Below are 191,974 nucleotides of genomic sequence, written 5' to 3' on the forward strand. Positions count from 1 at the left end.
AACTTTTGAAAGCCTGCATAAACGTTCCCTTGAAGCTTCTTCGTTAGGACGATGTTCTCCATCATTAAGCACATATACTCCAGCTGCGGGACTTTAGTCTCGTATTTTAAAGACTGTGCATTCAACTGGCTTAAGGGAGCATTGTCGAGCTTTTGAGTCTCCCCCTCAACCTGGCCAAAACATTCTCTAAACAATGACAGCTTCTTTAATTCCATGAAAAATCTCCTCCTGTAAGTGGTTGTTAGGTCTTAGGGACCGAGAAAAAAGAACTAGTTCAAAGGTAAAAAAAGTAGTCCGCTACAGCGTGGACTATGCTGGGGTATGGATGAAAAGTATGTATTACTTCTTTCGCTAATTCTTTACCTTACTAAACTCCCTACCTCCTTTACCACGTTAAAACTAATTTAAACACAGTAATATAAAAATTTAAAATCTGAATGTTCTATGAGTCAAGGGGACAGGTCCCTTGGCTCTTTTTCAAAACTGGGCCATGGGGTCTGTCCCCCTGGCACAAATCCTTTTTGGTTTTCTCTGGAAATAGTGTGGTAAATAATAAAGATTAACTAAAGCGGGGAGGCATTCTATGAGAGTCCTTGTGATTGGAACGGAAGACTTGACGGGGGAGCATGTAATCAAGCAGCTGTCGGACAAGCAGCATGAGGCGGTGGCATTGGTTGGGACAAAGAGTAAGGTGGATGAAATGGGAAGGCTGGGGGCAGCGGATGTTTTTGTGCAGGAAAATGATGGTTATGCCAAGGCCTTTTCAGCTTGTGATGCGGTCATTTATGTGGGCGATGCTAGTGCGCGGACGGGTGAAAGCAAGCCGATTCTGATTGACCATCAGTCAGTCATTGATTCGGTGCAGGCGGCAAAGGACCAGGGAGTTAAGCGCTTTCTGCTGATGAGTGCGATGCGTGCGAATGAGACGGACAAAGGCGGTTCAGGAACAGACGGGGCGAAGGATCAGCCTGAGGAGCTTTTAAGAAATGCAGAATTAACTTATACCATATTACGGACAGGCAAGCCTGTAGACAAGCCGGGAAAAGGGAAGATTGAAGCAGCACTTTCTCTTAAAAGTAAGGAAAGTGAAATTCCGAAAGAGGATATCGCGACTGTACTGGTCGAGGCACTGGAACTGGAGGAGGCTTTTAACAGAACCATTGAAGTGTCTTCAGGAGAAATGCCGATCCGCGAGGCATTACAGCAGATAAGCAACTGACTGATACTTAACTATTTTATGAAAAGGGTGATAAGATGTCCAATATGAAAAAATACCTCCCAGCCGTTCTGAAGGGGACTGCGGCACTCGGGGCTGCGGCAGCTGCGACTTATTTCTACCGGAAGGATGACACGCAGCAGCAGCATTCCATCCTGAGGAATTTCCCGCTCCTTGGCAGGGTCAGGTATATGACAGAGAAGATCGGCCCCGAGCTCAGGCAATACTTATTCGAAAGCAATAATGAAGGGACACCTTTTTCCCGGAAAGAGTTCGAGGATATCGTCAAGGCCGGGAAGTATAAGGAGCGTCTGATCGGCTTCGGTTCGGAGCGGGATTTTTCAAAAAGCGGCTATTATATCCGCAACAGCATGTTTCCGAAGCAGCGGGAAGAACTGAGGATCGATAACAGCCAGAAAATCAATACAAAGGTTTATAAAGTGGATGAAGAAGGCCTTATGACAAGGAAGGAACACCGGGAGGAAAGCCAGACAGATCCCTATTTTCTAACAGACGAAGACGCAGTCATCCTTGGCGAGCATACATGCCGGCAGCCGTTCAAGCTGAAAGGGCTTGTCGGGCAGTCTGCGATGAGCTATGGCGCGCTCGGCGACCGGGCGATCACGGCTTTGTCAAAAGGGCTGGGCCTTGCCGGCGGAACATGGATGAATACCGGGGAAGGCGGTCTATCAAAATATCATTTAATCGGAAACCCGGACATCATGATGCAGATCGGGCCGGGCCTGTTCGGCGTCCGGACTCCGGCCGGGGAATTTTCATGGGATGAATTTGAGAAAAAGAGCAAAATTGAGCAAGTGAAGGCATTTGAAATCAAGCTGGCCCAGGGGGCAAAAATCCGCGGAGGCCATATTGAAGGAGAAAAGGTTAACGAAGAAATTGCGGAGATCCGCCTTGTTGAGCCGTGGCAGACGATCAACAGCCCCAACCGATTCTACGAATTTAACAATTATGATGAGCTGTTTCAGTTTGTAGAAAAGATGCGGGATAAAGGCGGCAAGCCGGTTGGCATCAAGATCGTGGTCGGTGATTTGGATTCTCTTGAGGAAATGGCCCAGGTGATGAAGGAAACAGGAATGGGCCCTGACTTTATCACTGTCGATGGCGGCGAAGGCGGGACAGGCGCCACCTATCAGGAGCTTGCCGATGCAGTGGGGCTGCCTATTGGATCTGCGCTGCCGGCTGTTGATGAAATGCTGGTTAAATATAAAGTCCGCGACAGGGTGAAGCTGATCGCATCAGGCAAACTGATTACCCCGGATAAAGTTGCGATTGCTCTTGCCATGGGGGCAGATCTCGTCAACATCGCCCGCGGATTCATGATCAGCGTCGGCTGCATCATGGCGGAGAAATGCCATACCAACCACTGCCCTGCCGGTGTCGCCACAACCGACCCGAAGCTTCAGGATGGGCTGGTCATTGAGGAAAAACAATACCGGGTAGCCAATTATGTGGTTTCCCTCCGTGAAGGGCTGTTCAATCTGGCTGCAGCTGCTGGCCTTGATACCCCGACAAAATTCGAGCGGAAGCATCTCGTCTATAAAGACGAATGGGGAAGAGTTTCAGCTGTCCAGGATATGATCCTTACACCGAAAAAGGTAGATGAAATACAGGAGAAGGAACAAGAGTGAGCCAGGGGGACAGACCCCTTGGCTCAAACGAGCCAGAGGGTCTGTCCCCCTGGCTCATTTTTGATATAATATGAAGTTATATACGTTATTGGCGGTGATTTGGAGAGTGAAGAGTGTTAAGGTTAGTGATTTGGTTGAGAGGTTTTCGTTGAAGGTGCTGGCTGGAAAGGATAATCTGGATAAGCTGATCACTCAGTCGAGGGTGCACAGGCCGGGCTTGGAATTTGTGGGGCATTTTGATTTTTTCCCAACAGACCGGATTCAGATTTTGGGAAGAAAAGAGATCAACTTTTTACATAAGCAGACAGAAGAGGAACGGAAAATACGGATTGGCAATATCGTCAACTATCACCCGCCATGCTTTATTGTAACAACAGGTGATAAGGGGCTGACGTACCTAAGGCATTATTGCAATGAGTACGGCATTCCGCTGCTGACAACTGAAATTCCTGAAACTACGTCCGACTATATTTCCCAGCTGGATGCCTACTTGGTTAAAGAGCTGGCAGAGGAAACCTATGTTCACGGAGTTTGTGTGAATGTGTATGGAATGGGGATCCTGCTGCGGGGGAATTCGGGAGTGGGGAAGAGTGAAACAGCTCATACGCTGATTGGCCGGGGACACAGGCTTGTGGCAGATGATATTGTCGTGCTGAAAAAGCTTAGCCCGCAGACGCTCTTAGGGACGCATGATGAAAAAACAAAAGAGTTTCTGGCCCTCCGCAGTGTTGGGCTGATCAATGTGGTCCGCTCTTATGGACTGAAGGCATTCCAGAATGAAACACGGATTTCGCTGGATATCCAATTAACGAAATGGGAAAAGAATTCGCTTAACAATGATTTAGAGCATCAGCCTGATTTCACGGAATATCTGGGCGTTAAAGTGCCATCAATGGAAATCCAGCTTCAGCCAGGCCGTGACGTGGCCGGGTTGATCGAGGCAGCTGCGAACAACTGGTATTTGCGGCAGCAGGGGTACAGCGCTGCATCGGATTTCATGAGCAGACTGGATAGTGAATTTTAACTGTTTAAAGAAGGGCCTTGCGGGGCTCTTTTTTTGTGCTTCTTTCCTGCTGCATAAATAGAGCGGGGGAAAATGAAACATTACAGCTTTTGTTTCGTCTATAATAAAGATGAATTATTTGGAAATTTTGTCTGTTTGCAGAGGGAAGGGATACTTTTGAAAAGAGCAGCGGCATTCTTACTCATCCTGCTGTTATTAGCAGGCTGCAGTGGTGTTCAGCATAATACAGATTTAGAAAAGTCTATTTCTGATATTGTGAAAGATAAAGATAGCAATGAGATACCTCTTGACTCATTGGCGGATTTCGATTGGGAAAAGGCCTTTTTATTTACGCCGTATAGTCCTCAAGAGCATATAGAGGAACAGTTAGGTGTCTCTTTTAACGATCCCAGCAGCATTGACTTTAGAGATGATATTTATCTGCTGGTCTTCATGAACGATGGTGAAGTGGTGCAGTATGCTGAAGTGGAAAGGCAGGGGGCTGATTTTACGATCGGGGAAGGGGAATATTTGACGCCTGCTGAGGATGTTATCACGATTGAAAGACCATAGATATAACATCATATTCAAAAGAACTTATAGAAAATACAAAGCTGGTAAATATTGAACCAGCCGATAACTGATTGAGCCTGCTGATGTTCAGTTTTAAGGCAAGCTTTTCAGCATGAGCTCGTCAGAAAGCATTGTTCCGGAGGGAATTTGATTTGAGATTCTTTTTAGCTGTTCCGTTATTAATGATCGGGAGTTTTTTAATAAGCATCACCGTAGATCGTTTAGGCAGCACCGGCAATTTTATCATGCACGCCATGGGTGTGGCCATTAATTTATTTGCTGTCTTTTATATATGGAAAAGAAAGGCGAAGCTGGAGGGACAGGATGATAAGAAATAATATTCGGGCCATTGCGATCTGTGTGTTCAGAAAAGATGACTCGATACTTGTGGCTGAGGGGTTCGACAAAGTTAAGCAGGACTATTTCTACCGTCCGATTGGCGGGGGGATTGAGTTTGGCGAAAAAAGCACTGAAGCGCTGGAAAGAGAAGTGTTCGAGGAAATTGGGGCAAACGTTAGGAATCTCATTCATTTAGGGACCCTTGAAAATATCTTTACCTACAATGGGATTCCCCGCCATGAGTTCGTTTTTGTCTATGATGGGGAGTTTGTTGATCCTTCCTTCTATCAAAAACCATCTTTTATGGGTCTTGAGGATAATGGGGAAGAGTTCAAGTTAATGTGGAAGCCTATCAATGAGTTTCGGGATAAGGGATTACGGCTGGTCCCTGAGGAACTATTAGCGCTGATTCAATAGACAGGGGGAGTAAGGTTGAAAAAAATACTCTTGTTATTTTTTTCCTTGATGTTTTTAGCTGCCTGTTCGAAAGAAGTGAACACTTATGACTATCGATTTGTCGGGGAAAGCGACCATTGGGAAGCGGAGTACGTATTTAAAGGAACAGAGGTGTGGGGCGAGAAAAATGGAAGCCGCACATACTCTAACGAAAATAATGATGAGTTCTTTTTAGAGTATAAAGGGCCTTTAGAAGAGCTTTCATCCATGAAAAAAATAGAGTACTCTTATGAAACGTCAGCAGGGAGGGGAAGCGGCGCAACAAAATTTGATGCACCGCCGACGAAAAAGGTTTTTAAAAGCAGCGGATCTTCGGAGAATAGCGGCATAGTGAATGAGGATGATATTATCAAAGTTTATGTAAAATGGGATGATGCCGAGGAGACTTTTGAACTGCACAGAGAAAAGCAGTAAACTTTTAAATTAGTAAAAGAGAGGTTCCGATTAATGTCTGTAAAAAAACGGTTTTTCATCGGAATAGCCATTGCGGCTGTTTTCTCCTTCATTTGGCTTCTGCCTGCTCGGGGGAGCGAGGCACAAATTGCTAATGAGATTGCGAAAAAAACAAACGGAGTCAGTATAGACCATATCGATATGATTGATAACCATCTATCCGTTGCTTTTCTGCACACTGCAGCAGGTGAGGAAAGGGAAATGTATTTAGAGAGGTCGTTATTTTCTTGGGAGGCCAAAAAAGAGTTTGCCTTTACACCGGAAGGAATACATGACCCGATTCACCTTGCCTTCTTCACTTCGCCATTTACAGGTGAAGAAGAATACAACGCTGTGATTCTTCGGGTATTTGATAAAGAAATAGACCGTGTTGAAATAGTAAAGGGAGATCAAACTATTCACAACTTCAAGCTTCTTACTAAAGCTGCGGATGAAAAGTTTGGACTATTCAGAACAGATAGCGATGAAATCTATGATGCTGAATATATTGCTTACAATGCAGAAGGAGAAGTGGTTTTTAAGAACAAGTTATCTTAAAGACCTGTCCCTTTGTCCTAAAAAGGAGGCTCGCATCGATCAGGATGATTACTTTTGGAGAAAAAATTGAGAAAATAGAATATACCAGCAGACCGGCTGTCTACGGACTGTTTCTTCACCCGGAGAATGGGAAAGTCGCTGTCATACAGACCGGGGACGGAAAGTATTTTCTTCCCGGCGGAGGAATAGAGGCCAGGGAGACGCATGAAGAATGCATGAAAAGAGAGGCTCTTGAAGAAATGGGGACCGAGATTGAACTCGGTCCTTTTCTGGGGCAGGCACAAAGATATTTTTACTCTACCAATGAATATAAATACTATTTGAGCGAAGGGTATTTCTACTTATGTGAAATCGTCAGGCAAATAAGCCTGCCGCTGGAAGAGGACCATACGCTGATATGGCTGGATCCTTTGGAAGCTGAAGCAGGTCTGTTTCATGAGCACCAGGGATGGGCAGTGAAGGAAGCGTTGAAAATACATAGTTTAAGTAAGGGGGAAAGCAGATGATTTACCGCAGAAAAAGCTATAAAGTGGATGAAAGCATTGTAGAAGATTTCAATCTTCATTTTAATCAGACGCTGCTGCCGGCCCAGCTGAAATACGGGTCAAGGCTGGTCGGAAGATGGATGGGACAGCCGGCAGAAGGGGCAGTCGAAATCTTTGCAATATGGCAATATGACAGCCGTGAAGCATATGAAAACATTGAAAACAATGTGAGACATGATAAAGAGCACGTCCAGCGTGTGCAGGATTGGTTTGAGAAAATGGGCGGTAGGGAGAATCTGGGCAGGATATTTTTTAAGGTGGATGAGGACTTTTTGGAGACTACGGTACCTGAAGGACATACGATTCTTTCATGCTAGTAGTGAAAAAAGTTCAAGTATCAGTTGCGAGGAGGAAAGGTGAACAATAAGGAGGCAGGCCCATTGAAAAAATTCTTTTTATCTTTGACCGGCGGAATCCTGCTTGGCGGTATCCTATCATACTTTTTCCTGGACTATGAGGACTCAAATTATGTTTTGCTGAACTATTATGGAGCAGATAAGAAGATAGTAAAAGAATGGGATTTTCAATTTATCTCCAATGCGGGCTTTATCATCATTGGATTGTCGGTTCTGATTTTTTTGATATGGACGTATTTCGAGAGAAGATCGAATGGTTTTTGAGATGTAAGTAATATTTTTTTCTAACCTGGAGGGTAAGCGGTGGAGCAGAGACTACTCACATTTGGGTATATATTGTTTTTTTCAGGAATCGTTTTATTCGGCTTCATGCATCTGGCAATTGCTGCATATATGCCCCATCTGACCGGCTGGAGCAATCCGCCGGGAAAACTGGCATCAGTGCTTACTGACATAGCAGGCTGGGTTCCCTATGTTCTAAGTATTGCGTTAATAGCAGCAGGCATCTTGATTGTCATTTACCATTTGTTTTTTTTCAAGAAAGGTGACTGACAAGAAGGGAGGGAAATGGCAGGATGGATACCCCGCAAAAAAGCATAATAAGATATCGTATTGTTCTCTTCATAATGGCATTCATGATTGAGGGGGGAATGATCTATTATTTTCATACGCCGAAAAATTCAATTGAATTATACCAGGATCTTTCTTTTGCAGCCGATTTTGAAGAAGCACAAAAGCTGAGCTTAAAAGGATACGAGGAGCATTTTAAGAAAAAGGACTTTGATTATATAAACAGCCCAGATCATAGCGCCAATAGCATAGGCCAATTCACATTGTTTGAGTATGATGATAAATCTTATATTATCAAAACTTCACCAGGAACAACGAAGTTTAAAGTCCTTGCTGTCGAAGAGCTTCCGGCAGATATAAGGGATTATTTTGTTGGAATGTCGGAGTAGGAGGGAAGCGGGTTGTGCCGATATCTATTGTATTTCTTAATTGGTATAACGATTTTCACATCTGCGGGTTGCTCTAATGAAGGCGAAAGCACGGCAGTTTCCATTGACGCCATTGATGCAGAAGAAGTTTTAAGGCTGGATCCGGATGCTGATATTTTTCAGTATGATGGTGTCATCTACCAAACGAATATAGATTGGGTCGAAGAATTGTCATTAAAAAAGGACGCTCAAATTGGTGAAATACAATCCAGGAATGAGAACGATACAGATTTTGAAGATGCTATGTCGAATAAGCTTCCTGTCGGTGCAAGGATATTCTCTGCTAGGGAGAGAGAAGATATTTTACTAGTGGAGTCCGAGGGGAAGGTTTTGAAGTATCTGGCGATTGTTGAGGGATAATGGAAGAGTAATGAGGTACACTGAAGTCAATTTAAAATAGCTCCAACCGGGCTATTTTTTTTGCCTGATCTGATTCCGAAAAGCAGAAAGCAGGTGAAGGTGAAGCATGGCTGAATTAACCAGGATGTCACTTATATGCGTCGCTATCAATCTAATCTCAAATATACTATTTTTCCTCATAGGAGACTGGGGCGGATTATTTACCATGCTGTTAACTTTAAGCAATTTGGTATTGCCAATGTTTCTGTCATTTACAGGCGTTCTTTTAGGAATCGGGGCTTTAGTGTTAAAAGAACCGATCATAAAATCTTTGCTGGCCATAGCAGCAAATATAGGTTACGTGTTGATCTTCTTTTCTGTTATACAAAACTTTTAATAGAATAAAGGATGAAGTAATGAAATATTTTATTGATGACGACCATTGGGATATACTGGGATATAGAAAAGAATTACAGAAGCTATTGCCCAGGTTTAATAAAGAAACAGCCAATTTCCTGAAAAACCACTCTTTCCATGATGGAAAGGTTGTTTCGCTTACGGTTTTGAATAAAGAGAATGGAATAACAAAGGATCCGACCGCAATCCTGATGGTTATTAAGCAGTATGATGAGACAGCTGGTACCTATGAAATTCAGTGGCAGAATGTCCGCAAGTTTTTCATGGACTATGATATCACGCGAAATGTTTATGGCAACAATCCAAAAGAGATTGCATTTGGCGGCAGAAATGGCCTCGATGATTGGGGATATGATGAAATCACTCCGCTGAGCAAAAAGAAGCTGAAGCATGAGATTTACCTGTTTTCACAGACGAAGATAATCATCCATTGTGCCAATATAATAATTAGAAAAGTGAAAGCATAGGGAACACCAAATATACATTTGGTCAGGAGGAAATGATGATATCACTTGCCAGAATCTTGAAATTGCGTAATCTGGAGATTTTCCAAGTAATACGGGACGGAAGAGTTTTAGCGTATAGCATCATTGAGGATACTCGGAATCCTTTTACAGAAGAAGACAAAAAATTGGATCCTTTATGCTTTATGGACGAAGAGGATATTAATGAGATTTTAAATGTTTTCAGGATTGCATTGATTAGCGATAAAAAATTAAGCCAAGCCGATTCGATCACATTAAGAACATTCTTTTCGGAGTTTGTGAACAACACCCATTTGACGAATTTCATCATTCAGGAATATGTTCAAAAGGACTTGTATGAAGAGGAAGATACTATAGAATCTTTCAATAAGATGCTGCAAAAAATAGGGTCGAATTTTGTGATCCAGGATTTTGATGAGAGAAATTGGATATATTTATCGCAAGATTGATATGCAGACGGCTTGCAGTCTTTGTTAACCCAATATTTGCATGGTATGGAAACCTTCATCTTAAGGAGAATAATGCATAACTGCATATTGGGAAGTGATGATTTTGAAAAAAGTAATGCTGCTAGTCATTGGTTTTGTCTTATTAACTGGACATGTATCTGCTTCTGAAATCTTAGAAACGGGAGAAGAAGCGGAGGTAAAAGATCAGGCTGCGAAAACCTTTATTTATGAGTCTTTGCGGGTATGGCTGGATCAGGATATTTCCAGATTGTATCACAAGAAATACAAGGCAGATTCTGTAGAATGGATAGGGCCTGAACGCGAAAAAGTCCGCATATGGATCAGGGAGGTTAAATCTAATCCGGGTCCAGCAGGGTATACCCATGTGATAAGAATATTTTTGCCATATGAGAACGTCATAGTAAATAATAGTAAGGAAGTAAAATCAGCAGATACAGTTATTTACGCTGTTAATGCACGCTTCCTTTCACTTTGTCCTGAGTCCGGCAAATCTGAAAAGGAAATCAAATTACTCCGTACTTTCCATAAGGTGCTTTCTGACACTGAATAATTTTCATTATACAGAAAAAAACAGGCCCTATTTATATAGGGCCTGTCTGTATTATGCGAAGATTAAGCTTTTTGAACGTTAGCTGCTTGAGGTCCGCGAGCACCTTGCTCAACGTCAAATGTTACTTTTTGACCTTCGTCTAAAGATTTGAATCCTTCGCTTTGAATAGCAGAGAAGTGTACGAATACATCGTCTCCACCTTCGCGTTCGATGAAGCCAAAACCTTTTTCTGCATTAAACCATTTAACTGTACCTTGTTCCATTTTTGTTGCCTCCTAGTGCTGCCGCACAATGTATTACTATCCCTGCTCAAAGTATTTATATAGACGAAAAGTCATTAATTAACTTATACCGAACAAAAATAATTCTTTTTCATCATAACAGCAATCGGAAAAAATTGCAAATTATATTCTTGTTTTATTATGGCAATATTTGTTAGGTGGGATGAGTTGCTTAAACGGGTGCCAAATTTTCAATCATTTCTATAATGAAAGCTATATTCCCACAAAGGAGCAGGCAGAAAGTTTTATCCGATATCGAGCTGGGTATAATTTTTTTACGCCGCTATACATAGGTTCAGCTATCTTCCTGGCAGATGAGAAAGTGAAAGTTTTTTTGAAAAAATGAGATAACCATGACACTTATCATGTATGGTATATGACAGCTGGGACTACCGCAAAGATAAAACGTTTTCTATACTTAAATTAACTAATTGAGTGAAGGAGAAACTTCTAAAAATGAACGAACAAAACCCAAGGGCTTTGAGAAAAATGGTTACTCCTTATGAAAAGTCCGATTTACAAAAAAGTATCTGGCAGATTATTAACACATTGGTGCCATTCTTCCTGTTGTGGTACCTGGCTTATAAGAGCATACCGGTCTCTTATTTCCTTACATTAGCGATTTCTGTGGCTGCAGCAGGCTTTTTAGTGAGAATCTTCATTATCTTTCATGACTGCTGCCACTATTCCTTTTTCAAGAACAGGAAGGCGAATCGGATCCTTGGCACGATAACGGGGATTCTGACGCTGCATCCTTTCGACCAGTGGGCACATGACCATTCTGTCCATCATGCCACCAGCAGCAATCTGGACAAGCGCGGGACAGGCGATATTTGGGTACTGACTGTTGAGGAATATTTGGAAGCTTCAACTAAAACCAAAATCTTATACCGTTTGTACAGAAATCCGTTTGTTATGTTCATACTCGGCCCGATTTACGTTTTTGGCATTACCAATCGTTTCAACCGCAAAGGGGCAAAGCCCAAAGAACGGATGAATACGTATATTACGAACCTGGGAATCGCGGCTGTGGCGGGACTTGTATGCTGGGCTATCGGCTGGCAGAACTTCCTGCTCGTTCAGGTGCCGACTTTCATGATTTCGGGTACTCTCGGAGTATGGCTGTTTTATATTCAGCACACGTTTGAGGATTCTTATTTTGAAGAAAATGAGCATTGGGAATATGTAAAAGCAGCCGTTGAAGGAAGCTCATTTTACAAGCTTCCCAAAGTCATGCAGTGGCTGACAGGCAATATCGGTTTCCATCATGTGCACCACCTGAGCCCAAGAGTCCCGAACTATAAGCTTGAAGAAGTGCATAAAAACACGGAACCCTTGCAAAACGTTCCGACCATTACACTGGCAACCAGCCTTCAGTCCTTAAAGTTCCGTCTTTGGGATGAAGATGGGAAGAAATTTGTTGGGTTCAGCCATCTGGGGAAGGCTGCTAAAGCCCAGGAATCAGCACGGCTGGGATCTGATTAATTGATCGGGATATCATGATAAGAGGTTTGTACCTTGCAAAAAAAGTGCTAACATGCGCAAATGATTTGTGCAGTCAGCACTTTTTTTGTTGGATAAAATGTACTTTTTACATTCTGGTGCACCACCGAATGATCGGGCAAATGAGATATGTATAGAACTGCAATTATATGGTGAATTTATTGGTAAAAAAGCAGTCATCTATTAAAATAAACAGGCATAAGAATAGCGGGGGAGTGAACTTTATGGCGTTGGCAAGGGAAAAAGTAACGGTAGAGGTAAACAGTAATGAGTTTGTGTGGGATCCCCAAAACGGGCTCTTTACCTTTGATGGTGCACCAGCGCTTTTATTTTGGGATTCAGCAATAGAATTATTTTTGAAAACCATTGAAGAAGTTTCTGGTGAAGATGTATCTAAAACTGTTTATGAAGCTACGGGATATCGGATGGGCCACCTGGTAACTTCTTATTATACCGGCCGAAGGGACCTCGAACAGCTCCTTGAAGAATATAGTGATATATACAGAAATGCCGGCTGGGGCAACGTCAAAATTGTTCAATATAATTTTGAAGAAAAGAGAGCAACCGTTCAGCTGACCAACAGCTGGGAGCACAGGATTTTTAATCATACAGACAAGGAAAAGGCTGGCGTATTATTGCCGAGCCACTGGGCAGGAGTCTTTACAGGCCTATTTGAACAAAAAGTCTGGTACAAAATCAACAAAAGCCAGCTGGATGGAAACGAATATGACGAAATTGAAATCTTTCCTTCTGATGTTTCACCTACAGAAAATATCTTCGAACTAGCAAGACAAAAAGAGACAGAACATATCCTGGAGCTGGAGCAAAAAGTAAAAGAGAGAACCGAAGAACTTTCCACCCTTGTGAATGAATTATCCACCCCGATTATTCCGGTATTGAAAGGAATTGTTGTCGTCCCGCTTATTGGCAATTTCAACGATGAACGACTATCCAATTTTATCGAACGTTCACTGCTTGAATTTTCCAGGCTGAAAGCCAATTACCTGTTAATTGATCTGACAGGTGTGAAAGGGCTGGACAGCTACACGATAGAAGGCATCCAAAAGCTGATTCTTTCTATCCGCTTGATAGGCGGGGAATGCTTTATTGTCGGTATTTCAGCGGACCAGGCCATACAAATATCACATTCAAACATTCTATTCAGCAAAGTACAAACCTTCTCTACATTACAGCATGGAGTAGAATATGCCATTGGGCAAAACGGTTTTGAGATTAAAGAAAAGAAGGCGTGAAGTGCCTTCTTTTTGTGTTTTTTCGACCTGGTTCCGCCTTCTGACGGCTGCAGATCTATCCACTTAAAAGAGCGCCCCGAAAATACCTGGCTGTAATCATAAGAAATCTTTATGAAGAGTCATCATATACTTGTAATTCCTTTATGGAATGAACTCAGTTAGCATAGAAATATAGATTCTATAGGGAGGGAAAGGAATGGAGGCCAAAATAAGCATTAGAACCGCAGCTCAGGAAGACTTGGACAGCATTGTGCTCATGCTTGCGGATGATGTTCTCGGGAGTACCCGCGAAAGGTATGAGCATCCGCTTCCCGACAGCTACAAAAAAGCATTCCAAGCTATTTCATCTGATCCTAATAATGAGCTGATCGTTGCATGCAGGGGAACTGAAGCCGTTGGGGTTCAGCAAATAACCTTTACACCCTATCTCACACATCAAGGCGGATGGAGGGCTGCGATTGAAGGGGTAAGAACAGCGGCTTCAGTAAGAGGTATGGGAATAGGGTCTGAACTGATTACATGGGCCATTCAGCGTGCAGAAGAACGCGGCTGCCATCTGGTGCAGCTGACAACTGATAAAAAAAGGCCGGATGCGCTGAGATTTTATGAGCGTTTAGGGTTTAAGGCAACACATGAAGGGTTGAAGCTGAAGCTTATATAAAACAAGGCCCTCAGGCTTTTAAAAACAGCGGCCAATCCGGCAGCTGTTTTATTTATGGATTTCTAAAGTTATTCTCAATAAATTTCTCCTCATCAGCTGGCTTCAGAACCCTGTATGCCTTGCCAATCTGGCCGCCATCCATTTCCCAAAAATAATTATGATCCTCTATGATGCCAGTAAAGTCTTCGTTTCTCCACTTCGCTGCTATTTCCAGCAGCGTTTCTTTTTTTTCAAAATCACTCGATTGCAGGATGCTAAAGATTTTTTCAACATTTTCTTTGCTCATCTCGACAGCACCGGTCTTTTTCTCGGCCATGACTTTCTGATGTGTCATAAAGTGCATGGTATCCATGACTTCTTTTTCAGCAGAGCTTTGGTCTACCGGGAATGTTGTAGTTGCCCCTTCCACTTTGGCAACCTGTTCAGGTGCTGCATCTGGATCCCAGGCTTCTTCAAAGGGACCGGACTCTGGCTGAGTTTGTTCTATGCTTTCATTCTGATCTGTGTTATTGGTTGTTTTCATGAAATTGACTGTGATAAAGAGAACCAGGAGCAAGGCGATGGCTGCCAATATGAAGATTATTTTTTTCATGGATGGCTCTTCTCCTTTTCTCCATTATACCACTCGGGTTTCACTGGAATGCTAATATTTGGTATTATAAAAATTGAGAGATGCATAGAAAGGGGAATCTATATTGCACATGTGGAATATCTTGAATTGATTTGTAGAATTGGATAGAGGCAGTGGGCGGTCCTTGTTGGGGGATACGTTTATTTGCTGATCTTAATTCATTCAAGGGATACATGATGCGGCCATATAAATTTCCATTGCCAGGCAGATATTGCGGGTGAAGTTGCATCTCTATTGGCATAATCATAGCGTCCCTGACCAGGAGGAATCTTCATGAAGAGTCAGGACAAAAACGAAGAGCTGCTATCAGGAGGAAATGTCACAAACGTTTATCGTTCTGGAGATACAGTCCGGCGGGAAATGAAGCCTGATAGTAAAAACATCCAAAAGTTATTGCAGTATTTAGAAAATAAAGGATTCAGCTTCGCACCGAGGTTTTTAGGCATTGACGAAAAAAATAGAGAGATCCTGAGCTTTATTGAAGGAGAAGCCGGCAATTATCCTTTAAAAAAATATATGTGGTCTAATGATGCTTTAAAAGAGATTGCAGGAATGCTTCGGCTCTATCATGATGCTGTGAGCGATTTTCCAATGGATGAGAGCTGGCAGCCGATTGATAACACCCCTCAGCCGTTTGAGGTAGTGTGCCACAATGATTTTGCCGTTTATAATATTATTTTCAGGCACGAAAAGCCGGCAGGGATTATAGATTTTGACGTTGCTGCGCCCGGCCCGAGAATTTGGGATATCGCTTATGCTCTTTACACTTGTGTTCCTTTAAGCAGACTGTACCATACGGAAACAGGTGAAGCAGTTTATTATGACCGGTCAAAGGATGCCGAACGCATAAAACAGAGGGTTGCATTATTTTTTCAAACCTATGGTATGGCTGGATTGGAACATGGATATTTAGAGATGGTGCGGCTCCGGGTAGATGGGTTATGCAAAACCATAAGAAGGAAAGCTGAAGAGGGAGACAAGGCGTTTCAAAAGATGATTGATGAAGGGCATCTTGAGCATTACCAGAAGGAACTTCAATTCATTCGTGCACATGGGGAAGAGTGGATCATGTGAGTGAAAAGCGCTATGCCTGGCCGGTTTAGCGCTTTTTTAACGATTATTTAAAAAGCGCTGTCACTGCTTTCATTGAAATGAAACTTACCAGCTCTCTCGTGCGTATATCCACAGTAAAGGCTGATATAAAAACGCTGGGGAGATGCCAAATGACCATCTATAAAAATAAACATGGCAAACGCACGCTGGAGAAGGATTATGAAGCGTATATAGGCACTTTGAGTTTTAATGTGGAAAGGGTATATGCGGAAACCAGCTATGGAAGGACACATGTCCTCGCTGCAGGGCCAAAGGAGGCGAAGCCTGTATTTATTTTTCAGGGAGGCAATTGCATCAATCCGATGACACTGTCGTGGTTCTCCTCATTAGCGGACAGCTATCGGATTTATGCCCCGGATACCATCGGACACCCGGGTTTCAGCGCAGAAACAAGGATTTCAGCTCAGGATGATAGTTTTCCGAAATGGGTAAAAGAGCTGATGGATCATTTCCAGATCAGCAGCTGCGCTTTTGTCGGTCCTTCTTATGGCGGAGGAATCATTATGAGGATGGCAGCCTATATGCCCGACCTGATTGACTGCGCAGTGCTGGTGTCGCCGGCAGGGATCAGCCTTGGGCCCAAGGCCAGGATGATTAAGGATATTCTACTGCCGATGCTTGCCTTTAAGGCCTTTTCTTCGGAAAAACAGCTGGATAAACTTACAGGAGTGATGTCCGGCGGTTCTATGAAAGTGCGGGATAAAGAAATAATTGGACATGTATTCAAATATGTGAAGCTTGAACAGGATATGCCGAAGATAACGGAGCGTCATGAGTTGGCGGGATACCAGGCGCCGACCCTGGTTATAGCGGGAAAAAAAGACGTCTTCTTTCCTGAGCAGAGTCTTAACCCGGCAGCAAAAAAAAATCATCCCAAATCTAACCGACTTTAAGGCATATGAAATGGGGCATTTTCCTTCTGATGAATATTTGAATAAGATTAATGAGGATATTGCAGCGTTTTTGAGTGCTTATTATTAGTGGGAGGCAGACCCAAAAATGAAAAGAGGGATCACTTTTGAAATTCCCAATGAATATGGCCGGTTTCTTTTTGAGATTCTGCTGGCGCTGGAAGCTTCCAGCTTTGAGTGGGTAATCGCTGGTGAGGAAGGTTATTTTATAGAAAACGGAGAGCTGGGCAGAGAGCTTTTCCCGGAAAATAAAATGGTCATGGCAGGAGAGGAACTGCTGGCATATCTTCATCCTTGCTCCTGCTATCTCATTTTTGCTGACTTAAAGGCTTTTCCGCCTGGAAAGGCTGCGGGCGATATTAAGACCTACAAAGACTTTTTGAAAAGTGATTGCCGGATGGCGATTATGATAGTGGACTGTTCAGATGTGGCGGTTTATTGCAAAGATAGAGAGAGGACAGAAAGGATGTACCGTTTTTGCAAGGAGCGTTTCTTGAATGCGGAATATATTACTGATGAAAATGATGGGAGAAGTGAGCTTGCTGTTTGGTGATTAGAAGCTGGATGCCTGCCTGGTAAGAGGGCAGCTATCCAGCTTGTTTTGTTTTTTCGGGAAAATATTCTGTTGTTTTCCTGTGAAAAAATAGCCTGCCCCCGAAAACGGGAACAAGCTTGTGAGTGGCTATTCTGCTGAGCGGGTTGCGGAGCCTGTTCCTCTATCCAGCCTGTAGCTGATGAAAGCCAGGGCTGAAGCGGCTAAGGCTGCCAGTGCGCCTGTCCAGGACAAGTGGACGAGACTTCCGGTTGAGACAACTAAGCCTCCCAGGGCAGAGCCTGATGCGATTCCGATGTTGACAGAAACCGGAGTCAGGGAGGAGGCGAAGTCCTTCGCTCCGGGAGCATATGTCTGAGCCAGGTCCATGAAGTAGATTTGAATGGCTGCGTTCATAGCGTAGAGCATGACGGCCATCAGCATGATGCTGACAAGTCCCCAAAAGGCTGAATGGATGGTGAAGTACAGACTTGCCAGAATGACTGCTTGGACAATAAAGACAAAGCGCAGCTTTCCGATGCCATTGCTGCTTGCAATCTTTCCGGCCAGAACATTGCTGAAAATCGAGAAGATCCCGTAAGCAAGCAGGATGAGTCCGGTATACTTAGCCGGCAGTGACATGCCATTTTCCAGGATCGGCGTTATATATGTGTAAATCGTATAAGTTCCTGTGAAACAAAAAATGGGCATAAGGAAAGCAAGCAGAATCCTTGGATAAGTGAACAGCTTCAAGGAATCTTTCAGTGAGCTTTTTTCACTGGACAGGTTCCTCGGCAATACGAGAATGCTGATGATCAGTGCTGCTGCACCAAGCAAGGCTGTCAGCCAGAATGTCAGATGCCAGCTGTCCAATTGGCCGACAAACGTGCCGATCGGTACGCCCATTACATTGGCAATCGTGAATCCTGCGAAGATCATGGCAATCGCAGAGGACCTTTTAGCGGGCGGCATGATATCACTGGCTGCAGACATGGCAAGAGCAGTTAAAACTCCGCTGACCACAGCGGTGATGATTCTGGAAGAGAACAGAACCACATAGCTGCCTGACAAGGCGCTGACAATATTGCCGATGATGAAGATAGATATAAGGGCCAGCATCAATGGATATTTTGGGAACCTGCTGACGAGCGCTGTCACAACAGGCGTCCCGATGGCATAGGCGATGGCAAAGCCGGATACAAGGGTACCTGCCGCCGCCACGGTGATGCCTAAATCACCGGAAACCTCTGTCAGCAGACCGACAATGACAAATTCACTTGTTCCCATGACAAAGGTCAAAAGGGTCAAAGTGAAAATTAGTATTTTATGCTTTTTCAATAATGATGTACTCTCGGTGGTGCTCAAAGAATCACTCCTATAGTTTTTCTTGGTGGTGTTTAGATTTTTTATATAAATAGATATCTAGAATTATCGATATGAGTGCTGTGAAAAAAACAGAAATCGGCCCGAGCGACGCCCTAGATTTCTGTTTTTAGAAACTCAGCCAGCTGGCGGATTGTTTCTTCGTTTCTTCTGTAGTATGTCCATTGGCCATAGCGGACCGATTCCAGCAGACCTGCTTTTTGCATTATGGTTAAATAATGGGAAACCGTGGATTGAGAAGCATTTGCTTTTTCCTGTATATCCCCGACACATACGCCGCCCTCAATGCTGACCTCCTTAGGGAGATGCGATTGCTGCTTGGGAAAATTCTTCTCCGGCTCTTTCAACCACTTTAAAATATTCACCCTCGTCTCATTTGACAGCACCTTAAACAATTCAATAGGTTCCATGCCGTCATTGTATATCGAATAATCTCGATATGTCAAGAGCAAGGGGGACAGACCCCTTGGCTCATTTAAGAATTATTTAAGAATTCCATAAGCCCCGGTTTAGAAATTCTCTGTACGATGTTCACAGAGTCAATTGAAGGAGGAATGGTTATGAAAGAGGGTTCTTTAAGGTTTCGGGCCGGGGGGATGGCTTTTGTGGTGTTTTCGATTTTGTTTGCGGTGTGTGTCCTGACACAGCTGTATATTGCGGGGATGGGGGTGTTTGTGAATCCGGCAAGCTGGATGAGGCATGTCAGGTTGGTCCACCTTTTTGGGTTTTCTCTCCCGCTTTTGATGCTTATCTCGGCTTTTGTTGGCGGACTGCCGCGTTCTATTTTAGTTCAGGTGCTGGGTGTGATGCTGTCGATTTTTTTGATGTATTTTACAGCGAATATAACGGGTACGCTGCCATGGGCAGGGGCGCTGCATCCGGTTATTGCGGTGATTATTTTAATTCAGTCGCTTCTTATAGCAAAGAGTGCCTGGGGATTGTTATTTCCGAATCGTAAAAGGGAGGGGGGGGAAGGATGAGAGGTTTTGCAGCTATACTGCTTGGCATTGTGGGCGGTTTTATTCTTGGGATTGCCTTGTCAAGTGTAATCGGGATCATCAGCATGGGCTTGTTCAGCCAGCCGTTTGGGGTTAAATATCTCCCATACTTTACGGCAGCCATCTGTGCAGTGCTTGTACCTGTGATGGACCGCAGAAGCTTGAAGAATAAACAATAATAGAAGGGCTGTCAGGGGAATCTTGACAGCCGGCCGCTATATATGGGGAAAAATTAGGTTAGAATGGAGCAGGAGAGCAGGTGAACCTATGTCGATAAGGAAAAGGCTGATCTTGTCCAATATCGGGATGATTCTGATTCCGGTGCTCAGCTTGCTGGTAGTGGAGGTTATAGCCGGGTATTTATTTTTCTATCTGTTCAACGGGAAGCCTGAGGGGCGGGAGCTGCAGCTGTTCCTGACTGCCAGGTTTGCGGCAGTGATCGTGATCCTCGTGCTGACAAATGCAATACTGACTTACTTTGTATCAAAGAGCATTCTTGTGCCTATCCGGGAGCTGTCTGAGGCGGCCGGAAAAATCAGTGAAGGTAATCTAGAATACAGTGTGAAATCCAGCAGCCGGGATGAACTGGGGCAGCTGTCCAATACATTTGAAGACATGAGGCTGAAGCTGAAGGAAGCTGAGCGCATGCAGAAGCAGTATGAAAGAAACCGGCAGGAGCTCATCGCCAGCATTTCGCATGATCTGAAAACTCCTTTAACCTCAATCAAAGGCTATGTGAGCGGGATTCAGGACGGCATAGCAGGAACTCCCGAAAAGCTGGAGCGGTATATGAGCAAAATCAGCAGGAATGCTAATGAAATGGACGCCTTGATTGATGAGCTGTTTTTATATTCCAAGCTGGACCTGGAGCAGATGCCCTTCCATTTTGAAAAAGTGATGCTTGATTCCTTTTTTGCCGATTATATTGAGGAGCTGTCATATAAGATGGAAAAGGAAAATGGGCGTGCAGAGCTGATTTTAGAAGGGGAGCAGGGCTTTCTCGCTGAAGCCGACCGGGAAAAGCTGAACAGGGCTGTTATGAACATTACGCAAAACAGCCTGAAATACATGGACAAAACATCTAAACGGATTCTGATCAGGCTGACTTCGGGGACGGAAGATCTAGAGGTTGAAATCAAGGATAACGGGGCCGGCATCGGTAAAGAGGATCTTCCCCGCATATTTGACAGCTTCTACCGTACTGATGCATCCCGCAATTCGGCGACAGGCGGCAGCGGACTCGGCCTTTCAATTGCCAGGAAAATCATTGAGGGGCATGGCGGGAGGATTTGGGCAGCCAGTGAGCCGGGGAAAGGAACAAGCATTCATTTTACATTGAAAAAGGTGAAGTAAATGAAAAGGATACTGATTATAGAAGATGAGACGGATATTGCCGAGCTGGAGCGGGATTATTTGGAAGTGAGCGGCTTTGACAGCGATATTGCTTCCAATGGCGAGGAAGGGCTGAGGCTGGCTAAGACAAATGAATACAGCCTGATCCTGCTGGATTTAATGCTTCCGGGGATTGATGGCTTCCAGCTATGCAGGGAAATGAGAGAATTCCTGGACATCCCGATCCTGATGGTGACTGCGCGTAAGGAGGATATTGATAAAATCAGGGGCTTTGACCGGGGCGCGGATGATTATATTGTGAAGCCGTTCAATCCGAATGAGCTTGTCGCCAGGGTTAAGGCGCATACAGCCAGATATGACCGGCTGATCAGCCGCCAGCCGGAGAAGCGGGAGGTACGGAAGAGAGGGCTGGTGATGGATGCCGATTCACGGCGGGTGTATGCAGATGGAGAAGAGAAGGTGTTCACGGCAAAGGAATTCGATTTGCTGTGGTTCCTTGCTTCAAACCCGGACAGAGTTTTCTCGAAGGAGCATCTGTTTGAGCGGATTTGGGGCTATGATTCCCTGGGTGATATCACGACCGTCACCGTTCATATTAGGAAAATACGCGAGAAAATTGAAAAAGATCCATCGAGTCCGGAGTATATCGAAACGATATGGGGAGTGGGGTATCGGTTTAAATGAGGGTGTGGGGAGAAAATGATGGGGCACCTTTTTTTGCGCTTAAGGGTGAAAAGATTGACATAGTCTAGTTTCAAGTGACTATCTTATAATAAAGTAAAGGGAGGTGAGAAAATGACGGAAGAAAGATTTGACCGACTTGAAGGAATGCTAACGCAGCTGCTTACAAAGGTAGCCAATATGCAAACCGTTCAACAGGAGCACAGCGAAATTTGACTCAATTGGTAGGAAGTTTGATTCCATTGAAAAGAAGTTTTACTCCATTGATAGACGCTTTGATGTTATTGAAGCAAGAATGGATAGCACTGATGCAAAAATTGATGGTCACCATAAAGAAGTAATGGACCGATTCAATAAATTGGAACTGGATCAGGACTTTATTCGGGAAAAAGCTTCACGTAATGAAAGAGCTGGAGCTTATTAAAAGGAGGCTTTCTTTATAATCTCTATTCGACACTTTCTTTACCCTCAATCAATAACTTTCTCTTGAAAGCAATACTCCTCTGTTTTGTTTCAATAAAATATATTCCTCTACAATAAAAATCAACACAGCCAATTAAGTACGGGGCTTTAATTAATATAAAGTTTAATACTAGTCTAAAAAAACTCCGCCTGGCTGATGGCAGCAAGCGGAGTTTTTGTGATTCGGATCCTTAATTTTGGGCCAGGGGGTCTGACCCCATGGCTCGATATACAAAATAATCAAAATCAGCATGAAGCCTCTGCCCGGATGTGTCCTGGCATTGCATGCCGACGAATGCGCCGGTGAAGAAGCCGCCTCCGTTGATGTAGTCGTCTGAGAGTTTGTAGGACTCCAGGGTGACTGGGACCTCGGTCCAGCTGTTTCCGTCGAATGAATAGGAATAGCGGTAAGTGTTAGTGCTTACATTTACGCGCAGGTAAACATAGTCTGCTTCGTCCGGAACGGTGATTGGGCTGTCCTGGAGCGGCTGGCTGAATGTAAAGTTATCGCAGACCGTCAAGTCGAGGATCCGGCCTTTTTCTTCGTGCCAGGTGATCTGCAGGGCGGTCCAGTTTTGTGTATTATAGTAGTTTACGAGTCCGGCAGCCTGCTGGAATGTGTCAGGATTGAAGGCCACTTTTGTTTCGGCCGTAAAATTGAAATGCTGCCAGCGCCTCGCGATATGCGCTTGCGTAAATTTGGATGTTAGTGATTCCCTTCCATAAAGGCGCAGATGCCCAGGGTTGTCTTTTAATGAAACAATGTCCTCTCCAAGCGGAATCCTTAGTGACTGGAAATGAAGATTCAAAGTTTCAGAGCTGAAATCATCCTTCTCATCAAAATCCTTCCCCCATTTGACTTCCTCGATGGCCGGTCCTTCAATTTCGACGGATGGCTGGTTGCCTCCGACCACATATGGCCAGTCATTTTTCCATTCGAGGCGCTGGATAGCGGTTTCCCTGCCCAGAGGACAATAGCCGCGCGGGTCGAGAAGCGCTTTGTTTTCCTGCGGCAATGGGCGGCCGGTCAGGTGCACAAGGAACCATTCGTCCGTATGCGTCTGTACGATCGAAGCATGTCCGGCTTTCTGCAGCGGATTCCTTGGGTACGGGAATGACGTGATCAGCGGATTGTCAGGATGCACTTCATATGGACCCCACAGGTCTTTTGATCGGGCGATGGTTGCCTGGTGGTCGTATTTTGTTCCTCCTTCAGCTGTGAGGAGATAATAATAGCCATTCATCTTATAAAGATGGGGCGCTTCAGTCAGTTTAATATCGGTGCCTTTAAAGATAACCTCTTTTTTGCCGACAAGCTTCTGCTCCTCAACACTGAATTCCTGCAGGACGATACCATAGAAGTTATGGTTGCCGACCCTGTGATCCCACATCATGTTGACGAAATATTTCTTTCCGTCCTCATCATGGAATAAAGAAGGATCAAAGCCGGAGCTGTTCATGTAGACAGGCTCTGACCATTCACCATCAATCTTGTCGCAGGTGACGAGGTAGTTATGGCTGTCTTTCCACTGTCCTTCAACCACTTTGACATCTGTGTAGATCAGCCAGAATTTATCATCATGGTAAGACAGGGCAGGGGCCCAGATGCCGCCGGAGTCAGGATTACCCATCATATTCAATTGGCTGAGGCGGTTGAGCGGGCGGGAGATGAGCCGCCAGTTTTTAAGGTCCTTGGAGTGATAGATCCCGACGCCAGGGAACCATTCAAATGTAGAAACGGCAATATAATAATCTTCGCCTGCACGGCAAATGCTTGGATCAGGGTTAAAGCCTGTTAATATCGGATTTTGAATGATTGTCATTGTACAGCACCTCTCCTGGATATAATATTAGACTTCCTGGATATCGATGGTCAGGAAGTTTTCGCTTGCATAAGCGGCCGCTCCCAATGCAGCAGCATGGGTGGATAACTGGGAAAAATCAATCTTAAGATCCTTTTTGTGAGTGGAAAGCGCATGGACCAGCTTCTTCTTCAGCGGTTCCTCCAGCCACTTGGAAGAAGAGGCGAGACGGTTGCCGATGATAACCTGCTCAGGGTTGAAGATATTGATGATATTATTGATTCCCACCCCGATGTAGCCGCCGATCCCTTCGAAAATACGGATGACCCCGGCATCCCCGTTTTCAGCCAGTTCATTCAGGCTTTCAAGTGAAAGCTTCTGCCCATCCTCCGGCTGGATTTCATTCCTTGCCGCAGATTCGACCAGTGCTTTTTCAGAAGCATAAAGCTCCCAGCAGCCCTGGTTGCCGCATCGGCATACAGGTCCGCCCGTTTCAATTGTCATATGGCCAAGTTCACCGGAGAATCCATTATTTCCTTTATAGAGCTCTCCGTTTAAAATGAGGCCGACGCCAATTCCGATGCCGATGCTTACATAGATGATATTATTGGCTTCCTGTCCGGCACCGAATTTTTTCTCACCGTATGCTCCTGCATTGGCTTCGTTTTCAATCAGGATGGGAACATTGTACTTTTCTGTCATCACTGATTTCAGGTCGATATGCCGCCAATTCAGGTTGGGGGCAAGGAGGATTTCGCCTTCCGTGCTGACGGTGCCAGGCACGCCGATGCCGATTCCGACCAGCCCGTAACGGCTTTTCGGCATTGAACCGATCAGGGTATCGACAATGTTGAATAACTTTTCTTTGATTTCGTCATAAGTCAGGTCATTAAACTTAATCAGTTCCTCGCTGCAGACTTTACCCTGAAGGTCGGTCAGGATTCCAAGAATATAGTTGACGCCGATGTCAATGCCGATGGAATAGCCGGCAACCTGGTTGAAGAGCAGCATAACAGGCCTGCGCCCGCCGCTTGAAACACCTGGCCCTGATTCAAGGATCAGGCCTTCACTGAGCAGCTCGCTCACCTGGGAGGAGACGGTCCCTTTATTCAATCCGGTCAGGTTGGCGATATCCGCCCTTGAAATAGGGGTATACTCCTGGATGGTCTGCAGAACTAACGACTTATTGCCTTTTTTTACAACATGCTGGTTGTAGGTCTGGGTCAGCCTCATTTTTAAAAGCTCCATTTCGTTTTGTTTTCCTAAGTGTACCATTTTCATTTTATATTATAAACTTAGTTTATCCGCTAGACAAACATTCTTTGAGATGGTAATCTATGTTTAGTAACAAATCTCGGTTTCAAAATAAAGAATATTGGGGGTATTTAGTTTGAGAAAGAAGAAAGCGATTACAACAGTCTTTGCCATTTTTTCCTCCCTTGCCCTGATTACAGGCTGTTCAGGATCCGACGAAAAAGCGAGCGGCGGCTCCGGTGATGAGAAAACAATTGAATTCATGCACCTTTGGCCTGAAGGAAGCTCTAAACTGCACAACGAAATTGTAAGCGGAATCATTGAGGATTTTGAAAGCGAGCACCCGGATGTGAAAGTGGACCTGGAAGTGCTGAGCAATGAGCAGTATAAAGATAAGCTGAAAGTATTATCAACTTCTAACCAATTGCCTGATGTAGGACTGACATGGGCTGCAGGATTCCTGGACCCTTATGTAAGCGGAAAGAAATTCACCCCGCTGGATGACCTTCTTGAAGGAGATTTAAAAGATAAATTCGTATCCGGCACAGCAGAAGCATATGAAGTCGATGGAAGCACATATGGACTGCCGCTAGAATTGAACATTGCAACAGTCTTCTATAATAAAGCTATTTTTGAAAAATATGGACTGGAAGCGCCTAAAACTTATGAAGAGTTTCAGAATGTAGTAGAAACATTGGATAAAAACGGCGTTGCTCCAATTGCGCTTGGAAACAAAGACCGCTGGACCGGGTCTCTATGGTATATGTATCTGGCTGACCGGATCGGCGGGGGAGATGTGCTGACAAAAGCGATCGACCGCAGCGGTTCATTTGAAGACCCTGCCCTGGTTTCAGCTGCTGAAAAGGTGCAGGAGCTGGTTGATATGAATGCGTTTGTCAAAGGCTTCAACGGTCTTGCCGATGAAGAAGCGAAGAGCATGTTCATGAACGAACAGGCAGCTATGTACCTGATTGCCACATGGGATCTGCCGAATTACACAACCAATGAAGACGTTCCTCAGGAATTCAGGGATTCTGTCGGCTACTTCAACTTCCCGACCGTTGACGGAAAAGGTGACATGGACAGCTTTGTAGGCGGTCCTGGTGTAGGATTATTCGTTGCAGAGGATTCCGATGTAAAGGAAGAAGCAAAGGAATTTGCCTCCTACTTCATCCAGCAGTGGGGAGAAAAGTCAGTGACAGATGCAGGCGTCATCCCGGCAACGAAAGTGGATGCGGCGTCACTTGACCTTCCTGATATGTATGTCGATGTCCTGGAAGACCTGAACTCTGCCAGCAATATCACGCTTTTTGCAGATGTGCAGATGAGCGCAGATACAGCCCAGGTGCATTTGGATATGATTCAGTCGCTGTTTGGAAAAGAAGTGTCTCCTGAAGACTTTGCCAAGGCGCACGAAGAAGCGCTGTCCAAAGAATAAGGGTCCGCGGAACACTAGTAATCAACTAAAGAAAAGGACATACCCTTTGCAGGATTGTCCTTTTCATTTTTAAATATGGGGTTGAATGTGATGAATAAAGTAATGTCAAACAAGTGGATTATCGCATTATACGTTCTCCCTGCACTCCTTCTGATTGGTATCCTCATCTTCATCCCTCTGATCTTGACCGGTTATTACGGCCTGATGGACTGGGATGGCATCGGAGCTATGGAGTTCATAGGGCTGGAAAACTATATCAATGCCATCCAGGATGGGAAGTTTTGGGACAGTGCCTACCATTCTTTCCTGCTGGCCGTATTTTCAACGCTGAGCCTGGTCATCTATCTGGCCATCTCAATGATATTGGCATCCCGGATCAAAGGGGCAGATTTGCTGAGAAAAATCTACCTGATCCCGATGCTGCTGTCATCTGTAGCGATCGCACAGCTGTGGATCAAGGTGTTCAACCCGACCAATGGAATGCTCAACAGCATCCTGATGGCCTTCGGTGTGGATAATCCTCCAGCATGGCTGGCAGAACCGTCAATCGTTCTTTATGCGATTTTTATTCCTATCTTGTGGCAATACGCAGGGTTTTACATTTTGATTTACTATGCAGCACTCAAGAACATTCCGGAATCATTGGTTGAGGCAGCAAGGATCGATGGGGCCACACCGCTCCAGATCGCCTGGAAAATCAAGCTTCCATTGATCATGGGTGTTGTGAAAGTAACGATTGTGCTGGCTGTAGTCGGGTCACTGAAATACTTTGACCTGATATATGTAATGACCGGCGGCGGCCCAAATGGCGCCAGTGAGGTTATGGCATCTTATATGTATAAACTGGCCTTCGCAAGCAATGACTTCGGATACGGCAGTGCCATCGGCTTCCTGCTCCTGATCATTACGCTGATTGTGACAGTGATTGTGCGCAAGGCAACAGCTACTAAAGAAGAAATTCAATATTAAGCGAGGGTTGTACAATGAAACGAGCAGGTTACTTCATACTCTATCTTTGCCTGGCCATCGTAGCCATCTTTCAGGTCTTCCCGGTCATTTGGCTGTTCCTGTTTTCTTTAAAAAATAATCAGGAAATCTTCTCAAAATCCCCTTTCTCGCTGCCAACTGAATTCAGGTGGGAAAATTACAGCAAAGTATGGGAAGGCGGCATTGGAATCTATTTCTGGAACAGCATCTGGATTACAGGCGTGGCCATCCTCTTGACCGTAATCCTGGCGAGCATGGCGACTTTTGCGATTACAAGGATGCAGTGGAAGCTGAGCAAATTGGTGCTTGGGCTATTCATGGTCGGGCTGATGATCCCGATCCATTCAGCGATCATTCCGCTGTTCAGCATGTTCTTAAATGTAAATCTGATCGACAATCCGTGGTCAATCGTCATTACGTATACGGCTTATAATCTGCCGATTACGATGATGATCCTCCTCGGCTTTTATTACACTTTGCCAAGGGAAATTGAAGAAGCGGCGATTATGGACGGCTGTTCAGTCCACAGGATGTTTTTCAAGATCATCCTGCCTATGACGATCCCGATCATGTCGACCACTGTGATCATCAATATGATTTATAACTGGAATGAGTTTGTTTTCGTCAATACCTTTATCAGTTCTGATCAGTATAAAACCCTTACGGTCGGAATCCAGAATTTCATCGGCCAGTATATGACTGATTGGGGCGCAATCGGCGCGACTCTCATCATCAGTGTGCTGCCGATCCTGCTGGCATTCCTTTTCTTCAGCAATAAAGTTGTTGAAGGCATCTCTTCAAGTGCAGTTAAAGGATAAAACAAAAAGCACTTTCTCCTCAATCAGGAGAAAGTGCTTTTTGTTTGGCCTGCTTCCGCTGGATTCTATTGAAGGCATGGAGGCAGAGCCACATGATGATAAAAGCCGCTGAACTCCCGCCGAAGATAAAGGCAAGCGCCGGGGCCAGCTGAGTGATAAAGTAAAGCGAAGCAAGGCAGAGAATCATCAATACGGTGTGGAGCGGATTGACGAGCATGATCAGCAGGGCCTGTTTGATGAGCTGCCTGACATTCAGATCAAAATGAACAAATGCTGGAAATAGATAAAGAAGAAACAACAGAAAAATCATCAGGAACGCGAGCAAAGGGACATGGGCCCAGGTGAGCACATCAAAACCGGCCTGAGTGAACCAAAGATTGAAGCCGGCCAGGGAACCGGTGGTGATAATGATGAAGCCCAGGCGATTGGCCTTCCAGAAATCCTTTTTATAATATGAAAGGAAGCTGGGGAATAGGGGTGTGTCTGTTTTCCCCCTCAGCCAGTCCCTTGTGATGGCAAACATGACGAGGGTGGAGGGAAAGAACCCAAAGAGGATGCCTCCTGCAAGAGTGAATAGTATCCATAAGAGATTCATATAAGCGAAACGGGTGATCCATTCAAATATCCGGTATAAAACGCTGCTTGCCATGGCTCAAGCCTCCAATTTTTCCTTATGTAAAACCTATTATACTGGAATAAAAATCATTTCGCAGTATTATGAGGAATCTTTGTTTATTCAATAGACAAACAAATGAAATATTGATATAATTCTTTTTGAAAGCATTTACATTTTATAAAAAGATAATGAACTTTATTATGATTCTGGGAGGAACGAAAAATGGCTTATTTTAACATTGAAAAGATTAAATATGAAGGTTCAGCATCAACCAATCCATTTGCGTTTAAATTTTATAACCCGGAGGAAAAAATCGGCGGGAAAACAATGGAAGAAATCCTGCGTTTTGGTGTAGCTTACTGGCATACGTTCACAATGGACGGCTCCGATCCGTTCGGAACTGGAACAATGCTCCGCCCTTGGGATAAGTTCACGGGAATGGATCTGGCAAAAGCGCGCGTTGAAGCAGCCTTTGAATTTTTTGAAAAGCTGGATGTGCCATTCTTCTGCTTCCATGATGTAGATATTGCTCCAGAAGGAAGCAGCCTGAGAGAAACCAACCAAAATTTAGATATCATCGTCAGCATGATTAAAGATTATATGAAGGACAGCAAAACAAAGCTGCTTTGGAATACGGCGAATAACTTCACGAACCCACGCTTCGTCCATGGTGCTGCAACTTCAAACAGCGCGGATATTTTCGCGTATGCAGCAGCGAAAATCAAGAAAGGCCTTGAGGTCGGAAAAGAACTCGGCGCAGAAAACTATGTGTTCTGGGGCGGCCGTGAAGGCTATGAAACTCTCTTAAACACAGACATGAAGCTTGAAATGGATAACCTTGGCCGCTTCATGCACATGGCAGTGGATTATGCGAAGGAAATAGGCTTTGACGCCCAATTCCTGATCGAGCCTAAGCCAAAAGAGCCGACAACTCATCAATACGATTTCGATGTGGCGACAGGGTATGCATTCCTGCAGCATTACGGATTGCAGGACCACTTCAAATTCAATATTGAAGCAAACCATGCAACACTGGCCGGCCATACATTCGAACATGAGCTTCACTATGCACGTGTAAACAATATGCTTGGCTCAGTAGATGCCAACCAGGGCGATCCATTGCTTGGCTGGGATACAGATGAGTTCCCGACAGACTTGTATTCTACTACACTTGCAATGATCGAAATCCTTAAAAATGGCGGACTTGGCCGCGGCGGACTCAACTTCGACGCGAAAGTGAGAAGGGGTTCATTTGAGCCTGAAGATCTGTTCCACGCCCATATCGCCGGAATGGACAGCTTTGCGGTTGGCCTGAAGGTCGCACAGAAGCTGATTGATGACAAGGTGCTGGACAATGTGGTTGAAAACCGCTATAAGAGCTATACAGAAGGCATCGGCCTTGAGATCGTTGAAGGCAGGACAGATTTCCATAAGCTTGAGGAGCATGCATTGGGCTTGGCTGAAGTGAAGCACCAGTCCGGCCGCCTCGAAAGCATCAAGGCTACGATCAATCAATATCTGTTAAGGGCTTATGCGGGAGAGTAACTCTTAGAGGGCAGGTGCACCAATGAAATATGTAATCGGCGTTGACTTAGGAACAAGCGCGGTAAAAATATTGCTGGTCGATCAAAAGGGGAATGTGGTCCAGGAGGTTTCCAAGGACTATCCCCTGATCCAGGAGAAGACCGGCTACAGCGAGCAGGATCCGAAAGAGTGGGTAGATCAGACAGCGGCAGGGCTGTCTGAACTGCTCCAAAAATTTGGCGGAAATCCGGAAGACATTGAGGGACTCAGTTTTTCCGGGCAGATGCACGGCCTTGTCCTTCTGGATGAGAACAATGAAGTGCTTCGCAATGCCATTCTTTGGAATGATACAAGGACGACGGCACAGTGCCGTGAGATCTACGATCGGGTCGGCGAAGAGAGGCTGCTTGAGATTACGAAGAATCCGGCACTGGAAGGTTTTACTTTGCCGAAACTGCTTTGGGTGAAAGAGCATGAGCCAGAGATCTATGAAAAGGCGAAAACCTTTGTCCTTCCGAAGGATTATGTAAGGTTCAAGCTGACCGATGAGCTGCAGATGGAATATTCCGATGCAGCGGGGACTTTGTTATTGGACATTGCGAAAAAAGAATGGAGCAGCGAGATCTGCGATATTCTCGATATTGACACAGCACTTTGCCCGCCATTGGTGGGATCTCATGAAAAGACGGGGAATATCACTCCTGAGTTTGCAGCAGCGACCGGCCTTCCGGCTTCTGTCCAGGTATTTGCCGGCGGTGCCGACAATGCCTGCGGAGCGATCGGCTCCGGTATCCTTGAGGAGGGGAAAACCCTTTGCAGCATCGGTACGTCTGGTGTGGTCCTTTCTTATGAAAGCAGCAGCGATAAAGATTTCGGTGGAAAAGTCCATTATTTCAATCATGGGGCCGAGGACGTTTTTTACACGATGGGAGTCACCCTTGCAGCAGGCCACAGCCTGAGCTGGTTCCGGAATGTATTCGCAGCGGAAGAGAGCTTTGAGGAACTGCTGGCTGAAGCAGGAACTGTCCCTCCAGGATCGAACGGACTGCTGTTCACGCCTTACATATCCGGGGAGCGCACTCCGCATGCGGACGCAAGCATACGGGCAAGCTTCATCGGGATGGACAGCTCTCATGAACGCAAGGATTTCGTCCGTGCCGTTATGGAAGGAATCACTTTCTCGCTGAACGAATCTTTGGCTATCTTCAGAGAGAATGGGAAAAAGATCGATACCATCGTATCTACCGGCGGCGGCACGAAGAATGAAGATTGGCTGCAAATGCAGGCGGATATTTTCAACAGCAAAATTGTTAAGCTTTCGAGCGAGCAGGGTCCTGGCATGGGTGCCGCTATGATTGCGGCTTATGGCAGCGGGTGGTTTTCTTCTCTGAAGGAGTGCGGCGATGCATTCCTGAAGGTCGAAAAAGAATTTGTCCCTGATGCAGGAAATGTGGAGATTTACCAAGAATTATTCCTTGTATACCAGGAAGTCTACGGGCAGACAAAAGCACTTAATGAAAAGCTGCTGGCCTATCGAAAATAAACATAATGAAACCAGAAGGCTGCCTTGGAAGGATGCATCGTATATGCAAAGTCCCGGGGCAGCCTTCTGGGTTTCTGTATAAAAGAAGGAGTTGGCGAAATGAAATATAATCAGCTGGGCAATACCGACTTGAAAGTAAGTGAACTGAGTTTCGGCACTTGGGCGATCGGCGGTTCATGGGGAAAGACAGATGACGGGGAAGCGCTTAAAGCCCTGGAACGGGCAATGGACGCGGGCGTTAATTTCTTTGATACGGCCGACGTGTATGGAGACGGGCATAGCGAGGAGCTTTTGGCGAAGGCCACGAAAGGGAAGGAAGATTCCATCCATTTCGCTACAAAGTTCTGCCGCAGCGCTGATATTTATGATCCTGCAACCTATTCAATGGATAGTGTCCGGTCTTTTTGTGAAAACAGCTTGAAAAGGCTGGATCGGGAGGCAATCGACCTTTATCAGATCCATTGTCCGCCTATGGAAATTCTTAAAGATGGCAGTGTTTTCGAAGTGCTTGAGCAGCTGAAGCAGGAAGGGAAGATCCGCTATTATGGCGTCAGTGTGGAAACGGTCGAGGAAGGGATCTTCTGCCTGGAGAATACGAAGGCAAGCGCGCTGCAGGTCATTTTTAACCTGTTAAGGCAAAGGCCGCTGGATGAGCTTTTCCCAATGGCGATGGAAAAGAAGGTAGGGATTCTTGCGCGTGTACCTCTGGCTAGCGGGCTTCTGACAGGAAAATTCTCAAAGGATACCACGTTTGAGCAGGATGATCACCGCAACTTCAACCGCAACGGGGAAGCCTTTAATGTCGGCGAAACATTCGGCGGACTTGATTTCGAAAAAGGCGTGGAGCTGAGCGAGCAGGTGAAGTGGATTGAAGAAGGCAGGGGAAGCATGGCAGGTGCGGCCATCAAATGGATTCTTCAGCAGCCGGAGGTGAGCACAGTCATCCCGGGCTTCCGGAATGTGAAGCAGGTGGAGAGCAATCTCGAAGCACTGGAGGCAAAGCCGTTCAGTGAAGAAGAACTGCAGAAGTTGAAGGACTTTTATCAGAAGGAAGTGCATGCCCATATCCGGGGCGTTTATTAATAGGTAAGGCCTCCAGCTCTGGCAGGAGGCCTTTTTTTGGTGAGGGGACAGGGTTGCTGTCCCGTTTTATAGCTTATATTGCTTTAGAACGCTTTGTTTCGGCAGGCGCCTTCCACAGGCCTTCCATCTGCTCTAGGGATTTGCCTTTCGTTTCAGGCACATACTTCCAGACGAAGATGGCGGAAAGGACGCTCATCAGGCCATAAATGCCGTAGGTCATCCCGCCGCTGAATTCCATCATCATCGGGTAGGTGGAGGAGACCAGATAGTTGGCACCCCATTGGGCGGCAACCGCAATCGCCACAGCCTGTCCGCGGATGCGGTTCGGGAAGATCTCGGAAATCAGCACCCAGCAGATCGGCCCCCAGGACATCATGAAGGAAGCGGTATACACGATGATGAATAAAAGCGTGCTGATGCCGATGATATTGGCAAAAGCGAGGCCCGCGACACCGAACATGCCGATGGCCATTCCGATCGAGCCGATGATGAGGAGCGGCTTGCGTCCCCATTTGTCGACCGTCATGATGGCGATAACAGTGAAGATGACGTTGACAAGTCCCATGACGATCGTCTGCAGCATGGAAGCATCCTTTGCAGCGCCCATGCTTTCAAAAATGCGCGGAGCGTAATAGAGAGCCACATTGATGCCGACAAACTGCTGGAAAACGGAAAGCAGGATGCCGATGACAATCACTTTTTTTCCAAAAGCAAAGGTGGACATTTTCTCTGCAGTTGCATTCATGGAACCTTTGATTTCGCTGAGTATCTGTTTGGCGCTTGCCGGGCCGTTGATTTTCGAGAGAATCCTCAGTGCGCTTTCGTCCTGATTCTTCAGAGACAGATAGCGGGGCGTCTCCGGCACGAAGAAAAGGAAAACGAAAAACAGCAGGGCCGGGATGGCTTCAGACAGGAACATATACCTCCAGCCGGTTTCATTGATCCATTCCATTGATTGCCCGCGTGCGATTCCCCAATTGACAAAATAAACGACCAGCATGCCGAAGATGATGGCAAATTGATTGAAAGAAACCAGCCGGCCCCTGATGGCTGCCGGGGCGATTTCCCCTATGTACATTGGCACAATGGCGGAAGCGAGTCCGACCCCGATGCCGCCGATGATGCGATAAAGATTGAATGTCAGCAGAAGGCCGATAGTAGGTTCACCCGCTGAGAAGAACAGAAACTCAGGGTAAGCAGAGCCAAGTGCTGATAAAAGGAATAATACGGCCGCAATGATCAGCGATTTTTTTCGGCCAAATGCAGAAGAAAAATAACCGGAAATGATGCCGCCGATGATGCATCCGATCAGAGCGCTGGAGATGGTGGCTCCATGAATAAACGAGCTTAAGCCCAGGCTGTCCACCAGATAGATTTGGATTGATTTTTCAGCCCCTGATATGACAGCTGTATCATAGCCAAAGAGCAGGCCGCCGAGAGTGGCAACGAGTGTGATAGAGAAGATGTAAAGCGAACCATTGTGCTGTTTCGTCATGTGTGAAGGCAGTTTTCATTATACTGGAATGATAGTTAAACGCTTACATTGTTGTCATAGTTTTTGAAGCGTTTACATTTACCGGTATAAAAGAAATTCACTGCCCATTCCCTCCCCTGCTGATAATTTTTTTACAATAATGAATAATTGCATTATAGCAGACCATATTAAGTTTGTCTAATGAATGAACTAAGTTTTGGATAGTAGGAAGGAGCCAAGGGGTCAGACCCCCTGGCCCACTCGCAAAACGGAGCCAATGGACCCGGCCCCCTGGCCTACTCCCAAAACGGAGCCAAGGAACCTGACCCCCTGGCCCGGTTTTTTTAGTTACAAAATTCTCCCGCACTTTTGTAAAGTTTTATAATAGTAGCTGGTGCTTTTCTTCCATTTATGAATTCTGCTGAAGCTGCTTAATAGGGGGGATTTGCTTGGCTATTACGTTTACGATGCTGTTTTTAGGGATTTTGCTTGGTTTTATCGGGGCCGGGGGATCCGGGTTTATTATTGCGCTATTGACGGTGGTGTTCGGGGTGCCGATCCATACGGCGCTTGGGACGTCGCTTGCGGCGATGGTGTTTACGACCATGTCGGGGGCTTACAGCCATTACCGGCAGGGCAATATTGATGTGAAAATGGGACTGGCTGTCGGCTGCTTTGGAGCGGTCACTTCATTCCTGGGCTCAGGGATTGCGGTGTGGATCCCGGTTGATTCGCTTCATTGGCTGACGGCCGGAATGCTGTTTCTATCAGCTGTAATGCTGCTGGTCCGTTTGTTCATTGTCAGCCGGATGGAGGACAAGGGAGCAGAGCCGCAGCGCAGGCTGTTTATGAAAGCTGCATTTGTGGGAATTGTCTGCGGCCTGCTGTCAGGCACGTTCGGCATCGGCTCTGCGCCTTTCATTCAGCTTGGACTATTAGCCGTCTTAGGCCTTTCTGTGCAGAAGTCTGTCGGGACGACGATGCTGGTCATCCTGCCGATTGCGCTGGCCGGCGGCATCGGCTATTATTTTGAAGGATACTTTGATGCGATCCTGCTGCTGCAGGTGCTGGCTGGAACGATGATCGGCTCTTACCTCGGAGCACGGTTCACCAATTATGTGCCGCTTCCTGTTTTAAAAAGTGCCATGGTGCTGACGCCGATTATGGCTGGATTCATCCTGCTGTTTTAAAATAGGAAAAGACAGACTGCAAGGTCCTTCCTCAGGGAAGGGCTCTGCGGTCTTTTGTCATTACTTTGTGTGGATATGGGTATGGAGGAGAATACTTTAATTAAATCTATGGCTGGAGGAAACTATGAAAAAGGGCCGCTGGAGCTTGCAAGCCATCATTATTATATTTGTCTGTCTGGTGGTCATGTTTTCCCTTATGATCACCGACCTGCTGATCAGCAGCAGGGTCACCTCCAGTGTTGAGGAAACGCAGGAGGATAAAGCGCTGAATGTCGCTAAAATGGTGTCGCACAGCATGATTGTGAAAGATGCTTTGGAAGGGGGGCCTGAGGATGCAGGGGTCCAGGATTTTGCCAATGAAATGCGGGTGCTTACGAATGTTAATTTCATTGTTGTAATGGACATGAAGGGCTACCGCTTGTCACATCCGGAGTCATCTGAGATAGGAAAGCACTTCAGGGGCGGGGATGAAGGCCCTGTCCTGAAGGGGGAAGAGTATGTTTCCTATTCCAAAGGCATACTCGGACCATCGATGAGGGCATTCACTCCTGTCATTGGCAGCACAGGAGAGCAGATAGGGGCTGTGGCTGTCGGCATTTCTCTAGAGACGGTAACGAAGGCTGTCCATAAGAGCCAGAACGCAATCTACATCGGCACGCTGATCGGCATCCTGGTGGGGATTATCGGTGCGGTGATACTTGCCAGGTACATTAAAAAAATCCTGCTGGGACTGGAACCTTCCGCGATTGCCAAGGTGCTGGAGGAGCGCAGCTCAATGCTGCAGTCTGTGCGTGAAGGAATCATTGCCGTTGACCAGAGCGGGAAGATTACGCTCGTAAACCGGGCGGCAAGGAAGCTTTTTCAAAAGGCCGGCATCGAAAAGGATCCGGTTGGGCTGCAGATTGAGGAGTATCTTCCGGAAACCCGCCTGAAGGAAGTCCTGATCACAGGGAAAACACATCTTGACCAGGAGCAGAGCTTCCACGGGGTGACGATTCTTGTCAATCGGGTGCCGGTGGTGGTGGATAATCAGCTCGTCGGCGCCATTGCGACCTTCCGGGATAAGACGGAGGTCCAGCTGCTTGCTGAACAGCTTACAGGTGTCCGCAATTATGCAGATGCTTTGAGGGCACAGGCCCACGAGTTCATGAACAAGCTTCATGTTATCCTGGGGATGGTCCATACCGAGCAGTACGAGCATCTTGCCAGGTATGTGAACGAGACAGTCAATCACCGGGAGAATGAAATGGGCTTTGTAACAAAGAAGGTTCAGGACCCGGTCCTGGCCGGTTTTCTCATCGGCAAGCTGAGCAATGCCCGGGAATCAGGGGCGGTGCTGTCGTTTGACTGTGCCGATAATCTGCCAAAGCCGGCCGATCCGGAAATCACCCATGATCTGATCACGATCATCGGCAACTTAATCGATAATGCATTGGAAGCTGTATCAGGAAGGCCGGTCAAAAAAGTAGAGTTAATGCTGGATTATGCCGAGGAAATTTTAACAATAGAAGTAAGAGATACAGGAAGCGGTATGACAAAGGAAATCCAGGATCGGATTTCCGAGAAGGGTTTTTCCACAAAAGGGAAGGACAGGGGCTTCGGGCTGTATCTGGTCACACAGGCGGCTGATAAGCTGGAGGGGGAACTGATCATTTCCTCCAAGGCAGGAAAGGGGACGCAGTTTGCCGTCTATATACCTTATAAAGCGGGGGATGATGAGACATGATCAATGTAATGATTGTTGAAGATGATCCGATGGTCGCTGAAATTAATAAACGGTATCTTGCCAAGGTAGAAGGGTTCCGGCTGGCTGCGTCGGCCAAGTCGGTCGATGAAGCGGTCAGCCTTCTGGAGAAGGAGGACATCCAGCTGATTCTCCTTGATATTTATATGCCCGGGAGGCTCGGGCTTGAACTGGTCAATTATCTAAGGAAAAATGAGCTGGAAACCGATGTGATCATCATCTCTGCCGCAAAGGATATGGACCGGATCAGGCAGGCCCTGCGTTCCGGTGTGGTGGATTATCTCATCAAGCCATTTGAATTTGAACGGTTCAATGCGGCGCTGACAGCCTATGAGCAGCAGAGCCGGTTCGCTGAAAAGAGGGAAGAGGTCACCCAGCAGGAGCTGGACAGCCACCTGCTGCGGCGCGAGGAGCCGTCGGTTGTGGAAGAGCTCCCGAAAGGACTGACAAAGGATACGCTGAAACAGGTCTGGGAATCCGTGCAGGAGCTTAAGGAAGGACCGTTCTCCACCGACGAGATGGCCGAGGCGGTAGGCGTCTCAAGAGTATCGGCGCGGAAATACCTGAACTTTTTAAAAGAGCTTGGCATACTGGATGTGAAGGTCATCTATGGCACGATCGGCCGTCCCGTGTACCAGCATGAATATAACCCATATAAAGAGCATCTGATTAAGAACTTTCTGTAAGCAGTTTCTGAAACTGCTTACTTTTTTTAATTTCAAAAAGAATTTCTCTAATTACATAATCTATGAAAACGCTTTTAGAGAAATTAAGATGGACATGTAGAACAGATGGGAGGAAAGCTTTATGGAACCAGCTAAGAAACTGCAGCCGATTTCTGCACCAGAAGATCAAAGGGAAGAGAAAAAAGGCTTTTTTGCAAAATTGGGAAGTATAAAAGTAGGAGCAGTGCCGCTTCCGCTTTATGTTTTAATAGCACTTGTTGTATATGCTGCGGCAGCTTATGAATCACTGCCGGCTGATATGATCGGCGGATTTGCCGTCATTATGGCAATGGGAATCCTGCTTGGCGATATCGGAATGAGAATCCCGATCCTGAAGGATATCGGGGGCCCGGCGATACTATCGCTGCTCGTTCCTTCTATATTGGTATTTTTTAATATTATTAATACAACCGGAATGGATGCTGTCACCCAGCTGATGAAAACATCCAATTTCCTGTACCTGTATATTTCGATCCTGGTTGTCGGAAGTATCCTCGGTATGAACCGCAGGGTCTTGATCCAGGGGTTTACCAGAATGTTTGTGCCGCTTGTTCTGGGTACACTTGCCTCAGTTTGTGCGGGCGTTCTTGTCGGTATGCTGTTTGGATATGATGTAAAGCATACGCTGTTTTATATTGTTGTGCCGATCATTGCCGGAGGGATTGGCGAAGGAATCCTGCCGCTGTCCATCGGCTATGCCGATGTCCTTGGCCAGAGCTCAGAATCATTTGTCGGCCAGCTGATTCCTGCAGCGGTCATCGGAAATATTGCAGCGATCATCTGTGCCGGCATCCTGTCCCGCTTGGGAGAGAAAAAGCCGGAGCTTACAGGAAAAGGAGTCCTGGTCAAATCGAAGGGCGGAGACGGGATCACAGAATCTTCGACAATCAACAAACCTGTCGAGTTCCCGCTAATGGGGGCAGGGCTCCTGATTGCTTGCAGCTTCTTCATTATCGGAGGGCTTGGCCACCATGTCCTTGGCATCCCGGGTCCAGTCCTGATGATTTTTGCGGCTGCCCTTGTTAAATGCCTGCAGCTTATGCCGGCCAAAATGGAGCAGGGTGCCTTCCACCTTTATAAATTCGTTTCATCCAGCCTCACATGGCCATTGATGGTCGGCCTTGGAATGCTGTATATCCCGCTTGAGGATGTAGTGAAAATCGTAACGCCTTCTTATATTGCAGTTTGTGTGGCTGTTGTTCTGGCCATGGTCATCACAGGCTACTTTACAGGAAAACTGATGAAAATGTATCCTGTTGATGCCGCAATCGTTACAGGCTGCCACAGCGGCCTTGGCGGAACAGGCGACGTTGCCATCCTTTCAGCCTCCAACCGCATGTCCCTGATGCCGTTCGCACAGGTTTCCACAAGAATCGGCGGCGCATCAACAGTCATCCTTGCCATTCTGTTAATGAAGATCTTGAACTGAACCGGGTCCGGGACTGGGCTGAGGGGGCTGGGCCAAGGGCAGGGCCAAGGGGACAGACCCCCTGGCCCGCGAATTGACAGAAAAGCTGGAATAGTATTTAATGGATTCTGGTATGGGCGGGCGGCATGTGATGCTGCTTGCTTTTTTAAATAATTTTAGTTAAATAACCTGGAGATAATGGGTAAAGGCTACTAACATGGAATAGTACGGAAATTGACTCCAATTGAAAGGAAGAACTATGATCTATGACTGCTTCAGATGGTGCAAAAAACGTAATTTACACAGATTTGAGAGGAAAAGAGCTTCTATCAAATCCTTATTTGAATAAAGGTGTCGCATTTACAAAAGAAGAGAGGGATGATCTGGGGCTTCAGGGCTTGCTGCCAACCCAGGTGCTGACTCTTGATGAACAGGCAACACGTGCGTATGAGCAGTTCTCCAGACGGACAAACAATATGTTCAAAAATGGAGTGCTCTATGACTTATATAATCGTAATGTCGTCCTGTTCTACCGTCTCCTCAGAGATCATTTGAACGAGATGCTTCCAATTATCTATACACCGACTGTGGGTGAGGCGATCCAGCGCTATTCCCATGAATATCATCGTCCGGGCGGCCTCTATTTGACCATTGAAGATCCGGAGGAAATGGACAAGGCATTCGAAAACCTGAATAAGCCCCATGAAGGAATCGATCTGATTGTTGTGACGGATTCTGAGAGTATCCTGGGAATCGGCGACCAGGGCGTCGGCGGGATCAATATCGCGATTGGCAAGCTGGCAGTTTACACAGCGGCAGCCGGCATTGATCCAAGCCGTGTGCTTCCGGTTGTGCTTGATGTAGGGACCAATAATGAGGACCTGATCAATGATCCTTTATATATCGGAAATAAATTCCCGCGCGTCCGCGGTGAGCGCTATGAGCAGTTTGTCGACCAGTTTGTTGTAACGGCGCGCAAATTTTTCCCGAATGTTCTTCTTCACTGGGAAGATCTTGGAAATGTGAACGCACGGAACATCATGGAAAAGTACGGCAATGAAATCCTGACTTTCAATGACGATATCCAGGGAACAGGGGCTGTTACACTTGCTGCCGTCATGTCTGCCATGAAGGTGACAGGCGGATCCTTGAAGGACCAGCGCATCCTTGTTTTTGGACCTGGGGCGGCAGGCATCGGAAACGCAGACCAGATGGCAGAAACGATGATCCTTGAAGGTCTTGACCGTGAAGAAGCATATGACCGGTTCTGGGCATTTGACTATCGCGGACTGCTGACGGAAGAAACGCCTGATGTCCTGAAATTCCAAAAGCCTTATGTACGCAGTGCAGAGGAAGTCAAGGATTGGGAAAGAGACGGAGCGGACACGATTCCGTTATTGGAAGTGGTGAAGCGGGTAAAGCCGACGATCCTGATCGGCACCTCCGGCCAGGCCGGCGCCTTCACAGAGGAAATCGTAAGGGAGATGGCCAAGCACGTTGAAAGACCGATCATCATGCCAATGTCCAACCCGACACTCCTAGCTGAAGCGGTGCCTGAGGATCTTTTCAACTGGACAGACGGCAAGGCGCTCATTGCCACAGGAAGCCCGTTTGCGAATGTAGAGTATAACGGAATCAGCCATGAAATCGGCCAGTCCAATAACGCATTTGTTTTCCCTGGCCTCGGCCTCGGAGCGATTGTCGCCAAAGCTGAAATCATTTCAAAAGGCATGTTCGCCGCTGCAGCCAATGCAGTTGCCGAGAAATCAGACAGCAGCACGCCTGGTGCTTCCCTGCTGCCGGCCATCACCAAACTGGCTGACGTCTCAAGGCATGTTGCCATCGAAGTAGCCAAGGCTGCCGTCCAGGAAGGCATTGCCAAAGCGGAGATCGACGATATTGAACAAGCTGTAGACGATGCTATGTGGAAGCCTGAATATAAACAAATTAAGAGTAAATAGTGATACAAGGGGGGGGACAGGTTTTGCTGTCCCTCTTTTTTGGGATTAGGGCGGTGCTCTATGTACTGATCGGACACTGTATTGGCCTAATGCGGGACAGTCATTAAAAAAAGGTTTTCTATCAGGATAAATGTGACAGCAGCCTGTATCCCTGCGGCCCCTTTCATGATATAATAGATTCAACTTTTAACAGAAATGGAGGTTTTCTTTGTGGCAGCCAGCATCAGACTACGTTTTTTCCCAGCTTTGAATCGTTAATTAAATACGTTCAAGGGCTCTGCCTGTGTGCAGGGTAAATGGGATTGGTCTGCCTATTTTTAAGAAAACCTTATTTTACGTTTGATTGTATAAGGAAAGGGAGGACGAGTCTGTCCTCTTTTTTTGCTGTCTTTTTTCATGGCCTTTTGAGTTTTGTCTTCTCTTTGGCATTTCTTTTTTAGGACAGACATAACTATATTTTCCATTTACTTTAAACACAGGCACCCAGTCTGTGTTTTTTTAGTACAAAATAGCATTAAAGGAGAATGGACTATGAGTATGGCAAAAGAAAAGGTATTAAGAATTGCAAGAAAAAATGGTATTGAAGCTAAAGAAGAGCCGCTGGAATTCAATGAGTCGGGGCTTGATTTCCTGGTTGTATTTGTGGAAGATGTCAAGGGAGAGAGATGGGTGCTCCGTTTCCCCAGGAGGGGGGATGTAATACCGTCAACTGCGAAGGAAAAGAGGACACTTGAGCTGGTCGGCTCCTATATCCTGATCCAGACTCCGGATTGGCTTGTATATAACGAGGAACTGATTGCCTATAAAAAGCTGGATGGCGTTCCTGCAGGCACCATTGATCATGAAGCTAAAGCCTATAAATGGGAGCTGGACGTGAATGATTTGCCAGAGAAGTATATAGAGAGTCTGGCAAAAGCCATGGTTTCCCTCCATAAGATTGGGAAGGACGAAGCTGAGGGAGTGAAACTGCCAGTTGAGAGTGCAGAAACGGCGAGAGCCAGTATGATGCTGAGAATGGAAAAAGTGAAGGAAAAGTTTGAAGTACATGACGCCTTGTGGAAAAGGTGGCAGACGTGGGTGCACGATAGCTCGATGTGGCCCAAACAGACTGGTCTGGTGCATGGGGATCTGCATCCCGGGCATATCCTGATCGACGAGGACTCACGGGTGACTGGTTTTATCGACTGGACAGAAGCGTCAGTAACTGATATAGCCAATGATTTCGTAGGGCATTACCGTACATTTGGCAAAAAAGAGCTGGAACGGCTAATCGGCTGCTACAGTGCTGCCGGGGGGTACGTGTGGCCAAACATGGCCAAGCATGTCATGGAGCTTGAAGCAGCCTATCCTGTAGCCATTGCCGAATTCGCCTTGAAATCCGGCCTGGAAGAATATATGGAAATGGCGAAACAGATTTTAAGCCAGGAAAACTTATAAATGCAGCGGGACAGGGGAAGTGCACCTTGTCCCGATTTTTATGGAACATTGTGCATGACCTGCCCCTCAAGATCAATTGCCTATTCTGCCTCATTTCCTGCACTTGCAGGATCCGAACCTTCATCACCAGCAGTGAGCGTGTCCCACGATTGGCTGCTACCGCCCAAAACCGCCTCGCTGATTGGATGTGTATATCTGTTTCTCACCTCAAGCAGATCATCATGGCGGAAAAACATGGTCGGTTCATTCATTTCATCAGCAAGCCTTTGTCCTACAAAGGAAAGCTCCAGTTTTACCGCCTGAAGCTCCACATCACCGACTGCGAAGAAGCGGAGCTGGTCACCGGCATTTCCTCCTATGTCCGGGTCTAAAAAACCGAATGTCCTGTTTCGGCAGCTGCCTGCCGGGATGACAAATACAGCGTCTGGAAAGAGGGTTGATTCGCCAACACCGTCCTCGTCTAATGAACAGACTTCCGCAAACAGCTGAATCCTATAATCTCGATTAGTCGGATTGGAGATGGAAACTCTTACAACGTCAGGCGGACCTCCTGCTGGATCCCCTGAGATTTGGCCCGGAATTTTCATCGGTCCTGTCGTCAAAATATTAAATCGCATTCATTTCACTCCCTTCATAATCAATATATGAAAAGCAGGAAGAAACGAATGGACAAACCTCCTGCAGCTGCAGACTATTTTAGGGCGGAGGAAAGATCTTTTGCCGGCGGGGCAGGAGCTTTGTTTTGTGCCGAAAAGACTGGACTTTTTTCCATTTGTTTGTAAGATAAAGAAAGAAGTTTATAAAGCAGAACTGCACTGCGACTTAAAGGGGAAGCGGATTTGAGAAAGTATAATTCATATATGGATTTCAAACGTATGATCTATCTGTATATGATTCCTTTGATTCTGTTGGCTATGGTTAGTTATAATCTTATGGAAAATGACTCGGAAGACAATTTAGAAACATATCTGACAAGGATTTTGATAGCTTGGAATATCATCAGCTGGGCTGCTGTTTATAAAAAAAAGTTTTTGCGTGCTTTTGAGCTCGCTACTTTGGCGATCATCAGTGCTGCACATATAGCCATCATATATGATGGTGTCTTTAATTATATCGGAAAGGGGAAGGAAGGGGCATTTGGGGTCTCTGTCATCTGGGTTCCGGCAGTTATTTTGATTTTCTTCCTGATCTTAAGGGCAAAATGGGGCGCTGTTTATTCGCTTTTCATTTTTGTCATTATATTTGCTTTTGGACTGATGAATCTCCCTAATGCCTCTGGCGACAGCCTTGAGTCACTGGCTCAGTTTTATGTGGCCTACCTTTTTTATATACTTGTATTTTATATGGCCCTTCACCTGTTCAAGCTGTTTTCAGAGCTTGAAAGCATGAAGAGGGTCGCCTATACTGACTCGCTTACCGGCATTGCAAACCGGCTTCGAATTGATGGGTGGCTTGAAGAATGGATAAAAAAATCAGAAGGTTTTTCTGTGATCTTCTTTGATATCGACCATTTTAAATGTGTGAACGATACTTATGGTCATGATGCAGGTGATCTTGTCCTCAAACAGCTGGCTTCACTCGTCAGACAACCACTGACGGGTGCTGAGCTTTTTGGGCGCTGGGGAGGGGAAGAGTTTATCATTCTTACCCCAAAGACAGGGGAAAGTGCAGTAAACCTGGCTGAGAAACTGAGAAAGGTGATTATGGAAAGCAGCTTTCCCCCGGCAGGGAATCAGACTGCCAGCTTTGGCGTTGCCCAGTATAAAAAAGGAGATACTGTAGATTCCCTTCTCTCAAGAGCTGACCAGGGACTTTATCAATCTAAACATGAGGGGCGGAACCGGGTGACGTTTGGGGATGAGGGACAGATTTAGTGTCCCTTTTTTGCTGCAGGGACAAGGTACCGGTTTCTTCGTCCGGTGCATTTTTTTAATATCATAGTTAGTAGAACAATGATAAGCAGTACCGTGCTAAAGCTGAACATATTGATATAGACAGCATTAGTGTAGATTGTCATGCCGCTTGTTAACTGACTGACATCGCTGCTTTCAAAATGTGCGGAAAGAGATTTTCTGATGTGGCCCAGTCTTGATTTTCCAATATAAATAGAAATCAGCATAAGAAGGGAAACTGAGAAGAAAACAGCTGCAATCCAGCTGTTTTTAATTGTATTTGGGATAGATTGATAGATCGGCACTATGAGAAGAATAGAAAGAAGGAGCAAGAAGCCTGCAGGCAGGAGACCGATATTTCCGTTGCCGGACATAATGTCAAACCGTTTGATCGTGTAAATTTCGGTAATCATGAAAACGGTGAGATAGGAAAGGGAAAGGCCTATAATCAATATCCAAGCTTTTTTCATGGTATGCTCCTTTTGGGAATGGCTTAGATTTCTGTATAAAGACACTCTTCATTTTTTTTGAACGCAAGGACTGTTTCATCAAACTCATTAAATAGCGAAATATAGCCTTTAGCTGTCTTCAATCCTAATCCTTTTAGTGTGCTGGAGTAACCTCCTTGTGCTGTTTCAATCAAGTCTGCCCCCTCTACTGGACTGCCGGTGAGAGCAGAAGTGCCTTTTATCGCATTTTTTCGCCATTCAAGTCTTAAATCCCAGGATCCATACCATATTATACTTTCATTTACATCAATTGCATTCCAGCTTACAGCGATTTGATCTTTAAACGAACAAAACTCCAGCTGCTGTCCTCCTATTAGTAAGACGACTGGACAATCACCCCAAAATTCACCGCTCGACACTTCGTGGACAGTCCACATCCCACATAGATTTTTATTAACCATGGATCTAAGGCGATTGCCGTGATTCTTTATGAATTCCAAAGAGTCTCCGTAGAAAACTGACTTATAGTTTTTAATGCCAAGCATGAAGAAGCCTCCTGTATTAATATTCATATTAACTTTAGCAGGAGACACTGCTTTTTGGAAATGCTAATATTTCTTGTTTTTTGAGCCAAGGGACCTGTCCCCCCGGCCTCACAAAGGATTTCCCAATTGGAGTGGAGAATAGTAGTGTCAGGGACTTTGGAAAGGAGCGGGAGCGATGGCGGAGCAGAGTGTCATGGAGATTTATAAACAAAGCCTCGGAAAGTATGATTTGGAACAGCTGAGGCAAATTCCGGCTGGTGGGGTATGGTCTCTTGCGCAGATGTATGATCATGTGATTGTGGTGGCCGATGAGTATTTGGATGAAGCGGAAGCGTGCGCTGCTGCTGAGCCTGTACAGGGCAGAGGGAAAACGGAATTGGCGAAAAGCTGTTCAGGGAAGGAGGCTTCCCGCCTGTTAAAATCAGGCTGCCGGATGAGATGAACCAGCCGCCGGACAACTCAGGTACTTCAGCTTCCCTGCTCGAAAGGCTTGTGCAGCTGGAAAGAAGGATGAGGGAGCTGGGGGAAAAACTGGATAAGATTCAACCTGACCTTAAAACTGAGCATGGAGGCTTCGGCTGGCTGAGCGCCATGGAGTGGCACGAGCTGGCTGAAATGCATTTCCGGCATCATCTCCGGCAGAAAGGGGAGCTGGAGGAGAGGCTGGGGATTTAAGAGTATGAGTAAAAGGAGCAGTAAATAATGAACAAACTGACTTATGAAACAATAATAGCGGGATTTATGGAGATGGCTAAAAACGATGAAAAGATCCGGGCGGCGCTCATTGTAGGTTCCAGGGCAAGAACGGAGGTGCCGGCTGACGAGTATTCCGACCTTGATCTTGTGGCTATCGTGGAAAACCCGTCTGCATTTCTTGATGATACAGACTGGCTGGGGAAAATAGGGAAGCATTATCTGACATTCCTTGAGAATACTGCCGTTGGGGGAGGAAAGGAAAGAAGGGTCCTGTTTGAAGAGGGGCTTGATGTGGACTTTGCGTTTTTCCCTGTTTCCGCACTGCCGGAGCTTGAGCAGGATCCGGAGCCGCTTGGCGTATTTGCAAAGGGTGTGAGGGTACTGTTCGACAAGGACGGCACCGTCACTGCCCTGGTTCATCAGGCGCCCAAAAACCTGCCTGCCCCTCAGATGCCTGGTTCAGAGGAGATAAGAAATGCTATCCATGATTTCTGGTACCATGCTGTATTGGCTGCAAAGAAAATCAGGCGGGGAGAGCTGCTTGATGCAAAATCGATTTGCGACTCTTATATGAAGCATTTGCTCATGCAGCTGGTACGGACGCAGAACAAGCTTAATAAAGGCCTTGCTTTTGACACCTGGCACGGTAACCGCTTTTTTGAAAAATGGGCTGATCCTGAAACAGTGTCCGCCTATAAAAACCTTTATGGAGTTTATGAAGAAGAGGATGTCTGGAGGGCCCTGCATAATACGATGAGCTTTTTCAGAGAAACTGCCAAAGATGTTTGTGTAAAAATGGATCTTCACTATCCTGAAGAAGGGGATGCATATGCAGCAGGGCTGGTGGAGTCTCTTTATAGCCAAGAGCAGCGGCCAGTGTGAGCCTCGATAATTTCCCTCTATAACTTGTCCGCAATATAGACAGAAGGAGTGTTGAAGGCAGTATCATCCGTACCATCATTGGTTTCCATATAACTGAAAAACAAATTCATAACAACAAACAAAATAATGACCAGAGCCAAAACACCAACAAAGATGAATACGGCTACTTTTTTTCCAGACATCAGGTGTCCTCCTTTTCCTTATTTTTACGTATTATATCACAATGTTCCGCCATTTTGTGGTATACTAATATCCAACTAAGTGCGAAAGGAATGATGGGTGGACGATGGATAACTGATCTTATTTTTTCTTGATTGAAATAGCATATTTCAATTCACACAAAAAATAGGATTAGTCTGCCCATTTTTCACTTATACATCATTCAGCCATTATGATAATGGTTTATTTGCTGATGCAAAGGTACGGCTAATCCTTCCAATTCAATTGGGAGGATTTTTTTGGTTCTCCCTTAAAGAGAGGGATGAGAGTATGAAGGAAATGTTGAAACTGAATGACCTTAGCTATGAAATTATGGATGTAAGCCTGTTTGAAGGGGTGAATAGCAGTGTCCTGCAGGGGGAAGTGATCGGCATCATTGGGAAAAATGGAGCCGGAAAATCCACTCTGCTGCAGCTGATCACCGGTGAGAGGCAGCCTTCCAGCGGGCAAATCCAGTGGGTGGGACAGGAAGCTGATATCCTGATGGTAGAGCAGGAAACAGAATCCTATGCTTCAGGGCAACAATCTCCATTGGAAATTAAGCTGCTGGAAAAATGGCAGGTTCCTGCTGTGGGCTATGTACGGATGAGCGGCGGGGAAAAACTGAAGGCCCGTCTCGCAAAAGGCTTTGCGGCAGATGCAGGCCTTCTGCTCCTTGATGAGCCGACCAACCATCTGGATGAGCAGAGCATGGAGATTTTGAAGGAACAGATTGCAGCCTATAAAGGGACGATCATCCTCGTATCCCATGACCGCCACTTTTTGGATGCTGCGGTTTCTAAAATCTGGTCGATCGAGGATAAGCAGCTGATTGAGCATAAAGGGAATTATTCGAGTTATATGGAGGCCCGGAGGCAGAAACGGCTTGCACAGCAGCGGGAATATGAAAAGCAGCAGAAGATGGTCGAGCGGATCGAGGGGCAGCTGAATGAGCTGAGCTCCTGGGCAAACACCGGCCATGCTAAATCGATGAAAGAGGAAGGCTTCAAGGAATATCACCGTGTGAAGGCGAAGCGCCTTGATTCACAGGTGAAATCCAAACGGAAGCGGCTGGAAAAGGAGCTGGAAAAATCAAAAGCAGCTCCTGTCGCGCCTGAGCATGAGGTCCGCTTTTCGATTTCGGCAAACACAAAGCGGGGCAAGCGGTTTTTGGAAGTGAAGAATCTTGCAAAATCCTTTGATGGGCGCAGGCTGTTTGAAGGAGCGCATTTTACCATCCAGCATGGCGAAAGAGTGGCCATAACAGGGCCGAACGGCAGCGGGAAGACGACTTTCCTGAAAATCATCATGGGAAAGGAAACAGCAGAGGGAGAGGTCTGGGTGTCGCCGGCAGCCAGTGTCGGCTACTTGACGCAGGAAGTATTCGATCTGCCGCTCGACCAGACGCCGGAGGATCTTTTTTACCGGGAAACGTTTGCGGAAAGAGGGAAGGTCCAAACCTTGATGAAGCATCTCGGCTTTACGGCATCACAGTGGAAGGAGCCGATCGGGAATATGAGCATGGGCGAGCGCGTCAAGTGCAAGCTGATGGAATACATCCTGGAGGAAAAAGATGTGCTCATACTTGATGAGCCGACCAACCATCTTGACCTTCCTTCGCGCGAACAGCTGGAAGAAACCCTGTCAGCCTATCCAGGGACACTACTGGCGGTGTCGCATGACCGCTATTTTCTTGAGAAAATAACCAGCAGCAAGCTCGTGATTGCAGGCGGGACTATTCAAAGGCAATTCGACCAGGAACCGGAAACAAGGGATGACCGGGAAGAGCTGAGGATGAAGCTTGAAACTGAAAGGCAGGAAGTGCTGGGGAAGCTCAGCTTTATGACGCCGAAAGACAAAGAATATCAGGAGCTGGACCGGAAATTTAATGAGCTTACAAGGCGGATAAGGGAGCTTGGATGAATGTTGTGCGGATATTAGGTTGGGGAAGGGTGCAGGGGACGGATATTAGCAACTTTCACGATATATTAGCAACTCGCCTTTTCAAAAGTCCAAATCAAAAGGAGCCCTGCCGCCGCAGCAGGGCTCCTTTCTGTTGTATCCACAAACCCGGCCTAAAGCACTTTGCCAAGAAAAGCCTTAGTCCGTTCATGTTTGGGGTTGCCGAATAATTCGCCTGGGACATCTTCTTCGACGATATATCCGCCGTCCATGAAGATGACACGGTCCCCGACTTCGCGGGCAAATCCCATTTCGTGAGTGACGACGACCATGGTCATGCCTTCACGGGCAAGATCTTTCATAACCTCGAGCACTTCCCCGATCATTTCAGGATCGAGGGCAGAGGTAGGCTCATCGAACAGCATAACCCTTGGCTCCATGGCAAGTGCCCTGGCAATGGCAACACGCTGTTTTTGCCCGCCGGATAATTCGCCGGGATAGCTGTCCGCTTTTTCCTCAAGCCCTACTTTTCTAAGAAGTTCAAGGGCTTTCTTTTTTGCAGTTTCTTTGTCGACGCCCTTCGTTTTCATTGGGGCCAGGGTAATATTCTGCAGCACTGTTTTATGAGGGAAAAGGTTGAAGTGCTGGAACACCATCCCGACTTCCTGGCGGATTTTATTGATGTTGATTTTAGGATCGGTTATGTCATTTCCATTCACGATGACATGGCCACCCGTAATTTCCTCAAGTTTATTCAGGCATCTCAGAAAGGTACTCTTTCCAGAGCCGGAAGGGCCGACAACACAGACCACTTCCTGCTCTTTTACCTCTGTACTGATATCTTTCAATACTTCGAGTTCGCCGAATGATTTTTTCAGATTATTGACTTGGATTACGCTCATCGCAGCTGATATCTCCTTTCAATAAAGTCGCCGAGCTTGGTGAGCAGGTAGATCAGGATGAAATACATGAGCGCGACCATGCCCCATATTTTAAAAGGTTCATAGGTCGCTGATACGACGACTTGCCCTCTTTGAGTCAGTTCGGCGATTCCGATGACCGACAGGAGGGAGGTGTCTTTCAGGCTGATGATCGCCTGGTTCACAAATGTCGGCAGCATCCTTCTTAAAGCCTGGGGCAGGATGATATAGCGCATGGTCTGTGTACTTGTCAGCCCCAGTGTGCGGGCAGCTTCTGTCTGCCCTTTATCGATGGACTGAATGCCGGCCCGGATGATTTCAGCTATATAGGCGCCTGCATTGATGGCAACGCCGACAATACCTGCCGTTACAGGCTCAAGCGAAATGAACGAAAGTGAATTCAATCCAAAGTAAATGAAAAATAATTGAACGAGGAAAGGTGTTCCCCGTACTAAGTTGATGAACCAAATGGCGATCCACCTTAATGGCGGAATCGGGGAAAGGCGGAAAAGTGCGGTGATCAGCCCGATGATGAATCCAAACAGCAGACCGAGAACGGTAATATATGCAGTCAGTTTTAGCCCGGCCCATAAGACAGGAAGGGCTTCTATGAAAATATCCAAATCGCTGCTCCTCTCTTTCTCGAAAAAGACAGCGCGCTTTTGGGGAGCGCGCTGAGCAAATTCTTACTCTTCCAGATAACGTCCTAAAATCTCATCGTATGTGCCGTTATCCTTTATCTTCTGGAGGCCGCTGTTGATTTTTTCCAGCAGCTCCTGGTTTTCGCCTTTTTTTACAGAGATGCCGTACTGGTCGCCGGTCAGGCGGTCCCCGACGGTTTTCAGATCAAGGCCGCTTGTTTTAATGGCGTACGCGATAACCGGATAGTCTTCAATCAGCACGTCTGCGTTCCCGTTGGCCACTTCCTGGAACATGGACGGGCTGTCATTGAATTGGCGGACTTCTTTAATGCCGGCTTCCTCTTTAATTTCCTCGGCATGCTCCGCACCTGTTGTACCATTCTTAACGGCGACCACTTTCCCTTTTAAATCGTCTATACTGGTAATGTCGCTGTTATCTTCTGAAACAACAAGGGTCAGCCCGGCATCAAAATACGGGTCTGAAAAATCAACTTTTTCTTTGCGGTCATCTGTAATGCTCATGCCAGCAATGGCTACATCAAGCTGGTCAGCCAGGATGGCCGGGATGATGCCGCCAAAATCCATAGGCTTTAATTCAATCTCAAACCCTTCTTCCTCTGCAATGGCATTGATGATATCAATATCAATCCCTTTATAATCGCCGCCTTCTTCAAACTCAAACGGAGGATAGGTTGTATCCGTCCCAACCGTATAGGTTTTGCTTCCGTCGTCACCGGAGCTCCCTCCATCACCGCTGCTGTCTGCATCATCTGTGCCGCATGCAGCCAGGACCAGCATCACTAGCATCATAAAGCTGAATAATTGTATTTTTTTCATCTAACCCCTCCCAATCTATTGTCTGATAATTCGCTACATTGACAATGTTAGCAAATGTTTACAGGTAATTTCAAAGGAAAAGGCTTTCAGCACAGAGCTGGGTGGGTAATGTGTCCCGGTTTTGCGTTGTTATTGGACAGGGAGAAAGGCTTTGTGAGGCAGTTTATGTGTGAGGAAGAGGCAGGGGGAAAAGGTCCTGTACCTGCGTCTGTTATGCTATACTTGGAAAAAAACGGGGGAATACCTTCAGTAAGCTAGAGGGAGGCTGGGGTTTATATGCTGGGAAAAGAAGAATATCTTGAGTTCATTTCGGATGAATATCCAGACTTAAAAATAAAAAAGTTTCAAGCAAATGAAAAGGGCTGGGATAACGATATCGTGATCATTAATGAAAGTCTCGTCTTCAGGTTTCCGAAATCTGAAGATGTGATCTTAAAAGTAGAGGCGGAAGGGAAGCTCTTGCATCTGCTGAAAAAGAAACACCCCATCCTGCAGTTGCCGGATTATGAATATTTGTACCAGAATCAAATGTTAAAATGTGTCCGGTATGATTATCTCGAAGGCAGGATGCTGGGCGATATCAGCATGGACTCCTTCAAGAATAACCAGGAAAATGCAAGGCTGCTGGGCGATTTTCTAACTAAGCTGCACTCTATAGACCCTGCAGAGGCAGACACTATGAATCTGAAAACCCTTCATACATTGGAGTACTGGGAAGCCTTGCATTCATCTGTCAGGGAGGAAATTCTCCCTTATCTAAAAGACAGGGAAAAGGATCTGATTAATGGGATATTCAGGGATTTTCTTGAAGAATTCCCTGGCTATTCTATTAAAAAATCTATCATTCACGGTGATTTGACAGCTTCCAATATCATTTACAGCGAAAAGAAGGGCCGTATCAGCGCGGTCATTGATTTTACCGACGCCCAGCTTGGAGACCCGGCATTCGACTTTGCGGGCATTTACTGGGCTTATGGAGAAAACTTCACGAAGGAGGTCCTGTCCTGGTATCAGACGAATGAATCAGCAGATGCCCTCTTTAAAAGGGTTCAGAGCTTTTACGGGCTTCAGCCTATTTTTCATGACCTCCTTTATGATGTACGGAATGGAAAGAAGCCGGACTGGAAAGCGGGACTGGGAAAGTTTGGAGCCTTAGTGTCATTGGTTTTATAAACAGCGTTGAACTCTTTAAGCGGTATGAATCTATCAAAAGGAGACCTCGATATGGAATTCAAAACGGATATTTTGCAGCTGCGGAAGGGCCCTTATGAAAACGGTGCAGCCTTGGGCAGGCACTTGTCAGGGAAGCCTATAGTGAATGTGTTTAAAAGTATCACAAAGGCTGCTATCAATATAGAGAAAATGGAGGGAATCCTTAAAGCTTATTCTCCTCATCTCCTGGATGAATTAAAAGGGATTGCTGACGGCTTGGAGATTCCTTATCATAAGGCAGCAGCACTTTTCAGCGGTTATGATGTGCCCAAGGTGGCTGCCATGGGCTGTACAGCGGTTATGACGAAAGACTTTTATGTGCGCAATTATGATTTCTCCCCAGAGTTCTATGACGGTATCTTCACTCTATCAGAGAATCTGCCGGCTCTTGCGTCAGCCGGCTACAATCTTCAGGCCATCGGCCGGCATGATGGGGTGAATGAAAAAGGGCTCGCGGCAGGGCTTCATTTTGTCAGTCACGATGGCTATCAGGAAGGGCTATCGGCATGGACAAGTGTGAGGATGGTGCTGGATACTTGCGCCACTGTGAGGGAGGCTGCTGAACTTCTGAAGGAAATTCCCCATGCAGCCTGCTATAATTTCTCCCTAGCTGACAGCTTTGGCAATCAGGGGGCAGTGGAGGCAAGCCCCGATAAGGTATTGATAAGACAAGGGCCGGAAGTGTTTCATTCCTGCGTCAACCATTTCAGGTCAGAAGAGATGGCAGGGAAGAATCGTGAGCATATTGATGGGTCGATCAAGCGAACCGGTTATCTCGATTTGGTCGGAAGTAAACAGCTTTCTTTCCAGCAAACCTTCGATCTGTTCAGGGACTCAGAGTCACCGCTGTTTTTTACAGACTATGAAGATCTCTTTGGAACACTGCACACGTTTGGCTACTCTTTTCAGGACTCTCAGATAGTTACTTCTCTCTGCCGTGGAGAAGATCCGCTGCAGATTAATCTAAAAAAGTGGCTTGCTGGGGAAGATCTTGAACAAACAGCAATGCAAGGGAAAATATGAGCCGGATTATTATTAGTCCGCATGCTCATTTACAAAAAAAGGATAACGTGAGATAATACAGAAAATTATGAAGGGGTGAAGTAAGTTTATGGAACCAACTAATTGCCAATATTAATTGATTTTAAAATTAATATGAATTTTGTATTGAGTGTTAAAATGCCTAATCTGATTAGGTCTATTTGTTATGCTCTTTATGGAATGATGGCAAATTAGAAGGAAACTTACTTTACTCGACCGGGTTTATAATTTACGGGGATCAGTCCGGCAGCTCTAGGCTGCTCCAGAGGCTGAAATGGGCTTATTTTGTGATGGGCGCATTTCAGGCTTCACTGGCGATAAATTATAATAGCATCCAGGCTGCAGGAAGGGATATCTTCTTGCAGCCTTTTTGTATGCGGAAAATTGAATAGTTGGAAGATCTTCTTTGCCTTGTCCATAAAAGTGTAGCAGCCAATATGGATGAAAGAAGGAATAAAAGATGCTCGAATTAAAATTGAACGGAATCAAAAAATATATGGAAGCCACACTGATCATGAGGAAGGTATCGCTTGAAGCGTTTGAAGGGGAGAAGATTGGGATTGTCGGGGCCAATGGCTGCGGGAAAAGCACCATTCTGAAGCTGATCGCGGGAATTGAAAAGATGCATTATTATCCGGGTTATCCGCAGACATCCAGTCCCGGCTATGATGAGGGCCTGATTCATTTTCCAAGAGGGGCGAGCAAGGCATATCTGGAACAGTCGCCGGTTTTTCCGCCGGGCTTGACTGTGAACGATGTACTGAATCTTGCTTTCGAAGAAATCGATGAAATTGAAGCACGCATGCGTGAACTGGAGGAGCAGATGAAGGTGCTCACAGATAAGGAGCTTGAAAAAGCCTTGAACCAATACAGCGATCTGGTTTTGCAGCTTGAGGCGAAGGGCGGCTACGAGCGGGAAGAGAAGCTGGGCAAGGTGTGCACCGGACTTAAGTTCAACGATAGCTTTTTGAACACAGATTTTGATCTTTTGAGCGGCGGGGAAAAAACGACCGTTGTGCTCGGCAAGCTGCTGATCCATAATCCTGACATCCTCCTGCTGGATGAACCGACGAATCATCTTGATATGGAAGCGATCGAGTGGCTGGAAAGTTATCTGAAAAGCTGCAGGGGCATTGTCCTGATTGTCTCGCATGACCGGTATTTCCTTGACCGCACCGTGACGAAAATAGTCGAGATTGAGGATATGGAATCCATCACTTATAAAGGCAATTATTCTTCTTTTATCAGCCAGAAGGAAGAGAATATGCGGATTCAATATGAGCATTTTCGTGAGCAGCAGAAAAAAATCAACGGGATGGAAAAGACGGTGTCCGACCTGCGCGAATGGGCGATGAGGGCGGATAACAATAAATTCTTCCGGCGGGCAGCGAGCATTCAGAAGAAGCTTGATAAAATGGATATCATTGAAAAGCCTGTCTTCAAACGGAGAAATATGAGGCTGGATATTAAAGCCGCCCAGCGTTCAGGCAAAGAAGTCATCAAAGCTGACGGGCTGTGCAAAAGCTTTAATGATAAGGTTATTTTTAAAAACAGCGTCCTTTTGGTCCAATATGGAGAAAGAGTCGGTCTGCTTGGCTCAAATGGCAGCGGCAAAACCACTTTCCTGAAAATGCTCCTCGGCGAGGTGCTGCCAGATGGAGGCACAGTAGAGCTCGGCGCCAATGTGCAGGCAGCCTATCTGCCGCAGAAAATCGTATTCAATGATGAAGAGCTGACTGTACTCGAGGCCTTCCGGGAGGACATTTCCATTGTGGAAGGAAAGGCCCGCGAGTATTTGGCTAAGTTCATGTTTTATAAAAAAAGTGTCTTCACGAAGGTGAAGCAGCTGTCAGGCGGCGAAAGAATCAGGCTGAAGCTGGCGATGCTATTATACCAGGATATCAATCTGCTGATCCTGGATGAGCCGACCAATCATCTGGATATCCCATCGATCGAAACACTGGAAGCTGCCTTGGAAGACTTTGAAGGAACGATCTTCTTCATCTCACATGACCGTTATTTTATCAACAGAATCAGCGAAAGAGTGGTTGCAGTAGAAGATTATTCGCTGAAAAACTACCCAGGCAACTATGATTCCTATAAAATGATAAAGGAACAAAAAGCCGTCCAGGTGATGCCAGTGCCTGAGGAGAAAAAGAAGAATCAGCATTCTTATCCAAAACAGGACACGTCAGCTGAGAAGGCTGAAGCAAGAATACAGCGGCTTGAGCAGGAATTAAAGGAAATTGATGCCTTCATGGCAGAGGCCGGAAGTGATTATGACAGGCTCAATCTGCTGTATGGCAGGAAAGAGAAATTAAATAAAGAACTGGAGGAAGCCATCGGGCTTTGGCTGGGATGAGAGTTCCTCCGGTTCATCAATAAATTGGGACAGTGTGCCTGTCCCGGTATTACAGGAGTGTGTTAACGTGGATAATAATGATATTTTGATTCGGTGCAGGTATGCAATGGATATTAAGAATAACGATGTAGTGGAGATTTTCAAGCTGGGCGGAATGGAATTTACGCGGGAAGAAGTGCTGCTGATTCTGACGAAATCGCCTGATTTGGAGGATGATGCGGCTCCAGTGGCAACGGATAGGCATATTCCATGCACTGATGAAATGCTGGAAACGTTTTTCAATGGGTATATTGTTTTTAAGCGCGGCCGTCAGGAACCCAGGCCAGGTGAGCCGGAAGCGCCGCAGGTCAGGCTGTCGGACAATGAACATCCCAATAATCTATTGCTGAAAAAGCTGAAAATAGCATTGTCCCTGACAAGTGAAGATATGCTCGATGTATTCAAGCTGGCAGGGCTCACAGTGACTAAAGGCGAGCTTGGCGCTTTTCTCAGGAAAAAAGGCCATAAAAACTATAAAGAATGCGGAGACAATTTTGCCCGTAATTTCTTAAAAGGATTAACGGTTAAATATAGAGGAGAATGACGGTATCATGCTGCACACATTTCAAGGGGAGACGATCAGTTTTCAGATTGTCCATAAAAACAGGAAGTCGGCCGGGATTTATATCGATGGTCTTGGCCATATTGAAATCCGAGTCCCTAAAGGCACAAAGGATGAAAGTGTGCTGAAGCTGGTGGAGGAGAGATGGGATTGGATCCTGGAGAATACGCAGGAAATGAAGGACCGGCTGGAGGGCCCAAAGGAACGGAGCTATGACCGGGATGAGAAGTTCCTCTATCTGGGGAAATCTTATCCTATTGAAGTGACCATGGATGCCGGGGTTGAGCAGGATTATGCTGCAGTGGACGGAGATAAGCTGCGCATTTTTGTGAAGCAGCCGGGGGATGAACAGATCCAGCAGGCTCTGAAGCGGTTTTACTATCAGCAGTGCAAAGCGCTTGTTGAAAAAAACATTCAGGCCAATCAGCAGCATTTCAAAATGAAGCCGCAATCTATTCGCATCTCCGACAGCCCTACTACATGGGGAACCTGCGACTCCAACCGCCGGCTTACGTTCAACTGGAAGCTGGCCATGGCTCCGCCGAAGGTGATTGAATATGTGGTGATCCATGAAATGTGCCATATGATGCATATGAATCATGACCGCTCCTTCTGGCGCCTCGTCGGGAAGCTGATGCCGGATTATAAAGAGCAGGAAAGATGGCTGGCTCTTTCAAGCTGGCAGATGACGGTTTGAGCGGAGTTTGGGGAACACCAGCCTGGGGGGCTGGTGTTTTTTTGAGTTGGCGGGGAGGGTTATTTTGGGCTAGTTGCTAATAAAAAGTGAAAGTTGCTAATATATCTGGAAAGTTGCTAATAAAAAGGAAAAGTTGCTAATAAAATCCAAAACTTGCTAATATATCGAAAAAGTTGCTAATAAACATGATCCAGCCCGCAAACATACCCTCCATTTGGGACTAAGAATGTAAAATTCCTGCCGGCAGGCGCTTTCTAAAGCTAAATTCATCAAGTACCATCTGCTCAAAGCACCATTTCCCGGTCCGAAACCTGAATCCATCCAAATACTTCACCCCAAACCCACACAAAAAAAGCTGCCCTCCAGCGCAATAAGCACCATCGGGCAGCTTTTTCAAATGATCAGCTGTCTAAAAAGTCGTCTTCCATATAGCTCGGGTTCGGATATTTGTAAAATCCTTCGCCTGTTTCTCTTCCAAGCTTGCCTTTGTCGATATAATCCCGCTTCAGCATTTCAGCCAGTTTGGCGGATTCTGCCATGCCGGCCTGGCCTTTGCCGTTTGCGATATTGTAGGCAGTTGTGACGCCGACGATATCGAGGATGGCGAATGGGCCTTTTGGCGCGCCGGTTGCGATCATCCAGGTTTTGTCGATCGTCTCCGGATCGGCAACGCCATTCAAGAGCAGCTTTTGGCCTGCTTCCAGGAATGGAACAAGCAGTGAATTCAGGATATAGCCGGGCTGTTCTTTGTGCACAGGCAGCGCAACCATGCCGATTGCTTTCGCAAACTCGATGACATCGTCGAATACTTCCTTGCTTGTGCCGGGATGTCCCATTACTTCTGCTGTATTGTTTGTCCAGATTTCATTCGCAAAGTGCAGTGCCAGGAAATGTTCCGGACGGCCTGTCGCGTCAGCAAACTGGCTTGGCAATAGAGTAGAAGAATTAGTGGCAAAGATGGTTTTCTCAGGTGCCACAGACCCGAGCTTTGTATAAAAATCAATCTTGATCTGCACGACTTCTGGAACTGCCTCAATCACGAGGTCGGCATCAGCAACCGCTGCAGCCAGGTCACTGTGGAAGGAAATGCGCTCATAGGCTGAATTTACTTCTTCTTCACTGGATCCAAGGTCCTCCTGGTAGCGCGGCTTCAGCTTCCCGATTCTATCTCTTGCACGGTCAAGTGCCTCGTCGTTGATATCATATACAGATACATTGAACCCTTTAAATGCCGTCTGGAATGCGATCTGGCTTCCAAGCACTCCGCTTCCGGCAACGGTTACATTCTTGTAATTCATAGAAAAAACTCCCTTTCTATTTGTATCATTCATAGATTTACTACCACTCTTATTATAAACCTAAGCTGAGAAATTATAGAAGTATAATGCTTGGGTAAAAAGAACTATACCACCGTTCTTAAATAGGATGATGCACAAAAGTCCCGCACAGTTCTCAGCCTTTAAAAACATCCATCCGCTCCTCCCGTGCATTCCGCGCGTCAACTGAAAAGGGAAAGGGTATAATAAAACTATCGACTGCAAATAGGATTTTTATGTCAAAAACGTAAAGGGGATACAATGACAAACAGCAATAGAACAGGGTGGGAGTTAGATAACAGCTACACACGCCTGCCGGAGATGTTTTTTACAAGCCAGGATCCCAATCCTGTGGAGGCGCCGGAGCTGGCCATTCTGAATGGGCCTTTGGCGGCTTCACTGGGACTGGATGCTGAAGAGCTTCAGAGTAATGAAAGCATCAGCATTCTGGCCGGAAATGAAATGCCTGAAGGAGCGTCGCCGCTTGCACAGGCATATGCGGGGCATCAGTTCGGCCACTTCAATATGCTTGGGGACGGCCGCGCGCTCTTGATCGGCGAGCAGATCACCCCGGAAGGCGACCGCTTTGACATCCAGCTGAAGGGCTCGGGGCGGACACCTTATTCCCGCGGCGGAGACGGCCGGGCGGCACTAGGCCCGATGCTGCGCGAGTATATCATAAGCGAAGCGATGCACAGCCTCGGAATCCCGACGACCAGGAGCCTCGCCGTTGTCACGACAGGTGAAATGATCCGGAGGGAGACCATGCTGCCCGGCGCCATTTTAACAAGGGTAGCTGACAGCCATCTCCGTGTCGGCACCTTCCAGTTCGCCGCGCAATTCGGTGAGAAGGAAGATGTCAAAGCTCTTGCGGACTATGCCATTCTCCGCCACTACCCGGAAATAGAGGGACACGAGCAGCCATATCTTGAACTCCTTAAAGCGGTCATCAGGCGCCAGGCCTCATTAATCGCCAAATGGCAGCTGGCCGGGTTCATCCATGGGGTTATGAATACCGATAATATGACGATCAGCGGCGAGACGATCGATTACGGCCCATGTGCTTTTATGGACACCTACAATCCTGAAACTGTCTTCAGCTCCATCGATGTGCAGGGACGCTATGCCTACGGAAATCAGCCGTACATGGCCGGCTGGAATCTGGCCCGTCTGGCGGAGAGCCTCCTGGTCCTTCTGCATGATGATCAGGACCAGGCTGTTGAGATTGCCCAGAAGGAAATTTCCGGTTTTATGGACATTTACCAGGGCAACTGGCTGGAAGGTATGGGGGCAAAGCTTGGGATCTTCTCTGTTGAAAAAGAAGACAGAGCGCTAGTCGATGAACTCCTTTCCCTGATGAAGGATCATCAGGCGGATTATACGAACACATTCCGGGCCTTAACGATCAGCAGGGAAACAGCTCTAGAGGGCAAGCCGGGGTTTGCCGAGTGGCATGATAAATGGAAGTCCCGTTTGGAAAAACAGGATAGGACACCAGAAGACATCAAAACGCTGATGCAAAACAGCAATCCGGCAGTGATCCCGAGGAACCATAGAGTGGAAGAGGCCCTTGAGGCGGCTGTTGAAGGAGACTACAGTGTGATGGGCAGGCTTCTGAATGTGCTGGCAAAGCCATATTCTCATGCGGAGGCTGACGAGGGATATTGCACTGGTCCCGATGATGATGGAAAAGGCTATGTAACTTATTGCGGAACCTGATCAGCAGGAGCTTGCCCCGATCATGGGGCAGGGCTCTTTTTTTGAAAAAAATCCAAAGGGAGAGTGTGTGTGAATGGATTCAGCCATTGTGAAAACCAAGCAGGGATTTGTAAGGGGTACTGAGGGAGGCGCTGCCACAGTATGGAAAGGCATTCCTTTCGCAAAAAAACCGGCCGGCGAGCTGCGCTTTCAGCCTCCCGAGCCGCCTGAAGCATGGGAAGGAACCCTCGAGGCGAATGAATTTGGCCCTGTTTGTACGCAAAATAAAGATATAGCAGCCATGCTTGGCGCGCCTGCTGACAATATGTCAGAAGACTGCCTGTATTTAAATATATGGGCACCGGCAGGTCCAAGGGAAGGGCTTCCGGTTATGGTATGGATCCATGGCGGCGCCTTTCGGGCAGGTGCCGGGAGCAGTCCTCTCTATGATGGGACAAGTATGGCGGAAAACGGCGGGGTTATTGTCGTCACGATCAACTACAGGCTCGGCGCATTCGGCTTTCTGCACCTTGCCGGAGTGGACAGCAGCTATACAGCGAACCTTGGATTGCTTGATCAGATTGCAGCTTTAAAATGGGTCCGGGAAAACATTGAAGCTTTTGGCGGCGATCCTGAACAGGTGACGGTGTTCGGGGAGTCGGCAGGTGCAATGAGCATCGCCTCTTTACTGGCCATGCCGGCTGCAAAGGGGCTGTTTCAAAAGGCCATCCTGGAAAGCGGGGCATCGCAGATCATCCCGCCGGAGCAGGCTTCCATGATAGCGAAAGCGGTGCTGCAGCAGCTGGGCATTGATGATCATAACATGGAAAAATTAAATGAAGTGCCGGCAGAGGATATTTTGAAGGCTGCGGAGCGGGTCACCGCGGGTCAGGGGCCGGGTATGATCTTCCAGCCGACGGTTGATGCGGAGACACTGCCGGTTCCTCCGCTGCAGGCAATCACTGGAGGAGCAGCAGGTGGGATTCCTGTCATGATCGGGACCAATCATGATGAAGGGGCCTTTTTCTTCAGGCCGGGATCAGCCCCTATGCCAGGCCCTGCAAGAGATGAAGCGATGGCCAAGCTCATTGGTCCGGAGGCGGCGGAAAAGGTGAAAAGGCACTACCCGGCAACAATTGAAGGGGAATCCCAGTTCATGACCGATTTTGTTTTCTGGAAGCCTGCGATTGAATATGCTGCCGGGCAAACAAAGCATGCTCCTGTCTGGATGTACCGGTTTGATTGGCATATTCCCGGGCATCCCCATGTCGGCAAGGCAGCACATGGACTGGAGATTGCATTTGTTTTTTCAAACCTTTTCTACTTCAGCCGGCTTGGCGTCCAAGTGGATGAAACCATACAAAAACTTTCCCGGCATATGCAGTCAGCCTGGATTTCGTTTGCCAAGGCGGGCAATCCGAATGCGGCTGGAGATGACATGAATTGGCCGGCGTACCAGCCGCTGGACCGCTATACCTATATTTTTGACAGTGAAAGCCGGGTTGAAGCTGACCCTTACAAAGAAAAGCGTGAGCTGATTACCGGACGGGGATAATGGCCAGGTTAGTTGTCCCGCTTCTTCAAAAGGCCGGGACAACTAACCTGGCACCTTCGTCCTTTAGGAGGTGCAAAATGAAGTTTCTGGATGGGGCATTGGCTCAGGAGATCGTGGATCGGACGATGCAGATCATCGGCCGGAATATTAATGTGATGAATGAGAAGGGTGTGATCATCGGTTCGGGAGATGAGGCAAGAATCCAGTCTGTCCATGAAGGGGCAGTCCAGGTGATCGGGGCGGGCCGCGGGTTTGAAATTACTGAAGCAGAGGCCGGGCGGCTGAATGGCGTCAGGGCAGGGATCAATCTTCCGATCACCTTCCAGGATCATATCATCGGCGTAATCGGGATCACGGGGGAGCCGGAAGAAATCAGAAGCTACGGAGAGCTTGTCAGAATGGCGGCCGAAATGATCCTTCAGCAGGCTGTTTTGATGGATGAGATGCAGTGGGATGAAAGACTGAAGGAAGAGCTGACGAGCCAGCTGCTGTCTGGGAGTGAAAATCTGGATCCGCTCTATTTTGAAAGAGTGAACCGCCTCGGAATTGACTTGGATATACCGAGGACGGCAATCGTTATTGCAGCCGATGAGCAGACCAAGAGCTATAAATGGATCCGCGACAGGCTGGAAAAGGAAGATTTGTATGTGATGAACCCCGGCTATATCATCCTGCTGAAAAAGGTGATTACAAAACGGGAAGGCTGGGATCATGGCCAAACCATGAACCAGTTGGGAGACTGGCTTTCCGCGCTTGCAGGCAGCCAGGGGCTGCCATGCCAGGCGGCCATCGGCCAGTATCATCCCGGTTTGGAGGGGCTCTCCAGATCATACCGGGAAGCTGTACATACGCTGGAGGCGGGAAGGAAGCTTGACCCGCAGCAGGCACTTTATTTTTATGAAGATTATAAGCTGCCAGTCTTTGTTGCCAGGGCAGCAGAGCTCGGGATAGCAGGAGCGTTCCAGCACCATGCCGCAAACTTAAATCAGCATGACAAAAAAGGCGAGCTGCAGGAGACTTTGAGGATTTATATTGAAGAAAATGGGGACAGCAGCTCTGCGGCAAGCCGCCTCTATATACACCGCAACACACTGAGATACCGCCTGGAGCGGATCAAGGAGCTGACCGGAAAGGATCCGCGCTCCATAAAGGATCTGCTGGAACTCTATCTATCTCTTTTGCACAACCAGCTTAGGTGAATTGTGCATATGCACAAAAAGGTCCGGAAATACCGGGCCTTTATTTTATACTTTGAACAATGTAAACCTTTGCGGAAACGCTTACAATGAAGCTAACATCTTTTAAGGGAGGAATCATCTTGGAAGCCACCATTCAAGTAAGCGCTTTAGGGGCCATAGTCGCTTTAGCTGTTGCCATACTATTGATATTGAAAAAGGTTTCCCCGGCCTATGGCATGATTACCGGTGCTTTAATCGGCGGCCTGGTCGGCGGGGTTAATATAACCGATACAGTCACTTTAATGATGGAGGGTGCCAAAGGCATCATCCCTGCGGTTCTGCGGATTTTGGCTGCCGGCGTCCTGGCCGGTGTGCTGATTGAATCTGGGGCCGCGTCCGTCATTGCAGAAACGATTGTGAAGAAGCTCGGTGAAACGAGGGCATTGCTTGCATTGGCGGCTGCCACGATGATTTTGACAGCGGTAGGCGTGTTTGTCGATGTGGCTGTCATCACGGTAGCACCAATCGCACTGGCCATTGCGCAAAGAGCAGGGATCAGCAAAACGGCGATATTGCTGGCCATGATAGGCGGTGGAAAGGCCGGCAATATTATGTCGCCGAACCCGAATGCCATTGCAGCATCAGATGCATTCAATATCCCGCTGACCAGCATTATGGCAGCCGGGATCATCCCTGCAGTCTTTGGTCTTGCGATGACCTATTTCATTGCGAGAAAGCTTGTGAATAAAGGGACTGCCATTTCAGCAAGCGAAGTTGCCCCGCACACTGGAGGCGCGCTTCCGCCGTTTTGGGCCGCACTGATCGGACCTGTCGTTACTATCATTTTACTGGCATTGAGGCCATTATTTGATATCAGCATCGATCCGATGATTGCCCTGCCGCTTGGAGGGATTGCGGGAGCGATTGTGATGGGCAAAGCAAGGAAGATCAATGATTTTGCCGTCTCAGGACTCGGGAAAATGACAGGCGTCGCCATCATGCTGCTTGGAACAGGCACATTGGCGGGAATCATCGCCAATTCAGGGCTGAAGGATGTTCTTATAAATGGACTTGAGGCCGTCGGTCTGCCAGGGTATGTGCTTGCACCTGCATCCGGGATCTTCATGTCGGCTGCCACCGCTTCGACAACGGCAGGTACAGCTGTAGCAAGCCAGGTATTCAGTTCAACCATCCTGGAAATGGGCGTCAGCGCCTTAGCAGGCGCAGCCATGGTCCATGCGGGAGCAACTGTCCTTGACCATCTGCCGCACGGAAGCTTTTTCCATGCAACAGGCGGAAGCGTCAATATGGAAATGAAAGAACGTTTGAAGGTCATGCCGTACGAATCACTGGTGGGACTTACAATGGCGGTAGTATCTACTCTCATTTACGGTGTATTTCAGCTGTTCGGATAAGATTCAAAAACAGGAGTGATAGAAATGAAGATTGTCATTGCACCAGATTCCTATAAAGAGAGCTTGTCGGCCATGGAGGCCGCTGATTGTATCGAAAAAGGCTTCAAGCGCATCATTCCTGATGCTGAATATGTGAAGGTGCCGATGGCTGATGGCGGGGAAGGTACGGTCCAGTCACTGGTCGATGCGACCGGCGGAACCATTATACCGGCACTGGTGACAGGACCGCTGGGGGAGCCTGTGGAAGCCTTCTTCGGCCTTTTGGGAGATAAGAAAACCGCCGTCATTGAAATGGCGGCAGCATCAGGACTTCACCTGGTGCCTGCCGGAAAAAGAAACCCTCTTGTGACAACCACAAAAGGGACCGGCGAATTAATCAAGAGTGCACTTGATGTCGGAGTCACCCATATCATCATCGGAATCGGCGGCAGCGCGACGAATGACGGAGGGGCGGGTATGGCTCAGGCACTTGGCGCCCGCTTGCTCGATGAAGAAGGCCGGGAAATCGGCGGGGGCGGAGGAGCGCTATCAGGCCTCTCATCAATTGATCTTTCACAGCTCGACGGACGCCTTGCAGATGTAAAGATTGAGGTCGCATGTGATGTCGACAACCCGCTGACCGGAGAAAAAGGGGCTTCCGCCATTTTTGGTCCGCAAAAAGGCGCCGATCCTCAGATGATCGGAATGCTGGATCGAAATCTGGCGCATTATGCTGGTGTGATTGAAAAGAATCTTGGGAAGAAAATCAAGGATGTGCCTGGGGCAGGAGCTGCAGGCGGCCTTGGCGGGGGACTGCTCGCCTTTCTTCCAGCTGAGCTGAAGCGGGGAGTCGATATTGTCATTGCAGCTGCCGGACTGGAGAAGATCGTGGCAGATGCTGATCTTGTCATCACAGGAGAAGGCAGGATCGATGGACAGACGATTTTCGGAAAAACCCCGATCGGCGTTGCCAGAACCGCCAAAAAATCGGGCGTTCCGGTGATCGGGCTGGCCGGCAGCATTTCAAGAGACTGTGAGGTTGTGCGGGAGCATGGGATTGACGCAGTCTTCAGCATCGTGCCGGGAGCAGTCCCTTTGGAGGATGCCTTCCGGAACGCAGCAGAATATGCAGAACAGGCGGCAGCCAATGTGGCGGCTGTTTGGAGGCTGGGACGGCAGGGCAGGCATTAATATTGGAAGGCTATCATATAAAAAGCGCCCTGATTTTTAAATTTCAGGCGCTTTTCTTTGTGTTTCTTTTCCCTGCCATCCGTCCATAACGCCGGCTTAGCACATACCTCCAAAGATTCTGGTTTTCCATTTAATCACGGTAACTTTGGTTCCCATCTCTTTGCTGGAATCAATCCGGAATTCATCCATCATCCGTTTTACAGCAGGCAGCCCTGCCCCAAACCCATTGCTGCTGGAATAGCCCTGCTCCAGTGCCTTCGGAATGTCTCTGATTCCCGGTCCATGGTCGATGGCAGTAAGGCGAAGCCCTATTTGAGTTCCTGCTGTGAGCTTCTCATACTGAATTTGCCCGCTGCCTGCATACCGGTAGATGTTTCTGGCAAGCTCTGAGATGACTGTCAGGATTCTTGCCTGATCAATGGGATTAAAGTAAAGGGATCGAGCAAGTTCTCTACCCATCTTTCTGGCCAGAATGATATCATTCTCCTTTATAATTTGAACCACTGCTGATTTCTCCATGCCTGACAAACCCCTTACTGCCATTTCTTGCTCTGGCATTTGTTTGGTCAATCGTCTATTAAAAAAAAGAGCCAAAAGAAGGAGGCTTCCTTCTCTTGGCTCATGTCCAGTTCTATCGCCTGGGTCATTGCTGCCTGTTATGATTCGGTTTTAAGATGAAGAGGCACACGCTTTTGTCTTGTTCAAAATCCCATGAAACAAACACATTTTCCAGCTCTGCATCCAAATAGTGTTCGAACTGCGGCCTGTGCTCCATGAACAATCTTTTTTCCAGATCCCGTTTGGCGAGGGTAAGCACTTCCGGATAGCCCTGCCGGATTAATTCTTTTTCAACAGCTACCAGTATTTGATTCCGGACAATCACAAGAGTCCTTGGATTCAGCAGGGAAGAATATACTTCGCCTGGAGGCTTTTCGGCTTCCAGACTGACTTGGATGACTTCCTTATGTACAGCTTCCTGGTTCTGATAATGGCTGTATTCCGGGGCGGCCTCTGTCGAAACGCCGATGAACATCCCTGAATGGCTTTCCAGATTCCAGTCATAATAGAATTCATCAATGGTGACGCCTATATCCATTTGGATATATACCTTTATCTCCTCTATGAGTGCGGGCATCAGCATGTCCCTGATTTTCTCGACATATTTGCTTTGCTCTGTATCTAATAATCTATCTTCTATCTGTGACATAAAGTCTTTCATATATACAGTGATATAAGGGGGAGAAATAGTGGCAAACACGGCCCCCGGCCCCTTGCCAAAAGCTCCGCGCAAAACCCGTCCAATAAAAGATCCCAATTCTTTTTCTTTTTTCTTAATGTCCATTCTCGCCATCCTTTAGATTCAGGCATCATATCCCAAATCCGTTCAGCAGCGGGGACGGGGATCGTTAGTCTTGAGATAATGCAATTATACCGTAAAAAATTGAATCTACCTATTTATTCTTCCAAAATTAAAATATTCCTCTATATTTTTACAGATTATTCATAAAATATGTTTTTTTGTGATAAAAAGGGGAAAATTATGTTGTGGAGATTTGCCTTTTAGGAGTTTCCCTTCTGGCAGGCAGATGCTAAAATGGAAAAAAGGAGAGAGGATATGATGCTTCTTTCTAAGTGCAGGGATAGACGGAAACATGGAAATTAAGGCGCAGCAGACAAAACTGTCGAACAACTTTGGCAAGCTGCTGCGGGAGAAGTTCGGAAAAGGCCCGGAAGCCATTTACGTGACGGTATCAAAGCCATATGTCCTTATTTATATAAGCGGCTTTATATCAGCCACTGAGCAGGTGCTTCTTGACCAGGGCCAGGATTTGACGGTACTGACAACAAGAGAATATCTGATGAAATCGCTTGACCCTGAAATGCGGGGCCAGATCAAAGCGATCACGGATATAGACATTCAGCATATGTATTATGATTGGAATCTTGACAGGCAGACAGGGGTCTTTGTCGGCGTAGGCCCGTCCATTGTGGCTGAAGGCAAAGATTCAGAATCTGACTACAAGGGAAAGAAAAAGGTCCACGAAGAAATCATCAGCATAAGCAGGCAGGCGGAGAAAGCCCCGGACCGGGTTGAATCTTATATGCTCGGATCCCGCACGTTGGTTGTCATACGCGAGGGAATATTGGTGCCAATCGAAAAGCAGCTGATTGCCCTGGGATTTGTGGAAACGCTCCGGGTTGCCAAAAGGCAGCTGGAAGGTGAAATGCTCAGCAATAATATTCACTTTTCTGATATCCTGGACGCGGAGATACAGGACGTTTTTGTTGATTGGAATTTTGAACTGGATAACAGTGTTATTTCATTTATACTTAAACCAAATGATTCATAAGGCAGTAATGAACCGGACAATGATGCCGGACATAAGCCGAAGAGAACAGGGAGCCCTGTTCTTTTCGGCTTTTTCTTTTTGCTCAGCAGCAGATTTTGCAATAGGTCATTTGCGATCTATTAAAACAGGAGGGTATCAATGGCACAGAAACAGCCAAAGACCAGCATAATGGAAGAAGAATTAGATCTCTTTATGGAAGAGCTTGTTCGTCTGAAACAGGATTATGAACAATGTGAAGATGAATTTTTTAAAAAAGAACTTCAGGCGGATATTCAGGTCCTGCTGACCGTCATAAACAGGATACAAGGATACTGACTTCCCGAAAGACCGGAGAGCAAGAAATGAAGGAGAGGCAAACCCCCGCCTCTCCTTAAGAATGGTCCTGCCCTCTATTCCTCTCAAACCCCAAATACCTTGTTCCCTGAAACGTCAGCATCCCGGCGTCTCCTTCTGCAAGTAAACCATATTCTTTCCCTGATACATGGAATTCCGAGCGGTCGCCGCTGTCAAATTCAAATGTCACATAATAGCGGGTGCTTGAGGAAACATGATGATGGTTATCATGATGGGCATGTGATCTCCTGGATACATCTGTCCGCTTTGATTTGACTGCGGCCGTTACACTCAGCCTGGGGGACTGCTCATTTTTCTGCCACTGGCCGACCCCTTTGAAGATGTTGAATATAAGGCCGCCGATAACGATGATAAATATGATGCCGATAAAAACGGGGGCAGCCTGAAAGATAAAGTCCCCCATGAAAAATGGTTCTGGCATATCTATGCTCCTTTCGCAGTGTCCTCTATAAAGCATACGTTACAGAGCAGGAAAAGGTTTCAAGAGTCCTATTGTATGAGGCCTGTCCTATTTGCCTTTCAGGAAGCCTCCCTGACCATACCAGCGCATTACTAAGAATATAGGAGTTAAAAAGCTCTGAAGTCAGCTCATCATATTTCATCATGAAATATGCGCTTATATCGGAATTTACAGAAAAATTCCACTATAGTATTATTTTTATATACCTTTTTAAAAGGTCAGCGGGAAGGAACCCCTGCAAAAGCCTTCCAAGTAAAGCCTGTCACAACAAGCTTTGCACGCTGCTGCCCTTTTTAGGGCCCTCTGTTTTATCCTATTTAACCTCGTACTGCAAAAACACACGATCTTATTTCATTCATGTCAAAAAACAATCCAGGACAGTTGTAAGATCAAAATTTACCGTAAGGAGTGGTTGGTTGGAAACCGATATTAGAAAACCGTCTTTTATTTATGCGCTATTAATGCTATTTGCGGCGATTGCCGTTATTTCGGTCGGCATTCTTGCTTTTGATGCACCGATTCAAATTCTGATGTTTATTAGTATGCTTGTATTGATCCCTTTCATGATGGGATTGGGATACTCTTATAAGCAAGTGGAGAAATCGATGCTGTCATCGATGAGCAAGGCGCTGCAGCCTTCGCTGATTCTATTAACCGTCGGCATTTTAATCGGTGCATGGATTGCATCTGGAACAGTGCCTACCTTGATCTATTATGGAATTAAAGCCATATCTCCACAGTTCTTCCTTGTTACGACTCTTTTGTTCTGTTCACTGGTGTCTGTGGCAACAGGGACTTCCTGGGGAACCATCGGAACAGCAGGGATTGCCATGATGGGTGTAGGGACGACATTAGGCATACCTGTCGGCGTGACAGCCGGCGCCATCATTAGCGGTGCGTATTTCGGGGATAAAATGTCGCCCTTGTCTGACACGACGAATCTGGCTCCGACCGTCTCAGGCGGAGATTTGTTCAGCCATATCAAGCATATGCTCTGGACGACTGTACCCGCTTATCTGATCACGGCGATCATTTTCACCTTCATTGGCTTTAGATACAGCGGAGCCACTGTAGATGCCGCAAGTGTAAATGAACTGACATCCTATTTGGCTGAAGCATTTAATCTCGGGCTGGTGCCGATGATTCCTGTCATCGTCCTGATCGGGATGCTTATGCTGAAAAAGCCGGCCATCCCGGCCATCTTTATCGGTGCAGCCGTTGGCGGAATCATTGCCATCGTTTATCAGGGCTTCAGTTTTTCAGAAACGATCAGCATTTTTTATAATGGCTATGGAGTAGAGTCCGGCATCGAAATGGCCGACAGCCTGCTTCAGCGCGGCGGACTGGTCAGCATGCTGGCGCTCATTGCGCTGTTCCTGTTCGCGCTCGGCCTTGGCGGGATGCTCGCCGAATCCGGCGTCCTGGAAGCGCTCATTGCTTCTTTTGCTGATAAGATCCAAAGCACTGGTGTTTTAACCCTTGTGACCATTCTTGTCAGCTATGCAACACTTGCCATCGGCGGATCGGTATACTTCTCGACCGTCATGGGCGGCACACTGATGAGACCTATTTTTGAACGGCTTAACCTCAAGCCTGAGAATCTGTCGAGGATATTGGAAGACACCGGGACACAAAGCTCCTCACTTGTCCCGTGGACTGGAAGCGGCATTTATACCGCAGGCGCACTTGGCGTTGCAACAGGGGCCTATCTGCCATTCTGTTTCCTTGCCCTGATCACTCCGCTCGTATCCCTGTTCTACGGATTCACCGGGCTGACCATGACTGAGAAAGATCGTCCAAAGAAGAAAACTTCCATGAAAACGGTGGAAGCATCATAACATAATAAAGAGGCTGCCAGACAATTTTGTCTGGCAGCCTTTCTTTATTTTCACCCTAATCCTGCTCTTCTTCCTTCCCTGAAGAACCCATCGCTTTCATAAAATAGGCAGTGGGCAGCAGGACGCCAATGGTAGCTTCAAGCAGGGCAAAAAACCGGAGTGAGCCTACCGGGATCAGGTCTCCGTAGCCGACAGATAGAATGGTGACTCCGCTGAAATAGAGCAGATTCATAAACGATTGGTCGGCAGGCTTCCCGTCCAGTGTTCCAACCCGCAGCACCACATCATCGAGTGAAAGGGCGTAAAAAATGACGGAAAAGCCAAGCGTGAGGCCGAGCATTACAAAAAACAACTTTAAAAATAAGACAGAGCTGAAGCGGCTCTTCTTATAGGACTTATTGGCAAAAAAATAATACAGATTTGCCCCGATAAAAACGAGGGCAGCCCCAGTTAAAACAGAACTCAAAACAAAGTGAACCTCCTTATATCCAGCCTATATTATGTATTTGACCTTAATGGTCGGCGGGTAAACGTTAGAACTGCCAGCAAACGTTCCTATCTGGTAAAAGGAGGAAATGCGGCCGGTGTGAAGAAATAATATGCATGGAAGCGAAACGGATGAAAAAAGAAGAAAGATGACGGATAAAATTGGGCTCTCATCATCCTTATCTTATACGCATCCTTGCAAATAGAGAAAAAGGAAGGGGAGAAATATGCCTGCTGCAGTACTGAAAGAACTAAATGGAGAATGCCTTGGGGAAGGCTGCTACTGCCTGCGCAGCAAGCCGGGTTCCTCAGGCTACCAAAATAAAAATCTATGGCTGACCGAGAGATTTACAGAGGGCCTGAAGTATTTGAAAGTCCTGGAGAACGGCAGACAGGCCGGATTCATTGAATATACGCCGATCGAATTTTCCTCAAGGGCTGTCTATGGGGAAAATTATCTTGTCATCCATTGCCTTTGGGTGCATGTGACAGGGAAAGGATATGCCTCGCAATTGATTGAGCGTTGCTTGGAGGATGCCAGAAAGCAGCAGAAAGCAGGTGTCATCGTAATCACGAATCCGGATACCTCCTGGACGCCAAGCGCCGACATTTTCATCAAGCATGGATTTGTGGAAAAAGGAAGGGCTCCCTATGGGTTCGAGCTCATGGTTTATAAATTTGGGGATGATCCTGACCCCTATTTTCCCGGTGACTGGAAGAAGCGGCTGGAACCATTCGAGGAACTGACGATTCTGCGAATGCCGCAGTGTCCGTTTGTGGAAATTGCGGCAGACAACCTCACAGCCGCTGCAGAAAAACTGGGGCTGAGAGCGAATATCATTGAGCTGACAAGCAGGGAAGAACTGCTGCGCCTTTCGCCGACACCGTATGGCATTTATGGGGCAGTTTTTAAAAAGAGACTGATTTCTTATCATAGGCTGACTGTGCATTCGGCGGTGAAGCGATTAAAGGCGCTGGGTGGCTTAGGCTAGATTTGGATTTTTCAGCGATATGGTGAGGCAGGGTCTTAAATTTTATTTCCGGTCTTTTTACATTAATGGCCAAGCCGATGTATCTCCCTGCCCATCGATTCAAGAATATACACAACCGGAACCTGAGTGGTGATATTCGACTCTCCCATAAACTCTTCGCTTACATAATAAGAGATATTTAAGTCAGATATCTTTGCAATCGTGGAAGCGCGGTTATTCGTAATGCTGATGACTCTGCTTCCTTCCTGCTTCAGCCTATTCAGGTGGGCAACTGTAAAAGGCGTTTCCCCTGAAACGGAGAGGGCAATGACAACGCTGTTTTTCTGCCACTTTGAATGGATCGGAAAATGAGGATCTTTTATATACAGCGAGAAAGCGCCTAAGCTTGAAAAATATCTTGCCCCATATTCCGCCAGGATGCCTGAGCTTCCGATCCCGATAAAAATGACACTGTCTGCCTCTGCCACAAGCCTGGAAGCTTTTGCAATGCTCTCCTCAAGATCTCCTTTAAGCGCCCTTTCCAGAAATTCGGCTGCCGACTCCCGTGAGCTTTTGATGTTTGCTCCCTGCTGTTCTTTCAGCTCCATTTTCAGCTTTACCTTAAACTCCGAAAAACCTTCGCAATTCAGTTTGCGGCAAAAGCGGAGAATCGTACTTGTCGACACATGTGTTTCATCTGCCAGCTCCCGGATCCGCATATAGACCACTTTCTCGCGATTTTGGGAAATATAATTATATAGAGAAATCTCCAGCGGATTAAAGCTGGCAATCATTTCATTTGTAAACAAGGCTGTTCCGCTCCTATCTAAAGGATATCATCAATCGTTTTTCTATTTTATCACAAGCATGCTCTCTGAAACATAGTGTTTCAGTTATGAAACAATTCTCATTTTCGGTAAAAACGAACTGAATGGGCAGTCTTCATTTACTCTTCTTGAGATTCAGCGTTAAGATACTTAGTACAAGGCTTATTAAGAGAAGAATAAGCTAAAAGTAAAATAGGATCAGCCAGAGGAGGCAACATCATGAAAGAATACCGTTTTCCAGAAGGTTTTTTATGGGGAGGCGCGACGGCAGCCAACCAAATAGAAGGCGCCTATAATCAAGGAGGCAAGGGACTGAATATAGCAGACGTCCTTCCCGGCGGAAAAGGGCGCTATGAAATTTTAACAAGGCCGGGCTTTGACTTTGAGATCCATCCTGACGATTACTATTATCCCAACCATGAAGCGATTGATTTTTACCATCGCTATCAGGAGGATATCGCTTTGTTCGCGGAAATGGGCTTCAAGGCTTTCCGGATGTCGATTGCGTGGACGCGGATTTTTCCGAACGGGGATGAAGCTGAAGCAAATGAAGAGGGATTGGCATTCTATGACCGTGTCTTTGATGAGCTTCATAAGCATGGCATTGAGCCGGTCGTAACACTCTCCCACTATGAAATGCCGCTTCATCTGGTGAAGGAATATGGCGGCTGGAGAAGCCGGAAGGCCGTTTCTTTTTTTGAAAAATATACAAGGACAGTTTTAACCCGTTATAAGGATAAAGTAAGGTATTGGATGACCTTTAATGAAATCAACAGCGGCCTTGTCATGCCGATTCAGGGGCTGGGCTTTTCCATCCAAGAAGAAAAAGACCGTTATCAAGCCACATTCCAGGCGTATCACCATCAATTTGTCGCCAGCGCTCTTGCAGTGAAGCTGTGCCGGGAAATCAGCCCTGAATCCAGGATCGGATGCATGATCCTGTTTGCCCCTGTGTATTCTTATGACAGCAATCCGGCCAACGTTATGCACAGCTTAAGGGAAGAACAGCTCTTCAACTATTTTTGTGCAGATGTGCAGGTCAGGGGAGCATATCCTTCCTATATGGACAGATACTTTAAAGATCATGGTATCCAGCTTGAAATGGAAGAAGGAGACCTGGATATTATCAGCGAAGGGACTGTCGATTATATCGGCTTCAGCTATTATATGTCCCGCACCGAGAAGAAGGAGAAGTCAGATGATGAAGCTTCACAGGGCAATCTGATCGGAGGCGTCCGCAATCCGTTCCTGAAGAGGAGCGACTGGGGCTGGGAGATTGATCCAGAAGGGCTGCGAATCAGTTTGAACATGCTGCATGACCGCTACCAGAAGCCGCTTTTCGTAGTTGAAAACGGTCTGGGTGCCTATGATGAACCTGAGGAAGACGGCACAATCAATGATGAATACCGGATCGATTACCTGCGCGGCCATATTGAAGCGATGGGGGAGGCCATTGAAGACGGAGTTGATTTGATGGGCTATACAAGCTGGGGCTGCATCGACATGGTCAGCATGTCGACGGGTGAATTCTCAAAGCGCTATGGCTTCATCTATGTGGACAAGCAGGATGACGGAACCGGCACCATGGAGAGAAGCAGAAAGAAATCTTTTTATTGGTATAAGGATGTAATCGGGACAAACGGGCGTACACTATAGGGTACAAGAACCCGGATGTACCCAGTCTAAGGCTGCTGTAACCGGCAGCCTTTTTATTTGGGCAGGCATCCTATTCAAGGGAGATGTCACAATGAGTATTATCCTCGCATTATTGGCCGCTCTTTTCGCCTCAATGACCAATATCCTGGCGAAAATCGGGATGGAAAATGTAAACACCAACCTGGCAACTGCCGTCAGGACGATCGTTGTCCTGATCCTCGCTTTCCTCATGGTCCTGATCACAGGCAAGTTCGGCACAATCGCTGCGATACAGCCGAAAGCCATGCTTTTCATTATTTTATCAGGCTTCGCCACAGGGCTGTCCTGGCTGTTTTTCTTCAAAGCGCTGGGAATCGGCGAGGTTTCCAAGGTCGTGCCGATTGATAAGTCCAGCATCGTCCTGACGATCATCCTCTCCATTTTGCTGCTTGGCGAGCCCGCAGCGCCCCAAATCCTGGCCGGAGGTGCCCTCATCACCATTGGCACCTTCGTGCTGATCGGCAAAAATGAAGACAAAAAGAGATTCACCGGATCACAAAGCTATATTGTGTACGCGATATTGGGCGCTGTTTTTGCTGCCCTGACCTCAATCCTGGCCAAAATCGGAATGGAGGGGGTAGATTCCAATGTCGCTACCTTTCTGAGGACCATCGTCATTCTCCTGTTTGCATGGGCCATTGTTTTTTACCAGAAGACATACCGGGAAATGAAAACTATCTCCTCCAAAGGCTATCTGTTTCTCATCCTTTCGGGAGCGGCAACAGGGCTGTCCTGGCTCTGCTACTTCGGGGCGCTCGCGATTGGCAAGGTCTCCGTTGTGGCTCCGATTGACAAATTCAGTGTGGTGATCACTATGATTTTGAGCTTCGTTATTTTAAAAGAAAAAGCGAGAAAGCATACGATTGTGGGCGGGGCAATCATCACTTTGGGGACGGTTTTTCTTGTTTTCTGATCGAATCCCGTCTTTCTTTTGGGACGGATCATGCAACATCCTTGCTGACGGGCATCCATAACCCTGCTAACTCTTTCATGCAGCAAAACCAATAGATACAACCAGCAATCCTCTGCGTTATCTGTCAGGGGATTTTTTTCCTTTCTATCCCCGCAAAAGCCCCCAAACATGCTATGTTAAAAGAATGATATAGGAGGATGGCCTCATTAATGATTGTCCGCAAACATGCATACATATAAAACAGACCAAAATGCAAAGGTAGTGTCCAGATGATAAAAGAAACCTTAATAAACCCTGAAGCCTGCTACCGGGAGGCGGAGAAGAAGGCCGCTGCCTATTTTCAGGCTCTATTTGCGCAGGCATCAGAAAAAAGCTTTATCCCTGTTCTGGAAAGAGACTTTCATTCATGGAAAAAGAATCATCGGCAGACATCGTCTTTTTTGCCGTTTTTTTCACGGAAAAACAGAAAGCCTGATTCCAAAGCTTATCATTCTTATATCAAGTGGCTGGAATACAGGGGCAAGCTGGATGATTATCTGGACCGGAGCATTTCTTATTTATATATGAGGGATTTGGGGAAATCCCTTGATGACCGGGATACGAAGGAAAGCATCGGAAGGGCAGTGGAGAGCCTGAAGGAGCGTCTCACGGCACCGAAGCAGCAGGAAGCAGAGTATTTCGGCATGGCCGGGCTGTACAGATGGGCTGAGAAAGAGGGCATCCAATCAGCTGTCATCTGGCTGATGGAAAAATTGCAGCAGACTGCACGGAATATCCCTGAAGGCATGGATGCTGCCCATGCCCAGCGGAAGCTGATTAAGATCATTGCAGGCGTACTGATGCATGAAACTGAAGCTATGAAAGAAGGGATAGAGGCAGGGGAGCGGAAAAGAAGATTGGAACGGGCTATCAGGCTTGGCTATTCTTATGGACTGACTTATCCTTTCATAGATGATCTGCTGGACAGCCGGGTACTGTCTGAAGATGAGAAAAAACAGTTTTCTGAGCTGATCCGCACTACCCTGACAACGGGTAGCGTCCCGCCGCTTGGCAGGTGGCAGCGTGCTATTCTGCCTTTTATCACCTATGTACATAATGAGCTGCGGGAAGCCTTCCATTATATAAAAGCCCAGCAGACGCCGGAGACGCTGGCCAGCTTCCTTGAACAGGCTTATGTCTTTTTCCAGTCCCAGGAGGTGGACCGGCAGAAGGATCTGAATGATTCATCATACACAAATGAAGAATTGTATATTCCCGTTATCCTGAAGTCGTCCTCGTCGCGCCTGATTGTCCGTTCCGTACTGAACAGTGGAAAGGATGACGGCTTTGACAGCCGGACCTTTTATTATGGAATCTACAACCAGCTTGCCGATGATTTTGCTGATCTGTTTGCTGACCTGGAGGATGGGGCGGTCACCCCTTATACATACTACCTCACCCATTACAGGGCGCGGCATGACCTGCTGAATCCGTTTGAGGTGTATTGGACCGTTATTATCCACCTGATCCATGATGTCTACGGTTCCAATCCAAAAGCGAGGGAAGTAATTTTGGACCGGGCCATCAATGGTTTAAAGCGAAGCAAGGAGAGGTTCGGAAAAGAAAAATACAGGGAAGTCATGGAGCTGTTTGCACCCGGAAGCCCGGAGTTCAGCCGGCTGATTCAGCAGATGGCCGCAAAGGCCGCTGATGTCGACTTTTTCGATAAGCTGCTTAGAGACCATATGCTTGACAGCCTGCAAAAGGAGCGGCTGGGGCAGGAGGATTTCCGGTATAAAGTGGAGGAGGTGCAGAAAAGGATTAATAACGTGCTTCCGATTGAGGATAAAGATCTGCTGATGGGGGAGCCTGTCCGGGAGGCGGCCAATTACAGCCTGGCAGCCGGGGGAAAAAGGCTGCGGCCTGTCATTGCCTGGTTTGTGGGCGTTGAGGCATACGGTATGGAGGAAACTGCTTTGATGCCGCTTCTCCGGTCCTTGGAATACATGCACACAGCTTCTCTGATTTTCGATGATCTTCCGGCCCAGGATAATGCTCCGAGCAGAAGGGGGAAGGCTGCTGTCCATGAGGTATATGGCACGGCAGCAGCTGAGCTTTCCGGTCTTTATTTGACGCAGAAAGCTATGGAGGATCAGGCATCGCTCACCTCTTCCACGCCGGATGCGGTCCTGGAACTGATCCGCTATACCGCCCGTTCAACCGCTAAAATGTGCCGCGGGCAGGCGATGGACCTTGAGGCGAAAGGAAAAGCATTGACGGCAGGGGAGCTGGATGCTCTTTGTTTTTATAAAACAGGCATTGCCTTTGAGGCGTCCATCATCATGCCGGCCATCCTTGCAGGAGCAGAGCAGGATGAAATTGATGTCCTGAAAAAATTTGCCCGGCATGCCGGGATCGCATTTCAGATACGGGATGACCTGCTCGACGTGGAGGGAGATCCGATGCTGCTCGGCAAGCCGGTAGGAACGGACAGCAGAAACAAGAAGGAAACATATGTATCGGCACTTGGGAAGGATGGCGCCAAAAGGTCGATGTGGGAGCATTATTGTTCGGCAGCTGAATTGCTTCAGGAGCTGCGGGGGGAGTTTGCCTTTTTGGGATATCTGCTGGATTATATGGTCCATCGTGAAAAATAAAATAGATTGCGTACGGCTGCTGTAAAGCGGCCTTCTTCTATTTTTAGCGAGCACACTATCATTTTCTTTCAATACTTGCCAATTTTATCATTATGATCTATAATATATATAGATTATATATAATATAAAATATACTTAACGGAGGACTATCATGGTTGTTATGGATTTTAAAAATATGCTGTGGAACTATACACGGGAAATCAGCGAAAATACAAATGTGATTATCACTTCCATTTGTGAGCAATATGGACTTACAAGCCTTCAGATCCGGATACTGGTCGAAGTTCAGCAGCATGGTTCCCATACAATCGGCAGCCTTGCATCCCGTCTGAACATGGCTGGCACCAATATTTCAACCATGTGCAAAAAACTCGAAAAGCTGGAATTCCTGAGGCGGTTCCGGGATCCGAATGATGAGCGCGTCGTCAAGGTAGCTCTTACCGAGAAGGGTGCTCAAACAGTTGAGGAAATGAATGCAGCACTGATAGAGAGGATTTCTTTTTCCATAAAAGACGAATCCGATGAGTCGCTTACTGACATTATTGAAGGCCTTAAAAAGCTGAATGAACTGCTGGAAAGAATGAAATAAATAAGCTCAAGACATCAAAGGAGATATGAAGAATGTGGCAGGAAATATTATCAACGTACGCTTCAATGTTTGATTGGCATATGTGGGCGGAGATGCTGACCTCATCAAAAGCATGGGGGATGATTTTATCGCTGGCGGTCCTTGAATGTATACTATCAGCCGATAATGCACTGGTCCTGTCGGCTTTCGTCAAGCCGCTGCCTAAAGATCAGCAGAAGAAAGCCCTCATTTTTGGACTGTGGGGAGCTTATCTGTTCCGATTCATCTTCATCGGTCTCGGTACGTTCCTGATCAAGTTATGGTTCATCAAATTGATCGGTGCCTTGTATCTGCTATGGCTGTCCGTTAAGTTCTTTATGGACAAGCTGAAAAACAAAGAGGAAGGCGAAGAGGATGAGGCCCGCAAGCCAAAAGGCTGGCTTGTTACGACATTCGGGCTCTTCTGGGCAACCGTCATCAGTGTCGAGCTCATGGACCTGGCGTTCTCAGTCGACAGCATCCTGACCGCCCTGGCTGTATCAGAGGAAGTCTGGGTCATCCTGCTCGGCGGCATGATCGGCATCCTGCTGATGAGGGGTGTTGCAACCTTCTTCATCAGCCTGATGAACAAAGTGCCTGAGCTGGAAACGACCGCTTATGCACTGATTACTTTCATTGCGGTTAAAATGGGACTGACACTGGTCGAAATCCATATACCGAATGAAATTTTCATCGGCGTGATGATCCTTGCGTTCATTGTTACCTTTATCATCCACGCTATCCGCAAAAACAGGACAGAGAAATTCTCACACTGATTAAAACGCCCGGCAAAGCTGGAATCCAGCTTTTAGCCGGGCGTTTTTTGTATTGGGAAAAATGGAATGAAGGTTTCACAATTTGGCTATTCACAGCCATTGGCTAATCTGGCAGCAGGTGAAAGAATAGACCTCCGCCTATTCCTGTGTTTAGGACAGCCCCTGATGGGAAGAGAGAATGGTAGAGCAAATAATAGGAGGAATCAGATTATGAGCAAAACCATTTTCATTACCGGTGCAGGCAGCGGACTTGGAAGAGGGGCTGCCATCGGCCTTGCCAAAAAGGGGCATAAAATCATCGCGACAACAGAAATTACACCGCAAAAGACAGATCTTCTCAGGGAAGCACGCGATCTTGGACTTGATATGGAGGTATTCAAGCTGGATATCACCAATGAGCGTGACCGGGCTCAGATAGAGGAATACGATTTTGATATTTTTGTGGCCAATGCGGCCATCAATGAAGGCGGACCGCTCGGTGAAGTGCCAATGGACCGCTTCAGGGCTTTATTTGAAGTGAATGTGTTTTCCACTTTGGAGACTGTTCAAATCGCTGCCCGGAAATTCGTCAAAAAAGGCAGCGGCAAAATCATTTTCTTGAGCTCGATGGCAGGCATTTCCGCAACTCCTTATGTCGGACCTTACACCGCTACTAAGCATGCTATTGAAGGAATTGCACAGACATTGAAGAGCGAGCTCGAGGGATTTGGCGTAAAAGTTGCCACGATCAATCCAGGCGCCTATAACACGGGGTTTAATGACCGCAGCGCCGAGGAAATATGGAAATGGTACGATGAAGATAAGAATTTTACCAGGAAAGAAGATATGCTCAAGCAGCAGGAAGGGCTGAAGCATCAATTCGATCCGGAGGACATGATTGAAAAAATGATTGAAATCATTCCGGCGGACCATCACAAATTCCGTACGGTCCATCCGCAGGAAACCGAAGAACAATTGAAGAAAACCCAGCAGGAGCGCTGGGAGATGGAGATATAGGATAAGGGGTGCCAGGCACCTGCTGCGGCAGGTACTGGCACTTTTTTTGTCACTATTTGAAGTCTGCAGGCATATTTCCCCGGAAATGGTCGAATGCAATGGTATTGTGAAGATGTCGTGCCAGGCACCGGCCGTGGACAGAATAGGTTGTAGTGTCCATATGGAGTGTCAGGCACGGTCATTACAGGGAATGTATTTTTTGTAGAATTAGGCCGATTTTATGTAGAATAACTGAAAAACTTGGTAGAAAAACTTATATTTTATGTAGAATACTAGGAAACTTATGTAGAATCGAATGGCAAATGACTGATAAAATGCCGGTCCGAAGCCAATCGGACCGGCATTTTTTTACATTAAAAACTCACTAACTAGCACCAAGCCTTCAAGCAGAAATTTCTTACTTCATCACTTTAAAACGGCCATACATAAAAATGTAAACGGTTACTTAAATATTTAAAATAATTTAAATTGACTGACTAATTTTGCTGTATTATTATACTAATATTAATAATTTTTCGCTCACCGAAATAATAAATTCAGAAAAGGAGGGAGTTCCCTATGTCCCAAATGTTGGCAGTTGTTATTCTTGTTTTAATTTTATTCATCGGAGATTTTGTGGCAGTCCGTACGAAGGCATGGGTGCCTTCCATCTTTGTGTGTGCGGTATTATTCCTTGCAGGATATTGGACATTTTTTCCGCAGGATATCGTCGCGCTGGCAGGTGTGCCGCCGGTTGTTGCGACACTAATGATGTATCTGCTGATTACAAATATGGGTACGCTCTTATCGGTCAAGGAACTGAAGGATCAATGGAAAACGATTGTTATTGCTATTTCCGGCATCCTTGGCATCATCGCCATACTCTTCGCAGTCGGAACATTTATCTTCGGCTATCAGACGATTGTTGTGGCAATTCCGCCGTTGGTCGGAGGTGTAGTCTCTGCCTTGATCATGTCAGAGGGTGCAAAGGAAGCGGGGCTTGCTTCACTGTCCGTGTTCGCCATTGTCATCTATGTGATGCAGGGGTTTGCAGGCTATCCGATTACATCCTTTGTTTTGAAAAAAGAAGGAAAGAACCTGCTGGAAGCCTATCGCAAGAATGGCGGTGCCACACTGAAGGAACCGCAGCCTGCCAAAGCGGAAATGGCAGCGGCGGCTGAGGCTCCAGCCGCGCCGGAGCTCAAGCTGTTCAGGAGTATGCCGGAAAAATACAATACCGATTTCTTCAAGCTGCTGCGCCTTTCGGTCGTTGCTTTCCTGGCCTACCAGGTTTCCGCCTGGCTGGCGCCTGTTGTCAGTGTGAGCCCGTTTGTCATCTGCCTGCTGTTTGGCGTAATCGCCACAAGCTTAGGCTTCCTGGAAAAGCAGGTCCTCCAAAAGGCCAATGCCTTCGGTTTCGCAATTATGGCCTTGATGCTCTTTATCTTTGATGGTCTGAAGCAGGCAACACCGTCCATGATGCTGCAGATCATCGGGCCGCTGGTCGGCACTATTGTGCTTGGCGTCATCGGGATGTACATCTTCTCCTTTATTGCCGGAAAAATTCTCGGCGTCAGCAAAAATATGGCTTTCGCCGTATCATTGACAGCTTTATACGGATTCCCGGCAGATTATATAATCACGAACGAAGTGATTAAATCACTGACCGAAGATGAGGAAGAAAGGGAGATGCTGACTAGCCATATGCTTCCGCCAATGCTCGTCGGCGGCTTCATCACCGTCACCATCGTTTCCGTTGTCCTCGCAGGGTTCTTTGTCAGCCTCTTATAAAGAAAGGAAGGATTAGAACATGAGTCTAGTAAAAGAGCAGCTTGCTGCCAGAATAGAGAAGCATATAGAAGCGCTGAGTCATTTTACGGCTACGCCTGGAAAGGGTACAACACGGCTCACCTACAGTCCGGAAGACCTTCAGGCCCGCAATTATATTAAGGGAAAAATGAAAGAAATCGGATTGGAAGTCACTGAGGACGGCCTTGGAAATATTTTTGGAAAGCTCGAAGGAACCCTGGAGGATGCACCAAGCGTGCTGATTGGCTCACATTTTGATTCTGTTCCGAATGGCGGCTCCTATGACGGACCGGCAGGCGTTGTGGCAGGTCTTGAAGTGGCTGCGCTGTTTGCAGAGAATAATGTGAAGCCGAAATACCCGCTGGAAGTCATCGCAATGGTGGAAGAGGAAGGCTCCCGCTTTGGAGGCGGTCTCATGGGGTCGAGAGGTATCACCGGGCTGATGTCCGAGACAGAATTTTTCAAGCTGGCAGACCGGGATGGCGTGCTGGCGAAGGACGCAATGGAGAAAATCGGGCTGGATCCTTCTCTTCCAAAGCAGAGGGACCCGAAAACGATTAAAGCGTTCCTGGAGCTGCATATCGAACAAGGGCCAATACTCGAGGAAAAAGGTATCCCGATCGGTGTGGTAGAAGCGATTGTCGGTCTGACCCAGCTGGAAGTAACTGTGAAGGGGCAGGCAGGCCATGCCGGGACGACTCCGATGGACCGCCGCTCAGATGCACTCGCTGCGGCGGCTGCCATCATTGCCGGGCTTTCGGGACTGGCTGAAGCAGAAGGGGAAGGGAGCGTTCTGACCGTCGGCCGCCTGAATGTTTTTCCTAATGGAGCCAACGTCATCCCGGATAAAGTGGTGTTCTCAGTGGATATCCGCTCAGGCAAGGAAGAGCATGTACTGAATATGGTTGAAAAAGTGAAAGAACGAATCGGCTCCTACGATGGCGGCGCAATTCAGACCTCCGTCGAACAGCCGCTGTATATGAAGCCTAAAGCAATGAACGAGGAAATCCTGACGCTATTTAAAGAAAAAAGCGCTGAATTGAATATTCCATACTGCCCGATCAACAGCGGAGCCGGGCATGACGCAATGGTCCTTTCCGATTTCACGGACGTAGGCATGCTGTTCATTCCAAGCAGGAACGGCCTGAGCCATTGTCCTGAAGAATGGTCAGATTCCAAGGATATTGCGAAAGCCGTCGAAATTTTCTATGAAGCAGCAAAGAAGCTGACGGAGGCTGAGTAAGATGCTCCACCCTGCAATCAAAGCCTCTATTCAGGCTGGCAGAGAAGAGCTGGTCAGCATCCGGAGGAAGCTTCACAGCGAACCGGAGCTTCCGTGGGAGGAAGAGAAAACAACAGAGTTTGTGGTTACCTCTCTTGAAAAACTCGGCATTCCCTTCAGGAGGATGAACCCAACCGGGGTGTTGGCTGAAATCACCGGCGGCAAACCCGGAAAACGGGTGGCCTTGAGGGCAGATATGGATGCCCTTCCTGTTGATGAGCTGAATAACAATTTGCCTTATGTGTCAAGCTCTCCCGGAAAAATGCATGCCTGCGGACATGATGCCCATACAAGCATGCTGCTTGCCGCTGCGAAGGCCCTTGTGGAGATCAAAGGCGAGCTGCCAGGCACCGTCCGCCTGATTTTCCAGCCGGCTGAGGAAATTGCCGAAGGGGCGAAGGAGATGGTGAAGCAGGGAGCGATGGAAGGGGTCGACAATGTGTTCGGCATCCATATCTGGTCCCAGATGCCGACGCATAAAATCTCTTGCACTCCTGGCCCGTCATTTGCTTCCGGCGATATATTCAGAATCAAGTTCAAAGGACGGGGCGGACACGGTGCCATGCCGCACGAATGCATTGATGCCGCTGTTGTCGCATCTTCCTTTGTCATGAATGTCCAGGCAGTCGTATCACGGGCCATCGATCCGCAAAGCCCGGCCGTCTTGACAGTCGGCAAGATGTCAGCCGGCACCCGCTTCAACGTCATTGCGGAAAATGCCGAGATTGAAGGAACGGTCCGCTGCTTTGATGCGGAAACGAGGGATCATGTCGAAAAGCTGCTGAAGCAATTTGCAGAGCAGACCGCCTCTGTCTACGGGGCAGAAGCCAAGGTGGAATATATCCGCGGCACGGATGCTGTCATCAATGAGGAACAAAGTGCAGGATTGGTGCAGAAGATCGCGGAAGAAGCTTTCGGGAAAGAAGCGATCTATCATGAAAAGCCGACAATGGGCGGCGAGGACTTCAGCATCTACCTCGCACACGCACCAGGCAGCTTCGCACTCGTCGGCAGCGGCAATCCTGATAAAGATACCGAATGGGCTCACCACCACGGACGTTTCAACATAGACGAAGACGCACTCACAACAGGCGCAGAGCTTTATGCGCAGTATGCATGGGTGTATCTGAATGATTAGTGTGGGTGCCAGGCACCGCAGATGGACAGATTGGGTAAAAGTGTCCATGGGCGGTGCCTGGCACTTTTTTTGTTGCCAACTCAGCTTAATCAGTATGCGTCTGAGCTATGAAAAGGAAAACGGGGGAAGTGCACCTTCCCCCGTTTTTTACTCTATCTCTAAAACATAAGCCCTCACAATAATCCCATCACCAGCCGGCTCAAAATCATACTGCGGCAGCCTTTTAAATCCAAAGCCTTCGTAAAGTTTCATCGCGTTTTTCATAAAATCGCCTGTGTGCAGGCCGATTTTATGGAAGCCCTGTTCCTTTGCGCGGCGGATGCATTCAGAGATGAGAGCTTTCGCAATGCCCTTGCCCTGAAATTCAGGAGCAACGGCAAGCATCCGGATTTCCGGGTAATCCAGTTCCTCCACATAACCTTCATAGGCATCAGTCCTGGCCGGAAAAAGGGCGACGCTGCCGGCGAGCCTGCCATCCTCCTCGGCAATGATCAGCTCCACGCCCGGCTGCTGGTCAGCATCAGAGGATATCGCTTTTTTTAATGCTTCCCAATGCGGTCCTGGAATGCTGCCGGTATGGGCCGAATAGGCGGAAACCCGCTGCTCGCGGATGGTCCCGGTCATCTCCTTTTCCGCATTGCGGATGATTACGCCGCTCATCTGCCATCTGCTCCTTTTTTCAAAAACTTTTCTGTCTTACCGCTGAGCTTTTCACGTCCATGCTCTGTGTTCCATACTGACAATTCCGGACCCTTTGGCAGGATAGCCGGCTCTGTCTTGTCGGTTGAGATGGTGATGGACAAATGATAGTGCTGCTTAATTGCATCAAAGTCAGTGGTATCGCCAAATCCCGGTGTCTGGTAAAGATCGCGGGCGTAGCCCCATAGATGCGTATATTCACGGATCAAATTCCGGTTTGTGTTGAACGCGGTATAATAGGCAGCGTCAAATCGGGCAAGGGTTGTGTAGAGCCTCACATCTGAATCGGTGATATAGTCGCCGAACAGGAATCGCTGGCCGGAAAGCCTTTGCTCCAGCTCATCAAGTCGTGCGAACAGCTTATCGTATGCCTCTTCATAGGCCCCCTGCGAATGCGCAAACCCGCATTTGTAGACGCCATTGTTTACATCATGAAAGATGCTTTCATTCAGTTCGTCGATGTCAGCTCTCAGGTCTTCCGGATAGAGGTCAGGTGCATCTTCTTTATGCAATGCAGCCCATTCTGTCTCAAAATAGTTTGTGAGCTTAAAATAGTCGTTGTGGACGGCCTTTTTTTCTTTTATATCAACCATGACCGGCACCGTCGGCCTGCCGTCATAATCAGGGTCTGCGTTTTTGTATACTTCGCTCATATACTGAATGCCAAGAACAGGATCACGTCTTCCTTCATCAAGGGAGAATTCCCAGTCAACATGCTGAAGGCGGGGCCGCATCGGGCTGGCTGTGCCAAGGCTGATGCTTTCCTCCAGGCCGAGCACCTTCCGGACAATAACTGAACGGTGCGCCCAAGGACAGGCGGCAGACCATAAAAGGCGATATCTTCCCGCTTCGACAGGCAGCTTATCCGGCCCCTCGCCAAAAGGAGTCATAAACCGGTTCGTCTGCCGCTTGAAAGATCCATCAGAGGAAATCTCCTTCGGCTTATTGCTTGAAGGCAATTCACAATTTGAACCTTGAGATGATTGTGGCAATGTACAGCATCCTTTCTTATAGGAAAATAGTTAAGTGATGAAATATCTCAATCTGCTACTAGTTTAGTATAAGGGCAATATTCAGTCAATTTTCAGTGCGGCTTTATATTGGTGTCAGGCACTGCTAATGGACATTCTGCCCTCATTTGTCCACGGACGGTGCCAGGCACTGCTGCCACATTCTTTGAAACCAAATTACCGTTTCTTTCGTAAAGAGATTAGGATGAAACAAGGAGGCAGCTATGGATCAAAGAATAAAGAAACTTGCAGATTCAGCTTTTGAGAAGTTCGGGCTGGCAGAATATGATCTCGGTAGAACCGGATTCTATCAAGACTCACCTTTTCAGAATAAGACTGTTTATACTCTCTGTATGGAATGGTTCCCTAACGGTACAGCAGCAGAGGATGATGAGAGCAATCCGGAGGGCACGGCTGTCATAGAAGTGGCCATTCCAAGCAATAAGACAAAGAGCGCTATATTTGTGGGCGGGAAGACATTGGCTGATGGAGTTATTTTCGTTCCCGGGGACCGGGGCAGTATGATTGATTGGATTGAGAAAGAAACTGGCCTGAGCTATGGGCAGCAATTCATGCTGACGAAGGAAGAGGGAAGAAGGCTGCATTTTTCAGCGGCTGTCAATGGCACCGCCCTCTATCCTGGTGGTTATATAGAGCTGGAAACGGATGAGGAAGGAAGGCTGATTACTTTTTCTTCAAATGGAAGTTTCCCAGAAGCAGATCAGGTACAGGAGGAGAAATATGCTCTCTCGCTTGAAGACATAGATGAAGATCTTCTTAGAGAGCAACTGATATTCGCTCAATTCCCGAACCGGGAAAAAGAAAAATGGTTTTCTTTATTTGCGATTGAGGAAATTTTCGTCAAGAATGACAGGATGAAAACGATTGAATTTGACCCAATAGGGATGGAGCCAAAGCTTATGGTTGATCAGGTAATCGTTTGGGACAAGCCTTCAGACGTTCCTTTTGAACGAAAGCCTATCATAGAATCCGAAGACATTGGAGCAGACCAGGCATTCGGCGGAGAACCTCATATAGAGTCCTGCCCGATCAGGGAGGAAGAGACTGATAAATGCGCGGATGCTGTCAGGCAGGTGCTCAGCCGGGAATATCCTGGCGAGTCCGGCCAGTGGACATTGAAAACACTTCGCAGGAGCCGCGGGTGCATTGATGCGGTATTAAGGAAATCCGGGCAGGATTCTAGTGTTTTTAAGCGAAAGCTGACGGTTGTGATTGATGCCCATAGTTTTGAGCCGAGAAATTATTTTGACAACCAGATGATGCTCGACATGTTCGACGGTTACCAGGCACCAGGGGAGATAGCGGTCATTAAGGAGGAAGCCTTTGAAATGTTAAAATCATCCTTCTTCTTAAAACCGGTCTATGTCTATGATGTTGAGAGAGAAAAGTATGTTTTATGCGGAAAATTGGACTGCCTGCATGCAATTGATGCTGAGACAGGCGAGATTGTTCTGCTCGATGATATTTAAAGTGGATTTTATGCAGGAAATGCCCTTCTGATAGATATCAGTGGGCGTTTTTTCATTAAATACTTTGCAGGGGCAAGAGATTCTACATAAAAATTCTGTTATTCTACCTAAAATTCTTGTTATTCTACATAAAATCAGTGTGATTCTACACAAAATACATATATTGGAATACCAGAATACTCCAGTGCCAGCTGCTGCCGTGCCTGGCACTGCCAAAAGACACCTCCCCCCATTCTGTCCACGGGCAGTGCCAGGCACTAATTTCACCAGGAACATACGTTTTCAAGGGACATGCATAATGTCACCCTCGCCTTAATAAGATGAACTATCATCTTAGAAATGGGGCGAGAAATTGGTAAATGCGAATGGCATTGTTACAAAGGAAATCCTTGCGCGCTATGTGGAATTGAGCAAGACAAAGAAAGCTGCGGAAGAGGAGCTTGAGTCGCTGAAAAAGATGTTCAATCTCCATTTTGATCAATCTGTCGGACAAAATGAAAAGGGCGAAATCACAGTGAGCACATTCAAACTCCAGCGGCAGATCAGGAAAGCCGAGAAATTTGAGCAGGAACCAACCGTAAAAAGGCTGGAAGAGTTAAATCTCCATGAACTGATCCAAAAAAAGCCGGATGAAGGTAAAATTAAATCAGCCCTGGACCTGGGCCTGCTAAAAGAAGCAGATCTGGAGGGCTGCCGCACCATCAAAACCAATGCAGCCATATATGTAAAAGAGATAGATTCCTAACCGTGACAGGCACCGCAAATGGATACTTCTTCTGAATTTGTCCACGAGCGGTGCCTGACACCGTATAAGACACCATATTAGAATTTCAATAACGCCGCCAATATTGCTTATAATGGTGTAAACATGTTAGCAGGTGCAGCAGGAAATGGAGGCGGTGAAATGGCAAAGTCAGTATGTATAATCGGAGCCGGGATCGGGGGCCTGACAGCCGGTGCCCTTTTGGCCAATGCCGGCTTTCAGGTGACTGTCCTGGAAAAGGCATCAACCGTTGGCGGATCGGCTGGCTTTTATATACGAAAAGGACGGATGTTCCCGACCGGTGCAACTGTCGCATTCGGACTGGAAGAAGGAGGACTGCTGAGAGAGCTCCTAAATGAATCAGGGGTACACCTCCCGGCAGAATGTCTGTCCCATCCTATGGATGTTATATTGCCTGATCGGAAAATTTCCATATACCAACGCACAGAATACTGGGAGGAAGAGCTCCAGCGCGTATTCTTTGAGCACCCAGAGGATGTTTTGCGGTTCTGGAGAGAGCTTCACAAAATCGGGGAAATGGTACAGGCTGTTTCCGCTTCAGGGATATCTCTTCCGATAAAAAAACTTTATGACCTTGGGAGATTTGCAGGCCTCGCCCTCCGGCGCCCCGTTTCTATGCTGAGGCTCGCACGTTATGCCCTTTCAACAGTAGAAGATCTATTAAAGAAGCATAAGCTCGAACATTATCTTCCGTTCAGGCAGTTCTTGGATGCCCAGCTGCTGGATGCCGCGCAGACCGATGCTTCTGAGGCTGCTTTGCTGCCTTCAAGCCTGGCCCTGACCATTTATAGGAATGGAAGCTTTGCCATTGAAAAAGGGCTGGGGCAGATCAGTTCTTCTTTAGCAGAGAGGATAGTGGAACTTGGCGGAAGGGTGGAGCTTGTTTCTCCAGTTAAGAAGGTTGAGTACTGCAAAAGTGAAAAAAAGTGGAAGGTAGAAAGCAGGAAATGCAGCGGAGCATTTGATCTTATTATCAATAACAGCGGCATTTCCTTTGGAAAAGGGACAAGCCATAGTGAAGGTGATGAGTTTTCGTGGGGAGCTTTTCGGGTTGACAGCATCGTGTCAGGAAAGGACCAAAGAAACCTGCCTTTCGCCTATCAGATCATGCCGCAAGGGGAGCAGCAAGCATTTCATGGCCCCATCTATGCAACTCTGCAGGAATCGAGGGACGCAAGCGGGCTTACAATCGAGGATGAAATGATATTGACGATTTCTGTTCATACCGACAGCACGATATGGGCTTCATTTGGAAAAGAAGAATACAGGCAGCGGAAAGAACAACTGGCAGGCAGACTGCTCCATGAAGTGGATAAAATCACACCAATTAAAACCCGCTTGCAAAAGGCTGAAGCTGGAACCCCTTTAACGTATCAAAAGTTTGTAGGTAAATCGGAGGTCGGCGGATTTCCCCTGACCATCCGGAACAGCATCCTCAAGCCAAAAAGCTTCCGGACTTCCTTGCCCGGATTCTATTTAGCAGGAGAGCAGGTCTTCCCAGGACCGGGTACACTATCAGCAGCGCTAAGCGGCCGCAATGCCGCGAGGGCCATTATAAAAGAACATTAACCCTGCGTGCCAGGCACCGCAAATGGACACTTTCCCCAAAAATGTCCACGAGCGGTGCCTGGCACGCATTTTTTGGTATAAAATGAGAAAAACAGAGGAGGACAACCATGAAACAATCTATCATTATGCTAATATTATTCGCCATTCTTTCAGCCGGGTGCCAGGCACCGGAGAAGATGGTTCTGCTTGATGAGCCAATATCAGAAGTGAACGTTTCAAAATCTGATGGATTCGGCGGGATGAACGAAGAAATCCTCTATTCTTTTCAGGACAAAGAAAGTCTAACCAGATTCGAGGATGCAATCACATCTGCGGTCCTGCGGCCTGGGAAGGCCGATATCTCAGATCCTGAATATGACGTGATGGTGGAATATCAGCCGGAGGGGGAGTTTCCGGCACATGGGATCCACCTGTGGCTCGGCGGGGAAAACGAGAGAAGCACCTTCATGTATATCGGGGATGATGCTGTTTATCTCACCTCTCCTGCACATACAGAGAAATTAAGGCAATTGCTCTTCCAAGAGAAAAAATAATGGCAGCTTGCTCAACTTAGCAATATAGGTCAAAAAAACCGCCATCTGCTTTTGTTATCTTAAATATGGAAGGAGGTGCCAGCAGTGGCCTACAGTTCCATCATCCAGAAAAGCATAGAGCATATTGAATCAAGCCTTCATGAGGACCTGTCGCTGGACAATATCGCTCAGACAGCCGGGTTTTCTAAGTTTCATTACCACCGGATTTTCCAGAAGGAAGTCGGGGTGACGGTTTCCGAGTACATCCGCTACAGAAGGATTGCCAACAGTGCCCATATGCTGCTTTATACAGATGAGAAAATCCTTGATATTGCTTTATACTTTCAATTCGAATCACAGGAAGCCTTCACAAGATCATTCAAAAAATATTATCATTTGCCGCCGGGAAAATACAGAAAGCTGATCGGGAAACTGGCGGAGCAAAAGGAGGAAAAAAACATGGACAAAGAACAGAAGCCAAAAGGATGGGTGCTCAGTGGAAGCCATCCGTTCAACTACCAGATGGGAATTGATCATGAGACTTTTCACAAAGGAAAATCATCAGGGTATCTGCAGTCACAGACTGTGGAAGCGCCAGGAGAATTTGCGACCATGATGCAGGAAATCAACGCAAAAAACTATCGAGGGAAGCGGCTTAAGTTTTCCGGTTTCCTGAAATCAAATAATGTGGACGGCTTCTGCAGCTTTTGGATGAGAGTAGATAATGCTTCCGATGAAGTACTGCAGTTCGATAATATGGGCAATCGCCCGATCAAGGGAAGTACAGGCTGGAATTATTATGATATTGTCCTCGATGTGCCGGAAAATAGTGCGGTGATTGCCTTTGGCGTCATACTATCCGGCAGGGGAAAAGTGTGGGTGGATGAATTGAAGTTTGAGGAAGTCAGCACCTCCGTCCCTACAACCAATATTGATTTTACAAGAGATCTTCACGAAGAACCGGTCAATCTCTCTTTTGAAGAGGAGTAGAGAATGAGGAAAAAAGCAGGCATAATCCTTGGGGCCGGCCTTGTAATTGGGATCACATTGCTGAAGCTTCAGACAGGCAGCTTTCTGTGGAATTTTATCAGCGGCCTATGGGGCTGACCTGCGTAATAAAGCCCTTCCCATTAATAGGCTGTTGACACTCTTACTTTTATCCTATAAAGTACACAAGTATGTTTTTTATTAGGAGGAAAGTATGGAGACTCAGAATCACACACAAGTTAAAATCACAGCAGCAGATCCATCCGCGTTGGGCTTATTCGGCCTTGCCATGGTCACGTTTGTGGCGTCATCACAGAAATTGGGCCTGACAGACGGATTATCTTATATCCTTCCCTGGGCGTTTTTCCTGGGCGGATTGGCGCAGCTTTTCGCTTCGGTTCAGGATTCGAAGCATAATAATATTTTCGGGACAACGGCCTTCGGGGCTTTTGGATTGTTCTGGTTCGGTGTCGGCATGACCTGGCTGATCCAGCTTGGCTTCTTTGGAGAAGCCCTTGCCTTGGATGGAGACCCGAAGCAGCTGGGGTTCGCGTTCGTCGGCTATTTGATTTTCAGCCTCTTTATGACGGTAGGGGCTATGGAAACCCATAAGGTGCTGTTTTTTATTTTCGTGTTCATCGATTTTCTGTTTATCGGTCTATCTCTGAGCACCTTTGGCATTATGCATGAAGCGACACATATGCTGGCAGCTGTTGCGGAAATGTGCATTGCGCTTCTGTCCTTTTATGGATCAGCGGCCATTGTGCTGAATACGCATTTTGGAAAAGTCGTGCTGCCAATCGGCAAGCCATTCGGGATTTTTAAATAAAAAGAGGGTGCCAGGCATCGGGAGCAATCCCGTGCCTGGCACCTTTTTTATATGAATCTCTCCACATTCACACGTCCGGAAAAGAAGGTGGCGCCTCCGCCCATGTCGGCGATGCGGTCAGGGACGAGTGCGTTGACAAGATGCTTTTTGCCGGGGGAATCTGCCCAGAGGCCTTGGGACACTAGGACTCCCGGCAGCACACGATCCCCGGCATTCGCCTTCAGGATGCATTCGCCCCGGTCATTCCAAACTCTCACCATGTCCCCATCCAGAATCCCCAATTCCTGTGCATCCTGACTGTTCATGAACAGCTGCGGCTCTTTTTCCAGGTCCTGATGCTTTTGATTATTGGAAAAAGTGGAGTTCAGGAAATTATGGTTCGGCGCCGGGACGAAGAAAAACGGGTGCTCGCTGTCTTTTTCAAGCGGCGTATAGACAGGCAGCGGCGGATAGCCGTCCTTTGCCATCTGCTCGGAATACAGCTCAATTTTCCCGCTCGGCGTTGGCAGTTTACCAGGGAAAAGAGGCTGTACCTTACCCTTCACAAAGCTATTCTCCTTCAGCGTTTCGTAAGTGACCCCATCCAGTGCAGGATTTCCGGGATGATCGAGCGCCTGGCTGATCATTTCCGCCTCGGTGTCAGAAAAAGCCTCATCTTCAAAATCCATGCCTGCCGCCAAAAGCCGGAAAACCTCCACATTAGATTTTGATTCACCATAAGGTTTGATGACCGGCTCCTGCAGCTGCAGAAAATGATGCCAGTATGAGGTGTACAAATCCGTATTTTCAAAAGAGGAAGTCGCTGGGAGCACGATATCGGCATATTTGGCCGTTTCGGTTAAAAATAAATCATGGACCACCGTGAAAAGATCTTCTCTCTTGAGACCGCCCCTGACCAGATTGGCTTCCGGAGCGACAACCGCAGGATTGGTCCCGTAGATGAACAATGACAGAATCGGGTGCTCTGATTCTTGAAGCGCCTGGCCGATAAGGTTCATATTGATGGTCCGGGCCCTGCTCTCCTTCCGAAGATCCGGGCGCTGCAGCTTGAAATTATTGAGTGCCAGATACCCGCCATTGCCTTTAATGGCTCCGCCGCCTTTTTTCAGCCATTGGCCTGTGATCGCGGGGAGGCAGGAGATGGTGCGTATGCACATGCCGCCATTGTCATGGTGCTGGATCCCATTGCCGATCCGGATGAAGGAAGGGGAAATGGTCCCGTACATCCTTGCCAGTTTATAAATATCATCCACAGGGACGCCGGTGATAGCGGAAACAGCAGCAGGATCATAGGCAGCACAATGCGCTTTCAGCTCTTCATGTCCAACCGTACAGTTCCTGAGGAATTCTTCATCCGCCATGTTTTCCTCAAACAGGATATGCATGATGCCAAGGGCAAGGGCTGCATCTGTCCCTGGAAGGATGGGGATGAACCAGTCGGCAGCCCGTCCTGTCTGATTTTTGTGGACATCAATGACGATCAGCTTTGCCCCGTTCTTTCGCGCCTTTTGCGCCAGGGCGATCTGGTGCATATTCGTGCTTGCCGCATTGATGCCCCAAAAAATCATCAGCTTAGAATGGATCGTATCCTCAGGATCAATGCCGAAGCTTCCGCCCATCGTGTAGCGGTAGCCGACGGTGCCTGCCGCCTGGCATATTGTATAATCCAGCTTTGAAGCGCCAAGCCGGTTGAAGAAGCGCCGGTCCATGCCCTCGGAATTCAGCCTTCCCATATTTCCATAGAAGCTGTAAGGAAGGATGCTCTCGGGTCCGGCAGTTTGCAGAAGTTCTTTCCAATGCGAGGTGATTTCCCGAATGGCTTCATCCCAGCTTATTCTCTCAAATCTGCCTTCGCCTTTTTTGCCAATCCTTCGCAAAGGATGTGTCAGGCGCTTTTCATCGTAAATCCGTTCAGCCTTATGCCGCACCTTCTGGCAAATATGGCCCTTTGTGACCGGATGCTCCGGATCCCCGGCAATTTTAACAATTCTTCCATTCTCTTTCTGCAGCAGCAGCCCGCACTGATCAGGGCAGTCCAGCGGGCATACGCTTTTGAATATTCCATTCTCTGTATCTGCAGCTGACATCATTTGACCGCCTCTCCTTATTCGTATATTAGTATCTTAAAAGAGTTGGACAATTCCTGCAATATAAGAAAAAGCCTGCTCCGATTGGAACAGGCTTAATGGTGCTGGCAGATTAAAGTGCCTTCGCTGCTGCTTTTGCTTTTTCAAGACCTTCATTGATGATTTCCTGTGCACGGTCAGGGAATTGGTTATGTCCTTCAACGATGATGGATTCAACGTCCTGGACGCCCCAGAAATTCAGGATGGTGCTCACATAGTTGACGGCCATTTCAGCGCTTGCCGCAGGGCCTTCAGAGTAAATGCCTCCGCGTGCATTAAGAAGGACAACCTTCTTGTCTGTCAGCAGACCGACAGGGCCTTCTGCTGTATAACGGAAAGTTTTTCCGGCCTGTCCGAGATAATCAAGATATGTGTGCAGTACTGCAGGAACAGTGAAGTTCCACAATGGGAATGCGAATACAACTTTATCTGCAGCCAGGAACTGGTCCAGATATTTGTTTACCAGGTTTGCTGCTTCAGTTTCAGCTGGCGTAAGCTCCATGCCTTTAGCAAGCTTGAACATGCCGCCCATCATATCATTGCTGTAGTATGGCAGGTTTTCGCTGAAAAGATCCAGCTCAGTGATTTGTTCGCCGGGATGAGCTTCTTTATAGCTTTCAACAAAAGCATTATAGAGCTGAACGCTTACAGCCTGATCGGTCGGGCGGGAATTGGCTTTGATGAATAATACGTTTGACATAAGAATACCTCGCTTTATTTTTCTATGTTGCTATAGCAACTGTTGATTATGCTATTATGACAAACACCACTTTACCACACTTTTGGTTGTTGTAGCAACATTAATGCAGGCAAATGTACAGACTACTGGACATTTGCCTGCATTTTACGGAGAATCCTCCTGACTTCGTTCTGCTCTTCCTCTGTAATTCCCTGGCAGACGAGAGAGTTGAATTCCTCGGTCAGGGGAATGATGTGCTCCCCGAGCTCCCGTCCTTTTTCTGTCAGAAACAGCTGGAGGGAACGGCGGTCGCTTTTATGCTGAATCCTTTGAATAAATCCCTTTTTCTCAAGATTGGATACCATGCGCGCAATATTGGTTTTATCTTTCAGCAGCTTTTCAGCTACCTCATTTTGCGTAATTCCATCCTTTTCCCACAATAGCATCATGATTAAGTTCTGCTCGGGAGCAAGGTTATAAGGCGCCAGCCTGTTCTTAACATAGCTGGTCAGCGTCAGGTCGGTCTGATGGATATAGATGCTGATGTAATCGGTAAAAGAAAGCTTCAAAGGGGTTCCTCCGTTCTATAAGTAAACAGGCTTTGGATAATCATATTTTATGGTTATGCCGGCAAAAAAACAATAAGTTGAGCATCAATATGCCGGAAGTGAATTATTTAGTTGATATTCGGAAGAATCAGCCGATATAACCAGTATGAAATACCTATAAAAATGAATGAGGTTATACACCCATGTTTACTGTCCCAGATTCAGAGAATATATATATTCTCCAAGGCCATTATTCTGTCCCGATTGTTCTTCTTTCTATTATTATTGCCTGCTGTGCATCCTATACCGCATTATCAATGAATCAGCGGATGCAGCAGCCAAGCTTTTTCCAGCAAAAGTTCTGGCTGCTGCTGTCTTCCATTGCAATGGGGCTCGGAATCTGGTCCATGCATTTTATCGGCATGAGTGCATTCATGCTGCCGATGCCGATGAAGTATGACTGGACGATGACAATCGTTTCTGTGTTTCCTGCCTTTTTGGCCTCTTATCTGGCCTTTTACATCAGCAACCGGAAGAACAGCACTCATTGGCCATCTGTTATTTCAGGGGCCATTATGGGGATTGGCATCTCCGCCATGCATTATTTCGGGATGGCTGCCATGGAGATGGAAGCGGAATACAGCTATAAGCCGGGACTGTTTGCCGCCTCCATCGCCATTGCTGTCGTGGTATCCTATATCGCCCTGTATATCTTTTCTGTGCTGCAGAAATACATGGGCAGCTTTCTGGTAAAAACAGCCACTGCGCTTATCATGGGTCTTGCGATTACAAGTATGCATTACACAGGGATGGCAGCTGTTGTTTTTTATACAAAAGCGCCATTGGGCCATGCTTTGCATAAGATGCATAATATGGATATGAAGCTGTTGGTCGGCGTCATTACAGTGGGAATCTTGCTTCTCCTTGCCATTTCCGGCCTGACGAGCCTGCTGGACCGGTTTGTAGAATACCGCCTGAGCTATTTTGACCCGCTGACACAGCTGCCGAACCAGCGGCAGTTTGAACAGGACTTAAAAAGCGGTGGCAAAGGAAGCCTGGCCATCATCCATATCCATGACCTGGAGAAATGGAACAGCGGCTTTGGCTATTCATTCGGGGATGAAATCATTCAGTCTGTCCATGGCGGAATTAAGGGGCTGCTTCCGCTGGAAATCAAGGCATACCGCATCGAAGGGAATCGTTTCGCGCTTTTCGCTTCCGGGGAGCATGACTATGAAAAAATAAAGGCAGCCTTGAAGAGGATCATGGCTGTCTTCACCCAGCCGCTGATCATTGGAAAACAGCGGCTCGTAATTGATATGGTGTGTGCCGTTAGTTCAGCCAGTGATAAACAGCCGCATAAAGAACTGTTTTCAAGCACAATGGCCGTACTCCAGCACTCGACGATCAAGTACAAGCATGAGGTAATTGAATATAATCCCGCAGTCCATACCTACAGCTTTGAAAAGGAGCTGGCTAAGGATATCACACCTGCTATGGGAAGTGGGGAGCTTTTTCTTGTCTACCAGCCGAAAATCTCCTCAAGCACGTGGGAGATTTCGGGCATGGAGGCATTATTGCGCTGGAAACACCCCAGGCATGGCATGATTTCGCCAGGCGTTTTCATTCCCATCCTGGAGGAAAGCGGGAAGCTTTTCGAAGTCACAGACTGGGTAATTGAAAAAGTGTGCCTGCAGCTGTCACACTGGCGAAAAGACGGGGCAGCCCTTCACCAGATTTCCATTAACATCCCGGGCCCTTATCTGACTTCAGCCAAACTGCTGAACGTTTTAATAGACAGTCTTGAGAAATATGATATCAGCAGCCATCTGCTTGAATTGGAAATCACGGAGACCAGCGTCATCCATGATATTGAGAATGCCATTCAGGCAGTGGCGCAGTTCAGGGAAATGGGGCTTTCTGTTGCCTTGGACGATTTTGGTACAGGCGTATCCTCTCTTTCGTATTTAAAAAGAATACCGATTTCGACCATCAAAATTGATAAATCCTTCGTCGACGGGGTGCCGATGTCAGAAAAGGATTCGGCCATCCTGCGGGCCATTATTTCGCTGTCCTGCTCGCTGAACCTAAAGGTCGTCATCGAGGGGGCAGAATATCAGGACCAGATCGACTTTATTGGTTCTTTAAGCGAATCGCCGCATGTACAGGGCTATTATTTTTCCCGCCCGCTGAAAGAAGAAGAGCTGCAGGACTGGATACAGAACAGACATGAAGAAGCGCTGGTTTAATAAAGAAGGCAGGCCGGACACTTTCAGTCCAGCCTGCCTTTTCTATATGCTAGATTTCTTTGAGTGCACTCTCCAGATCTCCATATCCCCTTTTGTCCTGAAGCATCGGATCATCCGTCTCGGCCGTCCAGCCGTTTCCAAGAGCCGTAAATCTTCCATCCTCCTGCTGTGCAAAAGGTGTATGTATATGGAACGTCCGATCATCCTTCTTGACCGTGCAGCCGAAATAATAGCGCCCGCCCTGGCCTGGCTCCTCATAAGTGCCTATACTGTCCGCCCCGTATTCATTCAAATAGCCCTCAAAAGACCTCTGCAAATCCGCCAGAATCTGCTCACGCGTCATCGATTCCACTGTGCTGTCTCCCTTCGTTGTTATCTGCTTTTAATATGGCTTGGTTCTTAGGTTTTATTCTTCACAGTGAATGGGTTACTTGTAAAAAGGTGTGAGATATAATGATAATTATTTGTTTTTTTAAAAATTTTGAAACCCTCAGCTGCTGCACCTCGTCAAATCACGAATTTTAAACAAGGAGGTGGGTTTTGGTGTTTATAGAAGGTGAGCAGGATTTTAATCCGGATTTGGCAAAGAATGAAAATTTGGAAGAAATATTAGAAGAAATCATGGTTACATACGGAACGGAGCTTGCAACGCTTGCTTTCTCTTATGTAAAGGATGCCGGGCTGGCCAAGGATATTATACAGAATGTATTTATCAGCTGCAGCTCCAGCCTGCAAAAGTTTAAAGGGGAGTCTTCCCTGAAGACCTGGCTGTACCGGATCACCATTAACCAGTGCAAAGACCATTTAAAGAGTGCGTATTTCAAAAGGATACTTTTACCAGGTAAACAGGAGGACAACTCAACACCTCATGCGGACAGCCCTGAGGCAGCGTTACTCGAAAAAGACCATAAAAGGCAAATCAGGGATTGTATCATGTCTTTAAGCCCGAAATATAAAGAGGTCATTTTTCTATACTATTATCAGGAGTTTACAGTTGGAGAGGTCGCCTCCACTCTTCGTATATCAGAGAATACTGTCAAAACGAGACTGAAACGGGGAAGGGAAAAGCTCGGGGCGATATTGAGAAAGGAGGACATGCAATGGGACAGGATATAAAAAGCAAAGATCTTTTTAGTGAGGTGGAATTTACTGCAGAGGACAGACAGAAGGTGCAGGACTGTATAAAAAATAGTGAAAAACCACTTTTCTTTAAATGGCGGATCAAATCGATTGCAGCAGCTGCAGTTCTCCTCTTTACTTTGGCAGGTTCCTTGGCTTTATACGGATCAGGAACAAAGGCATTTGCTTTTTCAAACTTTCCTTTCTTTGATTCCATCTTCAGCCTTTTTGGCGATGAAGGGCTCCAAAAGGCCTCAAAAGGCGGAAATGTATCGCTTTTATCTTTAGAAAAGCAGGAAGATGGGATTAAGATGAGCATAAAGGAAGCAGTTTACGATGGACGCAGACTCTCAATCAGTTATGTGATTGAATCAGAAAAGCCGATAAATAATTACTCATATAAACAAATCGATGCTTATATACCCCTTAATCATTCTGAAGAGGGTATCTCCAGAAATGGTGTAAGGGATGAACAGATTTCTGAAAACAAAGTGGCAGGCATCTCAACCTTTACGTACGATAATGATAAAGGCGAATTGCCGGATAAAATAAAGGTGGACTTTCTATATAAAGCTACAACAGACAAATCTTACAAATGGGAAAAGGACTTCTCGTTCCGGTTCCAGTTCCCTGTTGAAAAATCAGAGGATATTAAAACCATCCCTATGAATATGGTTAAACAGTGGGAAAACAAAGTACTAGAACTAAAGAGTATTAAGCTGAGCCCGCTGACTACATCGGTTAATCTCCGATATAAGGAGCCATATAACAATAGGGAGCCCTATCAGTCTCATACAATCAGGCTTATTGATGAAAATGGCAAAGTTTTAAGGAATTTAAACAATTGGACAATGGGAATGGGGACCCAGACAAAAGAAAACGGCCAATGGTACAGTGTGACTGAATACAAAGAGTTTTTCGAGCAAGTGGACAAAGGTTCGTCAACCGTAACCATACAGGTGATAAATGGGACTTCAAACAGGTTTAAAGAAGATACGCCTCTAAGTAGTACCCCGCTCTCAACTGAAGCAGCCTTCCAGATGGGAGAAATGGGCAGCATTGAAATAGAAGGGATTGAAAGGGCAGACCAAACACTCATAATTGCCTATAAATATAAAAGCTCCCTGGCGTTCCTGAATGATTTTCAGTTTATGCTTACAGATAAAAATGGGGAATTTTATCATGGCATTGAGAAGTCCCGGGAATATTTAGGAGGCGAAGCTTATCTTGTTGAAGAAGTGTTCCCGAATACGCCGGATGAAGGTCTTTTCATCAAATATTTTAATGAAAAGGCTCCCGAGCTCATAGAAGAATTCCAAATGGAAGTACCGATCAAATAATCCTTTCAGGAAAAGGATATCCCTTCTCCACTGTAGAAGTTAACTCCAACAAGAATATACAGGAGGCTGAGCAATGGAACAGGAATTCAAATCATTTCTCAATTATTACCTCCAGGTTTGGAGGAACTCATCGCTCGAAGAAATGAAAGAGCTGATATCAAAGGATTATCAGGCAAGGGAAATCCGCGGGGATCAGATTGATGATTTTGGCTACGATGAGTCGGTCAAAGGCTGGGAGCAGGGATTTCGGTATGTAAAAGAGAATGAAGGGATCTGGGATTTGAAGGAGCTTGCTGTCATTCCGCTGAAGGAGGATGAAGTGATGGTGGTCTTGTCGGCCTCGATTATTATAAAGGGAGAACGGATCGGCACAGCCAATCTCTTTTTCGATACCTTCAAAAAAGACGGAGAAGGCAGCTGGAAGCAGGCCAGAAGCTATGTAGAAACAGGAATTTCCCCGGAAAGAATCGGCACCCTGCAGCTCCAGCAGCATATCTGAAAGGGACCATGCGCAGTGGTCCTTTTTCTTTGCTATCATACATATAACAGTAAATGGAACCAGCAGGAGGTGAGCTCCATGATCAATCTGGAGTTTACAGGTAACGCAGTAGAATGGGCAGCCACCATATTGGCTTATGCAGCTATTGTGATTGCCGCAATCGTTTTATATAAAAAGCAGGATGAAAAGCCCAAGGTATTAAAAATCATCCTCATTATGTTTATTGGACTCTTTTCTTTTTCAATTAACTGGCAAAGTGACGGCCTGCCCATCCGGCTGCCGATACTGCCTCTCGGGGTATGGATCCTTTACTTTTTTTCCAGGGGCAAAGAAGGGAGATGGGCAAAGTACCGGCGGTTTGCCTGGCTGGGGTTTGCCGCCAATTTTGCTTTGCTTGCGGCTTCACTTGCAGCGGCTATGTTTTACCATGGGGTCTATGACACAAAGGATCCTGCCGTCTATTTGGCCAGTGTTGAGGATGCAGAAGTGGTCCTGCTGCACCCTTCAGCAGAACAGACAGTTCTCCGCCAGGGAGCACTGCTGGAGACAGGAATATGGACCAGGGGAAATTTTGATAGTGAAGAATGGTACAGGGAAATAACGATGGACGACAATCATGATGAAAGATTTCCTTACCTTCTTTCCGGGACAGAGCCTAAATGGGGAAGCGGCCTGGAGTCAGTCATTTATATTGAAAAGGATGGGAAGGGCGTCTTGATCTCAGGGCCTGATGCTCAGATGTATTACCGGTCTGAAAAGCCGCTGATTGAACCCTATGCCAGATAAAAAGAATCTTAGCTGGCCTCTCCGCATTGTCCGTTCATCCATTATGCTATAAAATCAGAAGCAGAAGGATAATGGGGTGAGCCATGTGAACTATAAACGGATTAAACCGCGTAAAATATATGAAGAAATTGCTGAGGCGCTAATGGATATGATCAAGTCAGGAGAGCTGAAGCCGGGAGATAAGCTTGCTTCGGTCCAGCAGCTGGCGGAAAACTTCCAGGTCGGCAGGTCTGCCGTCCGGGAGGCCTTGAGCGCTTTGCGTGCCATGGGACTTGTGGAAATGCACCAGGGCGAGGGAACCTATATCAGGGAATTTGAATCCAATATGCTGACACTTCCAGTCTATACAGCCATGCTGATGAAAAAGACCGATGTTAAAAATCTTCTGGAGGTGCGGAGGATCCTTGAGGTCGGCGCCGTCAGTGCTGCTGCAGAAAGGCGTACGGTAGAGCAGCTGGCTGAAATTGAATCAGCGCTTGAGCAGATGAAAAAGGCCAGCGATGAAGAGCTTGGGGAAGAAGCGGATTTTCAGTTTCATATGGCGATTGCCAAGGCGTCGCAAAATGATCTGCTGATCAGCCTGATGAATAATGTTTCGGAAATGATGGTGACCACCATGCGTGAGACAAGGAGAATCTGGCTGTATTCTACCGAAAAAGCTTTAGGCCGCCTCACACTCGAGCACCAGAGCATCTATGAAAGCATCCGGGACCAGGATGGGCCCCGCGCCCAGCAGCTGATGCTTGACCACCTGCATAGTGTGGAAGAGGTCCTGATGAAATATATGAACGAAATGGAAGAGTGAGGGCCTGCATCCGAGGGGGATGCAGGCTTATTTATTTTTTATGATTCTTTGCTCGGTATTTAGGAATCCATTAAAACCGAAGAGCGGGACTCCCTGCAAAAGTTAATATCTGAAAATTTCCTATTGTAATGTGAAAGCGTTTTACTTATACTGTTTAATATAATAAAGTCATCTGATGACCTGTTAACATGATGAATGAATATGCGATTAAAAAGGAGAGAAAAACGATGAGTATTGGAATGCTCGCTCTCATTGCTACCATACCGATTGTTTCGGTATTTGTTTTTTTAGTCATATTGAGATGGCCAGCGAATAAGGCGATGCCTTTATCGCTGATCGTAACCGTCCTGATGGCCATGGCTGTGTGGAAGGTGCCTGGCGCCCAGATCGGGGCTGCTGCTGTCAAAGGCCTGGCGACCGCCCTTGAAGTAGGGGTGATTGTCTTCGGAGCAATCCTGCTTCTTAACACCTTGAAAGAAAGCGGTGCCATCTTTACGATACGTAAAGGCTTTATGAGCATCTCGCCTGACAGGCGCGTCCAGACGATCATCGTCTGCTGGCTGTTCGGTTCCTTCCTGGAAGGTGCCGCAGGATGGGGAGCCCCGGCGACAATTGTCGGTCCGCTTCTTGTGGCAATCGGATTCCCCGCGATGGGAGCTGTCATGGTTGCCCTGATCCTGCAGTCAACGCCGGTATCATATGGAGCCGTCGGTACACCGATCCTGATCGGCGTCAATACCGGACTGAAGGATTCGCCGCTTGTCCAAAGCTATGTTGCTGAACAAGGAACAACGATGGAGGCATACATAAACGGTATCGGCGGCCAGGTTGCCCTGATTCACGGAGTGATCGGGATATTCATCCCTCTCTTTATGGTTACGATGCTGACTTATTTCTTTGGAAAAAATAAATCGATTGCAGAAGGGCTTGCCATCTGGAAGTTTGCTATTTTCGCAGGACTCGCATTCACGGTGCCTTACGCGCTTGTGGCCAATCTCCTTGGACCGGAATTCCCGTCCATGATCGGCGGTTTGATAGGACTTGTCATTGTGGTGCCGGCAGCAAGGAAGGGATTCCTTGTTCCGAAAAAGTCCTGGGATTTCGATTCAGCAGACAACTGGGATCCTGCCTGGACGGGAACCCTCCAGGTTGATAAAGAAGATGCTGCGAAAAAGCCTGTCTCTTTCCTGGCAGCCTGGATGCCTTACATCCTTGTTGCGGTACTGCTGGTGCTGACAAGACTGAAGACACTCCCGTTTGCCGGGTGGATCCAGTCCTGGGTCATCAGCCTTGAGAATGTATTCGGGACAGTCATCACAGTTGAATCCAAGCCGCTGAATATTCCCGGTGTGGTATTCATTGCTGTATCGCTGATCTCCATCCTTATTTACAGGATGAATATGAAAGCATACGGCCGGGCGGTCAAAGATTCTTTCAAAACCGTTGTCAGTGCCATGGCAGCCCTTATTTTCGCAGTGCCGATGGTGCAGGTATTCATCAATTCCGGCGTCAACGCAGCTGACTATACCAGCATGCCGCTCGCACTCGCTGAGGGCATATCAGAGGTATTCGGCTCCTACTGGCCGCTTGCAGCACCGACGATTGGAGCGATCGGCGCATTTGCGGCCGGAAGCAATACAATCAGCAATATGATGTTTTCGCTCTTCCAGTTCGGGGTGGCAGACAATATCATGGCAGCACCTGCCACAATTGTTGCCCTGCAGGCAGTCGGCGGAGCTGCCGGCAATATGATCTGTGTGCATAATGTTGTGGCTGCGTCCTCTTCTGCAGGCCTGATCGGAAAAGAAGGAAATTTGATCAGAAAAACACTGATCCCGATGACCTTCTATGTCATTTTTGCCGGGGGGATCGGCTATACAGCCATCAATGGCTTCGGCTTGAATGCAGGGACAGCCATCCTCGCGCTTGCCGCCGGCTTCATCCTCGTGATGCTGTACAAAGGGGAAAAACAGAACCGTACGGAAAGCAGGCAGCTGAAAAAAACAGCTTGATAATCGGCAGGTTCCTATAAGGGGCCTGTCTTTTTCTCAGGAAAGTATTTTAGTATACTAAAGTCATCTGATGACCTGTTGACTATAAACCTATAAAGATTTAAACTATATAGTATCAAAAGTAAAAAAAGTGAATCAGCTTTCAAAAGAAGTGAAAGCGATAACAAGGAAAAGGTGAAATCGATGAAAGTATCATTATTTGTTACCTGCCTGATCGATATATTCCAGACTGAAGCGGGAAAAGATACCGTGGAGCTGCTCGAAAGGCTCGGCTGCGAGGTCGATTTCCCGGAGCGCCAGACATGCTGCGGACAGCCTGCTTACAACAGCGGCTATGTGGAAAAAGCGAAAGAATCGATGAAACATATGATAAAAGTTTTTGAGCATGCAGATTATGTTGTTTCTCCTTCCGGGTCGTGCAGTACGATGTTCAAAGAATATCCCCATATTTTCAAAGGGGACCCGAAATGGGAAGAGAGGGCCCAGCGTCTGGCTGATAAAACATTTGAACTGACACAGTTCATTGTCGATGTGCTCGGCGTCGAGGATGTCGGTGCCAGGCTTGATGGGAAGGCAACCTACCATACTTCCTGCCATATGACAAGGCTGCTCGGAGTGAAGGAAGCGCCGATGAAGCTGCTGGGCAATGTGAAGGGGCTTGAAATGAGGCCGCTCCAGAACAGCTATGACTGCTGCGGCTTTGGAGGCACTTTTTCGGTAAAAATGACACCGATTTCAGAGCAGATGGTCGATGAAAAAGTCATGCATATTGAAGAATCAGAGGCTGATATTTTAATAGGCGGTGATTGCGGCTGCCTGATGAATATCGGCGGGCGGATCGAGAGGCACGGAAAGCAGATCAAAGTAATGCACATAGCATCCGTCCTAAACAGCAGGTAAAAGTGCAGAGAAAGAGGGGGAATAAAAATGGCAATGAAGATTGGGGATAAGCCCTTCAAGGAACGGGTAGCCGGCGGCATCAATGATACGTTTATGCGCGGAGCCGTTTCCTCTGCACAGGGGCGCTTCCGCACAGGGCGCCTGAATGCAGCGGAAGAGCTTGGGAACTGGGAGGACTGGCGCCAGCTTGGCGAAGAAATCCGCTCCCATACAATAGAAAATCTTGACTACTATCTGGAGCAGCTGAGCGAAAATGTGGCAAAGCGCGGCGGCCATGTCTTTTTTGCGGAAACGGCGGAAGAAGCGAATGACTATATCACGAATGTTGTAAAACGGAAAAAAGGAAAAAAGGTTGTTAAGTCCAAATCAATGGTCACAGAAGAAATCAACATGAACGAGGCGCTTGAAAAGGCCGGCTGCGAAGTCATTGAAACCGACCTTGGGGAGTGGATCCTGCAGGTCGATGACCATGATCCTCCTTCCCATATCGTCACGCCCGCACTTCATAAAAACAAAGAACAAATCCGCGATGTGTTCAAAGCGAAGCTGGGCTATGACAAAACGGAAAAGCCGGAAGAGCTTGCCTTGTTTGCACGGGAAAAGCTTCGCAAGGAATTCCTGGAGGCAGACATCGGCATCACAGGCTGCAATTTTGCCATTGCAGAGTCCGGCACGGTTTCTCTTGTGACGAATGAAGGAAATGCCCGGATGGTTACGGCGATCCCGAAGACGCAGATCACCGTTATGGGCATGGAGAGGATTGTACCGACCTGGGAAGAAATGGAGGTCCTGGTCAGCCTTTTGACAAGGGCGGCAGTCGGGCAGAAGCTGACAAGCTATGTCACCGGCCTGAGCGGACCCAAGCAGGAGGGCGATGTTGACGGACCGGAGGAATTCCACCTGGTCATCGTCGACAATGGGCGCTCGAAGATATTGGGGACGGCCTTCCAGTCAATCCTGCACTGCATCCGCTGTGCAGCCTGCATCAATGTTTGCCCGGTCTACCGCCATGTAGGCGGACATTCCTACGGCTCCATCTATCCGGGACCGGTCGGGGCTGTCCTGTCGCCATTATTGGGCGGCTATGATGAATTTAAAGAACTTCCTTATGCTTCAACCTTATGCGCGGCGTGCACAGAGGCATGCCCGGTAAAGATTCCGCTTCACGAGCACCTGCTGCGCCATCGCCAGGAAATTGTCGAGAAAGAGGGCAGGGCTCCTGCCTTTGAGAATCTTTCCATGAAGGCCTTCAGCATGGGTACTGCTTCACCGGCCATGTACAATATCGGTTCAAAGCTGGCACCGGCGGCACTTGGCGTCTTTTCAAAGGATGAGAAAATTTCCAAAGGACCCGGCCCGCTGAAAAATTGGACAGATATCCGCGAATTCCCGGCACCTAAGAAAGACCGGTTCAGGGACTGGTTCAAAAAGAGAGAAAAAGAGGGTGACAAATAATGCCTGCAGGACAAATCCAAAACCGCTCATCTTTCCTGGATAACCTGGCGAAGAATCTTGGACGGGAACGGCGCAATCATGTTGAAAAGCCGGTCTGGAAGCATAATCCGCAGTGGGAGGTCCTAAAGGGCTTTTCACAGGATGAGCTTGCCGAAGTCCTCATCAAGCAATGTGAAATCATCCATACAGAAGTGCATCGGACAGTAACAGCCGACCTTCCTTTTCTGATAACAGAACTGATAAAGGAAACAGGCGGAAAATCAGTCGTCACATGGGATGACCCCCGTTTTGAAGAATGCGGGCTCGGCAGCATGCAAAGCACCCTTAAAACGGACGGAATCGATCTGCATGTATGGGATCCCGAAGCCGGGGAAGAAAACCTCGCCATTTCAGCAACCGCCGATATCGGGATCACCTTCAGTGACACAACCCTGGCAGAATCCGGAACCGTTGTCCTATTCAGCGGCCAAGGAAAAGGGCGGTCCGTCAGCCTGCTTCCGGCCATCTACTTTGCCATCATCCCAAAAAGCACCATCGTCCCAAGAATGACCCAGGCAGCCAAAGCCATCCACGAAATGGCAGCCAGAGGAGAAGAAGTCCCATCCTGCATCAACTTCATCTCCGGCCCAAGCAACAGCGCCGACATCGAAATGAACCTAATCGTCGGCGTCCATGGCCCAGTCAAAGCTATTTATTTGGTAGTGGATGACTTATAAGGAAAGCTGACGAAATAAAGCTGTTCAGTAATAAAAGGCTCCCAAAATCAAGTGATAAGCAGACTAAAAGTTATTTAAGCTGCATAACATTTCAGCCAAGGCTTACCATATAAATTCCGAAAACCTGCTGATTGGAGTGGAAGGCACGCAGACTCCTGCGGGAGATAGCGGCAAGGCTGAGACCCCCCAAGAGCTTGCTCTGAGGAGGCTCAGCGCTGTCCCGCGGAAAGCGAAGTGCCTGAAACGGAAATCAGCAGCCCCCATTAGCAAGAGAAAAAGAGTCTATGAGTTGAATCAGATTGAAAAAAGGGTATAACCACCCAAAAGAGTTATTTGTGTTAAACAACTTTTCAATGGAAACCATGCCAAAAAATTTCGAAGACCTGTTGATTGGAGTGGAAGGCGCGCAGACTCCTGCGGGAGATAGCGGCAAGGCTGAGACCCCCCAAGAGCTTGCTCTGAGGAGGCTCAGCGCTGTCCCGCGGAAAGCGAAGTGCCTGAAACGGAAATCAGCAGCCCCCATTAGCAAGAGAAAAAGAGTCTATGAGTTGAATCAGATTGAAAAAAGGGTATAACCACCCAAAAGAGTTATTTGTGTTAAACAACTTTTCAATGGAAACCATGCCAAAAAATTTCGAAGACCTGTTGATTGGAGTGGAAGGCACGCAGACTCCTGTGGGAGATAGCGGCAAGGCTGAGACCCCGCAAGAGCTTGCTCTGAGGAGGCTCAGCGTCGCCCCGCGGAAAGCGAAGTGCCTGCAACGCAAATCAACAGCCCCCATTAACAAGTGAAAAAAGTCTAAAAGCTGCTCCAAATTGGATCAGCTTTTTTCTATGTTTCTAAACAACACTCCTTAATGGCGCCTCCGCTTTTCTCTCTTTATTTTCAAATCCCCTTCCAGTATCCTTAAAAAAGAAGAGAAAATTAAACAGGCAATCTGAAATAAACGAGGGATCCCTATGAAACAAATACACAGCGACATCATCCAGTTCCGCGGCACCCACTATGACTTCGGCTATATGCAGGGAGAAAAAATCAAAAACTCCCTTTCCGTAAAAAACCGCGAAGAACAATGGAAAGTAAGAAAACCGCGCTTCATCATCGATGAAAAAGAAGCAAAGGATGCAATCAAAAAATTCGCCCCCGGCACTTGGGACGAACTGCTCGGCCTCCAGGAAGCACTGGAATGGCCGATGCAGAAAGTCCTCCAGGAGTTCGGCGGCTATCGCGTCGATTATAACCGATCCGGCTGCTCCATCTTGACAGGCAGCAGCTATCTGATCCGCAACTACGACTATCATCCCAAAACCTATGAAGGCCGCTACACCCTTTTCCAGCCAACTGACCAGGGCTATGCCATCATCGGGCCCAGCCAGCGGGTCACAGGGCGGATGGATGGAATGAACGAAAAAGGCCTGGTGGTAGGCTATAACTTCATGAACCGGAAAAAACCGGGCGACGGCTTTATCTGCTGCATGATCGGGAGGCTGCTTCTTGAATCATGCGCAGATGCCGATGAAGCTGTAAGCATGCTCAAGGAGATTCCGCACCGCCATTCTTTCACCTATGTTGTATATGACCGAAGCGGGAAATCCTTTGCGGTGGAAACTTCCCCGCGCCGTGTGGAGATCCGGCAGACGAATGCCTGCACCAACCATTTTGAAATTATGAAAGATGAAAACCGCCACCATTTGGCAGACTCACTCCGCAGGCTTGCTGTTATCAAAGAAACAGGCGTGGAAATGACCGAAGCGATGGAGGCGTTCAGACTCCTGAATGATACAGATAAAGGCGTTTTTTCTGATTTATACAGCAGCTGGGCCGGCACCATCCACACATCAGGTTATTTGCCTCAGGAAGGTAAAGCCTGGTTTGCCCTGGGCGGCGACCGGAGCCCGGTTGAATTTGACTTTGACAGATGGCTGCAGGGAGAAGATATTGATATGAAAAGGATCACAGGTGAAGTGAATACCAGCATCCCCTTCCTGCATATGGATGATCATGCAAACTGGTTCAGCAAATAAACGTTGCCGGAGGTATGGATATGAATAAGAAAAGGCTGTTCCTGCTGTCCGGTCTTATTATTACAATAACAGTCGGCATCGGACTTTATTGGCTTTATTTTTCCAAACCGGACGGACTGCCTGATGACAAGAAGCTCATAGATTATATGAACCGCTATCATTCCGACATGCAGGCCAGTGATATCAAGGCAATCATCCCAGTCGATGAAGAGCATGTTTTTGTTCCTTTTGTGAGGAAAGGCGGAGAATATGGCGCCAGCTTCTGGACATGGAGAAAGCGCGATTGGGAGCTTGATTATATCAGCTCTGCCGGGGAGCCGAAGATTTGGCGGATCGACCCGGATGACCCATCTTCATTCCGGATAGCCTGGAGCTTTTCGCCTGACAGCGGCTTAGAAAAGATTCGCTACTATTTAATGAGAGACAGGGACTTTTTTGTTTCAGGGGGAAAAGAGACTTATTTGCCAAAGGTGCAGATGGAGCATGAAACCATGCTTGATGAAGGCAGCTATGGGATGATGGAGCTGCCGGAAGAGTGGAAGTCCGTCGCGGGTTCGTTGGCGGATTCTGCCAAGAAGAGCCAGCCTGATTGGTTCTCTTTTCCTGTGCTCGGCATCCATTTTGGCTGGATTGGCTACGATGAAAATGGAAAAACCTTTATTCCGGATGTGGGTGACAGCTTTGGTACTGGCGGTTCAAATATAGATTATATGCAGATGCTTGGGGAGAATGACATTGAACAGCCAGGGAGGAAAGAATGAAAGAACAGGATTATGATAGACTTCTTCATATTAAAACAGAGGGCGGACAGCAGGGGTTTAACCGGTCCTTCCATTATCACCGATATGAAGCGACGCCTTATTCCGCGCTGGACATTTTATTTCAGGATTACAAGCTGGCGGGCACTGACAGGCTTGTTGATTTCGGCTGCGGGAAGGGCCGGCTTGTCTTTTACAGCCACTATCTGTTCCAGGCTTCCGGCACAGGTGTTGAAATGAATGAAGATTTATATGAAGAAGCTCTTCGAAACGCAGAAACTTATGTGAAAAAAAGCAGAAAAAGCAGGGGGATGCTCCAATTTGAATGCAGCCTTGCAGAGGAATACAGCATTAAGGCTGAGGAGAATTGCTTTTACTTCTTCAACCCATTTTCCATCCAGGTGTTCAGGAACATCATTGCGAATATCCTTTTGTCTGTGGAAGAGCACCCGCGCACTGCAGATATTGTGCTGTATTACCCTTCAGAGGATTATATTTTTTTCCTTGAAAATTATACAAGCTTTGAGCTGGAAAAAGAGGTTGAGCTTCCTGAAAGCAGCCATGATCATAATGAAAGGTTTTTGATCTACAGGCTAAAGATGTGAAATCGCTTACATTTTATTTGCTGGAGATATAGAATTTATTGGAAATGATAGATATAATGGTTTCAAGATAAATAGTAAATGGGGTAGGAGAATGAATAAGAAAAAGATCCTTCTGATTAGCGGCATTGTCATCGTGCTTTTGGCTGCGGTTCTGATAGGAGCAGGCAACTACTTTTATAATGTAGCAATCAATCGGAGTGATGAGTCCCTGAAGCTCCATGGCGGCAGCGAGTCAAGAGCAGTCAGTGCAATGGCAGCTGAGGAAGAGGCGGCCAAGCTTGCTGAAGTGATGGAGTGGACGGAAAAACAGGACTTCAAGACTGTTGAAATCACTTCGGACGACGGGCTGAAGCTAAAGGCAGCTTTCCTGAAGAACCCGGATTCCAATGGCAGGGCAGTCATCCTGGCTCATGGATATAAAGGCAGCAGCGAACAGATGCCGGGCGTTACGAAATTTTACTATGAGCAGGGGTTTGACGTCCTGAAGCCGGATGCCAGGGGCCATGGCTTAAGCGAAGGGAATTATATCGGCTATGGCTGGCATGAACGGAAGGACTATGTGAAGTGGGCCAGCAGGCTGATAAAAGAGGAAGGGGCAACTGATATTTTTCTGCACGGCTTTTCCATGGGGGCAGCGACCGTCCTGATGGCAAGCGGGGAAAAGCTTCCGCCGGAAGTGAAAGGGATCATTGAGGATTCAGGCTACACAAACGTTCATGAAGAGCTATCCCACCAGCTGAAATATCTGTACCATCTGCCTTCATTCCCTCTCATGCAAGTGACGAGCGCTGTGACGAAGGTAAGGGCAGGCTATACGTTCAGCGAAGCTTCGGCAGTTGAACAGGTGAAAAAGAATAAGCTTCCGCTCTTCATCATCCACGGTGACCAGGACGAACTGGTCCCGACCGAAATGGCAGACCGGATTTATGATGCGGCGACAAGCGAGAAGGAAATCTGGATTGTGCCGGGGGCCGGTCATACAGAGGCTTATACAATCGCTGAAGAAGAATACCAGAAGCGCTTGACGGCTTTTATTAAAAAAGTGCAAAATAAGTAAGGCAGAATTGGAAATTTGATTGAATATTTACAATTTTGTGAACTATAATAGATGCAGGCATGGACTTTTTTCGTTTATTTTATAAAATATCACGAAGAGGAGGACCGTTCTGCATTACAAAGTAGACAAACAAGTTTTTCATCCAGGGGGGAATAAAAATGGTCATGAAGTACTTACAGAGAATGGGCCGCTCTTTAATGCTGCCTGTAGCCGTGCTGCCGGTGGCTGCGATTTTGATGGGGATTGGTTACGCTATTGATCACGATGGCTGGGGTGCAGGCAACGCAGCTGCAGCATTCCTGATTAAAGCAGGGGGTTCCATTCTTGATAATATTCCAGTACTGTTCGCAGTCGGAATTGCCTTGGGGATGGCTAAGGAAAAAGATGGTTCCTCAGCTATTTCCGGATTGGTCGCCTACCTCGTTGTGACAACGCTGCTGGCAACTGACACGGTTGCGATGCTGCAGGGTGTAGATGCAGCTGATGTTAACCCGGCATTTGGAAAGATTGAGAATGCTTTTGTCGGTATCTTATCAGGAATTGTAGCGTCGATTATGTATAACCGCTTTGCCAAGGTGAAGCTTCCGGATGCCCTGGCATTCTTCAGCGGAAAGCGGCTGGTGCCGATCATGTCAGCTGTAACGATGCTGGCTGTGGCCGCAATCCTGTTCTTTGTCTGGCCGCTCATCTATTCCGGACTGGTATCCTTCGGGACAGCGATAAGCAAGATGGGCTTTGTGGGCGCGGGCCTTTACGGGTTCTTTAACAGGCTCCTGATCCCAACAGGCCTTCACCATGCTTTGAACTCTGTGTTCTGGTTCGATACTGTCGGAATCAATGATATCGGAAAGTTCTGGGCAAGTGAGGGGACTAAAGGGGTAACTGGCATGTATCAGGCAGGCTTCTTCCCTGTCATGATGTTCGGCCTTCCGGCTGCTGCCCTGGCCATGTACCATACGGCGAAATCAAAGCAGAAGAAAATGGCGGCATCCTTGCTGCTTGCTGCAGGGTTTGCTTCTTTCTTTACAGGAGTGACTGAGCCGCTCGAGTTCTCATTCATGTTCATTGCGCCTGCTCTTTATGTCGTGCATGCGGCATTAACGGGAATCTCGCTTGCTGTTGCGGCCTTCTTCCAGTGGACAGCCGGCTTCGGCTTCAGCGCGGGACTGATTGACTTTGCACTGAGCTTGAGCATCCCTATTGCCAACCAGCCCTGGATGCTGCTGGTTCAGGGGCTCGTATTTGCAGTCCTGTATTATGTGCTGTTCAGATTCCTGATCACCAAGTTTAACCTATCCACTCCTGGCCGGGTTGAAATGACTGAGGGAGCTGAAGGCGGAGAAGTATCTGCCCCTGCGGCAGGAAGTGAAAAATTCGCCATCATGGCTGCTAAAATCTATGACGGCCTCGGCGGAGATGCGAACGTTACATCTGTAGACAACTGTGTGACCCGCCTTCGCATTGAAGTGAAGGACATGGAGCAGGTCGACCAGAAAAAGATTAAAGATACCGGGGTTCCGGGAATCAATATTGTCGGTCCTACAAGCATTCAGGTCATCGTTGGCACATCAGTGCAATTTGTAGCCGATGAAATAGAAAAGATCAGGAAATAACATTGAAAAAGCCGGGCGATGCCTGGCCTTTTCTTCTTTTCTCTTTATATATGGAAAGGGGAGGGGATGGTATGAAGGAAAAAAAGCATAGAAAAAGAAGGCAAAAAGGGAGCATGCATCCTTTTATTGTCTTTACTCTTCTTATGATAGCTGCTGCCATGATTTCTCTGTGGGCCAATGAAGGCTACAGCAGCATGGGAGAAGGGTAGATAGCACTGATTCGCCGGAATTTTTCAGGAGGGCCGTTTCGCTTAATCGCTTTCTAGTAAGCTATGGAATTCCGGTCAAAAGAAGCGGGATAGCGCCTAAGGACAGACAGAGGTTCTTTTCTCAATATGGCCATCCAGGAAAGGACTCAGACGTTGACCGTCATGCTGTGCTGCTGAGAGTTTTGGAGAATTGACGATCAGCTTAAGCATGGCAGAGCTGGGCCCCAACTCTATTATGAGTGTTGTGGTCCATAGACTGTGCAGGACACGCCGCGAATTAGCTATCTCTAAACAGAGTCCATCACATTTCATCCCTTGATACCTCAGGTAAAATGGTCCATAATCACAAATAGAAGAAAGGCGTTTATTAAGAGGGGGGCGGATGGTGCTGAAGGATACTTTACGGCAGATTGAATATGAAATTGCGATGCTTGTGAGGCTGACGACTGCCCACAGTCCGAAGCTGGGGAGCCTTGACCGGTCGGAGTATCTGCTGCTGAGTGAGATTTCTGCGCATGAGCCCCTGGCAATCAATGCACTGGCAGAAAAGCTGATGCTGAATCTCTCTACAGCGAGCAGGCAGATCGCCGTTCTCGAAGGAAAAGCTTATATTGAACGTTTTCCGGATGAACATAACGGCCGGATCAGCCTGGTCCAGCTGACAGATAAAGGACGGGCGGTGCTTCAGAAGGTGAAAGAAGCGCGCCAGTCTGTTTATGGGGAAATCTTGAAAGACTGGTCACCGGACGAGCTGGCAGGGCTGGAAGCCAGCCTGACAAGGCTTAATAAAGATTTCAAACTATGGGGAAAATAATACGGATGAGGAGAGAGCCGCCTAGGCTCTTTTTTTGTTGGATATTACCTGTTGCAGAATCACTGTAAAGTTGTATAATACAATATATTGTCTATAAGTTGTATAATGCAACTTGTAAAAAGAAATATAAGTTTTGAAAGGAGGATCTGCTGTTGAGTCAACCTGTCAATATTTCCGGCTCTGATCCGAAAAAGATGGCCATTCCGCCATATTTGGCCATATCCATTCTGACCATCTTTTCTATCGGGCCGCAGTACTTTTTAAATTTATCTTATATTCTCAATCAGGGGATCATTCAAAACGGCCTGAACCTTGGTTCGAATGATCTGCTGCTGCCGTCCACATTATCCAATCTTGCATTTGCGTTCGGTGTGCCGCTAGGTCCGGTGCTGGCAAGGAAGATCGGCCTTAAGAGGAACTATCTGACCTTTGTGCTGGTTTTCCTGCTTGGCTCTGTACTGGACGCGCTGTCACTGGGCATTACAACATTGACGGCAGGCCGGATCATACAGGGAATCAGCGCCGGCATCCTTTTCCTGACGATTTTGCCGGTCAGCCTGACTTCTTTTCCGAACAAAATCCGCAATACCTTCCTGCTGATGGCGATTGGGGGACTATTCGGGTCGAGTGCTGTCGGGGCATTCTTTGGAAGCATTTCGCTCTCATCAGGCATGTGGCGCTGGCTGTTTATCCTGAACATCGTTTCAAGCATTTTATGCCTTGTAATGGGAAGTATTTTTCTTCCATCAGCACAGGATGAGAAAAAACATAAGGAGCCGCCTGCGGATAAAAAAGGGATTTTCCTGTTAGGGTTATTTATCCTAAGCCTCGCCTATCCCCTTTGCAATCTGATGGAAGAGGGCTTCTCATCGATCAGGATCTGGCCGCTGCTGGTTCTCGCCGCCATCATCATGCTCCTCTTTATCTATATTGATTTAAAATCGGAGAATCCGCTTGTTCCGTTTGGCTCTCTCAAGGCAGCCAAGCCGGTGTCAGGCACTATCATGGCAGTCGCGTCCCATATTTCACTCATTTTTGCCCTTGCCGGGATCAATGGGTTTCTCCGGAATAATAAAGACTTGCCATTTGAGTATCTATCGCATTTTTATTTCTGGTTTTTCATCGGGATATTGATCACAGCTATCCTGAAAACTTTATTATATGACAGGCTTGGAGCAGGCATTCTGGGGACAATCGGTTCACTGGCTGTCATTTACGTCAGCTGGAGATGGATGAACATCACTCCTGATATCTCCCTTCATGCTCTCTATTTCCAAATCGCCTGCCTTGGGGCAGGGGTCAGCATGGTGCTGGTGGCAGGAGCACTTGGGACGGCCCTGGCCGGGGACATCCATAAAGCCTCCAAGCGGTCAGTCACCCTGCATTCGATCAGGAATTTTGCCGGGGCAGTGGCTGCTCCGTTGCTCGGCTGGTTCATATACAGGCAGAATGCGTATCATTATGAAGCAGTCAGGATCCACGCAAGTAAATATGACCCGGAAGTACAGGCGGAAATGGCCAGGATGACAAGGCATCTGATGGAAAGCGGATTGCCATTGGCCAAGGCGAAGAGCATGGCATTCTATGAATTGGTCGTTAATGCGAAAAAGTCGGCCATCCTTACGGCATACCATGACCTGTTTACGATCATGCTGGGAATCGGCGTCATCATGCTGCTGGCTTCCATCGGCAAGATTGCGACAGGGAAAGGGCGTTCGCTTGTCCAAAAGCAAAAAAGAATTCTTCTGCCCGCTCCGGACAGCCGGCAGGCACATAAATAATAGAGGTTACCTGAGAGGAGAAAGATGAATGAGTAAAGGACGTTTAATCCTGACAAATATTATTGGCATCCTGGTTGTGTTCGCATTGATTGCAGCAGGTGCTTATTACTATTACCAGAATGAAAACTATGTAACGACTGATGATGCAGTGGTATCAGCCGATATGATGCAGGTAACGGCACCGGCATCAGGGATGCTTGCAGAATGGAAGCTGGAAGAGGGGAAAAGTGTCTCCGAGAATGCAAGCGTCGGAAAAGTAGCGGCAGGAGAAACTTCTGTTCCTGTCAGCAGCTATATGAACGGCACGGTCATCCAGAATCAAGCCTATCCTCATCAGATGGTCCAGGCGGGACAGGCGCTGGCAGTTGCTGCAGACATGGAGCATCTTTATATTACGGCCAATATTAAGGAAAAAGACTTGAAGGAGATTGAAGTGGGAGACAGTGTTGAAATCAAGGTTGATGGAGATGGGAACACATTATTTGATGGAGAAGTAGAGGAAATCGGCTTTGCCACCAATTCATTATTTTCTGTGCTGCCCCAGCAAAGCTCCAATGGCAGCTACACCAAAGTGGCCCAAAAGGTCGCAGTGAAAATTTCCCTGAAAAATGCTTCAGACAAAGTGCTGCCGGGGATGAATGCGGAAGTGAAAATTTCGCTCTAAAAGAAGCGATTAAAGGAAAAATGCGGGGAGGAAAGGCAATTGAAGATATACGTGGTTTACGATAGCGAAGGCATGCATACGGAAGCCCTGGCCAGGTCCATTGCTGAAGGCGCCCGGACGATAGAGGGAGCAGAGGTATTGATTGATCATGTCAGCCAGGCAGATGTGTATAAACTCCCGGAAATGGATGCCATCATATGGGGATGCCCGGGCCATTTTGGAACCATCAGCTCAGGCTTGAAGGCGTGGATTGATAAGCTGGGCTATTTATGGGCGGAAGGAAAGCTGGTCAATAAAATTGGCGCGGTTTTCTGTACAACGGCAACCACTCACGGTGGCCTCGAGGCAACGATGCTCAATCTGATTACGCCCATGCTCCATCAAGGGATGATTATTGCCGGACTGCCTGCCAATATTCCGGCAAATGCCTTATACGGCTCTTATTATGGTGTCGGCATCACCTGCCCGATTGATTCAGACGAGAAGATATCAAATGAAGGGCTGGAACTCGGGAGAACCCTCGGTGAACGGGTTTCACTTCTGGCCAGACGGCTTGATGCCGGCAGAGACGGAGCTGGTCAGTAATGGCCGGCATCATATTTTGCCTTTTGGCTGCTTTAATCGTGGCTGCCAGCCTGATTGCTGCCAATCTAAACTCTACACGCAGACATGGTCAGCTGGAGGAGAAAAAGAGTGCCAGCCAGGCAGTGCTCCAGGCTCCTGAGGAACATCCTGCTGAACCCGTTCAGGATGCAGGGGAAGCAGCAGGCACACCAATAAAGCCTGCTGCGGAAGATGCAGAACGGATGGAAGACCATGCATACCGGCAGGCCCTGCAATCTTTTATGAAGGAAAATGAGAAAAAGCATGATTCCTCTGACAGCAGGATGGATGACCAGGCATTCCGCGGTGCCTTAAAATCACTGAACCAGAAAAAAGAAAAGTAAAGTTCAACCCGCATCTGGCAAAGGATGCGGGTTTGCCTGATTTTAAGGATTGCCGGCTGAAAGTTTTTATCTGCACATGAAATAAAGGCATTAAGGGGATTCTTTTTAATACCGAGCAATATATGTTGACTTTTTTTCACCAGTGAATTAATCTAAGTAACGTTGTTTGAATTAAACCGATAAAAATACTAGGAGATTGATGCACACATGAAGAAGTACGCACTAATTTTACTCACATTTGCATTAGCGATTTCCCTTGCTGCATGCGGAAGCAGCGGCGATGGAGACAAAGATACAGCGAAAGACCAGAGCCTGTATGACCAGATCAAGGAAAAAGGCGAAATCACTATCGGGACTGAAGGAACCTATGCCCCGTTCACCTACCATGATAAAGAAGGAAAGCTGACCGGCTTTGACATTGAAATTGCAGAAGAAGTGTTCAAGCGCCTTGATATCAAGCCTGTGTTTGTTGAGACTAAATGGGACGGCATGATTGCCGGACTTGATGCAAAACGCTACGACCTGGTTGCGAATGAAGTAGCCGTCCGTGAAGACCGCCTTGAAAAATACGATATGTCAGATCCATATATCGTTTCTAAAGCGGTGCTGATCGTTCATGAAAATAATGATGAAATCAAGACGCTTGATGATTTGGACGGCAAAAAGGTCGGGCAGTCACTGGACTCAAACTACCGTAAAATTGCTGAAGAGCATGGGGCTACGAACACGGTGGTAGAAGGCTTCAATCAATCAATAGATCTGATAACATCAGGCAGGATCGATGCGACACTCAATGACAGCCTTTCTTATCTTGACCTTAAGAAGCAGCGTCCTGAGCTTCCTGTTAAAACAGTTTTTGAAGAAGAGAATGCAACAAGTAATGCCTTCCTTTTCCGCAAAGGCAGCGATGAGCTTGTCGAGGCTGTGAACGGAGCTCTTGCAGAAATGAAGGAAGACGGAACATACCTGGAAATTTCAAAAAAATGGTTCAACACAGACGTATCGAAATAAAGGATCTGATATAGATGTTTGATGAACGCTCAGAACGAATTATAGGAATCCTCGCTGATTCCTTTTTTCCTATTCTAAAAGCCGGGATCTATTTTACAATCCCGCTCACACTGATTACATTTGCCCTCGGCTTGATTCTTGCGTTTTTTGTGGCCCTTGCCCGATTATCCAGCATCAAGCCGCTTGTCGCGCTGGCCAGGTTTTATGTTTGGATCTTCAGGGGAACCCCGCTGCTGGTCCAGATTTTCATCCTGTTTTTTGGACTTCCAAGCGTAGGCATCACACTGGATCCGTTCCCGGCCGCTGTGATTGCTTTTACCTTGAACAAGGGTGCATACAGCTCTGAAATCATCCGGGCGGCAATCCTTTCCATCCCCAAGGGGCAATGGGAAGCGGCTTCCTCTGTCGGGATGACCAGGAGCCAGGCCATGAGGCGCATCATCGTTCCCCAGGCAGTCAGAGTCTCACTCCCTCCGCTCGGGAATTCTTTTATCAGCCTGGTAAAAGATACTTCCCTGGCAGCGACCATCACGGTTACCGAGATGTTCCAAAAGGGGCAGCAGATTGCGGCAGCCACCTATGAACCGCTGTGGCTGTACATCGAGGTTGCTTTTATTTATCTGATTTTCAGCACAGTCCTGTCTTATTTCCAGAACAAGCTTGAAGACCGTTTTGGAAGAAGCGTAGCCAAATAATGGAGGTGCCTGAATGATAAAGATTGAAAACCTGTATAAGAAATTCGGCGAACTGGAAGTGCTGAAAGGGATCGACCTGTCCATCCCGACCGGGAAAACGGCCGTTATCATCGGCCCTTCAGGATCCGGGAAGACAACACTTCTCAGATGCATGAATCTGCTCGAAACTCCTGATGCCGGTAAGATCGAGCTTGGAAACAAAACGCTCCAGTTCGGGGATTCTGCGAAAATTAAAACGGCGGAAATGGTAGCCTTCCGCAAGCAGACCGGCATGGTATTCCAGAATTATAATCTCTTCCCGCATTTGACCGCGGCTGAAAATGTAATGGAAGGCCAGATGGTCGTCTTGAAGCGCTCGAAAGAGGAAGCGCGGAAAAAAGCACTGGGCCTCCTCGAAAAGGTGGGGCTCAAAGATCGTGCCGATAATTACCCGCACCAGCTGTCCGGCGGCCAGCAGCAGCGGGTCGGCATTGCCCGGGCAATGGCAATGGATCCGCAGGTACTGCTCTTCGATGAACCGACATCAGCTCTTGACCCGGAGCTGGTCGGGGAAGTGCTGAAGGTAATGAAGGATCTTGCCAAAGAAGATATCACGATGGTTATCGTGACACATGAAATGAGCTTTGCCCGCGATGCTGCCGATGAAGTCATCTTCATGGACGGCGGTGTTGTCGTTGAGAGAGGAACACCAGAGGACGTATTTGAAAAATCACAAAACAAGCGGACACAGCAGTTTTTAAACAAAGTGACTGCCCGATAAAGTGGAGGCCCTGCGCAGATGCAGGGCCTTTCTTTATAGAGTTTTGCATCAATACATCAGATATATCTTTTTACTATGAAAAGTGATAGATTAAACTCAGAATGGGAAGGGGGCAGATGTTATCAGGAAATTAAAACAGATTTTATTCGTCACAGCCGGCTTCCTGGCCCTGGGCCTTGGCATCCTGGGCATCATCCTTCCCGTCGTTCCGACCACCCCGCTGCTTCTGCTGGCTTCATTCTGCTTTATGAAAGGATCGGAAAAGTTTGAAGCCTGGTTTAAGCAGACAGGTATTTATAAAAAGCATCTGGAAAGCTTTGTGAATAAAAAGGCGATGACACTAAGGCAAAAATTCACGATCCTGCTGTTTGCTGACGCCATGATCATCATTGCATTCTTCTTGACGGATCTCACAGCAGTCAGGATTATGCTGGTAATCATTGTTCTGTATAAATACTATTATTTCTTCTATAAAATAAAAACCTTGCCGGATTAAGGCAAGGTTTTAGCATTTTATCCTGTTTCTCCTCAATAGGCTGACCGTCTTACCAAAGACCAGGCTTGACGACCATGAACCAGAGCATGGCGGATAGAAGGATGATGTAAATCCAGACAGTGCGGTTAAGCTGAGCCGCTGCTTTTTCCTTATCGGTCCCTTCTTCCCGGAATTTCCGCAGCTTCGGCGTGAAAGCGCGCGCCAGGAAAAAGAGAGAGAGAAACAGGATGATCAGGGTCATGACAACCCAGGAGGTGCCCCATGTCCATGGTCCGGCTGCGATCAAAATCACGCCGGATCCTACAAGGACGTGACCGGAGTGCTTGGAGAGCCTGACAACGGACCGGAAAGTATCCATATAAGCTTCAAGCTCGGCACCGGCGGCAGTCTTCAGCTTCTTCACAATCGGGAAGAGGATGAAGAATGGCCCGATTGACATAATCGCACTAAGTACATGTATGTATATAACAGCCCGGTAGATTAAATCCATTGAGTCTTACGCTTCAGCCGGTTTGAATTCGTGGACCCATACCTTCATATGCGGAAGCCAAGGCATTCCTTTATGATACGAAAGGATTGTCTGCTTATAATCCTCGACAGAGCCGAAGCCTTCCTGGCGGGCATGTTCGTCGGTAAGCTCACCGAGAGTCTGGCTGTAAACGGAAGTCACGATGAATTCTTTATCCTTGAGCACCATGATTTCCCCGATATCAGCATACCTGCCATTCCTTCTCGTAGCTGTCTTTTCTCCTTTTAGTACCTTCTCGATATCCGCCGGTACCGTAACGAGTCTTTCAATGCTGCATGTTTTAGCTGGCAATCCACTATCTTGGTGTGTCATATGATTCCCCTTTCAGTTTTGTGCCCTTTAACTTTACCACATTTCACTCGGTGCGGTGAGGGCAATTCAGCTGTCAGAAGAAAAATACGGTCCCCGCATACAATACGGCAGTAATACCGGCGGCAATCAAAGCAGGCTTCAGCTTATAGCGGGCATATTCAATGACAGACAAATTCAGGATCCGGGCGATCGTATTCGTATCGTCGCTCAGCGGGGAGGCAAATGCACCAAAGGTCCCGCTGGCAAAGACAGCGCCGATGACGAGCGGAAGATAGATCCCTGAAGCAGCAGCCATTGAAATCCCGAGCGGCATCAGGATGCCCCAGGTGCCCCATGCCGACCCGATGAAATATGAGATGGCTGCTCCGAATAAAAAGAGCAGCGGCACAACGATGGATGGAGGAATCCAGCTCGAATATCGGGTGACAAACGCGGAAAAGCCCAGCGCCTCTGTTACGGACGACAGCCCCCAGACAACCGCGAGCAGGACGATGACTGACATAAGGTCATTCCCGCCGATCACGAAGCTGTTCAAAAGATCGGACGTCTTCGTCTTTTGGAACCGGAAAAACAAAAATGTAAATAAAACAGTAAATACAAGGGCAATCAGCATAGCATCCATCACATCCGCTTTAATGAAGGCAGCGGCAAAGCCCCCTGCCTTCTTATAGCCGTCCCACCATGTGAATATTAAAGTCAGAACAACAACAAGCGCAAGCGGTACCAACAGATTCCACGGCTTTTCCGGCAAGTCTCTCCCAACAGCCGGGTCGCAAGTATGCCAGTCATCTTCATCATCGCCGGATTTTCCGATCTTTTCAGGATTGCTGTCCTGCGTTGACTTTGAATGATGGAAGAAGCTCAAATAAATGCCGAGAAGAATCATCACAAATGAAAAGAAATTAAAAGGGATGCTCCTCAGGAACAGATCATAAGGATCGGCATTTATGTTCTCATTGCTGACAGCAATATCGACAATGGAGGTCATATAGCCGACAAAGGCTGTAGCGATCGGTATCAGGACAATGATGGGAGTTGCTGTGGTCTCGATAACAAAGCCAAGCTCCTGTGTCGACATTTTCACTTTTTTCAAAAGTGCCCGCATGATCGGCGCAATCGTGACGAACCGGAAGCTGGGGGCCGAAAAGGTCCCAACCGTGGAAAGGTAAGTGAGAAGGAGTGCCTGCCTTTTATTTTGGATCCTGACTGACGCCTCCTCAACAAACCCCCTGATGCCCCCGGAAATCTTGATCATGCCGACAAGGCCGGAAAAAGCATAAAGAAAAAGGATGATCTTAATATTATTTTCATCTATGAGCCCTTTAACGAGAAAACGGATGAGCGTCTCCAAGCCTCCTGCCAGTGTCGGCTGAAGAAGGAAGGATCCGGCGAGAAGGCCGGCAAAAAGGCCTGGAAGGACCTGTTTGGTTTTTATGGCAATGGGTATCGCAATCAGAAATGGAAGGATAGAAAACCAGTCAGTCTGCACAATCATTCACCCTGTCTTTTGTCATAGTGTTAGATTGCCGAGGTTGGGAAAAAATTATTCCGATTGTGGGCAAGGTTTCCTATATGAACTTCCATTGACATATAACCATAAGGTGTTATATTTTAAAAGTGTAACCAAAAGGTTGTATATTCGTCGGAAAAGGAGAATCATTATGGCAAAAGCAGATGATATCGTCAAGGTCATCACCATTGAAGCACCAATTGAGAAAGTATGGGCAAAGGTAGCCTCTTCAGAAGGAATCGCGGAATGGTTCATGCCGAATGATTTCAAGCCTGAACTGGGCTGTGAATTTCATCTTCAGTCCCCTTTTGGGCCTTCTCCATGCAAGGTGACCGAGCTTGATCCGCCTTACAGGCTTTCTTTTCTCTGGGACAATGATGGATGGACTGTTTCGTTCCTGTTAAAAGAGAAGGGCGGGAAAACAGAGTTCACTCTTATCCATGCCGGCTGGAAGGAAACCGGTGAAATCCTGCCAAAGGCCCGCGAGGCGAGCGGCGTTGTCAGGGAGCGCATGAGCGGCGGCTGGTCAGGCATTGTAGAAAAATTGAAGAAAGCTGTGGAGTCATAATGTCCGCCCCGGCACAAAAATACGATGTTTTCCAGGCTGTGGCTGATCCGACGCGCCGCGAAGTCTTAAGGCTGGTTGCAGAGAAGGAGCGTCCTGTATCAGAAATTGCCGGCCATTTTTCCATTAGCAGAACTGCAGTGGCCAAGCATCTCCATATCCTTTCAGAAGCGAAGCTGATCAAGGGGCGAAAGGCGGGGAGGGAGAAGCTTTACACACTCCAGCCCGAATCCCTCGCTGAATTGAGGGAATGGCTCGCTTATTTCGACCGGTTCTGGGATAACCGGTTATCGGTGCTCAAGCATCTCATTGAAAATGATAAAAGCACTTATCTGGAGCACAATGAAAAGGAAGAATAGAATGAAATGAAGCAGGCCATTCAGACTGGCCTGTTTTTGAAATTTTCCCAACCTATTTTATGATGTGCTCACCCTCAAAATATAGTAAACTTGAATTTAGGCTATTTTTACTATAAGTGTTATCAAGAAGAGGAAGTTAGAGCAGATGAAAAATGCCAAGCTCAAAGCCATCATTATAATATCAGCAGGGTTGCTGCTATTGTTTACTATTTTCAACATGTATATATCTTATGTAAGCATAAAAGGCTCTACCGTAAGGTCCATCGCCAGCCAGACGCTTGAAACAGCCAAATCTATTGCAGATACCATGCCAGTCATCATTTATGAGGAGTTTCTGGAAAATCCGGAAAAAGGGCCGGAATATGAAGCTATCAAAAGGTATCTGGAGGATGTCAGGAAGAAGACAGGCTCGCTCCATGTGTATACCCTCCTCATTGATAATCCCGAGGTTTCGAGGGCAATGATAGCCGGGCTCCCGCCAGGTGCCGAAGAGTTTCCAATCGGCGGGATCTGCACTGTACCTGAGGAGCAGGTGAAGCTGGCCTATAATGGGAAGCCTTTTAGTACCGGCCTCATCCAGGATCCCGAATATGGAGAGTATTTGACTGCAGGCGCGCCAATCAAAAATTCGGAAGGTGCAACCATTGGTTTCCTGGCCATCGACATCAGCGCGGAAATGATCGGAAGCATCAGCAGCAAGGTGCTGAAAGGCAGTTTATCCAACCTGGTCTTCAACGGAGTCTTTGTACTGTTTCTCCTCGCGGCATTCATCTTTATCCAGCGCTGGTACCAGCGCGAGCTGAAAAATGAAGTCGGTGAGACGGAATATACGTACCAGGCAGAGTTTGATTCGCTTCTTTCCTCAGTCCGGTCATTGAGGCATGATTACTCAAACCATATCCAGGTGCTTCACGGCCTGCTGAAGATTGAGAGCTATGATCAGGCCCTTTCTTATCTGACGGCCCTTTCCAAGGAAGTGCATTCCATTGAATCCATCAAGCTCGATACGGTCAACCCCGGGCTGGGGGTACTGCTTGAAACAAAAAGGCTGCTGGCGCAAAATTACGGCATCGAAGCCAGATTTTCCGTTTCTGAGGACTCTTTTGATCTTATTAAAACAACAGACCTGATTAAAATCCTCTCTAATTTGATAGATAATGCCATAGAGGCTTCCCTTGAGCTTCCTGAGGAAGAAAGGAAGCTGTCAGTATCCTGCACGGCAGGTGAAGGCCACTATATGTTTACCGTGACAAACACAGGCCCCTGCATAAATTCATGGGATAAAGAAAAGATTTTCGAAAGCGGATTTTCAACGAAAAAACCGGAAAAAGGCAAAACAAGAGGCCAGGGGCTGTTCATTGTAAAACAGATCACCAGCCGCTATGGCGGCCAGGTTACCTTAGATTCACATCATTCGGTTACTTCTGCTAAAGTGGTCATTCCTGCAGCTGCTGGAAAGAGCCCGGCAAAATGAAAAAGGATAAAATCCCATGGGATTTTATCCTTTTTCTTATACAGAAAATCCACCCTCGAAAGGATGGACAGGAAAGGGAAAAGGGTTCTTATTTTTGCTTTCTCGGATATTGACTTGCCGCTTGGCGCTTCATTTGCTCTTCGCGTTCAGCATCTTTTTTGAACGCTTCCATTGCTTTGTAAAAAAGCAGGCTCATCTCTTCCGCCTCCCTGTGTAATGATTAGATATTCCACTCGTTCCCGGTGTGTTTTCCTGTAAACTTAAATCAGGGATTTTTTTGAAAAAAGATTGGACGCTGATCATTTTCCGCCTTACTATAAAAGCAAAGAAGCCTTGATGGGAGGAAAGTAATATGGCTGTACTGGAGAAGCTGACGTTTGTCTCAGGCTATGAAAAAAACCGAATATTGCGCAGGAGTTTTAATGAACTGGCGAAAGAGACTTTCGGCATCCAATTTGAGAACTGGTTTGACCTCGGATACTGGTCAGATAAATACATACCCTATTCTTTTGCTGACGGAGAAAAAGTGGTGGCCAATGCATCGGCAAATCTGATCGGGTTTTCAGGAGAGGGAAAGGATTGGAAGGCTGTCCAGGTGGGCACTGTCATGACGCATAAGGATTACCGCAATCTAGGGCTGGCAAGGCAGCTGATGGAACGCATCCTGGAAGACTATCAAGAAGCGGATTTCATTTACCTTTTTGCCAATTCAACTGTGCTCGATTTTTATCCGAAATTTGGGTTCAGTCCGGTGGAGGAGATGCAATATTTCATAGAAGCCAACGCCGACAGTAATCAAAGCGAGATCCGCAAATTGGATGGCAGAAATCCGGAGGATCTAAGCTTCATTTATGAGATGGCAGGCAGGAGAACCTTTCCAGGCGGGTTTGATGCAGTCAACACAAGAGAGCTGCTCATGTTTTACTGCCTGAATGTGTTCCATGATGACATCTACCATCTCCCGGAAGATCGGGCCATTGTACTCGCCAGGCAGGAAAAGGATGTCCTGCATGTGTATGATATCATTTCCTCTGAACCTGATTGGGATCCGGCCGGCCTTGCCGGAAGGCTCGCAGAAAAGGAGACAAACAGGGCAGCGCTTTATTTCACCCCTTCTCCAAAGACCGATGTGCTGGAAAAGGTGAAGTATCAAGACAGCCATGTTTTATTTGTAAAATATAATGGCGAACATAGCAGACTGCCGGCAGAGTTTAAGCATCCGCTGACAGTCCAGGCATGAAGAAGGCGTCTCCTTTTTTGGAGACGCCTTCTTCACTGGCTGCGGGGCAGAAACGCCCTCCTATTTCCCGACTTTAAAGCTATAGACCGCCATGTTGGTCCCGTTTTCGTCTTTGATCAGACCGCCCTGCAGCTTTTCGCCTTTTTCGCCGTAGGTTTCCTTGATATAGGATAAGCCGTTGCCATCAGTGGGGTCGAACATGATTTTGACTTGATAGGATTTCAGATCTTTGATTTCGGTCATCGGGTTGGAGATGACCAGGCGGAAGGATCCGTCAGGCAAGACATCGGCACGGTCATTGAAGCCTGTGATGATATAGCCTTCTGCACTGACGCCTCCTGTAACAGATGCTCCTTCCAGAATATTGCTTTTACCATTAACGTAAATGAAATCTTCATCTTCGGTCACTTCAGTTTCCATCCGGATTTGAACAGCTCCGTAATCATCGGGCTTTAACCATTCCGGTTCTTCAATCATGACCGTGCTTTCCGGCTGGGACAGGTCAATTTCATTCACAGCGACAATCTGCTTCTGGTGTTCTCCGCCTTCTTCATCAAGCCTGACGAATGCCCCTTCGAGCTTGCTGCCATCCACGGAATAATGCTCATTCACCTCATCGCTGCTGGCAGAGGGCTTGAAAATGATTTTTGTATAAATCACCGGATATTTATAATCATCCGGGATGCTGTCTTCAAGCGTGAAGCTTCCATCCTCTTCGACAAGAGTGGTGCCGGCGCTTCCGATGATGGCGCCGTCTAGCGGATCGGTATAAAGGAAAAGCTTTGAACCGGGTAGAAGATTGGTGGTGCCTGTGACTGTGATGTTTTGATCTTTCCGGTGGATTTCGCCTTCAAGCTTCACATCATAATCGCCTGCATCCTCACGCGCTGTAAGCACCGTAGTTTTAACAGCCTCTTTATCACTGTCCTCATCCTCAGCAGAATCCTGATCTTCCTTTTGGGCTGCCTCATCCTGTACAGGCTCCTTTTTGCCTGCTTCCTCATCCTGACTGTTCCCGCAGGCAGCCAGCAGTACAACAAGAATGACTAGAATAAGAGAATTGATTTTCATAATATGTTCCTCCGATTATAAGATAACAATCCCTATTGTAAACGGGAGGAAGGAGCTGCTGAAAATAATAATATCTAAATATTGGAAAAATAAATCAATCTTCCTATTATGAGGTGTGAATTTTATTACTAAAGTCATATAAAATACTCGCTTGTTGAGGCGAGTCGTGTAGAGATAGGTTATTCAGGCATCCTTTGGATTCAAATCGACGAGTCATGCATAGATAAGCTCTATTCGGTACATGACTTGGCCTCACCGCGGCGACTCATGCATAGAATGTCTGCTTTTTAAATATAAGGACCGGTTTCAAGCCGGCCAGTTACGCATTAAATTGCACTTATCAATATACAGGGCCTGTCTAAAATAAGAGAGGCCCGATTATCTTACCCAAAACTCATATCACTCGTTTTCCAATTCTTTATATAAACTTTTCAGCTCTGCCTCGATTGCCTGGATTTGTTTTTCGAGCGGAGACAGGTTTCCGTCGACAGATTCCATTTTCTCCAGATCGTTTTGGAGCCGTACGTAATCAAGCTTAAGATCTTGTATCTTGTATTCTATTTCAGCTTTTTTCATCCTGATCCCTCATTTCTTCCATCTACTCTGAAATATAACGTTTACAGAAGGGATGGGCAACTGATATGCGTTTATGTATTTAAGCATAGATAGCGCTGTTTAAGCGTACCGCCAAATTTTTTCATATCTAATTGCAAAGCAAGCCATAGGCGCCTGCCTTCAAAGGAGGACACCTATGGCTTTTTATAGAGAGGCTTCTGTCAGCGCACTGGCTTCTTGTTCGGTCAATAGGATAAAAATGGTTTCTTTCCTGTTCATCGCCTCAAAAGTAAAATCGATTTCCAGCAGCAGGTAAAATTGCCGGTTGATCCTTACAACACAATGCTCCCCGATTGACGCAATGTTCATGATTTCACATCCTTTACGGATACATATAATGCGCTTTGGGGGAGAAAGGTGTGGACAAAGCAGAAAAAGGGGCAATGCCACCTTTAATGCTTACTGTCCAGGATGAAGGACATTGCACGCGCTCAGATTGTTGCCGTCCGGGTCTTTGAAGCCAAACCCGCCCATCCCGTTTTCAGGATGTACATTAAGCGGACCCACTTCTACCTTTTTTTCCTGGAGCCAATCTCTGAACTCTTTAAGAGATTCTGTATAAAAATCAACAACGGTGTGGTCGACCCCTGTATATGTATTATGGAAAGACAGATTTCCTTCACTGCCAGTCTCTACAAGAAAGATGGTCGGCACCCCTTTGGCTTCAAATGTCAGCATGGCAGCTTTTTCCCCATGAAAGTGAACCGAGACACCGAATATTTCTTTGTAGAACGCTATGGACCTTTCAAGATCTGAGACAGGTATTTCAATCGTGGCAATATGAGATACAAATTTTTGCATGGTGATCCTCCTTAAAAAATGGTATGTATAATAATTTGCCATTGGATATGCCATTTCCTTCCTGCAGAAGAAAGTTTGACAGCCCAGAAGGTTTATATTATGATAAAGGCAACAGTTAAATAGTCTCCTAAAGGGGAGTAGCTTTTACAGCAAAGTCGTCATTTCGGAGTTTTCTCCCGGCTTTGTTGGCAACCATGACGTTGTTAGCAAGACCTTTACCTGATTCGGGTAAAGGTCTTTATTTGTTTATTGAGCCTTTGCCGGATGTGGCAAAGGCTTTTTTTCTGTTAAAAATTTTAAAAGGGGTGTCAGGCATGAAAAAGAAGAAATTCCAGTTTGAAGAATTGATCAGGAAGAACAAGGAAGAGCTTCTGAAGGACAAGAGAGAGATTGAAAAAATTGAAAAGCGGCTGGATGAGAGGTATGCAAAATCGCAATAAGGAGTGTGAAGCAGCATGAAATTTTTCCGGAGAATCAAGTTTCTGTTTAAATTTTGGAAGGTCATACCCTTTCTGAAAGATTTCTTTTTATCGAAGGAGGTTGAGGCCCACAAGAAGGCGCTCGGCATCCTGCTCGTTTTGACGTATGCCTTTTTCCCATTCGATCTTATTCCCGATTATCTAGCCATCCTTGGAATCGTCGATGATTTGGCAGTGGCTGGATTTGTTGTAGAGCGGATGATCAAGATGGCGCCGGATTCACTGAAATTAAAGCATGGAATAGAAAAATAATCAGATTAATAGGAGGTTCAAAAAATGGATTTTGCATTATTAATGGAATATGGCTGGGTGCTGCTGCTCCTGGTAGCCATCGAAGGGCTCTTAGCCGCTGACAATGCGCTCGTACTGGCCATCATGGTCAAGCATCTGCCTGAAGAGGAGCGGAAAAAGGCATTATTCTACGGTCTGGCAGGAGCTTTTGTCTTCAGGTTCGGCTCATTATTTGTCATCTCATTCCTGGTCGACGTTTGGCAGGTCCAAGCGATTGGTGCGCTTTACCTGTTATTCATCTGTATCAACCATATTGTCCGTAAGCTTGCCGCCAGAAAATTCGGAGCGAAGGAGGAGGAAGAGGGAGAAGAAAAGAAGAAATCAGGCTTTTGGGTAACTGTTCTTAAGGTAGAGCTGGCTGATATCGCCTTTGCTGTCGATTCAATCCTTGCTGCTGTTGCCTTGTCGATCGCGCTCCCGGATTCAGGGCTTCCGAATATCGGTGGACTTGACGGAGGAAAATTCCTTGTCATCTTTGCCGGAGGTTTCATCGGTCTGATTATCATGCGCTTCGCAGCCAATCTGTTTGTCGGGCTGCTGCATTCAAGGCCTGGCCTCGAAGTTGCCGCATTCCTGATTGTCGGCTGGGTAGGCGTTAAGCTGTCTGTGTACACACTCTCACATCCGGCGCTTGGGGTACTGGCAGAAGGCTTTGCCAAATCTTCTGAATGGAAAATCACGTTCTATATCGTGCTTATTTTAATTGCAGTTGGCGGCTGGTTCTTTTCGAAGCCGAAGGAAGAGGCTGTATCTGAAGGTTAAGTGGAGTTTGCTATGAGCCCTGGTTCCAGGGGCTGGAGGTTAGACCGCTATTTCTGGTGAAAAGGGAAATGACGGTTCCAGCATGAGGAGGTAGAACCGCTATTTATATGAAAATCGAAAATAGTGGTTCCAGCATGAGGAGGTAGAACCGCTATTTCTATGAAAATCGAAAATAGTGGTTACAGCATGAGGAGGTAGAACCGCTATTTATATGAAAATCGAAAATAGTGGTTCCAGAAGTGGAAGGTAGAACCACTATTTCTATGAAAAACAAAAGTAGTGGTTCCAGCGAGAGAAGGTAGAACCACTATTTCTGTGAAAACGGAAAATAGCGGTTCCAGCAAAAGAGGAGGGCGCTGCCTTCCTCTTTTTATACGAGTTTGGCAGTTTGTAACATCTTCCCAAGAGGATAAGGGACTCGCATGCTATAATGAATTGATTGACTATTCCCACAACAAGGGTGAACTTATGAACCAATTCAATTGGAAGCTTGCTTCACTTCTCCTGACTGGCATCGGCATTTCCAAGCTGGGGGATTTTATTTATCTGATTGCTATCAATCTGCTTGTTTTCGAGATGACCGGTTCGGCTGCAGCGGTCGCTGGCTTGTGGATCATCGGGCCGGTTACAGCTGTGCTGATGAATTCCTGGAGCGGGGGAGTTGTTGACCGGAGCAATAAAAAGAAGCTGATGATCGTTACGGATATCATCCGGGCTGCCGGAGTCGCGGTTATCCCGCTCCTTGGCAGTGTGGAACTGATTTATGTATGCTTGTTTGTCATCAGTCTTGCAAAGGCTTTTTTTGCACCAGCATCCACTACATATATAGCCATGCTGGTACCAGCAGCTAGCCGGAAGCGGTTCAACGGAATCAGCAGCCTTGTCTCATCCGGGGCCTTCATTGTCGGCCCTTCCATTGCCGGTGCGCTGTTTTTGATCGGAACCATTGACATGGCCATCTACTTGAACAGCCTCTCATTTCTTGCTTCTGCCCTCATCATCACGTTTCTCCCTGATGCAGACAAGGATGCCTCTATGCATGAAAAGAGGAATGCGCTCGAGCATCTTAAAGAGGACTGGCGTGAGGTGATCACCTTCAGCAAGAAAGAATCCTTTGTTTTTGCCGTCTATGCCAGCTTTCTTGCGTTTGGCCTGTTTTCCCTTGCCCTGGATTCACAGGAGGTTGTGTTCATCCAGGATACAGTCGGGCTGTCCGAGGCTGACTACAGCTTCCTGGTCAGCATCACAGGTATCGGCTTTGCGCTTGGAGCCCTGTTGATCACCGTTATTTCCAGGCTGCTGAGCATCAAGCAGCTCATGGCCATCGGGATGCTCATGGTCTCAGCAGGATATATGATTTATGCTTTATCCTATTCATTCGCGATGGTCACTGCAGGATTTTTGCTCCTTGGCTTTTTTAATGCCTTTATGAGCGCGGGCTTTCAGACGTTTTACCAGAATAATATCCCCATCTCCATCATGGGGAGGATGACGAGTGTATTGACCGTCTTCCAAAGCATTGCCCAAATCATTTTCCTGCTCGGCATCGGGATCATCGGTGATATCATCCCTTTGCGCTATTCAACGATTGTCCTTGCCGGGGCAAACCTGCTGCTTTCTTTTTATGTCATCTGGCTGGCTTTGAAGCCTGGGATGAACCAGTATTTTTCAGAGGAAGAGAGGGCAGAGGCAATGTAAAAACAGACAGGGGGATTATCCTGTCTGTTTTTTCACTAAAACGAGTAAGATTCACCGTCATCAGGCACCAGCACATTAGAAGAGATTCCCTTGTCCTTAATAAACTTCTTGAGTTCGTCCCTGGACAATGTCCAATGATTGACTGCTTCCATGTGGCTTGCAATGATTTTAGCCTTAGGGGCAGCCTTGCACACTTCATATACATCATCCTTGCCCATCACAAGAGAGCCGCCCTCAAGGAACTGATTATCTCCCGCATTTACTACAATGACTTCTGGAAGATGTGCATCAATTTCCTCCTGAACATCTGCATTCCAGACAGTATCTCCGGCTATATAGAGTGTTCTTTCGGAAGGATGTTTAAAGACTGCACCGCACACCAGACCAGCAAGCTTCAGAATTTCTCCCCTGCCATGCTCGCCTTTCGTTTTTATCAGATGGATGTCTTCGAATACTGTATCCTCTTTAAGGACTTCTACATTTCGAAAACCGTCACTTCTGACTGAACTGGCATCTTCCTCATTTTGCACGAACATTTTAATATCCTTTGGAAGTGCGTTTTTGGCTGCATCATCATAATGATCCAGGTGAAGATGGGTTACAATGACTGCATCTGCCTGACCAACTATTTCATCAATAGAAAATGGCAGTTTGGTTAAAGGGTTTTTCTGTTCCTGCCTGATAGAATTAGGGAAGGGGGGATAAGTACCTTTCTCTGCTAAAAATGGGTCGATTAAAAACTTTTTCCCAGCGTAATGGACAACCAAAGTTGCATTTCGGATTTGTTGTATAATCATATTGCGCAGCTCCTTTTCCATAATGTAAGTATAGTTTATAATAAGACCCTTTTGGCTTTACATAGATTAAATCAAGTCTTTAAGCACTTTCACTTGATTAATGAAAGGATTTGTTGGGATGTTAGATGGTACGGATAAACATATTATAGAAGAGCTTTCAAAAAACAGCCGCATAAAGATGAAAGAGCTCGGTGAAAAAGTCCACCTGACCGGACAGGCGGCCTCAGCCAGAGTTGCAAAACTGGAGGATTCAGGGGTTATTGAAGGATATACCATTAAAGTAAATAAGGAAAAGATGGGTTACCCAGTTCATGCCATCCTTCATATTTATACGAAAACCGCCAATCATCAGCCGTATTTATCTTTCGTTAAGAAACAAGAACAGTACATCATCCATAACTATAAAGTGAGTGGGGAAAGCTGCTATCTGCTTGAATGCAGATTCCCATCCAATGAAAGATTGGATGAATTTTTGACGGGACTCAGCAATGCAGTGAGCTACAAATTATCTATCGTTATCAGCAAATAGAAGAACAAAAAGAGAAAAGCCCCGCCAAAAGCGGGGCCTCTCTCATCAGCTTGCATTCTCCATCACAGGCTCCGGCTGCTCCTTCGTCTTCTTGGGAGAGCGGCTGAATAAGCGGTACACAGCCGGAATCAGCAGAAGTGTTATAAAGGTAGCGAACATCAGCCCGGAGATGAGGACTGTTGCCATTGGCGCCTGATAGTTTCCGGATGTGCCGGAAGCAAGGGCCAGCGGCAGCATTCCGCCAGCTGTTGTAAGGGTCGTCATAAAGATCGGGCGGATCCGGTCCTTTCCGGCCTGAATGAGTGCATCAGTGATTGCAGCTCCTTCTTTGCGCAGCTGGTTGGTCCGGTCCAGCAGCAGGATGGCATTATTCAGCACAATGCCGATCAGCATGACGATTCCCATTGCCGACATGACGCTCAGCTCGCGCTGGGTCAGGAAGAGCCCGAGGATGACGCCGACGATTGTCATCGGGATGACTGACATGACGATGATCGGCTGAACCAGATGATTGAATTGAACCGCCATGACAAGGTATACAAGGAATATGCTGATGGAAAGGATGAAGACCATATCCTTGATCAGTTCCTGCTGCTGCTCCAAATCTCCGGCTGCAGATAAAGTGTAGCCTGCTGGTGCATCAAATTTCTCGATCAGTTTCTGTACATCACGGTTGATGCTGCCAAGATCCCTGTCCTCAATATCAGCCGAAATAGATATGAATCTTTCACCATCTTTATGGGAGATTTCATTCGGCGCATCGATCTTCCTCAGGCTAATCAGCTCTGACAGCTTCTTTTCTCCTCCGGCAGCAGGGATGGAGAGCTTCATGAGCGCCTCTTTAGTTGCCGTCTTTTCGCTCCATCCTAAAATGAGGGGAACAGATTCTTCATGGAGTGAAACCTCGCCAAGCGGCATTTCCATAAAGGACTGTTCAATGAATTGCTTGACCTGCAGTCCGGACAGTCCGGCTTTTTGAATTTCGTCTTCCTTTAATTCTACGATCTCTTCAGGTGATGTGCGTTTCATGGAAGAAGTAATAGCGACGATTCCATCTATTTTCCCAAGTTCCTTTATAAAAGAATCGGAAACAGTCTCCAGTTCTTCAAAGCTTTCGCCCTTCAAATTAACTTGCACAGGATAGCCGCCGCCGCCTGACATCACACTCTGGACGCTTTCAATTGGCTGGGTATCCTCAAGCTCGCGCAGCGCCTTCATGATTTCCTCGTTGACCTCTTTCTGGGATTTTGTAATATCATCCCCTTTGGTCATATTGATGATGGTGTACATCATACCGCCGCTGTCCATAACATAATTGGATTCTACATCCTTGATTTTGCTCAAGCTTTCATTCATTTCTGCGGCAACCGCTTCTTTTTCCTTGATGGATACACCGGTCTCCAAATCAACCATCAGCTCGGAATAGCGGTTGAACACATCCGGCATGATTGTCATCGGTATTTTTGGAATAAGCAGCAGCGAGCCTGCAAACATGAGGAAAAAGGCTGCAATCACTGCAAAACTGTGGCGCTTTTTCTTTACAGTCCAGTTAATCACCCTGCTGTAAAAACGTAGCAGCGGTCCTTCCCTGCGGGCTTTCTTTTTGCTGGAAATTTTTAAGAACTTCTCTGACAGGGAAGGGATGACTGTGAATGAAACCAGTACTGAACTGATCAGTGTGATTGCAACAACTGCCGACAGCATGATCATGAATTGGCCCATTTCTCCGCCCAGCAGCCCGATCGGCAAAAATACGACGATGGTAGTGAGCATACTTGCGATTACGGCTGCCGATACTTCTTTCGTTCCTTCCAATACGGCCTCAAGACGGGCTAGCCCCTGCTCTTTTTTGCGGTAGATGGATTCCAGAATGACGATGGAAGAGTCAACCATCATGCCGATTCCCAATCCCAGGCCGATAAGTGTCAGCATATTGAGGCTGTATCCGAACATCCACATCGAGGCGAAAGTCAGGAGTACGGAGGTCGGAATTGAGATTCCGACAATGAGAGTGGCCCTTAAGTTCCTCAGGAATAACAGGAGAATCACTACAGCAATGATGCCCCCAATGAGGATGTTGGACGCGACGCCGTCAATAGATTCCTGTACATAGTCAGCCTGCGCAACCATCTCATTCAGCTCAAACCCCTTGATCAGCCCTTCTTCACGGATTTTTTCGATTTCCCCGCGGACAGCATCAGCCATTTCGATCTGGGTTGCATCCGAAACTCTCCCGACCTGGACAAACACAAGATCCTTGGTGCCATTTTTCCAGACAAAAGAGGAGCTTTCCTGCGGCGCTACTGTAATATCAGCAATGTCACCAAGCTTGATGAAGCCTGAAGGAGAAGCAATTTCAATATTCCTTATGTCATTTTCTGAACCCGGCTTTGTATTCCAGCGGACAGAAGGGGATTCCTTTTCCAGCTTGAGCTGACCGAGCGTCGCTTCGCTGTTCACCTGCTGGATGGCAGCCATCACCCCGGAAGCATCCAGTCCTTTTTTCAGCATTTCTTCCCGGTTTAAGAGAATGTTTACTTCATCCTCCTCCATGCCGGAAAGCGATACATCCCTTACTTCAGGCAGAGCTTCAAGCCGCGGCTCCAATGTTTCCTTTGCAAATCTGGTTATGTCCTCAAGATTGCCGTTCGACAGATCCAGGAAAAATTCATAGCTTTGGCTAGCGCCGTATTGCCCCATTTCTACTTCCTTTACAGCAGATATCCCGGCAGTGGAAGAATTGATGACAGATTCCACTTCTTTGAAAACCTCGTCACCCCGGCCCTGCTCAAAGGCCATTTGGATGGAGCTTCTTCCGGCAATTGTAGTGGACGTTACATCTTCAACCCCGTCGAGCCCTTTTAATTGCTGCTCAAGCGGAGTGGTAATCGATCGCTCAATTTCTATCGCAGGCATTTCTCCCGCATTGATCTCTGCATAGCCGCCATCCATCTTCATGGCAGGCATGAGCTCCTTATCAAGCTCAAGAACTGCATAGCTCCCGGTCAGCAGGACCAGGACTGCCACAAGTCCAACCAGAATCTTTCTTTCAACGATAAATTTGATCAGTTTCATAAGTACTCTCCTTTTAGTGAGATGAAAATATGGATCTTTGCTCCCAAGGAATAATCATACAGAGCAGTTGTAGAAAATAATACATAAATTAGTAAAATTTTCTTTTTAAAGGAGTAAATCCCACATCCTTCTGTTTTCCATCATAAACTCAATCAGTCTAAAGCGGATTGAGCCTCAGACATATTTTGACTAAGACTTGGGACCTAGAAAAGAGCAGGGCGTTTGCAGGCTCGAGGGGCTGGCGTTCAGCAGGGTGTGAAGGCTAAGGCTTTATTTGCGGCTTTGAAGATATATTTGCGACTTTTGGGATATATTTGCGAGTTCCAATATATTTGCGACTTTCCAGATATATTTGCGAGTCCCAGGATATATTTGTGACCTTCCTGAATGCTGGCCAAAAACTCGGCAACATCTGCATAACCAGTATTCCGCCGGCAAAAAAAATAGACACAGCACACAGCCATGTCTATCTTCCAGTGATTTTACAGCTGATAGGCAGCTGCATTGAGGGGAATGCGGCACTCACGCTGTTCCTGTGTGCCTCTTGCTGCAGGGGTTGGCCCGAAGTGGGGAATGTTTCCGGCGATGAATCCTGCTTTTTCGACCAGGAAATCATCATCCAGATCAATGGCGGAAACGGAGATCTCTTCTTGGCCGATTTCAATGACACGGACTGCCTGCTGGTCAAGGCATGCGGATTTTTGTACAAAGGTCCAGTTGTTTTGCTGCACGATGGAGTCTACATGGGTGTGGCCGTTGAAATAAACGCCAAGCCCTTTCTTTTGGCTCAGCACTTTCCACATGTCGATATCCCGGTGGATGGAGCCTTTTTCGCCATCTGAGCGGGTTGTTGTGTTATAGACAGGATGGTGGACAAACACAAGAAGCGGCTTGGAGCCGGAAGCTGCAACAACAGTCTCGAACCAGTTCAGCTGTTCTTCATCCATCCAGCCGCCCCAGTCTTCATAGTTCATTTCCCTCGCCGTATCAAGGAAGGCGAAAACAGCTTTTTCATTTTCGAAAGAATGATATTGTTTCTGGCCGGTGATGGCGAGCACTTCTTTCTTTGTCATCGCATATACATCGTGATTGCCAAGCGCATGGTAGAAGGTGCGGTCTTTTTGCCTGATGATGCTGTAGATTTCCTCAAGCTCGTTTGGAAGGCCGAAATTAGTGAGGTCACCGATCGAAACATGAAAATCAGCCTCGATATCCAGGAAGTAGTTCATGAATGTTTCATAGAAAGCTGTACGCGCTTCTTTGAGTCCCAAAACCTCTTCGTTGATTGCCGGGTAATGCAGATCTCCAATCATTGCAATTTTCATCTTTTATTCTCCCTTCGTATGTACTGCCTTTCACTTAGAACAGTAAGGGCCGAATATTAAGAAAAATGACGAGGAATGTAAAAATCAGGTTAAAGAGTCTCCCGGTTACTTTTCATCATAGAGGATTATGATACTGTAATAGGAGAAAGGACAGGATCACGGACAGCGAATCTATTTTCAGAATAGGAGTGTTATGGTGGCAGCATTGGCAGAGAAAGCGAAATTTCTGGAACGGGTGGAAGCATGCAGGAAGATTGCGGCAGTCAAAGAGCCCTGCGGAATTGAAAAAGCGATTAGGCATAAAGACAAAATCAGCGCTGTCTTCCTGATGACCGGCAATATCATGTCTGTTAAGAATTATGCAGATCTATTCAGGAAGGAGGGGCTGCCTGTTTTTATCCATATAGAAAAGATCGGGGGATTAAGCCTTAACAGTGAAGGGCTGGATTTCATCGCTGATTATGTCAAGCCGCTCGGCATTGTGACCACAAAGCCGGGACTTGCGGCAAAAGCTAAGAAGCGGCGCCTGATGGTCATCCAGCGTGTATTCATGATAGATTCGGAAGTATATGATCATGTGCTGGAGCTGGGCGGACCTGATGGCCCTGATATGATTGAAATCATGCCTTCAAGGCTTCCTCATATCATTCAATCACTCTCGGAAAAGCTCCTGGTGCCGGTGATCACGGGAGGCCTGCTGACGGAAAGGGAGCATGCAGAAGAATCGCTCTCATGCGGGGCTGCGGCGGTCACAACCTCCAATACGGGGATCTGGAAGGAAGATTTAAGCAGGAACGGGCGCAAAAATGCGAGAATGCCTGTTTAATAAAGATTTACAATTCCATAATACTATCTTAGCAAAAGGGATGTAACATCATAATCGACAAGTACATAGAAAACAGGTTCAATGCAGAGAGACCTCAAACACGGAGAGTAGGATTCCGTTTGTTTGAGGTCTCTTTAGTTTTTTGGGAGGTGAGGAGGCAGGCCAGTACCTTTGCCATTTTCTTGAAAGCTTTACAGCTCCAATCTTGCTTAAGCTGAACTACCTGATGCAAAGTGCTAGATCACAATCCATTGAAAACGGGGGAATATGAAGTGAAGAAAATATCCGGTCTTATCGTAATGATTTTTATGCTGCTGATGGCAACCGCATGCTCAGGCAACAATTCTGCCGGTACAGAAACGAAATCTTCGGGGGACAATACCGCATCTGCCAGTGATGACAGAATCCATATCAAATACTGGTATGCGTGGGGAGATAAAATTGGCGAGAATAATGAAAATCTCGTCAAGATGTTCAATGAATCCCAGGACAAGATTTATGTAGAAGCAGAATACCAGGGGACTTATGATGAGCTTCACTCCAAGACACAGGCTGCTTTTGCCGCCAAGAATGCTCCTGAAGTCACTCAGAATGAGATTGCTTCCATTGGCGTTTTTGCTAAATCCGGCATGACACAGGACCTCACGCCATTCGTTGAAAAAGATGATATCAATATGGATGACTTCAACCCGGGGCTGATGGGGAATTCCTATGTGGATGACAAGCTTTACGGCCTTCCATATCTGCGAAGCACACCGATTCTGTATATGAATACGACCATGCTGAAGGAAGCTGGGCTTGATCCGGCAGGGCCTAAGGATTGGAAGGAATTCGAAGAATATCTGACTGCCCTCACAAAAGAAGGGAAAACGGTCGGGATGACCATGCCGGTCAATATCTGGATGTATGAAGCATTTGTCGCACAAGGTGAAGGGCAAATGATCTCTGATGATGAAAAGAGTGCTGAATTCAATGGAGAAGCAGGTGTTGAAGCGCTTGAATTCTGGAAAAAGATGGCCGACAAAGGCGTCATCAAGGTTCCTGGCGGCGAAGCAGCTGCAGAAGTAGCCAAGCAGGATTTTGCCAACAGCCGTTCTGCCATGGCTTTCTCTTCTACAGCCGATCTTTCTTATAATTTGAGCGTGGCCGAAGAACAGGGCTTTGAGCTGAACACTGCTTTCATGCCTGCCAATAAGGTGAATGGAGTGCCGACAGGCGGTGCCAACCTGGTCATGACAGCCGGTCTTGATGAGGAAAGGCAAAATGCCGCATGGGAATTCATCAAATGGATGACGGCAAAAGAACAAACCATTTATGCCAGCGAATATACTGGCTATCTGCCAAGCCGCCTTTCAGCTGTAGATTCTGAAGAAATGAAGTCACTATATGAGAAAATGCCGCAATTCAAAGTGGCTGTCGACCAATTGCAGTATGGTCATGCCCGTCCGATGGCAGAAGCCTATCCTGAAGTGGCTAAAATCCTGACAGACCAAATCTCCAGGGTCATGCTTGAAGATGGCCTTGCTCCAAAAGACGCCCTTGATGAGGCAGCAGAAAAAGCCAATCAATTGCTTAAGTAATCAATAATCGCATCAGGCTGCCGGGGGAGGGATTCAGTCCTTTTCCCCGGCATTCATAAAGAAAGGGGAATGCAGAATGACTTGGCACAAAGACATTAAAGTGGCCATTTTCGACTTGGACGGCACATTATATCAGGATTATGCCTTTTTAGGGAGATATATCAGCCACATGCTTGGCAGCCGCTTGCAGGGACAGGAACTTCAGGCGGCCATCGATGAAGCTTATATGATTCTGGAGGGAAAGCACCCGGTGAAGTTCGGCTATTTGTTCTGTCATGATGGAAACAGGGCATACAGCCATGATGGGCTTGTCCCGACAGGCTGCTTCGGATGGGATGGAAAGGAAGGGGTACTGAACCAGGAAGAGATGGACGGACTTTTCTACATAGGTGATCCATGGGGGATTGCAGCCATTCTTGCAAAAAGGCATGGCGTCCATGCAGAAGAACAGCTGAATGCGTTCGAAACAGTCAGGAAGGAAATGCTTGCCGGACCCCATCAGATCGAGGTGTTCCCCGGCTTGATTGAAGCGGTAGGCAAAATGGGTGCTGATCGCAAGATTTTTATGACCAACACCCCATCTCCTTCTGCTGAAGAATTTGTCAGCTTTCTTGGGCTGGAAAATCTGTTTGATACATACATAGTGGATGCACAGAAGCCTGAGGGCATCAGGGGCGTCATGAAAAGGCTGGGGGAAGAAGGCTATCAGCCACATGAAATTTTATCCGTCGGGGACAATCCCTTCAATGACCTTTACCCGGTGAAACAGCTTGGGGGCAGGACCTGCCTGATTTCCCGGTATGAGCATGCCGGCTCAGAGGAGTGGGACCATTCAGTAAAAACAATCGAAGAGCTGGCCGGATTCTTGAGGCTTTTGGAGGCCGTTCCTTCAGGGGCAATCTAGGATCCTTGTCTGGAGAAAATCCAATACTCGAAAACAGGAGATGAAAAGGCATGGCTGAAATCAGATTGGTGAATATATCAAAAACCTATAAAGACGAGGAAATCATCAATGATTTGAATCTGACCATCCGCGATGGATCCTTCACAGTACTGGTTGGCCCATCCGGCTGCGGAAAATCAACGACATTGCGGATGGTAGCGGGACTGGAAAAGGAATCAGGAGGAGAGATCTGGATCGACGACCAGAAGGTGAATGATCTTGCGCCGGGGAAGCGCGGCATTGCCATGGTATTTCAAAACTATGCTCTGTATCCGACCATGACGGTCAGGGGAAATATTGAATTCGGGCTTGTGAATAAAAAGGTTCCTAAGCAGGAACGGGAACAGCTTATTGCTGAAATATCAAGGATTGTCGGCCTGGAGGAATATCTTGATAAAAAGCCGCAGAACCTTTCAGGCGGACAAAGGCAGAGGGTAGCGCTCGCCAGGGCCATGGTAAAGAAGCCGAAGGTATTCATTCTGGATGAGCCCCTCTCCAACCTGGATGCGAAGCTGAGAGTCCAGATGAGGACAGAGCTGATCCAGCTTCACAAGCAGCTCGGCACCACCTTTATATATGTGACGCATGATCAGGTGGAGGCCATGTCGATGGGGGATGAAATCGTCATTTTGGATAAAGGCAAAATCAAGCAGGCTGACAGCCCGATGGCTATCTATCATGATCCCGAGAATATCTTTGCCGCGAGCTTTATCGGAACGCCTCCCATGAACATAGTGGAAAAAGCCCTGCTTTCTGATTATATGCCGGCTGTAGACGGTGACGCAGCCTATATTGGATGCAGGCCAGAGCATATGGAAATCGTTACGGCGGATACCTTTGATGCGCACAGCATCATCCTCCCTTCCAGGGTGGCCGCGATGGAAACACTTGGATCTGAGACCATTTATACTGTTCGAAATACGGCTGGCGTTATGCATGTGAAGAGCTTTCTCGATCCGATGCCCCATCTGCAGGATGTGCATGTAAGGCTTCCATATGAAAAGCTTTACTTTTTCACGAATGATGGAATAAGGAACAGGTCAGCAAGCATGAACATGCAGGAGCCTGTACTGGTAAAAGGGGGCCGCTGATATCATGATGAATAAGCTGCGGCCGTATGGCATGATTGCGCCATCGATTGCCATCTTCGGATTATTTTTCATTTATCCTATCTTATACATGATTTATTTAAGCTTCCATGACTGGAACTTTGTCAGTCCTGTTAAGGATTTTGTGGGTATCGGCAATTTCAAAGCGCTTTTCGCAGAGCGTGAGTTCATTGAAGTGATGCAGAATACCTTTACATACACAGCACTGACAGTATCACTGACGGTGGCGGTTTCTCTCCTGCTTGCCCTGTGGCTGAACAGGCAGGGAGCTCTGTACGGATTTGTGCAGGGTGCGATCTTCAGCCCGCATATTATCTCGCTTGTTTCAGTGTCGATGCTTTGGATGTGGCTCATGGATACTGACTATGGACTGCTGAACTGGTTTCTCAATTTGTTCGGCATCGCAAATGTCCCATGGCTGACAGATCCGGGAACCTCGCTGTTTTCTCTCGTCATTGTGGCGGTCTGGAAAGGGATCGGCTTCAATACGCTCATTTTCATTGCCGGGCTGCAGAGCATTCCGAAGGATATTTATGAAGCGGCAGAGCTGGATGAGGCGAATAAGGCGAGGACCTTTTTCAAGCTGACGCTCCCGATGCTGTCACCGACGCTCTTTTTCCTGACGATCATTTCCCTGATTGCGTCATTCCAGGTGTTTGAAACGATTGCGATCATGACCCAGGGCGGGCCGATTAATTCAACGAATACCTTTGTTTTCTATATTTATGAGTATGGTTTCCGGTTCTTCAAAATCGGCTATGCATCGGCCGCAGGTGTTCTGCTGCTGATTCTGGTAAGCCTTTTGACAATAGTCTACTTCAGGCTGCTTTCCCGGAGAGTCCATTACCGATGATGTGGAGGATTATATATGAAGCTTAAAGCTGCAGGAAGGCTTTTCAATTTGGCCGCACTCTTACTGGTTGTTGCTGTTTTTGCACTTCCGTTTGTCTGGATGATTTCCACTTCTTTTAAAACGCTTGGTGAAACAATGACATTTCCGCCGAAATGGCTGCCTGAGGAGTTCAAATGGGAAAACTTCTCCAAGGCATGGAACTCCGGGCCGTTTTTCCGCTACTTCTTAAACAGCCTGATGGTTTCAGCGGGAATCCTGATATTGCAATTTCTGACGATTATACCGGCAGCCTATGCTTTTGCCCGGTACCGTTTCAGGGGAAGCAGGTTTTTCTTTGCTGTGACCATGATTACCCTGATGATTCCCTCTCAGCTTATCTTTTTGCCGGTCTATCTGCAGATGAGCTCCTGGGGGCTGCTTGATTCCCTGTGGGCGCTGATCCTGCCGTTTGCCTCCAGTGCTTTTGGCATTTTTATGCTCAGGCAGTCGTTCATGCAGGTCCCTGAGGAACTGCTGGAAGCCGCCCGGCTTGATGAAGCTTCTGAATGGAAGATCATGTTCCGCATTATGGTTCCGATGGCAAAGCCTGTTCTTATCACATTTGGATTATTCAGCTTCATCACTCACTGGAACGATTATTTCTGGCCGCTTGTTATGACGACAAGCGATGTGGCGCGCACCCTTCCGCTCGGGATATCCAAGCTTAGGGAAGTAGAGGGAGGAACTGCCTGGAATGTGCTTATGGCAGGAAATATGATCCTTGTTGTGCCGATCCTTATTGCCTTTTTCTTTGCTCAAAGACAGATTATCCGTGCTTTTGTTTATACAGGAGTCAAATAGACAGGAAAGGATGATGATTGATGCTGAAGAATGCCTGTGTTGCACACCGCGGCTGGAGCGGGAAAGCCCCTGAGAATACGGCGGCCGCTTTCCGGCTCGCCCTTGAGCACCCTATGATTTCTGCCATAGAGCTGGACGTCCATTTATCAAGGGATGGGATCCCTGTTGTCATTCATGATCACACGTTGGAACGGACAACAAACGGGAGCGGAAATGTGAAGGACCATACTGCCGCTGAACTGGCACTCCTTGATGCAGGCTCATGGTTCAGCCCTGAGTATTCCGGCGAAACGATATCCTCGCTGGAGGAAATCATTCAAATGGCCAAAGGAAAAAAGAAGCTTTTCATTGAGCTGAAGCAGATGGCCGGAATGTATGAAGGACTTGAAGAAAAAGTGGCAGGATTGATCAGGAAATATTCGCTCTATAAAGAGGCCCTGGTCATCTCTTTTGATCATCATTCACTTCTGAAGCTGAAAGAGCTGGATCCGACGATCCGCACCGGCCTGATTTACCTGGGTCATGCGACTCTCCTGGCAGAGCAGGCAGCTTATACGGGGGCAAGCCATGTATCCGTTCACTATGGCTTTCTCTCCCGTGGGCTGGTTGAATCTCTGCTGGACGCCCGAATTGAAATCGGCACATGGACAGTCAACGGCAAAGAAGCTTTGAAAAAGGTGCAGGACTTGGGCGGAAGCATCCAGATTACAACCAATCATCCGGAAATCATGGTCGGCCAGCCGGAAGAGCAAATGGAGGCAGCAGAATGAGTCAGGCAAAAATATCATTTATCATCCCTTCCTATAATGAAGCTGAGAATATCCCCAGGGTGCTGGAGGCAATCCGGACGGAAATGGCAAGCCTTTTTTATCAATATGAAATCCTGTTTGTGGATGACGGGAGCTCGGACGGCACGATGGAAACCATCCATCGGCTGGCTTTTCACCATGAGGAAGTCAAATTTATATCGTTTACAAGGAATTTCGGGAAGGAGGCGGCCATGCTTGCCGGACTCCGGAACGCAGAAGGTGATGCGGTCATCATGATGGATGCCGACCTTCAGCATCCGCCTTCCCTGATCTGCCAGCTGGTGAGGGGATATGAAGAAGGGTATGGGCAGGTAATTGCCAAAAGGAACCGTACGGGAGATTCTCCGGTGCGTTCATTCGTTTCCTCCTGCTTCTACCGGTTTGTGAACAGGGCAGTGGACGTGCAGCTGTCAGACGGTGAGGGAGATTTTCGGCTGCTGAGCAAAGAAGCAGCAAAGGCGCTCCTGCTGCTCAGTGAAGGAAACCGCTTTTCCAAAGGACTTTATTCATGGATCGGATTCGAGCAGAAAATAATAGAATACGAGAATGTCCAAAGGGAAGCAGGGGAGACAAAATGGTCATTCCCTAAACTGCTGAATTACGGGATTGATGGGATCGTTTCTTTTAACCACAAGCCGCTCAGGGCATGCTTTTATCTGGGCGCCTTTGTCCTTCTGCTTTCGCTCGGATATATCGGATTTACCTTTGTCCAGATCATGCAGCATGGAGTCTCTGTTCCCGGCTATTTCACGACCATATCTGCTGTCCTTTTCCTGGGAGGAATTCAGCTTGTCTGCATGGGAATCGTCGGTGAATACATCGGCCGCATTTATTATGAGACAAAGAAAAGGCCGCATTATCTGATTCAGCAGACCAATATTCAGCAAGCAAGCGAAAGAGGGGAGCAGCATGCGGTTCATACACAGTGAATTTTTCCGCTTTGCCGTGACCGGCGGGGTGAATACCCTGCACTATTATTCAGTCTATCTTGTTCTTCTCCATTGGGCAGGGTTCCATTATTTCCTTGCGCATAGTATAGGTTTCGCAAGCAGCCTGATTGGTTCTTTTTTCCTGAATACTCTATTTACATATAGGGTGAAGCCGACATGGGGGGCGTTCATCCGCTTTCCGCTGACACAGCTGTTCAATACGGGCATGACTGCATTCATCTTGTTCATACTTGTCGATGGGCTGAAGGTGAGCAGCAGCCTTGCACCGGTCATTGCAGTCGTCTTTACTTTGCCAGCTACTTTCATTTTAACGGGGAGAGTCCTGAAAACATCATGCAAAAAGCGCGAAGCTACATACCAAACTTATTAAAGTTTCTTCAGGCAGACAGATGGCCTAAGGCTGCCTTATTCTTCTTCTGTCTGCTGGCAGCTGTACTGAGCCATATGTTTTTTATTTCTGAGTGGTTCGAGGGCCGCTATATGACCGGGATGAACGATGGATTGTCGCAAATGCAGCCGTTCAAGCAGCTCTTGTATGAGCAGTACACCAGCGGGGAGTTTTTCTATTCGCCTGACTTCGGGTTCGGCGGGGGAACCTATACCCAGCTTGGCTATTATTTTGCTACTTCTATCTTCTTTCTAATTACGATGCTTGTAACCTATATACTTGAGAGTCTCGGCCTGATTGGGGCGCCGGATATTTTTTACTGGGCTGACATCATCCTCATTGTAAGCATCATCAGGCTGACAGGCATCCTGCTTCTGGCCTCCTATTATTTCAGGATGCTGGGAATGAAAGCACTGCCCGCCTTTACTGGCGCTGTCATTTACGGCACAAGCATCATTTACTTCAGGCATGTGACCTATTGGGAGTTTTTTGCCGACAGTATGCTCTGGCTGCTTCTCCTTCTGATCGGGATTGAAAGGATCATGCGGGGGAAGGGTTCCGGTTTATTCATAATAGCTGTATCCATCAGCTTATTTGACAATTTTTATTTTGCTTATGTTAATTTCCTGCTGTGCGGCGTTTATGTCCTGTTTCGCTGGATTCTCCCGTTTGATGGAAACGGGCGGGCCAAGCTGATCCAGCTGAAGCATTATATTATCGGGCTGGCCGCAGGATTCTGCATCAGCGGCTTTTCGTTTTTTCCTGCCGTATATGGCTATTTGAACAATTACCGACCTGCATATGAGGACCATATCCCTGCTTTTGAGTTTATTGACAATCTGCTGCTGAACGGAAGAATTGTTTATCTGCCGGCATTTGTTCTCATCTGCCTGCTGGTAAAGCCTTTATACAGGAACAGGCATTTCCGGTTTTTTGCTGCAATGACGATCGTTTTGTCCATCCTGCATTTCAGCCCGTTTATAGGCAGCTTGTTCAATGGTTTTTCTGCTCCACAGTACCGCTGGGAATATATGCTGTCGCTTGCAGCCGGCGGGGCGGCAGGAGCTGCACTCCCCCTGGCAGGCAGGCTCAAGCTTCTTCCGCTTGCATCAGCAGGAGCAGGTGCGGCTTTATTTTACATACTGTTCTATCATTTTGACCCTAAGCTGGAATTTGAAGAAGTGCAGGATGCTTATATGGCGATTGCAGCCTTCATTTCGGCTGCTGTTTTCCTTCTCGGGGCAGCCTTTTTCAGGAAAAAGGCCGGAGTACTGCTTTCAGCTGCTGTCATCCTGACCAGCGTGCTGATCCCGAATTTTTACCAGGAAGAGCGTTTGACCGTGACAGGGACGGAATACCGTGTATCAAAGGAGTTCATGAACAGCCGTGACTATAACGGTGCAGACCAGCAGGAGCTCATCCGGCTGGTACAGGAGGGTAACGCTGATCCTTTGGCAAGGATCGACTGGATGATCCCTTTAAGGAATAATACTCCGATTGTCCAGGATTTCAGAGGAATGAGTGTCTATTCCAGTATCTTAAATAAAGAGCTTCTATGGTTTTATCTCAGTGATCTTGAAATCGATATGGGGCGTGAGAGCGTCAGCCGCTATGCTTCCCTTGGGGACCGGGCCAACTTGTACAGCATCCTCATGGGAAAATATTATATTGCTGAGAAGGGAGATGCCTCCATTCCTTACGGCTTTAAGAGAATAGCTTCTGCCGGCGGTTATGAGGCTTATGAAAATGAAAACCTCCTGCCTTTTGTGCGGACGGCTGACAGCGTTTATCTGGAAAAAGATCTGAAAGGAAGTTCCCCTTCGGCAAAGGAACAGGCGATGCTGAAAGGAATCGTTCTTGAAAAGGGAACAGCAAATGCTCCGATACCGGACAGCACAAATCTAATTTCGCAGGCGGAAATCAAGCCTTTAAACGCCGAGTATGCGGGAGGAAAACTCAAGGTCAGCGGTGAGGAAGGCGGCATTGATTTATTGATCAGTAGAAGAAATCCTTCTGCAAAAGACTATTTGGTTGGCTTCAATATTGATGGCATCAACAACAAGGATGAATTTATCCTTGAGGTCAATGAGTTCCAGACAATCAGGAAAGAAGAAGGGTCTATATACCGGACGGGTGTGGATGACCTGATCATAAGGGTCAAGGCAGCGGACCAGATTTCCCTTAGGATGCCAAAGGGAGAATATCATTTAAAGGACTTTAAGCTTTATGAAGAAACCTTTGAGGTGCTGGAAAATGTGAAAAAAGAAGAACGCCGCCATGTTCCGCCAGAGGCAGAGTGGTCAGGAAACCGTCTGTCATTTGAACTTCAAAATGAAGGCGGGCATTATGCAATCATTCCGCTGCCTTTTGAAAAAGGCTGGCGCTTAAAGATTAATGGAGAGGAAGAAGAGCTGCTGAAGGCCAATTATGCATTTACAGGCTTCCGGCTGCAGGAAGGTCAGAACAGGATCGAGATGGTCTATTATCCGCCGTATTTCTTTCAGCTGCTTGCACTCTCTTTTGCAGCAATGAGCATTTGCCTTGCTGCCCTCTTTAAAAAAACAAGGCGCATGCCCGTATGCCATATCAATGTTAGTTCTTAATGTGAAAGAGTAAGTTAATTCCAGAAATAGTTGGAAATTGAAGGAACAATCTATATGTGTGAAGAATATATCTCACTATGTATGTATACAAATGTGTACATACAAAATAGGAGGTGTATGCAGTGGAAAAAGACTTTCGCAAAAAAACATTTCGAGGTGCCAAGATTGAAGATATGATCTTGGAATTAGAGAAACTTAGCTCATTATGTGAAGAGAAATCTAAAAGTAGTGAACAATTAGAAAGGCAGCGTTTCTATGAAGGAATGGCTATTGCTTATACTACTATTGCAGTGAAATTAAAAGGAGACTTCGACTATATTGAACCAAAAGTAATTGATGAATTGTACAATGCCTTAGAGAAAACTTCAAATCCAAATAGTTTAAGCAATACAGAACACGGTACCACTTGTTCTTTTTGTCGTAGAAGTAAAGAAGAAGCCGGAGAATTAGCTATGGGACCAGGAGTTTCTATATGTATTGAATGCTTAGAGTTTGGTGCTGAAGTTATAAAAACACAATCCACAGAAGTATAATTCATTAACAAGCAATTTGGAAACCTTATAAGGTTTTTCTTATCTCTAATTAATTATCAACATTCATATTTAACACAGCCAATAAAAAAAGGAGACCCCCGCTAAAAGGGTCTCCCGCTCCACAAAGGCCCGCTATTGCTGCCTGTTCTGGAGCTGCTGCTCTCCGAGGGCGACAAGGCGCTTTGTCATCTCGCCGCCGACAGAGCCGTTTGCCCGCGCGGTCGTTTCAGCACCAAGCTCAACTCCAAACTCATTGGCTATTTCTTGCTTCATCTGATCAAGTACATTAGCTGAACCAGGAACCAACAGTTTGTTTCTTGCCATGATCCATCACTCCCGACGAAGGATTGAACAATGGGTATTGTTCTTTTTTAACTTAACCTGATGCAGGCTTCATGATACAGACAATCGGGGAAAGCATGCCTGAGCATCCGCCTGAGGGTTTTGGGATAAGATGTGCTAGTATGGGGATAGTTAAGAAATGAGGTGTCCAGGATGAAAATAGAAGTATGGTCGGATTTTGTCTGTCCGTTTTGTTATATAGGAAAACGCCGCCTGGAAGGGGCATTGATGGATTTCCCTTACCGGGATCAGGTAGAGGTGGAGTTCAAGAGCTTTGAGCTCGATCCAAATGCCGCTCCTTACTCTGGGAGAAGCATTCATGAGGCACTCGCTGAAAAATATGGCATGAGCATCGAGCAGGCGAAGCAGGCCAATGTGGGAGTGGGGCAGCAGGCGGCAAGCGTCGGCCTGACCTTCAATTTTGACGAAATGAAGCCGGGAAATACCTTTGATGCCCATAGACTGGCTAAATTCGCGAAAACAAAGGGAAGGGAAGCTGTTCTGACGGAAAAGCTCCTTAATGCCTATTTCACAGAATCAAAAAACATAGGAGATCACGAGGAGCTGGCTGGTCTTGCGGAAGCAGCAGGACTGGACAGGGAAGAGGCGCTCAGCATTCTGAAGGATGAAACAGCTTATGCCAATGATGTCCGCATTGATGAAGGCATTGCCCGGCAATATGGCGTTACAGGAGTCCCGTATTTTGTCATCAACCAGAAATATGCCATCTCAGGCGCCCAGCCTGCGGAAACCTTTGCCAGCGCTCTGCAGAAGGTATGGGAAGAAGAAAATCCTGTAGTGAAATTGCAGGAATTGTCCCCGGAAGGTGCGGCTGATGCCAGCTGTACGGATGGAAGCTGCATCGTTCCGGAAAAAGAATAGATTGAAACAGACTAAAAGGGGTTCGAAATAGAGATATTTCGAACCCCTTTTCTTTAAAAACTTTCAGCAAAATCAACCAGCATCTCCTTGTATACATGAACAGACTCCGGCAGTACATATTCTTTATCGCCATGCCAATGCAGTCCGCTCGGTCCGAATTCGATGGCCGGTATGCCGTAGTTGGCAAAGAAGACGGTATCGGCAGAGCCATGCTGTCCGAAAAAGACCGCTTCATCTTTAATATGCCGATCAACGACCGGCTTCAGCTTTAAGATGAATGGGTTGTCCCTTGCTGTTTGCAGCGGTTTGCTGAACATGCTGACAAGCACTTCCCCGTCTGTAATCGATTCAATCTGTTTAACGATTTCATCCTTATCCTGGCCGGGCAAATAGCGGATGTCGTAAAAAAGCTCGCATTTTTCCGGGACTTTATTATATACATCGCCTCCGCGGATTTTGGCCAGGTTGATGGAAGGGGAAGGATAGAATTCGGAGCTTTCTTTGGCAAAAGGGAGCTCCTTCAGCTTTCCATGGACTTCATATGCCCTTTCAATCGCATTGATGCCTTCCCATGGCCGGCTTCCGTGGGCCGGATCTCCATCAATGGCAATTTCGAGGCGCATGACGCCCTTTGCCTGGAGGGCGATTCCAAGCTGGGTCGGCTCTGAGCAGATGACAAAATCGCCGCGGTATCCATTTTCGGCAAGGTAGCCGGAGCAGTTGAACCCGCCGATTTCCTCATCAGAAACGATCTGAAGCTGAAGCTTGACCCCAAGCGGCGCCTCCTTCAGCTCTTTGAAGGCGCACATCATCGCTGCCACGCCAGCTTTCATATCGGCGGCCCCTCTGCCATAAATCTTGTCTATCACCTCTACGGGGATGAATTGATCTTCTTTGCCTGAAACAACATCTACATGGCCGTTCCAGACAATGGTTTCATTGCCGCTCCCTATCTCTGAAACAAGCATTTTGTAGCCGTTATTTTCAATGATATGTACAGGGAGCCCGTGGCCCTCAAGCCAGTGCCCGCAATAGGCAACAGCTTCATTGGCCCCTTCTTTGTCCGAGCTGTTGATGCTGATCAGCTCTTTCAGCAGGTTTTCCAGCATTTTTTTCCCTACCTCCTCTGTCTATGGGTTATAGGACTTATACCCTGTATTCTCGAGTTTAAAAGGGAAAAAGCCTCTTTCTAGTCTTCTGAAAGAGGCAGTTCTATCTTTTCTATTTCTTTGCCATTCAGTTTCACGCTGTACAGATGATACTCGGGCGACCCTTTAGCAAAACGCTTATCGACCATAAAGTATACACGGTCACCATCAGCACTGAATACCGGCCTGTCTGTATACTCCCCTAAATGGGTAAGCTGGGCTTCCTCTCCGGAATCCACATCCATTTTATACAGCTCATATTCATAGGTTCCTCCTTCATCAGAGTTACTGATGGATTGAAAAATCATTGTGTCTCCATCAGGAGAGAAGGTGAAATCAAAAACATCCATTTTTCTGTCAGGATCACCTGCTATCTTCATGCTATCAGGGTTATCTATGGGGATTTCAAATATGCGCTGCTTCACCTCAAAGGTTTCTTCAGGTGTATCAGCACCCTGGTCATCATCCATCTGGATAAAAACACTGTTTTCTCCCGGACTGAGCTGGAGGCTGTGCATAGAATAGCTCTTCAGATCAGTTATTTGCTTATGTTCGCCTTCAGCCGGATTAAATGACCAGACATCAAGGTCATGCGGCCGTTTGCTGGCAATAGGTGAATAGTTCTGAAAGGTGCCGGCGCGCAAATAATAGAGAGTATCATCAACAGGAGAAAATTCAGTTTCCGTGATAAGCTCATTCTCGGTAAAAGCATCTGTGACCTGCTTTGTCGATAAATCAAGAATATGGATGGTGGTTTTAAACGCTGTATCTTCATCCTGCTGTTTATTGGTGGAAATGAAGCTTAGCAGAGATCCGTCATAGGAAAAGCTCGGATCCAGGATCATTCTTGAGCTGTCCAGGGAAAATGCCTCAGCATTGATATCTTTTTCCTTGTTGTACAGCATAAGGCTTGGTTTGCCATCTTTGTAATTTACATAAGCAATCGTATTCTGTGAGGATATATCATATTGATTGGTAATCCCATTCTGCTTTTCATTTTCAGATTTATCCAGATTAAGCCCGAGGAGGATAAGCAGGAGCGTGATGCCTCCAATAAATGAAAACAGCAGGATGATACTTTTCTTTTTCATGAAAAGCTCCTTTCTAGTAAAACAGGGCAGGCGCGTAGATAAGTGCCAGGCCTGCCAGGATGGCGATGAAGGGAATCGCCGAGAGTCCGTATGCCAGTTTCTTATTTTTTCCTGCAACCTTGATCTGGATCACATAGAGGATGACCCAGAAGAGTATCGGGCTTAAAGAAATCAATATGACCGGGTGCAGGCCTATCATGATAAGCCCTCCCCAGGCAAAAAAGAGGCAGGCAGCTGTGATCAGGACGCCGGCGGTAATATTGATGGCATGAAGCTTTTTCAAAGTTTTATCCATCTTGCCGCTGCTGGCGCTGAAATCATACAGTGTCGTCCGATAGACAAGGACAATGGCAAGAAGGATATTGAGCCAATCCCAGATCGAAAGTCCGAGTGAGATGCTATGATCCAGATTGCTGGCCAGCAGATAGCCGGCCGCATAAACAAGGATATGCAAAATCAGCAGGGAGTTCATCCAGAGCTTCCGGTTCAGGTGGAAAACCTGGTTCACGGCAAGGAAAAGAATCATGGAACTCGCGCCCATGGAAAGCAGCAGCCAGCCGATATGGGCATCTCCATTGATCAAAAGCTGTCCCAGATAAGCGCCTATTGTAAAAAGGATGGAAGAGATGGCAAGCGTCAGCATCATTTCTTTTCGGTATGGAAAGAGAGACTGCTGAATCTGGCTTCCGATTTCCCCTTCCTCGCCAAACTGTTCCATCGCTTTCTGTTCGGCTTCGCTTTCACTGAAGCCCTGTTCCTGGAAGTGCTCTTTTGAAAGCTGCAGATGTACCATAAGCTCCTCGAATAGATCTTCTTTTTCTTCTTTGGAGCATTCGGTATGCTGGACAATTTTCATGACAAAACGTTCAAGCTGCGATTTCACGTTAATCCCCCCGAGCTTTTGCGGATCATGTTTTCGATCAGGCTCCAGTCCTTTCGCTTCTTTTCCAGCTCCTGCAGGCCGTCCTCAGTAATACGGTAATATTTCCTTCTCCCTGCTGCGGTTTCGCTCCAGTATGACTCTGCAAACTTCTTTTTCTCCAGGCGCTTGAGGGCAGGGTAGAGAGTGCCTTCACCCATTACATAAGCTTCATCGGAGATTTCCTTAAGGATTTTTGTGATTTCATAGCCATATAAATCCTTTTGGGCAATGAGCGATAAAAGCAGGAGATCTGTACTCCCTTTCATCATTTCCTTATCCATTTCCATCACCTTTTTCCTAATGTTACTAACAGTGTAATACGATGTACCTCGTATTGCAAGGGTTAATCTTATAGTTTTATCTATACTTGTATAGGTTTAAAGACTCAGGGGTGTAGGTCTTATAGCATGTTATCCAGAGACTTATTAACAGGGAAAACATGAACAGAAAAGTATTCCACAGACATATCCACATTATCCACAGAATTATCAGAAGTTTTGCTCATTATTATGTTAACCGATTAAAGCGTTAGTAAATATGAGATTATTTAGATTATCCACAAAATTCACAGGGTTGTGGATACTTTTTATTCACAGAGTAAAAAGAATATGAACATATTGTGAAGTGCGTTGCAGAAAGGAAAAACATGGAGTATATTAAAAGTGTAGAAAGTAAGTGAAGATATTCACAAACTTTCTTGTAAAAGCTGGCCGGCTTAATTATTTTTTGTTTAGTATTGTGAAGTTATTCACAAAATAACAAAGCGGGAGACGATGATCATGAAAGTGCTGAAAACTCCACAGGCAGCGGCAATATGGACTGTATTAAGAATATGGCTCGGCATTCAATGGATTGAAGCGGGATGGCATAAACTCGCTGATGGCTTTGATGCAGGGGGATTCCTGCAGGGGGCGATCGCCCAGGCAGGAGGGGACCATCCAGCTGTACAGGGCTGGTATGCCGGATTCCTCGAGCACTTTGCTCTTCCGAATGTTGGATTGTTCAATGTTCTGATACCTTGGGGAGAACTTCTGGTTGGAGCCGGGCTTGTACTTGGGGCAGCAACCATTCCTGCCCTGATTGCGGGTGCATTCATGAATCTTAACTTTCTTCTGGCCGGTACAGTAAGCACGAATCCGATTTTATACACAGCAGCGGTCCTCCTCTTATTCGCAGGCGGGGCAGCCTATTACTGGGGTGCTGACCGCATCATGATTCCTTATTTTAAGAACATGGCAAAGAAGAAGAAAACGGCCGTTTTTGCGAAAAGGCATGCCCACGGGCACTAGGAAAGAGAAAAGCAGCAGGTTCTGGACCTGCTGCTTTTTTTATGCTGAGAGAGTGCGGGCAAATGCCCTCAGCCGGTCAGCGGCTGTTTTTGGCGCGCTGGTCGGCAGCTTTTGAACGTGCCATTGCTTCTAAATCATCATGGTCTGCAAGGTCGCGGTCAAATTCGACATCCAGTCCATCTGATTTCATGTTCTTCGGAACTTGTGGAAGTGATGCTTTGTTTTTATCCCGAGTTTTGTGTCCATGTGCACGGCCCATTCGAAAAACCCCTTTCAACAATAAAAGTACGGAATTGGCTTCCGTACTCTTAGCTTGCACCCTATCAAGGCAATTATGAGCATTTTGCATCAATGCTTGGATTTTTTCTTCGTAAAGCCGCCGGCCTGGTCTGCCAGCTTGAACTCCCTGGAGTAAACAACCTCCTGCATGCTTGACAATGTACTCTTGGACTTATCTTTCGATTTTTTATCCATCAGGCACCATCCCTTTCCGAAAAAATGAACTCCTTTTCTTAATTTTTCCTAAAAAGGAAGGAATCATACCTTCTTAATAAATATCTTTCAGTGCTTCCTCAAGCCCAGGATAGCGGAAACTGAATCCGGCAGCCTCCAGCTTAGCAGGAAGAACGCGCTGCCCCTCGAGCACCAGCTTGCTCATTTCCCCAAGAGCGAGCTTAAGTGCAAAGGCTGGAGCAGGAATCCAGTGGGGGCGGTCGAGGGTGCTTCCCAAGGTCCTGCCAAAGTCCTTCATTTGGACAGGATGGGGGCTCGTAAAATTAACCGGGCCGCTTAGGTTTTTATTTTCCATGGCAAACATAATGCCCCTTGCCACATCTTCAAGATGGATCCATGAAACCCACTGATTGCCGCTGCCGAGATTGCCTCCTGCAAAAAGTTTATAGGGAAGAGCCATCCGGGGGAGCGCCCCGTCATTCTTTTCAAGAATGATCCCGAATCGGCAGAATGCGGTGCGGACATCCCATCTGCCTGCCTCTGCCGCCTTTTCTTCCCACTGTTTAACAGTCTGAGCCAAAAAGTCCCCCGCCGGTTCTTTATTACTTTCTGTAAACGTCTCTGTTTCCGAAGTGCCATAGTAGCCAACTGCACTGGCATTGATCAGAGCCTCAGGCTTTTCTTTTAGCTCACTGATTATGTTCAGGACAGCCTCTGTGGCATCCAGCCTGCTTTTAATAATCCTTTTCTTACGTTCTTCCGTCCATCTGCCGCTGTTGATCGATTCGCCAGCCAGGTTGACGATATAATCAATCTCTTTCAGCTGTGCCGCCGGATTGTCACCTTCATTCAGCCACTGGACATAGTGAATATTGTTTCCGTTCTTTTTTCCTTCTGTGCTCCTCGTCAAAATGAAAACCGTGTGGCCCGATTCTGCGAGCTTCTTCACAAGGGCATGCCCGACAAAGCCGGTTCCGCCTGTAATCGCTATTCTCATGGGTGGACCTCCTTTTCCTATACTGTATTTATACGCTTTTTCCTGTGTAAACTCCTTTTCCAGGCTGCAGTTTGCAAGTGATGCAGCACATTGTGATAAAGTGGAGAGAGAGGTGAAGAGGATGCCGGTAATCACAAAAATATCAGTCCAGCAAAAAAGGAAGGACCGCTATAACATTTTTATGGATTATGGCAAGGGTGAGCAGTATGCCTTCAGTGCCGATGAAGATGTCATCATCAAATTCGGCCTGAAAAAAGGGATGGAGCTTGACGCGCTCTCCCTGACCCAAATAGAATTTCAGGATGAAATCAGAAAAGCTTATAACCAGGCTATTCATTATTTATCCAGAAGAATGAGATCGGAAACAGAGGTAAGGAAGCATCTTGCTGAAAAAGAAACAGATGAAAGCATCATCAATGAAGTCATCGTTAAGCTGTACGAATATAAATTTCTGAATGACAACGAATTTGCCATCGCTTATGTGAGGACACAGGCCAATACGTCTGATAAAGGCCCTGACGTCATTAAACGGGAGCTGAAGGAGAAGGGGATATCACAGCCTGATATAGAGGAAGCCATACAGGAGTTCCCTGTTGAGGACCAGGTCGAAGCAGCAGTAAAGCTGTGCCAGAAATATGCAAAAAAGTACAGCAGGGAATCACAGAGGCTTCTGAAACAGAAGCTTGAGCAGATGCTCCTCAGGAAAGGCTATCCTTTCTCCGTAATCAATATTGCCGTCGAAGAGACAGAGTTTGAGGAAGACGATGACGGCGAAATGGACGCCATCCGCTATCAGGGAGAAAAAGCCCATCGGAAATACGAAAAGCTGCAGGGCTATGAATATAGGCAAAAAATGAAGCAGGCACTCTTTAGAAAAGGATTTCCGATTGAATTGATTGACCGGTTCCTTGAGGAAAAGGAAGAGGAAGAATAGAAGACAGGCAGCGGGTATTTGCGCTGCCTGTTTTTTTGTTCTACATCCAATCATTTTCCGGATTCAATCACAATCTTCTCTTCAAAACGGTTCTCGGTAATTATGCCGGCTACCTCAGCAGGTGAGCGGAGGCGTGAGCGGTCTGAAATATAGTTGTTATGATCCCAAAATGGGGTGTCCATGCCGCCCATATATACTGCCTGGATCAGGACCGGATCGTTTTCGTATTCTTTCTGCAGGCTTTCAGTAAAGCCCCGGGCCGCGAATTTGCTGGCACAGTATGCAGCTTCATTTGCTTTGCCGCGCAGCCCGGCAGTTGAAATGATATTCATAAGGAAGCTGCCCTTCTTTTGCTTGATAGCAGGGAGGAGTGCCTGTGCCATGTAGATGGTGCCCATCAGGTTGACTGTGAGCATATCATGGAGCTCCTCGTCCTTCAGGTCTTCAAAAGGACCGAAATGCCCAACGCCGGCATTGTTGATCACACCGTACAAATCAAATTGCTCTGGCAGTCCCGCAGCTTTCTCCTTTACTTCAGCCGGCTTGCTTATATCAAGAATCAGGATATCCGCCTTTCCCCCCTGGCTGGAGATTGCTTCTTTCGTTTCCTGGAGAGCTGCTTCACGCCTTCCGGATAGTATGATATGGAAACCAAGGCCGGCGTATTTAAGGGCCAGCTCCTTTCCAAGACCGGTGCCAGCGCCGGTGATGATAACTGATTGCATGTTGAGTCCTCCTTCAAGGGTAAAGTCCTTTATTTATACAGCTCTTTTCACTATACTAAAAAAAGATGAAGTTTTCCTCCGGCAGGCCGGACACAGGAATAAAAAAGGATGGATTATAATGGCGCAGGAGAAAAGATACAGTCAGCTTTCCCAGTACGAACTGCAGCAGGAAATCGCCAGCTTGCATGAACAGGCGAGAAAGGCTGAACAAATGGGCATGCTCAGTGAATTTGCTGTCCTCGAGAGAAAAGCCGTCATGGCCAAAGCATACCTTCTTGATCCGAAGGACTTTAAAGCAGGGGAGATTTATGAAGTGGATGGCGATCCCGGCTCATATTTTAAAATAGATTATTTGAATGGTGTGTTCGCCTGGGGCTTCAGGCTGCATGGCGGAAAGGAGGAAGAGGCGCTTCCGATTTCCATGCTGAAGGAATTAAAGGAAAATCAGAGCGGAGAGCTCTGATTTCCCTGCAGGCTAGGCCTGTTTCCTTGTTTGCCTTTTCAGAATAATGAGGTCCTGCGATTGCTGGGTCTGCCCATTTACCTGGGCATGTGCATGCTTCGGGCGGTAAAAGGGACCAGTAAACGGACTGGAATAAGGATTGTTATCAAAAAACTTTTTAGAGTTTCCCATAATCAAACCTCCTCATTATTGGTTAAAATAATTCAGGTGTATCATCTGTACGGTTTGATGACGCCCGCATGCGTTCCTGCGGATGGGTGTTGATTGACCCGTCTGCGCGTTTTGAAGCATATTCTGCTTTCGCGCGCGGTTCGCCTTCAAACTTGTTATGATTCTGATTTGGGAAATTTTTTGCTTTGTTCCGCATTCGTTTCCCCTCCTCGAGGTATGCTTGCGCGTGCTGCCTTGATTAGCCGCGCAAGAATAGTATGTGTTTAAAAAAGCAGGCTTATGAACGAAATGCAATAACAATAATATTTGGCAAAGAGGTGCTGTCTATGTTTGAAACACAAGAAAGACTGGTTGAGCTTCTCATGGAGAAAAACGGCAACCTTTCCTACGGCCAGGCCCGGACATGGGTAGAGCTTTTGTGGGATGATTTTGAAACGACCCGTGCAAAAGCGGGCTATGAGTATAAAGGAAGCCAGATGACAGACAGGATTGTCAGGCAGTGGATTGAAAACTACGGTGCAAGGCTGCATGACTTTGTTGCCAGCAATCCAAAATATAAGAATTTGCTTGAGCAGAAACCGGATGATAAAAATCTCCATTAAAAAAGATGGCAAATATGCCATCTTTTTTAATTTGGTATAATATCGAGCTTCTTCCGCAGCTTTTCCTCACTGAAAATCCACCCTGTATAAGAAGAAATGATATTCAGGTCATTGTCCAGCTGGACGACGGCAACGAATGGGTAATGTCCGTTGCTGCGGTATCTGAGATCAATGAACCGGACTTCGAATGAGTCCTCGAGATCTTCTACCTCCCACCTGTATACAGGGGAGAAGGAAAGAAATGCCGACAAATTTTTATCCTTTTTGGCAGCTTCCAGCACAGGAGTCTGAGGTACCGGTACCCTGTTGAACTGATCCAGGATATCGATATGCCCATTATTGGCCCGGCCGACAAAGAATTGATGTTCAGTCATGATGGCAAGCCTCCACTGATGGAATTTCATGGTCGGGGCGATGATGATTTCCGTACTGTCAGGAATAATCGCTTTCACCGCTTTCAGGACGGCCCGCTGGGCAAGGAACCGGATGATATAGTATGCAATCAGTACGGCATAGATTGCCAGGAATGTATAGCCGGGATGTGCACCCAGTATCCATATGAACAAACCGGCAACATGGATGCCGAAAATGAACGGGTCAAATGTATTGATGATCCCAAGTGCAACCCATTTGGAAGAAAATGGCCTTAAAGCCTGTGTCCCATAAGAGTTAAATATGTCGACAAAAACATGGAGGAATACGGCCCCAAATGTCCAAATCCATAGGTGAAGCAAATTTGCTTCAGGGAAGAATGGATAAATGACCGCGAGTATTGCAAGCGGCCACAGGATGACAGCCGGGATGCTGTGCGTGATTCCCCTGTGATTCCGTATATAGACTGCATTGTTTCTAAGCTTTAATACTGTATCAATGTCAGGGGCCTGAGAGCCGATGAGCGCCCCGATCATGACGCCCGTCGCTGTTGCTGTGCTATCTGCTACAACGGGGTCCAGAGTGGCAAGCCCGCCGAGTGCAAAGCCCATGACCACATGTGTGCCTGTATCCAAGAGGAAAGAACCTCCTTCCATGGAATAATCTGAAGTTGCGCTGTTTCTGTATTTTATCAGTAAAAAGCTTGTCATCAAAGCCATTAATGGTTTACGTTAAAGGAGCTGCCAATATAATGATGAAGCATGAAGTCCAAATGTTTTTGCAGTACGAAGTTCATCCAGCAGATTTGAATCTTTTTAAAAGCACTATCGAAAAAATCGCAGCGCTTCTCCCTGTGTATGAAGCAGCTGACATTTCGTTCGTCTACTCTGGGGCTGAACATGAGCCTTCGTTCGTTACGGAAACCTGCTCACTGCCGACAGAAGCCCATTATTTCGCGCTGAAAAAGCTGAGAAGCTCATGCGGGCACTCTGCATTCGGCTGCCTGGACAGCTTCATACCCGGCGGTCTCGAAGAAATCCGATTCTGGGCTTTGAAAAAGAAACTTTAATATTATATTCCCATATTTCATGGAAGTTTAACATCCGGAGGATCAAAATTGAAAAAAACAGCATTAGCCAACTTAGATGCATTTAATAAAGAAACCTTCCGCCAGGACCTGATCGGCTGGTTTGAACAGGAACAGCGGACACTGCCATGGAGGCAGGATCAGGATCCCTATAAGGTATGGGTATCGGAAATCATGCTCCAGCAGACAAGGGTCGACACAGTCATTCCATATTTCAACCGGTTCATCGAACAATTTCCGACAATCGAGGCGCTTGCAGAGGCTGAGGAAGACAAGGTGCTGAAGGCGTGGGAGGGGCTTGGCTATTATTCAAGAGCCCGGAACCTGCAGGCAGCTGTAAGGGAGGTTCATGAACATTACGGCGGCAGGGTTCCTGATAATCCGAAGGAAATTTCCTCATTAAAAGGGGTCGGCCCTTATACGGCAGGGGCCATTTTGAGCATAGCCTACGGCATTCCGGAGCCGGCCGTCGACGGAAATGTAATGAGGGTGCTGTCAAGAATTCTCTCCATCTGGGAGGATATTGCAAAGCCTGCAACCCGCAAGATTTTTGAAGAGGCGGTGCGGGAGCTCATTTCACACGAAAACCCATCATTCTTCAACCAGGCACTCATGGAATTGGGTGCGCTCATCTGCACCCCGACGTCGCCATCCTGCCTGCTGTGCCCAGTCCGTGAGCATTGCCATGCTTTTTATGAAGGCAAGCAGAGTGAACTGCCGATAAAGACAAAGAACAAAAAGCAGAAGGATGTCCAGATTGCCGCTGTCGTGCTGCGGGACAGAGAGGGCAGATACCTGATCAGGAAAAGGCCTGAAAAGGGCCTGCTGGCCAATCTGTGGGAGTTTCCCAATACTGAAATCAGCCTTGCTTTCCTGCATGAAAAAGATCAGCTGGCAGAACTGATCAAAGAGCAGTATGGCGCCATAATAGAAACAGCTGAGATGACAGGACAGATCGACCATGTGTTCACCCACCTAACATGGCATATCCATGTTTATAAAGGGACACTGCTTTCCCTGGAAGAAGAACGGAGCGATCTGAAGCTTGTAACCGAAGAAGAGCTGAAGGAATTTGCCTTTCCGGTTTCCCATCAGAAAATGCTCAAGCACGTGCAGGAGCATAAATAGAACAGCAGGGGGCAGCCCTGCTGTTTTTTTGTGAATTAGGAAACAAGGATTTTTCGCTTTTCTACTTGTCCAGCTCCGGGCGCTGGAACCTCGAGTCATAAGCCAAACAGGCCAGAAGGTAAAGAACAACCTTCCGACCTGCTCGTCTTATGCATGAGGCCCACAGATGCGGGTCATGCGGACGTTGCCACAGGACGTGGCGCTCTTAGTCCGCGTTCCTCTATTGAACAAGGCTTTTCCGCATGTCTACTCGTAACTGACCCGTGTCCCATGTGTATAGTCAGCTTCCTGCCTTTTAAGGCCGCCGCGGTTTTCGATTTCTTCTATGATTTCACGGTGGATGGTTTGTCCCTCTGCATTGAGGTAGGGAACTACCTGCTGCATGGAGTGATGGAAGAAGGCCAGTTCGCTGTCCTTCCATTCCGTCTTTTTCACCATGGTTAGTTCAGTCATATCCCTTCCGACGTACATACTTTCATTCCTTTCTCTTTGAGCCTGTTGTTTAAGAATAGTGTTATAATCCTGTTTGCCAGATATACATGGAAAAGATAAAATGAAAACAAATGAAACAGGAAAGGAATTACGATTCATGACACAAAAAGTAGCACTTGTAACAGGAAGCAGCCGGGGCATCGGGAAGGCGACTGCCATTTCCCTTGCCAAGGAAGGATATGATATTGTCATCAATTATGCCAGGAGCAAAAAGTCTGCACAGGAAACAGCAGAACAAATTGAAGCTCTTGGCAGAAAAGCCCTGATCGTAAGGGCCAATGTTGGAGATGTAGAGAAGATTAAGGTTCTTTTCCAGGAAATCAGGAATGAATTCGGCCGGCTGGATGTATTTGTGAATAATGCGGCATCCGGTGTTCTTCGCCCTGCTATGGAGCTTGAAGAAAGTCATTGGGATTGGACGATGAACATCAACAGCAAGGCCCTGCTGTTCTGTGCACAGGAAGCAGCCAAATTGATGGAGGAGAGCGGGGGCGGCAAGATTGTCAGCATCAGCTCGCTCGGCTCGATCCGCTATCTGGAAAACTATACAACAGTCGGTGTATCAAAGGCGGCACTGGAAGCATTAACCCGCTACCTGGCTGTTGAGCTCGCGCCGATGAATATCGCTGTCAACGCAGTCTCCGGGGGTGCAGTCGACACAGAGGCATTAAAGCATTTCCCAAACCGGGAAGACCTTTTATCTGAGGCAAGGGAGAAGACGCCGGCAGGGCGGATGGTTGAGATTGAAGATATGGTCAACGCAGTCATGTTCCTGCTGTCCGATAAATCAGGCATGATCAGGGGGCAGACCATCATAGTCGACGGAGGAATCTCCCTGCTCGTATAATAAGTTTAAATTAGAATTTTTTTCCTGAAAATTAAAGGATATTTTCTCTGCGGCTGGTTAAATTAATAGTCGTGGAGGTGATTAACAATGGCAAACAGACAAAACCAAACTCAAGCTGGCACTAACATCCAGGAAGTGCGCCAGCAAAACGCCCAAGCTTCTCAAGGCCAGCAAGGTCAATTCGGCACTGAGTTCGCTAGCGAAACAAACGCTCAAGAAGTACGTCAGCAAAACCAGCAGGCTGAAGCCCGCAAAGGTCAAAACGCTGGCAGACAAAGCCGCTAATTGTACGGGAAGGCACTCTTTTATCCGCAAAGAGTGCCTTCTTTTTATTTTGCTCTTTTCGCATTAAATGCTGTTATTTGAGTGCCATACCCTCCCGGAAAGCCAACCTTCCCGGACCTGGATGAGGGAGTCAGTGTCAGGTTGAAAAATAAGAGGAGAAATCCCCCTATTTTCAAAAAAACTCTAAAAATAGCTCAAATAGACGGAGAAATTCCGTCTATTGACTCAAAAAACTGGAAAATGGGCAACTTCGCTCCACTTAACCGGAAATTCTCCGCTAATTTATACCCATCCGTACTATATTCAGCAGCTTAACCGTAGAATCTCCGCTTATTTTGAGGGCTTGCTAATGTAAAATAAAAAGCGCTTTTGAAAAAGTTTAGAAGGCAGAACCCGGCTTCGAACATTGTCCAGCTCCAGCGCCTAGCCCCTCGAGGTCACAAGCCACCCTTCCAAAAAGGAAAAGATCGCCTTTCCGGGAGGGGTGTCTTCTGCTTGTCGGGGATGAACAAGGCGCTTCCGCTTTTCCCTATTCGACAAAACTTCCTTTCAATCAGCAGAACTAGTCAAAGGAAAGATTGGGGCAAAGCCGAAATACATAGGTAGAATCTGAAATTGGGACGGTGACCTGTATGAGTACTTTTGACCTGCTGGTATCTGAACAGATGAAAACGATGGAAAAGCTCCTGTTTCTTCAGTCAGAACTGGAACGCTGCCAGGAAATTGAGCATGAGCTTAAGATAATCCAGGAGGAAACGGAGCTGGAAAGCGTCCAGTTTGAAATCCACCGCATGAAAGAGGAATTGCGCGAGATCCACCGGGTGTTTGAAACCCAGACGGAAGAGGTAATAAGGTCGTACCAGGAAGTGAATCTGACCTGCGGCTGAGAGATAGGCAGCAGGGAAGGCCGGGAAACAGGCTGGATCCTTGTGCTTCAAGAGTGACTATATGGGATAGATAGGGCCATTGAGAGATTTTCAATGGCTCTTTGTTTTAAATTCTTTCTTTAACCGTTATAATAATAGGAAATAATACGTTCTTTGTTGCCTTTTGTCGTTTTAGGAAACTTGTGCAAGTCATTTGATAGGTTGCAAAGCGTTTGGGAATGAAAGTAGGGGAGAAGAAATGGGCGTACCCATCGAAGGAGAACCGATGCAAATACACAGCTACAAACACAATGGGCACATCCATCGCGTCTGGGAGGAAACGACTGTCCTAAAAGGGACACAAAGTCTTGTGATCGGAGGAAATGACAGGACGATTGTAACCGAATCCGACGGAAGGACCTGGGTGACCCGGGAGCCGGCAATCTGTTATTTTCATTCACAGTACTGGTTCAATATCATTGGTATGATCCGGGAGGATGGCGTGTATTATTACTGTAATATCAGCTCTCCTTTTATATTTGACGGCGAAGCGCTGAAGTATATTGATTATGACCTGGATATCAAGGTTTTTCCGGATATGACATTCAATCTTCTTGATGAAGATGAATATGAGCGGCACCGGAAGGAAATGAACTATCCTGAAGTCATCGACCGGATATTAAAAGCGAATGTCGATAAGCTGATCCAGTGGATCCGCCAGCGGAAAGGGCCTTTTGCGCCGGATTTTATCGACATTTGGTATGAGAGATATTTAACCTACAGACGCTGATATTAAGGATAAAAAATGCCTATGTAGCACCTGTTGACCTTGTTTCAACAGGTTTTTATCTGTTTAAAAGAGGTATTCTATAGAGAGAGCATTAAGGGGGGCAGCAATTGGACAGCATCAAAAGATATATGAAGTTTGTTAAGCCGTACCGGCTGCAAATTATCGGCACACTTTTAATCGGCATTATAAAATTTGCCATTCCGCTTTTGATTCCGCTTTTAATTAAATATGTAATTGATGATATCGTCGGGAATGATTTACTGTCCCAGAGCGGAAAAACGGAAAGGCTGCTATGGATCATGGGAGCCATGATTGTCATTTTTGTGCTGGCCCGTCCGCCGATTGAGTATTACCGGCAGTATTTCGCACAATGGACAGCAAGCAAAATCCTTTATGATATCCGTGATAGTCTGTTTCACCATATCCAGAAGCTCAGCTTCAAGTTTTATTCCAATAACAGGGCAGGGGAAATCATTTCAAGGGTCATCAATGATGTGGAACAGACAAAAACCTTTGTAGTGACAGGCCTTATGAACCTATGGCTTGATATTGCAACAATTATTATAGCGGTCGTAATTATGTTCAATATGGATATTACACTGACGATTGTTTCTCTGATTCTTTTCCCATTCTATGCTTTCAGTGTCAGGTATTTCTTCGGGAACCTGAGAAAACTGACCCGTGTGCGTTCACAGGCGCTGGCCGAGGTTCAGGGATATTTGCATGAACGTGTCCAGGGAATGGCCGTTGTAAAGAGCTTTGCCATTGAAGATCATGAGCAGAAGCAGTTTGACAGCCAAAATAAAAATTTCCTGGAGAAAGCCATCGACCATACAAAATGGAATGCGAAGGCTTTCGCTGTCGTTAACACCATAACCGATATAGCGCCATTGATCGTCATCGGCTATTCAGGCTATTTGGTTATACAGGACGACTTGTCGATTGGAACAATGATGGCGTTTATCGCCTATATTGACAGGCTTTATAATCCGCTTCGCCGGCTTGTCAATTCTTCCACCACCCTGACGCAGTCGATTGCATCCATGGACCGGGTGTTTGAGCTGGCTGATGAAAAGTACGACATTGATGACTCGCCGGACAGCATTGAAGTGACCAATGTGAAGGGCCATATTCAATTCAACCATGTGGACTTCTCATATGATAAGGAAGAAGAAACTGTGTTAAAGGATATCTCCCTTGATGTCCGGCAGGGAGAAACGATTGCACTCGTTGGGATGAGCGGAGGAGGAAAATCTTCCTTGATCAGCCTGATTCCCCGTTTCTACGACGTCACAAAGGGGGAAATCCTGCTTGATGGGACGGATATCAGGCGGTTTAAGGTACGTTCTCTCCGTGATAAAATCGGAATTGTATTGCAGGATAATATCCTTTTTAGTGAATCCGTTAAAACCAATATCCTTCTCGGCAAGCCGCATGCGAGTGATGAAGAAGTGATTGCAGCTGCCAAGGCAGCCAATGCACATGATTTCATCATGAACCTCCCGGAAGGTTATGAGACTAAAGTCGGGGAAAGGGGTGTCAAGCTGTCTGGGGGGCAAAAGCAGCGGGTGGCCATCGCAAGGATTTTCCTGAAGAATCCGCCGATCCTGATTCTTGATGAAGCTACATCGGCTCTTGACCTGGAAAGCGAGCATCTCATCCAGGAGGCTTTGGAAAAGCTGGCTAAAGACAGGACCACATTCATTGTAGCCCACCGGCTCTCCACGATTACCCATGCCGATAGGATTGTCCATATCGAGAATGGGGAAATTGCCGAAATCGGCAATCATGAAGAACTTATGGCCAGACAGGGTCATTATTATAACTTATTCCAGGTACAGCAGCTGGAGCATTAAGAAAACCCTCCTCTTCTACAGAAGTAATCTTGTAGAAGGGGAGGGTTTTTTCCAATTTAATACAGGTAATTTTGCTCATATAGCAAAACACCAGAGCATATGATTGGAAAAGCCGCTTTCATTTACTGGATTTATTTAGTATTCCTAAATACTATTTCAAAGATTTAATATATTTAAATAATTTGGAAAAATCAGTAGACTTGTTTAATCTTTTTTTATAGAATGAGAAAAAGATAGTGACCAAAGGTACAAATTTAAAGGGGCATACTGTGAGGATGCCCTCCTGGTTCACGGCATTTAAACTGCAGGAAATCAGGAGAACCCATGAAAGACCAGTGCTTCAGCATGGAAAAAAGGAAGGAGTAATGGTGTGAGTCAAGCTCCCGTTTTAGATGTAAAGCAGCTGAAAACCTCCTTTTTTTCTTCAGATGGAGAAATACCAGCTGTGGATGAAATCAGTTTTTCGGTCCGTAAAGGTGAAATTCTGGGAATAGTAGGCGAATCAGGCTGCGGCAAAAGCGTGACGTCGCTGTCAATCATGAAGCTGATCCCCCAGCCGCCCGGGAAAATCACAGGCGGCGAGATTCTGCTCAATGGCGAGGATCTGGTTGCAGCTTCAGAGAGCAGGATGAGGGAAATAAGAGGGAATGAAGTGGCGATGATTTTCCAGGAGCCGATGACTTCCCTTAACCCGCTGTTCACAATCGGCAGCCAGCTGGTTGAGGGCATTATGATACATAAGAAAATAAAGAAAAAGGAAGCGGCCAGTCAGGCTGTAGAAATGCTCAAGCTTGTAGGGCTGCCAAGGGCAGAGCAGATCATGAAGGAATATCCGCACCAGCTTTCAGGGGGGATGAGGCAAAGGGTGATGATTGCCATGGCCCTCTCCTGCCATCCGAAGCTGCTGATTGCGGATGAACCGACTACAGCGCTCGACGTGACGATCCAGGCCCAGATCCTCGCTCTTATGAAGGACTTGAATAAAAAGCTTGATACGGCCATCATGATGATCACCCATGACCTTGGCGTTGTTGCCGAGATCTGTGAAAGGGTCATAGTCATGTATGCAGGCAAGGTGGTCGAGGAAGCGCCTGTCAGGGAAATCTTCAAAAACGCCAAGCATCCTTATACAATCGGGCTTCTCCAGTCGGTCCCCGATATAAGGGAGAGGAAGGACAGGCTATACTCGATACCGGGTAATGTCCCTAAGCCTGGTTCAGTCAAGCATGGCTGCCGATTTGCGGCAAGATGCGAATTTGTTCATGACCGCTGTCTGTCGGAAACGCCGGAGCTGTACCAGGGAAATTCGCCGGTGCACACAGTAAGATGCTTTCTTCATGATGAATCAGGAGGTGCAGCCAATGACGGAAGTTCTGCTTGAGGTCAATCAGCTTAAAAAGTATTTCCCAATAACGGGCGGCCTTTTTGGCAAGAAGACCGGAGATGTAAAGGCCGTTGATGATGTCAGCTTTTATGTCAATAAAGGGGAAACACTCGGGATTGTAGGGGAAAGCGGCTGCGGTAAGTCAACGACCGGCAGGATGCTGATGAGGCTGATTGAACCAACCGAAGGAAAGGTGCTGTTTGAAGGGAAAGAACTGACAGGACTGAACGATTCGGAAATGAGAAAGATGCGCAAGGAAATGCAAATGGTATTCCAGGATCCGTTTGCTTCCCTGAATCCCCGCCATACAGTCGAAAAAATCCTTGAGGAGCCGCTGATCGTCCACGGGATGGGGGATAAGAAAGAGCGGAAGCAAAAGGTAAAAGAGATGCTCGAAGTCGTCGGTTTGAGCAGCTGGCATGCGAAAAGATATCCCCACCAGTTCAGCGGCGGACAAAGGCAAAGGATCGGGATTGCACGGGCCCTGATGACCAGGCCGAAGCTGATCATTGCGGATGAGCCGGTCTCTGCGCTCGATGTTTCCATACAGTCACAGGTGCTGAACCTGCTTGAAGACCTGCAGAAGGAGTTTCAGCTGACTTATATTTTCATAGCCCATGATCTGGGTGTTGTCAGACATATCAGCGACAGGGTGGGAGTGATGTATCTTGGGAGGCTGGTAGAAATCACGACGGCTGAAAAGCTGTATGAAAAGCCTTTGCATCCCTACACGTCAGCCCTTCTTGGAGCGGTGCCGGTCCCGGATCCAGATTTGCGCAAGGAAGCGGAGCTTCTGAGCGGAGATATCCCGAGCCCGGCTAATCCGCCAAAAGGCTGCGCCTTCCATACAAGGTGCAGGGAGTGCATGGAAATCTGCACGGTCGAACGGCCGCAGCTGGAAGAAATTGAAGAAGGTCATTTTGCAGCCTGCCACTTATACACCAGTAACAGGGTGCATGCATGATAAAAGAAAGATATTAAAAGGGGGAAAAGTATGAAAAAGCGCAATAGTCTTTTAATGTTGGTTTTTGCCCTGCTGCTGTCACTGGGGCTTGCAGGCTGCAGCGGCAGCCAGTCAAGCGGCACTGATGAAGGAGAGAAAGATTCCGGTACAGATTCGGGCGGTGAAACAGCTGCCGGCGGAACACTTGTCTTCGGGCGAAGCGGAGACTCTGATGCTTTGGACCCGGCCGTTACTACCGAAGGTGAATCCTTTAAAGTCACTGTCAATATTTTTGAAACATTGATCAACTTTGGCGAGCAGGATACAGAAATCCAGCCTGGCCTTGCAACTGAATGGGAGGAAAGTGAAGACGGGCTGAAGCATACGCTCAAGCTTCGCGAGGGAGTCAAGTTCCATGACGGGACAGACTTCAATGCAGAAGCGGTCGTCTTCAACTTCAACCGCTGGAAAGCAGGAAATAAAGAAGAATTCTATTATTATGCCTCTCAATTTGGCGATGTCCTAACAGAGGTAAAAGCAGTTGATGATTATACAGTTGAATTTACATTAAGCAGACCGATCGCTCCATTCCTGAAAAACCTGGCGATGTCGCCATTTGGAATCGCGAGTCCTGCAGCAGTAGAAAAGGCCGGCGATAAGTTCACTGACAACCCTGTCGGAACAGGTCCTTTCAAGTTCAAAGAATGGAAACGGAACGACCGTGTCGTCATTGAGAAGAACCCGGATTACTGGCAGGAAGGCCTGCCAAAGCTTGACTCAGTCATTTTCAGGGTCATCCCTGAAAACTCAGCAAGGCTGAATGCTTTGTCTACAGGCGAGGTTGACCTGATTGATGGCGTAAGCTTCAGTGATGTAGGGCAAATCGAAGGAAATGCAGATCTGCAGCTGTTTGACCGCCCGTCCATGAATGTCGGCTATCTTGGGCTGACCAATACACGCGGCCCGCTGAAGGATAAGAAGGTCCGCCAGGCGCTGAACTACGCAGTGGATAAGCAGGCTCTCATCGATGCCTTCTATTCCGGATATGCTGAGCCGGCAAAGAACCCGATGCCGCCGGGAATTGCAGGCTATAATGATGAGGTGCAGGATTATGAGTATAACCCTGAAAAGGCAAAGGAGCTTCTGAAGGAAGCAGGCTATGAAAATGGATTTGAGATGGAGCTTTGGGCCATGCCGGTTGCACGACCATATATGCCGGACGGGCAAAAGGTTGCTGAAGCCATCCAGGCCAACTTTGCTGATGTTGGCGTAAAGGCGAAAATCGTATCCTATGAATGGGGAACTTACCTCGACAAAGCCAATAAAGGGGAAGCAGATTCCTTCCTTCTCGGCTGGACAGGGGACAATGGAGATGCTGACAACTTCCTGTATGTCCTTCTTGACCAGGATACTATCGGATCCAATAACTACACATATTACAAAAACCAAGAGGTCCATGACCTTCTGATTAAAGCACAGACGCTGACAGACCAGGCCGAGCGTGAAGAGCTGTATAAGCAGGCTCAGCTGATCATCAAGGATGATGCGCCATGGATCCCGCTTGTCCACTCCAATCCTGTTCTTGCAGGAAAAGCGGATATTACCGGATTCAAGCCGCATCCAACAGGATCGGATCTGCTGTCTTCTGTGGAATTTAAAAAGTAAATGGAAAGAGAAAGAAAGGGAGTTCCTTAAAGCGGCTCCCTTTTCTTTTAGCCGGACCGATGCGGCTGGACAACCATCAAGAGAGGTGAAAACATGCTGTCATATACGATCAAACGAATATTTTCCCTTATACCGGTTTTACTGGGCTTGTCGCTGATTGTATTTTTCATGATCAGGGCCATACCGGGAGATCCCGCCCAAATCATCCTGGGCCAGCTGGCAACAAAAGAGGCTGTGGCTGATTTGACAGAGCAGCTTGGGCTTGATAAGCCCTGGTTTATTCAATATTTTACATATCTGGGGGGCCTGTTTACGGGTGATCTTGGGGAATCGCTTCGTACGAAGGCACCGATCAGCGGAGAAATTTGGCCTTTCCTGGCAGCTACCATGGAACTTTCCTTCTGCGCCATGCTCATTGCGATCTTTTTCGGCGTGAATGCAGGGATCATCAGTGCCTGGTTCCAAAATTCCTGGTTTGATTATATTGCCATGGTGCTTGCTCTTATCGGTGTATCCATGCCGATTTTCTGGCTTGGCCTTATGGAGCAGTGGATTTTTGCCATCAATTTAGACTGGCTCCCTACGTCCGGACGGGAAGAGGTCAGAAATCCGGTTGAGGCCATCACCAACCTTTATATCATCGATACTCTCCTTGCAGGACGGATGGATCAGTTCTGGGATGTCATCCGCCACCTTGTGCTTCCGAGCCTTGCATTATCGACCATACCGATGGCCATTATTGCCAGGATCACGCGTTCGACGATGCTTGAAGTCATGCGTTCAGACTTCATCCGTACAGCACGGGCCAAAGGGCTAAGGATGTTCTGGGTTGTGTACAAGCATTCTTTGAAAAATGCCATCATTCCTGTTTTGACGATTATCGGACTGCAGACAGGGCTCCTTCTTGGCGGTGCCATCCTGACGGAGACCATTTTCAGCTGGCCGGGAATCGGAAGATATATCTATGAAGCTATCAATTACCGCGATTATCCGGTCATCCAATCAGGGATCCTTGTCATTGCATTCATCTTTGTCATGATCAATCTGATTGTTGACCTCTTATATGCTGCAATCGATCCAAGGATCAAATACAACTAAAGGAGGGAAGAAGCCTATGGAATTATCAACAGAAAAAAATGTACATCCGTCTGCGGTCCAGGCCGAGGAAAAGGTGGAATCCCCCTGGCTTGAAGCATGGCGGAGCTTCCGGAAAAACAAGCTGGCTGTTGTCGGCGCGCTTATTGTTCTGTTCTTTGTCATTCTCGCAGTATTTGCGCCGCTGATCGCCCCTACAGGCATCAACGAGCAGCAGCTGGCAAACCGGCTGAAGGCCCCATCGGCCGACCATTGGTTCGGAACCGATGATTTTGGAAGGGATATTCTTTCCCGGGTAATTTATGGGGCGCGGATTTCTTTATGGGTCGGCTTTCTGGCCGTCCTTGGCTCACTTGCCGCAGGCTGTCTGCTTGGCATCCTTGCAGGCTATTATGGCCGCTGGGTGGATACGATCATTTCACGGTTCTTCGATATCATGCTTGCATTTCCTAGCATCCTTTTGGCGATTGCAATTGTAGCGGTACTGGGCCCATCCTTAAGGAATGCACTCATTGCCATTGCCATCATCAATATCCCTAACTTTGGGCGCCTGATCCGTTCCCGTGTGCTCAGTGTAAAGCAGGAGGAATATATCATGGCGGCAAAGGCGGTCGGCATGAGTGATGCCCGTATCTTATTCCTTCACGTCCTGCCGAACAGCATGGGTCCAATCATCGTCCAGGGAACACTGGCAGTGGCAACTGCGATCATCGAAGCAGCCGCTTTGGGCTTCCTTGGCCTGGGGGCAGAAGCGCCAAATCCCGAATGGGGAAAAATGCTCTCAGATGCAAAGGCATACCTCATCCAGGCCCCCTGGACAATGATCTTCCCCGGACTCGCCATCATGCTCACAGTACTCGGCTTCAACCTCATGGGCGATGGGCTGAGAGATGCATTGGATCCTAGGATGAAGAGTTAGGAAGAAAAGGGAATGTGCATGCTCAATAAAGGAATTGAATTCTGCTCATGAACAACATATATTTGTACTACATCTTGTGGCATTACGCATATTAGGCATTGGTTGAATATTCCACATTTAAGTGTCTTTTGACTTGAGAACCTAGAAGATTGGCAATGTCAAAAAGGGTACGGAAAAAGATCTTCCGCACCCTTTTTTGTTTGATAACAAATATTCTTTAGCGCCTAATTAACTAATAGATTTAAAAGCTGCCTTGGATATTACATTACTCAAACTTTAAAAAGCCTGTTGATTGCAGTGGAAGGCACGTAGACTCCTGCGGGATTGCAGCGGCCATGCTGAGACCCCGCAGACGCGCAGCGGTGAGGAGGCTCAGCGTCGCCCCGCGGAAAGCGAAGTGCCTGTAACGGAAATCAACAGCCGCCATTAACGGAAAAACCTAATCCCTTCGTTTGAAGAATTAACAAAAGCAGCCTGATGGCTGCTTTTGTAATTTATTCCTCGTTTTCCTCTATACTAATCTCGTTTTCCTCTTTATGATACGACTGGAAGCTCGAAATCAATGTATCCAAATGCTCGACCTGTTCGTCGTATTCAATAATGGCAGAAATAATTTGCATCGTATGATAGATGATCTGCTCATCATCATTTTCCATGTTTTTATGCTGCGCCAGGAAGAAGGTGAACAGCTCCTTGCGGTCCAGGCAGATATCGCCTTCTTCAAAACTCACCTGAGGTTTCACTTTACCAATGAACTTAAGCATCACATGCTCATGATAGTGTATCAGACAGTCCAGCTGCTGCTGGATAGAATTCTGGAAATCCTCTGGCATCTGCTGCAGCTCGTATTCATGGCGGTGCAGCCTTTTCAGTGTTTCAAGCGACATTTTAACGGTCGAGATCATCTGTCTGTAGATGACCAGCTTTCTTGCTTTGACCGGACTGTCTTTTTTCAGGTAATTACGTTCTTCCTTGTACATAAGGTACAGCTGATCGAGCTTGATGACATCATCTTTCAGCTTTTCGATATCATTTTTTAAGAGCATATGCTCAGAGGCATGGCGGACGTTCAGCCTGATCCACTTTGTAATATCTTCTGTCGCATTGGATATTTTATAATACAGCTTGTTTTCATATTTAGGCGGCAGGAATACAAGATTGACCAGGAAAGCTGATAATATCCCAAGCATGATGGTCGAAAAACGGATAACAGCAAATTGAACAAAGTCATCACCAGGAGTCTCCATGATGGCGATTAAGGTCACCAGTGACAGGGCGATGGTTTTTTCAAGCTTCAGCTTCAGGTTGATAATGATGACAATGACGGCGGCAAGACCGACAATGAAATAGTTGTTTCCGAAAACAAGAACAAAGACGACGGCAATGACAGCCCCGATGATATTGCCCTGGATCTGCTCGATTACCGATAGATACGATCTGTAGATGGTAGGCTGAATCGCAAAAATGGCTGCGATGCCTGCAAAAACAGGAGTTGGCAGGTTGAAGATTTCTGATAAAAATAAAGACAGTATGATGGCAATTCCCGTTTTTAGTATTCGGGCTCCAAGCTTCATGCAAATAATATCCTTTCGTATTTATAATGGCTGCCTTATTACAATAGAACAGCAATTATCTATTTTATACTTACTTTAAACCGATTTGCTCATTGTTAAACAATTATGTACTATACAGGGATTATCCTTGAAGTTCAAGGGACAAATATGATAAATCTCCGATAAAATTCCATTAAGGCGCTTACATGAAAAAAGTGGCGCATTGCCGGATCGATTATAGTATATGGGCGGGAAAGGCCTTCATATGATCCTTCAGTTGTGATGTGTATAAAAAGAAATAGGAAATAAATAAGGCCCGCTCAAGAATGTTGAGCGGGCCTTTGGCGAACCATCATTCTGTAGAAACAGAAGGGTCAGCCTGTTCTTTTACAGGTACTACCTGGAAGAAGTGGTTTTCAACGTCTTCAAGCAATTTGGACAGCTGTTCAGATTCTTCGTGCTGCCCTTGTTCCGCGAGCATTTTTATATAATTGCCGAGAAGCTCTTGAACATCTTCCTGCCCTTTTGAGGATAAAGCAGAGACCGTGACCTTTGCCCCTTTTGCGATCCTGCGCTGAAGGGCTTCCTTCGTGAGCCCCAATTCCGGCTGATGGCGGAGATATACGACTCCGCCGGTCATGCCCGCGCAGATCCATGGGCCAGGATCGCCCAGGACAAGGCCTCTGCCATTTGTCATGTATTCAAAAGCAAATCCCTTAATATTGGCATGTGTCCCGATGTTGCCATGTTCTTTTTCAGGAAGAGGCTTTTTCAGCTGCCCGCCAATAATCATGTCAGCACCGGAGAGACGGATGCCTGCCCTGGCATCGGCATTGCCCTGGGCCACGAGGAGCCCTTTTTGTGCGCCGTATCCAAACCCTTTGCCGACTGATCCGTTGTAGAAGCTGCCATTCTTTCCTTTTGATTTAAAAATCAGAATCTCTCCGCCGAATGAAGTCTTGCCGATGCCATCCTGGGCACCGCCGGCCACTTCAATATGGATACCGGCGCTGTTGTAGGCTCCGAGCCCATTGCCTGGAATCGAGCCGCCCTTATATTTAAGGGAAACTGGCGGAAGGCTCTGATATGATCCGTCCAGCCGGTTTCTGACACGGTGGCAGGAAACACGGCTTCCCAGCACACGCTGTTCTGAAGTAATGCTCTGGTATTCGCGTGATTGGTGAAGCTCTTCTACGCTTGCATCAAGATATTCTGCGCCTACTGCAACCTGAAGCTGGTGGGCATCGAGGGAAGCAGCCGCTTCCTGGTGGCTCAATTGGCCAATCTCCAGGGTGCGGAGGAGGTAGGTCAGGTCAAGCTGTTCTTTTCCTTTTGCCTGCTCGAGGAGGTCAGAGCGCCCGACAGCGTCCTGGAGGTTCCTGATTCCAAGTCCAGCCGCCAGCGCCTTGAGTTCCGTCCCGAAAGCTGTATATAAGTTCATGATGCCCTGGACGGCCAAATCGAATTGACGAGGGACGAAGCGGCGGAGGCCGTGATCTTTTGCCTGCGCTTCTGTTTCGATCTGGGTCGCAATCCCGACATGGCATGTATCCAGATGGCAGCCGCGGCATGTGGTACAGCCGATTGCAAGCATAGAAAGTGTCCCGAATCCGATTCTGTTTGCACCGAGGAGCATAACCTTCAGCACATCTGATGCACTCTTGATGCCGCCGTCTGCCCAGATTTCCACACTGTCGCGCAGTCCTGCTTCAAGCAGGGCGTTATGGGCGGCCTTAACGCCGATTTCAACCGGAAGTCCGACATGCTGGAGCGCATGGATCCTGGCTGCGCCGGTGCCCCCGTCAAAGCCGCTCAAAGTGATGATATCCGCCCCGGCTTTTGCGATTCCAACCGAGATCGTCCCGATATTAGGAACGACAGGGACTTTTACAGCAACTTTCGCTTTATCATTGGCCGTCTTAAGCTCGTGTATCATTTGGGCCAGGTCCTCAATTGAATAGATATCATGGTTGTTCGAAGGCGAGATTAAATCTGAGCCGATGGTGGCATTTCTCGCCTCGGCAATCTTCGCTGTCACTTTTGAGCCGGGAAGATGTCCGCCTTCACCCGGCTTCGCGCCCTGGCCGATTTTGATTTCAAGCAGGTTTGATGAGTTCAGCAGCTCTGCGTTCACCCCAAACCGGCCGGAAGCAACCTGCTGTCCGCGGGTATTCGGGTATTTGCCCAGCATATCCTTGATTTCCCCGCCTTCACCGTTCATGCTGACCATGTTCAGGCGGTCTGCACCTTCTGCATAAGCCCTGAAGGCAATCTCATTCTGTGAGCCGAACGACATGGAAGCAATGACAAAAGGAAGATCATGCGTGCCGACATTCAGGCTCACCTCTGAAGGCGATACAGGGGAGGAGGCAGGCTTGAAGCCGGTCAGATGGCGGATCGTTGTTGGATTCTGCTCCTCCTGTTCTGAAATCTTTTCCCCGTATGCTGTATAGTCGCCGGTTTTGGCAACTTCGCCGATGGCTTTCCAGATGCGCGGGAAAAGATGAAAGGTTTTTCCGATTCTTTCTTTTTCATTCTGGTAATCTTCTGCTCTCTGAATAGCATCTTCCTTCATGCTATCGAAATTGCAGGCAAGCTCTCCTGAACCGAAGAAGTTTACGATATTCAATATTTCGGCTGTCTCCTCATGAAGCCCGATGCTTGAGAATAGGCGTCCGTAGCCTCTCAGCTCGTGGATCCCGATAGTAGAAATGACCTTTTCAAGGCCTTTTGTCAAGGCAGTGTACAGGTTTACAAGCGGCGTGGCCGATTCGTCCAGCACAGTCATGAACATATAGTACGGAGATATCAGATCTGCACCAAGTCCATAGCTGGTGATGATATCATGCAGCGACCGGATGGAAGCTGAACGGAGCAGGATGGAACAGTCCCTGCGGACCGCTTCCTTAACGAGCGCCTGATCGATCGCTGATACAGCCAAATGCGGATCGAGCCAGAGATTCCCATTTTGGTGAGCCTGTGAATCATCCAGTATGAGGAGGGATTTTCCGCTCCTGACAGCGGCCACGGCATCCTCCGCCAAACGGCCAAGGGCCTCCCGGATGCCTTCATCTTCACTGAAAACAATCGGGATGTAGGCAGTCAGCTTTTGCTCCTGGTAATAGTCTGTCACCTGGTCATAGCTTGGCTGCTGGATGATGCCGGAACATTCGAATCCTGCTTTTCCTTCAATCAGGAGCGGAGTCTGAAGTTCAGTCACTCCTGAGACTTCCTTATCAGAATGGAAGAGGGCAGGGCGCTTCCCGATGATGGTCCTGGTTGAAAAGTGTTCTGTCTCACGGTCACGGTCAATGGCCGGATTGGTCACGACGGCCACACTTTCCTTTATATAGTCGGCAATATTTTTCCGCTCAGGGTTCAATGCTGCCAAAGGTGCATCATGTCCTAAAGAGCGGATCGGTTCAATGCCTTTATCAGCCATCTGCTCAACAAGCTGGACCTGGTCCCTTTCCCAGCCGAAAGCTTTGTATTGGCCGTTATGGATCTTGCTTGGATAGTTCATTGAAATCGTTTTGGGCAGCCTTGGCGTTTCGAGCCGCTTCCTGCTGCCGTCCAGATGCACCCGCTTTGAGAATCTCTTGTATACTTCTTCCTGGTATGCATGCTGTTCAAATACTTCAAGAACTTCTCCGTTCCATTTCAGGCCGACCTTTTCTCCAGGAGCCAGCGGCTTAGGCTCGTTTACATATTCGCTGGAAGGAATAATACCCGGTTCGGAAGAGAATAAATAAGAGCTTTCTGTTTCAAGCATCCAGAGCGGGCGCAGCCCAAGTGCATCCACGCTGAATACTGCCTCGTCCGCAAAGCGGGAAATGATGCCTGCAGGACCCTGGGCAAAATGGCCCCAGCCTTCCCGGATGTAGGTGTACAGATCCTGGAGATGGACCGGGTATGACTTGATTTCATTTACGATTGGCGGGAACATCACATCCATCGCTTCAAAAAGCGAATAATTTTCACGGCAAATAAACGTCTCAAGTGTTCTGCTCAAGTCCTGTGAATCGCTGCCGTCCTTCACGAGAGGGACGCCTGCAAGCTTAGCTTCATCCCGAAGCTTGGCAATTGTGTTGATTTCACCGTTATGCCCAAGCACACTGAAAGGCTGGACGCGGAAAAAGCTGGAGAGCGTATTGGTCGAATATCTGTTATGGCCTAGTGTCATCGTCGATGCGGCAAGCGGGTTCGCAAGGTCATGATAATATTTGGGCAGGATATCCCCTGCGCCCATTACTTTATATACGGCATGGTGCTGGCTTAAAGAAGCCACATGTACATGCTCATCTTCTTCGAAATCTATAATGAGGTTAAATAATTTTTCCGTAAGGGGCTGGCCCTCCAACTCTGATACAATGGCAAACTGCCAGAATATAGGGTTTTCCTGGATGGCAATCGGCCCAAGAGCTGAAGAATCTGTCACTTCGTCTGATTCAAATAGGATTTCAAAGCCTGCATCTACTAATTTTTCTGCAAGACTGGCTTTAATGCTTGAGCTTTTTTCATTTCTTGACATGAAAACATGGCCGACCGCAAAGCCTTCGCGGGAGGCTGCCTCAGGATCTGCACCGGCTTCAGATAGCTTCTGCTTCCATAGCTCTCGCGGGATATCAATGTGGATCCCGACGCCGTCGCCTTCTCCGTTAATAAAACCCGCGCGGTGATTCATCGTGACAAGCGCGTCAATGCAGCTGAAGATATTCTCCCTTGAAGGGATTTTATTCTTTTCCATTGCGGCTACAATCCCGCAGGCATCGTGCTCCTGGCGGTTAAATTCAGTGAATAGGGATGGGCTCCAAGTTTGTGTCATAAATACGGCTTCAGCAAATTGCCAAGCCGGTTCACCTCCTATAAGATTTTTCTGTATACAAAATGAAATTTTGTAAGGTTAATTGTTTCGGGGAAACATATAAGGGGAAAAACAGACAAAGTGGGACTTTATTTTTCAAAAACACAAAATAAACAAAAGTGAGTTTTTCGAAAATTAGTATTTCTATCATATCATAAGAATTTTCAGAAATCAATTAATTATACAAAACTATGGATGGGGAATAGGGAGCTGGAAAGGGATATGCTGATAAAACCTCTTATTTTGTAAACGTTTTCAATATTACCTATAATAAAAAAGGAGCCGTTTCAGGCTCCTTTTATGCATAAAAAACTGTATAATTATTCTCCGCCCATTATGCTGAATGCATGATTGACTGCATGGAGAGTTGCGTGTATATCTTCTTCGGTGTGGGCAATGGTTACAAACCAGGCTTCATACTTGGAAGGCGCCAGGTTGATTCCCTGCTCCAGCATCAGCTTGAAGAAACGCGCAAAAGTCTCGCCATCTGTGTTTTCTGCCTGCTCATAGTTTTCTACTTTTTCTTCTGTAAAGTAGATGGTCAGTGCGCCTTTCAGGCGATTGATGGTAATTTGGACCCCGTGCTCAGCCGCAGCTGCCAGGATTCCTTCTTCAAGCATTTGCCCAAGCCTGTCGAGATATTCATAAACTCCATCCTGTTTCAGGACTTCAAGGCAGGCGATTCCGGAAAGAATGGAAGCCGGGTTTCCTGCCATTGTTCCTGCCTGATAGGCTGGGCCTAATGGAGCCACCTTTTCCATGATTTCCAGTTTGCCGCCGTAAGCACCGATCGGAAGCCCGCCGCCAATGATTTTGCCCATTGCTGTCAGGTCAGGCTGAACGCCAAGCATATCCTGGGCGCCGCCATACATAAAGCGGAAGGCTGTTATGACTTCATCATATATAACGAGAGAGCCTGCTGCATGGGCAATTTCGTTAATCTGCTCCAGGAAGCCCTCCTTTGGTTCAACAATCCCGAAATTTCCTACGATCGGCTCGACCAGCACTGCTGCAATCTCGTCTCCCCATTTTCTCATCGCTTCTTTAAACGGCTCGATATCATTGAATGGGACCGTGATCACTTCCTGGGCGATGCTTTTCGGCACGCCGGCAGAATCAGGTGTTCCAAGTGTGGATGGCCCTGAGCCTGCAGCAACAAGGACAAGGTCGGAATGGCCATGGTAGCATCCGGCAAATTTAATGATTTTGTCTTTTCCTGTGTATGCCCGCGCCACACGGATCGTGGTCATGACGGCCTCAGTGCCTGAATTGACGAAGCGGACTTTTTCCATGCCCGGCATGGCTTCCTTCAGCATCTTGGCGAACTTAACTTCGTGCGGGGTAGGTGTTCCGTACAGGACCCCTGTTTCTGCTGCTCTTTTGATTGCTTCAGTAATATGAGGATGTGCATGGCCAGTGATGATGGGGCCGTACGCAGCCAGATAATCGATATATTGATTTCCGTCAACATCCCAGAAGTAAGCTCCCTGCGCACGCTCCATCACAACGGGAGCGCCGCCGCCAACGGCTTTATAAGAGCGGGAAGGGCTGTTTACTCCGCCCACAATATGTTTAAGTGCTTCTTCATGTATGCGTTCTGAATTTGAGAAATTCATTTTCTTCCTCCTTAGGCGTAATTCCCCCTCTATATTACCGCAGAATAACAGGCAGTAATAGCCCCGCGCTTATAGTAAGAAAGTTAGGAAAAAGGAAGGGGCTGGGACTGAACTGTCCGTAAAGCCTTACTGGCTGAGTCAGCCCGCTGTGGAGAGTGCTCCAGAGGGAAGAAGTGCAGGCTATTTGTATTAAAGATGTCCTTTGGCTAAAATGAGTTCTTGGGGCACCGGCTTTGGAGAAGGCAGGATGCCTTGGATGTTTTGAAATATATGCCCTTGTAAAAAGGGATTGAACTGGAGGAAAACATGAAGGATGCCATCATTGTAAATGGCCTGCGCAAGGAATTTAAGGCCTATTCAAGCAGGGCCGGCCTTAAAGGGGCCTTCCGCGATCTGTTTACGCGAAATTATAAGATTGTCCCTGCTGTCAACGATATCAGCTTTCAGGTAAGGCAGGGGGAAATGGTAGGCTACATAGGGGAAAACGGAGCGGGAAAGTCGACGACCATCAAGATGCTGACCGGCATCCTGGAGCCGACTTCCGGGGAGGTGACTGTCAACGGGATGAATCCGCACAGGGACCGGGAGAAATTCGTCCAGACGATCGGGGTTGTGTTCGGGCAGAGATCCCAGCTGTGGTGGGATATTGCCGTTCAGGAATCGTTCCGGCTTTTAAAAAAGGTTTATAAAGTTTCTGATGAGGATTATGCCAGCCATATGGACCATGTCATCAGGACGCTGGATATCGGGCCTCTCCTGGATAAGCCCGTGCGCAAGCTCTCGCTTGGACAGAGAATGCGCTGCGAGCTGGCGGCGGCCCTGATCCATAATCCGCCGCTGTTATTTCTTGATGAGCCGACGATTGGCCTAGATGTCCTGGTTAAGCTGAAAATCCGTGAGTTTTTAAAAGAAATCAACCAGAAATACAATACAACCATTCTTTTGACCACCCATGACCTTTCTGACATTGAAGCACTTTGCGAACGGGTTGTCATGCTTGATGAAGGCCGCATCATATACGACGGTGCTTTGCAGAGCCTGAAGGAAACCTGGGCTGAGGGAAAGGAAATACGGTTTGAATTTCTTGAGCAGGCAGAATTGGGAGCCTTGGAAGAGCTTACTGCTGATCTCCCGGTCGAATGGCAAAGGAATGGAGAAGACGAAGCCTTTACGGCCTTTGCGGAGGATAAAGAGGAAGTCATCTCTGCGCTGATTGCAAGGGCAGTCTCGGCCTACAAGGTCAGGGATATTAAAATCATGGAAACGTCAACCGAAGAAATTATCCGCAATATATACGATAAAGGCATGGCTTGAGGAGGCAGCAATGGATAAGTATGTAGAAATGATCCGTATCCGTTTTTTGATGATGCTCGCCTACCGGACGAATTATTATACAGGCATTCTGATATACAGCATTAATATCGGCGCTTATTATTTTTTATGGACTGCGATATATGGAGGGAAAGAGAGCATTGAGGGCCTTTCCGTCCTGCAGATGACCACCTATGTAGCTGTTGCCTGGATGGCCAGGGCCTTTTATTTCAATAATATTGACCGGGAAATGGCTGCAGAAATAAAGGAAGGAAAAGTAGCGGTCGAACTGATCAGGCCATACAATTATCTTGGCATGAAGACCATGCAGGGGCTTGGTGAAGGCATTTTCCGTTTGTTCTTTTTCTCTGTTCCCGGCATGGTCATTGTGGCCCTGATCTTCCCGCTTGAATTTTCGGCAGACCCTTCTACCTGGCTGCTGTTTTCAGTGTCCATATTACTCAGCTTCTTGATCAATACCCAATTAAATCTGCTGACAGGGATTACGACTTTTTTCTTATATAATAATACAGGCTTGATCAGGGCCAAGCGCGTTGTGATCGATCTGTTTTCCGGGCTGCTGATCCCTCTTTCCTTTTTCCCTGTGTGGGCTCAGGATATCTTGAAATTCCTTCCCTTCCAGGGCATCAGCTATATTCCAAGCATGATTTTCACCAATGGCTTCACACAGGGGGAAGCCATCAATGGTCTGCTGCTTCAGGGAGTGTGGGTGCTGATCCTTATCATTCCGATACAGGCACTTTGGACCGCGGCGAAAAAGCAGATGGTCATACAAGGAGGGTAACAGCTTGTTTTATATTTCGATTTTCTTCCAATATGTGTCTCAGTATATGAAAACAAGGCTGGAGTATCGGGCAGATTTGGCGGTTGAGGTTGTATCCGATTTGCTGTTTCAGGCAGTCAATTTGATCTTTATCCTGGTTGTCTTTGGACATACCAGCTATTTGAGCGGCTGGAACAGAGATGAAATTATCTTTATTTATGGCTTCTTTCTTGTTCCGTATGCCCTGTTTTCTTCCTTTTTCAATATTTGGGATTTCAATGAACGATATATCGTAAAAGGCGAGTTTGACAGGATTTTGACCAGGCCTGTCCATAGCCTTTTCCAGATTGTCCTGGAAAGGATGGAACTGGAATCTCTGTTTGGAGCCGTGACCGGCCTGGTGATTATGTTTTATGCGGGAGAGCAGCTTGGACTCAGCATAAGCTGGTATGATCCTTTCTTGTTTATCCTGCTTGTGCTCGGCGGTGTGATGGTTTACGCGGGAATCTTCGTCCTGATTGCGTGCATCAGCTTTTGGGCAGACGCGAGAACTTCCATCATGCCGATGATGTACAATATCGGGAATTATGGAAGATATCCGGTAGACATATATAATGGTGCCATCCGTTTTGTACTTACCTGGATCCTCCCGTTCGCGTTTGTCGGTGTCTATCCGGCGGCCTATTTCCTTGGGAAGCATGAATGGCTGGTCTATTCTTTCCTGACGCCAGTCATCGGTCTGGTATTCTTCTGCCTGTCCATCATCGTCTGGAATCAGGGAGTAAAGAAATACCGTGGTGCGGGGAATTAGAATGGCAAAAACAGCACTCTCTTAAATGAGGTGCTGTTTTTTTATGTCTTCTGATCTTGGTGTAAACTCAAACTCTGCTGTTTTCTTTTTCGTTCAAATATTTTATATCTTTGAGATAGTTTTGATAAGCAGCCGTTGCTTTATCCGGCGGCTTTGGGAGTGTTTTATAAATTTTATTAAGCATATAAACCGCTCTGAACAAAGTGCCGGCAATGATCCCGAAAGCAATAATGCCCGCCAATAAAGGACTCAGCATCAATAAAATGCATCCTAAAATTACAGCGAGCAATATAGACAGCAGCAGATACATAAATAACTCCTCTCACTTTAAAAATGGATATTCATTATTTTAACAGGATAATACTGGAACCGCACTATTTGTTAAAAGACAAGCCGGCATACAGGCCCTGCTTTAAGCGTATAAATCTAGGGAGTATAAAGGAGAAGAGGGTCTGATTTGGTCTTTTATCTTTCGCTGATATTGATTGCCTTCTGTGTATTGATGAGTCTGCGGACCTTGTTTATCCCCCATAAGATCCGCGGGAAAAGAGTCTCGTTTGAAAACTTTCTGTATCTTGCTTTTATATATGTGACGGTCATGATTGGCTTTGGGCTTTTTTACGTTTTAATGGAGCAGAACGGTACCCAGGTTCTCCGGGAAAGCGCGGGAGCAGAAGGGGGAACATTTTTTCAAAGGCTGGAGACAGGTTTCTATTTCAGCGCCGTAACCCTTTTTTCAGTAGGCTATGGCGATATTTCCCCTATAGGGATCGGGAGGATGATCGCCGTCCTTGAGGCATTGATCGGCTACACGATTCCCGCAGCATTTGTAGCGAGGGCCGTATTCGACAGAGAGTCCTGACAGTGTCCCGGATTTGTGTTTGCGGCAGATTTTGGATAGGCTTATGATATCACAACGATGGAGGGATTAATATGCAGATTGAACTGGGAAAACAGGCTCCGGGGTTTGAACTGCCGGACGCAGATGAAAAGCCGGTAAAGCTGTCAGACTTCCGGGGCAAAAATGTGGTCCTGTATTTCTATCCTAAGGATATGACACCTGGGTGCACGACCGAAGCATGTGACTTCAGGGACAAGCATGAGGAGTTCCAGGGAGCGGACGCTATAATCATCGGTATAAGCCCGGACCCAGCCGGCAGGCATGGTAAGTTTATTGAGAAATACGGATTGCCTTTTATCCTGCTGTCAGATGAAGAGCATAAAGCCGCTGAAGCATATGATGTATGGAAGCTGAAGAAAAATTTCGGCAAAGAGTATATGGGGATTGAAAGATCCACCTTTATCATTGATAAAGAAGGGAATCTGGTGAAGGAATGGAGGAAGGTAAAGGTTAAGGGCCATGTCGAAGAGGCGCTTGCTTATGTACAGGAGCAGCTTTCCTGAGTAACGGGATTGGATACTTGTATCCAATCTTTTTTTCATTTTAGTGTAGTGATTTGCGGGGTCCATTCGTCTAATATACTAAGGGTTAAATTTTCCAGAATGGATATTGGGTGATATGTGATGGGCAAATACATTTATATCTTGCTGACAGATACAGGAACGATATTTTCAAGACTGATAAAGTGTTATACCAAAGCTCCGTATAATCATTCTTCCATTGCGCTGGACAGGCAGTTCAATCAATTATTCAGCTTCGGGAGGCGCAGCTATTTGAACCCTTTTTCAGCCGGATTCATTAAGGAAAGGGTCGATGGGGGCGTGTTCAAGCATAAGAGAAATACGAGATGTGCGGTTTACCGGCTGCAGGTTTCAGATTCACAGCATAAAGACATCCGGAAAATAATCCTGCAATTTGAGGAAGATCCGCTGAGGTATAAATATAATCTCCTCGGGTGCATCGGCATTATCTTTGGGATAAAATTTCAAAGGGCCGATGCCTTCACCTGCTCGCAATTCGTATCCACCATTCTTACACAGAGCGGGATACATACATTTGATAAATGCTGTGAAATGATCAGGCCTGATGACGTTGCCGGCATCCCCCGGCTGTCTTTGATATATGAAGGATATCTCCATCAATATTGGGAGAGGTCGCGAATGGCTGAACCACTGCATAAAAGGGCAGCTGTCTGGCCCAATTTAACATAACAAAGGCGGATGTCCATTCATTTAAACAAGTTTTGAATATCATTAGATTAGGGCATACCTCCTCAGATACTTTGAAGCAGATCCTTTCAGGGTCTGTTCTTTTTTTATGCTGGCAGAGCAAGAAAGTTTCGGCATCTGAAGAAATGGGTATGATCGATTGGAAAATGTAAAAACATCCTTCGGGTGATATGATGAAGAAAACGAAGGAGGGAACGGGTTTGAAAATAGTATCTTCTCTGCAGCCGGAAAAGGATCTGCAGGATAAAATTAAGAATACTTTTCCGGATGCGGCTTTTGAATTTTATGAGAGTATGGAGCAGGCTGAAGGGGCATTATCCCAGGCTGAAATCTTCATTACTTATGGCGAGGATCTGACAGCTGCGCATATTGAGAGTGCCAAAAAGCTGAAATGGATCATGGTAATGTCCGCGGGGCTGGAATTGATGCCGCTCAAGGAATGTGAAGAAAGAGGCATTCTTATTACTAATGCAAGAGGGGTTCACAGCATCCCGATGGCAGAGTTTGCACTTGGGATGATGCTGATGCACGAAAAAAAGGCGAAAAAGCTTATTGTCAATGAAGAGAATGAAGTCTGGGACCGGAATATCCAGATGGGCGAGCTCCGCGGAAAAACCATGCTGATCCTTGGAACCGGCGCAATTGGAAGTGAAATAGCCCGGCTGGGGAAAGCTTTTGGATTGAAAACCTGGGGCATCAACAGCAGCGGTTCGCCTGTGCCACATATTGACAGCCTTTTCAGCCTTGAAGAGTTGGACATACTATTACCGGAGGCTGATTTCCTCATCTCGGTGCTCCCCAGTACTGGAGAGACAAGACATCTGCTCAGGATGGAGCACTTCCGCAGGATGAAGAACAGTGCAGTCTTCATCAACTTGGGCAGGGGGGATGTCGCCGGGGAAGAAATATTGCTGGATGTGATGCAGAAGAGGCTGATTTCACATGCCTATCTGGATGTTTTTGAAACAGAGCCGCTGGAGAAGGGGCATCCATTCTGGAAGCTGGACAATATAACCGTCACTCCGCACTTATCAAGCAGATCAGCCATGTACCTGCCAAGATCCTTTGAAATTTTTGCCCATAATCTTCATACATATATACAAAGCGGGAATGACTATGTGAATAAAATTGATCCTGGGAAGGGGTATTAATTTGAAGATCTACACTAAAACAGGAGATAAAGGAACAACATCGCTCATATACGGAGAGCGTGTATCAAAAGGGGACATGCGGGTAGAAGCTTACGGGACCTGCGATGAAGCCAATTCGATGATCGGCCTGGCACTCAGCTATTTAAAGGGTGAATTTTTTGAGGGTAAAAAAGAGCTTGAAGACACATACCATAAAATACAAACAGCCCTTTTCCATGTAGGCGCAGAGCTTGCGACTCCTCCCGGGAAAGAGGTCAAGTGGAAAGTTTCTGAAGGTGATATCAAAATCATGGAGAACAAAATTGATGAATGGGATGCTGAACTCCCGCGGCTTGCCAATTTTATCCTTCCAGGAGGAAATCCTGCAGGAGCCGCTTTCCATTCAGCCCGGACGATTGTGCGGCGGGCTGAAAGGGAGGCCGTGCGGATTGAAGGTGTTAACCAATTGGTGCTTTCATACCTGAACAGATTGTCTGACCTGCTGTTTGTAACGGCCAGATATGTAAATCTTCAGCTGGGGGAAAACGAGAAAAATCTTCACGAAGAGGATTGAAATCAATCAGGCATCATACAGTAATATTGACAAATAGCATAAAAAGTTAGTACACTATTTATAAAGATTACAAAGTAAGAATCTTTGTTGGAAAAGAGGTGCATGACGGTGGCTCAAACACAGTTAAAAGAAGCGCTGGATACCTTGAAGGATACAGGAGTGCGTATTACTCCGCAGCGTCATGCGATACTTGAATATTTAATAAGCTCCATGTCACACCCGACTGCAGATGATATTTATAAAGCATTAGAAGGAAAATTTCCTAATATGAGTGTGGCTACAGTTTACAATAATCTAAGAGTATTTCGTGAAGTTGGCCTGGTAAAGGAACTGACCTATGGGGATGCATCAAGCAGGTTTGACTTTATTACAACCCATCATTATCATGTGATTTGCGAAAACTGCGGAAAAATCGTGGATTTCCATTATCCTGGTTTGGATGAAGTTGAACATCTGGCTTCCCATGTAACAGGTTTTAAAATCAGCCATCACCGCATGGAGATTTACGGCACATGCCCGGATTGTGCAAGCAAGGAAGCGCACTAATTCTATAACGCCGATAGCCTGCTATCGGCTTTTTCTTTTGTTTTAGAGGGAATCGGCGGCTTACGGATGTTTTGCGGATAAAAAAATAACCCAGCATCCCTGCTGGGCCGATTTATTCTGAGCATATTTATTGCTCAGCTTTTTTCTGTTTTGAACCCTTTCTGTTGTAGCTCTCATTGAATTCTTTCCCTTCGAGGGAAGGATCGAGTGTCAGCGGTTCATTGCAATACATGCACATATCCACACGGCCAAGCATCTTTGTATATTTCCCGCAATTAGGGCACTCAACTTGTACAGTTTTTGTTGAGAGCATGCCAATCCAGAAATAAACACCGGTGCTGGCGATGATGCAAAGCATGCCTAACAGCATGAATATAGTCATGACAATCGGTGAAGTCCTGAAGAATATTCCTATATACATAACAATAAAGCCGATGAATACCAGACTAAGCGCAAAGGTCCGTATTTTGTTGATCTTGCTCGAATATTTTGCCATTCTTTTTTGTCCCTCCCAAAGTATAACTATACCATATTTGCTTTTCTAAAGGATATCTGCAATACATGAATAATGATCCTGTCGAATAATGCTTGGGGACAGCAGGAATTCCTGGATGGCTGTAGAACCTATATGCTATAAAAGAAAAGCGAGGGGCCTTGCGCAGATGAGCGCAGACTTGGAATGCCGTGTGCTGCGGCAATATCAAAGTGCCTCCCGGGGCTGGTCCGGAGGATAGGCTCCGCTGCACTAAGTTATTGAAGTTCAAATTAATCTATCCTTATCTAATATTAATGGAGGAATGATGATGGAAGACATTCTTCGCCCTATTTATCAGGAACGGGCAAGCCAGGCCAACACGCTTGGAGTGCTGATCATAGAAAAAAGAAATAAAGCGGTCCCTGTTACAGATACCTTCGATGCAGTCCTGCTGATCGTTGTCCAGGAGGCGGAGGTGCCGGTTTTCGTGAAGCATTATACTTATAATGATAAAAAAGCAGCACTTCATATCGTAAAGGAGAGCCAGCTGAATGAATGGATCCTCCACGGCTCCAACAGGAAGATTTTTGATTGGCTATATAATGGGAGAGTCGTTTTTGACCGCAATGAGTATATAAGCAACCTGAAAGTTGAATTAAAGGAATTCCCGTTCTATGGAAGAAAGCTGAAGATGGGCGTGGAATTTGCGAAATTAATAAGGCGCTATATGGATGGAAAGGCATTTTTTGAAAATAATCATTATCTCGATGCCTATAACCATGTCGTTCATTCTCTTCACCACCTGGCGCGGCTTGCTGTCATTGAAAGCGGCTTTCACCCTGAAGTCACTGTATGGCATCAGGTTAAACAGATAGAACCGGAAATCTTTAAATTATATGAAGAGCTTGTCATCAGTGAAGAGCCATTAGAAAAACGCCTTGAGCTTCTTTTTCTGGCAAGTGAATTCCTGATCCATTCAAAAACCAAAATCGGGATTCAGCATCTCACTGATATAATGTCCGAAAAAGAGGACTGGTCCTTCAATGAAATGATCACCCATCCTGAATTAAGTGCTTATTCTGTTGATTTAAGTATGCTGCTTGAATATCTGATCGATAAACATCTAATAGAGGCAGTTGAAATTGTGACGAAAAGCCCTGGTTTGTATCACCGCCATTATCGGACGAAAAAATTATTTTAAAAAAACATTAAAACGTATTGACCTTTTATTATTTACTTGATATATTTATATCCGTCGCTGCTAGTTGTTCAGCAAAAACACAGTGGCTGACGGATTTAAATAACAACCTGAAAAATTATTTTTGAAAAGTGTTGACAGAACGAATGACACATGATAAGATAATAAAGTCGCTCAAGGGCGGCGAGGTTAAAAGAAGATTGTTCTTTGAAAACTGAACGAACAAAAACGTCAACGTTAATCTTATTTTTATCAGAGCTAAATCTTACTCTTATATGGAGAGTTTGATCCTGGCTCAGGACGAACGCTGGCGGCGTGCCTAATACATGCAAGTCGAGCGGA

At 47.0% G+C, this 191,974-nt stretch carries 203 protein-coding genes and 1 rRNA gene (1 of these 204 only partly in view); 148 read left to right on the plus strand and 56 right to left on the minus strand.

Annotated elements, in window-relative coordinates:
• A protein-coding gene (locus tag CYJ37_RS20465) for a DICT sensory domain-containing protein (protein ID WP_009791931.1) crosses the window boundary here: on the minus strand, positions 1–215 show its 5' end (the start). 334 nt of this gene lie to the left of the window's left edge; 215 of the gene's 549 nt are visible here — the first part of the coding sequence; it begins with the start codon at positions 213–215; its stop codon lies beyond the left edge, outside the window.
• Positions 216–583: 368 nt separating this feature from the next.
• Here CYJ37_RS20465 and CYJ37_RS20470 point away from each other — a divergent pair, with 368 nt between their 5' ends.
• The 18 genes from CYJ37_RS20470 to CYJ37_RS20555 all read left to right on the plus strand — a co-directional run bounded on the left by CYJ37_RS20470 (position 584) and on the right by CYJ37_RS20555 (position 10,386).
• On the plus strand, positions 584–1,219 hold the full coding sequence (locus CYJ37_RS20470) for an NAD(P)H-binding protein (protein WP_101551485.1): 636 nt from the start codon (positions 584–586) through the stop codon (positions 1,217–1,219).
• 35 nt (positions 1,220–1,254) lie between these two features.
• Positions 1,255–2,865: an FMN-binding glutamate synthase family protein gene (locus CYJ37_RS20475; protein ID WP_101551486.1), complete on the plus strand. Its 1,611-nt coding sequence runs from the start codon at positions 1,255–1,257 to the stop codon at positions 2,863–2,865.
• Between the two features lie 106 nt (positions 2,866–2,971).
• On the plus strand, positions 2,972–3,889 hold the full coding sequence (hprK, locus tag CYJ37_RS20480) for an HPr(Ser) kinase/phosphatase (RefSeq protein WP_101551488.1): 918 nt from the start codon (positions 2,972–2,974) through the stop codon (positions 3,887–3,889).
• A gap of 72 nt (positions 3,890–3,961) precedes the next feature.
• Positions 3,962–4,441 (plus strand): hypothetical protein, encoded by a 480-nt coding sequence (locus CYJ37_RS20485; protein WP_101551491.1) that lies wholly within the window; start codon positions 3,962–3,964, stop codon positions 4,439–4,441.
• Positions 4,442–4,593: 152 nt separating this feature from the next.
• Entirely contained in the window at positions 4,594–4,779 is a 186-nt protein-coding gene (locus tag CYJ37_RS20490; RefSeq protein ID WP_101551493.1) for a serine kinase, read from the plus strand.
• Complete coding sequence (locus CYJ37_RS20495) at positions 4,766–5,197, plus strand: NUDIX hydrolase (protein WP_101551495.1); 432 nt, start codon at positions 4,766–4,768, stop codon at positions 5,195–5,197. The genes CYJ37_RS20490 and CYJ37_RS20495 overlap by 14 nt, the downstream gene beginning before the upstream one ends.
• Positions 5,198–5,212: 15 nt before the next feature.
• A complete protein-coding gene (locus tag CYJ37_RS20500; RefSeq protein ID WP_257964264.1) occupies positions 5,213–5,650 on the plus strand; it encodes a hypothetical protein in 438 nt (145 codons plus the stop codon).
• 33 nt (positions 5,651–5,683) lie between these two features.
• Positions 5,684–6,226 carry a hypothetical protein gene (locus tag CYJ37_RS20505; protein WP_101551497.1) on the plus strand — a complete coding sequence of 181 codons (543 nt, stop codon included), beginning with the start codon at positions 5,684–5,686 and terminating at the stop codon, positions 6,224–6,226.
• A 44-nt stretch (positions 6,227–6,270) separates the two neighbouring features.
• Entirely contained in the window at positions 6,271–6,732 is a 462-nt protein-coding gene (locus CYJ37_RS20510; protein ID WP_101551499.1) for an NUDIX hydrolase, read from the plus strand.
• Positions 6,729–7,088: an NIPSNAP family protein gene (locus CYJ37_RS20515; protein WP_101551501.1), complete on the plus strand. Its 360-nt coding sequence runs from the start codon at positions 6,729–6,731 to the stop codon at positions 7,086–7,088. Before CYJ37_RS20510 ends, CYJ37_RS20515 begins: the two co-directional genes overlap by 4 nt.
• Before the next feature lie 63 nt (positions 7,089–7,151).
• A complete protein-coding gene (locus CYJ37_RS20520) occupies positions 7,152–7,391 on the plus strand; it encodes a hypothetical protein (RefSeq protein WP_142385288.1) in 240 nt (79 codons plus the stop codon).
• 39 nt (positions 7,392–7,430) lie between these two features.
• On the plus strand, positions 7,431–7,679 hold the full coding sequence (locus CYJ37_RS20525; protein WP_101551505.1) for a hypothetical protein: 249 nt from the start codon (positions 7,431–7,433) through the stop codon (positions 7,677–7,679).
• Positions 7,680–7,702: 23 nt separating this feature from the next.
• Positions 7,703–8,086 carry a hypothetical protein gene (locus CYJ37_RS20530; protein WP_257964265.1) on the plus strand — a complete coding sequence of 128 codons (384 nt, stop codon included), beginning with the start codon at positions 7,703–7,705 and terminating at the stop codon, positions 8,084–8,086.
• Between the two features lie 12 nt (positions 8,087–8,098).
• Positions 8,099–8,485, plus strand: a complete 387-nt coding sequence (locus tag CYJ37_RS20535; RefSeq protein WP_101551507.1) for a hypothetical protein — start codon at positions 8,099–8,101, stop codon at positions 8,483–8,485.
• A gap of 106 nt (positions 8,486–8,591) precedes the next feature.
• A complete protein-coding gene (locus CYJ37_RS20540; RefSeq protein WP_101551509.1) occupies positions 8,592–8,861 on the plus strand; it encodes a hypothetical protein in 270 nt (89 codons plus the stop codon).
• A 19-nt stretch (positions 8,862–8,880) separates the two neighbouring features.
• The gene (locus tag CYJ37_RS20545; RefSeq protein WP_101551511.1) at positions 8,881–9,348 is read left to right on the plus strand and encodes a hypothetical protein; all 468 of its coding nucleotides are present in this window, start codon (positions 8,881–8,883) and stop codon (positions 9,346–9,348) included.
• 35 nt (positions 9,349–9,383) lie between these two features.
• A complete protein-coding gene (locus tag CYJ37_RS20550) occupies positions 9,384–9,815 on the plus strand; it encodes a terpene synthase (RefSeq protein ID WP_101551513.1) in 432 nt (143 codons plus the stop codon).
• Positions 9,816–9,918: 103 nt separating this feature from the next.
• Positions 9,919–10,386 carry a hypothetical protein gene (locus tag CYJ37_RS20555; RefSeq protein ID WP_142385289.1) on the plus strand — a complete coding sequence of 156 codons (468 nt, stop codon included), beginning with the start codon at positions 9,919–9,921 and terminating at the stop codon, positions 10,384–10,386.
• Positions 10,387–10,448: 62 nt separating this feature from the next.
• On the opposite strand, the gene CYJ37_RS20560 is transcribed toward CYJ37_RS20555, so the two are convergent.
• On the minus strand, positions 10,449–10,649 hold the full coding sequence (locus tag CYJ37_RS20560) for a cold-shock protein (RefSeq protein WP_009791915.1): 201 nt from the start codon (positions 10,647–10,649) through the stop codon (positions 10,449–10,451).
• Between the two features lie 507 nt (positions 10,650–11,156).
• Between CYJ37_RS20560 and CYJ37_RS20565 the strand changes: the two genes are divergently transcribed.
• From CYJ37_RS20565 to CYJ37_RS20575, 3 genes are all read left to right on the plus strand, one after another.
• Positions 11,157–12,152 carry a fatty acid desaturase gene (locus CYJ37_RS20565; RefSeq protein WP_371931585.1) on the plus strand — a complete coding sequence of 332 codons (996 nt, stop codon included), beginning with the start codon at positions 11,157–11,159 and terminating at the stop codon, positions 12,150–12,152.
• 242 nt (positions 12,153–12,394) lie between these two features.
• A complete protein-coding gene (locus tag CYJ37_RS20570; RefSeq protein WP_009791912.1) occupies positions 12,395–13,423 on the plus strand; it encodes an STAS domain-containing protein in 1,029 nt (342 codons plus the stop codon).
• Positions 13,424–13,619: 196 nt separating this feature from the next.
• Positions 13,620–14,084 (plus strand): GNAT family N-acetyltransferase, encoded by a 465-nt coding sequence (locus CYJ37_RS20575; RefSeq protein ID WP_101551520.1) that lies wholly within the window; start codon positions 13,620–13,622, stop codon positions 14,082–14,084.
• 52 nt (positions 14,085–14,136) lie between these two features.
• Here CYJ37_RS20575 and CYJ37_RS20580 read toward each other — a convergent pair whose 3' ends face one another.
• Complete coding sequence (locus CYJ37_RS20580; protein ID WP_101551522.1) at positions 14,137–14,676, minus strand: DUF6241 domain-containing protein; 540 nt, start codon at positions 14,674–14,676, stop codon at positions 14,137–14,139.
• 312 nt (positions 14,677–14,988) lie between these two features.
• Between CYJ37_RS20580 and CYJ37_RS20585 the strand changes: the two genes are divergently transcribed.
• From CYJ37_RS20585 to CYJ37_RS20595, 3 genes are all read left to right on the plus strand, one after another.
• The gene (locus CYJ37_RS20585) at positions 14,989–15,789 is read left to right on the plus strand and encodes a phosphotransferase (protein ID WP_101551524.1); all 801 of its coding nucleotides are present in this window, start codon (positions 14,989–14,991) and stop codon (positions 15,787–15,789) included.
• A gap of 149 nt (positions 15,790–15,938) precedes the next feature.
• Positions 15,939–16,721 (plus strand): alpha/beta fold hydrolase, encoded by a 783-nt coding sequence (locus tag CYJ37_RS20590; RefSeq protein ID WP_257964266.1) that lies wholly within the window; start codon positions 15,939–15,941, stop codon positions 16,719–16,721.
• Between the two features lie 106 nt (positions 16,722–16,827).
• Positions 16,828–17,292 (plus strand): DUF2691 family protein, encoded by a 465-nt coding sequence (locus CYJ37_RS20595; protein WP_101551526.1) that lies wholly within the window; start codon positions 16,828–16,830, stop codon positions 17,290–17,292.
• A gap of 129 nt (positions 17,293–17,421) precedes the next feature.
• Here CYJ37_RS20595 and CYJ37_RS20600 read toward each other — a convergent pair whose 3' ends face one another.
• On the minus strand, positions 17,422–18,636 hold the full coding sequence (locus tag CYJ37_RS20600; RefSeq protein ID WP_257964267.1) for an MFS transporter: 1,215 nt from the start codon (positions 18,634–18,636) through the stop codon (positions 17,422–17,424).
• Positions 18,637–18,749: 113 nt separating this feature from the next.
• Positions 18,750–19,064, minus strand: coding sequence for an ArsR/SmtB family transcription factor (locus CYJ37_RS20605; protein WP_101551745.1), 315 nt, complete (start codon positions 19,062–19,064; stop codon positions 18,750–18,752).
• Positions 19,065–19,214: 150 nt separating this feature from the next.
• Here CYJ37_RS20605 and CYJ37_RS20610 point away from each other — a divergent pair, with 150 nt between their 5' ends.
• From CYJ37_RS20610 to CYJ37_RS20625, 4 genes are all read left to right on the plus strand, one after another.
• Entirely contained in the window at positions 19,215–19,634 is a 420-nt protein-coding gene (locus CYJ37_RS20610) for a DUF6220 domain-containing protein (protein ID WP_257964268.1), read from the plus strand.
• Positions 19,631–19,831 (plus strand): DUF5957 family protein, encoded by a 201-nt coding sequence (locus CYJ37_RS20615; RefSeq protein WP_101551530.1) that lies wholly within the window; start codon positions 19,631–19,633, stop codon positions 19,829–19,831. The genes CYJ37_RS20610 and CYJ37_RS20615 overlap by 4 nt, the downstream gene beginning before the upstream one ends.
• 88 nt (positions 19,832–19,919) lie before the next feature.
• A complete protein-coding gene (locus CYJ37_RS20620; RefSeq protein WP_101551532.1) occupies positions 19,920–21,005 on the plus strand; it encodes a sensor histidine kinase in 1,086 nt (361 codons plus the stop codon).
• A complete protein-coding gene (locus CYJ37_RS20625; protein ID WP_101551534.1) occupies positions 21,006–21,689 on the plus strand; it encodes a response regulator transcription factor in 684 nt (227 codons plus the stop codon). It abuts the gene before it with no gap.
• Positions 21,690–22,339: 650 nt separating this feature from the next.
• Here CYJ37_RS20625 and CYJ37_RS20630 read toward each other — a convergent pair.
• Both CYJ37_RS20630 and CYJ37_RS20635 read right to left on the minus strand, forming a co-directional pair.
• Positions 22,340–23,971 (minus strand): glycoside hydrolase family 43 protein, encoded by a 1,632-nt coding sequence (locus CYJ37_RS20630; protein WP_101551536.1) that lies wholly within the window; start codon positions 23,969–23,971, stop codon positions 22,340–22,342.
• Positions 23,972–23,998: 27 nt separating this feature from the next.
• A complete protein-coding gene (locus tag CYJ37_RS20635; protein WP_101551538.1) occupies positions 23,999–25,198 on the minus strand; it encodes an ROK family transcriptional regulator in 1,200 nt (399 codons plus the stop codon).
• A 142-nt stretch (positions 25,199–25,340) separates the two neighbouring features.
• On the opposite strand from CYJ37_RS20635, the gene CYJ37_RS20640 reads away from it, so the two are divergent.
• The 3 genes from CYJ37_RS20640 to CYJ37_RS20650 all read left to right on the plus strand — a co-directional run bounded on the left by CYJ37_RS20640 (position 25,341) and on the right by CYJ37_RS20650 (position 28,447).
• Positions 25,341–26,642, plus strand: a complete 1,302-nt coding sequence (locus CYJ37_RS20640) for an extracellular solute-binding protein (protein WP_009791898.1) — start codon at positions 25,341–25,343, stop codon at positions 26,640–26,642.
• Between the two features lie 90 nt (positions 26,643–26,732).
• The gene (locus CYJ37_RS20645; RefSeq protein WP_022543454.1) at positions 26,733–27,611 is read left to right on the plus strand and encodes a carbohydrate ABC transporter permease; all 879 of its coding nucleotides are present in this window, start codon (positions 26,733–26,735) and stop codon (positions 27,609–27,611) included.
• Between the two features lie 14 nt (positions 27,612–27,625).
• Complete coding sequence (locus CYJ37_RS20650; protein ID WP_009791896.1) at positions 27,626–28,447, plus strand: carbohydrate ABC transporter permease; 822 nt, start codon at positions 27,626–27,628, stop codon at positions 28,445–28,447.
• A gap of 19 nt (positions 28,448–28,466) precedes the next feature.
• Here CYJ37_RS20650 and CYJ37_RS20655 read toward each other — a convergent pair whose 3' ends face one another.
• Complete coding sequence (locus tag CYJ37_RS20655; RefSeq protein WP_101551540.1) at positions 28,467–29,096, minus strand: YesL family protein; 630 nt, start codon at positions 29,094–29,096, stop codon at positions 28,467–28,469.
• Between the two features lie 189 nt (positions 29,097–29,285).
• Here CYJ37_RS20655 and xylA point away from each other — a divergent pair, with 189 nt between their 5' ends.
• The 3 genes from xylA to CYJ37_RS20670 all read left to right on the plus strand — a co-directional run bounded on the left by xylA (position 29,286) and on the right by CYJ37_RS20670 (position 33,213).
• Complete coding sequence (gene xylA, locus CYJ37_RS20660; RefSeq protein WP_009791894.1) at positions 29,286–30,608, plus strand: xylose isomerase; 1,323 nt, start codon at positions 29,286–29,288, stop codon at positions 30,606–30,608.
• A gap of 22 nt (positions 30,609–30,630) precedes the next feature.
• Entirely contained in the window at positions 30,631–32,130 is a 1,500-nt protein-coding gene (gene xylB, locus CYJ37_RS20665; protein ID WP_101551542.1) for a xylulokinase, read from the plus strand.
• Positions 32,131–32,229: 99 nt separating this feature from the next.
• The gene (locus tag CYJ37_RS20670; protein ID WP_101551747.1) at positions 32,230–33,213 is read left to right on the plus strand and encodes an aldo/keto reductase; all 984 of its coding nucleotides are present in this window, start codon (positions 32,230–32,232) and stop codon (positions 33,211–33,213) included.
• Between the two features lie 73 nt (positions 33,214–33,286).
• Here the strand turns inward: CYJ37_RS20670 and xylE are convergent, their stop codons facing one another.
• The gene (gene xylE, locus CYJ37_RS20675; RefSeq protein WP_101551544.1) at positions 33,287–34,708 is read right to left on the minus strand and encodes a D-xylose transporter XylE; all 1,422 of its coding nucleotides are present in this window, start codon (positions 34,706–34,708) and stop codon (positions 33,287–33,289) included.
• A 428-nt stretch (positions 34,709–35,136) separates the two neighbouring features.
• Between xylE and CYJ37_RS20680 the strand changes: the two genes are divergently transcribed.
• The 6 genes from CYJ37_RS20680 to CYJ37_RS20705 all read left to right on the plus strand — a co-directional run bounded on the left by CYJ37_RS20680 (position 35,137) and on the right by CYJ37_RS20705 (position 43,152).
• A complete protein-coding gene (locus tag CYJ37_RS20680) occupies positions 35,137–35,877 on the plus strand; it encodes a sulfite exporter TauE/SafE family protein (RefSeq protein ID WP_374703162.1) in 741 nt (246 codons plus the stop codon).
• A gap of 124 nt (positions 35,878–36,001) precedes the next feature.
• Positions 36,002–37,603, plus strand: a complete 1,602-nt coding sequence (gene dcuS, locus CYJ37_RS20685; protein WP_101551546.1) for a DcuS/MalK family sensor histidine kinase — start codon at positions 36,002–36,004, stop codon at positions 37,601–37,603.
• Positions 37,600–38,307: a response regulator gene (locus CYJ37_RS20690; protein ID WP_101551549.1), complete on the plus strand. Its 708-nt coding sequence runs from the start codon at positions 37,600–37,602 to the stop codon at positions 38,305–38,307. Before dcuS ends, CYJ37_RS20690 begins: the two co-directional genes overlap by 4 nt.
• Before the next feature lie 121 nt (positions 38,308–38,428).
• A complete protein-coding gene (locus CYJ37_RS20695; RefSeq protein WP_101551550.1) occupies positions 38,429–39,775 on the plus strand; it encodes a 2-hydroxycarboxylate transporter family protein in 1,347 nt (448 codons plus the stop codon).
• A gap of 245 nt (positions 39,776–40,020) precedes the next feature.
• Positions 40,021–41,715 (plus strand): NAD-dependent malic enzyme, encoded by a 1,695-nt coding sequence (locus tag CYJ37_RS20700; protein ID WP_101551552.1) that lies wholly within the window; start codon positions 40,021–40,023, stop codon positions 41,713–41,715.
• A gap of 531 nt (positions 41,716–42,246) precedes the next feature.
• A complete protein-coding gene (locus tag CYJ37_RS20705) occupies positions 42,247–43,152 on the plus strand; it encodes a macrolide 2'-phosphotransferase (RefSeq protein WP_257964269.1) in 906 nt (301 codons plus the stop codon).
• An 80-nt stretch (positions 43,153–43,232) separates the two neighbouring features.
• On the opposite strand, the gene CYJ37_RS20710 is transcribed toward CYJ37_RS20705, so the two are convergent.
• Positions 43,233–43,769, minus strand: a complete 537-nt coding sequence (locus CYJ37_RS20710; RefSeq protein ID WP_101551554.1) for a hypothetical protein — start codon at positions 43,767–43,769, stop codon at positions 43,233–43,235.
• Between the two features lie 222 nt (positions 43,770–43,991).
• Here CYJ37_RS20710 and CYJ37_RS20715 point away from each other — a divergent pair, with 222 nt between their 5' ends.
• Positions 43,992–45,026, plus strand: coding sequence for a GGDEF domain-containing protein (locus CYJ37_RS20715; RefSeq protein ID WP_022543460.1), 1,035 nt, complete (start codon positions 43,992–43,994; stop codon positions 45,024–45,026).
• Here CYJ37_RS20715 and CYJ37_RS20720 read toward each other — a convergent pair.
• Positions 45,023–45,514 carry a hypothetical protein gene (locus CYJ37_RS20720; RefSeq protein ID WP_101551556.1) on the minus strand — a complete coding sequence of 164 codons (492 nt, stop codon included), beginning with the start codon at positions 45,512–45,514 and terminating at the stop codon, positions 45,023–45,025. The genes CYJ37_RS20715 and CYJ37_RS20720 overlap by 4 nt on opposite strands.
• A 23-nt stretch (positions 45,515–45,537) precedes the next feature.
• Entirely contained in the window at positions 45,538–46,038 is a 501-nt protein-coding gene (locus CYJ37_RS20725) for a hypothetical protein (protein ID WP_022543461.1), read from the minus strand.
• A 175-nt stretch (positions 46,039–46,213) separates the two neighbouring features.
• Here CYJ37_RS20725 and CYJ37_RS27825 point away from each other — a divergent pair, with 175 nt between their 5' ends.
• The 3 genes from CYJ37_RS27825 to CYJ37_RS20735 are packed head-to-tail and all read left to right on the plus strand — an operon-like array spanning position 46,214 to position 47,616.
• Positions 46,214–46,480, plus strand: coding sequence for a DinB family protein (locus CYJ37_RS27825; RefSeq protein ID WP_257964270.1), 267 nt, complete (start codon positions 46,214–46,216; stop codon positions 46,478–46,480).
• Positions 46,477–46,713 carry a hypothetical protein gene (locus CYJ37_RS27830; protein WP_257964271.1) on the plus strand — a complete coding sequence of 79 codons (237 nt, stop codon included), beginning with the start codon at positions 46,477–46,479 and terminating at the stop codon, positions 46,711–46,713. Before CYJ37_RS27825 ends, CYJ37_RS27830 begins: the two co-directional genes overlap by 4 nt.
• 27 nt (positions 46,714–46,740) lie before the next feature.
• Positions 46,741–47,616, plus strand: coding sequence for an aminoglycoside 6-adenylyltransferase (locus CYJ37_RS20735; RefSeq protein WP_101551558.1), 876 nt, complete (start codon positions 46,741–46,743; stop codon positions 47,614–47,616).
• A 17-nt stretch (positions 47,617–47,633) separates the two neighbouring features.
• Here the strand turns inward: CYJ37_RS20735 and CYJ37_RS27415 are convergent, their stop codons facing one another.
• A complete protein-coding gene (locus tag CYJ37_RS27415; protein ID WP_009791875.1) occupies positions 47,634–47,798 on the minus strand; it encodes a hypothetical protein in 165 nt (54 codons plus the stop codon).
• A 307-nt stretch (positions 47,799–48,105) separates the two neighbouring features.
• On the opposite strand from CYJ37_RS27415, the gene abc-f (CYJ37_RS20740) reads away from it, so the two are divergent.
• Positions 48,106–49,737, plus strand: coding sequence for a ribosomal protection-like ABC-F family protein (gene abc-f / locus CYJ37_RS20740; protein ID WP_101551560.1), 1,632 nt, complete (start codon positions 48,106–48,108; stop codon positions 49,735–49,737).
• 152 nt (positions 49,738–49,889) lie between these two features.
• Here abc-f (CYJ37_RS20740) and CYJ37_RS20745 read toward each other — a convergent pair whose 3' ends face one another.
• The 3 genes from CYJ37_RS20745 to CYJ37_RS20755 all read right to left on the minus strand — a co-directional run bounded on the left by CYJ37_RS20745 (position 49,890) and on the right by CYJ37_RS20755 (position 52,114).
• Positions 49,890–50,618, minus strand: a complete 729-nt coding sequence (locus CYJ37_RS20745; RefSeq protein WP_009791873.1) for an amino acid ABC transporter ATP-binding protein — start codon at positions 50,616–50,618, stop codon at positions 49,890–49,892.
• A complete protein-coding gene (locus CYJ37_RS20750) occupies positions 50,615–51,259 on the minus strand; it encodes an amino acid ABC transporter permease (RefSeq protein ID WP_009791872.1) in 645 nt (214 codons plus the stop codon). Before CYJ37_RS20750 ends, CYJ37_RS20745 begins: the two co-directional genes overlap by 4 nt.
• A 63-nt stretch (positions 51,260–51,322) precedes the next feature.
• A complete protein-coding gene (locus CYJ37_RS20755) occupies positions 51,323–52,114 on the minus strand; it encodes a transporter substrate-binding domain-containing protein (protein WP_101551562.1) in 792 nt (263 codons plus the stop codon).
• 276 nt (positions 52,115–52,390) lie between these two features.
• On the opposite strand from CYJ37_RS20755, the gene CYJ37_RS20760 reads away from it, so the two are divergent.
• The 5 genes from CYJ37_RS20760 to CYJ37_RS20785 all read left to right on the plus strand — a co-directional run bounded on the left by CYJ37_RS20760 (position 52,391) and on the right by CYJ37_RS20785 (position 58,027).
• Positions 52,391–53,287: an aminoglycoside phosphotransferase family protein gene (locus CYJ37_RS20760; protein WP_101551564.1), complete on the plus strand. Its 897-nt coding sequence runs from the start codon at positions 52,391–52,393 to the stop codon at positions 53,285–53,287.
• Between the two features lie 51 nt (positions 53,288–53,338).
• Positions 53,339–54,349: a C45 family autoproteolytic acyltransferase/hydolase gene (locus CYJ37_RS20765; RefSeq protein WP_257964272.1), complete on the plus strand. Its 1,011-nt coding sequence runs from the start codon at positions 53,339–53,341 to the stop codon at positions 54,347–54,349.
• A gap of 478 nt (positions 54,350–54,827) precedes the next feature.
• The gene (gene abc-f, locus CYJ37_RS20775) at positions 54,828–56,729 is read left to right on the plus strand and encodes a ribosomal protection-like ABC-F family protein (protein WP_101551570.1); all 1,902 of its coding nucleotides are present in this window, start codon (positions 54,828–54,830) and stop codon (positions 56,727–56,729) included.
• 67 nt (positions 56,730–56,796) lie between these two features.
• A complete protein-coding gene (locus CYJ37_RS20780; protein WP_101551572.1) occupies positions 56,797–57,312 on the plus strand; it encodes a DUF1456 family protein in 516 nt (171 codons plus the stop codon).
• Positions 57,313–57,319: 7 nt separating this feature from the next.
• Positions 57,320–58,027, plus strand: a complete 708-nt coding sequence (locus CYJ37_RS20785; protein WP_101551573.1) for a M48 family metallopeptidase — start codon at positions 57,320–57,322, stop codon at positions 58,025–58,027.
• Positions 58,028–58,428: 401 nt separating this feature from the next.
• On the opposite strand, the gene CYJ37_RS20790 is transcribed toward CYJ37_RS20785, so the two are convergent.
• Complete coding sequence (locus tag CYJ37_RS20790; RefSeq protein ID WP_101551575.1) at positions 58,429–59,325, minus strand: 3-hydroxyacyl-CoA dehydrogenase; 897 nt, start codon at positions 59,323–59,325, stop codon at positions 58,429–58,431.
• A 279-nt stretch (positions 59,326–59,604) separates the two neighbouring features.
• On the opposite strand from CYJ37_RS20790, the gene CYJ37_RS20795 reads away from it, so the two are divergent.
• The 5 genes from CYJ37_RS20795 to CYJ37_RS20815 all read left to right on the plus strand — a co-directional run bounded on the left by CYJ37_RS20795 (position 59,605) and on the right by CYJ37_RS20815 (position 66,359).
• Positions 59,605–61,062 carry a protein adenylyltransferase SelO gene (locus tag CYJ37_RS20795; protein WP_101551577.1) on the plus strand — a complete coding sequence of 486 codons (1,458 nt, stop codon included), beginning with the start codon at positions 59,605–59,607 and terminating at the stop codon, positions 61,060–61,062.
• A 73-nt stretch (positions 61,063–61,135) separates the two neighbouring features.
• A complete protein-coding gene (locus CYJ37_RS20800) occupies positions 61,136–62,596 on the plus strand; it encodes a carboxylesterase/lipase family protein (protein WP_101551579.1) in 1,461 nt (486 codons plus the stop codon).
• A 77-nt stretch (positions 62,597–62,673) separates the two neighbouring features.
• Positions 62,674–63,795 carry a sugar diacid recognition domain-containing protein gene (locus CYJ37_RS20805; protein WP_180827399.1) on the plus strand — a complete coding sequence of 374 codons (1,122 nt, stop codon included), beginning with the start codon at positions 62,674–62,676 and terminating at the stop codon, positions 63,793–63,795.
• 86 nt (positions 63,796–63,881) lie between these two features.
• Complete coding sequence (locus tag CYJ37_RS20810) at positions 63,882–65,189, plus strand: GntP family permease (protein WP_101551583.1); 1,308 nt, start codon at positions 63,882–63,884, stop codon at positions 65,187–65,189.
• A gap of 24 nt (positions 65,190–65,213) precedes the next feature.
• The gene (locus CYJ37_RS20815) at positions 65,214–66,359 is read left to right on the plus strand and encodes a glycerate kinase (protein ID WP_094769122.1); all 1,146 of its coding nucleotides are present in this window, start codon (positions 65,214–65,216) and stop codon (positions 66,357–66,359) included.
• Positions 66,360–66,455: 96 nt separating this feature from the next.
• Here CYJ37_RS20815 and CYJ37_RS20820 read toward each other — a convergent pair whose 3' ends face one another.
• Both CYJ37_RS20820 and CYJ37_RS20825 read right to left on the minus strand, forming a co-directional pair.
• Positions 66,456–66,878, minus strand: a complete 423-nt coding sequence (locus tag CYJ37_RS20820; RefSeq protein WP_022543469.1) for an anti-sigma regulatory factor — start codon at positions 66,876–66,878, stop codon at positions 66,456–66,458.
• Between the two features lie 124 nt (positions 66,879–67,002).
• The gene (locus CYJ37_RS20825; RefSeq protein ID WP_009791854.1) at positions 67,003–67,701 is read right to left on the minus strand and encodes a Na-translocating system protein MpsC family protein; all 699 of its coding nucleotides are present in this window, start codon (positions 67,699–67,701) and stop codon (positions 67,003–67,005) included.
• Positions 67,702–68,011: 310 nt separating this feature from the next.
• On the opposite strand from CYJ37_RS20825, the gene CYJ37_RS20830 reads away from it, so the two are divergent.
• Both CYJ37_RS20830 and CYJ37_RS27420 read left to right on the plus strand, forming a co-directional pair.
• A complete protein-coding gene (locus tag CYJ37_RS20830; protein ID WP_101551585.1) occupies positions 68,012–68,710 on the plus strand; it encodes a Na-translocating system protein MpsC family protein in 699 nt (232 codons plus the stop codon).
• Positions 68,711–68,848: 138 nt separating this feature from the next.
• Entirely contained in the window at positions 68,849–69,025 is a 177-nt protein-coding gene (locus CYJ37_RS27420) for a hypothetical protein (RefSeq protein ID WP_009791850.1), read from the plus strand.
• Between the two features lie 55 nt (positions 69,026–69,080).
• Here the strand turns inward: CYJ37_RS27420 and CYJ37_RS20835 are convergent, their stop codons facing one another.
• Positions 69,081–69,485 (minus strand): DUF2500 domain-containing protein, encoded by a 405-nt coding sequence (locus CYJ37_RS20835; protein ID WP_101551587.1) that lies wholly within the window; start codon positions 69,483–69,485, stop codon positions 69,081–69,083.
• A 455-nt stretch (positions 69,486–69,940) separates the two neighbouring features.
• Between CYJ37_RS20835 and nhaC the strand changes: the two genes are divergently transcribed.
• Positions 69,941–71,362 (plus strand): Na+/H+ antiporter NhaC, encoded by a 1,422-nt coding sequence (nhaC, locus tag CYJ37_RS20840; protein WP_094769119.1) that lies wholly within the window; start codon positions 69,941–69,943, stop codon positions 71,360–71,362.
• A 55-nt stretch (positions 71,363–71,417) separates the two neighbouring features.
• Here nhaC and CYJ37_RS20845 read toward each other — a convergent pair whose 3' ends face one another.
• Positions 71,418–71,828, minus strand: coding sequence for a potassium channel family protein (locus CYJ37_RS20845; RefSeq protein WP_101551589.1), 411 nt, complete (start codon positions 71,826–71,828; stop codon positions 71,418–71,420).
• A gap of 247 nt (positions 71,829–72,075) precedes the next feature.
• Here CYJ37_RS20845 and CYJ37_RS20850 point away from each other — a divergent pair, with 247 nt between their 5' ends.
• Positions 72,076–72,840 (plus strand): GNAT family N-acetyltransferase, encoded by a 765-nt coding sequence (locus CYJ37_RS20850; RefSeq protein WP_009791839.1) that lies wholly within the window; start codon positions 72,076–72,078, stop codon positions 72,838–72,840.
• Between the two features lie 62 nt (positions 72,841–72,902).
• On the opposite strand, the gene CYJ37_RS20855 is transcribed toward CYJ37_RS20850, so the two are convergent.
• Positions 72,903–73,628 carry a MurR/RpiR family transcriptional regulator gene (locus tag CYJ37_RS20855; RefSeq protein WP_009791838.1) on the minus strand — a complete coding sequence of 242 codons (726 nt, stop codon included), beginning with the start codon at positions 73,626–73,628 and terminating at the stop codon, positions 72,903–72,905.
• Positions 73,629–73,865: 237 nt separating this feature from the next.
• On the opposite strand from CYJ37_RS20855, the gene CYJ37_RS20860 reads away from it, so the two are divergent.
• The 9 genes from CYJ37_RS20860 (at position 73,866) to CYJ37_RS20900 (ending at position 85,477) form a co-directional block, all read left to right on the plus strand.
• On the plus strand, positions 73,866–75,302 hold the full coding sequence (locus CYJ37_RS20860) for a glycoside hydrolase family 1 protein (protein WP_101551591.1): 1,437 nt from the start codon (positions 73,866–73,868) through the stop codon (positions 75,300–75,302).
• 91 nt (positions 75,303–75,393) lie between these two features.
• Complete coding sequence (locus CYJ37_RS20865) at positions 75,394–76,254, plus strand: EamA family transporter (RefSeq protein WP_101551593.1); 861 nt, start codon at positions 75,394–75,396, stop codon at positions 76,252–76,254.
• 269 nt (positions 76,255–76,523) lie between these two features.
• Positions 76,524–78,890, plus strand: coding sequence for a polyprenyl synthetase family protein (locus CYJ37_RS20870; RefSeq protein WP_101551595.1), 2,367 nt, complete (start codon positions 76,524–76,526; stop codon positions 78,888–78,890).
• Between the two features lie 151 nt (positions 78,891–79,041).
• Positions 79,042–79,479, plus strand: coding sequence for a MarR family winged helix-turn-helix transcriptional regulator (locus CYJ37_RS20875; protein ID WP_101551597.1), 438 nt, complete (start codon positions 79,042–79,044; stop codon positions 79,477–79,479).
• Positions 79,480–79,511: 32 nt separating this feature from the next.
• Positions 79,512–80,273 carry a TerC family protein gene (locus CYJ37_RS20880; RefSeq protein WP_022543473.1) on the plus strand — a complete coding sequence of 254 codons (762 nt, stop codon included), beginning with the start codon at positions 79,512–79,514 and terminating at the stop codon, positions 80,271–80,273.
• Between the two features lie 210 nt (positions 80,274–80,483).
• Positions 80,484–81,269 (plus strand): SDR family oxidoreductase, encoded by a 786-nt coding sequence (locus CYJ37_RS20885; protein WP_094769113.1) that lies wholly within the window; start codon positions 80,484–80,486, stop codon positions 81,267–81,269.
• A gap of 558 nt (positions 81,270–81,827) precedes the next feature.
• Positions 81,828–83,039 (plus strand): hypothetical protein, encoded by a 1,212-nt coding sequence (locus CYJ37_RS20890; protein WP_094769112.1) that lies wholly within the window; start codon positions 81,828–81,830, stop codon positions 83,037–83,039.
• A 19-nt stretch (positions 83,040–83,058) separates the two neighbouring features.
• The gene (locus tag CYJ37_RS20895) at positions 83,059–84,300 is read left to right on the plus strand and encodes a Zn-dependent hydrolase (protein ID WP_101551599.1); all 1,242 of its coding nucleotides are present in this window, start codon (positions 83,059–83,061) and stop codon (positions 84,298–84,300) included.
• 1 nt (position 84,301) lies between these two features.
• Entirely contained in the window at positions 84,302–85,477 is a 1,176-nt protein-coding gene (locus CYJ37_RS20900; RefSeq protein WP_101551601.1) for an amidohydrolase, read from the plus strand.
• 147 nt (positions 85,478–85,624) lie between these two features.
• Here CYJ37_RS20900 and CYJ37_RS20905 read toward each other — a convergent pair whose 3' ends face one another.
• Both CYJ37_RS20905 and CYJ37_RS20910 read right to left on the minus strand, forming a co-directional pair.
• Positions 85,625–86,137, minus strand: a complete 513-nt coding sequence (locus tag CYJ37_RS20905) for a GNAT family N-acetyltransferase (RefSeq protein WP_101551603.1) — start codon at positions 86,135–86,137, stop codon at positions 85,625–85,627.
• A complete protein-coding gene (locus CYJ37_RS20910) occupies positions 86,134–87,066 on the minus strand; it encodes a glutathione S-transferase family protein (RefSeq protein WP_374703164.1) in 933 nt (310 codons plus the stop codon). Before CYJ37_RS20910 ends, CYJ37_RS20905 begins: the two co-directional genes overlap by 4 nt.
• A 344-nt stretch (positions 87,067–87,410) precedes the next feature.
• On the opposite strand from CYJ37_RS20910, the gene CYJ37_RS20915 reads away from it, so the two are divergent.
• From CYJ37_RS20915 to CYJ37_RS20940, 6 genes are all read left to right on the plus strand, one after another.
• The gene (locus tag CYJ37_RS20915) at positions 87,411–88,676 is read left to right on the plus strand and encodes a hypothetical protein (RefSeq protein ID WP_101551605.1); all 1,266 of its coding nucleotides are present in this window, start codon (positions 87,411–87,413) and stop codon (positions 88,674–88,676) included.
• A 352-nt stretch (positions 88,677–89,028) separates the two neighbouring features.
• Positions 89,029–89,421 (plus strand): hypothetical protein, encoded by a 393-nt coding sequence (locus CYJ37_RS20920; protein WP_170939554.1) that lies wholly within the window; start codon positions 89,029–89,031, stop codon positions 89,419–89,421.
• 159 nt (positions 89,422–89,580) lie between these two features.
• Positions 89,581–91,029 carry a phytoene desaturase family protein gene (locus CYJ37_RS20925; protein ID WP_180827400.1) on the plus strand — a complete coding sequence of 483 codons (1,449 nt, stop codon included), beginning with the start codon at positions 89,581–89,583 and terminating at the stop codon, positions 91,027–91,029.
• A gap of 107 nt (positions 91,030–91,136) precedes the next feature.
• Complete coding sequence (locus tag CYJ37_RS20930) at positions 91,137–91,562, plus strand: hypothetical protein (protein WP_257964274.1); 426 nt, start codon at positions 91,137–91,139, stop codon at positions 91,560–91,562.
• An 84-nt stretch (positions 91,563–91,646) separates the two neighbouring features.
• A complete protein-coding gene (locus CYJ37_RS20935; RefSeq protein WP_170939552.1) occupies positions 91,647–92,531 on the plus strand; it encodes a helix-turn-helix domain-containing protein in 885 nt (294 codons plus the stop codon).
• Between the two features lie 211 nt (positions 92,532–92,742).
• Positions 92,743–93,357, plus strand: coding sequence for an acetate uptake transporter (locus tag CYJ37_RS20940; protein WP_101551609.1), 615 nt, complete (start codon positions 92,743–92,745; stop codon positions 93,355–93,357).
• A 47-nt stretch (positions 93,358–93,404) separates the two neighbouring features.
• Here the strand turns inward: CYJ37_RS20940 and CYJ37_RS20945 are convergent, their stop codons facing one another.
• The 3 genes from CYJ37_RS20945 to CYJ37_RS20955 form a co-directional block, all read right to left on the minus strand.
• Positions 93,405–95,447, minus strand: a complete 2,043-nt coding sequence (locus CYJ37_RS20945) for a molybdopterin-containing oxidoreductase family protein (RefSeq protein ID WP_101551611.1) — start codon at positions 95,445–95,447, stop codon at positions 93,405–93,407.
• A 109-nt stretch (positions 95,448–95,556) separates the two neighbouring features.
• Positions 95,557–96,183: an FMN-dependent NADH-azoreductase gene (locus CYJ37_RS20950; RefSeq protein ID WP_101551612.1), complete on the minus strand. Its 627-nt coding sequence runs from the start codon at positions 96,181–96,183 to the stop codon at positions 95,557–95,559.
• A gap of 122 nt (positions 96,184–96,305) precedes the next feature.
• Positions 96,306–96,731: a MarR family winged helix-turn-helix transcriptional regulator gene (locus tag CYJ37_RS20955; protein WP_101551614.1), complete on the minus strand. Its 426-nt coding sequence runs from the start codon at positions 96,729–96,731 to the stop codon at positions 96,306–96,308.
• A 182-nt stretch (positions 96,732–96,913) separates the two neighbouring features.
• Here CYJ37_RS20955 and CYJ37_RS20960 point away from each other — a divergent pair, with 182 nt between their 5' ends.
• A complete protein-coding gene (locus CYJ37_RS20960; RefSeq protein WP_101551617.1) occupies positions 96,914–98,959 on the plus strand; it encodes a bifunctional diguanylate cyclase/phosphodiesterase in 2,046 nt (681 codons plus the stop codon).
• A 49-nt stretch (positions 98,960–99,008) separates the two neighbouring features.
• On the opposite strand, the gene CYJ37_RS20965 is transcribed toward CYJ37_RS20960, so the two are convergent.
• A complete protein-coding gene (locus CYJ37_RS20965; RefSeq protein WP_009791812.1) occupies positions 99,009–99,302 on the minus strand; it encodes a DUF5634 family protein in 294 nt (97 codons plus the stop codon).
• Between the two features lie 200 nt (positions 99,303–99,502).
• Between CYJ37_RS20965 and CYJ37_RS20970 the strand changes: the two genes are divergently transcribed.
• The 25 genes from CYJ37_RS20970 (at position 99,503) to CYJ37_RS21100 (ending at position 122,026) form a co-directional block, all read left to right on the plus strand.
• A complete protein-coding gene (locus tag CYJ37_RS20970) occupies positions 99,503–100,075 on the plus strand; it encodes a sigma-70 family RNA polymerase sigma factor (protein ID WP_240684265.1) in 573 nt (190 codons plus the stop codon).
• Positions 100,060–101,418, plus strand: coding sequence for a DUF4179 domain-containing protein (locus tag CYJ37_RS20975; protein ID WP_101551621.1), 1,359 nt, complete (start codon positions 100,060–100,062; stop codon positions 101,416–101,418). Before CYJ37_RS20970 ends, CYJ37_RS20975 begins: the two co-directional genes overlap by 16 nt.
• Positions 101,419–101,491: 73 nt before the next feature.
• A complete protein-coding gene (locus CYJ37_RS20980; protein WP_101551623.1) occupies positions 101,492–101,917 on the plus strand; it encodes a flavoprotein in 426 nt (141 codons plus the stop codon).
• Positions 101,918–101,995: 78 nt separating this feature from the next.
• Complete coding sequence (locus CYJ37_RS20985) at positions 101,996–102,703, plus strand: hypothetical protein (protein WP_101551625.1); 708 nt, start codon at positions 101,996–101,998, stop codon at positions 102,701–102,703.
• 85 nt (positions 102,704–102,788) lie between these two features.
• Entirely contained in the window at positions 102,789–103,508 is a 720-nt protein-coding gene (locus CYJ37_RS20990; protein WP_101551757.1) for a FadR/GntR family transcriptional regulator, read from the plus strand.
• 227 nt (positions 103,509–103,735) lie between these two features.
• Positions 103,736–105,520, plus strand: a complete 1,785-nt coding sequence (locus CYJ37_RS20995) for an L-lactate permease (protein WP_180827401.1) — start codon at positions 103,736–103,738, stop codon at positions 105,518–105,520.
• 183 nt (positions 105,521–105,703) lie between these two features.
• A complete protein-coding gene (locus tag CYJ37_RS21000) occupies positions 105,704–106,420 on the plus strand; it encodes a (Fe-S)-binding protein (RefSeq protein WP_009791805.1) in 717 nt (238 codons plus the stop codon).
• 27 nt (positions 106,421–106,447) lie between these two features.
• Positions 106,448–107,875 carry a LutB/LldF family L-lactate oxidation iron-sulfur protein gene (locus CYJ37_RS21005; RefSeq protein WP_094769089.1) on the plus strand — a complete coding sequence of 476 codons (1,428 nt, stop codon included), beginning with the start codon at positions 106,448–106,450 and terminating at the stop codon, positions 107,873–107,875.
• Positions 107,875–108,591, plus strand: a complete 717-nt coding sequence (locus CYJ37_RS21010) for a LutC/YkgG family protein (RefSeq protein WP_009791803.1) — start codon at positions 107,875–107,877, stop codon at positions 108,589–108,591. The genes CYJ37_RS21005 and CYJ37_RS21010 overlap by 1 nt, the downstream gene beginning before the upstream one ends.
• 299 nt (positions 108,592–108,890) lie before the next feature.
• Positions 108,891–109,166, plus strand: coding sequence for a hypothetical protein (locus tag CYJ37_RS21020; RefSeq protein WP_257964275.1), 276 nt, complete (start codon positions 108,891–108,893; stop codon positions 109,164–109,166).
• A 385-nt stretch (positions 109,167–109,551) separates the two neighbouring features.
• Positions 109,552–110,616 carry a C45 family autoproteolytic acyltransferase/hydolase gene (locus tag CYJ37_RS21030; RefSeq protein WP_101551631.1) on the plus strand — a complete coding sequence of 355 codons (1,065 nt, stop codon included), beginning with the start codon at positions 109,552–109,554 and terminating at the stop codon, positions 110,614–110,616.
• 20 nt (positions 110,617–110,636) lie between these two features.
• Positions 110,637–111,377 carry a hypothetical protein gene (locus CYJ37_RS21035; RefSeq protein ID WP_101551633.1) on the plus strand — a complete coding sequence of 247 codons (741 nt, stop codon included), beginning with the start codon at positions 110,637–110,639 and terminating at the stop codon, positions 111,375–111,377.
• Positions 111,374–111,979, plus strand: a complete 606-nt coding sequence (locus CYJ37_RS21040) for an SAM-dependent methyltransferase (RefSeq protein WP_101551635.1) — start codon at positions 111,374–111,376, stop codon at positions 111,977–111,979. Before CYJ37_RS21035 ends, CYJ37_RS21040 begins: the two co-directional genes overlap by 4 nt.
• 91 nt (positions 111,980–112,070) lie before the next feature.
• Entirely contained in the window at positions 112,071–113,036 is a 966-nt protein-coding gene (locus CYJ37_RS21045) for an alpha/beta hydrolase (protein ID WP_101551637.1), read from the plus strand.
• Positions 113,037–113,194: 158 nt separating this feature from the next.
• Positions 113,195–114,649 (plus strand): N-acetylglucosamine-specific PTS transporter subunit IIBC, encoded by a 1,455-nt coding sequence (gene nagE / locus CYJ37_RS21050; RefSeq protein ID WP_101551639.1) that lies wholly within the window; start codon positions 113,195–113,197, stop codon positions 114,647–114,649.
• 71 nt (positions 114,650–114,720) lie between these two features.
• Positions 114,721–114,858: a hypothetical protein gene (locus tag CYJ37_RS27425; RefSeq protein ID WP_156916998.1), complete on the plus strand. Its 138-nt coding sequence runs from the start codon at positions 114,721–114,723 to the stop codon at positions 114,856–114,858.
• Positions 114,859–115,240: 382 nt separating this feature from the next.
• Entirely contained in the window at positions 115,241–115,672 is a 432-nt protein-coding gene (locus CYJ37_RS21060) for a MarR family winged helix-turn-helix transcriptional regulator (RefSeq protein ID WP_022543488.1), read from the plus strand.
• Between the two features lie 152 nt (positions 115,673–115,824).
• Positions 115,825–117,453 (plus strand): MFS transporter, encoded by a 1,629-nt coding sequence (locus CYJ37_RS21065; RefSeq protein WP_257964276.1) that lies wholly within the window; start codon positions 115,825–115,827, stop codon positions 117,451–117,453.
• A gap of 28 nt (positions 117,454–117,481) precedes the next feature.
• Entirely contained in the window at positions 117,482–118,117 is a 636-nt protein-coding gene (locus CYJ37_RS21070) for an efflux RND transporter periplasmic adaptor subunit (protein ID WP_094769079.1), read from the plus strand.
• Between the two features lie 39 nt (positions 118,118–118,156).
• Complete coding sequence (locus tag CYJ37_RS21075; protein ID WP_101551641.1) at positions 118,157–118,702, plus strand: NAD(P)H-dependent oxidoreductase; 546 nt, start codon at positions 118,157–118,159, stop codon at positions 118,700–118,702.
• Positions 118,702–119,064: a hypothetical protein gene (locus CYJ37_RS21080; protein WP_101551643.1), complete on the plus strand. Its 363-nt coding sequence runs from the start codon at positions 118,702–118,704 to the stop codon at positions 119,062–119,064. The genes CYJ37_RS21075 and CYJ37_RS21080 overlap by 1 nt, the downstream gene beginning before the upstream one ends.
• Positions 119,065–119,271: 207 nt before the next feature.
• Positions 119,272–120,075 (plus strand): amino acid ABC transporter substrate-binding protein, encoded by an 804-nt coding sequence (locus tag CYJ37_RS21085; RefSeq protein ID WP_101551645.1) that lies wholly within the window; start codon positions 119,272–119,274, stop codon positions 120,073–120,075.
• 14 nt (positions 120,076–120,089) lie between these two features.
• Positions 120,090–120,770 carry an amino acid ABC transporter permease gene (locus CYJ37_RS21090; protein WP_094769075.1) on the plus strand — a complete coding sequence of 227 codons (681 nt, stop codon included), beginning with the start codon at positions 120,090–120,092 and terminating at the stop codon, positions 120,768–120,770.
• A 13-nt stretch (positions 120,771–120,783) separates the two neighbouring features.
• On the plus strand, positions 120,784–121,530 hold the full coding sequence (locus CYJ37_RS21095; protein WP_094769074.1) for an amino acid ABC transporter ATP-binding protein: 747 nt from the start codon (positions 120,784–120,786) through the stop codon (positions 121,528–121,530).
• A gap of 139 nt (positions 121,531–121,669) precedes the next feature.
• Positions 121,670–122,026: a YbaN family protein gene (locus CYJ37_RS21100; RefSeq protein ID WP_257964280.1), complete on the plus strand. Its 357-nt coding sequence runs from the start codon at positions 121,670–121,672 to the stop codon at positions 122,024–122,026.
• 49 nt (positions 122,027–122,075) lie between these two features.
• Here the strand turns inward: CYJ37_RS21100 and CYJ37_RS21105 are convergent, their stop codons facing one another.
• The 3 genes from CYJ37_RS21105 to CYJ37_RS21115 form a co-directional block, all read right to left on the minus strand.
• On the minus strand, positions 122,076–122,516 hold the full coding sequence (locus tag CYJ37_RS21105) for a hypothetical protein (protein WP_094769072.1): 441 nt from the start codon (positions 122,514–122,516) through the stop codon (positions 122,076–122,078).
• A 6-nt stretch (positions 122,517–122,522) separates the two neighbouring features.
• Entirely contained in the window at positions 122,523–122,867 is a 345-nt protein-coding gene (locus CYJ37_RS21110) for an ASCH domain-containing protein (RefSeq protein WP_022543494.1), read from the minus strand.
• 73 nt (positions 122,868–122,940) lie between these two features.
• On the minus strand, positions 122,941–124,356 hold the full coding sequence (locus CYJ37_RS21115; RefSeq protein WP_035401275.1) for a Na+/H+ antiporter NhaC family protein: 1,416 nt from the start codon (positions 124,354–124,356) through the stop codon (positions 122,941–122,943).
• Between the two features lie 172 nt (positions 124,357–124,528).
• On the opposite strand from CYJ37_RS21115, the gene CYJ37_RS21120 reads away from it, so the two are divergent.
• From CYJ37_RS21120 to CYJ37_RS21135, 4 genes are all read left to right on the plus strand, one after another.
• A complete protein-coding gene (locus CYJ37_RS21120) occupies positions 124,529–124,945 on the plus strand; it encodes an SRPBCC family protein (RefSeq protein ID WP_101551648.1) in 417 nt (138 codons plus the stop codon).
• Positions 124,945–125,301 carry an ArsR/SmtB family transcription factor gene (locus CYJ37_RS21125; RefSeq protein ID WP_009791571.1) on the plus strand — a complete coding sequence of 119 codons (357 nt, stop codon included), beginning with the start codon at positions 124,945–124,947 and terminating at the stop codon, positions 125,299–125,301. Before CYJ37_RS21120 ends, CYJ37_RS21125 begins: the two co-directional genes overlap by 1 nt.
• A 145-nt stretch (positions 125,302–125,446) precedes the next feature.
• Positions 125,447–126,775, plus strand: a complete 1,329-nt coding sequence (locus tag CYJ37_RS21130; RefSeq protein ID WP_101551650.1) for a sensor histidine kinase — start codon at positions 125,447–125,449, stop codon at positions 126,773–126,775.
• 352 nt (positions 126,776–127,127) lie between these two features.
• On the plus strand, positions 127,128–128,015 hold the full coding sequence (locus CYJ37_RS21135; RefSeq protein ID WP_101551652.1) for a GNAT family N-acetyltransferase: 888 nt from the start codon (positions 127,128–127,130) through the stop codon (positions 128,013–128,015).
• Between the two features lie 60 nt (positions 128,016–128,075).
• Here the strand turns inward: CYJ37_RS21135 and CYJ37_RS21140 are convergent, their stop codons facing one another.
• The 4 genes from CYJ37_RS21140 to CYJ37_RS21145 form a co-directional block, all read right to left on the minus strand.
• A complete protein-coding gene (locus tag CYJ37_RS21140) occupies positions 128,076–129,086 on the minus strand; it encodes a hypothetical protein (RefSeq protein ID WP_101551654.1) in 1,011 nt (336 codons plus the stop codon).
• A gap of 399 nt (positions 129,087–129,485) precedes the next feature.
• Entirely contained in the window at positions 129,486–129,662 is a 177-nt protein-coding gene (locus CYJ37_RS27430) for an SE1832 family protein (RefSeq protein WP_009791566.1), read from the minus strand.
• Positions 129,663–129,845: 183 nt separating this feature from the next.
• Positions 129,846–130,010, minus strand: a complete 165-nt coding sequence (locus tag CYJ37_RS27435; RefSeq protein ID WP_009791565.1) for a hypothetical protein — start codon at positions 130,008–130,010, stop codon at positions 129,846–129,848.
• A gap of 90 nt (positions 130,011–130,100) precedes the next feature.
• The gene (locus CYJ37_RS21145) at positions 130,101–130,502 is read right to left on the minus strand and encodes a VOC family protein (RefSeq protein ID WP_101551656.1); all 402 of its coding nucleotides are present in this window, start codon (positions 130,500–130,502) and stop codon (positions 130,101–130,103) included.
• Between the two features lie 314 nt (positions 130,503–130,816).
• On the opposite strand from CYJ37_RS21145, the gene CYJ37_RS21150 reads away from it, so the two are divergent.
• From CYJ37_RS21150 to CYJ37_RS21165, 4 genes are all read left to right on the plus strand, one after another.
• Positions 130,817–130,942: an FbpB family small basic protein gene (locus CYJ37_RS21150; protein ID WP_083783065.1), complete on the plus strand. Its 126-nt coding sequence runs from the start codon at positions 130,817–130,819 to the stop codon at positions 130,940–130,942.
• A 15-nt stretch (positions 130,943–130,957) separates the two neighbouring features.
• A complete protein-coding gene (locus CYJ37_RS21155) occupies positions 130,958–131,233 on the plus strand; it encodes a YkvA family protein (RefSeq protein WP_009791562.1) in 276 nt (91 codons plus the stop codon).
• A 24-nt stretch (positions 131,234–131,257) separates the two neighbouring features.
• The gene (locus tag CYJ37_RS21160) at positions 131,258–132,034 is read left to right on the plus strand and encodes a TerC family protein (RefSeq protein ID WP_101551658.1); all 777 of its coding nucleotides are present in this window, start codon (positions 131,258–131,260) and stop codon (positions 132,032–132,034) included.
• A gap of 468 nt (positions 132,035–132,502) precedes the next feature.
• A complete protein-coding gene (locus CYJ37_RS21165) occupies positions 132,503–133,732 on the plus strand; it encodes an MFS transporter (RefSeq protein WP_101551661.1) in 1,230 nt (409 codons plus the stop codon).
• 35 nt (positions 133,733–133,767) lie between these two features.
• On the opposite strand, the gene CYJ37_RS21170 is transcribed toward CYJ37_RS21165, so the two are convergent.
• Positions 133,768–134,529 carry an MBL fold metallo-hydrolase gene (locus tag CYJ37_RS21170; RefSeq protein WP_022543497.1) on the minus strand — a complete coding sequence of 254 codons (762 nt, stop codon included), beginning with the start codon at positions 134,527–134,529 and terminating at the stop codon, positions 133,768–133,770.
• 118 nt (positions 134,530–134,647) lie between these two features.
• Here CYJ37_RS21170 and CYJ37_RS21175 point away from each other — a divergent pair, with 118 nt between their 5' ends.
• Complete coding sequence (locus tag CYJ37_RS21175) at positions 134,648–135,058, plus strand: Lrp/AsnC family transcriptional regulator (RefSeq protein WP_022543498.1); 411 nt, start codon at positions 134,648–134,650, stop codon at positions 135,056–135,058.
• 45 nt (positions 135,059–135,103) lie between these two features.
• Here CYJ37_RS21175 and CYJ37_RS21180 read toward each other — a convergent pair whose 3' ends face one another.
• Both CYJ37_RS21180 and CYJ37_RS21190 read right to left on the minus strand, forming a co-directional pair.
• The gene (locus CYJ37_RS21180; protein WP_094769064.1) at positions 135,104–138,133 is read right to left on the minus strand and encodes an efflux RND transporter permease subunit; all 3,030 of its coding nucleotides are present in this window, start codon (positions 138,131–138,133) and stop codon (positions 135,104–135,106) included.
• A gap of 482 nt (positions 138,134–138,615) precedes the next feature.
• Positions 138,616–139,458, minus strand: coding sequence for a metallophosphoesterase family protein (locus CYJ37_RS21190; RefSeq protein WP_101551665.1), 843 nt, complete (start codon positions 139,456–139,458; stop codon positions 138,616–138,618).
• 193 nt (positions 139,459–139,651) lie between these two features.
• On the opposite strand from CYJ37_RS21190, the gene CYJ37_RS21195 reads away from it, so the two are divergent.
• From CYJ37_RS21195 to CYJ37_RS21245, 11 genes are all read left to right on the plus strand, one after another.
• On the plus strand, positions 139,652–140,284 hold the full coding sequence (locus CYJ37_RS21195; protein ID WP_101551667.1) for a glycerol-3-phosphate responsive antiterminator: 633 nt from the start codon (positions 139,652–139,654) through the stop codon (positions 140,282–140,284).
• Between the two features lie 272 nt (positions 140,285–140,556).
• Positions 140,557–141,864, plus strand: a complete 1,308-nt coding sequence (locus CYJ37_RS21200; protein ID WP_022543501.1) for an ABC transporter substrate-binding protein — start codon at positions 140,557–140,559, stop codon at positions 141,862–141,864.
• 76 nt (positions 141,865–141,940) lie between these two features.
• A complete protein-coding gene (locus tag CYJ37_RS21205) occupies positions 141,941–142,768 on the plus strand; it encodes an HAD family hydrolase (RefSeq protein ID WP_101551669.1) in 828 nt (275 codons plus the stop codon).
• A gap of 50 nt (positions 142,769–142,818) precedes the next feature.
• Positions 142,819–143,898, plus strand: a complete 1,080-nt coding sequence (locus CYJ37_RS21210) for an ABC transporter ATP-binding protein (protein WP_101551670.1) — start codon at positions 142,819–142,821, stop codon at positions 143,896–143,898.
• A 4-nt stretch (positions 143,899–143,902) separates the two neighbouring features.
• On the plus strand, positions 143,903–144,769 hold the full coding sequence (locus CYJ37_RS21215; protein WP_009795173.1) for a carbohydrate ABC transporter permease: 867 nt from the start codon (positions 143,903–143,905) through the stop codon (positions 144,767–144,769).
• A gap of 15 nt (positions 144,770–144,784) precedes the next feature.
• Positions 144,785–145,609, plus strand: coding sequence for a carbohydrate ABC transporter permease (locus CYJ37_RS21220; RefSeq protein ID WP_009795174.1), 825 nt, complete (start codon positions 144,785–144,787; stop codon positions 145,607–145,609).
• 20 nt (positions 145,610–145,629) lie between these two features.
• Positions 145,630–146,379 (plus strand): glycerophosphodiester phosphodiesterase, encoded by a 750-nt coding sequence (locus CYJ37_RS21225; RefSeq protein ID WP_101551672.1) that lies wholly within the window; start codon positions 145,630–145,632, stop codon positions 146,377–146,379.
• Positions 146,376–147,347, plus strand: coding sequence for a glycosyltransferase family 2 protein (locus tag CYJ37_RS21230; protein ID WP_009795176.1), 972 nt, complete (start codon positions 146,376–146,378; stop codon positions 147,345–147,347). The genes CYJ37_RS21225 and CYJ37_RS21230 overlap by 4 nt, the downstream gene beginning before the upstream one ends.
• Positions 147,328–147,738 (plus strand): GtrA family protein, encoded by a 411-nt coding sequence (locus tag CYJ37_RS21235; RefSeq protein WP_009795177.1) that lies wholly within the window; start codon positions 147,328–147,330, stop codon positions 147,736–147,738. Before CYJ37_RS21230 ends, CYJ37_RS21235 begins: the two co-directional genes overlap by 20 nt.
• Positions 147,702–150,359 carry a YfhO family protein gene (locus CYJ37_RS21240; protein ID WP_101551674.1) on the plus strand — a complete coding sequence of 886 codons (2,658 nt, stop codon included), beginning with the start codon at positions 147,702–147,704 and terminating at the stop codon, positions 150,357–150,359. The genes CYJ37_RS21235 and CYJ37_RS21240 overlap by 37 nt, the downstream gene beginning before the upstream one ends.
• 122 nt (positions 150,360–150,481) lie before the next feature.
• Positions 150,482–150,892 carry a ClpX C4-type zinc finger protein gene (locus CYJ37_RS21245; RefSeq protein WP_009795180.1) on the plus strand — a complete coding sequence of 137 codons (411 nt, stop codon included), beginning with the start codon at positions 150,482–150,484 and terminating at the stop codon, positions 150,890–150,892.
• 132 nt (positions 150,893–151,024) lie between these two features.
• Here CYJ37_RS21245 and CYJ37_RS21250 read toward each other — a convergent pair whose 3' ends face one another.
• A complete protein-coding gene (locus CYJ37_RS21250) occupies positions 151,025–151,216 on the minus strand; it encodes an alpha/beta-type small acid-soluble spore protein (protein WP_009795181.1) in 192 nt (63 codons plus the stop codon).
• Between the two features lie 171 nt (positions 151,217–151,387).
• Between CYJ37_RS21250 and CYJ37_RS21255 the strand changes: the two genes are divergently transcribed.
• A complete protein-coding gene (locus tag CYJ37_RS21255) occupies positions 151,388–152,116 on the plus strand; it encodes a DsbA family oxidoreductase (protein WP_094769053.1) in 729 nt (242 codons plus the stop codon).
• 53 nt (positions 152,117–152,169) lie between these two features.
• Here CYJ37_RS21255 and CYJ37_RS21260 read toward each other — a convergent pair whose 3' ends face one another.
• From CYJ37_RS21260 to CYJ37_RS21275, 4 genes are all read right to left on the minus strand, one after another.
• Positions 152,170–153,225: a M20 family metallopeptidase gene (locus CYJ37_RS21260; RefSeq protein ID WP_101551677.1), complete on the minus strand. Its 1,056-nt coding sequence runs from the start codon at positions 153,223–153,225 to the stop codon at positions 152,170–152,172.
• Between the two features lie 80 nt (positions 153,226–153,305).
• Positions 153,306–154,355, minus strand: a complete 1,050-nt coding sequence (locus CYJ37_RS21265) for a TolB family protein (protein ID WP_101551679.1) — start codon at positions 154,353–154,355, stop codon at positions 153,306–153,308.
• 13 nt (positions 154,356–154,368) lie between these two features.
• Entirely contained in the window at positions 154,369–155,238 is an 870-nt protein-coding gene (locus tag CYJ37_RS21270) for a permease prefix domain 1-containing protein (RefSeq protein WP_009795185.1), read from the minus strand.
• Positions 155,235–155,558, minus strand: coding sequence for a PadR family transcriptional regulator (locus CYJ37_RS21275; protein WP_165352669.1), 324 nt, complete (start codon positions 155,556–155,558; stop codon positions 155,235–155,237). The genes CYJ37_RS21270 and CYJ37_RS21275 overlap by 4 nt, the downstream gene beginning before the upstream one ends.
• A 498-nt stretch (positions 155,559–156,056) precedes the next feature.
• Between CYJ37_RS21275 and CYJ37_RS21280 the strand changes: the two genes are divergently transcribed.
• Entirely contained in the window at positions 156,057–156,566 is a 510-nt protein-coding gene (locus CYJ37_RS21280) for a DoxX family protein (protein WP_101551683.1), read from the plus strand.
• 76 nt (positions 156,567–156,642) lie between these two features.
• On the opposite strand, the gene CYJ37_RS21285 is transcribed toward CYJ37_RS21280, so the two are convergent.
• The 3 genes from CYJ37_RS21285 to CYJ37_RS21295 form a co-directional block, all read right to left on the minus strand.
• Positions 156,643–156,825: a YfhD family protein gene (locus CYJ37_RS21285; RefSeq protein WP_022543504.1), complete on the minus strand. Its 183-nt coding sequence runs from the start codon at positions 156,823–156,825 to the stop codon at positions 156,643–156,645.
• A gap of 89 nt (positions 156,826–156,914) precedes the next feature.
• On the minus strand, positions 156,915–157,040 hold the full coding sequence (locus CYJ37_RS21290; RefSeq protein ID WP_009795189.1) for a YfhE family protein: 126 nt from the start codon (positions 157,038–157,040) through the stop codon (positions 156,915–156,917).
• 73 nt (positions 157,041–157,113) lie between these two features.
• The gene (locus tag CYJ37_RS21295; protein ID WP_101551685.1) at positions 157,114–158,016 is read right to left on the minus strand and encodes a TIGR01777 family oxidoreductase; all 903 of its coding nucleotides are present in this window, start codon (positions 158,014–158,016) and stop codon (positions 157,114–157,116) included.
• Positions 158,017–158,137: 121 nt separating this feature from the next.
• On the opposite strand from CYJ37_RS21295, the gene recX reads away from it, so the two are divergent.
• Positions 158,138–158,950, plus strand: coding sequence for a recombination regulator RecX (gene recX / locus CYJ37_RS21300; protein ID WP_101551687.1), 813 nt, complete (start codon positions 158,138–158,140; stop codon positions 158,948–158,950).
• Between the two features lie 50 nt (positions 158,951–159,000).
• On the opposite strand, the gene CYJ37_RS21305 is transcribed toward recX, so the two are convergent.
• Positions 159,001–159,675, minus strand: coding sequence for an SDR family NAD(P)-dependent oxidoreductase (locus tag CYJ37_RS21305; protein WP_009795192.1), 675 nt, complete (start codon positions 159,673–159,675; stop codon positions 159,001–159,003).
• Positions 159,676–159,793: 118 nt separating this feature from the next.
• On the opposite strand from CYJ37_RS21305, the gene CYJ37_RS21310 reads away from it, so the two are divergent.
• Positions 159,794–160,138 (plus strand): YfhH family protein, encoded by a 345-nt coding sequence (locus tag CYJ37_RS21310; RefSeq protein ID WP_035403156.1) that lies wholly within the window; start codon positions 159,794–159,796, stop codon positions 160,136–160,138.
• Positions 160,139–160,150: 12 nt separating this feature from the next.
• Here CYJ37_RS21310 and CYJ37_RS21315 read toward each other — a convergent pair whose 3' ends face one another.
• On the minus strand, positions 160,151–160,309 hold the full coding sequence (locus CYJ37_RS21315; RefSeq protein ID WP_009795194.1) for a YpzG family protein: 159 nt from the start codon (positions 160,307–160,309) through the stop codon (positions 160,151–160,153).
• A gap of 22 nt (positions 160,310–160,331) precedes the next feature.
• Entirely contained in the window at positions 160,332–160,505 is a 174-nt protein-coding gene (locus tag CYJ37_RS21320; protein WP_009795195.1) for a small, acid-soluble spore protein K, read from the minus strand.
• Positions 160,506–160,635: 130 nt separating this feature from the next.
• On the opposite strand from CYJ37_RS21320, the gene CYJ37_RS21325 reads away from it, so the two are divergent.
• Positions 160,636–160,911, plus strand: coding sequence for a YfhJ family protein (locus CYJ37_RS21325; protein ID WP_094769046.1), 276 nt, complete (start codon positions 160,636–160,638; stop codon positions 160,909–160,911).
• A 26-nt stretch (positions 160,912–160,937) separates the two neighbouring features.
• Here the strand turns inward: CYJ37_RS21325 and CYJ37_RS21330 are convergent, their stop codons facing one another.
• Positions 160,938–161,918: a metal-dependent hydrolase gene (locus CYJ37_RS21330; protein ID WP_101551689.1), complete on the minus strand. Its 981-nt coding sequence runs from the start codon at positions 161,916–161,918 to the stop codon at positions 160,938–160,940.
• 116 nt (positions 161,919–162,034) lie between these two features.
• Between CYJ37_RS21330 and CYJ37_RS21335 the strand changes: the two genes are divergently transcribed.
• A complete protein-coding gene (locus CYJ37_RS21335) occupies positions 162,035–162,352 on the plus strand; it encodes a hypothetical protein (protein WP_022543508.1) in 318 nt (105 codons plus the stop codon).
• Between the two features lie 48 nt (positions 162,353–162,400).
• Positions 162,401–163,498, plus strand: a complete 1,098-nt coding sequence (gene mutY, locus CYJ37_RS21340; RefSeq protein WP_009795199.1) for an A/G-specific adenine glycosylase — start codon at positions 162,401–162,403, stop codon at positions 163,496–163,498.
• A 246-nt stretch (positions 163,499–163,744) separates the two neighbouring features.
• On the opposite strand, the gene CYJ37_RS21345 is transcribed toward mutY, so the two are convergent.
• Positions 163,745–163,969, minus strand: coding sequence for a hypothetical protein (locus CYJ37_RS21345; RefSeq protein ID WP_009795200.1), 225 nt, complete (start codon positions 163,967–163,969; stop codon positions 163,745–163,747).
• Positions 163,970–164,087: 118 nt separating this feature from the next.
• On the opposite strand from CYJ37_RS21345, the gene fabL reads away from it, so the two are divergent.
• The 10 genes from fabL to CYJ37_RS21395 all read left to right on the plus strand — a co-directional run bounded on the left by fabL (position 164,088) and on the right by CYJ37_RS21395 (position 174,640).
• Positions 164,088–164,837 (plus strand): enoyl-[acyl-carrier-protein] reductase FabL, encoded by a 750-nt coding sequence (gene fabL / locus CYJ37_RS21350; RefSeq protein WP_035403162.1) that lies wholly within the window; start codon positions 164,088–164,090, stop codon positions 164,835–164,837.
• Between the two features lie 87 nt (positions 164,838–164,924).
• On the plus strand, positions 164,925–165,122 hold the full coding sequence (locus CYJ37_RS21355; protein ID WP_009795202.1) for a gamma-type small acid-soluble spore protein: 198 nt from the start codon (positions 164,925–164,927) through the stop codon (positions 165,120–165,122).
• A gap of 632 nt (positions 165,123–165,754) precedes the next feature.
• Positions 165,755–166,009: a YgaB family protein gene (locus tag CYJ37_RS21360; RefSeq protein ID WP_009795203.1), complete on the plus strand. Its 255-nt coding sequence runs from the start codon at positions 165,755–165,757 to the stop codon at positions 166,007–166,009.
• A 238-nt stretch (positions 166,010–166,247) separates the two neighbouring features.
• A complete protein-coding gene (ntdP, locus tag CYJ37_RS21365) occupies positions 166,248–166,778 on the plus strand; it encodes a nucleoside tri-diphosphate phosphatase (protein WP_009795204.1) in 531 nt (176 codons plus the stop codon).
• Positions 166,779–166,885: 107 nt separating this feature from the next.
• Positions 166,886–168,634: an ABC transporter ATP-binding protein gene (locus tag CYJ37_RS21370; protein ID WP_009795205.1), complete on the plus strand. Its 1,749-nt coding sequence runs from the start codon at positions 166,886–166,888 to the stop codon at positions 168,632–168,634.
• Positions 168,635–169,004: 370 nt separating this feature from the next.
• Positions 169,005–170,015: an ABC transporter ATP-binding protein gene (locus tag CYJ37_RS21375; protein ID WP_101551691.1), complete on the plus strand. Its 1,011-nt coding sequence runs from the start codon at positions 169,005–169,007 to the stop codon at positions 170,013–170,015.
• The gene (locus CYJ37_RS21380; RefSeq protein WP_094769933.1) at positions 169,996–170,982 is read left to right on the plus strand and encodes an ABC transporter ATP-binding protein; all 987 of its coding nucleotides are present in this window, start codon (positions 169,996–169,998) and stop codon (positions 170,980–170,982) included. The genes CYJ37_RS21375 and CYJ37_RS21380 overlap by 20 nt, the downstream gene beginning before the upstream one ends.
• 30 nt (positions 170,983–171,012) lie before the next feature.
• Positions 171,013–172,626 (plus strand): ABC transporter substrate-binding protein, encoded by a 1,614-nt coding sequence (locus CYJ37_RS21385; RefSeq protein WP_022543511.1) that lies wholly within the window; start codon positions 171,013–171,015, stop codon positions 172,624–172,626.
• 93 nt (positions 172,627–172,719) lie between these two features.
• A complete protein-coding gene (locus tag CYJ37_RS21390) occupies positions 172,720–173,724 on the plus strand; it encodes an ABC transporter permease (RefSeq protein ID WP_009795210.1) in 1,005 nt (334 codons plus the stop codon).
• 16 nt (positions 173,725–173,740) lie between these two features.
• Positions 173,741–174,640, plus strand: a complete 900-nt coding sequence (locus CYJ37_RS21395; protein WP_022543512.1) for an ABC transporter permease — start codon at positions 173,741–173,743, stop codon at positions 174,638–174,640.
• 494 nt (positions 174,641–175,134) lie between these two features.
• Here the strand turns inward: CYJ37_RS21395 and CYJ37_RS21405 are convergent, their stop codons facing one another.
• The 3 genes from CYJ37_RS21405 to CYJ37_RS21415 form a co-directional block, all read right to left on the minus strand.
• Positions 175,135–176,214 (minus strand): FUSC family protein, encoded by a 1,080-nt coding sequence (locus CYJ37_RS21405; RefSeq protein ID WP_009795212.1) that lies wholly within the window; start codon positions 176,212–176,214, stop codon positions 175,135–175,137.
• Positions 176,215–176,545: 331 nt separating this feature from the next.
• Complete coding sequence (locus CYJ37_RS21410; RefSeq protein ID WP_101551693.1) at positions 176,546–181,018, minus strand: glutamate synthase-related protein; 4,473 nt, start codon at positions 181,016–181,018, stop codon at positions 176,546–176,548.
• Between the two features lie 359 nt (positions 181,019–181,377).
• The gene (locus CYJ37_RS21415) at positions 181,378–182,673 is read right to left on the minus strand and encodes a glutamate-1-semialdehyde 2,1-aminomutase (RefSeq protein ID WP_009795214.1); all 1,296 of its coding nucleotides are present in this window, start codon (positions 182,671–182,673) and stop codon (positions 181,378–181,380) included.
• Positions 182,674–182,979: 306 nt separating this feature from the next.
• Here CYJ37_RS21415 and CYJ37_RS21420 point away from each other — a divergent pair, with 306 nt between their 5' ends.
• The 3 genes from CYJ37_RS21420 to CYJ37_RS21430 are packed head-to-tail and all read left to right on the plus strand — an operon-like array spanning position 182,980 to position 185,579.
• The gene (locus CYJ37_RS21420) at positions 182,980–183,987 is read left to right on the plus strand and encodes an ABC transporter ATP-binding protein (RefSeq protein ID WP_009795215.1); all 1,008 of its coding nucleotides are present in this window, start codon (positions 182,980–182,982) and stop codon (positions 183,985–183,987) included.
• A 10-nt stretch (positions 183,988–183,997) separates the two neighbouring features.
• Entirely contained in the window at positions 183,998–184,789 is a 792-nt protein-coding gene (locus CYJ37_RS21425; RefSeq protein WP_101551695.1) for an ABC transporter permease, read from the plus strand.
• Between the two features lie 4 nt (positions 184,790–184,793).
• A complete protein-coding gene (locus CYJ37_RS21430; protein WP_094769927.1) occupies positions 184,794–185,579 on the plus strand; it encodes an ABC transporter permease in 786 nt (261 codons plus the stop codon).
• Between the two features lie 67 nt (positions 185,580–185,646).
• Here CYJ37_RS21430 and CYJ37_RS21435 read toward each other — a convergent pair whose 3' ends face one another.
• Complete coding sequence (locus tag CYJ37_RS21435) at positions 185,647–185,889, minus strand: hypothetical protein (RefSeq protein WP_101551697.1); 243 nt, start codon at positions 185,887–185,889, stop codon at positions 185,647–185,649.
• 147 nt (positions 185,890–186,036) lie between these two features.
• On the opposite strand from CYJ37_RS21435, the gene CYJ37_RS21440 reads away from it, so the two are divergent.
• The 6 genes from CYJ37_RS21440 (at position 186,037) to perR (ending at position 189,959) form a co-directional block, all read left to right on the plus strand.
• Entirely contained in the window at positions 186,037–186,441 is a 405-nt protein-coding gene (locus tag CYJ37_RS21440) for a potassium channel family protein (protein ID WP_101551699.1), read from the plus strand.
• 71 nt (positions 186,442–186,512) lie between these two features.
• Entirely contained in the window at positions 186,513–186,983 is a 471-nt protein-coding gene (gene bcp / locus CYJ37_RS21445) for a thioredoxin-dependent thiol peroxidase (protein ID WP_101551701.1), read from the plus strand.
• A gap of 120 nt (positions 186,984–187,103) precedes the next feature.
• Positions 187,104–187,691 carry a hypothetical protein gene (locus tag CYJ37_RS21450; protein WP_101551703.1) on the plus strand — a complete coding sequence of 196 codons (588 nt, stop codon included), beginning with the start codon at positions 187,104–187,106 and terminating at the stop codon, positions 187,689–187,691.
• A 218-nt stretch (positions 187,692–187,909) separates the two neighbouring features.
• Positions 187,910–188,860: a D-2-hydroxyacid dehydrogenase gene (locus CYJ37_RS21455; RefSeq protein ID WP_257964277.1), complete on the plus strand. Its 951-nt coding sequence runs from the start codon at positions 187,910–187,912 to the stop codon at positions 188,858–188,860.
• 1 nt (position 188,861) lies between these two features.
• Positions 188,862–189,413, plus strand: coding sequence for a cob(I)yrinic acid a,c-diamide adenosyltransferase (locus tag CYJ37_RS21460; RefSeq protein ID WP_101551707.1), 552 nt, complete (start codon positions 188,862–188,864; stop codon positions 189,411–189,413).
• A 108-nt stretch (positions 189,414–189,521) separates the two neighbouring features.
• Entirely contained in the window at positions 189,522–189,959 is a 438-nt protein-coding gene (perR, locus tag CYJ37_RS21465; RefSeq protein ID WP_022543515.1) for a peroxide-responsive transcriptional repressor PerR, read from the plus strand.
• 127 nt (positions 189,960–190,086) lie between these two features.
• Here the strand turns inward: perR and CYJ37_RS21470 are convergent, their stop codons facing one another.
• Positions 190,087–190,455 carry a YgzB family protein gene (locus CYJ37_RS21470; RefSeq protein WP_009795226.1) on the minus strand — a complete coding sequence of 123 codons (369 nt, stop codon included), beginning with the start codon at positions 190,453–190,455 and terminating at the stop codon, positions 190,087–190,089.
• A gap of 307 nt (positions 190,456–190,762) precedes the next feature.
• Between CYJ37_RS21470 and CYJ37_RS21475 the strand changes: the two genes are divergently transcribed.
• Both CYJ37_RS21475 and CYJ37_RS21480 read left to right on the plus strand, forming a co-directional pair.
• Positions 190,763–191,635, plus strand: coding sequence for a nucleotidyltransferase-like protein (locus CYJ37_RS21475; protein WP_022543517.1), 873 nt, complete (start codon positions 190,763–190,765; stop codon positions 191,633–191,635).
• Between the two features lie 269 nt (positions 191,636–191,904).
• A 16S ribosomal RNA gene (locus CYJ37_RS21480) occupies positions 191,905–191,974 on the plus strand; the annotation flags it as partial.

The organism is Bacillus sp. UMB0728 (assembly GCF_002858875.1).
GTDB classification, from domain to species: domain Bacteria; phylum Bacillota; class Bacilli; order Bacillales; family Cytobacillaceae; genus Bacillus_AB; species Bacillus_AB infantis.

Bases quoted from the DNA above. Each gene is read 5' to 3' on its own strand.
- CYJ37_RS21395 (WP_022543512.1), top strand. From the start codon at position 173,741: ATGGAATTATCAACAGAAAAAAATGTACATCCGTCTGCGGTCCAGGCC.
- CYJ37_RS20610 (WP_257964268.1), top strand. From the start codon at position 19,215: ATGAAAGAGGGTTCTTTAAGGTTTCGGGCCGGGGGGATGGCTTTTGTG.
- CYJ37_RS20765 (WP_257964272.1), top strand. From the start codon at position 53,339: ATGGAATTCAAAACGGATATTTTGCAGCTGCGGAAGGGCCCTTATGAA.
- recX (WP_101551687.1), top strand. From the start codon at position 158,138: ATGCCGGTAATCACAAAAATATCAGTCCAGCAAAAAAGGAAGGACCGC.
- CYJ37_RS21220 (WP_009795174.1), top strand. From the start codon at position 144,785: ATGAAGCTTAAAGCTGCAGGAAGGCTTTTCAATTTGGCCGCACTCTTA.
- CYJ37_RS21265 (WP_101551679.1), bottom strand. From the start codon at position 154,355: ATGAAAAAGAAAAGTATCATCCTGCTGTTTTCATTTATTGGAGGCATC.
- CYJ37_RS20605 (WP_101551745.1), bottom strand. From the start codon at position 19,064: ATGGAACCTATTGAATTGTTTAAGGTGCTGTCAAATGAGACGAGGGTG.
- CYJ37_RS20800 (WP_101551579.1), top strand. From the start codon at position 61,136: ATGGATTCAGCCATTGTGAAAACCAAGCAGGGATTTGTAAGGGGTACT.
- CYJ37_RS20865 (WP_101551593.1), top strand. From the start codon at position 75,394: ATGAGTATTATCCTCGCATTATTGGCCGCTCTTTTCGCCTCAATGACC.
- CYJ37_RS21135 (WP_101551652.1), top strand. From the start codon at position 127,128: ATGGCTGTACTGGAGAAGCTGACGTTTGTCTCAGGCTATGAAAAAAAC.
- dcuS (WP_101551546.1), top strand. From the start codon at position 36,002: ATGAAAAAGGGCCGCTGGAGCTTGCAAGCCATCATTATTATATTTGTC.
- CYJ37_RS20545 (WP_101551511.1), top strand. From the start codon at position 8,881: ATGAAATATTTTATTGATGACGACCATTGGGATATACTGGGATATAGA.
- CYJ37_RS21040 (WP_101551635.1), top strand. From the start codon at position 111,374: ATGAAAGAACAGGATTATGATAGACTTCTTCATATTAAAACAGAGGGC.
- CYJ37_RS21320 (WP_009795195.1), bottom strand. From the start codon at position 160,505: ATGCGGAACAAAGCAAAAAATTTCCCAAATCAGAATCATAACAAGTTT.
- CYJ37_RS21140 (WP_101551654.1), bottom strand. From the start codon at position 129,086: ATGAAAATCAATTCTCTTATTCTAGTCATTCTTGTTGTACTGCTGGCT.
- CYJ37_RS21260 (WP_101551677.1), bottom strand. From the start codon at position 153,225: ATGCTGGAAAACCTGCTGAAAGAGCTGATCAGCATCAACAGCTCGGAC.
- CYJ37_RS20485 (WP_101551491.1), top strand. From the start codon at position 3,962: ATGAAACATTACAGCTTTTGTTTCGTCTATAATAAAGATGAATTATTT.
- CYJ37_RS21380 (WP_094769933.1), top strand. From the start codon at position 169,996: ATGACGGAAGTTCTGCTTGAGGTCAATCAGCTTAAAAAGTATTTCCCA.
- CYJ37_RS20805 (WP_180827399.1), top strand. From the start codon at position 62,674: ATGAAGTTTCTGGATGGGGCATTGGCTCAGGAGATCGTGGATCGGACG.
- CYJ37_RS20585 (WP_101551524.1), top strand. From the start codon at position 14,989: ATGAAGAGTCAGGACAAAAACGAAGAGCTGCTATCAGGAGGAAATGTC.
- CYJ37_RS20885 (WP_094769113.1), top strand. From the start codon at position 80,484: ATGAGCAAAACCATTTTCATTACCGGTGCAGGCAGCGGACTTGGAAGA.
- CYJ37_RS21405 (WP_009795212.1), bottom strand. From the start codon at position 176,214: ATGAAGCTTGGAGCCCGAATACTAAAAACGGGAATTGCCATCATACTG.
- CYJ37_RS21305 (WP_009795192.1), bottom strand. From the start codon at position 159,675: ATGCAATCAGTTATCATCACCGGCGCTGGCACCGGTCTTGGAAAGGAG.
- CYJ37_RS20550 (WP_101551513.1), top strand. From the start codon at position 9,384: ATGATATCACTTGCCAGAATCTTGAAATTGCGTAATCTGGAGATTTTC.
- fabL (WP_035403162.1), top strand. From the start codon at position 164,088: ATGACACAAAAAGTAGCACTTGTAACAGGAAGCAGCCGGGGCATCGGG.
- CYJ37_RS20705 (WP_257964269.1), top strand. From the start codon at position 42,247: ATGAGTATGGCAAAAGAAAAGGTATTAAGAATTGCAAGAAAAAATGGT.
- CYJ37_RS20925 (WP_180827400.1), top strand. From the start codon at position 89,581: ATGGCAAAGTCAGTATGTATAATCGGAGCCGGGATCGGGGGCCTGACA.
- CYJ37_RS20825 (WP_009791854.1), bottom strand. From the start codon at position 67,701: ATGGACATTAAGAAAAAAGAAAAAGAATTGGGATCTTTTATTGGACGG.
- CYJ37_RS20985 (WP_101551625.1), top strand. From the start codon at position 101,996: ATGATCAATCTGGAGTTTACAGGTAACGCAGTAGAATGGGCAGCCACC.
- CYJ37_RS20470 (WP_101551485.1), top strand. From the start codon at position 584: ATGAGAGTCCTTGTGATTGGAACGGAAGACTTGACGGGGGAGCATGTA.
- CYJ37_RS21345 (WP_009795200.1), bottom strand. From the start codon at position 163,969: ATGTACGTCGGAAGGGATATGACTGAACTAACCATGGTGAAAAAGACG.
- bcp (WP_101551701.1), top strand. From the start codon at position 186,513: ATGCAGATTGAACTGGGAAAACAGGCTCCGGGGTTTGAACTGCCGGAC.
- CYJ37_RS21195 (WP_101551667.1), top strand. From the start codon at position 139,652: ATGGTGGCAGCATTGGCAGAGAAAGCGAAATTTCTGGAACGGGTGGAA.
- CYJ37_RS20815 (WP_094769122.1), top strand. From the start codon at position 65,214: ATGAAGATTGTCATTGCACCAGATTCCTATAAAGAGAGCTTGTCGGCC.
- CYJ37_RS21060 (WP_022543488.1), top strand. From the start codon at position 115,241: ATGGTGCTGAAGGATACTTTACGGCAGATTGAATATGAAATTGCGATG.
- CYJ37_RS20850 (WP_009791839.1), top strand. From the start codon at position 72,076: ATGCCTGCTGCAGTACTGAAAGAACTAAATGGAGAATGCCTTGGGGAA.
- CYJ37_RS20735 (WP_101551558.1), top strand. From the start codon at position 46,741: ATGAACAAACTGACTTATGAAACAATAATAGCGGGATTTATGGAGATG.
- CYJ37_RS21425 (WP_101551695.1), top strand. From the start codon at position 183,998: ATGGATAAGTATGTAGAAATGATCCGTATCCGTTTTTTGATGATGCTC.
- CYJ37_RS20560 (WP_009791915.1), bottom strand. From the start codon at position 10,649: ATGGAACAAGGTACAGTTAAATGGTTTAATGCAGAAAAAGGTTTTGGC.
- CYJ37_RS21470 (WP_009795226.1), bottom strand. From the start codon at position 190,455: ATGGCAAAATATTCGAGCAAGATCAACAAAATACGGACCTTTGCGCTT.
- CYJ37_RS20635 (WP_101551538.1), bottom strand. From the start codon at position 25,198: ATGGAGCTTTTAAAAATGAGGCTGACCCAGACCTACAACCAGCATGTT.
- CYJ37_RS20710 (WP_101551554.1), bottom strand. From the start codon at position 43,769: ATGCGATTTAATATTTTGACGACAGGACCGATGAAAATTCCGGGCCAA.
- CYJ37_RS20930 (WP_257964274.1), top strand. From the start codon at position 91,137: ATGAAACAATCTATCATTATGCTAATATTATTCGCCATTCTTTCAGCC.
- CYJ37_RS20870 (WP_101551595.1), top strand. From the start codon at position 76,524: ATGATAAAAGAAACCTTAATAAACCCTGAAGCCTGCTACCGGGAGGCG.
- xylA (WP_009791894.1), top strand. From the start codon at position 29,286: ATGGCTTATTTTAACATTGAAAAGATTAAATATGAAGGTTCAGCATCA.
- CYJ37_RS20755 (WP_101551562.1), bottom strand. From the start codon at position 52,114: ATGAAAAAAATACAATTATTCAGCTTTATGATGCTAGTGATGCTGGTC.
- CYJ37_RS20900 (WP_101551601.1), top strand. From the start codon at position 84,302: ATGCTCCACCCTGCAATCAAAGCCTCTATTCAGGCTGGCAGAGAAGAG.
- CYJ37_RS20995 (WP_180827401.1), top strand. From the start codon at position 103,736: ATGAGTATTGGAATGCTCGCTCTCATTGCTACCATACCGATTGTTTCG.
- CYJ37_RS21240 (WP_101551674.1), top strand. From the start codon at position 147,702: ATGCAAAAAGCGCGAAGCTACATACCAAACTTATTAAAGTTTCTTCAG.
- CYJ37_RS21385 (WP_022543511.1), top strand. From the start codon at position 171,013: ATGAAAAAGCGCAATAGTCTTTTAATGTTGGTTTTTGCCCTGCTGCTG.
- CYJ37_RS20590 (WP_257964266.1), top strand. From the start codon at position 15,939: ATGACCATCTATAAAAATAAACATGGCAAACGCACGCTGGAGAAGGAT.
- CYJ37_RS21070 (WP_094769079.1), top strand. From the start codon at position 117,482: ATGAGTAAAGGACGTTTAATCCTGACAAATATTATTGGCATCCTGGTT.
- CYJ37_RS20890 (WP_094769112.1), top strand. From the start codon at position 81,828: ATGTCCCAAATGTTGGCAGTTGTTATTCTTGTTTTAATTTTATTCATC.
- xylB (WP_101551542.1), top strand. From the start codon at position 30,631: ATGAAATATGTAATCGGCGTTGACTTAGGAACAAGCGCGGTAAAAATA.
- CYJ37_RS20655 (WP_101551540.1), bottom strand. From the start codon at position 29,096: ATGGCAAGCAGCGTTTTATACCGGATATTTGAATGGATCACCCGTTTC.
- CYJ37_RS20475 (WP_101551486.1), top strand. From the start codon at position 1,255: ATGTCCAATATGAAAAAATACCTCCCAGCCGTTCTGAAGGGGACTGCG.
- CYJ37_RS20690 (WP_101551549.1), top strand. From the start codon at position 37,600: ATGATCAATGTAATGATTGTTGAAGATGATCCGATGGTCGCTGAAATT.
- CYJ37_RS20980 (WP_101551623.1), top strand. From the start codon at position 101,492: ATGGAACAGGAATTCAAATCATTTCTCAATTATTACCTCCAGGTTTGG.
- CYJ37_RS20695 (WP_101551550.1), top strand. From the start codon at position 38,429: ATGGAACCAGCTAAGAAACTGCAGCCGATTTCTGCACCAGAAGATCAA.
- CYJ37_RS20975 (WP_101551621.1), top strand. From the start codon at position 100,060: ATGGGACAGGATATAAAAAGCAAAGATCTTTTTAGTGAGGTGGAATTT.
- CYJ37_RS21120 (WP_101551648.1), top strand. From the start codon at position 124,529: ATGGCAAAAGCAGATGATATCGTCAAGGTCATCACCATTGAAGCACCA.
- CYJ37_RS21390 (WP_009795210.1), top strand. From the start codon at position 172,720: ATGCTGTCATATACGATCAAACGAATATTTTCCCTTATACCGGTTTTA.
- CYJ37_RS20515 (WP_101551501.1), top strand. From the start codon at position 6,729: ATGATTTACCGCAGAAAAAGCTATAAAGTGGATGAAAGCATTGTAGAA.
- CYJ37_RS21290 (WP_009795189.1), bottom strand. From the start codon at position 157,040: ATGGATAAAAAATCGAAAGATAAGTCCAAGAGTACATTGTCAAGCATG.
- CYJ37_RS21010 (WP_009791803.1), top strand. From the start codon at position 107,875: ATGCCTGCAGGACAAATCCAAAACCGCTCATCTTTCCTGGATAACCTG.
- CYJ37_RS21435 (WP_101551697.1), bottom strand. From the start codon at position 185,889: ATGTATCTGCTGCTGTCTATATTGCTCGCTGTAATTTTAGGATGCATT.
- CYJ37_RS20725 (WP_022543461.1), bottom strand. From the start codon at position 46,038: ATGCTTGGCATTAAAAACTATAAGTCAGTTTTCTACGGAGACTCTTTG.
- CYJ37_RS21420 (WP_009795215.1), top strand. From the start codon at position 182,980: ATGAAGGATGCCATCATTGTAAATGGCCTGCGCAAGGAATTTAAGGCC.
- CYJ37_RS21205 (WP_101551669.1), top strand. From the start codon at position 141,941: ATGACTTGGCACAAAGACATTAAAGTGGCCATTTTCGACTTGGACGGC.
- CYJ37_RS20670 (WP_101551747.1), top strand. From the start codon at position 32,230: ATGAAATATAATCAGCTGGGCAATACCGACTTGAAAGTAAGTGAACTG.
- CYJ37_RS21360 (WP_009795203.1), top strand. From the start codon at position 165,755: ATGAGTACTTTTGACCTGCTGGTATCTGAACAGATGAAAACGATGGAA.
- abc-f (WP_101551570.1), top strand. From the start codon at position 54,828: ATGCTCGAATTAAAATTGAACGGAATCAAAAAATATATGGAAGCCACA.
- CYJ37_RS20875 (WP_101551597.1), top strand. From the start codon at position 79,042: ATGGTTGTTATGGATTTTAAAAATATGCTGTGGAACTATACACGGGAA.
- CYJ37_RS20720 (WP_101551556.1), bottom strand. From the start codon at position 45,514: ATGAAAAAAGCTTGGATATTGATTATAGGCCTTTCCCTTTCCTATCTC.
- CYJ37_RS20860 (WP_101551591.1), top strand. From the start codon at position 73,866: ATGAAAGAATACCGTTTTCCAGAAGGTTTTTTATGGGGAGGCGCGACG.
- CYJ37_RS21105 (WP_094769072.1), bottom strand. From the start codon at position 122,516: ATGGATTTAATCTACCGGGCTGTTATATACATACATGTACTTAGTGCG.
- CYJ37_RS20700 (WP_101551552.1), top strand. From the start codon at position 40,021: ATGACTGCTTCAGATGGTGCAAAAAACGTAATTTACACAGATTTGAGA.
- CYJ37_RS20530 (WP_257964265.1), top strand. From the start codon at position 7,703: ATGGATACCCCGCAAAAAAGCATAATAAGATATCGTATTGTTCTCTTC.
- CYJ37_RS20830 (WP_101551585.1), top strand. From the start codon at position 68,012: ATGGAAATTAAGGCGCAGCAGACAAAACTGTCGAACAACTTTGGCAAG.
- abc-f (WP_101551560.1), top strand. From the start codon at position 48,106: ATGAAGGAAATGTTGAAACTGAATGACCTTAGCTATGAAATTATGGAT.
- CYJ37_RS21475 (WP_022543517.1), top strand. From the start codon at position 190,763: ATGGAAGACATTCTTCGCCCTATTTATCAGGAACGGGCAAGCCAGGCC.
- CYJ37_RS20790 (WP_101551575.1), bottom strand. From the start codon at position 59,325: ATGAATTACAAGAATGTAACCGTTGCCGGAAGCGGAGTGCTTGGAAGC.
- CYJ37_RS21090 (WP_094769075.1), top strand. From the start codon at position 120,090: ATGTTTGATGAACGCTCAGAACGAATTATAGGAATCCTCGCTGATTCC.
- CYJ37_RS20905 (WP_101551603.1), bottom strand. From the start codon at position 86,137: ATGAGCGGCGTAATCATCCGCAATGCGGAAAAGGAGATGACCGGGACC.
- CYJ37_RS21410 (WP_101551693.1), bottom strand. From the start codon at position 181,018: ATGACACAAACTTGGAGCCCATCCCTATTCACTGAATTTAACCGCCAG.
- CYJ37_RS20595 (WP_101551526.1), top strand. From the start codon at position 16,828: ATGAAAAGAGGGATCACTTTTGAAATTCCCAATGAATATGGCCGGTTT.
- CYJ37_RS21095 (WP_094769074.1), top strand. From the start codon at position 120,784: ATGATAAAGATTGAAAACCTGTATAAGAAATTCGGCGAACTGGAAGTG.
- CYJ37_RS20625 (WP_101551534.1), top strand. From the start codon at position 21,006: ATGAAAAGGATACTGATTATAGAAGATGAGACGGATATTGCCGAGCTG.
- CYJ37_RS21415 (WP_009795214.1), bottom strand. From the start codon at position 182,673: ATGAATTTCTCAAATTCAGAACGCATACATGAAGAAGCACTTAAACAT.
- nagE (WP_101551639.1), top strand. From the start codon at position 113,195: ATGGTCATGAAGTACTTACAGAGAATGGGCCGCTCTTTAATGCTGCCT.
- CYJ37_RS21255 (WP_094769053.1), top strand. From the start codon at position 151,388: ATGAAAATAGAAGTATGGTCGGATTTTGTCTGTCCGTTTTGTTATATA.
- CYJ37_RS20580 (WP_101551522.1), bottom strand. From the start codon at position 14,676: ATGAAAAAAATAATCTTCATATTGGCAGCCATCGCCTTGCTCCTGGTT.
- CYJ37_RS21080 (WP_101551643.1), top strand. From the start codon at position 118,702: ATGGCCGGCATCATATTTTGCCTTTTGGCTGCTTTAATCGTGGCTGCC.
- CYJ37_RS21175 (WP_022543498.1), top strand. From the start codon at position 134,648: ATGTTAGATGGTACGGATAAACATATTATAGAAGAGCTTTCAAAAAAC.
- CYJ37_RS20615 (WP_101551530.1), top strand. From the start codon at position 19,631: ATGAGAGGTTTTGCAGCTATACTGCTTGGCATTGTGGGCGGTTTTATT.
- CYJ37_RS21165 (WP_101551661.1), top strand. From the start codon at position 132,503: ATGAACCAATTCAATTGGAAGCTTGCTTCACTTCTCCTGACTGGCATC.
- CYJ37_RS20960 (WP_101551617.1), top strand. From the start codon at position 96,914: ATGTTTACTGTCCCAGATTCAGAGAATATATATATTCTCCAAGGCCAT.
- CYJ37_RS21130 (WP_101551650.1), top strand. From the start codon at position 125,447: ATGAAAAATGCCAAGCTCAAAGCCATCATTATAATATCAGCAGGGTTG.
- CYJ37_RS21280 (WP_101551683.1), top strand. From the start codon at position 156,057: ATGAAAGTGCTGAAAACTCCACAGGCAGCGGCAATATGGACTGTATTA.
- CYJ37_RS20645 (WP_022543454.1), top strand. From the start codon at position 26,733: ATGAATAAAGTAATGTCAAACAAGTGGATTATCGCATTATACGTTCTC.
- CYJ37_RS21295 (WP_101551685.1), bottom strand. From the start codon at position 158,016: ATGAGAATAGCGATTACAGGCGGAACCGGCTTTGTCGGGCATGCCCTT.
- CYJ37_RS27420 (WP_009791850.1), top strand. From the start codon at position 68,849: ATGGCACAGAAACAGCCAAAGACCAGCATAATGGAAGAAGAATTAGAT.
- CYJ37_RS20745 (WP_009791873.1), bottom strand. From the start codon at position 50,618: ATGAGCGTAATCCAAGTCAATAATCTGAAAAAATCATTCGGCGAACTC.
- CYJ37_RS27415 (WP_009791875.1), bottom strand. From the start codon at position 47,798: ATGTCTGGAAAAAAAGTAGCCGTATTCATCTTTGTTGGTGTTTTGGCT.
- CYJ37_RS21030 (WP_101551631.1), top strand. From the start codon at position 109,552: ATGAAACAAATACACAGCGACATCATCCAGTTCCGCGGCACCCACTAT.
- xylE (WP_101551544.1), bottom strand. From the start codon at position 34,708: ATGACGAAACAGCACAATGGTTCGCTTTACATCTTCTCTATCACACTC.
- CYJ37_RS20965 (WP_009791812.1), bottom strand. From the start codon at position 99,302: ATGACGCGTGAGCAGATTCTGGCGGATTTGCAGAGGTCTTTTGAGGGC.
- CYJ37_RS21210 (WP_101551670.1), top strand. From the start codon at position 142,819: ATGGCTGAAATCAGATTGGTGAATATATCAAAAACCTATAAAGACGAG.
- CYJ37_RS21125 (WP_009791571.1), top strand. From the start codon at position 124,945: ATGTCCGCCCCGGCACAAAAATACGATGTTTTCCAGGCTGTGGCTGAT.
- CYJ37_RS27830 (WP_257964271.1), top strand. From the start codon at position 46,477: ATGAACCAGCCGCCGGACAACTCAGGTACTTCAGCTTCCCTGCTCGAA.
- CYJ37_RS20495 (WP_101551495.1), top strand. From the start codon at position 4,766: ATGATAAGAAATAATATTCGGGCCATTGCGATCTGTGTGTTCAGAAAA.
- CYJ37_RS21150 (WP_083783065.1), top strand. From the start codon at position 130,817: ATGAAAAAGAAGAAATTCCAGTTTGAAGAATTGATCAGGAAGAACAAG.
- CYJ37_RS20785 (WP_101551573.1), top strand. From the start codon at position 57,320: ATGCTGCACACATTTCAAGGGGAGACGATCAGTTTTCAGATTGTCCAT.
- CYJ37_RS21315 (WP_009795194.1), bottom strand. From the start codon at position 160,309: ATGGGAAACTCTAAAAAGTTTTTTGATAACAATCCTTATTCCAGTCCG.
- CYJ37_RS20835 (WP_101551587.1), bottom strand. From the start codon at position 69,485: ATGCCAGAACCATTTTTCATGGGGGACTTTATCTTTCAGGCTGCCCCC.
- CYJ37_RS20915 (WP_101551605.1), top strand. From the start codon at position 87,411: ATGGATCAAAGAATAAAGAAACTTGCAGATTCAGCTTTTGAGAAGTTC.
- CYJ37_RS20910 (WP_374703164.1), bottom strand. From the start codon at position 87,066: ATGACTCCTTTTGGCGAGGGGCCGGATAAGCTGCCTGTCGAAGCGGGA.
- CYJ37_RS21235 (WP_009795177.1), top strand. From the start codon at position 147,328: ATGCGGTTCATACACAGTGAATTTTTCCGCTTTGCCGTGACCGGCGGG.
- CYJ37_RS27825 (WP_257964270.1), top strand. From the start codon at position 46,214: ATGGCGGAGCAGAGTGTCATGGAGATTTATAAACAAAGCCTCGGAAAG.
- CYJ37_RS21170 (WP_022543497.1), bottom strand. From the start codon at position 134,529: ATGATTATACAACAAATCCGAAATGCAACTTTGGTTGTCCATTACGCT.
- CYJ37_RS27425 (WP_156916998.1), top strand. From the start codon at position 114,721: ATGAAGGAAAAAAAGCATAGAAAAAGAAGGCAAAAAGGGAGCATGCAT.
- CYJ37_RS21310 (WP_035403156.1), top strand. From the start codon at position 159,794: ATGGCGCAGGAGAAAAGATACAGTCAGCTTTCCCAGTACGAACTGCAG.
- CYJ37_RS21145 (WP_101551656.1), bottom strand. From the start codon at position 130,502: ATGCAAAAATTTGTATCTCATATTGCCACGATTGAAATACCTGTCTCA.
- CYJ37_RS21110 (WP_022543494.1), bottom strand. From the start codon at position 122,867: ATGACACACCAAGATAGTGGATTGCCAGCTAAAACATGCAGCATTGAA.
- CYJ37_RS27435 (WP_009791565.1), bottom strand. From the start codon at position 130,010: ATGAACATTGCGTCAATCGGGGAGCATTGTGTTGTAAGGATCAACCGG.
- CYJ37_RS21000 (WP_009791805.1), top strand. From the start codon at position 105,704: ATGAAAGTATCATTATTTGTTACCTGCCTGATCGATATATTCCAGACT.
- CYJ37_RS21325 (WP_094769046.1), top strand. From the start codon at position 160,636: ATGTTTGAAACACAAGAAAGACTGGTTGAGCTTCTCATGGAGAAAAAC.
- CYJ37_RS21335 (WP_022543508.1), top strand. From the start codon at position 162,035: ATGATGAAGCATGAAGTCCAAATGTTTTTGCAGTACGAAGTTCATCCA.
- CYJ37_RS20540 (WP_101551509.1), top strand. From the start codon at position 8,592: ATGGCTGAATTAACCAGGATGTCACTTATATGCGTCGCTATCAATCTA.
- CYJ37_RS21045 (WP_101551637.1), top strand. From the start codon at position 112,071: ATGAATAAGAAAAAGATCCTTCTGATTAGCGGCATTGTCATCGTGCTT.
- CYJ37_RS21005 (WP_094769089.1), top strand. From the start codon at position 106,448: ATGGCAATGAAGATTGGGGATAAGCCCTTCAAGGAACGGGTAGCCGGC.
- CYJ37_RS20510 (WP_101551499.1), top strand. From the start codon at position 6,271: ATGATTACTTTTGGAGAAAAAATTGAGAAAATAGAATATACCAGCAGA.
- CYJ37_RS21190 (WP_101551665.1), bottom strand. From the start codon at position 139,458: ATGAAAATTGCAATGATTGGAGATCTGCATTACCCGGCAATCAACGAA.
- CYJ37_RS21035 (WP_101551633.1), top strand. From the start codon at position 110,637: ATGAATAAGAAAAGGCTGTTCCTGCTGTCCGGTCTTATTATTACAATA.
- CYJ37_RS21285 (WP_022543504.1), bottom strand. From the start codon at position 156,825: ATGGGCCGTGCACATGGACACAAAACTCGGGATAAAAACAAAGCATCA.
- CYJ37_RS20880 (WP_022543473.1), top strand. From the start codon at position 79,512: ATGTGGCAGGAAATATTATCAACGTACGCTTCAATGTTTGATTGGCAT.
- CYJ37_RS21155 (WP_009791562.1), top strand. From the start codon at position 130,958: ATGAAATTTTTCCGGAGAATCAAGTTTCTGTTTAAATTTTGGAAGGTC.
- CYJ37_RS20795 (WP_101551577.1), top strand. From the start codon at position 59,605: ATGACAAACAGCAATAGAACAGGGTGGGAGTTAGATAACAGCTACACA.
- ntdP (WP_009795204.1), top strand. From the start codon at position 166,248: ATGGGCGTACCCATCGAAGGAGAACCGATGCAAATACACAGCTACAAA.
- CYJ37_RS21180 (WP_094769064.1), bottom strand. From the start codon at position 138,133: ATGAAACTGATCAAATTTATCGTTGAAAGAAAGATTCTGGTTGGACTT.
- CYJ37_RS20620 (WP_101551532.1), top strand. From the start codon at position 19,920: ATGTCGATAAGGAAAAGGCTGATCTTGTCCAATATCGGGATGATTCTG.
- CYJ37_RS20950 (WP_101551612.1), bottom strand. From the start codon at position 96,183: ATGTCAAACGTATTATTCATCAAAGCCAATTCCCGCCCGACCGATCAG.
- CYJ37_RS21230 (WP_009795176.1), top strand. From the start codon at position 146,376: ATGAGTCAGGCAAAAATATCATTTATCATCCCTTCCTATAATGAAGCT.
- CYJ37_RS20630 (WP_101551536.1), bottom strand. From the start codon at position 23,971: ATGACAATCATTCAAAATCCGATATTAACAGGCTTTAACCCTGATCCA.
- CYJ37_RS20565 (WP_371931585.1), top strand. From the start codon at position 11,157: ATGGTTACTCCTTATGAAAAGTCCGATTTACAAAAAAGTATCTGGCAG.
- CYJ37_RS20570 (WP_009791912.1), top strand. From the start codon at position 12,395: ATGGCGTTGGCAAGGGAAAAAGTAACGGTAGAGGTAAACAGTAATGAG.
- CYJ37_RS20575 (WP_101551520.1), top strand. From the start codon at position 13,620: ATGGAGGCCAAAATAAGCATTAGAACCGCAGCTCAGGAAGACTTGGAC.
- CYJ37_RS20810 (WP_101551583.1), top strand. From the start codon at position 63,882: ATGAAGCTAACATCTTTTAAGGGAGGAATCATCTTGGAAGCCACCATT.
- CYJ37_RS20505 (WP_101551497.1), top strand. From the start codon at position 5,684: ATGTCTGTAAAAAAACGGTTTTTCATCGGAATAGCCATTGCGGCTGTT.
- CYJ37_RS21085 (WP_101551645.1), top strand. From the start codon at position 119,272: ATGAAGAAGTACGCACTAATTTTACTCACATTTGCATTAGCGATTTCC.
- CYJ37_RS21215 (WP_009795173.1), top strand. From the start codon at position 143,903: ATGATGAATAAGCTGCGGCCGTATGGCATGATTGCGCCATCGATTGCC.
- CYJ37_RS20945 (WP_101551611.1), bottom strand. From the start codon at position 95,447: ATGATGTCAGCTGCAGATACAGAGAATGGAATATTCAAAAGCGTATGC.
- CYJ37_RS21160 (WP_101551658.1), top strand. From the start codon at position 131,258: ATGGATTTTGCATTATTAATGGAATATGGCTGGGTGCTGCTGCTCCTG.
- CYJ37_RS27430 (WP_009791566.1), bottom strand. From the start codon at position 129,662: ATGAAAAAAGCTGAAATAGAATACAAGATACAAGATCTTAAGCTTGAT.
- CYJ37_RS20650 (WP_009791896.1), top strand. From the start codon at position 27,626: ATGAAACGAGCAGGTTACTTCATACTCTATCTTTGCCTGGCCATCGTA.
- CYJ37_RS21250 (WP_009795181.1), bottom strand. From the start codon at position 151,216: ATGGCAAGAAACAAACTGTTGGTTCCTGGTTCAGCTAATGTACTTGAT.
- CYJ37_RS21275 (WP_165352669.1), bottom strand. From the start codon at position 155,558: ATGGATAAGGAAATGATGAAAGGGAGTACAGATCTCCTGCTTTTATCG.
- CYJ37_RS21355 (WP_009795202.1), top strand. From the start codon at position 164,925: ATGGCAAACAGACAAAACCAAACTCAAGCTGGCACTAACATCCAGGAA.
- CYJ37_RS20760 (WP_101551564.1), top strand. From the start codon at position 52,391: ATGCTGGGAAAAGAAGAATATCTTGAGTTCATTTCGGATGAATATCCA.
- CYJ37_RS21450 (WP_101551703.1), top strand. From the start codon at position 187,104: ATGGGCAAATACATTTATATCTTGCTGACAGATACAGGAACGATATTT.
- CYJ37_RS20895 (WP_101551599.1), top strand. From the start codon at position 83,059: ATGAGTCTAGTAAAAGAGCAGCTTGCTGCCAGAATAGAGAAGCATATA.
- CYJ37_RS20820 (WP_022543469.1), bottom strand. From the start codon at position 66,878: ATGGAGAAATCAGCAGTGGTTCAAATTATAAAGGAGAATGATATCATT.
- CYJ37_RS21225 (WP_101551672.1), top strand. From the start codon at position 145,630: ATGCTGAAGAATGCCTGTGTTGCACACCGCGGCTGGAGCGGGAAAGCC.
- CYJ37_RS20940 (WP_101551609.1), top strand. From the start codon at position 92,743: ATGGAGACTCAGAATCACACACAAGTTAAAATCACAGCAGCAGATCCA.